The 216,397-nt window shown below is 72.7% G+C and carries 233 protein-coding genes, 3 tRNA genes, 2 pseudogenes and 2 riboswitches (1 of these 240 running past the window's edge); of the genes and pseudogenes, 124 read left to right on the top strand and 114 right to left on the bottom strand.

Annotated elements, in window-relative coordinates; genetic code table 11:
• The 4 genes from VQH23_RS01480 to VQH23_RS01465 all read right to left on the bottom strand — a co-directional run.
• Nucleotides 1-177, bottom strand: partial view of an Lrp/AsnC family transcriptional regulator gene (locus VQH23_RS01480; RefSeq protein ID WP_338663841.1) — the beginning only. Its footprint begins 288 nt before the window's first position; only the first 177 of its 465 coding nucleotides appear in the window; its start codon is at nt 175-177; its stop codon lies off the left edge, out of view.
• A gap of 118 nt (nt 178-295) precedes the next feature.
• Nucleotides 296-865 carry a DedA family protein gene (locus VQH23_RS01475; RefSeq protein ID WP_338663840.1) on the bottom strand — a complete coding sequence of 190 codons (570 nt, stop codon included), beginning with the start codon at nt 863-865 and terminating at the stop codon, nt 296-298.
• 170 nt (nt 866-1,035) lie between these two features.
• Entirely contained in the window at nt 1,036-2,166 is a 1,131-nt protein-coding gene (locus VQH23_RS01470) for a type III PLP-dependent enzyme (RefSeq protein WP_338663839.1), read from the bottom strand.
• A gap of 352 nt (nt 2,167-2,518) precedes the next feature.
• Nucleotides 2,519-3,151, bottom strand: coding sequence for a TetR/AcrR family transcriptional regulator (locus tag VQH23_RS01465; protein WP_338663838.1), 633 nt, complete (start codon nt 3,149-3,151; stop codon nt 2,519-2,521).
• A gap of 309 nt (nt 3,152-3,460) precedes the next feature.
• Between VQH23_RS01465 and VQH23_RS01460 the strand changes: the two genes are divergently transcribed.
• Nucleotides 3,461-4,753 carry a leucine-rich repeat-containing protein kinase family protein gene (locus VQH23_RS01460; RefSeq protein WP_338663837.1) on the top strand — a complete coding sequence of 431 codons (1,293 nt, stop codon included), beginning with the start codon at nt 3,461-3,463 and terminating at the stop codon, nt 4,751-4,753.
• Nucleotides 4,754-4,809: 56 nt separating this feature from the next.
• Nucleotides 4,810-5,202 carry a hypothetical protein gene (locus VQH23_RS01455; protein ID WP_338663836.1) on the top strand — a complete coding sequence of 131 codons (393 nt, stop codon included), beginning with the start codon at nt 4,810-4,812 and terminating at the stop codon, nt 5,200-5,202.
• Between the two features lie 49 nt (nt 5,203-5,251).
• On the opposite strand, the gene VQH23_RS01450 is transcribed toward VQH23_RS01455, so the two are convergent.
• From VQH23_RS01450 to VQH23_RS01440, 3 genes are all read right to left on the bottom strand, one after another.
• On the bottom strand, nt 5,252-6,058 hold the full coding sequence (locus VQH23_RS01450) for a thiazole synthase (RefSeq protein ID WP_338663835.1): 807 nt from the start codon (nt 6,056-6,058) through the stop codon (nt 5,252-5,254).
• A gap of 4 nt (nt 6,059-6,062) precedes the next feature.
• The gene (thiS, locus tag VQH23_RS01445; protein ID WP_338663834.1) at nt 6,063-6,275 is read right to left on the bottom strand and encodes a sulfur carrier protein ThiS; all 213 of its coding nucleotides are present in this window, start codon (nt 6,273-6,275) and stop codon (nt 6,063-6,065) included.
• 62 nt (nt 6,276-6,337) lie between these two features.
• The gene (locus tag VQH23_RS01440; RefSeq protein ID WP_338663833.1) at nt 6,338-6,628 is read right to left on the bottom strand and encodes a hypothetical protein; all 291 of its coding nucleotides are present in this window, start codon (nt 6,626-6,628) and stop codon (nt 6,338-6,340) included.
• A 176-nt stretch (nt 6,629-6,804) separates the two neighbouring features.
• Here VQH23_RS01440 and aroQ point away from each other — a divergent pair, with 176 nt between their 5' ends.
• The 4 genes from aroQ to aat all read left to right on the top strand — a co-directional run bounded on the left by aroQ (nt 6,805) and on the right by aat (nt 9,907).
• On the top strand, nt 6,805-7,260 hold the full coding sequence (aroQ, locus tag VQH23_RS01435; RefSeq protein WP_338663832.1) for a type II 3-dehydroquinate dehydratase: 456 nt from the start codon (nt 6,805-6,807) through the stop codon (nt 7,258-7,260).
• Nucleotides 7,257-7,730: an acetyl-CoA carboxylase biotin carboxyl carrier protein gene (gene accB / locus VQH23_RS01430; RefSeq protein ID WP_338663831.1), complete on the top strand. Its 474-nt coding sequence runs from the start codon at nt 7,257-7,259 to the stop codon at nt 7,728-7,730. The genes aroQ and accB overlap by 4 nt, the downstream gene beginning before the upstream one ends.
• A 4-nt stretch (nt 7,731-7,734) precedes the next feature.
• A complete protein-coding gene (gene accC, locus VQH23_RS01425) occupies nt 7,735-9,108 on the top strand; it encodes an acetyl-CoA carboxylase biotin carboxylase subunit (protein ID WP_338663830.1) in 1,374 nt (457 codons plus the stop codon).
• A gap of 199 nt (nt 9,109-9,307) precedes the next feature.
• Nucleotides 9,308-9,907 (top strand): leucyl/phenylalanyl-tRNA--protein transferase, encoded by a 600-nt coding sequence (gene aat / locus VQH23_RS01420; protein ID WP_408904323.1) that lies wholly within the window; start codon nt 9,308-9,310, stop codon nt 9,905-9,907.
• Here aat and VQH23_RS01415 read toward each other — a convergent pair.
• The 6 genes from VQH23_RS01415 to VQH23_RS01390 form a co-directional block, all read right to left on the bottom strand.
• Nucleotides 9,793-11,325: a trehalose-6-phosphate synthase gene (locus tag VQH23_RS01415; RefSeq protein WP_338663828.1), complete on the bottom strand. Its 1,533-nt coding sequence runs from the start codon at nt 11,323-11,325 to the stop codon at nt 9,793-9,795. The genes aat and VQH23_RS01415 overlap by 115 nt on opposite strands.
• 182 nt (nt 11,326-11,507) lie before the next feature.
• On the bottom strand, nt 11,508-12,287 hold the full coding sequence (gene otsB, locus VQH23_RS01410; RefSeq protein ID WP_338663827.1) for a trehalose-phosphatase: 780 nt from the start codon (nt 12,285-12,287) through the stop codon (nt 11,508-11,510).
• On the bottom strand, nt 12,284-12,712 hold the full coding sequence (locus tag VQH23_RS01405) for a DUF2155 domain-containing protein (protein ID WP_338663826.1): 429 nt from the start codon (nt 12,710-12,712) through the stop codon (nt 12,284-12,286). Before VQH23_RS01405 ends, otsB begins: the two co-directional genes overlap by 4 nt.
• Nucleotides 12,709-12,954: a hypothetical protein gene (locus VQH23_RS01400; RefSeq protein ID WP_338663825.1), complete on the bottom strand. Its 246-nt coding sequence runs from the start codon at nt 12,952-12,954 to the stop codon at nt 12,709-12,711. The genes VQH23_RS01405 and VQH23_RS01400 overlap by 4 nt, the downstream gene beginning before the upstream one ends.
• A complete protein-coding gene (gene mlaD / locus VQH23_RS01395; RefSeq protein ID WP_338663824.1) occupies nt 12,954-13,508 on the bottom strand; it encodes an outer membrane lipid asymmetry maintenance protein MlaD in 555 nt (184 codons plus the stop codon). The genes VQH23_RS01400 and mlaD overlap by 1 nt, the downstream gene beginning before the upstream one ends.
• A gap of 28 nt (nt 13,509-13,536) precedes the next feature.
• On the bottom strand, nt 13,537-13,893 hold the full coding sequence (locus VQH23_RS01390; protein WP_338663823.1) for an NADH-ubiquinone oxidoreductase subunit NDUFA12 family protein: 357 nt from the start codon (nt 13,891-13,893) through the stop codon (nt 13,537-13,539).
• Nucleotides 13,894-14,073: 180 nt separating this feature from the next.
• On the opposite strand from VQH23_RS01390, the gene VQH23_RS01385 reads away from it, so the two are divergent.
• Genes VQH23_RS01385 through VQH23_RS01360 form a run of 6 tightly spaced genes read left to right on the top strand, consistent with a single transcriptional unit; the run spans nt 14,074 to nt 20,526 of the window.
• Nucleotides 14,074-15,603, top strand: a complete 1,530-nt coding sequence (locus VQH23_RS01385) for a TSCPD domain-containing protein (protein ID WP_338663822.1) — start codon at nt 14,074-14,076, stop codon at nt 15,601-15,603.
• Nucleotides 15,604-15,607: 4 nt separating this feature from the next.
• Nucleotides 15,608-16,078, top strand: a complete 471-nt coding sequence (locus VQH23_RS01380) for a RidA family protein (RefSeq protein WP_338663821.1) — start codon at nt 15,608-15,610, stop codon at nt 16,076-16,078.
• The gene (locus tag VQH23_RS01375; RefSeq protein WP_338663820.1) at nt 16,075-16,449 is read left to right on the top strand and encodes a nuclear transport factor 2 family protein; all 375 of its coding nucleotides are present in this window, start codon (nt 16,075-16,077) and stop codon (nt 16,447-16,449) included. The genes VQH23_RS01380 and VQH23_RS01375 overlap by 4 nt, the downstream gene beginning before the upstream one ends.
• 41 nt (nt 16,450-16,490) lie before the next feature.
• On the top strand, nt 16,491-17,645 hold the full coding sequence (locus VQH23_RS01370) for a GNAT family N-acetyltransferase (RefSeq protein ID WP_338663819.1): 1,155 nt from the start codon (nt 16,491-16,493) through the stop codon (nt 17,643-17,645).
• On the top strand, nt 17,642-18,517 hold the full coding sequence (locus VQH23_RS01365) for a DMT family transporter (protein WP_338663818.1): 876 nt from the start codon (nt 17,642-17,644) through the stop codon (nt 18,515-18,517). The genes VQH23_RS01370 and VQH23_RS01365 overlap by 4 nt, the downstream gene beginning before the upstream one ends.
• A 53-nt stretch (nt 18,518-18,570) precedes the next feature.
• The gene (locus VQH23_RS01360; protein WP_338663817.1) at nt 18,571-20,526 is read left to right on the top strand and encodes a DNA/RNA helicase domain-containing protein; all 1,956 of its coding nucleotides are present in this window, start codon (nt 18,571-18,573) and stop codon (nt 20,524-20,526) included.
• A 26-nt stretch (nt 20,527-20,552) separates the two neighbouring features.
• Here VQH23_RS01360 and VQH23_RS01355 read toward each other — a convergent pair whose 3' ends face one another.
• Nucleotides 20,553-21,173 (bottom strand): hypothetical protein, encoded by a 621-nt coding sequence (locus tag VQH23_RS01355; protein WP_338663816.1) that lies wholly within the window; start codon nt 21,171-21,173, stop codon nt 20,553-20,555.
• Nucleotides 21,174-21,358: 185 nt separating this feature from the next.
• Between VQH23_RS01355 and VQH23_RS01350 the strand changes: the two genes are divergently transcribed.
• The 3 genes from VQH23_RS01350 (at nt 21,359) to VQH23_RS01340 (ending at nt 24,189) form a co-directional block, all read left to right on the top strand.
• Nucleotides 21,359-22,204 (top strand): endonuclease/exonuclease/phosphatase family protein, encoded by an 846-nt coding sequence (locus VQH23_RS01350; RefSeq protein ID WP_338663815.1) that lies wholly within the window; start codon nt 21,359-21,361, stop codon nt 22,202-22,204.
• A 76-nt stretch (nt 22,205-22,280) separates the two neighbouring features.
• A complete protein-coding gene (locus VQH23_RS01345) occupies nt 22,281-23,165 on the top strand; it encodes a PPK2 family polyphosphate kinase (protein WP_338663814.1) in 885 nt (294 codons plus the stop codon).
• 175 nt (nt 23,166-23,340) lie between these two features.
• On the top strand, nt 23,341-24,189 hold the full coding sequence (locus tag VQH23_RS01340; protein WP_338663812.1) for an alpha/beta hydrolase: 849 nt from the start codon (nt 23,341-23,343) through the stop codon (nt 24,187-24,189).
• A gap of 85 nt (nt 24,190-24,274) precedes the next feature.
• Here the strand turns inward: VQH23_RS01340 and VQH23_RS01335 are convergent, their stop codons facing one another.
• From VQH23_RS01335 to VQH23_RS01320, 4 genes are all read right to left on the bottom strand, one after another.
• The gene (locus tag VQH23_RS01335) at nt 24,275-24,703 is read right to left on the bottom strand and encodes a hypothetical protein (RefSeq protein ID WP_338663811.1); all 429 of its coding nucleotides are present in this window, start codon (nt 24,701-24,703) and stop codon (nt 24,275-24,277) included.
• A gap of 104 nt (nt 24,704-24,807) precedes the next feature.
• Nucleotides 24,808-27,201: an ATP-dependent Clp protease ATP-binding subunit ClpA gene (gene clpA, locus VQH23_RS01330; RefSeq protein ID WP_338663810.1), complete on the bottom strand. Its 2,394-nt coding sequence runs from the start codon at nt 27,199-27,201 to the stop codon at nt 24,808-24,810.
• A gap of 183 nt (nt 27,202-27,384) precedes the next feature.
• A complete protein-coding gene (gene clpS, locus VQH23_RS01325) occupies nt 27,385-27,816 on the bottom strand; it encodes an ATP-dependent Clp protease adapter ClpS (protein WP_338663809.1) in 432 nt (143 codons plus the stop codon).
• A gap of 284 nt (nt 27,817-28,100) precedes the next feature.
• Nucleotides 28,101-28,613 (bottom strand): phasin family protein, encoded by a 513-nt coding sequence (locus VQH23_RS01320; RefSeq protein WP_338663808.1) that lies wholly within the window; start codon nt 28,611-28,613, stop codon nt 28,101-28,103.
• A gap of 315 nt (nt 28,614-28,928) precedes the next feature.
• On the opposite strand from VQH23_RS01320, the gene VQH23_RS01315 reads away from it, so the two are divergent.
• Entirely contained in the window at nt 28,929-30,197 is a 1,269-nt protein-coding gene (locus VQH23_RS01315) for a D-alanyl-D-alanine carboxypeptidase family protein (RefSeq protein WP_338663807.1), read from the top strand.
• 57 nt (nt 30,198-30,254) lie between these two features.
• On the opposite strand, the gene VQH23_RS01310 is transcribed toward VQH23_RS01315, so the two are convergent.
• From VQH23_RS01310 to VQH23_RS01285, 6 genes are all read right to left on the bottom strand, one after another.
• Nucleotides 30,255-31,361 carry a DSD1 family PLP-dependent enzyme gene (locus VQH23_RS01310; RefSeq protein WP_338663806.1) on the bottom strand — a complete coding sequence of 369 codons (1,107 nt, stop codon included), beginning with the start codon at nt 31,359-31,361 and terminating at the stop codon, nt 30,255-30,257.
• Nucleotides 31,362-31,409: 48 nt separating this feature from the next.
• A complete protein-coding gene (locus VQH23_RS01305) occupies nt 31,410-32,018 on the bottom strand; it encodes a histidine phosphatase family protein (protein ID WP_338663805.1) in 609 nt (202 codons plus the stop codon).
• A gap of 114 nt (nt 32,019-32,132) precedes the next feature.
• A complete protein-coding gene (gene pgmG, locus VQH23_RS01300; protein ID WP_338663804.1) occupies nt 32,133-33,545 on the bottom strand; it encodes a phosphoglucomutase/phosphomannomutase PgmG in 1,413 nt (470 codons plus the stop codon).
• Nucleotides 33,546-33,825: 280 nt separating this feature from the next.
• Nucleotides 33,826-34,698, bottom strand: a complete 873-nt coding sequence (galU, locus tag VQH23_RS01295) for a UTP--glucose-1-phosphate uridylyltransferase GalU (protein WP_338663803.1) — start codon at nt 34,696-34,698, stop codon at nt 33,826-33,828.
• Between the two features lie 86 nt (nt 34,699-34,784).
• Complete coding sequence (locus VQH23_RS01290; protein ID WP_338663802.1) at nt 34,785-35,456, bottom strand: hypothetical protein; 672 nt, start codon at nt 35,454-35,456, stop codon at nt 34,785-34,787.
• Nucleotides 35,453-36,148 (bottom strand): VWA domain-containing protein, encoded by a 696-nt coding sequence (locus VQH23_RS01285; protein WP_338663801.1) that lies wholly within the window; start codon nt 36,146-36,148, stop codon nt 35,453-35,455. The genes VQH23_RS01290 and VQH23_RS01285 overlap by 4 nt, the downstream gene beginning before the upstream one ends.
• Nucleotides 36,149-36,256: 108 nt before the next feature.
• Here VQH23_RS01285 and VQH23_RS01280 point away from each other — a divergent pair, with 108 nt between their 5' ends.
• A complete protein-coding gene (locus VQH23_RS01280; protein WP_338663800.1) occupies nt 36,257-37,969 on the top strand; it encodes a hypothetical protein in 1,713 nt (570 codons plus the stop codon).
• A 48-nt stretch (nt 37,970-38,017) separates the two neighbouring features.
• On the opposite strand, the gene VQH23_RS01275 is transcribed toward VQH23_RS01280, so the two are convergent.
• Entirely contained in the window at nt 38,018-40,282 is a 2,265-nt protein-coding gene (locus tag VQH23_RS01275; protein WP_338663799.1) for an NADP-dependent malic enzyme, read from the bottom strand.
• A gap of 117 nt (nt 40,283-40,399) precedes the next feature.
• Between VQH23_RS01275 and VQH23_RS01270 the strand changes: the two genes are divergently transcribed.
• Nucleotides 40,400-40,576 (top strand): hypothetical protein, encoded by a 177-nt coding sequence (locus tag VQH23_RS01270; RefSeq protein ID WP_338663798.1) that lies wholly within the window; start codon nt 40,400-40,402, stop codon nt 40,574-40,576.
• 45 nt (nt 40,577-40,621) lie between these two features.
• Here VQH23_RS01270 and VQH23_RS01265 read toward each other — a convergent pair whose 3' ends face one another.
• Nucleotides 40,622-41,374 (bottom strand): hypothetical protein, encoded by a 753-nt coding sequence (locus VQH23_RS01265; RefSeq protein ID WP_338663797.1) that lies wholly within the window; start codon nt 41,372-41,374, stop codon nt 40,622-40,624.
• 177 nt (nt 41,375-41,551) lie between these two features.
• A tRNA-Leu gene (locus tag VQH23_RS01260) sits at nt 41,552-41,637 on the bottom strand.
• Between the two features lie 23 nt (nt 41,638-41,660).
• On the opposite strand from VQH23_RS01260, the gene lipB reads away from it, so the two are divergent.
• On the top strand, nt 41,661-42,332 hold the full coding sequence (gene lipB, locus VQH23_RS01255; RefSeq protein ID WP_338663796.1) for a lipoyl(octanoyl) transferase LipB: 672 nt from the start codon (nt 41,661-41,663) through the stop codon (nt 42,330-42,332).
• Nucleotides 42,333-42,353: 21 nt separating this feature from the next.
• Here lipB and coaA read toward each other — a convergent pair whose 3' ends face one another.
• The gene (gene coaA, locus VQH23_RS01250) at nt 42,354-43,316 is read right to left on the bottom strand and encodes a type I pantothenate kinase (protein WP_338663795.1); all 963 of its coding nucleotides are present in this window, start codon (nt 43,314-43,316) and stop codon (nt 42,354-42,356) included.
• 100 nt (nt 43,317-43,416) lie between these two features.
• Nucleotides 43,417-44,820 (bottom strand): DEAD/DEAH box helicase, encoded by a 1,404-nt coding sequence (locus VQH23_RS01245; RefSeq protein WP_338663794.1) that lies wholly within the window; start codon nt 44,818-44,820, stop codon nt 43,417-43,419.
• A gap of 264 nt (nt 44,821-45,084) precedes the next feature.
• On the opposite strand from VQH23_RS01245, the gene mtgA reads away from it, so the two are divergent.
• Nucleotides 45,085-45,792, top strand: coding sequence for a monofunctional biosynthetic peptidoglycan transglycosylase (gene mtgA, locus VQH23_RS01240; protein ID WP_338663793.1), 708 nt, complete (start codon nt 45,085-45,087; stop codon nt 45,790-45,792).
• Nucleotides 45,793-45,875: 83 nt separating this feature from the next.
• Complete coding sequence (locus VQH23_RS01235; protein ID WP_338663792.1) at nt 45,876-46,991, top strand: NADH:flavin oxidoreductase/NADH oxidase; 1,116 nt, start codon at nt 45,876-45,878, stop codon at nt 46,989-46,991.
• 4 nt (nt 46,992-46,995) lie between these two features.
• Here VQH23_RS01235 and VQH23_RS01230 read toward each other — a convergent pair whose 3' ends face one another.
• From VQH23_RS01230 to VQH23_RS01220, 3 genes are read right to left on the bottom strand one after another with little or no spacing between them, the layout of a single operon-like run.
• Nucleotides 46,996-47,841 (bottom strand): alpha/beta hydrolase, encoded by an 846-nt coding sequence (locus VQH23_RS01230; protein ID WP_338663791.1) that lies wholly within the window; start codon nt 47,839-47,841, stop codon nt 46,996-46,998.
• A 33-nt stretch (nt 47,842-47,874) separates the two neighbouring features.
• Complete coding sequence (locus tag VQH23_RS01225) at nt 47,875-48,150, bottom strand: acylphosphatase (protein WP_338663790.1); 276 nt, start codon at nt 48,148-48,150, stop codon at nt 47,875-47,877.
• Nucleotides 48,147-48,848: an ATP12 family protein gene (locus VQH23_RS01220; RefSeq protein ID WP_338663789.1), complete on the bottom strand. Its 702-nt coding sequence runs from the start codon at nt 48,846-48,848 to the stop codon at nt 48,147-48,149. Before VQH23_RS01220 ends, VQH23_RS01225 begins: the two co-directional genes overlap by 4 nt.
• Before the next feature lie 46 nt (nt 48,849-48,894).
• On the opposite strand from VQH23_RS01220, the gene VQH23_RS01215 reads away from it, so the two are divergent.
• Nucleotides 48,895-49,224 (top strand): YnfA family protein, encoded by a 330-nt coding sequence (locus VQH23_RS01215; RefSeq protein WP_338663788.1) that lies wholly within the window; start codon nt 48,895-48,897, stop codon nt 49,222-49,224.
• The gene (locus VQH23_RS01210) at nt 49,224-49,553 is read left to right on the top strand and encodes an MmcQ/YjbR family DNA-binding protein (protein ID WP_338663787.1); all 330 of its coding nucleotides are present in this window, start codon (nt 49,224-49,226) and stop codon (nt 49,551-49,553) included. Before VQH23_RS01215 ends, VQH23_RS01210 begins: the two co-directional genes overlap by 1 nt.
• Nucleotides 49,554-49,594: 41 nt before the next feature.
• Here the strand turns inward: VQH23_RS01210 and VQH23_RS01205 are convergent, their stop codons facing one another.
• On the bottom strand, nt 49,595-50,035 hold the full coding sequence (locus VQH23_RS01205) for a MarR family transcriptional regulator (protein ID WP_338663786.1): 441 nt from the start codon (nt 50,033-50,035) through the stop codon (nt 49,595-49,597).
• A 77-nt stretch (nt 50,036-50,112) separates the two neighbouring features.
• On the opposite strand from VQH23_RS01205, the gene VQH23_RS01200 reads away from it, so the two are divergent.
• The 9 genes from VQH23_RS01200 (at nt 50,113) to VQH23_RS01160 (ending at nt 58,861) form a co-directional block, all read left to right on the top strand.
• Nucleotides 50,113-50,565 (top strand): VOC family protein, encoded by a 453-nt coding sequence (locus VQH23_RS01200; protein ID WP_338663785.1) that lies wholly within the window; start codon nt 50,113-50,115, stop codon nt 50,563-50,565.
• Between the two features lie 384 nt (nt 50,566-50,949).
• Complete coding sequence (locus VQH23_RS01195; RefSeq protein WP_338663784.1) at nt 50,950-51,690, top strand: IclR family transcriptional regulator; 741 nt, start codon at nt 50,950-50,952, stop codon at nt 51,688-51,690.
• Nucleotides 51,687-53,414: a hypothetical protein gene (locus VQH23_RS01190; RefSeq protein ID WP_338663783.1), complete on the top strand. Its 1,728-nt coding sequence runs from the start codon at nt 51,687-51,689 to the stop codon at nt 53,412-53,414. The genes VQH23_RS01195 and VQH23_RS01190 overlap by 4 nt, the downstream gene beginning before the upstream one ends.
• Nucleotides 53,411-54,136, top strand: coding sequence for a hypothetical protein (locus VQH23_RS01185; RefSeq protein ID WP_338663782.1), 726 nt, complete (start codon nt 53,411-53,413; stop codon nt 54,134-54,136). Before VQH23_RS01190 ends, VQH23_RS01185 begins: the two co-directional genes overlap by 4 nt.
• On the top strand, nt 54,126-55,100 hold the full coding sequence (locus VQH23_RS01180) for a membrane dipeptidase (protein ID WP_338663781.1): 975 nt from the start codon (nt 54,126-54,128) through the stop codon (nt 55,098-55,100). The genes VQH23_RS01185 and VQH23_RS01180 overlap by 11 nt, the downstream gene beginning before the upstream one ends.
• 12 nt (nt 55,101-55,112) lie before the next feature.
• Complete coding sequence (locus tag VQH23_RS01175) at nt 55,113-56,165, top strand: ABC transporter substrate-binding protein (protein ID WP_338663780.1); 1,053 nt, start codon at nt 55,113-55,115, stop codon at nt 56,163-56,165.
• A complete protein-coding gene (locus tag VQH23_RS01170) occupies nt 56,162-57,004 on the top strand; it encodes an ABC transporter permease (RefSeq protein ID WP_338663779.1) in 843 nt (280 codons plus the stop codon). Before VQH23_RS01175 ends, VQH23_RS01170 begins: the two co-directional genes overlap by 4 nt.
• A 4-nt stretch (nt 57,005-57,008) precedes the next feature.
• The gene (locus tag VQH23_RS01165; protein ID WP_257715350.1) at nt 57,009-57,797 is read left to right on the top strand and encodes an ABC transporter permease; all 789 of its coding nucleotides are present in this window, start codon (nt 57,009-57,011) and stop codon (nt 57,795-57,797) included.
• On the top strand, nt 57,794-58,861 hold the full coding sequence (locus tag VQH23_RS01160) for an ABC transporter ATP-binding protein (protein ID WP_338663778.1): 1,068 nt from the start codon (nt 57,794-57,796) through the stop codon (nt 58,859-58,861). Before VQH23_RS01165 ends, VQH23_RS01160 begins: the two co-directional genes overlap by 4 nt.
• A gap of 4 nt (nt 58,862-58,865) precedes the next feature.
• On the opposite strand, the gene VQH23_RS01155 is transcribed toward VQH23_RS01160, so the two are convergent.
• The 7 genes from VQH23_RS01155 to VQH23_RS01125 form a co-directional block, all read right to left on the bottom strand.
• Complete coding sequence (locus tag VQH23_RS01155) at nt 58,866-59,576, bottom strand: metal-dependent hydrolase (protein ID WP_338663777.1); 711 nt, start codon at nt 59,574-59,576, stop codon at nt 58,866-58,868.
• Between the two features lie 86 nt (nt 59,577-59,662).
• Entirely contained in the window at nt 59,663-60,496 is an 834-nt protein-coding gene (fdhD, locus tag VQH23_RS01150; RefSeq protein WP_338663776.1) for a formate dehydrogenase accessory sulfurtransferase FdhD, read from the bottom strand.
• Between the two features lie 46 nt (nt 60,497-60,542).
• Entirely contained in the window at nt 60,543-61,694 is a 1,152-nt protein-coding gene (gene hutI, locus VQH23_RS01145) for an imidazolonepropionase (protein ID WP_338666034.1), read from the bottom strand.
• A 49-nt stretch (nt 61,695-61,743) separates the two neighbouring features.
• The gene (gene hutH / locus VQH23_RS01140; protein WP_338663775.1) at nt 61,744-63,222 is read right to left on the bottom strand and encodes a histidine ammonia-lyase; all 1,479 of its coding nucleotides are present in this window, start codon (nt 63,220-63,222) and stop codon (nt 61,744-61,746) included.
• Nucleotides 63,222-64,892 (bottom strand): urocanate hydratase, encoded by a 1,671-nt coding sequence (hutU, locus tag VQH23_RS01135; RefSeq protein ID WP_338663774.1) that lies wholly within the window; start codon nt 64,890-64,892, stop codon nt 63,222-63,224. The genes hutH and hutU overlap by 1 nt, the downstream gene beginning before the upstream one ends.
• 8 nt (nt 64,893-64,900) lie before the next feature.
• Complete coding sequence (locus VQH23_RS01130; protein WP_338663773.1) at nt 64,901-65,647, bottom strand: UTRA domain-containing protein; 747 nt, start codon at nt 65,645-65,647, stop codon at nt 64,901-64,903.
• Entirely contained in the window at nt 65,647-66,645 is a 999-nt protein-coding gene (locus VQH23_RS01125; protein WP_338663772.1) for a 2-oxoglutarate and iron-dependent oxygenase domain-containing protein, read from the bottom strand. Before VQH23_RS01125 ends, VQH23_RS01130 begins: the two co-directional genes overlap by 1 nt.
• Nucleotides 66,646-66,825: 180 nt before the next feature.
• Here VQH23_RS01125 and VQH23_RS01120 point away from each other — a divergent pair, with 180 nt between their 5' ends.
• Genes VQH23_RS01120 through VQH23_RS01105 form a run of 4 tightly spaced genes read left to right on the top strand, consistent with a single transcriptional unit; the run spans nt 66,826 to nt 69,920 of the window.
• Entirely contained in the window at nt 66,826-67,671 is an 846-nt protein-coding gene (locus VQH23_RS01120; protein WP_338663771.1) for a transporter substrate-binding domain-containing protein, read from the top strand.
• 3 nt (nt 67,672-67,674) lie between these two features.
• The gene (locus VQH23_RS01115; protein ID WP_338663770.1) at nt 67,675-68,310 is read left to right on the top strand and encodes an amino acid ABC transporter permease; all 636 of its coding nucleotides are present in this window, start codon (nt 67,675-67,677) and stop codon (nt 68,308-68,310) included.
• A 48-nt stretch (nt 68,311-68,358) separates the two neighbouring features.
• On the top strand, nt 68,359-69,015 hold the full coding sequence (locus VQH23_RS01110; protein ID WP_338663769.1) for an amino acid ABC transporter permease: 657 nt from the start codon (nt 68,359-68,361) through the stop codon (nt 69,013-69,015).
• Nucleotides 69,015-69,920 (top strand): amino acid ABC transporter ATP-binding protein, encoded by a 906-nt coding sequence (locus tag VQH23_RS01105; RefSeq protein ID WP_338663768.1) that lies wholly within the window; start codon nt 69,015-69,017, stop codon nt 69,918-69,920. Before VQH23_RS01110 ends, VQH23_RS01105 begins: the two co-directional genes overlap by 1 nt.
• A gap of 114 nt (nt 69,921-70,034) precedes the next feature.
• Here the strand turns inward: VQH23_RS01105 and VQH23_RS01100 are convergent, their stop codons facing one another.
• Nucleotides 70,035-70,346, bottom strand: coding sequence for a hypothetical protein (locus tag VQH23_RS01100; protein WP_338663767.1), 312 nt, complete (start codon nt 70,344-70,346; stop codon nt 70,035-70,037).
• Between the two features lie 220 nt (nt 70,347-70,566).
• Between VQH23_RS01100 and VQH23_RS01095 the strand changes: the two genes are divergently transcribed.
• From VQH23_RS01095 to VQH23_RS01085, 3 genes are all read left to right on the top strand, one after another.
• Nucleotides 70,567-71,604 carry a tripartite tricarboxylate transporter substrate binding protein gene (locus VQH23_RS01095; RefSeq protein ID WP_338663766.1) on the top strand — a complete coding sequence of 346 codons (1,038 nt, stop codon included), beginning with the start codon at nt 70,567-70,569 and terminating at the stop codon, nt 71,602-71,604.
• 64 nt (nt 71,605-71,668) lie between these two features.
• On the top strand, nt 71,669-71,917 hold the full coding sequence (locus tag VQH23_RS01090; protein ID WP_338663765.1) for a hypothetical protein: 249 nt from the start codon (nt 71,669-71,671) through the stop codon (nt 71,915-71,917).
• 140 nt (nt 71,918-72,057) lie between these two features.
• Nucleotides 72,058-72,603 carry a DUF6525 family protein gene (locus tag VQH23_RS01085; protein ID WP_338663764.1) on the top strand — a complete coding sequence of 182 codons (546 nt, stop codon included), beginning with the start codon at nt 72,058-72,060 and terminating at the stop codon, nt 72,601-72,603.
• A gap of 62 nt (nt 72,604-72,665) precedes the next feature.
• Here VQH23_RS01085 and VQH23_RS01080 read toward each other — a convergent pair whose 3' ends face one another.
• The 11 genes from VQH23_RS01080 to VQH23_RS01030 form a co-directional block, all read right to left on the bottom strand.
• On the bottom strand, nt 72,666-73,232 hold the full coding sequence (locus tag VQH23_RS01080; protein WP_338663763.1) for a peroxidase-related enzyme: 567 nt from the start codon (nt 73,230-73,232) through the stop codon (nt 72,666-72,668).
• On the bottom strand, nt 73,229-73,750 hold the full coding sequence (locus tag VQH23_RS01075; RefSeq protein ID WP_338663762.1) for a CMD domain protein: 522 nt from the start codon (nt 73,748-73,750) through the stop codon (nt 73,229-73,231). Before VQH23_RS01075 ends, VQH23_RS01080 begins: the two co-directional genes overlap by 4 nt.
• Nucleotides 73,751-73,766: 16 nt before the next feature.
• Nucleotides 73,767-75,191, bottom strand: a complete 1,425-nt coding sequence (locus VQH23_RS01070) for an NAD(P)/FAD-dependent oxidoreductase (protein ID WP_338663761.1) — start codon at nt 75,189-75,191, stop codon at nt 73,767-73,769.
• Nucleotides 75,188-75,976 (bottom strand): c-type cytochrome biogenesis protein CcmI, encoded by a 789-nt coding sequence (ccmI, locus tag VQH23_RS01065; RefSeq protein WP_338663760.1) that lies wholly within the window; start codon nt 75,974-75,976, stop codon nt 75,188-75,190. Before ccmI ends, VQH23_RS01070 begins: the two co-directional genes overlap by 4 nt.
• The gene (locus VQH23_RS01060) at nt 75,973-76,440 is read right to left on the bottom strand and encodes a cytochrome c-type biogenesis protein (protein ID WP_338663759.1); all 468 of its coding nucleotides are present in this window, start codon (nt 76,438-76,440) and stop codon (nt 75,973-75,975) included. Before VQH23_RS01060 ends, ccmI begins: the two co-directional genes overlap by 4 nt.
• Nucleotides 76,437-77,015, bottom strand: a complete 579-nt coding sequence (locus VQH23_RS01055) for a DsbE family thiol:disulfide interchange protein (protein WP_338663758.1) — start codon at nt 77,013-77,015, stop codon at nt 76,437-76,439. The genes VQH23_RS01060 and VQH23_RS01055 overlap by 4 nt, the downstream gene beginning before the upstream one ends.
• Nucleotides 77,012-78,976, bottom strand: coding sequence for a heme lyase CcmF/NrfE family subunit (locus tag VQH23_RS01050; RefSeq protein WP_338663757.1), 1,965 nt, complete (start codon nt 78,974-78,976; stop codon nt 77,012-77,014). Before VQH23_RS01050 ends, VQH23_RS01055 begins: the two co-directional genes overlap by 4 nt.
• Entirely contained in the window at nt 78,973-79,482 is a 510-nt protein-coding gene (gene ccmE, locus VQH23_RS01045; protein WP_338666033.1) for a cytochrome c maturation protein CcmE, read from the bottom strand. The genes VQH23_RS01050 and ccmE overlap by 4 nt, the downstream gene beginning before the upstream one ends.
• 116 nt (nt 79,483-79,598) lie before the next feature.
• The gene (locus VQH23_RS01040) at nt 79,599-79,757 is read right to left on the bottom strand and encodes a hypothetical protein (protein ID WP_338663756.1); all 159 of its coding nucleotides are present in this window, start codon (nt 79,755-79,757) and stop codon (nt 79,599-79,601) included.
• Nucleotides 79,754-80,560 (bottom strand): heme ABC transporter permease, encoded by an 807-nt coding sequence (locus VQH23_RS01035; protein WP_338663755.1) that lies wholly within the window; start codon nt 80,558-80,560, stop codon nt 79,754-79,756. The genes VQH23_RS01040 and VQH23_RS01035 overlap by 4 nt, the downstream gene beginning before the upstream one ends.
• An 89-nt stretch (nt 80,561-80,649) precedes the next feature.
• Nucleotides 80,650-81,450, bottom strand: a complete 801-nt coding sequence (locus VQH23_RS01030) for a DUF2189 domain-containing protein (protein WP_338663754.1) — start codon at nt 81,448-81,450, stop codon at nt 80,650-80,652.
• A gap of 274 nt (nt 81,451-81,724) precedes the next feature.
• Here VQH23_RS01030 and VQH23_RS01025 point away from each other — a divergent pair, with 274 nt between their 5' ends.
• Together VQH23_RS01025 and VQH23_RS01020 are read left to right on the top strand one after the other, a co-directional pair.
• Nucleotides 81,725-83,806, top strand: coding sequence for a 3-hydroxyacyl-CoA dehydrogenase NAD-binding domain-containing protein (locus VQH23_RS01025; RefSeq protein WP_338663753.1), 2,082 nt, complete (start codon nt 81,725-81,727; stop codon nt 83,804-83,806).
• Complete coding sequence (locus tag VQH23_RS01020) at nt 83,803-84,243, top strand: PaaI family thioesterase (protein ID WP_338663752.1); 441 nt, start codon at nt 83,803-83,805, stop codon at nt 84,241-84,243. Before VQH23_RS01025 ends, VQH23_RS01020 begins: the two co-directional genes overlap by 4 nt.
• A gap of 264 nt (nt 84,244-84,507) precedes the next feature.
• Here the strand turns inward: VQH23_RS01020 and VQH23_RS01015 are convergent, their stop codons facing one another.
• Nucleotides 84,508-84,963, bottom strand: coding sequence for a hypothetical protein (locus tag VQH23_RS01015; RefSeq protein WP_338663751.1), 456 nt, complete (start codon nt 84,961-84,963; stop codon nt 84,508-84,510).
• A gap of 328 nt (nt 84,964-85,291) precedes the next feature.
• Between VQH23_RS01015 and VQH23_RS01010 the strand changes: the two genes are divergently transcribed.
• From VQH23_RS01010 to VQH23_RS01000, 3 genes are all read left to right on the top strand, one after another.
• Entirely contained in the window at nt 85,292-87,631 is a 2,340-nt protein-coding gene (locus VQH23_RS01010; RefSeq protein ID WP_338663750.1) for a PAS domain-containing protein, read from the top strand.
• 120 nt (nt 87,632-87,751) lie between these two features.
• Entirely contained in the window at nt 87,752-88,180 is a 429-nt protein-coding gene (locus VQH23_RS01005; protein ID WP_338663749.1) for a low affinity iron permease family protein, read from the top strand.
• 114 nt (nt 88,181-88,294) lie between these two features.
• Nucleotides 88,295-89,047, top strand: a complete 753-nt coding sequence (locus tag VQH23_RS01000; protein WP_338663748.1) for a transglycosylase SLT domain-containing protein — start codon at nt 88,295-88,297, stop codon at nt 89,045-89,047.
• On the opposite strand, the gene VQH23_RS00995 is transcribed toward VQH23_RS01000, so the two are convergent.
• The 9 genes and pseudogenes from VQH23_RS00995 to VQH23_RS00955 all read right to left on the bottom strand — a co-directional run bounded on the left by VQH23_RS00995 (nt 89,044) and on the right by VQH23_RS00955 (nt 97,299).
• Nucleotides 89,044-90,435, bottom strand: a complete 1,392-nt coding sequence (locus VQH23_RS00995; protein WP_338663747.1) for a hypothetical protein — start codon at nt 90,433-90,435, stop codon at nt 89,044-89,046. The genes VQH23_RS01000 and VQH23_RS00995 overlap by 4 nt on opposite strands.
• 5 nt (nt 90,436-90,440) lie before the next feature.
• Nucleotides 90,441-90,890, bottom strand: coding sequence for a molybdenum cofactor biosynthesis protein MoaE (locus tag VQH23_RS00990; protein ID WP_338663746.1), 450 nt, complete (start codon nt 90,888-90,890; stop codon nt 90,441-90,443).
• Nucleotide 90,891: 1 nt separating this feature from the next.
• A complete protein-coding gene (gene moaD / locus VQH23_RS00985) occupies nt 90,892-91,143 on the bottom strand; it encodes a molybdopterin converting factor subunit 1 (protein WP_338666032.1) in 252 nt (83 codons plus the stop codon).
• Nucleotides 91,143-91,862 carry a hypothetical protein gene (locus VQH23_RS00980; RefSeq protein ID WP_338663745.1) on the bottom strand — a complete coding sequence of 240 codons (720 nt, stop codon included), beginning with the start codon at nt 91,860-91,862 and terminating at the stop codon, nt 91,143-91,145. The genes moaD and VQH23_RS00980 overlap by 1 nt, the downstream gene beginning before the upstream one ends.
• Nucleotides 91,863-91,971: 109 nt before the next feature.
• Nucleotides 91,972-92,589, bottom strand: coding sequence for a CDP-diacylglycerol--glycerol-3-phosphate 3-phosphatidyltransferase (gene pgsA / locus VQH23_RS00975; protein ID WP_338663744.1), 618 nt, complete (start codon nt 92,587-92,589; stop codon nt 91,972-91,974).
• 241 nt (nt 92,590-92,830) lie between these two features.
• Nucleotides 92,831-94,825: pseudogene (gene uvrC, locus VQH23_RS00970) on the bottom strand (excinuclease ABC subunit UvrC); the annotation flags it as partial.
• A gap of 322 nt (nt 94,826-95,147) precedes the next feature.
• The gene (gene folB / locus VQH23_RS00965; RefSeq protein WP_338663743.1) at nt 95,148-95,543 is read right to left on the bottom strand and encodes a dihydroneopterin aldolase; all 396 of its coding nucleotides are present in this window, start codon (nt 95,541-95,543) and stop codon (nt 95,148-95,150) included.
• 9 nt (nt 95,544-95,552) lie between these two features.
• Nucleotides 95,553-96,329 (bottom strand): SDR family oxidoreductase, encoded by a 777-nt coding sequence (locus VQH23_RS00960; protein ID WP_338663742.1) that lies wholly within the window; start codon nt 96,327-96,329, stop codon nt 95,553-95,555.
• Nucleotides 96,330-96,369: 40 nt separating this feature from the next.
• Nucleotides 96,370-97,299, bottom strand: coding sequence for a LysR family transcriptional regulator (locus VQH23_RS00955; protein ID WP_338663741.1), 930 nt, complete (start codon nt 97,297-97,299; stop codon nt 96,370-96,372).
• A gap of 114 nt (nt 97,300-97,413) precedes the next feature.
• Between VQH23_RS00955 and VQH23_RS00950 the strand changes: the two genes are divergently transcribed.
• The 21 genes from VQH23_RS00950 to pth all read left to right on the top strand — a co-directional run bounded on the left by VQH23_RS00950 (nt 97,414) and on the right by pth (nt 118,591).
• Nucleotides 97,414-98,589, top strand: a complete 1,176-nt coding sequence (locus VQH23_RS00950) for an MFS transporter (protein ID WP_338663740.1) — start codon at nt 97,414-97,416, stop codon at nt 98,587-98,589.
• Between the two features lie 60 nt (nt 98,590-98,649).
• The gene (locus VQH23_RS00945) at nt 98,650-99,375 is read left to right on the top strand and encodes an SDR family oxidoreductase (RefSeq protein WP_338663739.1); all 726 of its coding nucleotides are present in this window, start codon (nt 98,650-98,652) and stop codon (nt 99,373-99,375) included.
• On the top strand, nt 99,372-100,067 hold the full coding sequence (locus VQH23_RS00940; protein ID WP_338663738.1) for an SDR family oxidoreductase: 696 nt from the start codon (nt 99,372-99,374) through the stop codon (nt 100,065-100,067). Before VQH23_RS00945 ends, VQH23_RS00940 begins: the two co-directional genes overlap by 4 nt.
• 33 nt (nt 100,068-100,100) lie before the next feature.
• Nucleotides 100,101-100,217: riboswitch (TPP riboswitch) on the top strand.
• Between the two features lie 58 nt (nt 100,218-100,275).
• Nucleotides 100,276-102,075 (top strand): phosphomethylpyrimidine synthase ThiC, encoded by a 1,800-nt coding sequence (gene thiC / locus VQH23_RS00935; RefSeq protein ID WP_338663737.1) that lies wholly within the window; start codon nt 100,276-100,278, stop codon nt 102,073-102,075.
• Nucleotides 102,076-102,154: 79 nt separating this feature from the next.
• A complete protein-coding gene (locus VQH23_RS00930) occupies nt 102,155-103,135 on the top strand; it encodes a tripartite tricarboxylate transporter substrate binding protein (protein WP_338663735.1) in 981 nt (326 codons plus the stop codon).
• A gap of 107 nt (nt 103,136-103,242) precedes the next feature.
• On the top strand, nt 103,243-103,473 hold the full coding sequence (locus VQH23_RS00925) for a DUF2171 domain-containing protein (RefSeq protein WP_338663734.1): 231 nt from the start codon (nt 103,243-103,245) through the stop codon (nt 103,471-103,473).
• Between the two features lie 209 nt (nt 103,474-103,682).
• Entirely contained in the window at nt 103,683-104,888 is a 1,206-nt protein-coding gene (zapE, locus tag VQH23_RS00920; protein ID WP_338663733.1) for a cell division protein ZapE, read from the top strand.
• Nucleotides 104,889-104,977: 89 nt separating this feature from the next.
• Nucleotides 104,978-105,631 carry a hypothetical protein gene (locus VQH23_RS00915; RefSeq protein ID WP_338663732.1) on the top strand — a complete coding sequence of 218 codons (654 nt, stop codon included), beginning with the start codon at nt 104,978-104,980 and terminating at the stop codon, nt 105,629-105,631.
• A gap of 115 nt (nt 105,632-105,746) precedes the next feature.
• Complete coding sequence (locus VQH23_RS00910; RefSeq protein ID WP_338663731.1) at nt 105,747-105,923, top strand: hypothetical protein; 177 nt, start codon at nt 105,747-105,749, stop codon at nt 105,921-105,923.
• A gap of 170 nt (nt 105,924-106,093) precedes the next feature.
• Complete coding sequence (gene mdh, locus VQH23_RS00905; protein ID WP_338663730.1) at nt 106,094-107,047, top strand: malate dehydrogenase; 954 nt, start codon at nt 106,094-106,096, stop codon at nt 107,045-107,047.
• Between the two features lie 68 nt (nt 107,048-107,115).
• Nucleotides 107,116-108,309, top strand: a complete 1,194-nt coding sequence (sucC, locus tag VQH23_RS00900; RefSeq protein ID WP_338663729.1) for an ADP-forming succinate--CoA ligase subunit beta — start codon at nt 107,116-107,118, stop codon at nt 108,307-108,309.
• Between the two features lie 3 nt (nt 108,310-108,312).
• Nucleotides 108,313-109,203 carry a succinate--CoA ligase subunit alpha gene (sucD, locus tag VQH23_RS00895; protein ID WP_338663728.1) on the top strand — a complete coding sequence of 297 codons (891 nt, stop codon included), beginning with the start codon at nt 108,313-108,315 and terminating at the stop codon, nt 109,201-109,203.
• A 209-nt stretch (nt 109,204-109,412) separates the two neighbouring features.
• Nucleotides 109,413-109,979 (top strand): alkyl hydroperoxide reductase subunit C, encoded by a 567-nt coding sequence (gene ahpC / locus VQH23_RS00890; protein WP_338663727.1) that lies wholly within the window; start codon nt 109,413-109,415, stop codon nt 109,977-109,979.
• 103 nt (nt 109,980-110,082) lie between these two features.
• A complete protein-coding gene (gene ahpF / locus VQH23_RS00885; protein ID WP_338663726.1) occupies nt 110,083-111,672 on the top strand; it encodes an alkyl hydroperoxide reductase subunit F in 1,590 nt (529 codons plus the stop codon).
• Nucleotides 111,673-111,730: 58 nt separating this feature from the next.
• Complete coding sequence (locus VQH23_RS00880) at nt 111,731-112,657, top strand: LysR substrate-binding domain-containing protein (protein ID WP_338663725.1); 927 nt, start codon at nt 111,731-111,733, stop codon at nt 112,655-112,657.
• Nucleotides 112,658-112,762: 105 nt separating this feature from the next.
• Nucleotides 112,763-113,851 carry a branched-chain amino acid aminotransferase gene (locus VQH23_RS00875; RefSeq protein WP_338663724.1) on the top strand — a complete coding sequence of 363 codons (1,089 nt, stop codon included), beginning with the start codon at nt 112,763-112,765 and terminating at the stop codon, nt 113,849-113,851.
• 135 nt (nt 113,852-113,986) lie between these two features.
• A complete protein-coding gene (locus VQH23_RS00870; protein WP_338663723.1) occupies nt 113,987-114,613 on the top strand; it encodes a PRC-barrel domain-containing protein in 627 nt (208 codons plus the stop codon).
• 61 nt (nt 114,614-114,674) lie between these two features.
• Nucleotides 114,675-115,820, top strand: coding sequence for an MFS transporter (locus VQH23_RS00865; RefSeq protein WP_338663722.1), 1,146 nt, complete (start codon nt 114,675-114,677; stop codon nt 115,818-115,820).
• A gap of 277 nt (nt 115,821-116,097) precedes the next feature.
• Nucleotides 116,098-117,078 carry a tripartite tricarboxylate transporter substrate binding protein gene (locus VQH23_RS00860; RefSeq protein ID WP_338663721.1) on the top strand — a complete coding sequence of 327 codons (981 nt, stop codon included), beginning with the start codon at nt 116,098-116,100 and terminating at the stop codon, nt 117,076-117,078.
• A 168-nt stretch (nt 117,079-117,246) separates the two neighbouring features.
• Nucleotides 117,247-117,921 (top strand): 50S ribosomal protein L25/general stress protein Ctc, encoded by a 675-nt coding sequence (locus VQH23_RS00855; protein ID WP_338663720.1) that lies wholly within the window; start codon nt 117,247-117,249, stop codon nt 117,919-117,921.
• A gap of 100 nt (nt 117,922-118,021) precedes the next feature.
• Entirely contained in the window at nt 118,022-118,591 is a 570-nt protein-coding gene (pth, locus tag VQH23_RS00850; RefSeq protein WP_338663719.1) for an aminoacyl-tRNA hydrolase, read from the top strand.
• Nucleotides 118,592-118,597: 6 nt separating this feature from the next.
• Here the strand turns inward: pth and VQH23_RS00845 are convergent, their stop codons facing one another.
• The gene (locus tag VQH23_RS00845; RefSeq protein ID WP_338663718.1) at nt 118,598-119,656 is read right to left on the bottom strand and encodes a Na/Pi symporter; all 1,059 of its coding nucleotides are present in this window, start codon (nt 119,654-119,656) and stop codon (nt 118,598-118,600) included.
• Between the two features lie 223 nt (nt 119,657-119,879).
• Between VQH23_RS00845 and ychF the strand changes: the two genes are divergently transcribed.
• Nucleotides 119,880-120,974, top strand: a complete 1,095-nt coding sequence (ychF, locus tag VQH23_RS00840; RefSeq protein WP_338663717.1) for a redox-regulated ATPase YchF — start codon at nt 119,880-119,882, stop codon at nt 120,972-120,974.
• 6 nt (nt 120,975-120,980) lie between these two features.
• Here ychF and VQH23_RS00835 read toward each other — a convergent pair whose 3' ends face one another.
• The 5 genes from VQH23_RS00835 to VQH23_RS00815 all read right to left on the bottom strand — a co-directional run bounded on the left by VQH23_RS00835 (nt 120,981) and on the right by VQH23_RS00815 (nt 125,361).
• Nucleotides 120,981-121,493, bottom strand: coding sequence for a M15 family metallopeptidase (locus VQH23_RS00835; RefSeq protein WP_338663716.1), 513 nt, complete (start codon nt 121,491-121,493; stop codon nt 120,981-120,983).
• An 80-nt stretch (nt 121,494-121,573) separates the two neighbouring features.
• On the bottom strand, nt 121,574-122,407 hold the full coding sequence (cysE, locus tag VQH23_RS00830; RefSeq protein ID WP_338663715.1) for a serine O-acetyltransferase: 834 nt from the start codon (nt 122,405-122,407) through the stop codon (nt 121,574-121,576).
• Between the two features lie 182 nt (nt 122,408-122,589).
• Nucleotides 122,590-123,942, bottom strand: coding sequence for an ATP-binding protein (locus VQH23_RS00825; RefSeq protein WP_338666167.1), 1,353 nt, complete (start codon nt 123,940-123,942; stop codon nt 122,590-122,592).
• A 160-nt stretch (nt 123,943-124,102) separates the two neighbouring features.
• On the bottom strand, nt 124,103-124,795 hold the full coding sequence (locus VQH23_RS00820; protein WP_338663714.1) for a response regulator: 693 nt from the start codon (nt 124,793-124,795) through the stop codon (nt 124,103-124,105).
• Entirely contained in the window at nt 124,792-125,361 is a 570-nt protein-coding gene (locus VQH23_RS00815; protein WP_338663713.1) for a MarR family transcriptional regulator, read from the bottom strand. The genes VQH23_RS00820 and VQH23_RS00815 overlap by 4 nt, the downstream gene beginning before the upstream one ends.
• Nucleotides 125,362-125,491: 130 nt before the next feature.
• On the opposite strand from VQH23_RS00815, the gene VQH23_RS00810 reads away from it, so the two are divergent.
• The 10 genes from VQH23_RS00810 (at nt 125,492) to VQH23_RS00765 (ending at nt 136,827) form a co-directional block, all read left to right on the top strand.
• Entirely contained in the window at nt 125,492-126,379 is an 888-nt protein-coding gene (locus tag VQH23_RS00810) for a branched-chain amino acid aminotransferase (RefSeq protein WP_338663712.1), read from the top strand.
• Between the two features lie 346 nt (nt 126,380-126,725).
• Nucleotides 126,726-129,620 carry a 2-oxoglutarate dehydrogenase E1 component gene (locus VQH23_RS00805; RefSeq protein ID WP_338663711.1) on the top strand — a complete coding sequence of 965 codons (2,895 nt, stop codon included), beginning with the start codon at nt 126,726-126,728 and terminating at the stop codon, nt 129,618-129,620.
• Nucleotides 129,621-129,644: 24 nt separating this feature from the next.
• Nucleotides 129,645-130,910, top strand: a complete 1,266-nt coding sequence (gene odhB / locus VQH23_RS00800; protein WP_338663710.1) for a 2-oxoglutarate dehydrogenase complex dihydrolipoyllysine-residue succinyltransferase — start codon at nt 129,645-129,647, stop codon at nt 130,908-130,910.
• A 106-nt stretch (nt 130,911-131,016) separates the two neighbouring features.
• A complete protein-coding gene (locus VQH23_RS00795; RefSeq protein ID WP_338663709.1) occupies nt 131,017-131,412 on the top strand; it encodes a GFA family protein in 396 nt (131 codons plus the stop codon).
• Complete coding sequence (locus VQH23_RS00790; protein ID WP_338663708.1) at nt 131,409-132,137, top strand: M50 family metallopeptidase; 729 nt, start codon at nt 131,409-131,411, stop codon at nt 132,135-132,137. Before VQH23_RS00795 ends, VQH23_RS00790 begins: the two co-directional genes overlap by 4 nt.
• A gap of 117 nt (nt 132,138-132,254) precedes the next feature.
• On the top strand, nt 132,255-133,646 hold the full coding sequence (gene lpdA, locus VQH23_RS00785) for a dihydrolipoyl dehydrogenase (RefSeq protein ID WP_338663707.1): 1,392 nt from the start codon (nt 132,255-132,257) through the stop codon (nt 133,644-133,646).
• An 81-nt stretch (nt 133,647-133,727) separates the two neighbouring features.
• Entirely contained in the window at nt 133,728-134,030 is a 303-nt protein-coding gene (locus VQH23_RS00780; protein ID WP_338663706.1) for a PGPGW domain-containing protein, read from the top strand.
• A gap of 132 nt (nt 134,031-134,162) precedes the next feature.
• A complete protein-coding gene (locus VQH23_RS00775) occupies nt 134,163-134,879 on the top strand; it encodes a calcium-binding protein (protein WP_338663705.1) in 717 nt (238 codons plus the stop codon).
• Between the two features lie 138 nt (nt 134,880-135,017).
• Nucleotides 135,018-135,500 (top strand): helix-turn-helix domain-containing protein, encoded by a 483-nt coding sequence (locus VQH23_RS00770; RefSeq protein WP_338663704.1) that lies wholly within the window; start codon nt 135,018-135,020, stop codon nt 135,498-135,500.
• A complete protein-coding gene (locus VQH23_RS00765; protein WP_338663703.1) occupies nt 135,493-136,827 on the top strand; it encodes an MATE family efflux transporter in 1,335 nt (444 codons plus the stop codon). The genes VQH23_RS00770 and VQH23_RS00765 overlap by 8 nt, the downstream gene beginning before the upstream one ends.
• Before the next feature lie 4 nt (nt 136,828-136,831).
• Here VQH23_RS00765 and VQH23_RS00760 read toward each other — a convergent pair whose 3' ends face one another.
• Complete coding sequence (locus tag VQH23_RS00760; RefSeq protein WP_338663702.1) at nt 136,832-137,299, bottom strand: DUF4440 domain-containing protein; 468 nt, start codon at nt 137,297-137,299, stop codon at nt 136,832-136,834.
• 119 nt (nt 137,300-137,418) lie between these two features.
• On the opposite strand from VQH23_RS00760, the gene VQH23_RS00755 reads away from it, so the two are divergent.
• The 3 genes from VQH23_RS00755 to VQH23_RS00745 all read left to right on the top strand — a co-directional run bounded on the left by VQH23_RS00755 (nt 137,419) and on the right by VQH23_RS00745 (nt 141,759).
• Nucleotides 137,419-138,108, top strand: a complete 690-nt coding sequence (locus VQH23_RS00755) for a putative 2OG-Fe(II) oxygenase (RefSeq protein WP_338663701.1) — start codon at nt 137,419-137,421, stop codon at nt 138,106-138,108.
• Nucleotides 138,109-138,174: 66 nt separating this feature from the next.
• Nucleotides 138,175-139,149 (top strand): RluA family pseudouridine synthase, encoded by a 975-nt coding sequence (locus VQH23_RS00750; RefSeq protein ID WP_338663700.1) that lies wholly within the window; start codon nt 138,175-138,177, stop codon nt 139,147-139,149.
• Nucleotides 139,150-139,209: 60 nt separating this feature from the next.
• On the top strand, nt 139,210-141,759 hold the full coding sequence (locus tag VQH23_RS00745) for an AsmA family protein (RefSeq protein WP_338663699.1): 2,550 nt from the start codon (nt 139,210-139,212) through the stop codon (nt 141,757-141,759).
• 9 nt (nt 141,760-141,768) lie between these two features.
• Here VQH23_RS00745 and VQH23_RS00740 read toward each other — a convergent pair.
• Nucleotides 141,769-141,841, bottom strand: a tRNA-Ile gene (locus tag VQH23_RS00740).
• A 25-nt stretch (nt 141,842-141,866) separates the two neighbouring features.
• Nucleotides 141,867-143,150, bottom strand: coding sequence for a homoserine O-acetyltransferase (locus VQH23_RS00735; RefSeq protein WP_338663698.1), 1,284 nt, complete (start codon nt 143,148-143,150; stop codon nt 141,867-141,869).
• Between the two features lie 156 nt (nt 143,151-143,306).
• Here VQH23_RS00735 and ppa point away from each other — a divergent pair, with 156 nt between their 5' ends.
• From ppa to VQH23_RS00720, 3 genes are all read left to right on the top strand, one after another.
• Nucleotides 143,307-143,831 carry an inorganic diphosphatase gene (gene ppa / locus VQH23_RS00730; protein ID WP_338663697.1) on the top strand — a complete coding sequence of 175 codons (525 nt, stop codon included), beginning with the start codon at nt 143,307-143,309 and terminating at the stop codon, nt 143,829-143,831.
• A 49-nt stretch (nt 143,832-143,880) separates the two neighbouring features.
• Entirely contained in the window at nt 143,881-144,225 is a 345-nt protein-coding gene (locus tag VQH23_RS00725; protein ID WP_338663696.1) for a hypothetical protein, read from the top strand.
• Nucleotides 144,226-144,321: 96 nt separating this feature from the next.
• Nucleotides 144,322-144,783 carry a cupin domain-containing protein gene (locus VQH23_RS00720; protein WP_338663695.1) on the top strand — a complete coding sequence of 154 codons (462 nt, stop codon included), beginning with the start codon at nt 144,322-144,324 and terminating at the stop codon, nt 144,781-144,783.
• Between the two features lie 19 nt (nt 144,784-144,802).
• Here the strand turns inward: VQH23_RS00720 and VQH23_RS00715 are convergent, their stop codons facing one another.
• On the bottom strand, nt 144,803-144,976 hold the full coding sequence (locus VQH23_RS00715) for a hypothetical protein (protein ID WP_338663694.1): 174 nt from the start codon (nt 144,974-144,976) through the stop codon (nt 144,803-144,805).
• A gap of 97 nt (nt 144,977-145,073) precedes the next feature.
• Here VQH23_RS00715 and VQH23_RS00710 point away from each other — a divergent pair, with 97 nt between their 5' ends.
• Nucleotides 145,074-145,514 carry a GFA family protein gene (locus VQH23_RS00710; RefSeq protein ID WP_338663693.1) on the top strand — a complete coding sequence of 147 codons (441 nt, stop codon included), beginning with the start codon at nt 145,074-145,076 and terminating at the stop codon, nt 145,512-145,514.
• A 6-nt stretch (nt 145,515-145,520) separates the two neighbouring features.
• Here the strand turns inward: VQH23_RS00710 and VQH23_RS00705 are convergent, their stop codons facing one another.
• The 4 genes from VQH23_RS00705 to VQH23_RS00690 form a co-directional block, all read right to left on the bottom strand.
• Nucleotides 145,521-146,882 carry a replication-associated recombination protein A gene (locus VQH23_RS00705; protein ID WP_338663692.1) on the bottom strand — a complete coding sequence of 454 codons (1,362 nt, stop codon included), beginning with the start codon at nt 146,880-146,882 and terminating at the stop codon, nt 145,521-145,523.
• A gap of 81 nt (nt 146,883-146,963) precedes the next feature.
• Nucleotides 146,964-147,377: a hypothetical protein gene (locus VQH23_RS00700; RefSeq protein ID WP_338663691.1), complete on the bottom strand. Its 414-nt coding sequence runs from the start codon at nt 147,375-147,377 to the stop codon at nt 146,964-146,966.
• A gap of 62 nt (nt 147,378-147,439) precedes the next feature.
• The gene (gene moaA, locus VQH23_RS00695; protein WP_338663690.1) at nt 147,440-148,441 is read right to left on the bottom strand and encodes a GTP 3',8-cyclase MoaA; all 1,002 of its coding nucleotides are present in this window, start codon (nt 148,439-148,441) and stop codon (nt 147,440-147,442) included.
• 85 nt (nt 148,442-148,526) lie between these two features.
• Complete coding sequence (locus VQH23_RS00690; protein WP_338663689.1) at nt 148,527-148,703, bottom strand: DUF3553 domain-containing protein; 177 nt, start codon at nt 148,701-148,703, stop codon at nt 148,527-148,529.
• A 118-nt stretch (nt 148,704-148,821) separates the two neighbouring features.
• On the opposite strand from VQH23_RS00690, the gene VQH23_RS00685 reads away from it, so the two are divergent.
• The 6 genes from VQH23_RS00685 to VQH23_RS00660 all read left to right on the top strand — a co-directional run bounded on the left by VQH23_RS00685 (nt 148,822) and on the right by VQH23_RS00660 (nt 155,142).
• A complete protein-coding gene (locus tag VQH23_RS00685; protein WP_338663688.1) occupies nt 148,822-149,418 on the top strand; it encodes a histidine phosphotransferase family protein in 597 nt (198 codons plus the stop codon).
• A gap of 107 nt (nt 149,419-149,525) precedes the next feature.
• Nucleotides 149,526-152,303, top strand: a complete 2,778-nt coding sequence (locus tag VQH23_RS00680) for a chemotaxis protein CheW (protein ID WP_338663687.1) — start codon at nt 149,526-149,528, stop codon at nt 152,301-152,303.
• Nucleotides 152,304-152,318: 15 nt separating this feature from the next.
• On the top strand, nt 152,319-152,825 hold the full coding sequence (locus VQH23_RS00675) for a chemotaxis protein CheW (RefSeq protein WP_338663686.1): 507 nt from the start codon (nt 152,319-152,321) through the stop codon (nt 152,823-152,825).
• 12 nt (nt 152,826-152,837) lie between these two features.
• A complete protein-coding gene (locus VQH23_RS00670; protein ID WP_338663685.1) occupies nt 152,838-153,218 on the top strand; it encodes a response regulator in 381 nt (126 codons plus the stop codon).
• Complete coding sequence (cheB, locus tag VQH23_RS00665; protein WP_338663684.1) at nt 153,215-154,330, top strand: chemotaxis-specific protein-glutamate methyltransferase CheB; 1,116 nt, start codon at nt 153,215-153,217, stop codon at nt 154,328-154,330. Before VQH23_RS00670 ends, cheB begins: the two co-directional genes overlap by 4 nt.
• Nucleotides 154,327-155,142 carry a protein-glutamate O-methyltransferase CheR gene (locus VQH23_RS00660; protein WP_338663683.1) on the top strand — a complete coding sequence of 272 codons (816 nt, stop codon included), beginning with the start codon at nt 154,327-154,329 and terminating at the stop codon, nt 155,140-155,142. Before cheB ends, VQH23_RS00660 begins: the two co-directional genes overlap by 4 nt.
• 88 nt (nt 155,143-155,230) lie before the next feature.
• On the opposite strand, the gene ctrA is transcribed toward VQH23_RS00660, so the two are convergent.
• Nucleotides 155,231-155,971, bottom strand: coding sequence for a response regulator transcription factor CtrA (gene ctrA / locus VQH23_RS00655; RefSeq protein WP_338663682.1), 741 nt, complete (start codon nt 155,969-155,971; stop codon nt 155,231-155,233).
• A 129-nt stretch (nt 155,972-156,100) separates the two neighbouring features.
• Here ctrA and VQH23_RS00650 point away from each other — a divergent pair, with 129 nt between their 5' ends.
• Together VQH23_RS00650 and VQH23_RS00645 are read left to right on the top strand one after the other, a co-directional pair.
• Nucleotides 156,101-157,447, top strand: coding sequence for a FliI/YscN family ATPase (locus VQH23_RS00650; protein ID WP_338663681.1), 1,347 nt, complete (start codon nt 156,101-156,103; stop codon nt 157,445-157,447).
• Nucleotides 157,444-157,860: a hypothetical protein gene (locus tag VQH23_RS00645; protein ID WP_338663680.1), complete on the top strand. Its 417-nt coding sequence runs from the start codon at nt 157,444-157,446 to the stop codon at nt 157,858-157,860. The genes VQH23_RS00650 and VQH23_RS00645 overlap by 4 nt, the downstream gene beginning before the upstream one ends.
• Nucleotides 157,861-157,882: 22 nt before the next feature.
• Here VQH23_RS00645 and phhA read toward each other — a convergent pair whose 3' ends face one another.
• On the bottom strand, nt 157,883-158,758 hold the full coding sequence (phhA, locus tag VQH23_RS00640; RefSeq protein ID WP_338663679.1) for a phenylalanine 4-monooxygenase: 876 nt from the start codon (nt 158,756-158,758) through the stop codon (nt 157,883-157,885).
• Between the two features lie 122 nt (nt 158,759-158,880).
• Between phhA and VQH23_RS00635 the strand changes: the two genes are divergently transcribed.
• Nucleotides 158,881-159,354: an Lrp/AsnC family transcriptional regulator gene (locus VQH23_RS00635; RefSeq protein WP_338663678.1), complete on the top strand. Its 474-nt coding sequence runs from the start codon at nt 158,881-158,883 to the stop codon at nt 159,352-159,354.
• On the opposite strand, the gene VQH23_RS00630 is transcribed toward VQH23_RS00635, so the two are convergent.
• A complete protein-coding gene (locus tag VQH23_RS00630) occupies nt 159,351-159,749 on the bottom strand; it encodes a helix-turn-helix domain-containing protein (protein ID WP_338663677.1) in 399 nt (132 codons plus the stop codon). The genes VQH23_RS00635 and VQH23_RS00630 overlap by 4 nt on opposite strands.
• A 95-nt stretch (nt 159,750-159,844) precedes the next feature.
• On the opposite strand from VQH23_RS00630, the gene VQH23_RS00625 reads away from it, so the two are divergent.
• The 4 genes from VQH23_RS00625 to VQH23_RS00610 all read left to right on the top strand — a co-directional run bounded on the left by VQH23_RS00625 (nt 159,845) and on the right by VQH23_RS00610 (nt 163,678).
• Nucleotides 159,845-160,453: an NAD(P)-dependent oxidoreductase gene (locus VQH23_RS00625; RefSeq protein WP_338663676.1), complete on the top strand. Its 609-nt coding sequence runs from the start codon at nt 159,845-159,847 to the stop codon at nt 160,451-160,453.
• A gap of 98 nt (nt 160,454-160,551) precedes the next feature.
• A complete protein-coding gene (mmsB, locus tag VQH23_RS00620; RefSeq protein WP_338663675.1) occupies nt 160,552-161,442 on the top strand; it encodes a 3-hydroxyisobutyrate dehydrogenase in 891 nt (296 codons plus the stop codon).
• Between the two features lie 88 nt (nt 161,443-161,530).
• On the top strand, nt 161,531-161,719 hold the full coding sequence (locus VQH23_RS00615; RefSeq protein WP_338663674.1) for a hypothetical protein: 189 nt from the start codon (nt 161,531-161,533) through the stop codon (nt 161,717-161,719).
• A 126-nt stretch (nt 161,720-161,845) separates the two neighbouring features.
• Entirely contained in the window at nt 161,846-163,678 is a 1,833-nt protein-coding gene (locus VQH23_RS00610; RefSeq protein ID WP_338663673.1) for an SLC13 family permease, read from the top strand.
• Nucleotides 163,679-163,685: 7 nt separating this feature from the next.
• On the opposite strand, the gene VQH23_RS00605 is transcribed toward VQH23_RS00610, so the two are convergent.
• The 9 genes from VQH23_RS00605 to VQH23_RS00565 form a co-directional block, all read right to left on the bottom strand.
• Entirely contained in the window at nt 163,686-164,585 is a 900-nt protein-coding gene (locus VQH23_RS00605) for a lipid A biosynthesis lauroyl acyltransferase (RefSeq protein WP_338663672.1), read from the bottom strand.
• Between the two features lie 2 nt (nt 164,586-164,587).
• A complete protein-coding gene (locus tag VQH23_RS00600; protein ID WP_338663671.1) occupies nt 164,588-165,610 on the bottom strand; it encodes a zinc-binding dehydrogenase in 1,023 nt (340 codons plus the stop codon).
• Nucleotides 165,610-166,857 carry a beta-ketoacyl-ACP synthase gene (locus VQH23_RS00595; protein WP_338663670.1) on the bottom strand — a complete coding sequence of 416 codons (1,248 nt, stop codon included), beginning with the start codon at nt 166,855-166,857 and terminating at the stop codon, nt 165,610-165,612. Before VQH23_RS00595 ends, VQH23_RS00600 begins: the two co-directional genes overlap by 1 nt.
• On the bottom strand, nt 166,857-168,032 hold the full coding sequence (locus tag VQH23_RS00590; RefSeq protein WP_338663669.1) for a beta-ketoacyl-ACP synthase: 1,176 nt from the start codon (nt 168,030-168,032) through the stop codon (nt 166,857-166,859). The genes VQH23_RS00595 and VQH23_RS00590 overlap by 1 nt, the downstream gene beginning before the upstream one ends.
• On the bottom strand, nt 168,029-168,487 hold the full coding sequence (locus VQH23_RS00585; RefSeq protein ID WP_338663668.1) for a 3-hydroxyacyl-ACP dehydratase FabZ family protein: 459 nt from the start codon (nt 168,485-168,487) through the stop codon (nt 168,029-168,031). Before VQH23_RS00585 ends, VQH23_RS00590 begins: the two co-directional genes overlap by 4 nt.
• A gap of 7 nt (nt 168,488-168,494) precedes the next feature.
• Nucleotides 168,495-168,788 carry an acyl carrier protein gene (locus VQH23_RS00580; RefSeq protein WP_338663667.1) on the bottom strand — a complete coding sequence of 98 codons (294 nt, stop codon included), beginning with the start codon at nt 168,786-168,788 and terminating at the stop codon, nt 168,495-168,497.
• A gap of 241 nt (nt 168,789-169,029) precedes the next feature.
• On the bottom strand, nt 169,030-173,340 hold the full coding sequence (locus VQH23_RS00575; protein ID WP_338663666.1) for a choice-of-anchor I family protein: 4,311 nt from the start codon (nt 173,338-173,340) through the stop codon (nt 169,030-169,032).
• A 612-nt stretch (nt 173,341-173,952) separates the two neighbouring features.
• A tRNA-Leu gene (locus VQH23_RS00570) sits at nt 173,953-174,038 on the bottom strand.
• 58 nt (nt 174,039-174,096) lie between these two features.
• Nucleotides 174,097-174,483, bottom strand: a complete 387-nt coding sequence (locus tag VQH23_RS00565) for a cupin domain-containing protein (RefSeq protein WP_338663665.1) — start codon at nt 174,481-174,483, stop codon at nt 174,097-174,099.
• 95 nt (nt 174,484-174,578) lie between these two features.
• Between VQH23_RS00565 and VQH23_RS00560 the strand changes: the two genes are divergently transcribed.
• Nucleotides 174,579-175,070, top strand: a complete 492-nt coding sequence (locus tag VQH23_RS00560; protein ID WP_338663664.1) for a disulfide bond formation protein B — start codon at nt 174,579-174,581, stop codon at nt 175,068-175,070.
• Complete coding sequence (locus VQH23_RS00555) at nt 175,067-175,642, top strand: demethoxyubiquinone hydroxylase family protein (protein ID WP_338663663.1); 576 nt, start codon at nt 175,067-175,069, stop codon at nt 175,640-175,642. Before VQH23_RS00560 ends, VQH23_RS00555 begins: the two co-directional genes overlap by 4 nt.
• A gap of 84 nt (nt 175,643-175,726) precedes the next feature.
• On the opposite strand, the gene VQH23_RS00550 is transcribed toward VQH23_RS00555, so the two are convergent.
• The 4 genes from VQH23_RS00550 to VQH23_RS00535 form a co-directional block, all read right to left on the bottom strand.
• On the bottom strand, nt 175,727-176,449 hold the full coding sequence (locus tag VQH23_RS00550; protein ID WP_338663662.1) for a hypothetical protein: 723 nt from the start codon (nt 176,447-176,449) through the stop codon (nt 175,727-175,729).
• A gap of 50 nt (nt 176,450-176,499) precedes the next feature.
• On the bottom strand, nt 176,500-176,682 hold the full coding sequence (locus VQH23_RS00545) for a hypothetical protein (protein WP_338663661.1): 183 nt from the start codon (nt 176,680-176,682) through the stop codon (nt 176,500-176,502).
• 10 nt (nt 176,683-176,692) lie between these two features.
• Nucleotides 176,693-177,217 carry an HNH endonuclease gene (locus tag VQH23_RS00540; RefSeq protein WP_338666166.1) on the bottom strand — a complete coding sequence of 175 codons (525 nt, stop codon included), beginning with the start codon at nt 177,215-177,217 and terminating at the stop codon, nt 176,693-176,695.
• A 285-nt stretch (nt 177,218-177,502) separates the two neighbouring features.
• Nucleotides 177,503-178,168: a dienelactone hydrolase family protein gene (locus VQH23_RS00535; protein ID WP_338663660.1), complete on the bottom strand. Its 666-nt coding sequence runs from the start codon at nt 178,166-178,168 to the stop codon at nt 177,503-177,505.
• A gap of 44 nt (nt 178,169-178,212) precedes the next feature.
• Between VQH23_RS00535 and gluQRS the strand changes: the two genes are divergently transcribed.
• From gluQRS to VQH23_RS00520, 3 genes are all read left to right on the top strand, one after another.
• Complete coding sequence (gene gluQRS, locus VQH23_RS00530; RefSeq protein WP_338663659.1) at nt 178,213-179,070, top strand: tRNA glutamyl-Q(34) synthetase GluQRS; 858 nt, start codon at nt 178,213-178,215, stop codon at nt 179,068-179,070.
• 135 nt (nt 179,071-179,205) lie between these two features.
• Complete coding sequence (locus tag VQH23_RS00525) at nt 179,206-181,122, top strand: PAS domain S-box protein (RefSeq protein WP_338663658.1); 1,917 nt, start codon at nt 179,206-179,208, stop codon at nt 181,120-181,122.
• Between the two features lie 110 nt (nt 181,123-181,232).
• Nucleotides 181,233-181,625, top strand: coding sequence for a response regulator (locus VQH23_RS00520; RefSeq protein ID WP_338663657.1), 393 nt, complete (start codon nt 181,233-181,235; stop codon nt 181,623-181,625).
• Between the two features lie 96 nt (nt 181,626-181,721).
• On the opposite strand, the gene VQH23_RS00515 is transcribed toward VQH23_RS00520, so the two are convergent.
• From VQH23_RS00515 to VQH23_RS00495, 5 genes are all read right to left on the bottom strand, one after another.
• Nucleotides 181,722-182,783 (bottom strand): hypothetical protein, encoded by a 1,062-nt coding sequence (locus VQH23_RS00515; RefSeq protein WP_338663656.1) that lies wholly within the window; start codon nt 182,781-182,783, stop codon nt 181,722-181,724.
• Nucleotides 182,784-183,115: 332 nt separating this feature from the next.
• Nucleotides 183,116-183,904, bottom strand: coding sequence for an ABC transporter substrate-binding protein (locus tag VQH23_RS00510; RefSeq protein ID WP_338663655.1), 789 nt, complete (start codon nt 183,902-183,904; stop codon nt 183,116-183,118).
• An 11-nt stretch (nt 183,905-183,915) separates the two neighbouring features.
• The gene (locus tag VQH23_RS00505; RefSeq protein ID WP_338663654.1) at nt 183,916-184,914 is read right to left on the bottom strand and encodes a tripartite tricarboxylate transporter substrate binding protein; all 999 of its coding nucleotides are present in this window, start codon (nt 184,912-184,914) and stop codon (nt 183,916-183,918) included.
• Between the two features lie 102 nt (nt 184,915-185,016).
• Nucleotides 185,017-185,442, bottom strand: a complete 426-nt coding sequence (locus tag VQH23_RS00500; protein ID WP_338663653.1) for a cupin domain-containing protein — start codon at nt 185,440-185,442, stop codon at nt 185,017-185,019.
• Nucleotides 185,443-185,511: 69 nt separating this feature from the next.
• Nucleotides 185,512-185,808, bottom strand: a complete 297-nt coding sequence (locus VQH23_RS00495) for a 4a-hydroxytetrahydrobiopterin dehydratase (RefSeq protein ID WP_338663652.1) — start codon at nt 185,806-185,808, stop codon at nt 185,512-185,514.
• A gap of 45 nt (nt 185,809-185,853) precedes the next feature.
• Between VQH23_RS00495 and VQH23_RS00490 the strand changes: the two genes are divergently transcribed.
• On the top strand, nt 185,854-186,273 hold the full coding sequence (locus tag VQH23_RS00490; protein ID WP_338663651.1) for a metallopeptidase family protein: 420 nt from the start codon (nt 185,854-185,856) through the stop codon (nt 186,271-186,273).
• A 32-nt stretch (nt 186,274-186,305) separates the two neighbouring features.
• Here VQH23_RS00490 and VQH23_RS00485 read toward each other — a convergent pair whose 3' ends face one another.
• Nucleotides 186,306-186,680, bottom strand: coding sequence for a hypothetical protein (locus VQH23_RS00485; RefSeq protein ID WP_338663650.1), 375 nt, complete (start codon nt 186,678-186,680; stop codon nt 186,306-186,308).
• Between the two features lie 119 nt (nt 186,681-186,799).
• On the opposite strand from VQH23_RS00485, the gene VQH23_RS00480 reads away from it, so the two are divergent.
• Both VQH23_RS00480 and VQH23_RS00475 read left to right on the top strand, forming a co-directional pair.
• The gene (locus VQH23_RS00480; RefSeq protein ID WP_338663649.1) at nt 186,800-187,570 is read left to right on the top strand and encodes a histidine phosphatase family protein; all 771 of its coding nucleotides are present in this window, start codon (nt 186,800-186,802) and stop codon (nt 187,568-187,570) included.
• Nucleotides 187,567-188,442 carry an NAD(P)H-hydrate dehydratase gene (locus VQH23_RS00475; protein ID WP_338663648.1) on the top strand — a complete coding sequence of 292 codons (876 nt, stop codon included), beginning with the start codon at nt 187,567-187,569 and terminating at the stop codon, nt 188,440-188,442. The genes VQH23_RS00480 and VQH23_RS00475 overlap by 4 nt, the downstream gene beginning before the upstream one ends.
• 14 nt (nt 188,443-188,456) lie before the next feature.
• Here the strand turns inward: VQH23_RS00475 and VQH23_RS00470 are convergent, their stop codons facing one another.
• The 6 genes from VQH23_RS00470 to VQH23_RS00445 all read right to left on the bottom strand — a co-directional run bounded on the left by VQH23_RS00470 (nt 188,457) and on the right by VQH23_RS00445 (nt 192,506).
• Entirely contained in the window at nt 188,457-188,729 is a 273-nt protein-coding gene (locus tag VQH23_RS00470; RefSeq protein WP_338663647.1) for a DUF6894 family protein, read from the bottom strand.
• A 136-nt stretch (nt 188,730-188,865) separates the two neighbouring features.
• On the bottom strand, nt 188,866-189,936 hold the full coding sequence (locus VQH23_RS00465; RefSeq protein WP_338663646.1) for a hypothetical protein: 1,071 nt from the start codon (nt 189,934-189,936) through the stop codon (nt 188,866-188,868).
• Complete coding sequence (locus tag VQH23_RS00460) at nt 189,873-190,445, bottom strand: uracil-DNA glycosylase family protein (protein ID WP_338666165.1); 573 nt, start codon at nt 190,443-190,445, stop codon at nt 189,873-189,875. Before VQH23_RS00460 ends, VQH23_RS00465 begins: the two co-directional genes overlap by 64 nt.
• 83 nt (nt 190,446-190,528) lie before the next feature.
• A complete protein-coding gene (cobB, locus tag VQH23_RS00455) occupies nt 190,529-191,254 on the bottom strand; it encodes a Sir2 family NAD+-dependent deacetylase (RefSeq protein WP_338663645.1) in 726 nt (241 codons plus the stop codon).
• Between the two features lie 34 nt (nt 191,255-191,288).
• Nucleotides 191,289-191,825 carry an RNA 2',3'-cyclic phosphodiesterase gene (thpR, locus tag VQH23_RS00450; RefSeq protein ID WP_338663644.1) on the bottom strand — a complete coding sequence of 179 codons (537 nt, stop codon included), beginning with the start codon at nt 191,823-191,825 and terminating at the stop codon, nt 191,289-191,291.
• Between the two features lie 6 nt (nt 191,826-191,831).
• The gene (locus VQH23_RS00445; protein ID WP_338663643.1) at nt 191,832-192,506 is read right to left on the bottom strand and encodes an arylesterase; all 675 of its coding nucleotides are present in this window, start codon (nt 192,504-192,506) and stop codon (nt 191,832-191,834) included.
• A gap of 58 nt (nt 192,507-192,564) precedes the next feature.
• On the opposite strand from VQH23_RS00445, the gene VQH23_RS00440 reads away from it, so the two are divergent.
• The 4 genes from VQH23_RS00440 (at nt 192,565) to VQH23_RS00425 (ending at nt 197,498) form a co-directional block, all read left to right on the top strand.
• Nucleotides 192,565-193,254, top strand: a complete 690-nt coding sequence (locus VQH23_RS00440) for an ABC transporter ATP-binding protein (protein ID WP_338666164.1) — start codon at nt 192,565-192,567, stop codon at nt 193,252-193,254.
• Entirely contained in the window at nt 193,251-195,764 is a 2,514-nt protein-coding gene (locus VQH23_RS00435) for an FtsX-like permease family protein (protein ID WP_338663642.1), read from the top strand. The genes VQH23_RS00440 and VQH23_RS00435 overlap by 4 nt, the downstream gene beginning before the upstream one ends.
• A 27-nt stretch (nt 195,765-195,791) precedes the next feature.
• Complete coding sequence (locus VQH23_RS00430) at nt 195,792-196,574, top strand: hypothetical protein (protein ID WP_338663641.1); 783 nt, start codon at nt 195,792-195,794, stop codon at nt 196,572-196,574.
• 126 nt (nt 196,575-196,700) lie between these two features.
• Nucleotides 196,701-197,498 carry a Bax inhibitor-1/YccA family protein gene (locus VQH23_RS00425; protein WP_338663640.1) on the top strand — a complete coding sequence of 266 codons (798 nt, stop codon included), beginning with the start codon at nt 196,701-196,703 and terminating at the stop codon, nt 197,496-197,498.
• Nucleotides 197,499-197,780: 282 nt separating this feature from the next.
• Here VQH23_RS00425 and VQH23_RS00420 read toward each other — a convergent pair whose 3' ends face one another.
• On the bottom strand, nt 197,781-197,978 hold the full coding sequence (locus VQH23_RS00420) for a hypothetical protein (protein ID WP_338663639.1): 198 nt from the start codon (nt 197,976-197,978) through the stop codon (nt 197,781-197,783).
• A gap of 2 nt (nt 197,979-197,980) precedes the next feature.
• Entirely contained in the window at nt 197,981-198,118 is a 138-nt protein-coding gene (locus tag VQH23_RS00415; RefSeq protein WP_338663638.1) for a hypothetical protein, read from the bottom strand.
• A 271-nt stretch (nt 198,119-198,389) separates the two neighbouring features.
• Here VQH23_RS00415 and cysK point away from each other — a divergent pair, with 271 nt between their 5' ends.
• Entirely contained in the window at nt 198,390-199,358 is a 969-nt protein-coding gene (cysK, locus tag VQH23_RS00410) for a cysteine synthase A (protein ID WP_338663637.1), read from the top strand.
• Between the two features lie 205 nt (nt 199,359-199,563).
• Nucleotides 199,564-199,725 carry a hypothetical protein gene (locus VQH23_RS00405; RefSeq protein ID WP_338663636.1) on the top strand — a complete coding sequence of 54 codons (162 nt, stop codon included), beginning with the start codon at nt 199,564-199,566 and terminating at the stop codon, nt 199,723-199,725.
• A gap of 3 nt (nt 199,726-199,728) precedes the next feature.
• Here the strand turns inward: VQH23_RS00405 and VQH23_RS00400 are convergent, their stop codons facing one another.
• From VQH23_RS00400 to VQH23_RS00385, 4 genes are all read right to left on the bottom strand, one after another.
• Nucleotides 199,729-200,034 (bottom strand): AzlD domain-containing protein, encoded by a 306-nt coding sequence (locus VQH23_RS00400; RefSeq protein ID WP_338663635.1) that lies wholly within the window; start codon nt 200,032-200,034, stop codon nt 199,729-199,731.
• Nucleotides 200,035-200,044: 10 nt separating this feature from the next.
• Nucleotides 200,045-200,749 carry an AzlC family ABC transporter permease gene (locus tag VQH23_RS00395; RefSeq protein WP_338663634.1) on the bottom strand — a complete coding sequence of 235 codons (705 nt, stop codon included), beginning with the start codon at nt 200,747-200,749 and terminating at the stop codon, nt 200,045-200,047.
• Between the two features lie 108 nt (nt 200,750-200,857).
• Entirely contained in the window at nt 200,858-201,307 is a 450-nt protein-coding gene (locus VQH23_RS00390; protein ID WP_338663633.1) for a hypothetical protein, read from the bottom strand.
• Between the two features lie 237 nt (nt 201,308-201,544).
• Complete coding sequence (locus VQH23_RS00385) at nt 201,545-202,201, bottom strand: RecX family transcriptional regulator (protein WP_338663632.1); 657 nt, start codon at nt 202,199-202,201, stop codon at nt 201,545-201,547.
• Nucleotides 202,202-202,311: 110 nt separating this feature from the next.
• Between VQH23_RS00385 and VQH23_RS00380 the strand changes: the two genes are divergently transcribed.
• The 10 genes from VQH23_RS00380 to VQH23_RS00335 all read left to right on the top strand — a co-directional run bounded on the left by VQH23_RS00380 (nt 202,312) and on the right by VQH23_RS00335 (nt 210,733).
• Nucleotides 202,312-203,433, top strand: a complete 1,122-nt coding sequence (locus tag VQH23_RS00380; RefSeq protein ID WP_338663630.1) for a PRC-barrel domain-containing protein — start codon at nt 202,312-202,314, stop codon at nt 203,431-203,433.
• A gap of 207 nt (nt 203,434-203,640) precedes the next feature.
• Nucleotides 203,641-204,174, top strand: coding sequence for a hypothetical protein (locus tag VQH23_RS00375; RefSeq protein ID WP_338663629.1), 534 nt, complete (start codon nt 203,641-203,643; stop codon nt 204,172-204,174).
• Nucleotides 204,175-204,453: 279 nt separating this feature from the next.
• On the top strand, nt 204,454-205,659 hold the full coding sequence (locus VQH23_RS00370) for an aspartate aminotransferase family protein (RefSeq protein WP_338663628.1): 1,206 nt from the start codon (nt 204,454-204,456) through the stop codon (nt 205,657-205,659).
• Nucleotides 205,656-206,615 (top strand): ornithine carbamoyltransferase, encoded by a 960-nt coding sequence (gene argF / locus VQH23_RS00365; protein WP_338663627.1) that lies wholly within the window; start codon nt 205,656-205,658, stop codon nt 206,613-206,615. Before VQH23_RS00370 ends, argF begins: the two co-directional genes overlap by 4 nt.
• 100 nt (nt 206,616-206,715) lie before the next feature.
• Nucleotides 206,716-207,663, top strand: coding sequence for an Hsp33 family molecular chaperone HslO (locus tag VQH23_RS00360; protein ID WP_338663626.1), 948 nt, complete (start codon nt 206,716-206,718; stop codon nt 207,661-207,663).
• An 82-nt stretch (nt 207,664-207,745) separates the two neighbouring features.
• Nucleotides 207,746-208,351: a hypothetical protein gene (locus VQH23_RS00355; protein WP_338663625.1), complete on the top strand. Its 606-nt coding sequence runs from the start codon at nt 207,746-207,748 to the stop codon at nt 208,349-208,351.
• A 76-nt stretch (nt 208,352-208,427) separates the two neighbouring features.
• Nucleotides 208,428-208,757 carry a hypothetical protein gene (locus tag VQH23_RS00350; protein WP_338663624.1) on the top strand — a complete coding sequence of 110 codons (330 nt, stop codon included), beginning with the start codon at nt 208,428-208,430 and terminating at the stop codon, nt 208,755-208,757.
• A gap of 174 nt (nt 208,758-208,931) precedes the next feature.
• Nucleotides 208,932-209,498: a hypothetical protein gene (locus VQH23_RS00345; protein ID WP_338663623.1), complete on the top strand. Its 567-nt coding sequence runs from the start codon at nt 208,932-208,934 to the stop codon at nt 209,496-209,498.
• Between the two features lie 3 nt (nt 209,499-209,501).
• Nucleotides 209,502-210,443 (top strand): 4-hydroxy-tetrahydrodipicolinate synthase, encoded by a 942-nt coding sequence (dapA, locus tag VQH23_RS00340; protein ID WP_338663622.1) that lies wholly within the window; start codon nt 209,502-209,504, stop codon nt 210,441-210,443.
• A gap of 2 nt (nt 210,444-210,445) precedes the next feature.
• Nucleotides 210,446-210,733 carry a hypothetical protein gene (locus tag VQH23_RS00335; RefSeq protein WP_338663620.1) on the top strand — a complete coding sequence of 96 codons (288 nt, stop codon included), beginning with the start codon at nt 210,446-210,448 and terminating at the stop codon, nt 210,731-210,733.
• Between the two features lie 18 nt (nt 210,734-210,751).
• Here VQH23_RS00335 and folE read toward each other — a convergent pair whose 3' ends face one another.
• Nucleotides 210,752-211,387, bottom strand: coding sequence for a GTP cyclohydrolase I FolE (folE, locus tag VQH23_RS00330; protein ID WP_338663619.1), 636 nt, complete (start codon nt 211,385-211,387; stop codon nt 210,752-210,754).
• Between the two features lie 198 nt (nt 211,388-211,585).
• Here folE and VQH23_RS00325 point away from each other — a divergent pair, with 198 nt between their 5' ends.
• From VQH23_RS00325 to VQH23_RS00310, 4 genes and pseudogenes are all read left to right on the top strand, one after another.
• Entirely contained in the window at nt 211,586-211,978 is a 393-nt protein-coding gene (locus VQH23_RS00325; RefSeq protein WP_338663618.1) for a hypothetical protein, read from the top strand.
• Nucleotides 211,975-212,949 carry a hypothetical protein gene (locus VQH23_RS00320; RefSeq protein ID WP_338663617.1) on the top strand — a complete coding sequence of 325 codons (975 nt, stop codon included), beginning with the start codon at nt 211,975-211,977 and terminating at the stop codon, nt 212,947-212,949. Before VQH23_RS00325 ends, VQH23_RS00320 begins: the two co-directional genes overlap by 4 nt.
• Before the next feature lie 49 nt (nt 212,950-212,998).
• Nucleotides 212,999-213,098: pseudogene (locus VQH23_RS00315) on the top strand (IS5/IS1182 family transposase); the annotation flags it as partial.
• Nucleotides 213,099-213,279: 181 nt separating this feature from the next.
• A complete protein-coding gene (locus VQH23_RS00310; protein ID WP_338663616.1) occupies nt 213,280-213,750 on the top strand; it encodes a hypothetical protein in 471 nt (156 codons plus the stop codon).
• A gap of 91 nt (nt 213,751-213,841) precedes the next feature.
• On the opposite strand, the gene apaG is transcribed toward VQH23_RS00310, so the two are convergent.
• The 3 genes from apaG to metZ all read right to left on the bottom strand — a co-directional run bounded on the left by apaG (nt 213,842) and on the right by metZ (nt 216,210).
• Nucleotides 213,842-214,252 (bottom strand): Co2+/Mg2+ efflux protein ApaG, encoded by a 411-nt coding sequence (gene apaG / locus VQH23_RS00305; protein ID WP_338663615.1) that lies wholly within the window; start codon nt 214,250-214,252, stop codon nt 213,842-213,844.
• Complete coding sequence (locus VQH23_RS00300) at nt 214,249-214,860, bottom strand: LysE family translocator (RefSeq protein ID WP_338663614.1); 612 nt, start codon at nt 214,858-214,860, stop codon at nt 214,249-214,251. Before VQH23_RS00300 ends, apaG begins: the two co-directional genes overlap by 4 nt.
• Before the next feature lie 99 nt (nt 214,861-214,959).
• The gene (gene metZ / locus VQH23_RS00295) at nt 214,960-216,210 is read right to left on the bottom strand and encodes an O-succinylhomoserine sulfhydrylase (RefSeq protein WP_338663613.1); all 1,251 of its coding nucleotides are present in this window, start codon (nt 216,208-216,210) and stop codon (nt 214,960-214,962) included.
• A 47-nt stretch (nt 216,211-216,257) separates the two neighbouring features.
• Nucleotides 216,258-216,335, bottom strand: a riboswitch (SAM riboswitch).
• Nucleotides 216,336-216,397: the final 62 nt, after the last annotated feature.

Here is a 216,397-nt window from a genome sequence, read left to right as displayed (position 1 = left end):
AACGGCTCCCGGGTCCAGCGCCGCGTGCCAGCCGCGGATCGTGCCCCGCTCCTCCAGCCGCTTCACCCGCTCTGCGGTGGCGGAAACGGAGAGCCCGGCGACCTTGGAGAGGTCGGAAAGCCCCGCTGCGCCGTCCTGCTGCACGGCGATGAGGATGTTCCGGTCGATCTCGTCCATGGGATGCAGCCTAGAGCCTCGGCCGCCCCCTGGAAATCATCGGGGACGGAACTCGGGAAAAAGGGCGCGCCTCGGGCAACGCCTGGTGGGGCCATCCGGCCCCGAGGGCCCGGACAGGCTAGAGGGCCGGCACCGTCCGGGCCGCACGACGGCGGCGGTAGAAGCGCCGGAACAGGAACACCGCCAGGATCAGCAGCGCGCCGCCGGCGATGGCGTGGAACAGCCGCTCCGGTCCGATCAGCCCGCCCAGGAACCAGCCGGCCGCCACGAAGCTGCTCGCCCAGAGGCCCGCCGCGCAGAAGTTCAGCAGGGCGAAGCGCAGCCGCCCGATCCCCGCCAGCCCGCAGGCCGCCGCCGCCACGTTGCGGATGCCGTAGAGGAAGCGGAAGGTCAGGATGAAGATCGTGCCGTACTGAAGCAGCATGGCCGTGGCGCTGGCCATCTTCGCCTCGGCCTTCGGGTACTTCTTCATGATCCGCGGCCCGTAGCGGCGGCCGAGGGTGAACCAGGTCTGGTCCCCGAGGAAGGAGCCGATCCAGACCGAGAACATCAGGATCCACGGGTCCACCGCGCCCGTCATCGCCCCGATCGCCGCGGCCGCCAGCACGAAGGTCTCGCCCTCGAAGAACGCCCAGAGGGCCGCCAGAAGGTAGGCGGCCGCGCCCCAATCAGCCCAGAACTCTGCCACGCCAGCCCCCGGTCTTTCGCGGCATTATTACCGAGGTGTCATCAGCATGGAAGAAGAATCGACTCTGTGTCGCGCCAGGGGAGACAGCTTGTTTCGGAACGCCGCCAGTCAACGAAAAGAAAGGGCACCCGAAGGTGCCCTTTCCGCCATTTCCCGGAAGTCCGCCCGGCTCAGATGTAGTGCTCAGCCAGCGGCGCGAACCCGTTGAACGCCTGGCTGGCATAGGTGGTCACGTAGGCCCCCGTCGCCAGGATCTCGATCCGGTCGCCCGACTGCAGCTTCTCCGGCAGCCGGTAGTTGGACTTCTCGTAGAGGGTGTCCGTGCTGTCGCAGGTCGGGCCCGCGATCGTCACCGGCCCCTCGGCCGTGCCGTCATGCGGCGTGCGGAAGGCGTACTTGATCGCCTCGCCCTCCGTCTCCGCCAGCCCGCCGAAGCGGCCAATGTCCAGGTACACCCAGCGCACCGGATCGTCCTTCGCCTTGCGGGAGACGAGCACCACCTCGGCCGAGACCACCGCCGCGTCGCCCGCGATGAAGCGCCCGGGCTCCACCACGATGTCGGGAATGGCGTTGCCGAAGTGCTCGGCCATGGCGCCCATAATGGCGTCGCCGAAGGCGTCGATCTCCGGCACCTCGGCGCGGTAGCGCACGGGGTAGCCGCCGCCCAGGTTCACCATCCGCACCTTCACCCCGGCTTCCTTCAGGTCGGTGAAGAGCATGGCGACCTTGGCGATCGCCGCCTCATAGGCCGCGGTGTTGGTCTGCTGGCTGCCGACGTGGAAGGAGAGGCCGAAGGGGTCCAGCCCCATCTCGCCCGCCTTCACCATCAGCTCGCGCGCCATCTCCACCTCGCAGCCGAACTTGCGGGAGAGCGGCCACTCCGCGCCGTCGTTGCCGACGAGGATGCGGCAGTACACGCGGGAGCCCGGCGCGGAGCGCGCCAGCTTCTCCAGCTCGCCCTCGGAGTCGAAGGCGAACATCCGCACGCCCTGGGCGTAGGCGGCGCGGATCGCGCTCTCCTTCTTCACCGTGTTGCCGAAGGAGACGGCATCCGCCGCAGCGCCGGCCTTCAGCACCGCCGACACCTCCTCCCAGGAGGCCGCATCGAAGCAGGAGCCGAGCCCGGCCAGCCGCTCCAGGATCTGGGGCGCCGGGTTGGCCTTCACGGCGTAGTAGATGCGGGCGAGGGGCAGGGCGGATTGCAGGCGCCGGTAGTTCTGCTCCACCCGGTCCACGTCGAGGACAAGGCACGGCGTCGCCGGCTGAACATCGGCCAGGAATTGCGAGATCTTCGGAGTCATCGCACCACCCTCCAAACGAAGGCGGCAGGCGGCCGCGCGTCGCGGGCCGGGCCTGCTCGGGTTGACGAACGGTCGAACGAACCAGCGACCAGAGAGAGAGCCCGTCGGCAGGCCGGCGGGGGTTGCCAGAACGCTTGACGTCGTTGCGTAACCTTCAGGCCAGAGGCACGTGCGTACTGCGTCTGGGCGGCAGATAGTCCCCCTGCCCGGAGGGTGCAAGAGCGATCTTCCCCCTCGGCCGGGGATTTTTTCGTGACCGGCGGGGGTGGCCGTAAACCTCCCGGAACCTACATAGCCCGGCCGCCGATTTCCGGGCGAATTGATGAAACCGCAGGCCCCTTTCCGGCGCCGCTCAGCCCGGCGGAGGCACCCCGTAAGCCCGCAGGAACACCGCCACGGCGGCGTCCACCACGGCGTCCATCGCCGCCTCGTCCGGCACCGGCCCACCCAGCATGGCCTGCATGTAGAGGTCGCCGCGGATCAGCCCCATCAGGTGGTCGGCCGCCACCTGGGGGTCGGCATCCTCCCGCAGCTTCCCCCACCGCTGCGCATCCTCCAGCCGCCGCGCCAGCCAGCCCCGCCCGCGGGCTGGCCCGGAGGCGTAGAAGGCGCGCGCCAGGTCGGGGAAGCGCGCGCACTCCGCGATCACGGTCCGGTGGATCGCCAAGCTCTGCGGGCTCATCAGGAAGCGGATCCAGACCCGGCCCAGCTCCCGCAGCGCCGCGTCGGTGGAGGCGGCGTGGGAGGCCAGCTCCTCCGACTCCGCCGCGATGGCGCTGCAACGCCCCTCCACGATGGCCGCGAACAGCGCCTCCTTCCCGCTGAAATAAGCGTAGAGCGTCGCCTTGGAGACCCCGGCCTCCTTCGCCACCGCATCCATCGACACGTTGGCGTAGCCGCTCGCCATGAAGAGCTGCGCGCCCGCCATCAGGATGGAGGCCCGCTTCGGCGAGACATCAGGCGGCAGGGCAAGGGTGCAGGACAACGACAGATCCCCGAAGGAGGCCCGGTGAGGGCAGTGCATGCGCATTTGCTACTGAACTGTTCAGTCTTCCATGGATAAACGGCGCCCGTCGCTCATTTCCGCACTGAACCGAACGGCTGGGCGCCCATGCCGCGGGCCAGCGGCATGCATCACGGAGAGCGGCGCGCCAGCGCCGCCGCCCACTCCGTCACCCGCCTCCCCCCCCCCTGATTGTCGCCACGGGCCTGTTCCACGACATGCACCCTTGCCGCGCGCGGCACGGTGGATTCCCGCCGACCGGCCCGCGCCCGAAGGACCCCCGGCCCGACCATGTCCCATGCCACCCTGGACGCCCTTCGCCGCGGCAGCCTTGCCGGTGCCCGCGAGCTCCGCCTCACCGGCCTCGGCCTGCGGGAGTTCCCGCCGGAAATCCTCGGCCTCGCTGATACGCTGGAGATCCTCGACCTCGGCGGCAACGCCCTGCCGGACCTGCCGGCCGGCATCGCCCGCCTGCGCCGCCTGAAGGTCCTCTTCCTCTCAGGCAACCCCCTTCGGCGCCTGCCGCCCGCCCTCGGCGGCCTTCCTGCGCTGTCCCAGCTCGGCGCGCGCGGCTGCGGGATAGAGGAGGTGCCCGCCGAATCCCTGTCCCCCGCCCTGCGCTGGCTCACCCTCACCGGCAACGCCATCGCGACGATGCCCGGGGCGTTGGCGGAACGCCCGTCCCTGCAGAAGCTGATGCTTGCCGGCAACCGCCTCACCGCCCTGCCGGACCTGACCGGGGCCGCGAACCTCGAGCTCATCCGCCTCTCCGCCAACCGCCTCGAAGCCCTCCCGCCCTGGCTCGCGGCCCTGCCCGGCCTCGCCTGGATCGCCTGGGCCGGGAACCCGCTGGACCCGCCCGCACCCGCCCCCGACGCCCCCGAGATCGCTTGGTCCGCGCTGGAACCTGGAGGGATCTTGGGGCAGGGCGCTTCCGGCCTCGTCCGCCGCGCGACCTGGACGGCGGGGGAGGGACCCCGCCCCGTCGCCCTGAAGCTGTTCAAGGGCGCGATGACGAGCGACGGCCTGCCCGAGCAGGAGATGGCGGCCTGCCTCCGCGCCGGCACCCACCCGAACCTCCCCGGCGCCCTCGGCCGGCTAAAGGACCATCCGGACGGCCTGCAGGGCCTCGTCATGCCCCTCCTGCCGGAAGCCTGGCGCCCCCTGGCCGGCCCGCCCAGCCCCGAATCCTGCTCCCGCGACTGTTACGACCCCGCCCTGCGCCTCTCGCCCGAAGCTGCGCTGAATCTCGCCCGCGCCACCGCCGCCGCCGCCGCCCACCTGCACGCGCGCGGCCTGCTGCACGGCGACCTCTACGCCCACAACACCCTCTGGGACGGAGCGACGGGCGAGGCCGTCCTCAGCGACTTCGGCGCCGCCTCCCGCCTCCCGGCCGGCAAGGCCGCCGGGGCCTGGCAGCGGATTGAGGTCCGCGCCTGGGGCATCCTGCTCGGCGAACTCCTGGACCGCTGCCCGGCCCTCGCCGCCGATCCCGCCCTGCGTGCGCTCGAAACCCTCTGCACCGCCCCGGACCCCGCCTCGCGCCCGCTGATGAGGGAGGCGCTGGACGCCCTGCCCGGCTGATCCTTTCCGGCTCTCGCGCGTTTCACGGGCGCCACGCGCCTGAGAGGACCCCGCCCGTGAACACGACGAACCTCGCCCGCTTCCTCGGATGGTTTAGCATCGGCCTGGGGGCGATGGAGATCCTCGGCGGCCGCACCCTCGCCCGCCGCCTGGGCATGACCGGCCGCACCAACGTCTTCCGCGCCTACGGGATGCGGGAGGTGGCGAACGGCGTCGCCATCCTCGCCAACCCCGCCTCTGCTCCGCTTCTCTGGGCGCGGGTGGGCGGCGACGCGCTGGACGTCGCGACCCTCCTAGGTACTCCCAGCTACGGCCCGGCGGAGCGCCGCAACGTGAAGATCGCCCTCGCCGCCGTGCTCGGCGTCACCCTGCTGGACGTCCTCTGCGCCGCCCGCCTCTCCGAGGAGAGGGGACAGCCCCCGCGCGGCCTGCCGCGCTACTGGAGCTGAGTGCCCGGCAGCTGAGTGCCTGGCAGCTGAGCGTCCGGCGGGGCAGGTCCTACCGGATCAGCCCCGCCATCGGGCTGGAGGCGTCGGCCGCGTAGTTCCGCGGCATGCGTCCGGCAAGATGGGCGTGCCGCCCAGCCTCCACCCCCGCCTTCATCGCGCGCGCCATCCGTACGGGGTCCTTCGCGTGGGCAATGGCGGAGTTCAGCAGCACCGCGTCACAGCCCAGCTCCATCGCCTGCGCCGCCTCGCTCGCCGTGCCGATCCCGGCATCCACCAGCACCGGCACCCGCGCGTTCTCGATGATGGAGCGCAGCATGAATGGATTGGTCAGCCCCAGCCCGGAGCCGATCGGCGCGCCCAGCGGCATCACCGCCACGCAGCCCATCTCCTCCAGCCGTTTCGCCGCCAGCGGGTCGTCCGCGCAGTAGACCATCACCTCGAAGCCGTCCTTGATCAGGGCTTCGGCGGCCTCAAAGGTCGCGGGCATGTCGGGGTAGAGGAAGGGCGGCGGCCCCAGCACCTCCAGCTTCACCAGGTTCCACCCGCCCGCCTCGCGCGCCAGGCGCAGCGTCCGCACTGCCTCATTCGCCGTGTGGCAGCCGGCCGTGTTGGGAAGGTAGGTGTAGCGGTCCGGCGGCACGAAATCCTGCAGCATCGGCGCGCCGGGGTCGGACAGGTTCACCCGCCGCACCGCCACCGTCACCATCTCCGCGCCGGAGGCCTCGATCGCGGCCGCCGTCTCCTCCAGGCTCTTGTAGCGCCCCGTCCCGACCACGAGGCGGGAGCGGAAGCGGCGCCCGGCCACCTCCCAGGAATCGTTGTCGTCCAGCCCTGGGGCCATCACCACCGTATCCATCGCCTCAGCCTCCCCCGATGAAGTGCACGATCTCCAGCGCATCCCCCTGCTGCAGCAGCGTGGTGGGATAGGCCGAGCGCGGCACGATCTCCTCGTTCCGCTCCACGGCCACCTTGCGCGTGTCCAGCCCGGCACCGGCCAGGAAGGCGGAGAGGGGGAGGGGGGCCTGCAGGTCGCGGGCCTCCCCGTTCACGGTGATCTGGATGGAACCGGGCATTGCCCCGCGCATGTGGCACGGGGCGCCCCCCGGTTGAAGGGGCGTGTCGAAGGGTGGGGACCTCAGTCCTCGTGCTTGCGATGGCCCCGGCCGGACTGCGTCTTGCCTTCACCGGCCGCCGCGGCCGCCTCCTGCTCCCGCTTGCCCGACGTCGCGGAACTGGTGCCGCCAAGGCCCGCATCCGCGTCCGCCGCCGTGGAGGCGGCGCCCTTCATGCTGCCGTGATCGCGCTTCGGCGCCTCGGCCGGGCCGCCCTCAGGCACCCGCGCGTCGGGATCCTCGTGGTGTCCCTTCACCGTGCCCCGGTTGGTCGTGGCATCGTCCGCCCGGCCCTCGGTCTTCTTCTTCGTCACCGTCGCCTCCATCGCTGCTCCGGCCTTCAACCCCTGCCGGCGGGGGTGGGTTGCGCGTGCCCCCGGTTTGCGTGCTCCCGGTTTGCGTGCCCCCGGTTTGCGTGCTCAGGCGCCTCCATGCTAGCCCGCCCGGCCAGACCCCGGACCAGACCCCCGGGCGGACCGGAACAGGACCTGTGGAACCCCCGCTGATCGCCGTCCTCAACGGCCCCAACCTCAACCTGCTGGGTACGCGCGAGCCGGAGAAGTACGGCACCGCGACGCTCGACGACGTGGAGGCCCTCTGCGCCGAGGCGGCGGAGGAGTTGGGGCTCGCGATCGACTTCCGCCAGACGAACCTGGAAGGCGAGCTGATCTCCTGGGTGCAGGAGTGCCGCGGCAACGCCGCCGGCATCATCATCAACCCCGCCGGCTACTCCCACACCTCGGTCGCGCTGATGGACGCGCTGCTGGCGGTGGATTTGCCGGTGGTCGAGGTCCATATCACCAACATCCACCGGCGGGAGGCCTTTCGGCATCTCTCCTACGTCTCCCGCGCGGCGGTGGGCGTGATCTGCGGGCTTGGGGTCGGGGGCTACGCCCTCGCGCTCCGCGCGATCGCCGGCATCATCGGCCAGGACGACACAGCATGAGCGGGCTTTCCTTCGACCCGGACGCGATCCGCGCCCTGGCCAAGATCCTTCGCGAGACGGACCTGACCGAGATCGAGCTGGTCGAGAACGAGAGCCGCATCCGCGTGGCCCGCACTGCCCCGGCCCAGCAGGTGGTGCAGGCCGTCGCCGCCCCCGCGCCGGCGGCGGCCGCAGCCCCCGCCGCCCCGGCGCAGGCCGCCGCCCCCGCAGCGACCGACGAGGTCACCGCCGCCACCCCGGGCGCCGTCACCTCCCCCATGGTCGGCGTCGCCTATCTCTCGCCGGAGCCGGGCGCCGCGCCCTTCGTGCAGGTCGGCGGCAAGGTCGCGCAGGGCCAGACCGTGCTGCTCATCGAGGCGATGAAGACCTTCAACCAGATCAAGGCGCCGAAGGCCGGCACCGTCACCCGCCTCCTCATCGAGTCCGGCATGCCCGTCGAGTTCGGCGAGCCCCTGATGGTCATCGAGTAGCCGCGTGCCCAGCTTCAGCAAACCCGCCTTCAACAAGGTCCTGATCGCCAACCGCGGCGAGATCGCGCTCCGCATCCACCGCGCCTGCCAGGAGATGGGCATCCGCACGGTGGCCGTTCACTCCACCGCCGACGCCACCGCCATGCATGTCCGCCTGGCCGACGAGAGCGTCTGCATCGGCCCGCCGCCCGCGCGCGAATCCTATCTCAACGCCGCCGCCATCCTCTCCGCCGCCGCCATTACCGGCGCGGAGGCCATCCACCCCGGCTACGGCTTCCTCTCGGAGAACGCCCGCTTCGCCGAGATGGTGGAGGCGCACGGCCTCGCCTTCATCGGCCCGACCGCCGAGCACATCCGCATCATGGGCGACAAGATCGCCGCCAAAGACGCGATGCGCCGCCTCGGCGTGCCCCTCGTCGCCGGCTCGCCCGGCGCCCTGGCCACCATCGAGGAGGCGCGGGAGATCGCGGACGAGATCAAGTACCCCGTGCTCATCAAGGCCGCCGCCGGCGGCGGCGGGCGCGGCATGCGCGTGGCCCATACCCCCGACGAGCTCGAGGATGCCTGGCGCAACGCCCGCAACGAGGCCAAGGCCGCCTTCGGCGACGATGCCGTCTACATGGAGAAGTACCTCGACCGGCCCCGCCACATCGAGCTGCAGATCCTGGCTGATACCCACGGCAACGTCGTTCATTTCGGGGAGCGCGACTGCTCCCTGCAGCGGCGCCACCAGAAGATGGTGGAGGAGGCCGGCAGCCCCGTGCTGACCGCCGCCGCCCGCGACGCGCTCGGGGAGACAGTGACGAAGGCGCTGAAGCAGCTCGGCTACCGCGGTGCCGGCACGCTGGAGTTCCTCTACCAGGACGAGAGGTTCGCCTTCATCGAGATGAACACCCGCCTGCAGGTGGAGCATCCCGTGACGGAGATGGTCTGCGGCGTGGACCTGGTGCGGGAGCAGATCCGCGTCGCCGCCGGCGAGCCGCTGGGCTACGGCCAGGAGGATGTGCGCTTCAACGGCCACGCCATCGAGTGCCGCATCACCGCCGAGGACCCCGCCACCTTCGCCCCCAGCCCCGGCCGCGTCACCGCCTACCACGCCCCCGGCGGCCTCGGCGTGCGGATGGATAGCGCCCTCTACGCCGGCTACTCCGTGCCGCCGCACTACGACAGCCTCGTCGCGAAGCTCATCGTCCACGGCGCTACCCGCGCCGAGGCCATCGCCCGCTGCCGCCGGGCGCTCACGGAGCTGGTGGTGGACGGCATCAGCACCACCATCCCCCTGCACCAGATCATCATGGACGATCCGGAGTTCCAGGCGGGCGACTACACCATCCACTGGCTGGAGCGCTTCGTGGCGCGCCACATGCCGGGGGGGTGAACCCGGTCCCGGCGCGGGGCCCGTTGGCGCCGCGCCGGGGACGCGCCTATCCTGCCCCGATGCGGCACCCCGTCCCAGGATCCGGCTCAGGCTTGGCCCCCCCGGGATCAGGCCACTCGGGATCTGCCCGGTGAGCCGCCGCGCCCTGCCCATCACCCCCGAGCTCGTCCTGCGCGCCTACCGCGCCGGCCTCTTTCCCATGGCCGAGGGCCGCACCTCCGGCCGCCTCTACTGGCTGGACCCGAAGATGCGCGGCGTCCTGCCGCTGGACGGCTTCCACCTGCCCCGCCGCCTCCGCCGCACCGTCCTCTCCGGGCGTTTCGAGGTCACGGCGGACCGGGACTTCCCCGCCGTGCTCGCCGCCTGCGCCGCCCCGGCCCCCGGCCGGGAGGACAGCTGGATCAACACGGAGATCGAGGACCTCTTCAACGCCCTCCACCGGATGGGCCACGCCCACTCCCTGGAGACCTGGGCCGATGGTGCCCTGGTGGGCGGCCTCTACGGCATCCGGATCGGCGGCGCCTTCTTCGGGGAGAGCATGTTCGCCCGCGCCGACGACGCCTCGAAGGTCGCCCTCGTCCACCTCGTCGCCCGGCTCCGCCGCGGCGGCTTCAGCCTGCTCGACACCCAGTTCCTGAACGCCCACCTCGCCCGCTTCGGGGCGGAGGAAATCCCCCAGGCCGACTACCGCGCCCGGCTCGAGCGCGCGGTGGACAGCGCCGCCACCTGGCTGCCCGAACTCCCGCCCGAGGCGCTGTCCGAGGAGGTGGAGGCGCTGCGCGAGACGAGCCGGGGCTGAAACACGGAGAGCGCGGCGGCCCGCGCCGGGGCCGAATCCAGCGGCTCCCGCCCCTCCAGCACGTCCAGGAAGCCCTTCGCCCAGGCGCCCACCGTATTCTCCTGCAGCCGGCGCAGCATCGCCCCGTGCCGCTCCCGCCGCTCCTCCGGCCCCATGGTCAGGGCGGCGTGCATCGTCTCCGCCATGCCCGCGGCATCGATCGGGTTCACCAGCAGCGCCTCCGGCATCCCCTCCGCCGCGCCGGCGAACCGGGAGAGCACGAGGACGCCGGGATCCTCCGGGTCCTGCGCCGCCACGTACTCCTTGGCGACAAGGTTCATCCCGTCCCGCAGCGGCGTCACCAGCCCGACCTTCGCCATGCGGTAGTACCCCGCCAGCGTGTCCCGCGGCACGGCGCGGCCGACATAGCGCACCGGCGTCCAGTCCGCGTCCGACCAATCGCCGTTGATCCGCCCCGTCAGGGTCTCGATCTCCCGCTTCAGGTCCTTGTAGCTCTCCACATCCTCGCGGGAACGAGCGGCGACCTGCAGATAGGTCACCTGCCCACGGTGCTCCGGGAAGTTCTCCAGCAGCGCCGCGAAGGCGCGGAACCGCTCCGGCAGCCCCTTGGTGTAGTCCAGCCGCTCCGCGCCGATCACCATGGCCCGGCCCGCGAGGCTCGCCTCCAGCCGCTTCGCGTCCACGGACTTCACGCTGCGCGCCGCGAGATCCGAGAACTCGTCCGTGGCGATGGAGATCGGGAAGGCCCGTAACTGCACCCGCCGCCCGCGCAGCCGCACCTCAGGCCCCGGGCGCACCTTCATGCCCGTGCCCTGCGCCATGCAGTCGATCAGCCCGGTCAGGTCGCGGTTCGTCTGCACCCCGACCACGTCATAGGAGAGAAGATCGCGAATCAGCTCCTCCGCGCCGGGCATGGCGGAGAACACGGCCCAGGGCGGGAAGGGGATGTGGTGGAAGTAGCCAATCCGCTGCTTCGCGCCCCTCTCCCGCAGCAGCGCGCCCAGCGGGATCATCTGGTAGTCGTGGATCCAGATCGTGTCGTCCGGCCGCAGCAGCGGCATCAGCTTCTCGGCGTAGCGCTCGTTCACCTGCCGGTAGCAGCCGGCCTGGTCGCGGTCGTAGCTCAGCAGGCCCAGCCGGAAGTGGAACTTCGGCCACAGCGCCGAATTGGCGTAGCCCGCGTAGAAGCCCTCATAGGCCGCCTGCGACAGGTCGATCACCGCATAGTCCACGCCGGCGCGGCGCGCGTGGCGCACCATGTCCGCCGGCTCCGGCGAGGCCGTGCCGCTCCACCCGAACCACAGCCCGCCGCGGCTGCTGAAGGCATCCTTCAGGGCGACCGCGAGCCCGCCGGCGGCCGGCGGCTCGCCGCGCTTCGGCACGGCGACGCGATTCGAGACGATGACGAGGCGTCCCACTGGCCCTCCTCCTACTTTCTCCGCAGTAGCCCCCCGCAGCAGCGTTCCGGCAGCCACGGGCACCCGGCGGCGGAGCGAGAACGGGTCTGCGCTCCTTGGTGGGGCAGGCATAGCCTCCCGCCCCTTCTTTTCGCCATATTTGAACCGCCCAGCCACCCCCGCGGTTGCGCCGCGGCATGGCCTCACCCCCCGTGGGGCGTTTCCGAGAGCGATGCGGCCACGCGCCCCAGCCAGGCGCGCACCAGCGCCGGCCGGCCCGCGAAGTCGTCCGGCACGCGCAGGCCGTGGCCGCCATACTCCACGCAGGCGGCCATCCCGTCCTCATCCGTCACGTCGTCGCCGATGAAGATCGGGCGGCGCCCCCGGAAGGGCTCCACCGCCATCAGCCGGTGCACCGCGCCGCCCTTGTCCGCCCCCGCCGGCCGCAGCTCCGCCGCCGCGTGGGCGGGCACGATCCGGAACCCTTGCGGGTCGTCCTTGAGGAGGGAGCCGAGCAGCGCCAGCGCTTCCGGCTCCGCCTCGGGCCGCTGGCGGAAATGCAGCACCAGCCCGTGCGTCTTGTGCTCGGCCAGCGTGCCCGGCCGCGCCGCCGCCCATTCATCCGCCGCCCTCCGCCACTCGGGGGAGGGGACCGGCAGCGGTGTGGCCCCCGGCAGGGCCGGGTCCAGCACCGCCCCGTGCTCCGCCCCGATCGGCAGGCTCGGCACGCCCGCGTAGCCGCGCGCGATGGCGAGGCCGCGCCCCGTCACCACGGCAACCGCCCCGCCGAGGGCGGCCTGGAGCCGGGTGAGAAGGTCCGGCAGCTCCGGCGGAACCACCACAGCGTCCGGCCGCGCCGCGATCTCCAGCAGCGTGCCGTCCAGGTCGAGGAAGAGGGCCGCGTCGGGCCCCGGCATGGCCGGCCCGGCGGTGGCAGGGGTCTCCGTCGGGGATGGGGTCGCGTCCGTCGCCACCCGGCTCACCGGCAATCCAGGATGCGCAGGTCGTAGACCGGGTGCTCCAGCATGTTCGCCGCGGGCGCATTGGCCAGCATCCAGCCGCGGAAGGCCGGCGGCGCGCTGGCCTGCGCGGTGCTGTCCCGCACCTCGATGAAGGCCGCGGCGTCCGGCACCTCGTCCGGCGGGCGGGCGTTGCAGGCGCGCACGGTGATCGAGAGGGTGCCGAAGGTCACGGCCTGATTCACGTTCGCGTCCAGCACGGTGATCCGCGCCGTCACCTTGTCCAGCGCCTGTAGCTGCGCCACCCGCTTGGTCACCCAGCCCGCCTCCGCCGGCGGCCCCTGGTCGGAACCGGGGCCCGACCCTTGGTTCGCCCCCTGGTTCGCCCCCTGGCCCAGCGCCGGCCCCGCCAGCGCCAGCAGCACCGGCAGAAGCAGCGCGCGCTTCACGCCGCACCCCCGGAGGGGCGCTTCGGGCTCGGCAGCGCGGCTACCAGATCCGTCAGCATCCGCCGCATCGCCGCCTCGTCCACCCCCATCAGTACCGCGTCCTCGAAGGCGTCGCGCAGCACCTGCACGAGCTCCTCGTGGTTCTCCCCGAGCACCCGGAGCTTCTCCCGGCAGGAGAGCGGCTGCCCATCCGCCCCGGGCCAGGTCTCCGGCACCCCGAGCGGGGAGGTGACGTCCGCCATCACCGCGGCGTCCCCGAACCCTGAGCCCCCGGGCCCTGCGCTCCCGCGCCCTGAGTCCCCGCGCCTTGCCCGCCCGCAGCATTCCCGCCGCCCTGCGACCCGTTACTTCCCGTCATGGAGAAGATGAACCGGCCCAGCAGGCTCTCCAGGCTGATGGCGGACTGGGTGATCCGGATCTCCCCGCCGCTCGCCAGGTTGCGATCGCTGCCGCCCGGCACCAGCGCGACGTACCGGCCGCCGAGAAGCCCCTCGGAGGTGATCTCCGCCGAGCTGTCGTCCGGCACCTTCAGCGAGGAATCCACGTCCATCGTCAGCACGGCGAGGAAGGTCTGCGGATCGATCCGCTGCCCCGTCACGCTGCCCACCTTCACCCCGGCGATCCGCACGTCCGCGCCCTGCGACAGCCCGTCGATCCGGTCGAAGCGCGCGGTCAGCACCAGCCCGCTCCCCGCGCTGCCGCGGCCCGAATTCGTCATGGCGTAGACGAGGAAAACGACCGCGACGAGCAGCACCACCGCGCCGGCGGCGACCTCCGCGAAGCTCCGGCCCTTCACGCGAATTCTCCCTGACAGGGGCGCGCCATCAGGAGCCCGGCGTCCAGGCCTCGTAATCCCCCGCCGTCACGGGGCGATGATTGCTCTTCTGCCCCCGCGGCGTGGGGGTCCAGGCCTCGGCGGTGCCCGTCATGTTCTTCTTGTGCGGCTTCTGCCACGGCAGGGGGCGCGGGTTCTCGATCGGCGCGGGGATCGTGTGGTGCAGCCAGCCATGCCACTCCGCCGGCACGACGGAGGCCTCGACCTCGCCGGCATAGACCACCCAGCGGCGCTTGCGGCCGTAGCCGAGGTAGTCGCGGCGGCTCTCGAAATACACGTTGCCGGCGGAATCGGTGCCGATCCTGCGGCCGGAGAGGCCGGAGAGCCAGCGCTGCAAGGCGGACATGGAAAGGGCTCCTGCCGTTGCGGGCGGGTTGAACTGTGCAGTTCATATGGCACGCCCAGGGCCCGCATGAAAGTCGGGTGCGCCCACCCCGGATTCCGAACACCTGATCTTGTGTCCCCGCGGGCGACGACCCACGACATGCACCTTCACCGCCGCCACCGGGGCGCCTATTGTCCGTGCATGACGAAGGCATCCGGCACGACCCGCGACACGGTGTGGGAGGAGGTGGCGCTGCGCCGCACCCGCGCCGCCGCCGATCCCGATGCCGATCCGCGCGCGGTGGCCCTGCCCGCCGATTGGGATGATTCCGCCGCCGAGGCCATCGCCGCGCTGGCCACCGGGGATGGCCCTGTGGCCCTGCCGCGCCTGGCCGAGGCCTGGATCCGCCGCGCCGCCGCACGCGGCCGCAAGCTCGGCGTCCTGGTGGACGAGGGCGCCGCCACCCGCTTCGCCGCGGGCTTGCGCGCCCTGTTGCTGGCCCGCCGCGCCGCGCCGGGCGCCGGCACCTGGATGAACGATGCGAAGGCCGAGCCCCGCTTCGTCCTGAACCTGCCGGCCTTCCTGGACGGGGACGGCTTTGACTCGGCCGGCTACGCCGCCGCCGTGCGGCTGGGCGTGACCGCGCTGGAGATCCTCGGCGGCGCCAAGGCCACCCGGCTGCGACTCGGCTTCGCCGACCTCGCGGGCCTGCTCGCCGGGCTGCGGCTGGACTACGAATCGGCCGAGGCGCGCTCCGTGGCCGCCGCGATCGCCGCCCTGACCCGCGGCGTGGCCGAGGCCGCTTCCGGCGACCTCGCGGAGAACCTCGGCGCCCGCGAGCCCGTCGCCCTCGTCTGGCCCGCCCCGCCCGAGTCCACCGCCGTGCCCGGCCTGGCCGAGGCCGCGCGCGCCGCGCTGGACGCCGCCGCCGGCGCCCCCGGCCTGCGCCACGCCGCCATCTTCGCCCTCACCCCGCCCGATGCCGCGGAGGCCCTGCTGGGCGCCGAGACCGGCGGCCTCGCCCCCGCCGCCGCTCCCACCCGCCTCGTCCCCACGGAGGAGGGCGGCGTGACCGAGGTCCCGACCGCCGCCGCGGGGCGCGCCGGCCCGGACGCCGCCCGCCTTCTCGCCCCGCGCGGCCCGGAAGCCCGCGCGGCGATGGAGGCCGCCCTGCGCCCCTGGCTGCACGTCGCCGCGCCGGCGGTCGCCGCCCAGCCCGCCACCCCGCGTCCCGCGCCGAAGCTCCGCCCGGTCCCCGTGCCCGGCCATCACGGCCGCGGCGCCGTCTGGAAGGTCACGATCGGCGGCCACCGCGTTACCCTCCGCACAATGGAGAACGCGGCGGGGCTGGAGGAGATCTCCCTCTCCCTCGCCAAGGACGGCGCCGCCTTCCGCGCCATGGTGGACGCGCTCTGCCACTCCGTGACGGTCGGCCTCGCCGCCGGGGTGAGCCTGGACGAGTACGTGACCGCCTTCGCCTACACCCGCTTCGGCCCGGCCGGGGTGGTGGAGGGCGACCCGGCCATCCACCGCGCCTCCTCCGTGCTGGATTGGGCCTTCCGCCGCCTGGCGCTGGACCATCTTGGCGGCCGGGTCCTGCCCGACCCCACCGAGGAGGAGTGCGGCGCGGACGGCGTGGGCACCGCCGCCCAGCAGCTCCCCTTGCTGCCGGACCTTCCCTCCGCCCCGGCGCCCGCCGCGCGCCGCCGCGCCCTGAAGCTGGTGGGCTGACGCCATGGCCTCCGCGGACCGCATCCTCGCCCGGCTGGCCGAACTCGGCGTCTCCCTGCCGGAGGCCGCGAAGCCCATCGCCAACTACGTCCCGGCCGTCATCACCGGCGACCTGCTCTTCGTCTCCGGCCAGGTGCCGATGCGCGACGGCAAGATCGCCTATACCGGCAAGCTCGGCGCGACGGTGCAGGTGGAGATCGGCCAGCAGGCCGCGCAGCTCTGCTTCATCAACGTCCTCGCCCAGGCGCAGGCCGCGCTCGGCAGCCTGGACCGCATCGCGCGCGTGGTGCGGCTGGGCGGCTTCATCGCCGCGGTGCCGGAGTTCACCCAGCACGCCCAGGTGATGAACGGCGCCTCCGACATGGCCGTGGCCGTGTTCGACGAGATCGGCCGCCACGCCCGCAGCACCATCGGCGTCCCCTCCCTGCCCGGCGACGCGGCGGTGGAGGTGGAGGCCGTGTTCGAGATCGCGTGACGCCGGAGGAGGCCCTGGTCCGCCGCTGGATGGAGAGCGGCGACCACTCCATCCTGGCGGATGACGTCCTCTGGCGCGTTTCCCCCGGCTACCCCGTGCCTCGCACGGAATGGCACGGCCGGGCCGAGGTGGAGAACTCCTTCTTCCCCACTCTCCGCCGGCATTTCCCGCACTGGAAGATCGCCGTGGAGTCCTTCACGCCCCTCGCCGATGGCAGGCTGCTCGCGCGCGGCTCCTACGATGCGCGGGACGCCGCCGGCCGTGAGGGCCGGGTTCCCTTCCTCCATGTCTGGAGCGTGACGGATGGGCGCATCATCGGCGTCGAAGCCGTCGCCGACTTCGGCGCCTTCGCGCATGTGGCGCGGGGCTGAACGAACCTTGCATCGGGCCTGCTGCACCGCACATCCGCCCCATGCCCGGTGAACTCACCCTTTCCCTGAACGCCCGCATCGCCGACATCCCGGCCGCCGATTGGGACGCCTGCGACGAGACCGGGAATCCCTTCACCTCCCACGCCTTCCTCCTCTCGCTGGAGGAGTCCGGCTGCACCGGCCCGCGCACGGGCTGGCTGCCGCAGCACCTCGCGCTGCGGGACGAGACGGGCGCGCTCGTCGCCGTCGCTCCCGCCTACGTGAAGGGCCATTCCTACGGCGAGTACGTCTTCGACCACGGCTGGGCCCGCGCCTTCGAGGGGGCGGGCGGTGACTACTACCCGAAGCTCCAGGTCTCCGTCCCCTTCTCCCCCGTGCCGGGATCGCGCCTCATGGTCCGCCCTGGCACCGGCGTGCCGCATGCCGCGCTGGGGCAGGCGCTGGCGCAGGCGACGGAGGCGCTGAACCTCTCCTCCTGCCACGTCACCTTCTGCGCGCGGGATGAGTGGGACGCGCTCGGTGAGTGCGGGTGGCTGCAGCGCACGGGCATGCAGTTCCACTGGACGAACGAGGGCTATGCCAGCTTCGAGGACTTCCTCGCCGCCCTCTCCTCCCGCAAGCGCAAGGCCATCCGGCGAGAGCGGCGCGACGCGGGTTCCGCCGGCCTAACGATCCGCGCGCTCCGCGGCAGCGAGATCACGCCCGACATCTGGCGCCTCTTCCACAAGTTCTACCGCAGCACCACGGACCGGAAGTGGGGCAGCGCCTACCTCACCGCCCGTTTCTGGCCGCTGATGGGGGAGCGCATGGGCGATGCCGTCGTGCTCATGGTGGCGGAGAAGGACGGCAAGCCCGTCGCCGGCGCGCTGAACCTGATGGGCCGGGACGCGCTCTACGGCCGCAACTGGGGCAGCCTCGTGGAGGCGCCCTTCCTGCACTTCGAGCTCTGCTACTACCAGGCGCTCGACTTCGCCATCGCGAACGGCCTGAAGCGCGTGGAGGCGGGCGCGCAGGGAGAGCACAAGATCCAGCGCGGCTACCGCCCCGTGCCCACCTATTCCGCGCACCTCATCCAGCACCCCGGCCTGCGCCGCGCCGTGGCGGACTCGCTCCGCCACGAGCGCGCCGCGATCGAATCCGAGATGGCCGAGCTCGACGCCCTCTCCCCCTACCGCCGAGACGGCGAAGGGGAGTGAACGCCGCCTACGCGCAGCTTGCTGCGTCGATGATCCTCGTCGGCGCGAACGTCGCCGTCGCCAAGGCCCTGGCCGACGCCCTGCCCGTAGCGCTGATCATCGGCCTGCGCTGCATCATCGCCTGCGCCGTCCTCCTGCCCCTCGTCCTGTGGCGCGACGGCGCGATCCTGCCCGGCCGCCGCGCGATGGCGAACCTGCTCCTCCAGGCCGCCTTCGGCACCGTTCTCTACAACGTCGCCCTCCTCGCCGGCCTGCGCCTCACCACCGCGCTGGAGGGCGGCATTATCCTCGCCACCCTGCCCGCCGTGGTGGCGCTCGGCAGTGCCGCCTGGCTGCGGGAGCGCATCGCCCCGCGCGGCTGGGCGGCCGTGGCGCTCGCGGCCGGCGGGATGGCCGCCATCGTCCTCGCCCGCGGCGGGGCAGGGGAGGGCGGCAGCGCCCTCGGCAACGCCCTCGTCCTCCTCGCCGTCTGCGGGGAGGCCGCCTACGTCCTCCTCGCCAAGCGCGCCGCGGGAACCCTGCCGCTGCTGACGGCGACCCTGTGGATGCAGGTCTTCTCCGCCGCGCTGGTGCTGCCGGCCTGGCTGCCGGAGGCCGCCGCCGTCGCGCGGCTGGCCGACCCCCTGCTGCTCGCCCTCCTCCTCTTCCACGCGCTGACCGCGAGCGTGCTCGCGCTGCTCCTCTGGTACGGGGGGCTGCGCCGCGCGCCCGCGGGCATCGCCGGCGTCTTCACCGCCTTCCTGCCCGCCACCGCCGCGGCCTGCGCCGTCCTCTTCCTCGGGGAGGCGCCGACCGCGGTTCACGCGTTAGGCTTTGCTTTGCTTCTGGCGAGCATGCTCCTGGCCACCTGGCCCTCGCGGAGGCGCGCCTGAGACCCTGGCTGACGCTCTCGGCAACCGAGCTCCTCGCCCTCGCGCCGGAGGAGGTGGCCGCGCGCCTCGCCTACGCCCAGGTTGCGCGCCATGCCACGACGGAACTGACGCAGCGCGCCGCCTGGGTCTCCACAGCGCGCCTCCTGCAGTCAGCCCTGGCCGTTCCGGAGGCGGCGGGCTGGACGGTGATGCTGGAGTACGACCTGCTCCGGCTGGAGAAGCGCGCGGATTGCGTCATCCTGACCGACCGCGCCGTGCTCGTGCTGGAGATGAAGGACGGCGCCACGGCCCACTCCCCGGCCGACCTCCGTCAGGCCGAGGACTACGCGCTGGACCTGCGGGACTTCCACGCCGGCTGCCGCGCCCTTCCCGTCGTGCCCGTCCTCGTTGCCACCCACGCCCATGCCGGGCCTTTCGACCCGCCCCTGTTCTGGGGAGGCGTGCCGCCGCCGGTCCGGGCGAACGGCCGCGGCCTCGGCGAAACCCTGCTCGCGATCCACGCCGCCATCGGCGCCCCGGAAGCCCCGCTGGACCACGCCGCCTGGCTTGCCGCGCCCTACCGCCCCGTGCCGAACGTGCTGGAGGCGGCGGCCATGCTCTTCGACCGGCACCGCAGCGCCGAGATGGTCTCCGCCCGCGCCGATGCCGCCAACCTCACCCGCACCACGGAGGCCGTGCGCCGCGCCATTGCGGCCGCGCGGGAGGGCGGACGGCACCTCGCCGTCTTCGTCACCGGCATCCCCGGGGCGGGAAAGACCCTGTGCGGCCTGAACATCGTCTTCGGCGCGCTGCGCGAGGACGGCGCCGCCTTCCTCACCGGCAACGCGCCGCTGGTGGAGGTCCTACGCGAGAGCCTCGTCCGCCAGGCCACCTCCGATGGCCGGCGCCGGAACGCGGCCCGTGGCCAGGCCGTCACCGCCCTGCAGAACGTCCACCGCTTCCTCGAGCACCACGTCGAACGACCCGAGGAGCGCCCCGCCGAGCGCGTGATCGTCTTCGACGAGGCCCAGCGCGCCTGGGACCGCGCCCAGGCCACCAAGCCCTCCCAGCGCCGCGGCGCCAGCAAGCTGACGGATAGCGAGCCCGCCCACGCGCTGCAGATCATGGGCCGCCACGCCGGCTGGTCCGTGATCGTCGCCCTCATCGGCAACGGCCAGGAGATCAACACGGGGGAGGCCGGCCTCGCCGAGTGGGGCCGCGTCATCGCCGCCGCGGAGGGCTGGCGCGCCGTCGCCCCCACCCGTGCCCTGTCGGCGCCCCTCGTCGCACAACGCCTCACCGATGGCCCTCAGCCCTGGCTCACCCTGGACGACGACCTCGACCTCACCGTTCCAATGCGCTCCGTGCGCGATCCGCAGGGCGCGCCCTGGGTGGATGCGGTGCTGTCCGATGAACCCGAGGCCGCCGCCCGCATCGCGCGGGAGGCCGGCGGCGTGCCTTACTTCGTCACGCGCGACCTCGGGGCCATGCGCGCCGCCCTGCGCCACCTCGCCCGCGGCCTGCGCCGCGCCGGCCTCGTCGCCTCCTCCGGCGCCAGGCGTCTCCGCGCGGAAGGGCTGGGCGTGCAGGCCGCCGACATCCCGCACTGGTTCCTGGACCGCTGGCCGGACATCCGCGCCTCCGACGCGCTGGAAACCTACGCCACCGAGTACGACTGCCAAGGCCTGGAGCTGGACCAGGTCGGCTTGGCCTGGGGCGGCGACATGCTGCGCGGGCCGGAGGGCTGGCGGATGCGCAACCTGTCGGGCCCGCGCTGGAACAGCGTGCGCAACCCCACGGAGCGCGCCTTCATCCTCAACACCTACCGCGTGCTTCTCACCCGCGCCCGCTATGAGACCGTGATCTGGGTCCCGCCCGGCAGCCCGGCGAGCGACGGCCCCTGGCACGACCCGACCCGCGACGCCGCCGAGCTGGACGCCGTGGCCAACCACCTCATCGCCTGCGGCGCCCGCCCGCTGGAGGTGGACGCCGTCATCGCCGAGCCGCCGGACCGCCTTGCTCTCCTCTGACCTCAGCCGCGACTTCAACCGCCCCCTCAGCCGCCCCGGGCCGCCACCGCCTCCGCCAGCGCGCGCAGATGCCCTACCGGAACCGCCGTCTCCACGAAGGAGGCGTTCCCGTCGATCCGCACCCGCAGCCCGTTCCCGGCCACCGCGCGCCGCAGCACCTCCTCCGGCACCGTCAGCAGCAGCGTCTCCACGTAGAGGCAGGCGGAGATCCCTGCGCAATCCGTGTTCCGCCCGACCACCCGCAGCGGGATCTCCCCGCCGCCCCGGCTCTCCGCGCGGGAGAAGCCGCCATAGCCCCGCGCATTGCTGACGGTGACGAGAAGGCTCGTCCGCGCCTCCCCCGTCGCGTCCTGCCGCTCTGCGCCGAGGCTGGTGACGATGGTCGGCAGGCTTCCCTGCGACCCCGTCTGCAGCCGGGGCGAGACGGTCAGGATCGTCACCCCGCGATCCGCCGCGCGCTGCGACTGCACGCTCGCCGGCCGGTCCGAAGTTCCGCCGCGCCCCATGCCTCGCGCGTCCAGGCTGGCGCCGGGCGCTAGGCCGCGCACCGCGTCACGGTCCGGCGACTCCGCACAGCCCGCCGCGCCGAGCAGCAGCGCCGCGGCCGAGAGGTGCCGCAGGGCCGAAAAGGGGGAAGGAAGCGCCACGCGAATCACCGCTCCGATGCGAGGCCGGAGCATAGCGCGTTCCTGCCCCGCGCATTGACAGTCCCCGCCGCACATCGCCCGATGCCGCCACCATCCGAGGGAGGATTTGCCTTGCTCACACCGCGCCGCGCCGGCCTGGACAGCCCGCAGAACGAGGGCGGTCCCCGGCCCGTGCCGCCCCTCCGGTGATCGCCCGCGCCCTCCTCGCGCTCCTCCTCCTCGCCGCCCCCGCCGGGGCGGCGGAGCTGAAGCTCGCTACATGGAACCTGGAATGGCTCACAGCCCGCCCGGCGGGCGACCCCGCCCTGCCGCGCGACCTCGTGCGGCGCGACCCCGCCGACCTCGCCCGCCTGCGCGCCTACGCCGCCCGGCTGGAGGCCGACGTGCTGGCGATCCAGGAGGTGGACGGCCCGGAGGCCGCCGCCCTCGTCCTCGATCCCGCCCGCTGGAGCTTCTTCTTCCCCGATGAGCGGGACGTGCAGCGCGCCGGCATCGCCGTGCGGCGCGGCATCCCCGCGCGACAGAATCCCGACCTCGCCGGGCTGGACCTGAACCCGGAAGCCCGCTTCTCCCTCCGCCGCGGCACCGACGTCACGGTGGGGGAGGGGGCTTCGGCCCTGCGCGTCCTCTCTCTCCACCTCCGGTCAGGCTGCCGGGAGCCGGATGATCGCGGCCGCGAATGCGAGGATATCGCCCGCCAGGCCGGGGTGCTGGCCGGCTGGATCGCGGATCGCCACGCGGCGGGAGAGGCCTTCGCCATCGCCGGCGACTTCAACCGCCGCTTCGACCGCGACCCCGCGGTCCTCCCCGCGCTGGAGCGCGCCGCCCCGCTGGCCCGCGTCACCGCAGGCCGGTCCAACCCGTGCTGGGGCGGGCGGCCCTTCATCGACCACATCCTCCTCGGCGGCCCCGCGCGCGGCTGGGTGGCCCCGGGCAGCCTGCGGGTGATGGTCTACGCGGAGCGCGGCCCCGAGTGGCGCGGCCGCCTCTCCGACCATTGCCCCGTCAGCATCCGGCTGGATATTCCCTGACCCGACATCCCCCGGCTCCACATCTCGTAGCCCCTTCACGCGTTCGGGCATGGACCGAGCAGCGCGAGAGCCCTTCATGAGCAAATCCCCCGTCCACGCCTTCGCCGAGGCCCGTCGCGTGACGGCGGGCGAAGGGTTCACCCTCTCCCGCTATCCCACCGACGATGATGGAGGGCTGGATCTCGGCAAGAAGGAGGGGGAGGCGATGCTGGAGGCCACCGTCGCCCGCATCGCGGAGCAGCAGGAGCGGCTCTACGCCGATGCGCGCTGGTCCGTGCTCTGCATCTTCCAGGCGACCGACACGGCCGGGAAGGACGGCGCCATCAAGCACGTCTTCTCCGGCGTGAACCCGGCGGGCGTGCAGGTGGAGTCCTTCTCCGCCCCCAGCACACTGGAGCGCTCGCACGGCTTCCTCTGGCGCCACGACGTCGCGCTGCCCCGCCGCGGCCGCATCGGCGTCCACAACCGCTCCTGGTACGAGGAGGTGCTGGTTCCGCGCGTGCAGCCCTCCGTCCTCCAGGCCGCCCCACTTCCGGCCAAGCTTGTCGGCCCGGGGATCTGGGAGGAGCGGCTGGAGGACATCGCGGCGCATGAGCGCTACCTGTCGCGCCAGGGCACGCTGATCCTGAAGTTCTTCCTCCATCTCGGGGAGGAGGAGCAGCGCCAGCGCCTGCTCGCCCGCATCGACGAGCCGTCCAAGAACTGGAAGTTCCAGGCCGGCGACCTGGCCGACCGCGCCCGTTACGCCGACTACATGGCGGCCTACGAGGACACGATCCGCGCCACCGCCACCCCGCACGCCCCCTGGTTCATCATCCCCGCGGACCGGAAATGGCTCGCACGCCTCCTGATCGCGGAAGCCGTGGCCTCCGCGATGGAAGCGCTGGACCTGCAGTTCCCGCAGCTCGATTCGGCCGCGCGGACCGCCTTGCTGCGCGCGCGCGACGCGCTCGCCGACTAGCCGCGTCCTTCCCCTGCGGAGGTTGGCGCGTCGGCACGCGCGGCCTCTCGCCCGCAGCAACCCGGGCGGACCCCGTTCTGCGGAGCGTGCGGGGTCATGCAGGGCGGGCGCATCGCCGAGCTGAGGCGCCGGAGAGGCGCGCAACACGGCCCCGTCGCGCCGCGTTGCGCTCCCGATGATCTCACGCCGCCTTCTCCTGGCCGCCGCCCTGCCCGCGGCCGCCTGCTCCCCCCTCGACATCGCGAACGGCCTGACCCCGGGCGGCGGCACCGCCCTGCGGCCCGGCATTCCCTATGCGCCGGGGGAGCGCGGCCGGTACGACCTCTACACGCCCGAGGGCGCGGGCCCGGCCTCGCCGCTGATCGTCTTCTTCTACGGTGGCGGCTGGACGTCCGGAGCGCGCGGGGATTACGGCTTCGCCGCGCGCCCGCTGGCCTCCCTCGGCGCCCTTGTCGCCGTCCCGGACTACCGCCTCTTTCCGGAAACCCGCTGGCCCGGCTTCGTCGAGGATGGCGCGGCCGCCGTGCGGGCCATCCTCGCAGGCCCCGGCACCGGGCGCCCCGTGTTCCTCATGGGGCATTCCGCTGGCGCCTTCATCGCCCTGGCCCTGGCGCTCGACCCGCGCTGGCTCGGCCCGGCGCGGGAAGCCCTGGCCGGCGCCATCGGCCTGGCCGGCCCCTACGAGTTCGGGCCGGAGGACGACCCGAGGGGGATCTTCGCCGGGTCGCCCGCCCGCCGCGCCCGGGCCGCACCGGGTTCGCCGGAGCAGCTGGCGGGAACCCCTCCTCTGCTCCTCCTCCAGGGTGAGGCCGACGACACCGTCCGCCCTGCCCAGGCGACACGCCTCGCGGCACTGGCCCGGGCGCATGACGTCCCGGTCGAGACGCGCCTCTACCCCGGCCTCGGCCATATCGGGATCGTGGCTGCCCTGGCCAGCCCGGTCCGCACCCTCGGGCTGGAGGGGGCGCCGGTGCTGGAGGATGTCCGGCACTGGCTGCAAGGACCCGCGCCGCGCCGGGCCTGACCGCCCCCCACCAAGTCAGTCCTGGAAGACAAAAGCCGCTCCCGGCCCCTGCATGGCAGGGGGATGGCCGGGGCGGCAGGCCCAATCAGACGGACTCGATCCGGACGGCATCCGCCTTCGGCCAGCCCACTTCGGGCCGGATCACCAGGCGGCCCACGCCCTTGCGCATCTTGCCCCGCATCAGGGGATCCTCGCCGGGGTTCTCCTGCAGCCACTTGCGAATGGCGGCCAGCGCGTCCATCCGGCTCTCCCCATTGAGCGCGTAGATGCCGTCCCCGTAGGAGAACCGCGCGATCTCGTGGCCCGGCACGCCGTAAGCGCCGTCCAGCCGCTCCCACTCCGGATGAACGTCCATGCGCGGCGCGACCACGCGCTCCAGCAGGGTTGCGAAGTCGGGATTGATGGCCTGCAACGGGGGAGCACCCCGCCTCGTCTCCTCCGGAGTTTCCATGCCGAACTCGTCGACTGTGGAGGAACCCCGCAGGGAGCGCTCGCGCAGGTAGGGCAGAACCACCCGAACGAAAATGAGAAAGAGCAGAATAAGGGGACCGGCAATCGAAAGCAGCCGCTCTAGACGTCCGGACCCCATGCTATCCTCTCACTCTGTCCCGGGCGGCGTCAGCCAGCCGCCTCGGGCTCCCGCTCCGCCTCGCCGTCCCCGTCGCCGCCTCCACCATCCTGCCCGTGGGCACCCTCATCGGGCTTGGGCAGGGCCGGCGGGGGCGCCTCGGCCACATCGAAGGTCAGGGCCCCGTCCTTGAGCCCGACCTTCACCGCACCACCCTTCACCAGCTTACCGAAGAGCAGCTCCTCGGCCAACGGCTTCTTGATGTACTCCTGGATCACGCGGGCCAGCGGCCGTGCGCCGTAGAGCCGGTCGTAGCCCTTCTCCGCCAGCCACTCCTTGGCGGCGGAGGACAGCTCGATCGTCACGTTCCGGTCCGCGAGCTGGGCCTCCAGCTGCATCACGAACTTCTCGACGACGCTGCCCACGATCTCCGGCGAGAGGCCGGCGAAGGGAACGATGGCGTCCAGGCGGTTGCGGAACTCCGGCGTGAACATCCGGTTGATCGCCTCTGTGTCCTCGCCCACCCGGACCGTGCTGCCGAAGCCGATGGCGGGCTTCGCCATGTCGGCCGCGCCGGCATTCGTGGTCATGATGAGGATGACGTTGCGGAAATCGACCGTCTTGCCGTTGTGGTCCGTCAGCTTCCCGTGGTCCATCACCTGCAGCAGGATGTTATAGAGATCCTGGTGCGCCTTCTCGATCTCGTCGAGCAGGAGCACGGCGTGCGGGTGCTGGTCGATGCTGTCGGTCAGCAACCCGCCCTGGTCGAAGCCCACATAGCCCGGGGGCGCGCCGATCAGCCGGCTGATGCTGTGCCGCTCCATGTACTCGGACATGTCGAAGCGGACCAGCTCGATGCCGAGCGTCTTGGCGAGCTGCTTGGCCACCTCCGTCTTGCCGACGCCGGTGGGGCCGGAGAAGAGATAGTTGCCGATCGGCTTCTCCGGATCGCGCAGCCCGGCCCGGGCCAGCTTGATCGCGGCGGACAGCGCCTCGATCGCCCCGTCCTGGCCGAAGACCATCGACTTCAGGTCGCGCTCCAGGCTCTTGAGCGTCTCCTTGTCGTCGGTGGACACGCTCTTGGGTGGGATCCGCGCGATCTTCGCGACGATGTTCTCCACGTCCTGCAGCGTGACGGTCTTCTTGCGCTTGTTCTCCGGCACCAGCATGCGGGAGGCGCCGACCTCGTCGATCACGTCGATCGCCTTGTCCGGCAGCTTCCGGTCATGGATGTACTTGGCCGAAAGCTCCACCGCCGCGCGGATGGCCTCCGGCGTGTACTTCACCTTGTGGTGCTTCTCGTAATTGACCTTCAGCCCCTGCAGGATCTTCACCGCGTCCTCGACCGACGGCTCGTTCACGTCGATCTTCTGGAAGCGGCGGACCAGCGCGCGATCCTTCTCGAAGTGCTGCCGGTACTCCTTGTAGGTGGTGGAGCCGATGCAGCGCAGCGTGCCCTGGGCGAGGGCCGGCTTCAGCAGGTTGGAGGCATCCATCGCGCCGCCGCTCGTCGCACCGGCACCGATCACCGTGTGGATCTCGTCGATGAACAGGATGGCGCCGGGCTGCTGCTCCAGCTCATTCACCACGGCCTTCAGCCGCTCCTCGAAGTCGCCGCGGTAGCGCGTGCCGGCCAGCAGGCTGCCCATGTCCAGCGCGTAGATCGTGGACTTGAGCAGGACCTCCGGTACGTCCTCCTCGATGATCCGCTTCGCCAGGCCCTCGGCGATGGCCGTCTTGCCCACGCCCGGGTCGCCCACGTAGAGCGGGTTGTTCTTCGTCCGGCGGCACAGGATCTGGATCGTGCGCTCGATCTCCTCGGCGCGCCCGATCAGCGGGTCGATCTTGCCCTGCCCTGCCTTCTTGTTGAGGTTGACGCAGTAGTTCGACAGCGCGTCGCCGCCGCGCTTCTGGCCGCCCTCGCGCCGCTCCTCGTTGCCGCGGCCCTCGCTCTCCCCCTCGCCGTCCTTGCCCGCATTGCCCTGCACGGGGCGGGACTGGCTGCGGCCGGGGGCCTTGGCGATGCCGTGGGAGATGAAGTTCACCGCGTCCAGCCGCGTCATGTCCTGCAGCTGCAGGAAGTAGACGGCGTGGCTCTCGCGCTCGGAGAACAGGGCCACGAGCACGTTGGCGCCCGTCACCTCGTCCCGGCCGGAGGACTGGACATGGATAGCCGCGCGCTGGACCACGCGCTGGAAGCCGGCGGTCGGCTTCGGGTCGCCCCCGCGATCCGTCACCAGCCCGGCCAGGTCCTTGTCCAGGAACTCGGCCAGGTCGCGCTTCAGCTTGTCGACGTCCACGCCGCAGGCGCGGAGCACGGTCGTCGCGTCCGTGTCCTCGGCGAGGCTCAGCAGCAGGTGCTCGAGGGTCGCGTACTCGTGGCGGCGCTCGCTCGCCAAACCGAGGGCGCGGTGGAGCGTCTGTTCTAGGTTACGGGACAGCATAATCGACGCTCCCCTGTGTCAGCGGCCGCCGGGATCTCCCGCAGGGCGTCCCCCTGGACGCGAAGCTTGGGGCGGCCGCAACTTTCAGTCTCTCAGTCATATTGTGACCCTTTCCCCGAACGCGGAGGGGAGGGGTCGGTTACGCCATGTTTCACCGGAGGATCGTTCTTCCGCGCCCCCGACTCAGTCCTTCTCGATGGTGCACTGGAGAGGGTGCTGGTTTTGCCGCGCCAGGTCCATCACCTGCGTCACCTTCGTCTCGGCCACCTCATAGGTGAAGACGCCGCAAACCCCGACGCCGCGCCGGTGGACGTGCAGCATGATCTGCGTCGCCTGCTCCCGGCTCTTCTGGAAGAAGCGCTCCAGCACGTGCACGACGAACTCCATCGGCGTGTAGTCGTCGTTCAGCATCAGGACCTTGTACATGGTCGGCTTGCGCGTCCGGGGGCGCGCCTTGACCACCACCCCCGTCGCCGGCCCGCCATCCCCGGCCCCACCATCGCCCGGAGGGGTGTTCGGCCGGGCAGGAGTATTGCCCCGGTCCGGGCCGCCCTTGCCGGGATCCTCCGGGTTATTGCCCGGGCCGCAGCTCGGGCGCGTGTCCTGCTCTGTCATCGCCCCCTCTGTCATCGCCCCGCCATGCTCTCACGGATTGCCGGCTTGCCAAGAGGCCACCGTCTCCCCCGCACCTAAATTCCGGATGAGGATATGGATCGCGCCGCGCGAGGTGAAGCCTCCCGGCACACCCCCGATATGGGGGCGCCGCGCCCCGGGCGCCAGGGCCGCGCCGTGGCAGCCCTGCAATGCAAAAAGCCCCGGCCGCCAGGCCCTTGGGGCCGGCGGACGGGGCTTCATGGCAACCGGTCCGGCGGGATGCGCCCCGCCGGACTCGCTGGCGATCAGGCCGCGAGCGGCTTGCCCATGCGCTCCATGGCGAGGGAGACGCGCTGGGACATCGGGCCGGAGACCTGCTCGGCGAGGCGGAAGGAGGCCTCCTGCATCTTTGCGGTCTCGGACATCACCTTGTCCACGGCGCCGCGGGCGTAGGTGGTCTGGATGTCGGCGGCCTCCTTCAGGCTCTTCACGCCGGAGAGGGCGCGGGCGCCCTCCAGCGCGTGCTCCGTCAGGGCCTGCGCGAAGGAGAAGGCCTGCCGGCTGATGTCCTGCGTGCCGGTCATCCAGGTCTGCGCCACCTGGGCCAGGGTCTCGGCATTCCCGCGGGAGAAGTCCGCGAAGTCCTGCGCGGCCTTGCTGGCCTGCTCCATGGCGCTCTGCATGCCGGCCGTGCCGGTCACGGCCGTGTTGAGGCCCATGGTACGGGCGGCGGACGCGGTCGCCTCCGGCAGGGCCTGGGTGGTGGTGCTCACGGTCTCCGCCGCTAGGCGGGCAACCTTCGGGGCCTCGTTGGCCATGCTACTGTCTCCTTGGAACCTGTTGCGGCAGGCCGTGATTGTCGCCACGTCTTTGCTGCGCTGCAACACGAGCCTTTTAGACAGCGCAACGATGCGGCGTCCACAGTTTTTTGCAGCGCACAATCGAATTTCCTGCGCCCGGCCGCAACTTTTCCGCGATTAAAAAATGCTGCAATTTCCGATTTCTAAACGCAAATCCTGCAACTTGCGGTGGACAGCGGCCGGGGCGCGCCCGTATCGTCGCGGCCGGTTCGGCTGGGGGGTCGGCCGGAATGGCGCAGGCGGGGGCCGCGCCAGCACACAGGGGGAGCCTTCATGGCACAGGGTTCGGTGGCCGCGCGCGGTCTTCAGGATGGCGACGGCCGGAACACCAGCGGCCGGGCCGGAGCACGGCCGCGCCGGGCGCGCTGGCTGGCCGCCCTGATCCCCGCCCTCCTCGCCGCCGGCGCCGTCGCCACCCCGGCCTCCGCCCAGATCGGCAGCGACCGCTACGCCTCCTTCATCATGGACGGGCGCACCGGCGGGGCCCTCGGCGGTGCGAGCATCGACGAGCCGCGCTACCCCGCATCGCTGACGAAGATGATGACCCTCTACATGCTGTTCGAGGCGATGCGCGAGGGCCGCATCACCATGAACAGCCGCATCTACATCAGCGAGGAGGCGAACAGCCGCCAGCCCTCCAAGCTCGGCGTGCCCCCGGGCATGACCATCCCGGTGGAGGTCGCGATCTACGCGCTGACCATGAAGTCCGCCAACGACGTCGCCACCGCCGTCGGCGAGGCGCTGGGCGGCACGGAGACGGCCTTCGCCCAGATGATGACGATGAAGGCGCGTCAGCTCGGCATGACCAACACCACCTTCCGCAACGCCTCCGGCCTTCCGGACTGGGACCAGACCACCACGGCGCGGGACATGGCCACCCTTGGCCGCCGCCTCTTCCTCGATTTCCCGGAGCGCTGGCACTACTTCGGCAACTCCAACATCCGCGTCGGCAACTACGCCTTCCGCAGCCACAACCGCATGCTCGGCGAGTACGAGGGCGTGGACGGGGTGAAGACCGGCTACATCAACGCCTCCGGCTTCAACAACGTCGTCTCCGCCCAGCGCGGCGGCCAGCGCGTCTTCGTCGCCGTCTTCGGCGGCAACTCCTGGATCGAGCGCGACCGCCACGCGGCCATGCTGCTGGATGACGGCTTCTCCCGCCTCGGCGTGCAGCCCACCGCGCCCCGGATGCCGGAAGCCGCCGTGATGGCCCGCGCGCCCTCCGTGCTCGGCCGCGCCCAGGCCGCCACCGTCGCCGCCGCGCCCGTCGCGCGCCCCTCCGCCATCCGCCAAGTCTCGCTCCGCGTCGCCCGCCCGGTGGCGGAGCCGGCCGCCGCCCGCGGCCGCCGCGCCGCTGCCGTCGCCACCGCGCGGCCGGGCACGCGCGCCACGGCCGCCAGCACCCGCCGCGTGCTGGAGCAGGGCGATGGCGGCCGGGTCCTCCGGGTCTCCACCACCGCGCGCCGCCCTGCCGTTGCGCCGGCCCGCGCTGCCGCCCCGGCCCGCCCGGCGGCGAAGGAGACCCGCCAGGCCCGGCGCTGAATCGGGTACCGTCTCAACCCTGAAGGGGCCGGCCGCCGTGCCGGCCCCTTCCTCGTTTCAGGCCATCCCGCCGCGCGCGAGGACCGGCCACAGGCACTCCACCCGCCCGCGCCGCACGCCCACGTACCAGTCGTAGCGGTCCACCGTCGGGTCGCAGTGGCCGGGCACCAGCCGCATCCTCTCCCCGATCCGCGGCCGCTCGCCGCCCTCCACCGCCAGCGCGCCGTGCTCGTCCGAGGCGCCGACGTAGCGCACCCCCGGCCTCTCCCAGACCAAGGGCAGGCCGGAATCCACCGCCACCGCCTTGTGCCCGGCATCCAGCACCGCCACCCCGTCCCGCGGCGCCGACATCACCTGCGCCAGCACGAAAAGGCTCTGCCGGAAGGCCGGCGGGTTGCCGTTGGCGGCGTAGTCCGCGTCCATGAAGGCGTAGGACCCGGCCTGGATCTCCGTCCACAGCCCCGCCTCCAGCTCCAGCTCGTAGGTGCCGGTCCCGGCGCCGCCGATGATCGGGCAGGGCAGGCCGCGCTGGGTCAGCTGCTCCACCGTGCGCCGCACCCCCTCCGCCGCGCCCGCGATGGCGGCCCGCCGCTCCTCGATGCTCCGCTTGTGCTGCGCGTTCCCGTGATAGGCCTGCAGCCCGCCGAAGATCAGGTGGGGGGAGGCCGCGATCCGCTCCGCCAGCGCCACTGCCTCCGGCCCGGGCGAGACGCCGCAGCGCCCGGCGCCCACGTCGATCTCGACCAGCACCTCCATCCGCCGCCCGGCATCCCGCGCCACGTCCGCGATGGTGTCGATCGCCCCCGCATCATCCGCGCAGACCGCGACCTTCGCGATGCCGGAGAGCGCGGCCAGCCGCCGCAGCTTGCGCGGGTCCACCACCTGGTTGGAGACGAGGATGTCCGGCACCCCGCCCCAGGCCAGGGCCTCCGCCTCCGCCACCTTCTGCACGCACTGCCCCACCGCGCCGCGCCGGATCTGCTGCAGCGCCACCACCGGGGATTTATGGGTTTTGGCATGGGCCCGCAGCTTTGCGCCGGTCCCGGCCAGCCGCGCCGCCATGGCGTCCAGGTTCGCCTCGAAGGCGTCGAGGTCGAGCAGGAGGGCGGGGGTGTCCACCTCCTCCTCGCGCATGCCGGGTTCGGCGGGGGGCGGTTGCAGCATGGGGTCGCTCCGTGATCGCGCCGATCCTACCGGCGCCGCGCCCGGCCGTCAGGGGACCCCTGAGCGGGCCGCCAGGATCAGCGCCTCGGCCGGGACGACACCGGCCAGGTGCCAGCGGCCCTCCGCCGGCCGGAACAGGGCGAGGCTCCCCTCCGGGAACTCGGCCTGGGCTAGGGAACGGCCGAGGATGAGCCCGAGCGGCACGATGTGCCCGACCATCACGCGGTTCCCGCCATCCACCGGGCCGGCCAGCATCGCGGAGACCTCCGCCGCGTCCTGGTGCGCGCCGCGCGCCGTGTAGTCGTCGGCGATGAGGGCGGGATGGAGGCGCGCCGAGCCGAAGGCGAGCCGCGCCGTGTCCTGCGCCCGGAACACCTCGCTCGTCAGCACCTCCGCCATGGAAATTCCGAGGCTACGCAAAGCGGCGCCGAGATCCCGCGCCTGCGCCTCGCCGGCCGGGCTGAGGTTGCGCTGCCCGGCACGATCACCCAGGCGGCCCGAATCCACCTGTCCGCGATCCGTGATCGCGTGGCGCATGTAGACGTTCACGCCGCCCGCACGGAGCAGCGCGACGGCCTCCTCCGTCCCGAGAAAGCGCGGCGCCTGTGCGAGGGCCGGGCCGGCGGCGAGAAGCAGGAGAAAGGGGCGGCGTCGCATGGCGCCATCCTGGCGCAAGCCCCGCAGCGGGAGAATGGCCCGACGGACGGGGCTCGCCGGACCGGCGCGCGAGAACGCGCCGGCCCGGCAGGGTGCCTCAGAGAAGGACCGGCCTCAGTGGCCGGCATTCTCCCCGGAGAAGTCCGGCGCCGCCAGCCCGCTCGCCTCGAGCTGCCGCGCGATCCCGGCCTTCAGCCGCTCCAGCCCTTCCTCGGTCTTCGCCTCGGCGCGGGCCACGAGCACGGCTTGGGTGTTGGAGGCGCGGAGCAGCCACCAGCCGTCCTCCGTCAGCACGCGCACGCCGTCCACGTCCTGCACGCGCGCGCCCTCGGCGGCCAGTCGGTCCTTGACCTCGGCCACCACCTTGAACTTGCGGTCCTCGGCGCAGTCGAAGCGCAGCTCCGGCGTGTTGATTACCTTCGGCATGGCGTCCCGCACGGCGGAGAGCCGCTCGCTCATCCGCGCCACGATCCCGAGCAGCCGCACGGCGGAGTAGGGCGCGTCGTCGAAGCCGTACCACTTGTCCGCGAAGAAGATGTGGCCGGACATCTCGCCCGCCAGCGGCGCCCCGGTCTCCGCCATCTTGGACTTGATGAGGGAGTGGCCGGTCTTCCACATCATCGGCGTGCCGCCGGCCACCGCGATCTCGTCGAACAGCACCTGGCTGGCCTTCACGTCCGCGATGATCGTGGCGCCCGGCTTGTTCTTCAGTACGTCCCGCGCCAGCACCACCATCAGCTGGTCGCCGAAGAAGATGTTGCCCTTGTCGTCCACCACGCCGATGCGGTCCGCGTCACCGTCGAAGGCGATGCCGAGATCGGCCCCCTGGCGCGCGACCTCCGCGATGATCTGCTCCAGGTTCTTCGCCACTGTCGGGTCGGGGTGGTGCGCCGGGAAATTGCCGTCGATCTCCCCGTTGATGACGACGTGCTCGCCCGGCAGGCGGGCCGCCAGCATCTTGGTGATCTCGGCGCCCGATCCGTTGCCGGGGTCCCACACCACCTTCAGCTTCCGCTCGCCGCCGTCGTAGTCCTGCATCAGCCGCGCCACGTACTGCTCCGCGATGTCCTCCTGGCGGGAGGAGCCCTGCGCCTCCTCCACCACGTCGCCCGCGGCCGCCATCTTGCCGAGGTTCTGGATGTCCGCGCCGAAGAAGGGCTTCTTGCCGATCATGGACTTGAAGCCGTTGTAGTCCGGCGGGTTGTGGCTGCCCGTCACCATCACGGCGCCGTCGGTGCCGAAGTGGTAGGCGGCGAAGTAGAGCATCGGCGTCGGCGCGCAGCCGATGCGGATCACCTCCATGCCGGAAGCCATCAGCCCGGCTACCAGCCGCTCCTCCAGCATCGGGGAGGAGAGGCGGCCATCATACCCCACCGCCACCTTCGCGCCCCCCTTCCGGGAGACGATGGAGCCGAAGACCCGGCCGATGGCGAAGGCGTCCTCCCCGGAGAGGGTTTTCCCGACCACGCCGCGGATGTCGTACTCCCGCAGGCTCGTCGCGTCGAAGCGGTGGCTGAAGCTTGGCATGGCGTCTCGTGTCTCAGAGGAGTCCGGTGGACTGGTGAGGGAACCCGCGGCCGCGGCATGCGGCGGGGCACCAGGCGTTACGCAGGTCGGGAGTAGTGTCGTCCTTCATGGCGGCCGTGAGGCACCAGGACGGGAAAGCACAACGTTTATTCCCGATCATCAACAGCCCGATCCTCGACAGATGGGGCGTCAACAGCAAGGGCGCGCCCGCTGCCGCGGCCGCGCCCCGAGAACTCCAGGGAGGGCACGGCCAGTGGCCGCCCCGGCCCCGATCCTGGCCCTAGCCCAGGTACTTCGGCAGGAACTCGCGCACCGCGCCCGCCAGGTCCTGCCGCTTCAGCGCGAAGGCGATCTGCGCCTCCAGGTAGCCGGCCTTGTCGCCGCAGTCGAAGCGCCGGCCCTCGTAGCGCAGCCCGTGGAAGGGCTGCCGGCCGATCAGCTTCGCCATGCCGTCCGTCAGCTGCACCTCGCCGCCCGCGCCCTTCTCCATGGCGGAGAGGTAGTGCACCACCTCCGGCATCAGGACGTAACGGCCGATGATGGTAAGGTTGGAGGGCGCCTCCTCCACCTTCGGCTTCTCGACCAGCCCCTTCACGGACACCAGCCGGCCCTTGTCCTCCTGCACGTCGAGGACGCCGTACTTGTTCACGCGCTCCATCGGGACTTCCTCGATGGCCACCACGTTGCCGCCCGTCTCCTGATAGGCATCGGCCAGCTGCTTCGTGCAGGAGACCTCGCACTGCATCAGGTCGTCCGGCAGCAGGATGGCGAAGGGGTCGTCCCCGATGAAGGTGCGGGCGCACCAGATCGCGTGGCCCAGGCCCATCGGCACCTGCTGGCGCACGGTGGTGATGGAGCCCGGCTCCACAGCGCTGGCGCGCAGCTCGGCCAGGATCTGGTCCTTGGCGCGCTCCTTCAGGGTGCGCTCCAGCTCGTAGGCCACGTCGAAGTGCTCGACGATCGCGGTCTTGCCGCGGCCGGTGATGAAGCAGAACTGCTCGATCCCGGCGTCCCGCGCCTCCTCCACCGCGTACTGGATGAGGGGCTTGTCCACGACGGGCAGCATTTCCTTCGCCAGCGCCTTGGTGGCGGGCAGGAAGCGGGTGCCCAGACCGGCGACCGGAAGGACGGCCTTCTTGAGGGGCTTCGGCACGTTGTCGATTCCCGACCTGTGTTGCGGGGGAGGTTTGCCACGCCTCGGGGCACTTGGGAATGCGCCCGGAGGTTGCAGGCGTCGTCTCAGCCGAGGAGAATGTCCCGTGCCGCGTTGAGGCGGGCCGCCAGCCAGTCCGAGCCGCCGGCATCGGGGTGGGCGATCCGCATCAGCCGGGCATGGGCGGCCCGGATCTCGTCCGCCGTCGCCCCCTCCGACACGCCGAGCACCGCCAGCGCCTCCGCCCGGTCTGAGACGGGCGCCGCGCCGGTCCCATCCCCGCCCGCGCGCCAGCCGGGGTGCGCGCGGTCCGCCCAGGCCTCGATCAGCGGCACGCTCTCCGGGTCGTCCGCCGCCGCCTCGGCCAGCAGGTCCCGCAGCGCCTCCACGGAGAGGTCCGCCAGGTCCCGCCCGGCCTGCCGCCCGCGCCGAACCCGCCCGGACAGGGTGCCGGACGCGGGATCGAGCCGCATGGCCAGCATCGCCGTCTCCACCTCGTCCACCGGCGCGCCGCCGAGCGGGGAGGGGGGCCGCCGTGCCCGCCACCAGCGCCAGAGGACGGGCACGAAAAGCGTCGCGACCCAGAACACCTGCCCCACCCGGCCGGACAACAGCAGCACGGCGGCGAGGACGATCCCGAACCCGGCGGCCAGCATCGCGGCCCCCAGCTTCACCTGCGCCACGCTGGCCCGGGCGAAGGCGGCCAGCCCGCCCAGCACGAGCGCCAGCAGCGCCGCCCCGGCCGCGAGCGCGATCACTGCCCCGCCCCCGGCGCCGGAAGCTGCGCCAGCAGGGCCGCGGCTTCCGGAAGCCTCGCCAGCGCCTCCCGCCCGCCCGCCGCGAAGGCGGCGGCGCCGCGCAGCAGGGCCGCCAGCGCGTCGCCGCTGCGGTGATCGAAGGGCGCCCAGGCCCCGCCGCTGGCCCGCGCGATCCCGCGCAGAACCGGCGTGGCACCGGGATCGTCACCCTCCTGGAAGACGAAGCCCGGCACGCCCCGCGCCCCCAGCCGCGCCGCGGCGGCCAGGATGGGGCCCGCCTCCTCCTCCACCGCGTCGCCGACGAAGACCAGGGCGTGCAGCCTCTCCCGCGCCGCCTCCGATTCGGCGTGGCGCAGCAGGCGCAGGATCTGCGTGTGGCCGCCCCGGCAATCCACCCCCGTCATCGCCCCCGCCAGGGCCCGCGCATCGGCCAGGAAGGGCGTGGCGCGGAACTCCCCGTGCCCCCGGTAGTAGGCGAGGCTGACGGAGAGCCGCCCGGCCGCCGCGAACATCCCGGCCTGCAGGTGGCAGGCGCGGTCCCAGGTGGGCTGGCGGCTGGCGGTCGCGTCCACCGCGAAGAGCAGGCGGGGCGGAAGGGCCGCGGCCCGCAGCGCGGGCACCAGGGCGGCCTTCCGCAGGAAGGCGTCCACGACGGAGGAGGGGGCGGGGGCGGGAACCGGCGGCTGGGCCATTCCGGAGGAGATGGTGCGTCCCCCCGCCCGGCGGAACGGCTGGCGCGGGCTTGATTGGCAAGCCTCCCCTGCCGCCCCTAGCCTGACCGGGAACAAAGGAGACGCCGCATGTATCGCCGACTGCTCCTCGCGGGCTGCTTCGCCCTCCCCGTCGCCCTCGGCGCCCTCGCCCAGGCGGAGGCGGAGCGCCAGCTCGACGCCGCGATCGAGCGCCTCCGCACCGCGCTCGGCCCCGGTGCCACGCTGGAGTGGCGGGAGCGCCGCGTGGACCCTGTCACAGGCGCCGCCCGCCTCGCCGGCGTCTCCCTCCGCCAGGGCCCCAACCGCCTGACGATGGAGGAGGTCACCCTCGCCGGGCTGGCCAACGACCGTGTCGCGAACGCCACCGCCAGCGGCGTGCGGCTGGAGGAGGCGAAGCGCGGCGACGCCCCCGGCCCGATGGTGGCCACCCTCGGCCGCGTCAGCCTCGCCGGCCTCGTCCTGCCGCCGGGCGCCGCCGGGACCCCGGTGGACTGGTCCGCCGCCGCCATCGAATCCGGCACCGCCGAAGGGCTTCGCGTGGACGCTCCCGGCCGGGGCGAGGCCTCGCTCGGCCGCGCCTCCGTCACCGGCTACGCCCCCGGCCGCCTCGGCGAGGCCGTGCTGGAAGGGCTGAGCTTCCTGGACCGCAGCAAGGGCGAGACGCGCATGGCGCTCGGCCGCGCCCGCCTTGCCGGCGCCACCGTGCCGCGCATCGGCGCGGAGGTGGACCCCTGGGCCCTGGCCGCCGACGCCGCCCTGCTGGAAGGCGTGGAACTGCGGGTGGAGAAGGACGACGTCGCCATCCGCCTCGGCCGGGTCCAGGCGGAGGCCTGGGGCGAGGGGCGCAACACGAACCTGGTCGCCGAGGGCCTGCGCGTGGAGGGCTCCAGCGCCGATACCGGTCCCTTCGCCGCCGATCTCGGCCGGCTGCGCGCGTCCGGCGTGCCGCTGCGCGACATGGCCCGCGCCTTCGCCACCGACGTGAACCCGCCCCAGCCCGTGCAGGGCCAGGAGCAGTCCGGCGAGATGCAGGGCCTCGTCATCTCCTCCCGCGGCGCGCCGCTGGTCCGGGTGGGCGAGATGCGCGTCACCAGCGGCTGGGACCCCGCCGCCCCGGCCACGCAGGTCAGCTCGGCGACCGTCGAGGGGATCGGCTTCAACCTGCCCGACGAGTTCGGCGGCGCCTGGCTGGCCGGGCTGGGCTTCAAGGAGGTTCTGGCCCGCATCGGCATGGCCGCGAGGCTGACGCCGGAGGGGCGGATGACCGCCGACCCCTTCGCCATCCAGGCCATGGGCATGGGCAGCCTTGGCTTCACCATGGATGTCCGTGGCGTGGAGGTGCCGAAGGAGGGAGCGCCCGCCCCGGCCACGGACGACCCCTTCGCCCTCGTCGGCAACTGGTCCATCGCCGCCTTCTCCGTCCGCTACACGGAGGACGGGCTGCTCCGCGCCGTGCTGGCGCAGCAGGCCGCGCAGGAGAGGGTGCCGGAGCGCCAGCTGCGGGAGCGCTACGCCACCATGGCGCTCCGCACCCCCGTGCCGGGCAGCGGGCCGAAGGAGGCGCCGGAGATCCGCCGGATGCGGGAGGCCCTGGCAGCCTTTGCGCGGGACCTCGGCAGCATCGAGATCGCCCTGCGCCCGGCCAAGCCTGTGCCGATGATGGAGATGATGGGGGCGGCCGGCCTGCCGCCGGACCAGCTGGTCCGCGACTTCGGCCTCACCGTCACCGCCACCCCGCCGAGGCCCGCGATGGCGACGCCCCCGTCGTCCATCGTCATCCCAGCGCCGCCCAGGCCCTGATCCCCAGGAAGGGCGGCCTTTCGGGCCGCCCCTCTCAGGCCACCGCTCTCAACCCGTCTGGGCCGCCGCGATCGCGGAGAGGTTGACGATGCCGCGCGCGGTGGTGCTCGGCACCATCACGTGCACCGGCCTGTTCATCCCCAGTAGGATCGGCCCCACCTGCAGCCCGTCCGCCGCCGCCTTCAGCAGGTTGTAGGCGATGTTGGCGGCATCCAGGTTCGGGAAGACCAGCAGGTTGGCCGAGCCGGTCAGGCGGCCATCCGCCACGGCGCGGGACCGGATGGCCGGCTCCAGCGCCGCGTCCGCGTGCATCTCGCCATCCACTTCCAGGGACGGGTCGCGCTCCCGGATCAGCCGCAGGGCCTGCCGCATCTTGCGGGCGGAAGGCGCGTCCGACGCCCCGAAGGAGGAGTGGGAGAGCAGCGCGACGCGCGGCGTCACGCCGAAGGCCCGCACCGCCTCGGAGGCGAGGAGGGTCATCTCCGCGATCTGGCCCGCATCCGGGTCCACCAGCAGGTGCGTGTCCACGAAGAACAGCGTGCCCGCGGGCAGGATCACCCCCGTCATGGCATAGACCCGGCCGGCATCGGGGCGCTTGCCCACGATGTCGAAGGCCTGGTGCCAGTGCGCCATCCAGTCGCCCAGCCCGCCCACGATCGCGGCGTCCACCTGCCCCGTCTCCAGCAGCATGGTGGCGGCAACGGTGGGCCGGGTGCGCAGCGCGCGGGCGGCAGCGTCGGGCGGGATGCCGCGCCGGCCGACCTTGCCCTGGTAGGTCTCCAGCAGCGGCGCCAGCGTCTCCGCGTCCGCGCCGGGGTCGATGACCCGCACGCTGTCCTCCAGGTCCATCCGCAGGCCCATGGAGCGCACCTTCTCGGCGATCACCTCGCGCCGGCCGATCAGCACGGGGTCGGCGATGCCCTCGTCCAGCACCGTCTGCACGGCGCGCAGCGTCCGCTCGTCCTCGCCCTCGCCGTAGACGATGCGCCGGCCGGCGCCGCGCGCCGCGGCAAACACCGGGCGCATCAGGTCGCCGGAGCGGAACACGAAGCGCTCCAGCCCGTCCCGGTAGGCGTCGAAATCCGCGATCGGCCGGGTGGCCACGCCGGATTCCATCGCCGCCCGCGCCACGGCCGGCGCGATCTCCAGAATCAGCCGGGGGTCGAAGGGCTTGGGGATGATGTAGTCCGGCCCGAAGATCGGCGCCTGCCCGCCATAGGCGGCCACCACCACCTCGCTCGCCTCGGCGCGGGCCAGCCGCGCGATGGCCTCCACGCAGGCGACCTTCATCGCCTCGTTGATCGTGGTGGCCCCGGCATCCAGCGCGCCGCGGAAGATGAAGGGGAAACACAGGACGTTGTTGACCTGGTTCGGGTAGTCGCTGCGCCCCGTGGCCACGATCGCGTCCGGCCGCGCCGCCCGCACCGCCTCCGGCAGGATCTCCGGCTCCGGATTCGCCAGGGCCAGGATCAGCGGGCTCGGCGCCATGGAGGGCAGCCACTCCGCCTTCAGCACGCGGGGCGCCGACAGCCCAAGGAACACGTCCGCGCCCGGCAGGGCATCGGCCAGCGTCCGCGCCTCCGTCGCGCGGGCGTAGCGGGACTTGTAGGGGTCCATCAGGACCTCCCGCCCCTCGTAGACCACGCCCTCGATGTCGCAGACCGTGATGTTCTCGCGCTTCGCGCCCATCGCCACCAGCAGGTCGAGGCAGGCCAGGGCCGCGGCGCCCGCGCCCGAGGTGACGATCTTCGCCGCCTCGATCGGCTTCTCCTGCAGCAGCAGCCCGTTCCGCACCGCCGCTGCCACGATGATGGCCGTGCCGTGCTGGTCGTCGTGGAAGACGGGAATGGACATCCGCGCCCGGAGGGAGCGCTCGATCTCGAAGCACTCCGGCGCCTTGATGTCCTCGAGGTTGATGGCCCCGAAGGAGGGCTCGAGGACGGCCACCGCCTCCACGAACTTCTCCGGGTCGCGCTCCTCCACCTCGATGTCGATGGAATCGATGTTGGCGAACTTCTTGAAGAGGACCGCCTTGCCCTCCATCACCGGCTTGGAGGCCAGCGCGCCAATCGCCCCGAGCCCCAGCACCGCCGTGCCGTTGGTGATCACCGCCACCATGTTGCCGCGGGTGGTGTAGTCGTAGGCCTTGGCCGGATCCGCCGCGATCTCCATGCAGGCCGCCGCCACGCCCGGCGAATAGGCCAGGCCCAGGTCGCGCTGCGTCGCCATGCGCTTGGTGGGCTCGATCGCCAGCTTCCCGGGGCGCGGGAGGCGGTGATAGTCGAGCGCGGCTTTGCGGAAATCCTCGTCCATCGGGCGTTTATGGCCCCGTGCCCGGCCCGGCGCCAGACGGGAACCGCCCCGGCCGCGCGGCGTTCGCCGCATAGCTGGCCTTTAAGGCCGGCTCACCGCAGAGGAGGGGCGAAGCCCATGGTGGACGCATCGAACGGCGATAAGCCCACCCCGCGCCCGGGGGACGTGGCGCCCATCGGCACCCCGGGCACGGACGAGGTGCCCTGCCAGGAATGCCAGGGCGCCGGCGAGCTGATGGGCAAGCCCTGCATCGCCTGCAACGGCACGGGCGTGGTGGTGCGGGAGAAGATTTAGGCACCCGCGGGCCGGGCGGCGCCGCCCGATCCCCGCCGCGGAGGATCAGCCCCGGGCGCCGACGGGCGCCACCTCACACCGGACCGCCATGAGGCCGGGCTGGCCGTTGGTGGAGGCGCTGAGCGGCTTCGGGTCGGCGAGGAACGCCTGCACGCGCTGCCGGGCCTCCTCGTAGCTCGGCATGCGATCGAACATCGCGACTGTAGCGTGCCGGCCTGGCTGGAAGTAGTCGACCGTGTAGATTTCGCCCGGCTGCCCCATCTCCCGCTGGATCTGGTTCGTGACGGCGTTGTGCTCAACAGCGAAGAAGGACGTGATGCGGTTGTCCCGGCCCGCGATCAGGAACTCGTAGACCACGCCGAAGCGGCCGGCGGATTCGTAGCACTGGTGGATCGTGACCAGGTTCTGCCCGAGTGGGAAAGCATCGATGACAAAGGCGGGCGGGCTGGGCGGCGGCACTCTGCCGCGCAGCCGCTGCCAGCTCGCCTGGATGTCCGCCCGCGACCGCTCCCACCCTGCCCCGTCCCCCGCGAGGCGATAGAGGAAGGGCTCCAGGTAGCGGAAGCTGATATCGGTGGGATGGCCCTGCATCCAATCGTCGATGAGGCGGATGCCCTCGCGGAAGTCCTTGCGGCCGATCGCGGCCGAGATCCTGTCGCGCGCTGCCGTTCGCGCCGGGTCGGCGGGCATGCCGGCCGCGCGGGGAGGGGCTTCTGTCGGTTCCGGCTTGGAGGAGGTCGGGGCCGCACAGCCCGACAATGCCGTCAGCCCCACGGCCACCGCCCAGCCAAACCGCATCTGCGCCCCCCATCCTGATATCGGGCGCGTAGCACGGGGCGGCAGGGCCGTCTCCCCGGGAAGCGGTAGACAGAGGTGAAATGGGTGGCCCTAGGTTCGGGCCGGGCGCCACGCTACATGCAGCGCGGCGGCGCCGGAGCGGCAACCGCCGAACGCAGCGCAGACTGATTGAGAAGATGGTGCGGTCAAGAAGATTCGAACTTCCACGGGGTTTCCCCCACCAGCACCTCAAGCTGGCGCGTCTACCATTCCGCCATGACCGCAGGCAGGGGGCGGCGTATAACCGATGAGAGCGGCGGCATCAACCGGGGTTCCGGCCCCGGAATGGCTGATTTCCGAGGATCGCATCCCCGTGCCGGACGCCCTGGCCGCGATGGAGGCCCGCGTGGCGGGAATCCGGGCCGGAACGGCGGGGGAGGCCGTGTGGCTGGTCGAGCACCCGCCGAGCTACACCGCCGGCACCTCCGCCCGGGCCGAGGGCCTGCTGGACACCCGCTTCCCCACCTATGAGGCCGGGCGCGGCGGCCAGTGGACCTATCACGGCCCGGGACAGCGCACCGCCTACGTCATGCTCGACCTCACCCGCCCCCACGGCACCGTCCCGGCCCGCGACGTGCGCGCCTACGTTCACGGGCTGGAGGAGTGGATGATCGGCGCGCTGGACCGCTTCAACATCCGGGGCGAGCGGCGGGAGGGCCGGGTCGGCATCTGGGTCGCGGACCGCGTCACCGGCCGCGAGGCGAAGATCGGCGCCATCGGCGTCCGCGTCTCCCGCTGGGTCTCCTGGCACGGCATCGCCCTGAACGTGGAGCCGGACCTCTCCCACTTCGGCGGCATCGTGCCCTGCGGCATCAGCGAGCACGGCGTGACCAGCCTGCACGCGCTGGGCATCCCCGCCACGATGGAGGAAGCGGATTCCGCCCTGATCGGGGCCTGGGCGGAGGTCTTCGGGGACTGAGGCGGCGGGGCCGCCAGCCCGCTACATCCGCCGCAGCGCCACCTCCCGCACCGCGTGGTCCGGGCCCTTGGTCAGCACCAGGTGCGCGCGCGGCCGGGTGGGCTGGATGTTCTCCACCAGGTTCGGGTGGTTGATCTCCCGCCAGATCCCCCGCGCCACCGCCTTCGCCTCCGCCTCGGAGAGGTCGCGGTAGTGGTGGAAGTAGGAGCGCGGGTCCTGGAAAGCGGTGCGCTGGAGGACGAGGAAGCGCTGCACATACCAGTCCTCGATGTCACCCTCCGCCGCGTCCACGTAGACGGAGAAGTCGAAGAAGTCGGAGGCCAGTACGGCGGCGCCGGCCGTCTGCAACACGTTCAGCCCCTCGAAGATCAGGATGTCGGGCTGGCTCACCACCTCGGACTCGCCGGGCACGATGTCGTAGCTCAGGTGGGAGTAGACGGGGGCCGAGACCTCCGCCTCACCCGCCTTCACCGCGCGCAGGAAGGCGATCATGCGGCGCAGGTCGTAGCTCTCCGGGAAGCCCTTGCGCCGCATCAGCCCGCGCGCCTCCAGCACCTTGGTGGGCAGCAGGAAGCCGTCCGTGGTGACGAGCTGCACGCGCGGATGGTCCGGCCAGCGGGCCAGCACGGCGCGCAGCAGGCGCGCGAAGGTGCTCTTGCCCACTGCCACGCTGCCGGCGATCCCGATGACGTAGGGCGGCACCCGGGCCGGGCGGCCGAGAAAGGTGTCCTGCACGGAGGCGAGGTTGCGCGCGGCCGTGACATGCAGGTTCAGCAGGCGGGAGAGGGGCAGCTGGACATCCGCCACCTCGGCCAGCGAGACCTGGTCCGTCACGCCGCGCAGGGCCTTCACGTCGGCATCGGTCAGGGGGAGGGGGGTGTTGGACCGCAGCGCCGCCCATTCCTCGCGTCCGAAGACGCGGTAGGCGCCTGTCTCCTCCGTCCCCGCGAGAAGGCCGGACACCGCCTGATCCACTCCGGACATGGTTCCCCCGTTTGCGGCAGGGCTTAGAGCAGGGCCGGCCCCGCCTTTCCAGGGCCGGCACGAAAAAAGGGGGCGCCCCTCGCGGGACGCCCCCTCTGTCTCAGCGGCCGCTGTCGCGGAAGTCGCCGTCGCGCCAGGCGCGGTCCTTGCGCGGCGCGTCGCTCCGCACGGGCTCCGCCCGGCGCCCGCCGCCGCCGTCGCGGCGCGGCGGCTGGCCGCCGGAGCGGTTCGCCCCGCCGGCATTCCCGCCCGGGCGCCCCTGCGCGTGGCGCTGCCCGTCGCGCCCGTGGCCGTTGCCCTGGCCGCCACCGCCGTTGCCGTCGCGGCGCGGCGGGCGGCCCTGCTGCTGGCGGTTCGGCCGGCGCGGCACGGGGCCGGTCGGGATCTCGCCCTCGGCCGGCACCTGCTGGCGTGTCAGCTTCTCCACGGCGCGGAGGAGGGAGATCTCGTCCGGCGCCACCAGCGCCACCGCCTCGCCCGAGGCGCCCGCGCGGGCCGTGCGGCCGATGCGGTGGACATAGGTCTCCGGAACCTCCGGAAGGTCGTACTGGATCACGTGGGTCACGCCGTCCACGTCGATGCCGCGCGCCGCGATGTCGGTGGCCACCAGGATCGGGGCGGTGCCCTTCTTGAAGGCCTCCAGCGCCCGCTCGCGCTGGCCCTGGCTCTTGTTGCCATGAATGGCGCCGGCAGCCAGGCCATCCTGCTCCAGCTGCTTCACGATGCGGTCGGCGCCGTGCTTGGTGCGGCTGAACACCAGGGCGCGGCCTACCGTCTCGCCGCGCAGCAGGTCGGCCAGAAGGCGGCGCTTGCCGTCGGCCGAGGTGTGGATCACCCGCTGGTTCACCCGCTCGGCGGTGGTCGCCACCGGCGTCACCTCCACCCGCACGGGGTCGGGCAGCAGCTCCTTCGCCAGCTTCGCGATGTCCTCCGGCATGGTGGCGGAGAAGAACATCGTGTGCTTCGTGCGCGGCAGCATGCCGGCGATGCGGCGGATGGAGGGCCAGAAGCCCCGGTCCAGCATCTGGTCGGCCTCGTCGAGGACGAAGACCTCGATGCCCTCCAGCTTCAGGGCGCGCTGGTTCAGCAGGTCCATCAGCCGGCCCGGCGTCGCGATCAGCACGTCCACGCCCTTGGCCATGGCGCGCTTCTGCGGGTTCTCCGGCACGCCGCCGAAGATCAGCGCGGTGCTCGGGCGGATGTGGCGGCCATAGGCGCGCACGCTCTCATGGATCTGCGAGGCCAGCTCGCGCGTCGGGGAGAGGATGAGGACGCGGCAGGTGTAGGGCGCGGCCCGCTTCGGGTCGTTCGCCAGCCGGTGCAGCAGGGGCAGGGCGAAGGCGGCGGTCTTGCCCGTGCCGGTCTGGGCGATGCCCAGCACGTCGCGGCCCGTGATGGCGGCCGGGATGGCCTGGGCCTGGATCGGGGTCGGGGTGGTGTAGCCCTCCTCCTCCAGCGCGCGCAGAAGGGGCGCCGCGAGGCCGAGCTCGTTAAACTGTGTCATGGATTCCAATCGGGGCGGCCCAGAACCCGGGCTGCCAGGGCGGGTGGAGGCGCCCCGCGTGTCCGGTCGCATCCAGGGTATCGGAGATCTCGACGCCCCGGTCAGGGCCGCGCGCATCATTGCGCGGGGCGGCCGTCTCACGCGGCCGAGGCGTGGCCGCGGCTGGCGCCGGGCACGGGCAGCAAGATGGGGCAAAGCCTGCTGCGGTGCAAGATGCCAGGAGGCGCGCTTGACGCGGGGCCGGCCGGCGGCCAGCACGGGGCCATGGGCCGCCAGGAACTGCTGCACCGTCCTGCCTTCCGGGTGAGCTGGCGCCGCCGGCTCCTCCGCCTGTTGCTCGTCCTCATTCTCGGCCCCCTGGCGCTGATCGCCCTCTTCCGCTTCGTCCCCGTCCCGGTCACGCCGCTGATGGTCATCCGCTCGGTCCAGGGGGAGGGGATGCGGCACGACTGGGTGCCCCTCGACTCCATCGCCCCCGCCCTGGCCGAGGCCGTGGTGGCCGGGGAGGACAACAATTTCTGCCGCGAATCGCTGGGCTTCGACTTCGGCGCCCTCCGCGAGGAGGTGGAGGCCTGGCAGGACGGCGAGACCCCCCGCGGCGCCAGCACCATCACCATGCAGACGGCGAAGAACCTCTTCCTCTGGCCGGGGCGGGATCCCGTGCGGAAGGTGATCGAGGCCTGGCTGACGCCGCAGATCGCCCTTCTCTGGCCGAAGCAGCGGGTGATCGAGGTCTATCTCAACAGCGTGGAGTTCGGCCCCGGCATCTACGGCGCGGAGGCCGCCGCCCAGGCCTTCTTCAACAAGCCGGCGGCCCGCCTGACCCGTGGGGAGGCGGCGCGGCTGGCCGCGGTGCTGCCCAGCCCCCTGAACTGGTCCGTCACCCGGCCCAGCGAGCGGGTGCAGCGCCGGGCCGCCGTCATCGAGCGCCGCACGGGCCAGCTCGGCCCGCTGCTGGACTGCCTCCGCTAGTCCGGGCTCCGACAGGACGGGCGGGGCTGGAGGCCGCGGCGCCTCTCTGAGAGGATCGGGGCCATGATTCCGGGATCCCGCCAATGAGCCAGCTGTTCCAACCCCTCCGCCTCGGCGCGCTGGAGCTGCCCAACCGGATCGTCATCGCCCCCATGTGCCAGTACTCGGCCGAGGAGGGGCGGGCGACGGACTGGCACACCATCCATCTCGGCCACCTCGCCCTCTCCGGCGCCGGGCTGCTGATCTTGGAGGCGACCGCCGTCTCGGCGGAGGGCCGCATCTCCCCCGCCGATCTCGGCCTCTACTCCGACGATAACGAGGCGGCGCTGGCCCGGGTGCTGGAGACGGCGCGCCGCCACGCCTCCATGCCGATTGCGGTCCAGATCAGCCATGCCGGCCGCAAGGCCTCCAGCCGGGCCCCCTGGGAGGGCGGGTCCCAGATCCACCCCGGCGAGCCCGGCGGCTGGCGAACCGAGGCTCCCTCCGCCCTGGCCCATGCCGAGGGCGAGGACACCCCGGCGGCGCTGAGCGCGGAAGGCCTGGCCCGCATCCGCGAGGCCTTCGCCGAGACCGCCCGCCGCGCCGCCCGAATCGGGCTGGATGGCATCGAGATCCACGGCGCGCACGGCTACCTGCTGCACCAGTTCCTCTCGCCGCTCGCGAACGTGCGCAACGACGAGTACGGCGGCAGCCTCGAGAACCGCATGCGCTTCCCGCTGGAGGTCTTCGACGCCGTGCGCGAGGCCTTCCCGGCAGATCGCCCGGTCTGGATGCGCCTCTCCGCCACGGACTGGGTGCCGGGCGGCTGGGACGTGGAGAGCACGATCGCCATGGCCCAGGCCCTGAAGGCGCGCGGCTGCGACGCCATCCACGTCACCACCGGCGGCGTCTCCACCCGCCAGCAAATCCCCCTCGGCCCGGGCTACCAGCTTCCCTTCGCGCGGCAGGTGAAGGAGGCGGCGGGCCTGCCCGTGATCGGCGTCGGCCTCATCACGGAGCCGGAGCAGGCCGAGGCGGTGGTCGCCAACGGCGATGCCGACGCCGTCGCCCTGGCCCGCGCCATCCTCTACGACCCGCGCTGGCCCTGGCACGCGGCCGCGAAGCTCGGCGCGCGCGTCGCCGCGCCGAGGCAGTACTGGCGGTCCCAGCCGCGGGAGTTCAAGGACCTCTTCACCGGCGCCGCCTACGGGCAGCGCTGAAGGCTCAGCGCGGGGCGCGATGGCCGCGCAGCCACTCCAGCAGCACTGCTCCCGCGCGCGGATCGCCGTGGATCACCGGATGCCCGGCCCGGCCCGAGCGGTGGAGGGTGCTGCCGGGGATGGCGGCGGCGAGCGCCTCGCCCATGGCGACGGGCACGACGGGATCCTCCGCGGAGACCATCACCAGCGTCGGCGGCAGCGCCTTCGCCGCGCCGCGAAGGGCCGCAATGCCGTCCATCGGATGCCGGTTGAGCCAGGCGACCGCCGGCAGCCAGGGCAGGTGGATGCGGATCGTCTCCGTCATGGAGGTGAAGCCGCTGTCGATCACCAGCAGGTCGGCACGGCCGGAGGCGGCCAGATGGATGGCGGGGGCGGAGCCGATGCTCTCCCCCAGCACCGCCAGGCGCCGCCCCGGCCACCGGCCGCGTGCCCAGGCCGCCATCGTCTCCGCCGTGGCCCTCAGAGACGCTTCGGTGGGCGCGCCGGGATTGCCGGAATAGCCCGGATACTCCGCGGCGACGACGGGAATGCCGGCCGCGACGAGGTTCTCCGTGCTCGCCGCCGACCAGCCCGCACGGGACCCGTTCCCGTGAAGGTGGAGAAGAACCGGCGCCCCCGGATCGCCCCCCGGATCGGCTTCCGGATCGGCGAACAGGAAGGCGAGGCGGCCGGAGCCCGGCACCTCCACATGCCCCACCTGCCAGATTCCCGAGGCAGCGACCGGAACGCCGTTGTGCCGGGCAGGGAAGAGAAACCGCTCCTGCATGGCCCAGACCGTCACGATCGGGGCCAGAACCACCAGCAACAGGATGAGGAGGATCAGAGGCACGGGGCGCGGCAGGGCTCTCAACGGCTCGTCCTGGGGGTTGTCGGGGAACCGGCCCTACAGCGTCGGCCGCCGCCCGAAGCCCGGCTCCTCCGGCGGCTCGGCGAAGCTCTCCTCGATCGTCTCCACGAAGGCGCCCGGCGGCCCGCGGCGGGCGGCCAGCAGCACGGAGCCCACCGCCGCCTCCTCCCCCGCCAGCAGCGCCTCGACCGTCCCGTCCGCCCGGTTCCGCACCCAGCCGGAGAGCCGCGCGGCCGAGGCCTCCCGCACCATCCAGTCCCGGTAGCCCACGCCCTGCACCCGGCCGCGGATTCGCAGCAGCCGCGCCTTCACCGGGAGAGTTCCAGCAGCCGCGCCGCCAGCGCCACATCCGCCGCGATCCGCGCGCGCCGCGCCTCCGCCTCCGGATCCGTGCCCCAGAAGGACTCCTGGTAGGTCTCGTCCAGCGTCGCCAGCCGGTGCGCCTCCGCCGCGTCGATCCGCCCGGCCGAGAGCGCCAGCCCGAGCACTAGGCTGCCGAGCGCCGGCACCGCGATCCCCAGCGCCGAGAGCCCGAAGGGCGAGTGCGCCGCCACCGCCGCGTGCAGCGCCCGGAGCGAGGAGGGGGGCTGCGCCACGTGCGCGATGCCCTTCGCCACGTGCAGCGGCGCGTCGTGGTGCAGCGCCGCCCAGTCCAGCAGGGGCTGCCAGTTCTCCGCCTCCAGCGCGGCGAGGCGGTAATCCTCCGCTCGGTAGCAGAGCAGGTCGCTCTCCCCGTACTCGGCGATGGCGGCCGCGCTCGGCGCCGGATCGGGCGCGATCCGGTCCACAGCGGTGCCGACGAGGCGCGTCAGCGGCACCTCCTCCATCGACATCTCGCCGCCCTTCTCTCCGCCCGCCGCGTGCCACTCGGCCGCCACAGCCTCGGCCAGGGCGCGGCCCGGCAGGTGCAGCGTGGTGCCGCCGGGCAGGCGCAGCGGCTTCCCATCCAGGGCGATGCCCCAGCCGGCATCCACGGGCTGGACGGCGGCCTCTTCCCAGAAACGCTTCATCCCCCGCAATTGGGGTCCCCGGGGGGCCCGTGGCAAGCTGCCGGGCATGGGAACCGTCGCCCTCTACGCCGTCGCCGCCCTCGCCGAGATCGGTGGCTGCTTCGCCTTCTGGGGTTGGCGGCGCCTCGGCTGGGGCGCCTGGGTGCTGCTGCCCGGCACCGCCTCCCTCGCCCTCTTCGCCTGGCTCCTCACCCTGTCGGAGGCCGCGGCGGCCGGGCGCGCCTTCGCGGCCTATGGCGGCGTCTATGTCGCCGCCTCCATCGCCTGGCTGTTCGCGGTGGAGGGACGGGTGCCCGACCGCTGGGACCTGGCGGGCGGCGCTATCTGCCTGCTCGGCGCGGGGGTGGTGCTCTGGGGCGGCGGGGCGGGCCGCTGATGGCGGGCGGGGCCGACCTGCGCCGGCTAGCCCTGGCGCTGGAGGGCACGGAGGAGGCGCCGCACATGGACCGCGCGGCCTTCCGCGTGGCCCGCATCTACGCGACCCTCGCCGCGGACGGGCTGAGCGCGAACCTGAAGTTCTCGCCCGAGGACCAGGCCATGAAGTGCCTGACCCACCCGGAGGCCTTCAGCCCAGTCCCTGGTGGCTGGGGCCGGATGGGCTACACCACCGTGCTGCTGGAGGCTGTGACGACGGAGGAGCTGGCCGCAGCGCTGGAAAGCGCTTGGCGCGGCGCCCTGCCGCGCCGCCGGCCGCGCCGGCGCTAGGTCGAGCAAGGGGGGGCAGGCCAGAGGGGCGGGCCAAGGGGCTAGGCGAGCGCGCGCGCCGCCTCCCGGAACCCCGCCGGATCCCCGATCCGCCCCTCCACCGCCGCGTGCGCCGCCTTCCACAACGGCAGCGCCGCCGCCAGCGCCGCGTGCCCCGCCTCCGTCAGCCGGAGCAGCCGCCCGCGCCGATCCGCCGCATCCGCCTCCACCCGGACCAGCCCGCGCCGCTCCAGCGGCTTCAGCATCGCGGTCAGGCTCGTCCGGTCCATGCCCAGCAGCGCCGCCACCGGGGCCATGGGGGGCGGGGAGGGGCGGTTCAGCGACATCAGCAGGGAGAACTGCCCGTTCGTCAGCCCCGCCGGGCGCAGCACCTCGTCGAAGTGCCGCGCCAGGGCCCGCGCCAGGCGCTGGGCGTGCAGGCACAGGCAGGTGTCGCGGACGGCAAGGGTGATCTCGAACGGGATCGCGACGGGCTTTGACACCGGCCATATATGTTGGTATCAACCTTTTCTGTCAAGGGCGGGCGGGGGCCTGTCCGGCAGGACAGGGAACCGGGCCCATGCAGACCAACGCCTACCTCTACTTCGACGGCAACTGCGAGGAGGCCATGACCCATTACGAGAGGGTGCTGGGCGGGAGGATGATCGCCATGCTCCGCGCCACGGGCACGCCCGCCGAGGCGCAGATGCCGCCGGGCTGGGCGGAGAAGATCCTGCACGCCTGCCTGGACGTAGGCGGCACCACGCTCATGGCCTCCGACGCGCCGCCGAACCTCCCCGCGGGCACGCCGGGCGGCTTCTCCGTCAACATCAACACGGACACGCCGGAGGAGGCGGAGCGCGTCTTCGCCGCCCTCCTCGAGGGCGGCGAGGTGCGGATGCCCATGGCCCCGACCTTTTGGGCGCAGCGCTTCGGCATGCTGGTGGACCGCTTCGGCACGCCCTGGATGGTGAACTGCGTTCTGCCCGAATGCACCGAGGCGGGCGCCGAGACCGCCGTGCCGGCGGCCTGACCGGGGCCGGGCCGCCCCCCCCTCGACGCGGGGGGCCTGAACCGCGTTACCGCATCGGGAAGGCGGCGTCGCACCCCTCCTCGCGCCCGCCGATCCGCCCGCCGATCCGCACGCTGACGGGCGCTCCTCCGGGAGCGCCCGTTGCCCTGTCGCGCACAGCCGCGCTCCCCGGGCTGGCCACGCCTCCGGTCGGCTCGTCCGGGTCCGGGGCCTCCAACGCCGGCCGCAGATCGGACCCGGGCTGCCCGGCGCACCCGCCGCGCGCGGGCAAGATTTCATCCATCGGTTAAAAACCCTTTGACGCCAGCCAGAGACAGGAGAAAGATCGCTTCAGTTCGAATACGAAGTATTCTGACAGGATACAAATTGCCCGACGGAACCGACATGCCAGAGGAGATGGGCGCCGCACCCGAAGGCGGCGTCCGCCCGCTCGCCTCCGCGCTGAAAACCCTCGCCCTGCTGGACCACCTCAGCCACAGCCGCCGCCCCGTCCGGCTCTCCGTGCTGTCGCGCGAACTCGGCGCGGGGCGCGCCACGATCTACCAGCGCCTCGTCACGCTCATGGCGGCGGGCTGGGTGGAGCAGACGGCCGAGGGCGCCTTCCGCCTCACCCTCCGCGCCGCCCGCCTCTCTCAGGCCGCGACGGAGCAGGCCGGGCTCGGCGACCGCACCCTCTCCGTCCTCGAGACGCTCTGCGCCGGGACGGGCGAGGCCGCGTCCCTGGCCGTGCTGGAGGACGGCGTGCCCCGCATTGTCCAACGCGTGGAGCCGAGCGGCGTGCTGCGCGTGGAGATGCGCGTGGGCGCCGCCATGGACCTGGAGGGCACCGCCTCCGGCCGCGTGCTGCTCGCCTTCCTCGATCCGGACCGGGCGCGGCGCCTCGCCCCGGACCTCGACCCCGCGATCCTGGAGGAGGTGCGGAGGACCGGCCACTCCATCTCCTCCGGCCGCAGCATCGAGGGCATCCGCGCCGCCGCCGTGCCGGTCTTCGGGCATGACGGCGCGTGCGCCGCCGCCCTCTCCCTCGTCGCCCCGGCGCAGCGCTTCGCGCCGGATGGCTGGATCCAACCCCTGCGCGCCGCCGCCCGCCGCCTGCGCGCCATCCTGGAGGGCCGCCCCGCGTGAGTGCCGCGCTCGATACCACCGCGGCGTCCACGCCGCACGATCGCAACGCGCCGCCCGCGCCGCGCGATCCTGCCTTCCTGATGCGGCCGGAACGGCTGGCCGCCTTCCAGCCCAGCCGCGTCTCCGCCTCCCGCGCGCTGATGGCCCAGGCCATCGCGGAGCGGTGGAAGATCACCACGCGCCGCTTCGACATCGGCGCCGATTCCGCCGGCACCGCGGTCTACGAGATCGTGACGCCCGGCGGCACCTTCTCCTTCCTCGCCTATTCCAACACGCCGCAGCGCGCCGGCCGCACCGGCCGCATCATCGGCCGCACCTGGGACATGACCGGCTCCCTGGTGGAGGGCGTCGCGACGGAGAGGGTGGTGGAGACCACGCGGCGGGAACTGCCGAAGCTCTACGCCGGCCGCGCCACGCCGGGCACGCTCATCTGGTGCCGCTCCAACCGCTCCATGCGCGTCTTCGACGCCACCGTCGCGGCCCTGGCCTCCGGCCGGCAGCCCGACGCGGCGCTGGTCGCGCAGTCCTGCTACCTCATGCGGAACACGGGGCTCGACGGGAACGGCACCTTCGGCACCCGCTCCTTCCTCGCGCTGGAGGAGGGCCACGCGCTGCGCCACCCGCTGGCCGCGCAGATGCTGGCCGCCTACATGATGCGGGAATTCGCCGCCGACCTCGCGAACCGCCTCGCCGCGCTGCAATCGCCGGATGCCGTCCCGCTCTCGCCGGAGGTTCGCCGCTTTCTCGGGATCGGCAACGGCTCCGCCCTCGGCCTCATCCTCTTCATCAACAACCACCCCCGCCTGATCAACGCCTGGATCGAGGCGCGGGAGAGGGCCATCGCCGCCGCCCGCGCCCTGCCGGTCGGGGCGGGCGACGAGCGCCTGGCGCATCTGGAATCCCTGGTCCGCCGCGCCGCGCATTTCCGGCGCGAGGACCGCATGGTCTACGACGCCTTCGCCCCCAGCGCCCTGATCGCGGAGGAGCTGGAGGCGGTGGCCGGCCTCGTCGCCGCCCTGCACGCCGCGGGCAGCGCCGCCGCTCACCCGCTGGACGATCTCGCGACCGAGGTCGCCGCCCGCTTCCATCCGGAGACGGAGGAGACCCTCCTCTCCCTCATGATCGAGCTGGCGCCGGAGGAGGCGGACCGCCTCGCCCGCTCCATGATCGTCACCGAGGAGATGGCGGTCCAGCCCGCCATGCAGGCCGGCTCCCTGCGCGCCATCCTGCACCGCGAGTACGACTGGGCGCTGGCGATGGATCTGACCGCGCCGGGCGCCTACGAGCACGTCTGGTACAAGTCCGCCACCGCCGAGGAGCCGCGCCGCGGTCCGAAAGCCGAGGCCCCGCCCGGCACCTTCAACCTCGGCCTCGACGTGCCCGGCCTCGTCCAGGCGCTCGACGCCGCCCTGGCGGAGCGCGACGCCGAGGAGCCCGTCGCGCGCCTCCTCCTCGCCCGCCCAGACCTGCGCCAGATCGTCGCCCGCGTGCAGAGCCTCGCCGGCCTGCCCTACCACCAGCCGCGCGTGAACATCATGGCGGACAGCTTCGTGCCCGCGCACATGGTGCGGCTGATGAATGTCGCGCTGCACGGCGTGGACAAGACCCGCGACTACCTTGCCCGCAACCTGCGCGGCGTGCTGTTCCACGGCGCCCCCGTGGCCGCCGACCTGGCCGGGGGCGCCGACCCGGACTGGTTCTACCCGCCGGAGCCGAGAGCATGAGCGAGGTCCCCACGGAGAGCCCCGTCACCCTCCTGCCGCGCGAGGTGCGGCTGGTGGTGGAGCGCATCCTCCTCCTCACCACCGTGCCGCACGGCCTGATCCCCGCCGTGCGGGACGTGGTGCTCTACTCCGCCGCGGCCGGGCTGGGCGGGCTGCCCCTGCTGCGCCGCCGCTTCGCCGACCTTCGCGCGGCCGAGACCGTTGCGCCCCGCATCACGGAGATCTCGCCCAGCCACCTCGCCGTGGATGCCGGTGGCGGGCACGCCTGGGTAGCCCTGCCGATGATCCTGGATGCGCTGGGCGACGCCGTCGCGCGGGAGGGCGCGGCCCTGGCCGAGGTGACGAACCTGCGCGACCCGGAGGAGCTCCGCACCGCCAGCGCCTACGCGCCGCGCGAGGGCCTGTCCGTCTTCGTCGCCGATGCGGCGACTCTCCCGGCCGGGCTGGGCACGATCACCCTGACCGCCGCCCCCTCCACCGCGGGTGATGCCGTGCTGGAGCGCGCCCTGCGCGAGGGCGTGGTGGTGGAGCCCGCCCTGTGGTGGGACCTGCACCACCTCTCCAACACCGCCCTGTCAACGGACACCCCGGAATCCCGCCGCCACGCCGGCCCGGTGATCGTGGAGGCCGATGGCCGCGTCACCGGCCGCACGGACCACGACGACGACACGGACCTCTCCCTCCTCACCAGCGCCAAGCCGGAGTCCGCGAATGCTCATTGACGGTCTTCAGTGCGGCCACTTCACGCCGGAGGTCTTCGCGGCCCTGCGGCGCGGCAACATCGCCGCCGTGACCGTGACCTGCGGCTTCTGGGAGGACCCGATGGAGTCCTTCGACGCCCTGGGCCGCTGGCGCGACCTGGTCGCGGAGAACGCGGAGACCTGCGCCGTCGCCCGGACGCCCGCCGAGATCGAGGCGGTGAACGCCAGCGGCCGCACCGCCGTCATCCTGGGCTTCCAGAACACGGACCTCTTCGGTGGCCGCATCCGGCTGGTGGAGATGTTCGCGGAGCTCGGCGTGCGCGTGGTGCAGCTGACCTACAACAACCAGAACGCCGTCGGCGGCAGCTGCTACGAGCCAAACGATGGCGGCCTGGCCCGCTACGGCCGCGAGGTGGTGCGGGAGATGAACCGCGCGGGGATGCTGATTGACTGCTCCCACGTGGGGGAGCGCACGACGCTGGAGGCCATCGTCCACAGCGAGAAGCCCATCGCCGTCACCCACGCCAACGCCACCAGCCTCGTCCCGCACAGCCGGAACAAGGGGGACGCCATCCTGCACGCCCTGCGCGACACGGGCGGCGTGATGGGCTGCGCCGTCTATCGCAACATCACCGGCGACTACTACTGCGCCTCCGTCCGCAACTGGTGCGAGATGGTGGCGCGCACCGTGGACATCGCGGGGATCGACACGGTGGCCATCGGCACCGATTACGGCCACGACAACACCCCCGCCGACTACGCCTGGATGCGGATGGGCCGCTGGACCCGCGGCATCGACCACGGTGCCTCCTCCGCCGGCAAGCCCGTGAAGACGCCGAAGGCCGAGTGGCTGGTGGAAGGTGTCTCAGGCCTCGGCCAGATCCCGGACGGCCTGCGCGAAGTGGGCTTTCAGCCGCCGGAGATCGAGAAGATCATCCGCGGCAACTGGATGCGCCTCTACGGCGCCACCTTCCGCCCGAACTGAGGAGAGACGAGGATGGCATCCCAGGGTTTCACCCGCCGCGCAGCCCTCTCCGTGGGCGGCGGCATCGTGGCGGGCCTCGCCGCCCCCTATTTCCGCCGCGTGCGCGCGGCGGAGGTACTGCACGTGAACACCTGGGGCGGCATCTGGGAACGCGCCGCCATCAAGAACCTTTTCGAGCCCTTCACCAGGGACACGGGCGTGGAGATCCGCCCGGTCTCCCCGGTGTCTTTCGCAAAGCTCGCCCAGCAGGTCCGCAGCGGCGCCTATGAGTTCGACGTGACGACGCTCGGCGCCGGCGAGATCATCCGCGCCAACCAGGCGAACCTGCTGGAGAAGCTGGATAACTCCGAGCTGGTGAAGAACCCGCCCTTTCCCGGCGCGGCCTTCCAGAACGGCGCCAGCAGCCACGCCTTCGCCACCGTCATCGCCTACCAGAAGGCGAAGTACCCGAACGGCGGCCCGCAGAGCTGGGCGGATTTCTGGAACTTGCAGAAGTTCCCGGGCAGCCGCTGCATGCAGCGCTACGCCTCTCGCATCCTTCCCATCGCGCTCGCGGCGGACGGCGTGCCGACGGACAAGCTCTATCCGCTGGACCTCAACCGCGCCTTTCGCAGCCTGGACAGGATCAAGCCTGCCGTGCGCGTGTGGTGGACCCAGGGCCAGCAGTCCCAGCAGCTCCTGCGCGACGGCGAGATCGACTGCATCGCCCTCTGGCACGCCCGCACGCTGGAGCTGATCGACGCGAGCCAGCCCGTCGAGATCGTGTGGAACGGGGCGGAGATCGAGCGCGCCTACTGGGTGGTCGCCCGCGGCACGCCGAACCGCGACAACGCCATGCGCTTCATCGAATCCGCCCTGAAGCCGGAGCGCGTGGCCGGGTTCTGCAAGGACTCCCTGAACGGCCCGCTGAACCCCGCCGCCTTCAACTTCGTGTCCGAGGCCGAGGCGGCGCGCATGCCCACCGCCCCCGCCTACAAGGACAAGGTGTTCGAGCAGGATATCCTGAACTTCGGCGGCGACGTGAACGCCGCCACCCAGCGCTTCGAGCGCTGGATCGGCACTTGAGCGCCACCACCGCCGCGGCGGGCGGGGGCGGCCTGCGCCCCTGGCTGCTCCTCGCCCCGCTGCTGATCTTCCTCGCCGCCTTCTTCCTCGTGCCGCTGGCGCAGGTGGCCGTGATGAGCGTCTCCGACCCCGAATGGGGGTTGGAGCACTACGTCGCCATCGCGACGGACGGCTTCCACCTGCGCGTGCTGTTGGAGACCTTCCTCACCGCGCTGGTCGTCTCGCTCTGCTGCCTCCTCCTCGGCTTCCCGCTGGCCTACGCCATGGCGGCCGCGCCGGCCGGGCTCGCCGCCGCCATGATGGTGATGGTGACCATGAGCTTCTGGACCAGCTTCCTCGTCCGCACCTATGCCTGGATGGTGCTGCTGGGGAACCGCGGCCCGATTGCCCGCTTCGTCGAGTGGATGGGCTTCGCCTCGCCGGAGCTGCTCTTCACCCGCTTCAGCTCGACCGTCGCGATGACCCACATCCTGCTGCCCTACATGGTCCTCAGCCTTTACGGCGTGCTCAAGCGGATCGAGCCCTCCCTCCCGCGCTCCGCCGCCAGCCTCGGCGCCACGCCCGCCGGCGTCATCCGCCATGTCGTGCTGCCCCTGGCCGCGCCGGGCATCGCCAACGGCCTCACCCTCGTCTTCGTTCTCTGCCTGGGCTTCTACGTCACGCCCATTCTGCTGGGATCCCCGCGGGAGCAGATGGTGGCCGGCGTGATCGGCCAGCAGGTGGAGGAGTTCCTGGCTTTCGGCGAGGCCTCCGCCATGGCCGTGGTGCTGCTCGCCTCCACCCTCGTGGTCCTCGGCCTCTACCACCGCCGCTTCGGCCTCGACCGGCTCTGGGGCTGAACCGATGCGCCTCGCCCTCCTCCTCCTCGGCGCCCTCGTGCTCGCCTTCGTGGCGGCGCCGCTCTTTATCGTCGTGCCCATGTCCTTCAGCACGGCCGTCTCGCTGGAGTTCCCGCCGCCGGGCTGGTGGACGGGCTACTACAGCGCCTACTTCAACGATGCCCGCTGGACGACGCCCACGCTGAACAGCCTCGGCATCGCGCTGGCCGTCTCCGTCCTCACCGTCCTGCTCGTCACCCCCGCCACCTTCGCCCTGGTGCGCCACCGCTTCGCCGGCAAGGGCGTGGTGAACCTGCTGCTGATGCTGCCGCTGGCCGTGCCGCACATCGTCATGGCCATCGGCTACTACGCCTTCCTCGCCGACGTCCGCCTGCTGCAGACCTTCCCCGGCATCATCCTCGCCCACACCGCACTCTCCGTGCCCATGGCCTTCCTCGTCCTCTCGGCCAACCTGAAGGGCTTCGACCGCACGCTGGAACGGGCCGCCCTCTCCCTCGGCGCCAGCCCGGCCGCCACCTTCCGCCACGTCACGCTCCCCGTGCTCTGGCCCGGCTTCGCTGCTGCCGCCCTGTTTGCCTTCGTGCAGAGCTTCGACGAGACGGTGGTCGCCCTCTTCATCTCCGGCCGCGACACGGAAACCCTGCCGCGCCGCATGTTCGACAGCATCCGCACCCAGGCGGATCCCGTCATCGCCGTCGTCTCCACCCTGCTGTTCCTGGCCGTCGCCGCGCTGGTGATCGTGCCCGTCCTCTGGCGCGCCCTGTCGCGCCGCCGATCGGAAGCCCGCCCGTGAGCAAGCCCTATCTGGAACTGCGCAACCTCTCCAAGAGCTATGACGGCCGCAGCCGCGCGCTGGACGGCGTGAACCTGACGGCGGGGAAGGGGGAGTTCATCACCTTCCTCGGCCCCAGTGGCTCCGGCAAAACGACCACCCTCATGCTCATCGCGGGGTTCGAGGGCGCTACCGAGGGCGAGATCCTCGTGGACGGCACCTCCATCACCCGCGTGCCGCCCCACCAGCGCGGCATCGGCATCGTCTTCCAGAACTACGCGCTCTTCCCCCACCGCACGGCGTTGCAAAACATCCTGTTCCCGCTGGAGATGCGGAAGATGCCGAAGGTCCAGGCGGCGGAGAAGGCCCGCCACATGCTCGCCCTCGTCGGGCTGGAGCGCTTCGCGGACCGCCACCCGCGCGAGATGTCCGGCGGCCAGCAGCAGCGCGTGGCCCTCGCCCGCGCCCTCGTCTTCGATCCCGCCCTGCTGCTGTTGGACGAGCCCCTGGGCGCGCTGGACAAGAATCTGCGCGAGAGCCTGCAGATCGAGATCAAGCGCATCCAGCGCAGCCTCGGCGTCACCACCATCTTCGTGACGCACGACCAGTCCGAGGCAATGGCCATGTCCGACCGCATCGTGGTCTTCGAGGGCGGGCGTATCCAGCAGGCCGGCACCCCGCTGGAGATCTACGACCGCCCCGTGAACGACTTTGTCGCCCGCTTCGTCGGCGACAGCAATCTGCTGCCCATCCGGCTGACCGATCCTAACCAGGGCACGGGCGAGATCGCCGGCATCGGCCCCGTCCGCATCCCTGCCCAGCCCGGCCGTCGCGCGGGCGAGGCTGCCACCCTGCTGCTGCGCCCGGAGGTGCTGGGCCTGGCCGCCGATGGCGCCCCCAACACCTGCCGCATGGCCGTGGAGACCATCGTGCATTTCGGCGACAGCGCCCTGATCCTCGGGGACGCCGGCGGCACCCCGCTCCGCGCCCGCCTGCCCGGCCTCGCCGCGCAGGGCATCTCGGAGGGCAGCCAGGTCGCCCTCTCCTGGAATCCGGCGGCCGGGCACCTCATCCCGGCCGCCTGAGGCCTCACACCTCGAAGGCTGCCCCGATCACCGGCACGCGCACGCGCCCGGCCTCCTCGCCCATGGCGGCGAGGAAGGCGTCGGCCGACTTGTCGATGATCGGGAAGGTGCCGAAGTGGCAGGGGATCACCACCGGCACATCCGGCAGGAAGCGCCGCATCGCCAGCGCCGCGCCGCGCGCGCCCATGGTGAAGCGGTCGCCCACCGGCACGATCGCCACCTTCGGCTGGTACAGCTCCGCGATCAGCGCCATGTCGGAGAACACGTCCGTGTCGCCCATGTGATAGACCACGGGCTCGGACGGGTCCTTGGGCGTGATCACCACCCCGTTCGGCAGGCCCAGGTCGATGATCGTCCCGTTCTCCCCCGGCATGGAGGAGGAGTGGAAGGCGATGGTCAGGGAGACGCTGAACCCATCCTGGTCGGTCGTGCCGCCGGTGTTCATCATCTCCAGCTTCTCGACCCCCTTGCCCTTCAGGTAGCCGCAGATCTCGGCGTTCGCGATCACCTTGGCCCCGGTCGCCTTCGCGATCGCCGCCGTGTCGCCGATGTGGTCGCCGTGGCCGTGGGTGAGGGCGATGTGGGTGCAGCCCCTGGAGGCCTCTTCCACCGTGCCCTTGAAGGTGGAATTGCCGGTCAGGAACGGATCGACCAGCACCACGGCGCCGCCGATCTCGAACCGATAGGCCGAATGCCCGAACCAGGTGATCTTCATGCGGTCCTCCTCGCGAGAAGCGCCGCAGGTTTAGCGAGGGCAGGGAAGGGGGGCCAGCGTATCCCCGGTGAAAACCCCGCGACGCCCTACCCGGCCACCCCGTCCCGCACCCGCTCCATGCCGTGGAACACGGCCACCGTGTCCCGCCGCGCCACCGCCACGAGGTTCATGTCCAGCGCCCGTGCCCGGTCCAGCGCCAGCGCCGTGGGGGCGGAGATCGCCACCAGGGTCCGCGCCCCGATCGAGGCCGCCTTCTCCACCAGCTCGAAGGAGCAGCGGCTGGTGACAATCACGAAACCTTCAGCCGCCCGCACCCCGCCCCGCATCAGCGCGCCAGCCAGCTTGTCCAGCGCATTGTGCCGGCCGACATCCTCGCGCACCGCGCGCAGCGCCCCATCCGCCCCCGCGAAGGCGGCGGCGTGCACCGCCCGCGTCGCGTCGTTCAGCGGCTGGTTCTGCTCCAACTCGGCCAGAGCCCGCCGGATGGCCGGCATGTCGATGGCGGGCGCCGCCCCCTCCGGCCGCACGGCCTGCGGCATCTGATCCAATTCCTCAATTCCGCAGAGCCCGCACCCCGTCCGCCCGGCAATCGACCGCCGCCGCGCCAGGTGCTGCGTCAGCGCCGAGGGCGCCAGCCGGATGTCCAGCCGCAGCCCGCGCGCCTCCTGCCCCACCGCCACCTCGCGGATGCCCTCCGCCCCGGTGACGATTCCCTCCGTTAGGCTGAACCCGTAGGCGAAGTCCTCCAGGTCCGAGGGCGTCAACATCATCACCGCGAAAGGCACGGAGGAGTAGACGAGGCTGACTGGCACCTCCTCCGGCACCGCGCGCAGCCCGGGCCGTGCAGCACCATCATGGCCGACGATCAGGCTCTCAACCGATCTGCTGACGGGCGGCCGGCTGGTCGGGGGCAGGGGCATCCGGTTCTCCTCTCCGCCCGCCATATGGGGCGGCGGGCGCCCGCCGTCAGGCATCCACCCCCGCCACCACGCGCCCGGCGCAGGGGTTCCCGCCGATCCAGTAGCACAGCTCCTCCGACGCCCCGATCCGGTACAGTGCCAGGTCGCAGCGCAGCCCCGGCGCCAGCGCGCCGCGATCCGCCATGCCCAGCGCCGCCGCCGCGTGGCGCGTCACGCCCAGCAGCGCCTCCTCCACCGTCATCCGGTAGAGGGTGCAGGCCATGTTCAGCATCAGCAGCAGCGACCGCGCCGGGGAGGAACCGGGATTCATGTCCGTCGCGATCGCCATCCGCGTGCCCGCCGCCCGCATGGCCGCGATATCCGGGTGCCGCTCCTCCCGAATGAAGTAGGTTGCGCCGGGCAGCAGCACCGCCACCGTCCCCGCCGCCGCCATGGCCGCCAGCCCCTGCGCCGACGCGTGCTCCAGATGGTCCGCCGACAGCGCCCCAAACCGCGCCGCTAGCGCCGCCCCGCCCAGGTCGCTCAACTGGTCCGCGTGCAGCTTCACCGGCAGCCCCTGCGCCCGTGCAGCCGCGAACACGGTCTCCGTCTCCTCCGGCGTGAAGGCAATGCGCTCGCAGAAGGCATCCACCGCGTCCACCAGCCCTTCGGCGGCCAGGGGTGCGATCATCCCGGCCGCCAGCGCCGCGTACTTGCCCTGCCGCCCGTTGTATTCCGGCGGCACCGCGTGGGCGCCGAGGAAGGAGGTCGCGACCGAAACCTTCCGCGCCCGCCCCAGCGCCCGGGCCGCGCGCAGCATCCGCCGCTCCGCCTCGAACTCCAGCCCGTAGCCGGACTTCACCTCCACCGTGGTCACGCCCTCGGCCAGAAGCCCGTCCAGGCGGGGCAGGGCGGCCGCCACCAGCGCCTCCTCATCCGCCGCCCGCGTGGCGCGCACGGTGGAGAGGATGCCGCCCCCCTCCCGCGCGATCTCCTCGTAGGTCGCCCCCGCCAGCCGCCGCTGGAACTCCCCCGCCCGGTTGCCGCCGAAGACGAGGTGCGTGTGGCAGTCCACCAGCCCCGGCAGCACCCAGGCCCCCTCGCAGTCTGTCACCGCCGCATCGCTGTCGGGCAGCGCCTCGCGCGGCCCCACCCAAGCGATGCGCCCGTCCCTCGCGGCCACGGCGCCGTCCCGCACCGCGCCCAGCCCATCCGCCATGGTGCAGAGGTTGGCGTTCACCCAGACGCGGTCGAAATCGGCCCCCACGCTACTGCGCACGCCCGGTAAACCGCCCGGCATCAACCAGCCCCGCCACCGCCGCGATGTCCGGCGCCATGAAGCGATCCTTGTCCCAGGCAGCCGCGACGCCGCGCACCGCCGCGTGCGCATCCTCCAGCGGCTCCGATGAGCGCAGCGGCCGGTGGAACTCCACCGCTTGGCAGGCGGCCAGAAGCTCGATGGCCAGGATGTCCCGCAGGTTGTCGCACATCGGCACCAGCCGCAGAGCCGCGCCGGTGGCCATGCTCACATGGTCCTCCTGGTTGGCGGAAGTCGGCAGGCTGTCCACGCTGCGCGGGTGCGCCAGCGCCTTCTGCTCACTGGCCAGCGCCGCCGCCGTCACCTGCGCGATCATGAAGCCCGAATTCAGCCCGCCCTCCCGCACCAGGAAGGCCGGCAGCCCCGACAGCGCCGGATCAGTCAGCAGCGCGATCCGACGCTCGGAAAGCGCCCCGATCTCCGCCAGCGCCAGCGCGATGTGATCCGCGGCGAAGGCCACCGGCTCCGCGTGAAAGTTCCCGCCGGACAGCACCTCCCCCTCCGCCGTTACCAGAGGGTTGTCCGTCACCGCGTTCGCCTCCCGCTCCAGCACGGCGGCGGCGTGGTCCAGCGCGTCCAGGCACGCCCCCATCACCTGCGGCTGGCAGCGAATGGAGTAGGGGTCCTGCACGCGGGGATCATCCGCGCGGTGGCTCTCTCGGATCGCGCTGCCCGCCATCAGCCCGCGCAGCGCCGCCGCCGCCCGGATCTGCCCGGGCTGGCCGCGCAGCGCGTGGATGCGCGGGTCGAAGGGCGTGTCCGATCCGCGAACCCCCTCCGTGCTCATCGCCCCCGCCACCAGCCCCGTGGTGAAGAGGTCCCGCGCCCTGAACAATGCCACCAGCGCGATCGCGGTGGAGACCTGCGTGCCGTTCAGCAGCGCCAGCCCTTCCTTCGGACCAAGCGGCAGGGGCCTCAGCCCCAGCCCCTTCAGCACCTCCGCCCCCGGCAGCGCCACGCCGTCCACGGTGGCCGCGCCCTCGCCGATCAGTAGCATCGACATGTGCGCGAGCGGTGCCAGATCGCCCGAGGCCCCGACGGACCCGCGCGCCGGGATCACCGGCAGCACATCGGCCTCCAGCAGGCGCAGCAGCATTTCCACCGTCTCCTCCCGCACCGCGGAGGCGCCGCGGGAGAGCGAGAGCGCCTTCAGCGCCAGCACCAGCCGCACCACATGGCGCGGCAGCGGCTCCCCCACGCCGGAAGCGTGGCTGCGGATCAGGTTCAGCTGCAGGTCCACCAGTGCGTCCGGCGGGATGCGCGTGCCCGCCAGCTTCCCGAAGCCGGTGTTCACGCCGTACATCACCTCACCGGCCGAGAGCCGCGCCGCCAGCGCCGAATGGCTGGTCCGCACCGCCTCGCGCCAGCCCTCGGGCAGGGCCAGCGCCCCGCCCGCCATCACCGCGCGCAGTTCAGCAAGCCCGGCCATCAGAGGTTCACCATCGGCAGGTCCAGCCCCTTCTCGCGCGCCGAGTCCTTCGCCAAATCGTAGCCCGCATCGGCGTGGCGCATCACGCCCGTCGCCGGATCGTTCCACAGCACCCGCTTCAGGCGGCGTGCCGCATCCGGCGTGCCGTCCGCCACGATCACCATGCCCGCGTGCTGAGAATACCCCATCCCTACGCCGCCACCGTGGTGCAGCGAGACCCAGGTGGCGCCGGAGGCCGTGTTCAGCAGTGCGTTCAGCAGAGGCCAGTCGGAGACAGCGTCCGATCCGTCCCGCATCGCCTCCGTCTCCCGGTTCGGCGAGGCGACGGAGCCGCTGTCCAGGTGATCGCGCCCGATCACCACCGGCCCGATCTCGCCCCGCGCCACCATCTCGTTGAAGGCCAGGCCCAGCCGGTGCCGGTCGCCCAGCCCCACCCAGCAGATGCGCGCCGGCAGGCCCTGGAAGGCGATGCGCTTCTGCGCCATATCCAGCCAGCGGTGCAGGTGCGGATCGTCGATCAGCTCCCGCACCTTCGCGTCCGTCTTGCGGATGTCCTCGGGATCACCGGACAGCGCGGCCCAGCGGAAGGGCCCGATCCCCTTGCAGAAGAGCGGCCGGATATAGGCCGGCACGAAGCCCGGGAAGTCGAAGGCCTCCGCCAGCCCCTCGTCCTTCGCCATCTGCCGGATGTTGTTGCCGTAATCCATGACGACGGACCCCATCCTCTTCAGGTCCAGCATCGCCTGCACATGCGCCACCATGCTGCGCTTCGCCGCGGCGGCCACGGCGGCGGGATCGCTCTCCCGCTTCGCCATCCAATCCGCCAGCGTCCAGCCCGCCGGCAGGTAGCCGTTGGAGGGATCGTGCGCGCTCGTCTGGTCCGTCACGATGTCCGGCACCACGCCGCGCCGCACCAGCTCCGGGAAGACCTCCGCCGCATTGCCCAGCAGCCCGACGCTGATCGGCTTCTTCTCGATGCAAGCGCCGAAGACCATCGCCAGCGCCTTGTCGATATCCGCCGTTGCATGGTCCAGATACCGCGTCTGCAGCCGCTTCTCGATGCTGCTGGGCTGGCACTCCACCGCCAGCACGCTCGCCCCGGCGAACACCCCCGCCAGCGGCTGCGCCCCGCCCATGCCGCCCAGCCCGCCCGTCAGGATCCAGCGGCCGGAGAGATCGCCGCCGAAGTGCTGCCGCCCGGCCTCGGCGAAGGTCTCGTAGGTGCCCTGCACGATCCCCTGGGACCCGATGTAGATCCAGGACCCCGCCGTCATCTGGCCGTACATCATCAGCCCGGCCCGATCGAGTTCGTTGAACTTTTCCCAGTTCGCCCAGGCCGGCACGATGTTGGAGTTGGCGATCAGCACGCGCGGCGCGTCCGCATGCGTCTCGAACACGCCCACCGGCTTGCCGGACTGCACCAGCAGGGTCTGCGTGTCCTCCAGCCGCCGCAGCACGTCGCAGATCATCTCGTAGCTGCGCCAGTCCCGCGCCGCCCGCCCGATGCCGCCATAGACGACGAGCGAGCCGGGATTCTCCGCCACCTCGTCGTCCAGGTTGTTCATCAGCATCCGCAGCGGAGCTTCCGTCACCCAGTGCTTCGCGGAAAGCTCCATACCGCGCGGCGCCCGGATGGCGGGGGCGTTACGAAGGCGGGGATTGTCGGTCATCGAAATCCTCAAAACGAAAAATGCCCGCCCGGCCCGTCCTGCATCCGGTAGCGGCCGGAGAGCTCGAAGCGGCTGGCGGGTTGGGTCAGGCGGGAGAAGGTCGTGGCCTCGCCACGGAGGAAGGTGCGGCGGCGGATCACCAGGCAGGGATCGCGCGACCCCACCTCCAGCAGCCGCGCGATGGAGGAAGGGGGCAGCACCGCCGTCACGGCCTGCTCCATCTCCTCCACCGCGCCTACCTCCCGAAGGAAGTCGTAGGTCGTGCGCCCGGAGAAATCCTGCGCCTCGTAGCCCGGCGCGTAGTCCGGCCGGATGAACCGCTCCTCCAGCTGGATCGGCAGCCCGTCGCCCTTGTGCAGGACCATGGAGGCGGGAACCCGCCCGCCGCGCGGCAGCCCCAGCGCGTCCGCCGCCTCCTCGGTCATGGAGGCCGTGCCGAGCGCCAGGACCTCGCAGCTCCACTCCATCCCGCGCCCGCGGATCTCCTCCGCGATGCTCTCGATGCTGCTGAGCCCCGTGCGCGGCTTCCCCTCAGCGACGAAGGTCCCGACGCCCGGCACCTTCCGCAGCCGCCCCTCCCGCGCCAGCTCCATGAAGGCGCGGTTCACCGTGATGCGGGACACCCCGAGCATCGGCCCCAGCTCGTTCTCGCTGGGAATGCGCGCGTTCACGCCCCACTCGCCGGAGGCGATGCGGTCCCGCACGAAGTCCTTCACCGCCTCGTAGCGCGGCTTCGGCGCGCCGCCATCCGGCATCAGGGCGCGGCCGCGAGCGTCTTGCGGTACCCGAAGGCCTGATCGAAGCGGTTCAGGATGTGCCGCCCCGCCGTGATCGGCTCGTAGCGCGCCTCCTCGGCCGGCGTGCCCAGCTCGCGCGGGTCGATCACCACGCCGAAGTCCGGGTCGTGGAAGGTCGCGATCGACATGCGCTCCCGCCCGCTGCGGTTCACCACGCGGTGCGGGGTGGAGGCGAAGCGGTCGTTGCTCCAGCGCCCCAGCAGGTCGCCCACATTCACCACCAGCGTGCCGGGCAGGGGAGGGGCATCGATCCAGCTGCCGCCCTGCCGCTCCCGCACCTGCAGCCCGCCATTGCTGTCCTGCCACAGCAGGGTGATGCACCCGAAATCCGTGTGCGGCGCCACGCCGTAGATCTCCTCCTCCGCGCCCACGGACTGGGGCGGGTAGAAGATGGCCTGGGTGCGCTGCAGCGGCTTGCGGTAGCAGGGCGCGAAGAACCCTTCCTCCAGCCCCAGGCTCACCGCCACCGCGCGCAGCAGCCGCCCGCCGAGGCCGAACATCGCGTCGTAGTAGGCGCCCATCGCCGGGCGCAGCGCCGGCGCGAAGTCCGGCCACTGGTTCGGCCCGCGCAGGGCCTCCCCCGCCAGAACCGCGGGATCGTCCTCCGGCAGCTCCAACCCCATGGAGAAGAACTCCTTCCGGTCGGAGTGCTTCGCGCCCTCCATCAGCGCGCCGCCCATCGCGTGCCAGCCTCGGTGGCGGGCATTCGCCTTCACCCCCGCCTTCACCTCCGCCGGCAGGTGGAAGAAGTCCCGCGCGGCGCGGACCGCCTCCGCGATCACCGCCTCGGGCACGCCGTGCCCGGAGACGTAGAAGAAGCCCGGCCCCGTGCAGGCCGCGCGGATCGCCTCCGCCACCCGTCCGATGTCGCGGGGCGGCACGCCGCTTGCTGAGCCTGCCGAGGTCCCGCTCAGACCGGAAATATCGATCACGGGGAGAGAGGTCGTGTCCGCCATGCGCTTCGCCTCCTCGCCGGGAGCAACGGCCTCGCCCCGGCAGTCCGGGAATGCTCGCGTGCATGACCTGTCATGTCAAGCTTGTCTGGGCTGGCGAAACTGTCACGGCGCGGTCAACAATCCCCGCCAAGAATTTTGTCGCCGGTGGCCGGAACCCCGGCCGATCGCAGGAGAAGCCCCATGACCCTCACCCGCCGCGGCCTCGGCGCCGCCGCCATCAGCACGACCTTGGGCACCGGCCTGGCCGCCGCCTTCGTGCGCCGCGCCGCCGCCAATAACCTGGAGAAGGCGAGGCGGGCTGGGGAGCTCGTGGTCGCCACCGAGATGCACTTCGCCCCCTTCGACTTTACGGAGGGCGGCCGGCAGACCGGCCTCAACCTCGAGCTCTTCACCGAGTTCGGGAAGGAGATCGGCGTGAAGATCACCTTCCAGGACCTGCCCTGGCCCGCCGTGCTGCCGGGGCTAGAGGCGAGCCGCTACGACCTCGTCGGCGGCCCCGCCACCATCACCAGGGCGCGCTCGGAGCGGTACCGCTTCTCCGTGCCCGTCGCGGAAGCCACCGTGGCCCTGCTGAAGCGCACGAACGACAGCAGCATCACCAAGCCGCAGGACATTGCGGGCAAGCAGCTCGGCGGTGCCACCACCACCGCGCAACTCGCCCAGTTCCAGGCCTTCGTCGCGACCCTGCCCGGCACCACCCCGCCGATCCGCGAGTACCAGTCCTTCTCCGAGGCCTATGCCGACCTCGCGGCCGGGCGCATCGCGGCGGTCGCGAACTCCCTGCCCAACATCGTCTACGTCGCGAAGCAGCGCCCGAACGTCTTCTCCGTGGTGCAGCCGCCCTTCGGCACCAAGTCCTATTTCGGCTACATCGGCCGCAAGGACGCGGATTCCGCCCCCCTGATGGACGCGCTGGACGCCGCGATCGTGAAGATGCGCAACGACGGCCGCCTCTCCGCCATGCAGACCAAGTGGTTCGGTCAGGTCTTCGACACGCCCGACAAGCCCATCGAGCCGGCGCTCTAGCTCTTGGACCTTGCTTTCATCGAGGAGGCGCTGCCCCCGCTCCTGCGCGGGGCGGTGGCCACGGTGGCGGTGTCCCTCGCGGCCATCGCCCTCGGCTTCGCGGCGGGGGCGGCGATCGCGGCCGCCTCCACCGCGGGCAGCCGCGGGCTGCGCGGGGCGGCGGCCCTCTACGTCTCCCTCTTCCGCGGCGTGCCGCTGCTTGTGCAGCTGCTGCTGGCCTACTACGCGCTGCCCTTCCTCGGCATCGACATCCCGGCGCTCGTCGCCGCCATCGGCACGCTCGGCCTCTGCTGTGCGGCCTACATGGCGGAGATCCTGCGCGGCGGCCTCGCCACCGTGCCCCCTGGCGCGGTGGAGGCGGCGCGCCTGCTCGGCCTGACGCGGGCGCAGACCTTCCTGCGCATCCGCCTGCCGATCGCCGCCCGCACCATGCGCCCGGCCATCGTGGGGGAGGCCATCCTGATCATGAAGGCCTCCTCCCTCGTTTCCCTCGTGGGGATCATGGAGCTGACGCGCACCTCCCAGGCGCTCGCCGCCTCCACCTTCATGCCGCTGGAATCCTATGCCCTGTGCGGTGCCATCTACCTCGTCATCAACTTCGTGCTGATGGCGGTCGGCCGGGAGCGGAAGCGGGCATGAGCGTCGCCACGAAGGGGCGCCTATGAACGCCGCCACGAAGGGGCGCCCATGAGCGTCGTCTCCGAAACCCTCTGGGCCGTGGCGCGGGGCCTGCCGCTCACGGTCGGCATCTGGCTTGCCTCCGTCGCCACCGGCCTGCTCGCCGGCGTGCTCGTCGCTTGCGCGCGCCATTTCGGCGGCCCCGTCGTCAACGCCCTCCTTGCGGTGCCCGTGGAGGTGGTGCGCGGCGTGCCCTTCGTCGTGCAGGCCTTCCTCCTCTACTACGGCGGCCCCTTCATCGGGCTGGACCTGACGCCGGTGGTCGCCGGCTGGCTCGCCCTCTCGGTCTACGCCGCCGCCTATTTCAGCGAGGTGTTCCGCGCCGGCTTCCGCGCCATCCCCCCCGGCCACACGGAGGCGGCGCGGCTGCTGGGGCTGCGGACGAACCAGACGGTCACCCGCATCCTGCTGCCGGAGATGGCGCTCGCCGTCCTGCCGGCGCTCGCCAACCTCGCGGTGATCCTCATCAAGGAGACGGCGGTGCTCTCGATCATCACCGTGCCGGAGCTAACCTTCACTGTGCAGGGCGTGGGCAGCGCCACCTTCGCCTTCGCGCAGACCATGACGGCGCTCGCCCTCAGCTACTGGCTGCTGGTGGAGCTCACCGCCTGGGCCGCGCGGCGCCTGGAACGCGGCATCGCCCGCGCCACTCTCGGGACCACCTGATGACCACGCCCTTCCTCGTCGCCGAAAGGCTGGAACGCCGCGTCGGCGACACGCAGATCCTCGCCGGCATCGACCTCTCCGTGAACCGGGGCGAGGTGGTCGGCCTCATCGGCCCCAGCGGCTCCGGCAAGTCCTCCCTCCTCCGCGCCATCGCGGGGCTCGATCCCCTGACGGGCGGGCGCGTGCTGGTGGAGGGGCGCGCGCCGGTGCCGGGCGACGGCACGGTCGGCATGGTGTTCCAGCAGTTCAACCTCTGGCCCCACCTCACGGCGGGGGAGAACGTGGCCCTGGCGCTGCGCCTCGTCCGCAAGCTGCCGCGCGCGGAGGCGACGGAGCGCGCCCGCGCCATGCTGGACCGGGTGGGCCTGCTGAAGCTCGCGGAGCGCCGCCCCGCCCAGCTCTCCGGCGGCCAGCAGCAGCGCGTCGCCATAGCGCGCACGCTCGCGATGGAACCCCGCCTCATCCTCTTCGACGAGCCCACCGCCAGCCTGGACCCGGAGCTGACGACGGAGGTGCTGGACGTGATCCGCGGCCTGGCGGAGACGGGGATGACGATGCTCGTCGTCTCGCACGAGATGGGCTTCGTCGCCTCCGTCGCCTCCCGCGCGGTGTTCCTGGACCATGGCCGCGTGCTGGTGGACGGTCCGGCCAGGGCCGTGTTCCGGGACGCGGAGGAGCCGCGCCTGCGCCGCTTCCTCTCCACCTACCTCCAGCGCGTCGCCTGGGCGCCCGATCCCGAACCGGCGCCCCAGCCCGCCCCCCCATCTGGCACGGGGCCGGATCCCGGCCCGCTCACCACCTTCGCCCTGCTGCAGGGGGGCGCGCCGGGGGTGCCCCCCAGCGGCTTCTCCCTGCTGAACTCCGTGCCCGGCCCCGCCGGGAAGGACCCCGAGCCTGGCGCGTGAGCGCCCCGGCCGGAACCCGCGCCGCGCCCGGACCGCGCCGGCGGTGTAGTGGACGGGGCCGCATTCCCCTCGCGACCGCCCCTTGGCCGGACCGGGCCATCGGGACGGGAGTCATCAGGACCGCCGCTGCCGCAGCATGGTCCGGGACACCAGCACCACCTCCTCCGCCACGATGGCGCGCAGCTCCGCCCCGTCGCGCGGGCCGGCCGCGTCGAAGGCGTTGAGCACCAGCAGCACCTCGCTCGCCGCCCGGCGCAGGTAGAGGACGGGGTCGGGCGCGTGGCGCAGCCCCTCCTCCAGCACCGCCCGCACCGCCTCCGAGATGAGCTGGCGGGCCGCCTCGTCCTGCGGCCCGGGGCGCCGCTCAGTCACCTCGTCGGCCCCCGCGCAGGCCGTCTCCGCCCGCGTCCACAGAACTCCTGACATCCATCGATCCCTCCGGCTTCGCGCCGCGTCGCAGGGGCGCGGCGGGCCGGACCATGCGTCCGCCGCCGCACCGCAAACAGTCCGGTCGTGCCGATGGCCGGGATCGGCGCCGCCTATCCCTCGTGCCCCTTGGCGCGGCCCTTCTCGCGGCGGGGGCGGGGCCGTTTTCCCGGGCCGCGCATTCCCCTTAAGCTGGCCGCCTCCACCGGGAGACCACGCGATGATCCCCATGCGCCGCCGCGCCATCCTCTCCGCCGCATCCGGACTCGCGATGGGCCTGGCCGGGGCCGCGCGCGCCCAGAGCGCGGCGCCGGCCACCCCCGCGGACGGACAATCCGCCGGGCAGGCGAACGCTCCCTGGCCCAACCACCCCGTCCGCATCATCGTGCCCGCGCCGGGCGGCGGCGGCACGGCGGACACGCTGGCGCGGATCTTCGCGCAGGAGGCGGAGAAGCGCCTGGGACAGCGCGTGCTGATCGACAACCGCGGCGGCGCCAACGGCAACATCGGCGCGCTGGCCGGGGCGCGCGCGGCGCCGGACGGCTACACGGTCCTCTGGTCCTGGGCCGGCACGCTCGCCACCGGCCCCGCCCTCTACCCCGACCTGCCCTTCGATCCGCAGAAGGACTTCGAGCCGGTGGTCCTGATCGGCAACGTTCCCAACGTGCTGGTGGTGAACAAGGGCCTTCCCATCCGCAGCCTGCAGGAGTTCGGCGACTACGCCCGCGCCCGCCCGAACGCCATCAACTTCGGCTCCACCGGCAACGGCTCCTCCATGCACCTGGCGGGGGAGCTCTACCGGTCGCTCACCGGCGCGCAGATGGTGCACGTGCCCTACGCCTCCCCGGCGCAGGGGGTGACGGACCTGCTCTCCGGCCGCATCCAGGCCATGTTCAACCTTATCACCGGCGTCGTGTCCCAGGCGCGGGCGGGGGCGGTGACGCCGATCGCCGTGCTGGACAACCGGCGCTCCCCCCAGCTTCCGGACGTGCCGACCACGGCGGAGCTGGGCATGCCCGGGCTCGTCTTCGGCACCTGGTTCGGCCTCTTCCTGCCGAGGGGCGTGGACCCCGCCCTGGTCCGCCGGATCAACGCCCTGGCCAACGAGATCCTGGCCGATCCCGCCGCCCGGGCCCGCTTCGAGGAGCAGGGCATGACCCCGCTGGGCGGCGACCCCGCGCGGCTGGCGACCCTGCTGCGCGAGGAGATCGGCCGCCACGCCACGCTGGTGCGGCAATCCGGCGCGCGCAACGAGTAGGGCCGGGCAGCCCGGCACCCCGCTTCGCCGTTACGGTGGTCAGCCCTGCGGGAAGGAGCGCTTCATGGGAACGGTCCCTCACGCGGCCGCAGCGGCCAGCCTTCTCCTCCTCGCCGCCTGCGCGGCGGATGGAGGGGGGAGCGGGGCCGCCGCGGACCCGGTCTATGCCTGCCAGATGCGCGGGGCGGTGGCCGAGGACCGGGTGTACGGCCCCCTCGGCTCCCTCGACATCGACAGCGCGGGCGTCCGCGCCAGGGTCACGCAGGCCTGCCTGGAAAGGAGCCAGCGAGCCGGGGCGCCGGTCCGCCCGTAGCGGCTTCCGCACCAGCCCAAGCCGCACCAGCCCAACCCGCACCAGCCCAACCCGCACCAGACCGGGCGGCATGGGTGCCGGGCGCCGGGTGCTTGGCCTCTCCGTTTCCACCGGCGGCCTCGCTTCGATACAAGGCGGGCATGGACAACAGCATGGCGGCCAAGCCCTACAGCAAGCTGAAGGGCGACCCCTACCAGGCCTATGAGGAACTGCCGGCCGAGGTGCGCCGGGCCCTGCAGGAGGCCCTGGTGGACTGGTGCCCCCTGCGCGCCAGGGAATGGCACCTGCAGCTCGTTCGCCAGCAGCGGCTGCGGCCGGCCCAGGCGGCCTTCGTCCTCGTCCAGACGATCCGCGGGCAGGATCATGCCGAGGTGGCCGCCTTCGCGAGGACCTGGCCGAAGGGGGCGCAGGCCTATCCGCACCTCGCCGCCGACGCGACGCTCCAGCGCTATGCCGGGACGGAGGGCATCCCCGCGGCCGAGCCCTTCCTCATCGCCCCTCCCGCGAAGCCGGCTAAGGCGCGGTCGAAGCCGCCCGAGGCGCGGTCGAAGCCGCCTAAGACGCGGGCGAAGCCGCCCAAGGTCGGGGCGAAGCGGCCCAAGGTAGGGGCGAAGCGGCCCAAGGTAGGGGCGAAGCGGCCCAAGGCACGGGCGAAGGGTCCGGTGGGCCGCCGCATCAGGCACTGAGGGCGGGGGCGCCGGTCGAAGGCGCCCTCGTCCCGATGCGCCAGCGCCGGCCCGCGGCCAGCCTAGCCCGGCGCCTCCGTCTCGCCGAGCGACTGCATCAGCCGGTTCGCGTTGGCGAACATGGCGATGGAGTGGACGAGGTCCAGCAGCTCCAGCTCGTCCAGCCCGGCCGCCCGCAGCGGCGCCAGCTCCGCCGCCGTCACCGCGCCCGGCGTCAGCGTCAGCCTCTCGCTGAAATCGGCGATGGCGCGGCGGCGCGGGTCGGTCTCCACCCCGTGCCCCTCCTCCAGCACGCGCTGCATCGCCTCCCGCTGCTTCGAGAGATCCGCGAAGCGCCGCGCGTGGACGGAGGTGCAGTAGACGCAGCCATTCGCCATGGAGACGACGGCGGTGGAGAATTCCCGGTCCGCGCGCGGCAGCCCACGCGGCGCGTACATCACCGTGTTGAACAGCGCCCCGCGCTCGCCCAGCGATCCCGGGTCGTTCGCCAGGGTGCGGAAATAGGCGGAACCGCGCTGGGCCGGCGGGCAGGCGTCCAGCGCCGCGCGCTGCGCAGGCGTGGCGGTCGCCTCCTCGATCGGCGGGATGCGCGGCGTCCAGCCCACCTCCTCCATGGTGAAGCGCTTCATGCCGCCTTCTCCTTCGCCGCTGCGGGAGCGGCGCCCTCATCCAGCATGGCGCGAAGGCCCGCGATCACCCGCACCTGGTAGGGCACGAAGGAGACGAGCTGCGTGACGGCCACGATGTCGCGCGGCGTGAGCCCCATGGCGGAGAGCGCGTCGATCGTGCCCTGCGTCACCTCGGCCGGGCGGGTGCCCACCACGTCGGCGTAGCGCAGCAGCGCCGCGAGCCGCCCCTCCATCGGCGCGGCGGAGAGGTCCTCCGCCAGCATGATCGACTCCTGCGCCCCCGCCTTCTCCAGCAGGCCCCGGAAGTGCCTCGCCAGCGCCGCGTCGTTCTCGCGCAGCGCCACCCGCAGGGCCAGCGCCGCCCGCTCCACGTGGGAGACGTTGCCGGGGTCCTCCGGCATCAGCAGCTCCCGGTAGGCACCCTGGGCGTGCTGCAGCGCCTCCGGCCTGCGGCGCCGCAACTCGGCCAGCGGCGATCCGGGCGCGATGCCCAGGATGCTCTCGATCAGGTCGTCCATGGCGTCACCTCAACCGTCATCGTTCGGGCCACTCGTCGCCCAGGAGCTCGGGCGTCTCGTAGGCCACCAGCCGCTCGAAATGCGTCGCCCGGTCCTCCACGAAAAGGGATCGCGCGATGCCCTGCGCCAGGCGCCGGGCCCCGGCGGAGATGGCGGGAATGTCGCCCGTCAGCTTCCCGTGGCTCAGCGTGGCCGGGTAGTTGAACGCGTGGATGTTCCGCAGCGCCGGGCATTCGCCCTCCACCTTCTCCTGAAAGGAGAAGTCGGGCGCGAGGTCGGGGGAGAGGGACAGCTCCTCGCTCTCCATCCCCTCCGGCGCCGGGAAGCGGTCCCGCCACAGGCGGACATGCGGCGCGATGGGGGCCAGCTCCGGCCGCGTCTCCATCGCCCCGTGAAAGCCGGTGGCAAGGATCAGGAAGTCCACGGTGAACCCGCCCCGCGGCGTCTCCACCACCAGCGCGCCATCCGCCTCCCGCAGCCCCGTCACCGGGCAGGCCAGGTGCAGGCGCGCATGGGGGTGGCGCGAGACGCGCATGGTGCTGTCGCGCGGCGGGGGCGTCTGCGTCGCGCCGACATAGTGCAGGAAGCGCCACTTCCACGCGTCCGGCAGCCCGGCGAAGCCGTGCACCACGCCGGGGCTGCCGATGCCGGTGAACTTGTTCACCCGCGGCAGGGCCGGGCGGCGCACGAACAGGTCCAGCGAGGCCGCGCCCGCCTCCAGCGCCGTCGCCGCATTGTCCATGGCGGAGGCGCCCGCGCCCACCACGCCCACGCGCTTGCCGCGCAGGGCGGCGAAGTCGATCTCGTCGCGGGAATGCGCCCAGAACCGGCGATCCACGCGCCGGGCCATGGGCGGCACGTACTCCCCGCCCAACCCGTCGCGCCCGGTGGCGAGAACCAGGCGGCGGCACAGGATCTCGGAAGCGTCCGCCATCTCCAGCGCCACCAGCCCGTCCGCGCGCGGGCGGATCAGCGAGACCTGGGCCGCGTTCTCCACCGGCACCGCCATCACGCGGCGGTACCAGTTCAGGTAATCCACCCACTGGGCGCGCGGGATCTTGCCCAGCGCCTCCCAGGCGGTCGCGCCGAACTGGGCCTCGAACCAGGCGCGGAAGGTGAGGGCGCCGAAGCCCAGCGCCGGCCCGGCCAACCCCTTGGGCGAGCGCAGCGTCTCCATCCGGGCATAGGTCACCCAGGGGCCTTCCCTTCCCTGGTCCGCCCGGTCCAGCACGCGCTGCCGGTCGATGCCCTCCAGCCGCAGCGCGGCAGAGGCCGCCAGCCCCGCCATGCCCGCGCCGATCACCACCACGTCGGAGACCGGGCGGCCTTCCACCACCGTTTCCGGCACCCAGGGCTTCGCCGGCAGTTCCAGCCATTCCAGGTCCTGCCGCAGCCGGGCCTCGAGCGCCTCCAGGCCTACGGCGCCCCCAGCTTCCTTCATGGCAGCGACTGCATCCGCCGCTCGACCATGCCCTTCCAGGGCGCGCCATCGGGCGCGGTGGCCAGCAGCGCCTGCCACGTCGCCCGCGCCGCCGAGGGGCGCCCGGCCTGCGCCTCCGCCTGCCCGGCCAGGAAGCGCAGCCCGACATGGCCGGGCGCGCGGGGCAGGGCATCCGCGAGGAAGGCGGCGGCCTCCTCCACCATCCCGGCCTCCAGCAGCACCTGCGCGCGCTGGGAGGCGAGGTCGGGGTCGAAGCCGATCTTCAGCACCTCGCCATAGGCCGCCGCGGCCTCGGCAGGGCGCCCGCGGTTCCGCTCCGCCTCCGCCAGCAGCAGCCAGCCCTGGCGCGTCTGCTGGGCGCGCGGCGGCATGGATTGCAGGCGCAACCGCAGCTCCGCCAGCAGCGCCTCGTCCCGCGCCACCGCGTCCCGCCGCTCCGCGAGGGTGGCGGAGGGCATGGCGGGGAAGCCGTTCAGGAAATACAGCGCGAAGGCCAGCACCGGCACGGCCACCAGCCCCGCCAGCAGCGGCCCGCGCCCGCCCGCCCGCGCCGGCGCTGCCTCCGGCACGGCCAGAAGCCGCCGCTGCACCTCCAGCAGCGCCGCCGCGTGCGCCGCCTCGTCCAAGCGGCCCGAGGCGCGGTCCCGCTCCAGCTCCGCGAGCTGCGCGCGGTACAGCGCCCGGTCCGCCGCCGCCCTGTCGGTGGCGCGTGCCGGGCGAAGGATGATCCAGGCCAGCGGCAGCAGCGCCGCCGCGGCCAGCAATCCCGTCAGGAGCCAGGTCACGGCTCGCGCTCCAGCGCCGCCAGCCGCGCGCGCTCCTCCGGGGAGAGCGGCGCTGGCCCCGCGCGCTCCGCCGAGCGGCGGCGCATCAGGAGGATGCCCAGGGCGCCGCCGAGCAGCACCAGCACCGGGACTGCCCAGAGCGGGGCCGTCACCAGGCTGAAGGGCGGGCGCAGCAGCACGAAGTCGCCGTAGCGGTCGTGGATGTGGCTCACCACCGCCCGGTCCGATTCACCGGACGCCACGCGCTCCCGCACCAGCCGCCGCAGGTCGCGTGCCAGGTCCGCCTCGCTGTCCTCGATGGACTGGTTCTGGCAGACCATGCAGCGCAGCTCGCGCCCGATCTCCTGCGCCCGCGCCTCCTGCGCCGGGTCGGGCAGCATCTCCGAGGGGCGGCCCACCGCCAGCGCCAGCCCCGTGACAAGAAGCTGGGGCGCCAGCAGCATCGCGAAGAGAAGCGCCCTCACGCGTGCCGCCGCAGCAGCGGGTCCAGCTCGGCGGAGAGCGTGTCCGGCGTCATCGGCCCGGCCCAGCGCCAGCGCACGATGCCGTTGCCGTCCACGAGGTAGGTCTCCGGCACGCCGTAGAGCCCGTACTCGATTCCCGCGCGTCCCTCCGCATCCACGACCAGCCCGGAGAAGGGGTTTCCGTGCCGCTGCAGGAAGCGCCCGGCCTCCGGCGCCTTGTCCTTGTAGTTCACGCCCAGCAACCGCACGCCCCGCGCCTGCAGGGCCATGAGCTGCGGGTGCTCGATCACGCAGGGCACGCACCAGGAGGCCCAGAAGTTCACCAGCACGGGCCCGCCCGAGGCCAGCGCCTCCGGCTGGAAGCCCGGCGTGTCCACGCCTTCCAGTGCCGGCAGCGCGAGCCGCGGCGCCGGCCTGCCGAGAAGGGCGGAGGGCACGCCGCGCGGGTCGTAGGACCCGTCCTTCATCCCGCGCAGCATCGCCCAGAAGCCGAGGCCACCGGCGGCCGCCAGCCCCAGCGGCGCCAGGAGCAGCGCGCGACGGGCCAGGGGACGAGAAGGCTCCGCCCCGCTCACGCCCGCGCCTCCGCGGCGGTCCGGCGCCGGGCGGGGGCGCCCACGCGCGCGCGGCGGTCGGAGAGCGAGATGCCGCCGCCGAGCGCCATCACCGCGCCGCCCAGCCAGATCCAGGGCGCCAGCGGGTTGTGGTGCAGGCGCAGCGTCGCCCGGTCCCCTTCCTCCTCGCCCATCACGGCGTAGAGGTCGGAGGCCCAGGTGGTGTGGATGGCGGCCTCCGTCGTGCTCTGGCGGGCGAGCGGGAAGTTGCGCTTCTCCGGCTCCAGCACCGCGACCGTGCTGCCGTTCCGCGTCACCGTCACGGTGGCGTGGCGCGCCGTATAGTTCGGCCCCACCGCGTCGCGCACGCCTTCCAGCCTCCATTCGTAGCCGCCGAGGAGGATCGTCTCCCCTGGCCGCACCGCCGTCAGACGCTCCGTCGCCAGCCCCATCCCGGCCATGCCGAGCAGGCTGATCCCGAAGCCCGCATGGGCCACCGCCCCGCCCCAGGCCGCGCGCGGCAGCCCGCGGGCGCGCGCGAAGGCCGCGCGCGGGCGGGAGAAGAGGGCGATGCGCTCCGCCACGTCCACGAAGGCCGCGAGGATGAGCCAGCACGCCGCCCCGAAGCCCAGCGCCGGCAGGACCGGAAGGCCCTGCACCAGCCAGACCAGCGCGATCACGAGGGAGGCGATCACCGCCACCCACCACAGCCTTTGCAGCACCGGCCAGGCCCGCGCGCGCTTCCACGCCATCAGCGGCCCCGCCGCCATGGCCAGGACCAGGGGCAGCGCCAGCGGGAAGACGGTGGCCTGGTAGAAGGGAGGGCCGACGGAAATCTTCGCGCGCAGGATCAGGTCCGCGAACATCGGGTAGAGCGTGCCCACCAGCACCACCGCCGCAATCGTGCAGAGGAGCAGGTTGTTCAGCACCAGCGCCCCCTCCCGCGAGAGCGGCGCGAAGACCCCGGTGGGCACCAGCGCCGGCGCGCGCCACGCGAAGAGCGCGAAGGCCCCGCCCATGGTGATGAACAGCAGCGCCAGGATGAACACGCCGCGCTCCGGATCATTGGCGAAGGCGTGCACGGAGTTCAGCACGCCGGAGCGAACGAGGAAGGTGCCGAGCAGCGACATGGAGAAAGCAAGGATCGCCAGGAAGATCGACCAGGTCTTCAGCGCCTCCCGCTTCTCCACCACGATGGCGGAGTGCAGCAGCGCGCAGCCGGCGAGCCAGGGCAGGAGGGAGGCGTTCTCCACCGGGTCCCAGAACCAGTACCCGCCCCAGCCCAGCTCGTAATAGGCCCACCAGGACCCCAGCGCGATGCCGAGCGTGAGGAAGGACCAGGAGGCGAGCGCCCAGGGACGCACCCAGCGCCCCCAGGCGGCATCGACGCGCCCCTCGATCAGCGCGGCGACGGCGAAGGCGAAGGTCACGGCCGTGCCGACATAGCCGAGGTAGAGGAGGGGAGGGTGGAAGGCCAGGCCAGGGTCCTGCAGCACGGGGTTCAGCCCCTGCCCATCCACCGCCGGCGGCCACACCCGCGTGAAGGGGTTGGAGGTCGCGAGGACGAAGGCGAGGAACCCGGCCGCGATCATGCCCAGCACCGCCAGCACCCGCGCCCGCAGCGCCGCCGGCAGCCCGCGCCCGAACACCGCGACGGCCCCGCCGCAGAGGGCGAGGATCAGCACCCAGAGCACCATGGAACCCTCGTGGTTCCCCCAGGCGCCGGACAGCTTGTAGAGCATCGGCTTCGCGGAGTGGCTGTTCTGCACGACGTTGGTGACGGTGGTGTCGTTCTCCGCGAAGCACCACAGCAGCGCGGCGAAGGCGGCGCCCACCGCGATCAGCACGCCCGTCGCCAGCCCCGCGCCGGAGGCCATCAGCCGCGCCTCGCCCCGCTGCGCGCCCACCAGCGGCAGCACGGACTGCGCGAGCGCCAGCGCCAGCGCGAGCGCCAGCGCGAAATGCCCGATCTCAGGAATCATTCGCCCGTCCTGGCTCCGGCCGGTGCCGGCTGCATCGTGTTCCAGCCGGAGGGCGGCGGCGCCGCACCCTGGCTCGGGTTCCAGTGCCCGCTGCGCTCCAGCGCGTCCTTCACCTCGGGCGGCATATAGGTCTCGTCGTGCCGCGCCAGCACCTCGGCGGCGGCGAAACTCCCATCCGGGAGCATCCGGCCGAGCGTCACCACGCCCTGTCCCTCCCGGAACAGGTCCGGCAGCACGCCGCGATAAGCGACGGAGATCGTGTTCGCGCCGTCCGTCACCCGGAAGCGCGCCCGCTCGCCGTCCCGCACCACGCTGCCAGCTTCCACCAGCCCGCCCAGGCGGAAGGCGCGCCCGTCATTCGGCGCGCCCGCCACGATGTCGGAGGGGGAGCGGAAGAAGACGAGGTTGTCCTGGAAGGCCGTCAGCGCCAGCGCCGAGGCCGTCCCGAGCCCCAGCCCGCAGAGCAGCAGCACCCAGAGCCGCCGCCGCCGCCGCGCCGCGGCCAGACCCAGCCCGACGGGCCTCGCGCCAGACTTTGCGCCAGACTTTGCGCCAGACTTTGTGCCGGACTTTGCGCCGGAGTTGGCACCGGACTGCGCGTCCTGGGCCGCCGTCGCGCCGCTCATGCCGTTCCCCTTGCCGTTCCCCTCAGGGCTCGCTCCAACTCACCCAGGCGCCGCGCCGCCGCCCGATGGCGCAGCGCCGCGCCCAGCGCCAGCCCGCCGAAGGCGGCTGCCGCCAGCCCCCAGGCCGCCACCACGCTCCACAGATGCGCGCTCATGCCACCACCGCATCCCCCGGCGCGGGGCGATCCGCCGGGCGATCCGCCGCACCGTCTGCCGCCCGGGCCCGCGCCAGCTCCAGCGCCGCCACGCGCCGCTCCATCACCGCTGCCCGCACCCGCGCCAGCACCAGCGTGGTGAACAGCAGCGTGAACCCCACCGCGCAGGCCAGCAGCGGCCCGAGCATGGAGACGTGCATGGAGGGACCGCCCAGCCGCGCCACGCTGGCCGGCTGGTGCAGCGTGTTCCACCAATCCACGGAGAACTTCACGATCGGCAGGTTCACCACCCCCACCAGGGCCAGGATGGCGCCCATCCGTGCCCCGCGCTCCTCCTCCTCGAAGGCGCGCGTGATCGCGGCGTGCCCGACCCAGAGGAAAAACAGCACCAGCACGGAGGTCATCCGCGCGTCCCAGGCCCACCAGGTGCCCCACATCGGCCGCCCCCAGAGGCTGCCCGTGGCGAGGCAGAGCGCCGTGACCACCGCCCCCACCGGGGAGAGCTCCCGCGCCGCCAGGTCCGCCAGCGGGTGCTTCCACACCAGCGCCAGCACGGAGGCGACGGCCAGGCCCGCATAGCCCCCCATCGCCAGCCAGGCCATGGGAACATGGACGTACATGATCCGCACCGTCTCTCCCTGCTGCCAATCGGCGGGGGAGAGGAGCAGCGCCCAGGCGGCCGAGGGCAGCAGCACCGCCAGCGACAGCCCCCAGAGCCAGGGCATCAGGCGTTTTGTCGCCCGCAGGAAGCGGCCGGGATTGGCGAACCGGTGCAGGATCGGCGCGGGCGCGGGGGGCGGCATGGGGCGCATCGCCGCCGTTCTAGCCCCGTCCGGGCCGCGCTGGAACGCCCGGCCCGCCCGGGAACGCGGCCGCCCCCCTCATTCCTGCGTCAGGCTACCACCTTCCGATAGAGGTGCCAGGTGGCGTGGCCCAGCACCGGCATCACCACCGCCAGCCCGACGAAGAGCGGCAGGGAGCCGAGAAAGAGCAGCCCGGCCACGATCGCGCCCCAGGCGGCCATCGGCCCCGGATTGGCCGCCACCGCCCGCAGGGAGGTGCGGATCGCCGCGCCCGCCCCGATGTCGCGCTCCAGCAGCAGGGGGAAGGAGACGACGCTGACCGCCAGCGCCACCACGGCGAAGAGGAAGCCCGCGAGGTTGCCGAGCAGGATCAGCCGGGTTCCCTCCGGCGTCCGCAGCGCGGCCAGGAGATCCGTGAAGGAGCCGATCTCGGCCGGGCCGATCGTGCTGCGCCAGATCCAGAGGGCGCAGGCGATCCAGGCGACGAAGAGGGCGAGAAGGACCACCCCCACGGCGAGAATGGACCCGATCGAGGCCGAGCCGTAGGCGCGCAGCCCGTCGCGCCAGCCCACCGGCTGCCCCTGTTCCCGCCGCCGGCTCATCTCGTAGAGGCCGAGCGCCGCGACGGGACCGACGAGGGCGAAACCGGCCGCCAGGGGCCAGAGGATCGGCAGCAGGTTGTTGCCGGAGGCGGCGAAGCCGAGCGTCAGCCCCATCACCGGGTAGATGAGGCAGAGGAAGAAGAGCTGGGTCGGTACCTCCAGGAAGTCCCGCCAGCCCCGCGACAGGGCATCCGCCAGATCGGCGGTGCCGATCCGTTGGATCGCGGGTTCCGCGAAGGCGGCGGCATCCCCGCCGTGCATGACGCTCCGCGACGTGTTCTCGGCCATCGGACAATCCTCCCCGACCGCGGCGCCATCGCCGCGGCGGTCCCGTCCGGGCCTTGCCAGCCCTGGAGGGACCTGACCTTCAGCAACTGGCACCGCACCGGGCGGCTGGGCAGGGCCCTCACGCAGCCGTGCTGTTTCCGCACCGAAACGGCGGCGCGGGCCCTTCCCGGCGCCGGCGCTTGACGCCCCGGCCCCGCGGCTCTTTCCTCGACGGCAAGCGGACCGGAAGTTTCGATCGAAAACAACGGTCTGGCGGGGAGAAGGAGAGCCGTCCATGACTCAGCAGGAGCCGGTCACCAGCAGCGTCGAGGACGGGATCGCCCTCATCCGCATCGCCAACCCGCCGGTGAACGCCCTCAGCGCCGCCGTGCGCGGCGGGCTGAAGCGCGCCGTGGAGGCCGCCGCCGCCGACCCCGCCGTGCGCGCCGTGGTGGTGGCCGCGGAGGGTAGGACCTTCATCGCCGGCGCCGATATCTCCGAGTTCGGCAAGCCGCCCGTGCCGCCGAGCCTGCCGGAGACCATCGCGGCCCTTGAGACCCTGACCAAGCCCGTGGTCGCCGCCATCAACGGTGCGGCACTGGGCGGCGGGCTGGAGGTGGCGCTGGGCTGCCACGCCCGCGTGGCCGCGCCTTCCGCGAAGCTCGGCCTGCCGGAGGTGAATCTCGGCCTCCTGCCCGGCGCCGGCGGCACGCAGCGCCTGCCTCGCCTGATCGGCGCCGCCCCCGCGCTGAAGATCATGGCCGAGGGCAAGCCGATCGCCGCGAAGGAGGCGCAGGGCAACGGGCTGGTGGACGAGATCGCCGAGGACGTGCTGCCTGCTGCCAAGGCCCTGGCCTTGAAGCTGGCCGGCGGCGCGCTGCCCGCCGTTCCGAAGGACCGCGCGAACCTCGGCGCCCGCGAGGATTTCGAGGAGGCGGCCGCCGCTATCCTCAAGCGCAACCCGAACAACCCGAGCGTCGAGGCCTGCGTGGACGCCGTCCGCGCCTGCTTCGACAAGCCCTTCGAGGAGGGGCTGGCGGTGGAGCGCGCCCACTTCACCCGCCTGCGCGACGACCCCCGCAGCGCCGCCCTGCGCCACGTCTTCTTCGCCGAGCGCGCCGCGGCCCGCATCCCCGGCCTGCCCAAGGGCACCGCGCCCCGCCCCGTGGCGAAGGCGGCCGTGATCGGCGCCGGCACCATGGGCGGCGGCATCGCCATGTGCTTCGCCAATGCCGGCATCCCCGTGACCCTGATCGAGACGACCGAGGAGAACCTGCAGCGCGGCCTGGAGCGGGTGGAGGGCAACTACGCCACCTCCGTGAAGCGCGGCAGCCTGGCGGAGGACGCGAAGGCGAAGCGCATGGGCCTGATCGAGGGCAAGGTCGGCCTGGAAGCCGCGGCCGACGCCGACCTCGTGGTGGAGGCGGTGTTCGAGGAGATGGGGCTGAAGAAGGAGATCTTCGGCAAGCTGCAGGAGATCGCCAAGCCCGGCGCCATCCTCGCCACCAACACCTCCTACCTCGACGTGGACGAGATCGCCGCCAGCACCACCCGCCCCGCCGACGTGCTGGGGATGCACTTCTTCTCCCCGGCCAACGTGATGAAGCTGCTGGAGGTGGTGCGCGCGAAGGAGACGGCGCCCGATGCCCTTGCCACCGCCGTGGAGATCGGCCGCAAGCTGGCGAAGGTGCCGGTGGTCTCCGGCGTCTGCTACGGCTTCATCGGCAACCGCATGCTGGCCCGCCGCACCGCCATGGCCGAGCGCCTGCTGATCGAGGGCGCGCGGCCGGAGGAGGTGGACGCCGCCCTCAACGCGTTCGGCTTCCGCATGGGCCCCTTCGCCATGGGCGACCTCGCGGGCCTCGACATCGGCTGGCGCATCCGCCAGGCCACCGGCAAGAAGGCCCCCGTGGCCGACGCGCTGGTGGAGGCCGGGCGCCTCGGCCAGAAGACGAAGAAGGGCTACTACGACTACTCCTCGGACGGCCGCACCGGCGCGCCGGACCCGGAGGTGGTCGCAATCATCGAGCGCGTCTCGGCGGAGCAGGGCGTCACCCGCCGCGCCATCCCGCGGGAGGAGATCACCGAGCGCCTCCTCTTCCCCATGATCAACGAGGGCGCGCGCATCCTGGAGGAGGGCATCGCGGCGCGGGCCGGGGACATCGATACCGTCTGGCTCAACGGCTACGGCTGGCCCGCCTGGACCGGCGGCCCGATGTTCCACGCCGACCAGGTGGGGCTGAAGCACATCGTCGAGCGCCTTCGTGGCTTCTCCGCTGCCTGCGGCGACGAGAGCCTGATGCCGGCCGCGCTGCTGGTGCGCCTAGCAGAGGAGGGCAGCAGCTTCGCCGCCCTGGACGAGAAGGCCGCGGCGTGAACTTCGATCCCGAAGCGGCGGGCTGGTCCCGCCGCCCGCCGGTGGGCTTCTCCGCCCATACCGGCCCCTACTGGTCCCGGCCGGAGGGGAACGGCTGGGCCTACGGCCTCCTGGTGGAGCCGTACCACCTGAACGGGCACGGCATTACCCATGGCGGGCTGCTGATGACGATGCTGGACAACACGCTGGGCCTCACCGCCTGGCACGCCACCGACCAGAAACCCGCTGTCACCATGCAGATGAACACCCACTTCATCGCTGCCGCCCACCCCGGCGAGTTCCTGGAAGCGCGGGGCGAGGTGGTGCGCCTGGCCAAGTCCGTGATCTTCCTGCGCGGGCAGCTGACCGTCGGCGAGAGACTGGTGGCGGCGGCGGACGGCATCTGGAAGGTGCTGGCTGTCCGGCCGGGGCCGAGGCTGGAGGGCGATCCGGCCTGATCCTTGGCGTCCGGTCTGTGGCCAGGGAGAGGAAGAAGGAATTCTTCCTCTCCCCGGACCCCTCTCCATCATCTTTTTCTAGTAGGTGGTTTTACCCTGCTGACGGTGCGCCTCGGGTCGGTGACCCGAGGCGACTGCAAGGGCAGGAAGGGGCCCGTCACGCGGAGATCCCGTCTCAGGACGGCGCGGCGGCAGCCAGAAGGGGTTCCAAGGGCCTCAGGCCCTTGGCGGGGGTTCCAGGGGGCGGAGCCCCCTGGCGCCACCCTACCGCCGCGGCGTCCCGCTGTGCTCCGGGTCGGCCGCGATCTCGCGCTCCGCTTCCTCCACCGCCTCCTTGGAGACGATGCCGGGCGTGTGCATGTCCGGGTCGCCGCCGTCCACGGCTTCCACGTGGCTCTTGATGCTGCGCAGGGCGTTGCCGGCGTTGGTGGGGGCGTCGTCCGGGCTCTCCTCCTCGGCCGGCGGCTCGTGCTCGCGCCCGCCCTCCTCGAAGGTGAGGGAGAGGCTGGCCGTCTCGCCGCTGCCCGAAATCTCCATCCGCCCGGCGGGCTCGGTGGTCCAGCGGATGGTGCGGGAGTCCGTATCGGCGGTCATCCCGGCGTCGGGCAGCACGTCGGCTTCGTGCCGCAGGTGGGCGAACCAGTGGCGGACGTTCGCGGGGTCCGACAGCCAGGCGAGGAGACGGTCCGGGCCGACGTGGACGGTGATCTTGGCGTGCATGGGTCCCTCCGGACATCGAGGCTTGGCTTCAAGGGCCTATCGCCCGGGCCCATGGCGGGGTTTCGCCGCGGGGCGGGCGGGGGAGCGGTGGCCGGGGTGGCAGCGAGGGTGCCGGCGGGTGCGACATCCCGGCGGCCAGCCCGGGCACCGGCCCGGCTGGCGCCTGGGCGATAGCCTGGGTAACGGCTTGGGCAACGGCCTGGGCGATGGAACGCTGGGGCCTTGAACGCGTTCGGGAAGCCGGTCATCTGTCGCCGCTGCCCGGCGCACCGGGGCCACGCGAGGAACAGTCGATTTTGAACCACGCCCCCATGGGCCGGCCGCGCGGGTGAGCCGCACCGAGGACAGCGGCGAGGGCCGCCAGCTGCGGGACGCCCTGGCCGCCGCCGGGATCCTCGCCTCCTGGGACTGGGACGTGGCGGAGCGGCGGATCAACGGCGACGCTCGCCTGGCCGCCCTGCTGGGCGTGACGCCGGAGGAGGCGGCGCGCGGCGTTCCCCCGGCCGCCTTCTTCAATGCCATCCATCCGGAGGACCGCACCCGCATCCGCCTGGCGGTGGGCGCCATCCTGCGCGGGGCGGAGCTTCTGTCGCGGGAGTGCCGCGTCCTCGTGCCCGGGCTGGGGCTGCGCTGGGTCCATGCGCGGGGCCGGCGCTACCCGGATGCGGGGGGCGGCCCCGGCCACTTCCTCGGCACGCTGGTGGACGTGACCGAACAGAAGCGGGTGGAGGAGCGGCTGCGCATCGCGCAGACCGCGGGCGGGATCGGCACCTTCGAGTACATGCCGGGCTTCGCCACCGCCGCCGTGTCGGACCAGTTCTGCAAGCTGCTCGGCCTGCGCCCTGCGCCTGACCTGCCGGTGCGGACGGTGAACGGGGTGGTGCATCCCGGCGACCTGCCGATCATCGACGATAACGTGACCGACGAGGCCGCCCTGCCGGCCCTGGGCACGGTGCATGAGGCCGAGTTCCGGATCGCCCGGGCCGATACGGGGGAGGCCCGCTGGCTCAAGCGGCGCGGCGAGTACCTGCGGGACGCCGAGACGGCGGGGCTGCGCTTCAGCGGGGTGATCTACGACATCACCGACACTAAGCGGACGGAGGCGCAGCTCCGCGCCCTGAACGAGGGGCTGGAGGCGGAGGTGGCCGCCCGCACGGCGGACCGCAACCGCCTCTGGCGCCTCTCGGCCGACATCATGCTCGTCCTGCGGCCGGATGGGACAATCGTTGCGGTGAACCCCGCTTGGCACGCCACGCTGGGCTGGCGGGAGGCGGAGGTGGTCGGGCGCAGCGTGCTCGAGCTCATCCACCCCGACGATGCCGCGGGCGGGCGGGACCGGCTGGCGCGCCTCTCCGGCGATGGGCCGGTGATGCGAGTGGAGGATCGCTACCGCCACAAGGACGGGCGCTGGCGCTGGATCGACTGGTCCGCAGCCTTTGGGGAGGGGCTGATCAGCGCCGTCGGCCGCGACGTGACGGAGGAGCGGGAGCGGGAGCAGGCGCTGCGGCAGGCCGAGGAGGCGCTGCGCCAGAGCCAGAAGATGGAGGCGGTGGGCCAGCTGACCGGCGGTATCGCGCACGACTTCAACAACCTCCTCACCGGCATCGTGGGGTCGCTGGAGCTGCTGCGAACCCGCATCGCCCAGGGGCGCTTCGGGCAGGTGGAGCGCTACGTGGCCGCCGCCCAGGGCGCGGCGGACCGGGCGGCGGCGCTGACGCACCGGCTGCTCGCCTTCTCCCGCCGGCAGACGCTGGACCCGAAGCCGACCGGGGCCAACCGGCTCATCCAGGGCATGGAGGAGCTGATCCGCCGCACCATGGGTCCGGCCATCGAGGTGGAGACGGTGCTCGCCGTCGGCCTCTGGCCCACCCTCTGCGATCCGCACCAGCTGGAGAACGCCATCCTCAACCTGGCGATCAACGCGCGGGACGCGATGCCCGGGGGCGGGCGGCTGACGATCGAGACGGCGAATTCCTGGATCGACGACCGCGCCGCGCGGGAGCGGGACATGGAGCCCGGCCAGTACGTGACGGTCTGCGTGACGGACACCGGCACGGGCATGCCGCCCGAGGTGGTGGCCCGCGCCTTCGACCCCTTCTTCACCACCAAGCCCGTTGGCCAGGGCACGGGGCTGGGCCTGTCCATGATCTACGGCTTCGCCCGCCAGTCCGGCGGGCAGGTTCGCATCTACTCAGAGCCGGGCCAGGGCACGACGATGCGCCTCTACCTGCCGCGCCACTGGGGCGAGGTGGAGGAGGAGAAGACGGCCGCCCGCGGCAACCCGCCACGCGCCGAGCGCGGCGAGACCGTGCTGGTGGTGGATGACGAGCCGACCGTGCGGATGCTGGTGATGGAGGTGCTGGAGGAGCTGGGCTACGCCGCGTTGGAAGCCTCCGACGGAGGTTCCGCGCTGAAGGTCCTGCGGTCCACGGCGCGGCTGGACCTGCTGATCACCGATGTCGGCCTGCCCGGCGGCATGAACGGCCGCCAGGTGGCCGATGCGGCGCGGGAGCTGCGGCCGGGGCTGCGCGTGCTGTTCATCACGGGCTACGCGGAGAACGCGGCCATCGGCAACGGCCACCTCGCCCCCGGCATGCACGTGCTGACCAAGCCCTTCCCGATGGAGGTGCTGGCCACCCGGATCAAGTCTATTATCGAGGGCGCTTAGGGCCTCGGGTTAACGCCGGATTAAAATCACGGTCATGTGGCAGCCCGGGGACCTTGCGCGGCATTGATCCGTGCAGGGCCGGGTCTCCGGCCCGGACCAGCAAGGCCGGCAGACCGTCTCATGACCTTCTCAAAGCTGTTCAACGAGGTGGCCAGCCGCGTGGCCCAGGCCACGGGGCGCCCGGCGACGTTCATCATCTGCGTCGCCGTCGTCCTCGTCTGGGCCGTTTCCGGCCCGTTCTTCGGCTTCTCCGACACCTGGCAGCTCATCATCAACACCGGCACGACCATCGTAACCTTCCTGATGGTCTTCCTCATCCAGAACACGCAGAACCGGGACGGCGCGGCGATCCAGGCCAAGCTGGACGAGCTGATCCGCACCAGCGCCGCCGGCAACGCCTTCATCGGGATCGAGCACCTGACGGAGGAGGAGCTGGACCGGATCCGCGCCACCTGCGAGAGCCGCGCCCGCGCGGCGGAGGCGGCGGACGACGCGGAGGACGAGGCCAACCGGCGCGCCATGGCGGCGGCGGATGCCGCCACCAGCTGATCCCGGCCCGACCTGAACTGGCCCGACCTGAACCGGCCGAGCTGGACCGACCCTGGACCCGCCCTGGCCCGAATCCGGCTTGACCCGCGCGCCCGCCGGGCCGACCTCCGCCCCATGCGCCGCGCCCCCTTGATCGCCCTGCTGGGCGCCGCCCTGCTCGCCCCGACCGGCGCCGGGGCGCAACGGGCGGCCCAGCCGGCGGCCCCGGTGGATGACTGGTCGGCCTGCCGCCGCGCCATCGCGGCGGTCGAGCCCGGTGCGGGCACGCCCCCCGGCCTGCTCGGCGCCATCGCCCTGGTGGAGAGCGGCCGCGCCGCGCCCTCCGGCCGGCCGGAGCCCTGGCCCTGGAGCTGGAACGCCGAAGGCGAGGGGGGATCCGCCCCCACCAAGGCCGCCGCGATCGCCGCCGTCGCCGCGCTGCAGGCGCGCGGGGTCCGCTCCATCGACGTGGGCTGCATGCAGGTGAACCTGATGTATCACCCCGGCGCCTTCGCCAACCTGGACGCCGCCTTCGACCCGGTGACCAACGCCCGCTACGCGGCCCGCTTCCTGAACGGGCTGCGCGGCAGCACGGGGGATTGGGGGAGCGCGATCGGCCGCTACCATTCGGGGGAGGCGGGGCGCGGCGCCGCCTACAACCGCCGGGTGGCGCTGGCGCAGCTCGGCGTGGCCTGGGGCCGGGGCGGCGCCGTGCCGCTTCCGCCGGCGGCGGGCCTGGCCGGGCTCTGCGCCCCCGGGCTGCGGCCCGCCCTGCTGATCGGCGGGGCGGCGGAGGCCCGGCAGTTCATGCGGCCGGGCGTGACCCGCCCGGTGCCGCTGCCCCGGAACCGGAATCCCAGGCCGCGGATGGCCTGCCTGCGGCGCTAGACGCGCCCGGAGGGCTGCCCCCGTTCTGCCGCGGCCCGCATGGCCAGCAGCACCGCCCCGGCCACGGCCACCCAGGCCAGCCGCGCCCCGTAGCGGTCATGCGGCCCGCTCAGCGCCCCCGTGGCGAAGGCGTTGGCGAGGATCCCGACCCCGATCCCCAGCGCCAGGCCGAGCACCACCCGGTCCCGCCGCCCCCGCCAGCCCAGCCACGCCAGCGCGGCCGCGCCCAGCAGCAGCACCGGCCCCTGGACCCACAGGAAGGGCGCCACCATCCCCGGCAGCACCCCGCGCCGCTGCGCCCCGGCCTCGAAGCGCGCGACCTCGGCCGGGCCGAAGCCCCGCATCTGGACCGGCAGGCTCTCTCCGATGTGGCGGCGCTCCAGCGTGTCGCCCACGCGGTTGGAGAGGAGCTGGGCGAGGCTGTCCCGCACCGCGTCCCAGGCCACGGCAAGGGGCTCCCGCCGCAGCGTCTCCCCGATGATCTCCCGCGCCTCCCCGGACAGGGCGCGGCCGCCGAAATCGCGGTTGCGGCCGTTCTCGTCCCGGTTCACGGGGCTGGAGGGTTCCCAGAGGAAGATGTCGCTCGGCAGCAGGTCCCGCGGACAGGATTGGGAGCGGAGCTCGCAGGCGGGCGGCCCATAGGGTTCCAGCCGGCCCCTGAAAGCGCAGAGAGCCCAGCCGGCCTCCGGGCAGCGCGCCGCGATCGTGCGGATGGCCGGCCCGTTCGCCACCAGCCGCGCCATGAAGAAGGTGGCGCCGTAGGGCGAGAGGGAGAAGCGGCCATGCCCCAGCCCGTTGGAGACCACCAGCAGCGCCACCGCCGCCGCCAGCGGCACCGCCACCCGCCCCGCGGCGCGCCACCCCGCCAGCAACGCCACCACCACCAGCGCCCCGAGCACCGGCAGGTGCGACAGGTGCGCCGCGGTGCCGAGCGCGACGAGCAGCGCCACCCAGGCGGCCTCCCCCCGCGACAGCGCCGCCCGGCCGAAGGCCAGCAGCAGGGCGCCCAGCAGCATGGCGGGGGTGAACACGTCCGGCATGACGATGGCGACGGAGAAGGGCGCCGCCGTCAGCGCCGTGACGACGAGCACCATCAACCCGTGCCGCCCCGGCGAGGCCCCGCCGCCGAAGGCGCGCAGCGCCAGCCACAATAGGTGCGAGAGCATCAGCCCCTGCGCGATCACCACGGGCCAGAGCAGGCGGTGCCAGTGCAGGGGGAAGATCAGCGGCCCGTAGACGTAGGGTTTGTCCCAGATCATCCAGGGGCCCATCGTCTGATGCAGGAAGGCGCTGGAATCGCTGAACAGCAGCGGGTAGCCGTTGAGGAAGGCGGGCCAGCCCAGCACCAGCCCGCCGGCGAGGACCGAGAGAAAGGCTCTCAGCCCCATTCCCCTCAGCCCCATTCCCGGGTGCGGGCCTCGTCCTCCTCCCGCGCGGCGACCCAGCGCGCCTCGCCGCCCGTGAACTCCTCGCGCTTCCAGAAGGGGGCGCCGGTCTTCAGCCAGTCGATGAGGAAGGCGCAGGCCTCCAGCGCCGCCGTGCGGTGGCGGCTGGCGGCGAGGACCAGCACGATCCCCTCGCCCGGCAGGATGCGGCCGACGCGGTGGATCACGGTGAGGCCGGTGAGCGGCCAGCGCTCCCCGGCCTTGGCGGCAATGGCGGCGACGGCCCGCTCCGTCATGCCGGGGTAGTGCTCCAGCACCAGCGCCTGCAGCCCGTCATCGGCGCGGCAGAGGCCGAGGAAGCTGGCGATCCCGCCCACATCCACCCGCCCGGCCGAGAGGGCCGCCGTCTCGGCGGAAGGGTCGAAGGGGGCCTCCTGCACGCGGATGGTGGGGGTCATGCTAGCCACCCGTCACCGGCGGGAAGAAGGCCACCTCGTCCCCGGCCTTCACCGGTTGGTCCGGGCCGCAAAACTCCTGGTTCACGGCCATCCGCACCTGCGCCGGATCGGCGAAGGCGGAGGCGTGGCCGGGGGAGCGGGCGGCGAGCCAGCGCATCAGCCCGGCCAGGTCGCGCACCTCCTCCGGGGGGAGGAGCGCCTCCTCCCCGGTGCCGGTGCGCTGGCGCAGCCAGGCGAAGTACAGCACGCGTATCAAGGCGTCGGCACCACCTGCACCGAGCCGTCCGCCCCGAAGAGGGTGGTGGTGTTGCCCTGGCGGATGGACGTGCCCGTGCCCGTGCCGGGCTGGGTGTAGGACCCGATGTTCCCCGCGCTGTTGCCGATGGTGGCGGGCGGCCCGCCCGGCACGTTCAGCGTCGATCCCTCAACCCGCGGCGCCGGCGGCACGGCGGGGGCGCCGCCCGGCACGCCCTGGCGCGGCAGGGGCGGCGGGTCGATCGGCGGCAGCGGCTCCCCGCTGCCGCGGCGGCGGGGGGTGACGGTGCCGGGCACGGGGGCGCGGGGGTTCGGCGCGGCCTCGGGCGGCACGGCGGGGCCGGGCTCGGTCGCGGCGGGCGCCCGGCCGGCCGGCGCGGGGCCGCGCTGCTGCCGCGCCCGGTCCAGCGCCTCGGAGGGCTCACGCTCCCGCGGGGGCACCGTGGCGGCGTCCGGGTTCTGCAGGGTGGCGCGCGGCGCCTCCTCCGCCGGCCAGACGTTCCCCGGCTCCGGCAGGAGGGGCGGCACCTCCAGCTCGCTGCCCATCACCCGGCGCACGGTGAGGCTGTCCGGTGCGCCGACGGGATCTGTGCGGCCGAAGGGGGCCATCTCGATGTCACCGAGGCCGAAGCAGCCGCCGAGCAGCAGCGCGAGCGGAAGGCCGGCCATCCGACGGGCCGTCGAGCCCCCGGTGCGGCCGGGGCGAAGGCGATTCATGTTGGTACCCTTTCCGGCCGGCTCGCCGCTACGGGGGCCGCCCGCGTGTTCCGTTGAGTCGTTGGGCGCAGGATGCGCCTCCGCGGCGCAGGTTTCTACCCGACCCCTTCTATCCGATCTGGCCGCCTTCCCGTGCGCCCGTGCCGCGGGACAGGTCCTCGGCCGCCGCGTGGCGCATCCCGGCCGTCATGTAGTCCCAGCCCGTCAGCAGGGTGAGCGCCGCCGCGACCCAAAGCCCGGCCTCGCCGAGCCAGGAGACGGGCAGGACGCCGAGCCCGATGGCGGAGGCGCCGCTGTCCCCGGCCACGATGGTGCCGATGGCGCCCATCTGGAACCCGGTCTTCCACTTCGCCAGCTTCGTCACGGGCAGCCCGATCCGCAGCCCCGCCAGGTACTCCCGTAGGCCGGAGACGAGGATCTCCCGCAGCAGGACCACGATGGCCGGCAGCAGGCCGAGGGGGGAGAGGCGGTCCATCCCCGCCAGCAGCATCAGGGCGGCGCCGACCAGCAGCTTGTCCGCGATGGGGTCCAGCATTCGCCCGAAGGCGGTCAGCGACCCCCTTTCCCGCGCGATCTTGCCGTCGAAGTAGTCCGTGATCGCGGCGGCGGAGAAGATCGCGCAGGCCAGGATGTCCCCCACCGGCGTGCGGAGGAACATCAGCACCACCAGCAGCGGGATCGCCGCGATGCGGGAGAGCGTCAGCAGGTTCGGCAGGTCGGTGGGCATCCGCGTCTCCTTGCTCCGCTCCCCTAGCCCAGATCGGCGCCGGGGGAAACGCGGCGCCGGATCAACCTTCCACCTCGTGTCCCGCGGCATCCGCGGCGAGGGGCGGGGAGGGGGGCTCCTCCTCACCGGCCGGCCCCGCTTCAGGAGCCGGGTCGGGCGCCTCCGCGATGGCGTCCACGGCGGCGCCCTTGCGCCTTCCGCCGCGCGGCCGCACCGGCTCCAGCGGGCCGGTGGTGCCGGGGTGGAAGTGCTCGTAGATGCGCTTCGCGACGGAGGGGCCGATGCCCGGGGTGTTCCGCAGGTCCTCCAGCGCCGCGTTCCGCACGCCGCGGGCGGAGCCGAAATGGTTCAGCAGCGCCCGCTTGATGGCGGTGCCGACGCCGGGGATGTCGTCCAGCTCGCTCTTCACGAGGGACTTGGAGCGCCCGGCGCGGTGGGTGGTGATGGCGAATCGGTGCGCCTCGTCCCGCAGCCGCTGCAGGTAGTACAGGACGGGGTCGCGCGGCGGCAGCTGGATCGGGTCGTGGCCCGTGCGGTGGAACCATTCCCGCCCGGCGTCGCGGTCCGGGCCCTTGGCCACGGCCACCAGGGGCACGTCGTGGATGCCCATCTCCGTCAGGATCTCCCGCGCGGCGTTCAACTGGCCCAGGCCGCCGTCGATCAGCACCAGGTCGGGCCAGGTGCCGCTCTCGCGCTCCGGGTCCTCCTTCAGGGCGCGGCCGAAGCGGCGCTCGAAGACCTCGCGCATCATGGCAAAGTCGTCGCCGCCGCGCGGGCCGCCGGTGGTCTTCAGGGCGGTGCGGCCGGCCGCGTCATGCGCCAGGGCGGCCACGTCCTCTCCGGCCAGGGGCTCGGTGCCCGTCGCGTCCGCGGGCTTCCGGCCCTTGGCGGGCGGCGCCGCGTCGCCCCGGATGGAGAACTTGCGGTAGGCGTTCTTCAGGAAACCCGAAGGCCCGGCCACCACCATCACGCCGTAGGCGTTGGTGCCCTGGATGTGGGAGTTGTCGTAGATCTCGATCCGCTCGGGGGTGGAGGAGAGGTCGAAGACCTTCGCCACCCCTTCCAGCAGCTCGCCCTGGGCCGCGCCCTCCGCCAGCTTGCGCTCCAGCGCCTCCCGCGCGTTCGTCTGCGCGTGCTCCACGGCGGATCGCTTGTCGCCGCGCTTGGGGGTGTGGACCTCCACCTTGCGGTCGCTTCGCAGCGCCAGCGCCTCCGCCACCAGCGCCGCCTCCGGCAGGTCGTGGGAGACGAGGACGAGGGGCGGGGGCGGCAGGTCGTCGTAGAGCTGGCCGAGGAAGGCGGTGATCACCTCCGCCGGCTCCGCATCCGCCCGCATCCCGGACAGGAAGAAGGGCCGGTTGCCGTTGTTGCGGCCGCCGCGGAAGAAGAAGACCTGCACGCAGGCCTGGCCGGCGGCCATGTGCAGCGCCACCACGTCGGCGTCGCCCACGTTCTCCATGTTGATGCGGTCGCGGCCCTGCACATGCGTCAGGCCGCGGATGCGGTCCCGGATGGCCGCCGCGCGCTCAAATTCCAGCCGCTCCGCCGCCTCCTCCATCTCCTTCGCCAGGCGCTTCTGAATGGAGGGGGTCTCGCCGGAGAGGAACTGCGTGGCCTCCTTCACGAGCTCTCCGTACTCCTCCTTCGTGACACGCTCGACGCAGGGGGCGGAGCAGCGGCGGATCTGGTGGAGCAGGCAGGGGCGGGAGCGGTTGTCGAACACCGTGTCCCGGCAGGAGCGCAGCAGGAAGACGCGCTGCAGGGCGGTGAGGGTCTGGTTCACGGCCCAGGCGCTGGCGAAGGGGCCCCAGTAGGAAGCGCCCTTGCGCCGCTCGCCGCGGTGCTTGGAGATCTGCGGGTAAGGATGATCTTCCGTGATCACCAGCCACGGGTAGGACTTGTCGTCCCGCAGCACGATGTTGAAGCGCGGCCGCAGCCGCTTGATGAGGTTGGCTTCCAGCAGCAGCGCCTCCGCCTCCGAGGCGGTGGTGATCACCTCCAGGTGGCGGGTCTCGAAGACCATGCGCTTGAGGCGGTCCGGCAGCTTGTGGACCTGGGTGTAGGCGTAGACGCGCTTCTTCAGGCTGCGCGCCTTGCCGACGTAGAGCGCGTCCCCCTTCGCATCGAGCATCCGGTAGACGCCCGGGGAGAAGGGCAGGGTGAGGAGCGCCCGCTCGATCACCTCACGGCCCTCCATCGGGGCCAGCGGGGTGGTCTGCTCGTTGGAGAAGGCCATCAGGCTTGTTTCCGTTGGGTTTCTCGGGAGGTCCCGAGGGTTGTCCCCGACTCCTGTGGATAACCCTGTGGAGAGGAGGGCTCCGGCATCGCGAAGGCCAAGGCGGATAAGGGCTCCCCACGCGCCTGCCCAATCTTTGGGCAGCAAGCTAAGTCCTTGATTTCTCTCTGTCCTGGATAGTTTCCGGGTTTCATGCTTCGTTCACATTGACCTCTCGGAACCGTTTCGCCAGCCCCCATGACCGATCTTTCCGGGCAGGGGATGGTTTGCCGTCACTTCGCCGCGATGCCGTTGACAAAGTCAGCCGCGTGACGGTGATGCGTCAGTTCCGGCGCCGTTCCACGCTCACGCCCACCGCGCCCACATGGGGCAGGATGTCCGGCTTCTCCACCGTGACCCGGGCCGCCTCCACCCTAGGGTCCTCCAGGCAGGCGGCCGCGATCCGCTCCGCCAGGGTCTCGGCCAGGCGGGTATGGCCGGTGGTCGCCACCGCCCGCGCCTTCTCCGCCGCGGCGGCGTAGTCCACCACCCGCTCCACCCGGTCGGGACCCACCGCAGAGGGGGCGGATTCGTCCCGCACCAGCAGCTCGATCCCGATCACCACGCGCTGCGGCGCCGCCTCCTCCTTCGGGTAGACGCCGAGGCGGGCCTGCACGGTGAGGTCGCGCACGAAGACGCGCCGCAGGCCGCGCGCGGCGTCCGGGATGTAGGGAATCATTCCTGGCATCTACTCTTCTGGTCCCCCCTGGGCGCGCGCGGGCGACCACTGGAGGTGCTGGCCACTGTCGAGGGCGATCATCTGCCCCGTCATCGCCGGCAGGGAAAGGATCGCCAGCACGGCCCGCGCCACCTCCTCCGGGCTGGAGCCGTGGCGGAGGGGCGTGCTCTCGCACTGGGCGCGGAACTGGGCCTCGGTCTGGCGGGTGCTGGCCACCGTGGGGCCGGGGCCGATGCCGTTCACCCGGATGCGCGGGGCCAGGGCCAGGGCCATGGTCTGGGTCAGTGCCCAGAGCCCGGCCTTGGTGACGGTGTAGGAGACGAAGTGCGGGGTGAGGGAGAGGACGCGCTGGTCCAGCATGTTCACCACCGCCCCTTCCGCCCCGTCGGGCAGGGCGAGGGCCATGGCCTGGGTCAGCACGAAGGGGGCGCGCAGGTTCGGGCCGATATGGGCGTCCCAGCTCTCCCGCGTGGCGGTGTCCCACTCGTCCCGCTCGAAGAGGGAGGCGTTGTTCACCAGCACGCCGACGGGGCCGAGCTTGGCGGTGGCGTCGGGGATGAGGGATTCCACCTCCTCCTCCCGCCCGAGATCGGCGCGGAGGGTGGCGGCGCGGCGGCCGAGGGCGCGGATGGCGCCGGCCGTGCCCTCCGCCTCCTCCGCGCTGCCGTGATAGTGCAGCGCGATGTCGTACCCGGCCCCGGCCAGGGCGAGGGAGATGGCGCGCCCGATGCGCTTGGCGCCCCCGGTGACGAGGGCCGTTCGGGGAATGGCGTCGGGGATCGTCATGCGCCAGCGCAGATAGGGTGCCCGGCGGCGAAGGGCGAGGTCATCCCGCCAGCCACGGCGCGTCGCCGCGGATGCGGACATGGGCCGCCAGGAAGTCCAGCAGGGCCCGCACCCGCGCCGGCATCGGCCCCGCGCCCCCGGCATGGACGGCGTGGAAGGCCTCCATCTCGCCGGTGTTCGCCCCTTCCAGCACCGGCACCAGCCGGCCGGCGGCGATGTCCTCCCGCACGCAGAAGGCGGCCATCCGCACCAGCCCGGCGCCGCCGATGGCGAGCTGCCGCAGCCCCTCGCCGTCGCTGGCGCGCAGGCGCCCGGCCACCTTCACCGCCACGCGCCGGCCACTCTCCTGCAGGATCCAGTCCTGCACGGCGCGGGTGTAGCCGAAGACGAGCAGCTCGTGCCCCGCCAGCTCGGCGGCGCGCCGGGGCATCCCGCGGGCGGCGAGGTAGGCGGGGGAGCCGACAATCACCAGCCGCGTCTCCCCCAGCTTGCGGGCGCGCAGGCGGGATTCGGGCATGGGGCCAGCGCGGATCGCCACGTCCACCCGCGCCTCCACGAGGTCGATCACCCGGTCGTTCAGCACGATGTCCAGGCGGATGCCGGGGTGCGCGGCCAGGAAGGCCGGCAGCACCGGGGCGAGGAGGTGGGTGTTGACGGTGGCGCTGGTGTTCACGCGGATCAGCCCCACCGGGGTCTCCCCGGCCGCCGCCGCGCGCTCCGCCTCCTCCATCTCCGCCAGGATCCGCACTGCGCGCTCATGGAAGGCCTGGCCCTCGGGCGTGAGGGCGAAGCGGCGGGTGGAGCGCTGCACGAGGCGCGCGCCAAGCCGCGCCTCCAGCCGGGCCACGAGCTTGCTGACGGCCGAGGGCGTCAGCCCCAGCGCCCGCGCGGCGGCGGAGAAGCCGCCCTCCTCCACCGCGCGCGCAAAGACCTCCATCTCCGCGGCGCGGTTCACCTCCGATCGGGGCATGTGAGTTCACGTCACAGGTGATTTGCCGGTCGGTAGCCTATGGCACGGGCGGCAGGGCGTCCATCTGGCCACCCGAAGGGCCTGCCTGATGCCGGCCGAACGGGAATTCCCTCCATGCCTCTCGCTCTCTACGCGCTGACGGTCGGTGCCTTCGGCATCGGCGTCACCGAATTCGTCATCATGGGGCTGCTGGTGGAGGTGGGGGGCGACCTCGGCGTCTCCCTCTCCTCCGCCGGGCTGCTCATCTCCGGCTACGCGCTCGGCGTCGTGGTCGGGGCGCCGATCCTCACCACCCTGACCGCGCGCCTGCCGCGGAAGGCCACGCTGCTGGGGCTGATGGTGATCTTCACGGTCGGCAACGCCGCCTGCGCCCTGGCGCCGGACTACGCCACGCTGATGGCCGCCCGGGTCCTGACGGCCTTCGCCCACGGCACCTTCTTCGGCGTGGGATCGGTGGTGGCCACCGGGCTTGTGGCGCCGGACCGCCGCGCCTCCGCCATCGCCATCATGTTCACGGGGCTGACGGTGGCCAATATCCTCGGCGTGCCAGCGGGCACCTGGCTGGGGCAGCACCTGGGCTGGCGCGCCACCTTCTGGGCCGTGACGATCGTGGGCCTGGCCGCCATCGCCGTGATCGCCCGCTTCATCCCGAGGGAGGACGGGGCCCCGGCGCCCACCGACTGGCGCGCGGACATGCGGGCCGTGGCACGCGGGCCGGTGCTGCTGGCGCTGCTGACCACGGTGCTCGGCTTCGGCGGGGTCTTCGCGGTCTTCACCTACATCGCGCCGCTGCTGACGCAGCTGGCGGGGTTCAGCGACGCGGCGGTCTCGCCCATCCTCCTCGTCCTCGGGGCCGGGCTGGTGGTGGGGAACATCATCGGCGGGCGGGTGGCGGACCGGAACCTGCCGCTCGCCCTGCTGGGGTCCCTCGCGGCGCTGGCCGTGGTGCTGGCGGCCATGGCGCCGGCCCTGCACAGCCAACCGGCGATGATCGCCATCGCCGCCCTGCTCGGCGCGGCGGGCTTCGCCACGGTGGCGCCGCTGCAGATCTGGGTGCTGCGGAAGGCGGAAGGCGCGGGGCAGAGCCTGGCGTCCAGCCTCAACATCGCGGCCTTCAACCTCGGCAACGCGCTCGGCGCCTGGGCTGGCGGGCTGGCGATCGACCACGGGCTCGGCCTCGGCGCGCTGCCCTGGGTGGCGCTGGCCTTCCCGGTGGCCGCCATCCTCGCGGCCGGGCCTGCCCTGCTGCGGGAGCGGCAGCCGATGGCCGTTGCGGCCGGGTGCGACTGACCCGGCCTTGATGCGTTTCCCACCCCGCCGCCCTATCCCGGCGGCGTGGTGGGAGGCGGCATGACGGGCATCCGGCAGACGGGGTTGGAGGGCAGGCGCGCCCTCGTCACCGGCCATCGCGGCGGAATCGGCGCGGCGGTGGTCGCGGTGCTGGAGGCGAGCGGCGCGACCGTGGAGGGGCTGGACCGGCCGGAGCACGACCTGCTGGACATCCCCTCAATTGCCCCCGCCGTGGAGGCCGCCGCCGAGCGCATGGGCGGGCTTGACCTGCTGGTGAACAACGCCGGCGACACGATCATCGGCACGCTGCTGGACACGCCGTTGGCGGAGGCCGAGCGGATTATGCGGATCAACTGGCTGGCGCCCTTCGCCGTGATGCAGGCGGCGCTGCCGCATCTGCTGAAAGGCGGCGGGGCGGTGGTGAACATCGCTTCCGACCAGGCGCTGATCGGCAAGCCCGCCAGCGCGGCCTACGGCGCTTCCAAGGCCGCGCTGGCGCAGATGACGCGGTCGGCGGCGCTGGATTTTGCTGCGAAGGGCGTGCGCTTCAACGCCATCGCGCCCGGCAGCACGGACACGGCGATGCTGCGCGCCGTGCTGGCCGACCTGGCCGCGCGTGGAGGTGGCGGAGTTGCCAGCGACGATGTCTATACGGAGGCCGTGCCGCAGCGCCGCTTCGCCCACCCGCGGGAGATCGCGGCGGTGGTGGCCTTCCTGCTCTCCGACCATGCGAGCTTCGTGACCGGCATCGTCATGCCCGTCGATGGCGGGACCACCGCCGCATGAGCGCGGTGCTGGTCACCGGCGGCACGCGCGGCATCGGGCTGGCCTGCGCGCGGCTGCTGGCCGGGCAGGGCAGGGCGGTGATCGCCGCCGCCCGGCGCGCGCCGGAGGAGGCGCTGCCGGATGGCGTGCGGTTCATCCCCTGCGACGTGGCCGATCCCGCCTCCGTCCGCGCCCTGTTCCACACCGCCGGGCCGATCGGTGCCGCGATCCTGGCCGCGGGCGTGGCGGGGGGCGATCCGCCGCAGCCGGATGAGGACCACTGGCGCCGCATCATGGCCTCCAACCTCGACGGCGCCTGGCGCTGCGCGGAGGCGGCCGCCGCCGTGCTGCCGGAGGGGGAGGGGCGGATCGTCTTCCTCGCCTCCGTGCTCGGGCTGCGCGCCGTGCCGGACCAGGTGGCCTATTCCGCCGCCAAGCACGGCGTGGTCGGCCTGATGAAGGCGCTGGCTCTGCGGCTGGCGCCGCGCGGGATCACGGTGAACGCCCTCTGCCCGGGCTGGGTGGAGACGGACATGGCCCGCGCCCGGTGGCGGGAACTAGGGATGGATGCCGTGGCCGCCGCAGCCGGCACGCCCACGCGCCGGATTACGGCGGCGGAGGAGGTGGCGGCGATGGCGGCCTATCTGCTCTCCCCGGCCGCGCGGAACGTGACGGGGCAGGCCATCGGGATCGATGGCGGGGGCGGGCTTTAGGTTGACAGCGGCCGCCCGGCGGGCGGAGTGTCGGCGCCTCACCAGGGGTGTCCCGACAAGGGGCTGAGATACGGCTGGCGAAAGCAGCGCCGTGACCCGATGAACCTGATCCAGTTCATGCTGGCGTAGGGACGGTGCGGTCTGCGGCCCACTGTGGCCGTGTGCCACCCTCTTCCGATTCCGGCGCTGGGTCCCTTCGGAGGACGCCATGCCCGACAGCTTCACCCCCATCCCGAGCGTGACCACCGGCCCTCTGCCGGCCTCGCGCAAGGTCCACATCCCCGGAACGCTGCACCCGCACATTCGCGTGCCGCTGCGCGAGATCGCGGTCCACCCCAGCGCCGGCGAGCCGCCAGTCGCGGTCTACGATTCCTCCGGGCCGTACACCGACGCGGCGGCGGTGATCGACATCGCCCGAGGCCTGCCCCGCGCCCGCGCGGCCTGGGTGGAGGCGCGCGGCGACACGGAGGCAGTGCCGGGCCGCGACGTACGGCCCGAGGATAACGGCTTCGCCACCGGGGACCGCCTGACGCCCGCCTTTCCCGTGCGCCACGCGCCGCGTCGGGCGAGGGCTGGGGCGGCGGTGACGCAGCTCGCCTATGCCCGCGCGGGCATCGTCACGCCGGAGATGGAGTACGCCGCGATCCGGGAGAACATGGGCCGGCAGCGCGCGGCGGAGGCGCGGGACGGCGAGGATTTCGGCGCCTCCATCCCCGACCACGTCACCCCCGAATTCGTGCGGGACGAGATCGCGCGCGGCCGCGCCATTATCCCCGCGAACATCAACCACCCGGAGCTGGAGCCGATGGTCATCGGCCGCAACTTCCTGGTGAAGATCAACGCCAACATCGGCAACTCCGCCGTCACCTCCTCCATGGCGGAGGAGGTGGAGAAGATGGTCTGGTCGATCCGCTGGGGCGCGGACACGGTGATGGACCTCTCCACCGGCCGCAACATCCACAACATCCGGGACTGGATCATCCGCAACGCGCCGATCCCCATCGGCACCGTGCCGCTGTACCAGGCGCTGGAGAAGGTCGGCGGCGTGGCACCCGACCTGACCTGGGAAATTTACCGGGACACGCTGATCGAGCAGGCCGAGCAGGGGGTGGACTACTTCACCATCCATGCCGGCGTGCGGCTGGCCCATGTGCCGCTGACGGTGGGGCGCACCACCGGCATCGTCTCCCGCGGCGGCTCCATCATGGCGAGCTGGTGCCTGCACCATCACCGCGAGAGCTTCCTCTACGAGCACTTCGAGGAGATCTGCGACATTTGCCGCGCCTATGACGTCTCCTTCTCCCTCGGCGACGGGCTGCGTCCCGGCTCCATCGCGGATGCCAACGACGCCGCGCAGTTCGCGGAGCTGGAGACGCTGGGCGAGCTGACGAAGATCGCCTGGGCGAAGGACTGCCAGGTGATGATCGAGGGGCCGGGCCACGTGCCCATGCACAAGATCAAGGCCAACATGGATAAGCAGTTGAAGGTCTGCGGGGAGGCGCCCTTCTACACTCTCGGGCCGCTGACGACGGATATCGCGCCGGGCTACGACCACATCACGTCAGGCATCGGTGCCGCCATGATCGGCTGGTTCGGCTGCGCCATGCTCTGCTACGTCACGCCGAAGGAGCATCTCGGCCTGCCGGACCGGGATGACGTGAAGACGGGCGTGATCACCTACAAGATCGCCGCCCATGCCGCCGACCTGGCGAAGGGCCATCCCGGCGCGCAATTGCGGGACGACGCCCTCTCCCGCGCCCGCTTCGAGTTCCGCTGGGAGGACCAGTTCAACCTCTCGCTCGACCCCGACACGGCGCGGTCCTTCCACGACGAGACCTTGCCGAAGGAGGCGCACAAGACCGCCCATTTCTGCTCCATGTGCGGCCCGAAGTTCTGCTCCATGCGGATTTCCCACGACCTGCGGGCGGAGGCGCAGAAGGAGGGGATGGAGGCGATGGCGCGGAAGTACCGCGACGGCGGGCAGCTCTACGTGCCCGTGGGCGAGTAGGGCGCCGGGCGGCGGGGCTTGCCATCCCCGCCGCATCTGCCCCCATGCTGGCGGCAGAGGAACCCCGGGAAAATCGCCCATGCACCCAGCGCGCCGCGCCTTCCTGATGAGCCTGCTGGCGGCTGCCACCGCGGAGCCGGCCCTGGCCCAGGCGCCCGCGGGCTGGCCGGACCGCCCGCTGCGGCTGGTGCTGCCCTATACCCCCGGCGGTGGCACGGACGCCGTGGCGCGCGCCCTCGGTGCCCGGCTGAACGCGGCGCTGGGCCAGCCCGTGGTGGTGGAGAACCGCCCGGGCGCCGGCGGCAACCTGGCGACGGAGCTGGTGGCGGGCGCCCGGCCGGACGGCACCACCCTGCTGATGGGCAACCAGGGCCCGATCTCCGTGAACCCCACCCTGTTCGGGCGGAACCTGAAGATTGACCCCGGCACGGCGCTGGCCCCGGTGGCGATGGTGGCCGAGACGCCGCTGGTGCTCGTTGTCGGCCCCGGCACGCGGGCGGCCTCCCCCGCGGCGCTGATCGAGGAGTACCGCGCGGCGAACGGGGCGGTGACCTACGCCTCCCCCGGGAACGGCGCGGCGGGGCACCTGGCGATGGCGCTGCTCCTCCAGCAGGCGGGGGTGGAGGGGACCCATGTGCCCTTCCGCGGCGCCGCCCCGGGGCTGACGGACGTGGCCGCCGGGCACATCCCCGCCATGATCTCCACCCTGCCCTCGGTGGCCGGGCTGGTCGCGGGCGGCAACCTGCGTGCGCTGGCCGTCACGGGGGATCGCCGCGTTCCCTCCATGCCCGACGTGCCCGCCGTGGCGGAGACCCTGCCGGGCTACCGCGTCACGGCCTGGTACGGGATCCTCGTGCCCCAGGGCACGCCGGAGCCGATCCGGGCGCGGCTGGAGGAGGCCATCCTGGCAAGCGTCGGCACGCCGGATCTCGTCGCCAGCCTGGAGCGGGAAGGGGCGGTGCCCTACCCCATGAAGGGGGAGGAGTTCGGCCGCTTCATCGCCGCCGAGCGCGCCCGCTGGGCCCCGGTGGTCCAGAAGGCCGGAATTACGGCGGACTGAGATTACGGCGGCCTGAAATCATGGCGGCCTGAAATCACGGCGAACCGAGGGCATCCCTTCCCGTTCTGGCGCGTTCTTCCCGCCGACACGGCAAGAAGGACAGTGGCATGGTCGATACGTCGCAGATCAAGGAGCACATGGAAGTCGTCGGTTCCTGTGGGAACCACGTCGGCACGGTGGACCACGTCGAGGGTGACCGTATCAAGCTGACGAAGAACGACAGCGCGGACGGCAAGCACCACTACCTGCCGCTCTCCGCCATCGCCTCCGTGGAGGGCAACAAGGCCAAGACCTCCATGAACCACATGGACGCGATGAAGCAGTTCCAGGACGCCTGATCGTCCCCCTGAGTATGGTGCTTTGAAGTCCCGTCGGGTCCGCCCGGCGGGACTTCGCGGTTCCGGGCCTCCGGATTGCGGAGCCGCTGCAATGGGTTAGCCTCCATCCCTGCCACGCCGTCCTCACGGCTTTCCTGCCACACTGAAACCCAATCAACACGGCTCGCGACGTTGCGAGCGGCCGGGCAACCGGGCTAGACCGGCGGCCGATGGACGGCACCACGCCCACGCCGGCCCTTGCCCCCGCCACGGCCCAGACCGTGAAGGCGGATGTCTCGCAAGGCCCGCTTCCCCTCTACCGCGCCCGCGTGGCGGTGGGCGCCCTGCGCGCCGACCCCGCCCAGGAGCGCGCGGCGGAGGTGCTGCAGGACCTGTGGCGCCGGCTGCGCGGCTACGACCCGAGGCCCGAGGCGCCGAAGGAGGAGCCGGGCGGCCTCCTCTCCCGCTTCTTCCGCCGCAAGCCCGTGGACGAGCAGCCGGACGGCCCGCCGCTCGGCCTCTACCTCGTCGGCGAGGTGGGGCGCGGCAAGTCCATGCTGATGGACCTGTTCTTCGAGACGGCGGACGTGCGGCGCAAGAAGCGCGAGCACTTCCACGCCTTCATGCAGTCCGCGCACCGGCGCATCCACGCCTGGCGGCAGGCGAACGGCACGCATGAGGACCCGATCCCGCCGCTGGCGGACGCGATCGTGGCCGAGGCCGCGCTGCTCTGCTTCGACGAGTTCCAGGTGCATGACATCACCGATGCCATGATCCTCGGCCGGCTCTTCGAGGCGCTGTTCGCCCGCGGCGTGGTGGCGGTCGCCACCTCCAACACCGCGCCGGCCGACCTGTTCAAGGGCAAGCCGGGGCGCGACGCCTTCCTGCCCTTCATCGCCATGATCCAGAAGCGGCTGGAGGTGCTGCACCTCGCCTCGCTGCAGGATTACCGGCGGGACCGTATCCGGGGCCTGCCCACCTGGCATTCCCCGGTGGATGGCCGCGCCAACCGCGCGCTCGATGCCGCCTTCCTGGAACTCTCCGGCGTGGCCCATGGGGAGCCCTGCCCCATCACGGTGCTCGGGCGCCAGGTGCAGGTGCCACAGGCCCATCGCGGCGTGGCCCGCGCGGATTTCGAGGCGCTGTGCGGGGTGTTCCTCGGCGCGGCGGACTACCTCGCCATCGCCACCCATTTCCACACGCTGGTGCTGGACGGCGTGCCAAGGCTGGGGCCGGAGAATTTCGACCGGGCCCGCCGCTTCGTGACGCTCATCGACACGCTCTACGAGCATCGGTGCAAGCTCGTCGCCTCGGCCGAGGCCGAGCCGGACGCGCTCTACGAACGGGGTGAGGGGGCGGCGATCTTCCAGCGCACCGCCTCCCGCCTCATGGAAATGCAGAGCCAGGATTACCTGGCCCTGCCGCATCTGACGTGATCTAGCCCGGGATCGGGTCTTCCGGCGCTGGCCTGAGGGGGCGAGGCGCCGGGCGGGGACCGGGTTCCGGCATTCGGGGGAGAATAGAAATGCTGCGCATGTTCCGCGTTCCCGGCGCCCTTGCGGCCGCCACCATCCTGGCGCTCGCCGCCGCCCAGCCGGCCGAGGCCGCCGGCGGCCGCTCCGAGGCCCGGGGCAAGGCCGCCCGCGTCTCGGCCCCGGCCCGCGCCTCCGTCCGCCCGGCCGTGACGGCATCCCGCCGCCCCGTCGCCGTGGCGCCGCGGACTCGCACCGCCAGCGCCGCCCCGGCCCGCTCCCCGGGCCGCGCGGTGATCCGCACGGCCTCCCGCGGCTCCGCCCGCACGGTGACCGCCCGGGTGGCGACCGCCGGTCGCGGCGGCCGGTTCCAAGCCCGTGCCGCCGGCCGGCGCGAGGCGCGGCAGGCCTCCTTCCGGGCCCAGTCCTTCAACCTGGCCGGGCGCCGCCCCAGCGGGCTGCACGGCCGCCCGGGCATCCGCATGGTGAGCCTCTTCTCCGCCCCGGCCGCCGCCTCCACCCTTCCGTCCCGGGGCTGGAAGGCGGGCAAGGCCTCCCGCAGCCGCGGCGAGGGGGCTCCGCGCCGTTCCGGCGTGTGGTTCACCGGCCTGCCGGCCGCCGATGGCGAGCAGATGGACTGCCCCGCCGGCACCATGGCCGTCCTCGCCCGCGGCCACGCCGACACCTTCCGCTGCATGCCGATGTGAGTCGGGGCGCCGCCCGGGCCGGTCCGGGCGGCGCCTTCTCCGCGCGGGGGTGCCGGCCGGTTGCGGGCACCCCGCCGTATTGGGAAGCTGCCGCCTCCATCTCCGGAGGATCGACATGTCCCAGAGCTTCACCGCCCAGAGCTCGACTTCCCAGAGCTCTACTTCCCAAAGCTCCGGCCGCTCCGCCGAGGCCATGATGGCGGAGCTGGTCCACCACATGGCCGAGATGGTGAAGACCCAGGCCGAGACGAATCGGCTGCTGAAGGACCTTCTCGTCCGGCTGGAGCGCTAGGGCCGGGGGCGGGCGCCCACGCCCCGCGCCGCATCCGGGGCTCCCGCCTTGCCGGGCCGCCGATCCGGGTCTATCCAGCCCGCGTCCCGTTCGCAGGTGCCGCAACCGGCATCGCCGGAACGTCCCCAGGCCCCCTGGTTCCCCCACGTGGCCCCTTCGAAGGACCCCCCATGGCCCGCAGCAAGATCGCGCTCATCGGCGCCGGCAACATCGGCGGCACGCTCGCCCACCTGATCGGCCTGAAGGAGCTCGGCGACGTCGTGCTCTTCGACGTCTTCGGGGGCGTGGCGGCCGGCAAGGCGCTGGACATCATGCAGTCCAGCCCCGTCGATTCCTTCGACAGCGCCATGTCCGGCGGCTCCGACTATGCGGCGATCGAGGGCGCGGACGTGGTCATCGTCACCGCCGGCTTCCCGCGCATGCCCGGCATGAGCCGCGACGACCTGCTGACGAAGAACGCCGGCGTGATGGGCCAGGTGGCCGAGGGCATCAAGCGCTACGCCCCGAACGCCTTCGTCATCTGCATCACCAACCCGCTGGACGTAATGGTCTGGGCGCTGCAGCAGAAGTCCGGCCTGCCCGCGAACAAGGTGGTCGGCATGGCCGGCGTGCTGGACTCCGCGCGCTTCCGCCTGTTCCTGGCGCAGGAGTTCAACGTCTCGGTCGAGGACGTGACGGCCTTCGTGCTCGGCGGCCACGGCGACACGATGGTGCCGCTGACCCGCTACTCCACCGTCGCGGGCGTCCCCATCCCCGACCTGATCAAGATGGGCTGGACGACGCAGGAGAAGATCGACGCGATCGTCAACCGCACCGCGAATGGCGGCGGCGAGATCGTGAAGCTGCTGGAGAAGGGTTCCGCCTTCTACGCGCCCGCCGCCTCCGCCGTGGCGATGGCCGAGGCCTACCTGAAGGACAAGAAGCGCGTCCTGCCCTGCGCCGTGATGCTGAACGGCGAGTACGGGATGAAGGACTTCTACGTCGGCGTGCCCGTGGTGATCGGCGCCGGCGGCGTGGAGCGGATCGTCGAGGTCGAGTTCCAGCCCGAGGAGAAGGCGGCCTTCGAGAAGTCCTGCGACGCGGTGAAGAAGCTCGTCGAGGACTTCAAGGCCCTCGGCGTCTGATAGGTTTTTGGGGATAGCAGGGCCGGGGGGAACCCCGGCCCTTTTCGGATCAGGAAGGCGGTTCCCGCATGAACATCCATGAGTACCAGGGCAAGGAGCTGCTGAAGCGCTACGGCGTTGCAGTGCTCGACGGCTACGTGGCCAAGACCCCCGAGGAGGCCGAGGCGGCGGCGAAGAAGCTGCCCGGGCCCGTCGTGGTGGTGAAGAGCCAGATCCACGCCGGCGGTCGCGGCGCCGGGCGCTTCAAGGACGACCCGAACGGCAAGGGCGGCGTGCGCGTCGTCAAGGCCGAGGGCGCCCGCGAGGCCGCCGCCGCGATGATCGGCCACACGCTGGTGACCAAGCAGACCGGGCCCGAGGGCAAGGTCGTGAACCAGGTCTATGTCGAGGCCGGCTGCGACATCAAGCGCGAGCTCTACCTGTCCATCCTGCTGGACCGCGAGACGAGCCGCGTCACCATCATGGCCTCCGTCGAGGGCGGGATGGAGATCGAGGAGGTGGCCGAGAACCACCCCGAGAAGATCCTGAAGGTCGCGATCGACCCGGCCTCCGGCCTGTTCCCCTGGGCCGCCCGCAAGCTCGGCTTCGGCCTGGGCCTCGAGGGCAAGCAGGTCGGCACCTTCGTGAAGTTCGTCACCGCCATGTACGAGGCCTACACGGCGCTCGACATGGAGGCTATCGAGATCAACCCGCTGGTCGTGACCGGCGCCGGTGAGATCGTGGCGCTCGACGCCAAGGTGTCCTTCGACGACAACGCGCTGTTCCGCCACAAGGACCTCGAGGCGCTCCGCGACGATACGGAGATGGACCCGAAGGAGCTGGACGCGGTCAGGAACGACCTGAACTACGTCGCGCTGGACGGCGAGATCGGGTGCATGGTGAACGGCGCCGGGCTGGCGATGGCCACCATGGACATCATCAAGCTCTACGGCTCCTCCCCCGCGAACTTCCTCGATGTCGGCGGCACCGCGACGGCCGCCCGCGTGACCGAGGCGTTCCGGATCATCACCTCCGACAGCAACGTCAAGGCGATCCTCGTCAACATCTTCGGCGGCATCGCCAAGTGCGACATGATCGCGACCGGCATCGTGGAGGCGAGCAAGAACCTCTCCCTCTCCGTCCCGCTGGTGGTGCGCCTCGAGGGCACGAACGTGGAGCTGGGCAAGAAGATCCTGGCCGAATCGGGGCTCGCGATCATCCCCGCCGACAACCTGGCCGACGCCGCGCAGAAGGTCGTCGCCGCCGTGAAGAAGGCCGCCTGAACCATGGCGATCCTCGTCGACAAGCACACGAAGGTCATGACCCAGGGCTTCACCGGGTCCCAGGGTACCTTCCACGCCGAGCAGGGCATCGCCTACGGCACGAACTACGTGGGCGGCGTGACGCCGGGCAAGGGCGGCCAGACCCATATCGGCCTGCCCGTGTTCGACACCGTGGCCGACTGCGTGGAGAAGACGGGCGCCGACGCCTCCGTCATCTACGTGCCGCCGCCCTTCGCGGCCGACTCCATCCTGGAGGCGATCGCGGCCGAGCTGCCCCTCATCATCTGTATCACCGAGGGCATCCCGGTGGGCGACATGGTGAAGGTCAAGCGCGCCCTCGCCGGCTCCAAGTCCCGCCTCATCGGGCCGAACTGCCCGGGCGTGATCACGCCGGAAGCCTGCAAGATCGGCATCATGCCCGGCCACATCCACAAGCGCGGCTCCGTCGGCATCGTGTCCCGCTCGGGCACGCTGACCTATGAGGCGGTGGCGCAGACCACGGCGGCCGGCCTCGGCCAGTCCACCTGCGTCGGCATCGGCGGCGATCCGGTGAAGGGCACGGACTTCCAGGAGGTGCTGGAGATGTTCCTGGCCGACCCGGAGACGAAGCAGATCGTCATGATCGGCGAGATCGGCGGGCAGTCCGAGATCATCGCGGCCGAGTTCCTGGGCCGCGAGAACAAGCCCGGCTCCGCCAACTACAAGCCGGTGGTCGGCTTCATCGCCGGCGCCACGGCCCCCCCGGGCCGCCGCATGGGCCATGCGGGCGCCGTGATCTCCGGCGGCAAGGACACCGCCGAGGCGAAGATGGACGCCATGCGGTCCGCCGGCATCAACGTGGCCGACAGCCCGGCCTCGCTGGGCTCCACCATGGTGAAGGCTATCGCGGCTTGATCCCTGGCGGCCACGGCCGCCCGGGCAGGGATCGCTGAGCGGCAGGGCGCCGCCGGGGGACACCCCGGCGGCGCTTCCTTTTACGCCTGGCCTGATAGTCTACGGCTATCAGTCTCGGAAATCTTATCTATTTGGCAGACCTGCTGACCTGACCTATTTTGCACCTGCGAACCGGCAATGCCGGATTGTAGAGGCAAAGGAGATCGCCCGTGGCCGCCAACATCAACACCAAGATCAAGCCCTTCAAGACGACCGCCTACAAGCAGGGCAAGTTCATCGAGGTGTCCGAGAACGACGTTCTCGGCAGCTGGGCCGTGTTCTTCTTCTACCCGGCCGATTTCACCTTCGTCTGCCCGACCGAGCTGGGCGACGTGGCCGATCATTACGAGGCGCTGCGCAAGATGGACGTGGAGGTTTACTCCGTTTCCACCGACACGCACTTCGTCCACAAGGCGTGGCACGACGCCTCCGAGACGATCGCGAAGATCCAGTACACGATGCTGGGCGACGCGAATCACGCCATTTCCACGAATTTCGACGTGCTGCGCGAGGGCCAGGGCCTGGCCGACCGCGCGACCTTCATCGTGGACCCCGAGGGCGTGATCCAGGCCGTCGAGATCACCGCCGAGGGCATCGGCCGCAATGCCGAGGACCTGGTCCGCAAGGTCAAGGCCGCCCAGTACGTGGCCGCCCACCCGGGCGAGGTCTGCCCGGCCAAGTGGCAGGAGGGTGAGGCCACCCTCGCCCCGTCGCTCGACCTGGTCGGCAAGATCTGAACCGCAGGATCTGATCCGCGTACCGCCGCCCGCCCTTCCCCCGGGGCGGGCGGCACCTTCCCCACCAGCCCCTCGCCCCCTTACCGACCGGAGAGCCCGCCCCGTGCTGGACGCCAACCTGAAGACGCAGCTCAAGGCCTATCTGGAGCGGGCTGTGCGGCCCATCCACATCACGGCCTCCGTCAACGACAGCCCCAAGTCGCGCGAGATGATGGAGCTGCTCTCTGACATTCAGGCGGCCTCCTCCAGGATCTCCGTCACCGAGACCCGCGACGGCGAGCGCGCGCCCTCCTTCGCGCTCACCTCCCCGGGCCAGGACATCTCCCTCCGCTTCGCCGGCCTGCCCATGGGCCACGAGTTCACCTCGCTGGTGCTCGCCCTGCTGCAGGTCGGCGGCTATCCGCCGAAGGTGGAGCAGGCCGTGATCGACGCGGTGAAGGACCTGGACGGCGAGTTCACCTTCGAGACCTACTTCTCCCAGTCCTGCCAGAACTGCCCGGACGTGGTGCAGGCGCTGAACCTAATGGCGGTGCTGAACTCCAACATCCGCCACGTCGCGATCGACGGCGCGCTGTTCCAGGCCGAGGTCGAGGCGCGGCAGGTCATGTCCGTGCCGACCGTGTACCTCAACGGGCAGGTCTTCGGGCAGGGCCGCATGGGCGTCGAGGAGATCGTCGCCAAGCTGGACACCGGTGCCGCGGAGCGCGAGGCGAAGAAGCTGAGCGCCGAGGAGCCCTTCGAAGTGCTGATCGTCGGCGGCGGCCCCGCCGGCGCGGCCGCGGCCGTGTATGCCGCGCGCAAGGGCATCCGCACGGGCGTGGCGGCCGAGCGCTTCGGCGGCCAGGTGCTGGACACGATGGGGATCGAGAACTTCATCTCCGTGCCGCACACCGAAGGGCCGAAGCTCGCCCAGGCGCTGGAGCACCACGTTCGCGAGAACGAGGTGAAGATCATGAACCTCCAGCGCGCCGAGGAGCTGAACGTCGACGACGGGATGGCCTCCCTCCGCCTCGCGGGCGGCGCCACGCTGCACGCCAAGACCGTGATCCTGACCACCGGCGCCCGTTGGCGGCAGATGAACGTGCCGGGCGAGCAGGAGTACAAGAACAAGGGCGTGGCCTACTGCCCGCACTGTGACGGCCCGCTGTTCAAGGGCAAGCGCGTGGCGGTGATCGGCGGCGGCAATTCCGGCGTGGAGGCGGCGATCGACCTCGCCGGCATCGTGAAGCACGTCACGCTGCTGGAGTTCGACACGAAGCTGCGCGCGGACGAGGTGCTGCAGCGCAAGCTGCGCAGCCTGCCGAACGTGGAGATCCTCGTCTCCGCCCGCACCACCGAGGTGCTGGGCGACGGGACGAAGGTGACCGGCCTCTCCTACGAGAACCGCGTGACCGGCGACATGCACGAGATCGCGCTGGAGGGCATCTTCGTGCAGATCGGCCTGCTCCCGAACACGGAGTGGCTGCGCGGCACGCTGGACCTCTCCCCGCGCGGCGAGATCATCGTGGACGCGCACGGGCAGACCTCGCTGCCCGGCGTCTTCGCGGCCGGCGACTGCACGACCACGCCGTTCAAGCAGATCATCATCGCCGCCGGCGAGGGGGCGAAGGCCGCGCTCTCGGCCTTCGACCACCTGATCCGCGCCTCCGCCCCGGCGGAGGCCGCGGCGCCGCTCCAGGCCAAGGCCGCCTGATGGGGCGCCATCCTTCCCGGCTTCCGGATGGGGGCCGGGAGGGGCAGGGGGCGCGCGCATGAACCTGCGCGAACTCCAGTACCTCGTGGCCTTGGCGGACCACCGGAACTTCCGGCGCGCCGCCGAGGCCTGCTCCGTCGCCCAGCCCACCCTCTCCACCCAGATCCGCAAGCTGGAGGAGGAGCTGGGCGTCGCGCTGTTCGAGCGGGACCGACGCCGGGTGATGATGACCCCGGCCGGCGGCGACGCCGTGGCGCGGGCGCGCCGGATCCTCGCCGAGATGGAAGGGATGAAGGAGGCCGCGCGCCGCCTCAGCCGGCCGGAGGAGGGCGTGGCCCGCCTCGGCGTCTTCCCGACCATCGGGCCCTACCTGCTGCCGGAGGTGATGCCGAAGGTCCGCGCGCGCTTCCCGCGGCTCCAGCTCCTACTCACGGAGGAGAAGAGCGACGGGCTGATCGCCCGGCTGCGGGAGGGCCGGCTGGACGCCGCCATCCTCGCCCTGCCGGTGCACGAGGCCGGGCTGCACGGCGAGGAGCTGTTCGAGGAGCCCTTCCTCCTCGCCGTGCCGTCCAGCCATCCCCTCGCGGCGCGGGAGAGCCTGCGGGTGGAGGAGCTGTCGCGCCAGACCCTCATGCTGCTGGAGGACGGGCACTGCCTGCGCGACCAGGCGCTGGAGGTCTGCCACCTCGCCGGCGCGGCGGAGGGATCGGAGTTCCGCGCCACCAGCCTGGAGACCTTGCGCCAGATGGTGCTGGCCGGGCTGGGCGTGACGCTGATGCCCGCCCTGGCCGTGAAGGGCATGGCCGCCCATTCCGACCGCCTGCACCTGCTGCGCTTCGAGAATGGCCGGCCCAGCCGCCGCATCGGCCTGTTCTGGCGCAAGACCTCGGCCCTGGGGCCGCTGCTGGAGGAACTGGCGGATGTGCTGCGCGACCTCAGCCCCGCCCTGCTCGACCCGCGCAACGAGCTCGCTCCGGCTACTTAGGTCACTGACACTGACGCATGGGTGGAATGCTGCGATCAGGTATCCTGCGCCCACCGCGTTGCGCTAGAGTCCGCCAGCAAGCAACAATATTGCGGACATCGGCGCATGAGCAGCATGGACATCCCCTTCACCCGCACCCGGACGCCGCTCTCGCGCCCCGACGACACCTCGCTCTCCTTCGGGAAGGTCCTGACGGACCACATGTTCGTCATGGAGTATGACGAGGGGCAGGGCTGGCACGACCCGCGCGTGGTGCCCTACGCGCCGATGCAGATGGATCCCGCCACCTCCGTGCTGCACTACGGGCAGGCCGTGTTTGATGGGCTGAAGGCCTTCCGCCAGGCCGATGGCAGCATCCGGATCTTCCGGGCGGGGCGCCACGCCGCGCGGCTGAACAAGTCCTGCCGCGCCCTCTGCATCCCCGAGATGGATGAGGAGCTGATCCGCCGCTCCTTCGAGGCGATCGTGGCGGCGGACCATGAGTGGGTGCCGCGCGCGCCCGGCACCTCCCTCTACATCCGCCCGACCGTGGTCGCGACGGAGGTGATGCTCGGCGTGCATCCCGCGCGCCGCTACACCTACTTCGTCATCTGCTCCCCCGTGGGTTCCTACTACAAGGAGGGGGTGAAGCCCGTGCGGATCCTGGCGACGGACACGCATGTGCGCGCCGTGCAGGGCGGCCTCGGCGAGGCGAAGACGGCGGCGAACTACGCCGCCTCCCTCTCCGCCCAGCAGGAAGCGGAGCGCGCCGGCTACACCCAGGTGCTGTGGCTGGACGGCGTCGAGCGGAAGTGGATCGACGAGGTCGGCACCATGAACATCATGATGAAGATCGGCGACGAGGTGATCACCCCGCCGCTGGCCGGCACGATCCTGGACGGCGTGACCCGCAACTCCACCCTCCAGCTCATGCGCGACTGGGGGATGAAGGTGAGCGAGCGGCGCGTCTCGATCGACGAGGTGATGCAGGCCGGGCGCGACGGCACGCTGGAGGAGATGTGGGGCACCGGCACCGCCGCCGTCGTCTCCCCGGTGGGCGAGCTGGCCTACAAGGGCGAGACGATCACCATCGGCGGTGGGAAGACCGGCCCGCTGACCCAAAAGCTCTACGACGCGATCGTGGCCATCCAGTACGGCAAGTCGAACGACCCGCACGGCTGGACCACCGAGGTGAAGGTTCCGGCCGAGGCCTGAGCCCCGGCGCTTCCCGTCGCCCGGGCGTCACGGCCCCGCATCCCGCCGCGCGGCAGGATGCGGGGCCGTTCTTTTTCGCCTCGGCCCGTCATCCGACCCTTCGGGGTCCGGGGTGGGTTCAGCTAGGCTCCCGCCATGCGCGTTCCGCCCCATCGCCGCGCCCCGCGGCTCGCCCCCCTGCTGGCCCTCCTGCTGGCCCTCTCCGGGGCGCCGGGGGCAGTGGCGCAGGCGCCGGCCGGCACCCCGGGGCCGGAAGGGGGCGGCCCTGCGGCACCGGACGCCTCGGCGCCGCCCGCCGCCCCGCCAGCCAGCAGTCCCTTCGCCAGCCCCTCCACCAGTCCTGCTGCGCGCGAGGAGCTGCCGCGCGAGGCCTCCCAGCGCATCGTCGGGCGGGAGGTGACCGGGCCTTCCGGCGACGTGGTCGGGCGGATCGTGAACGTGCTTCTGGACGATGCCGGCCAGCCCCGGGCGGCCGTGCTGGACTATGGCGGCTTCCTCGGCGTCGGGCGGCGCCGCGTGGCGGTGGCCTGGCGGACCCTGCGCTTCTCGCCGGAGATCGTGCGGCTGGAGCTGACGCGGGACCAGATGCGCGCCTTCCCCGATTACAAGGAGGGGGAGCCGGTGGTGGTCGCTGCCCCGCCGGCCGAGGCGTCCCAGCCCGCCGCACCCCCGGCCATCCCCGCGCCCGCCGAGCCGCCCACGGCTGTGCCGGCCCCCGCGCAACCCCCCACTGGCCCCGGCGCTCAACCGCAGAGCAACTGACCGGGGCGACATGCAGGTGGCGGGGCGCAGCGGGCGGGGGCTCGACTGGCTGAATTTCTTCATGTCGAACGTCCAGACGGGATTCGGGCCCTTCATCGCCGTGTACCTCACGGCCCAGGCCTGGACGGAGCTGGAGATAGGCCTCGCCCTCAGCGTCGGCGCCTTTGTCACCATGGTCATGCAGGTGCCGGCCGGGGCGCTGGTGGACGCCACGCCGAACAAGCGCCTAGCCGCCGGCGCCGCGCTCCTCGCCATCGCCGCCTCCGCCCTGCTGCTGGCCGTGTGGCCGGAGACCCTGCCGGTGATGGTCTCGGAGGTGCTGCACGGCATCGCCTCCTGCGTGCTCGGCCCCTCCATCGCCGCCATCAGCCTCGCCCTGGTGGGGCGGGAAGGGCTGGGGGAGCGTCTCGGGCGCAATGCGCGCTACGCGGCGGTGGGCAGCGGCGTCGCGGCGGGCCTGCTCGGGGCGGCGGGGGCCTGGCTCTCCGGCGCGTCCGTCTTCTGGCTCACCGCCCTGCTCTGCGTCCCCAGCCTTCTCGCGCTCGCGGCCATCCGCCGCGCCGACCTGCACCCGCCAGAGCCGGAGCCGCGGGAGAGGGAAGGGGGCGCGCTGCGCGGCCTGCGCGACCTGCTGCGGGAGCGCGGCGTGCTCGTCTTCGCGGGGTGCTGCGGCCTTTTCACCCTCTCCAACGCGGCAATGCTGCCGCTGGCCGGCACGCAGGTCACGCGCAACGCGGGGGATGAGGCGAACCTCATCATCGCGGCCTGCATCATCGCGCCGCAGCTCATCATGGCGCTGATCGCGCCGGGAATCGGGCGGCTGGCGGAGAGAAGGGGCCGCCGGATCGCCCTCCTCATCGGCTTCGCGGCCCTGCCGGTGCGCGGGCTGCTGCTGATGCTGGTGGAGGGGCCGGCCTGGCTGGTGCTGGTCCAGGCGCTGGACGGACTCAGCGCCGCCGGGCTTGGCGTCATGCTGCCCCTGCTGGCCGCGGACCTCACGCGGGGGACCAACCGCTTCAACCTCTGCCTCGGCGTCTTCGGCCTGGCGATCGGGATCGGCGGCACGCTCAGCACCACCCTGGCCGGGCTGGCGGCGGAGTGGTTCGGCGCCGCGACGGCCTTCGCCATGCTGGCGGGTGTGGGGCTGCTCTCCGTCCTCACGGTCTGGCTGGCGATGCCGGAAACGGGAACCCGGGCGCCGGCCTGACCTGAGGCCGAGCCATAGCGGCCCCGCGCTTAGGGGTTCTGCACTGACGGCCCCGTACCGGCCGATCTCCCACCTGTGGGCATTCCCCTGCTGGCATCCCGCTTGCTGGCATTCCGCTTGCTGAACGCGCTTGCTGACTCAACCGTCCCGTGCTGAACGACGCCGCCACACACCAGGGCCCGGCCCGCGGCACCGGCCTGGTGGGCAGCGCGGCAGCCGGCATCGCGATGCCGGTCGCCTCGCCCGCCTGCCGGCCCTTCATCGAGGTTATTCACCCATGGCCCTCACACCCCTCCCGAAGCTGCGCTCCTTGGCGCTCGGCCTTTCCCTCCTCGTCGGCCTCGCCGCCGGTGCGGCGGCGCAGACCTTCCCCGACCGACCGGTTCGGCTGATCGTCCCCTTCGGGCCGGGCGGCGGCACGGACCTGATGGCGCGGGTCTTCGCGGAGGCGGCCGGCGGCGTGCTGGGCCGGGGCATGGTGGTGGAGAACCGGGCCGGCGGCGGTGCGACGGTAGGCATCATCGCGCTCACCCAGGCCCGGCCCGACGGCTACACCCTGGCAGTCTGCCCGCCGATCTGCGCGACAGTGGAAGCGCTCTACGACCCGCCGCCCTTCCGTGGCGCCGCCCTGGCCCCGGTGGTCTCCATCGCCGACCTGCCGCTGGTGCTGGTGGTGCCGCGGAGCCTGGGCGTGACGGACGTGCAGGGGCTGCTTCGCAAGGCGAAGGAGACGGGGGGCGGCCTCTCCTACGCCATGCCGGGGGCCGGGTCCTCCAACCACCTGGCGGCCGAGGTGTTCCGCCGGGCCAGCGGGCAGGAGATGACCGCCATCCCCTACCGCTCCGGCGCCGCGGCGCTGACGGACATCGTGGCGGGGCGCGTGGCCTTCTACTTCGACACGCTGGCGAGCGCCCTGCCGCAGGTCCGCTCCGGCGAGGTGGTCGCGCTGGCCGTCACGGGGGCGGAGCGCGCGCCGCAGCTGCCGGAGGTGCCGACCATGGGCGAGGCCGGGGTGCCCGGGCTGGAATACTCCGCCCGCCTGCGCGTGGTAGCACCCGCAAACACCCCGCCCGCGCTGATCGAGACGCTGAACGCCGCCTTTCAGCGCGCCCTGGCCGAGCCCGCCCTGCGGCAGAGGATCATCGATGTCGGCGGCGTGCCGGTGGGCGGCGGCGTCGCCGAGGCGGCGCGGGACCTGCGCGACGAGACCGAGCGCCTGGGCCGCGTGATCCGCGAGGGCGGGATCAAGGCCGACTGACGGCGCCGGGCGGGCTAGGGGCAGGGCAGGGGGGCCATTCCGGCTTGCCCTTCGCCCCCTCTGCCGTTAAACCCCGCCGCTCGCCGGCACCCCTGGAGGCCGGCGGGCTTTCGCGCGCCTGCACGGCAGCGCGAGATGACAAACCCAACGTGCGAAGGAATGACGGCAATGGTCCAGACCATCCGGATCGAGGCCGCGGCGCGCGAGCGGGCCGGTAAGGGGGCGGCGCGCGCGACCCGGCGTGGGGGCTCTGTCCCCGCAGTGATCTACGGGGCGAAGCAGGAGGCGACCCTCCTCTCCCTCGACCCCCGTGACGTGATGAAGGAGCTGCACAAGGGCGGCTGGCAGTCCCACCTGTACGAGGTGGCGGTGGCCGGTGCAGCGCCCGTGCGCTGCCTGATGCGCGACGTGCAGTTCCACCCGGTCTCCGACCAGCCGATCCACGTGGACTTCCAGCGGCTCGCCGCCGGGCAGAAGATCCGCGTGAAGGTGCCGGTGGTGCTGCTGGGCGAGGACGTGTCCCCCGGCATCAAGGCCGGCGGCGTGCCGAACCTGGTCCGCCGCGACCTGGAGGTTCTCTCGGACCCGGACGCCGTGCCGGAGCGCTTCGAGCTGGACGTCTCCGCCGCCGAGATCGGCGACACGCTGCGCTGGAGCAACGTGAAGGATCACCAGGGCACCAGCCCGACGATCCCGCGCGACTTCGTGGTGCTGACCGTTGCCCCGCCGGTGGTGGTGGAGGAGGTCATCGTGGCCGCCCCCGTCGCCGAGGCGCCGAAGGGCAAGGGCGGCAAGGGTGCCCCGGCCAAGGCCGCGGCCCCGGCGCCCGCCAAGAAGAAGTGACGCGGAGGGCCGGGCGGAAATCCGCCCGGCCCTTGCCGAACGTAGGTTTGGGGCGCGCCCGCGAGAGCGGCGCGCCCCATGCTTTTAGGGGACCTTTCCGATGCGGCTGTGGGTGGGCCTGGGCAATCCGGGCGCGGAGCACGCGAAGCAGCGGCACAATATCGGCTTCATGGCGCTGGAGCGCATCGCCTCCCGCCACCGCTTCGGTCCCTGGCGCGGCCGCTTCAAGGGCGAGACGTGCGAGGGCACGATCGCCGGCCAGCGGATCGTGCTGCTGAAGCCGCAGACCTACATGAACGACAGCGGCAACTCCGTGCAGCCCGCCGCCGCCTTCCTGAAGATCCCGCTCACCGACATCACCGCCTTCCACGACGAGCTGGACCTCGCCCCGGGCAAGGTCCGGGTAAAGAAGGGCGGGGGCGCCGCCGGGCATAACGGCCTGCGCGACATGCAGCGCGCCTTCTCCTCCCCCGATTTCTGGCGCGTACGGCTGGGCATCGGCCATCCCGGCCACAAGGACCGGGTGCACGGCCACGTCCTCGGCAACTTCGCCAAGGTGGACGCGGAGTGGCTGGACCGGCTGCTGGACGCCGTGGCCGATGCCTGCCCGCTGCTGGCGGAGGACCGGCCGGAGGAGTTCATGACGAAGATGGCGCTGCTGACCGCGTAGCGGCGGTCAGGCCGGCGCCTTCTCGGCCTTCGCCCCATCGCCCCGCTCCGGCACCAGCCGTTCCAGCAGCCGCGCGCAGAGGGGCGTGATCCATAGGAAGGCCAGCGCCCCGATCACGTTGAAGGCGACGTGGGCATTGGCGATCTGGTGCTGCGTCTCCGAGCTGGTCCAGGAGGCGAGCGCCGCCAGCGGGCCGATCAGCGCCACGCCGACCGCCACCGTGATCAGGTTGAAGCCCAGGTGGAACAGCCCGGCCCGCACCGCGGCGCGGGAGCGGCCGATCGTCGCGATCAGCGTGTCGGAGCAGGTGCCGATCTCCGCCCCCAGCATCATCGCCAGCCCCGTCGGCAGGTCGATGATCCCCTGGCCAGCCATGGTGATCACCACCCCCAGCGTGGCGGAGGAGGACTGGATCAGCAGGGTGAAGACCGCGCCGATCAGCACCCCCCGCAGCGGCGTCTCGGTGGCGCGGAGCCACTCCACGATGCCCGGGTGCTCCTTCAGCGGTTCCATCGCGTCGCCCAGGATGTTCAGCCCGAAGAGGATGAGGCCGATCCCCGCGACCACCTGCCCCCATCCCCTGACCTTCTCGTTCTTCACGAAGGCGCGGACGAGCAGCCCGCCGGCCAGCGCCACGGGCGCGTAGTCATCCACCCCCAGCGCGAAGACCTGGGAGGAGACGGTGGTGCCGATGTTGCTGCCGAGGATGACGGGCAGGGCCGCGGCGAAGTTCAGAAGCCCCGAGTCCACCAGCCCGATCAGCAGGATGATGGTGACGGAGGAGCTGTCCAGCACCGTGGTCGCGGCCACGCCCGTGGCCAGGCCGCGGATCGGGCCGTTCGTCGCGCCGTGCAGCCAGCGCTCCACCCGGCCGCCCGCCACGCAGCCGAGCCCGGACGCCATCTCCGACACGCCGAGGAGGAAGAGGGCCAGCCCGCCGATGCTGGACATGATGAGCTTCAGCCAGTCCAGCCCCTGTTCCCCGCCGCCCTGCGCCAGGGCGGGCACGCCCACGAGGCAGAGCGCGAGGGCGAGGAGGAGTGTCCGACGATCCGGGTACGGCATGGCAGGGGTCCCGTGGCGGGAGTTCGTTCGGGGGAGCAACGCCCGGGGATGTTGCGCGTCCGGGAGGATCGGCGCGTGTCACGGAAGCTTCTCAGGGCGCCGGCGGCCGCCCTTGGCGCTGACCTTGGCGCTGACCCTGGATCTGACCCTGGGGCTGGCCCCGTCCCCACGGGTGGCGTAAGGGCAGCGCCAAACCCCCAGATACGCACGGACGCTTCCCGCCATGGGCTTTAATTGCGGCATCGTGGGCCTGCCCAACGTCGGCAAGTCCACCCTCTTCAACGCGCTGACGCAGACGGCGGCCGCCCAGGCCGCCAACTATCCCTTCTGCACCATCGAGCCGAACGTGGGCCGCGTGGGCGTGCCCGACCCGCGGCTGGACGCGCTGGCGCGCATCGGCAAGTCGGCGAAGAAGGTCCCGACCTCCCTCGAGTTCGTGGACATCGCCGGGCTGGTGCGCGGTGCCTCCCGCGGGGAGGGGCTGGGCAACCAGTTCCTGGCGAACATCCGGGAGGTGGACGCCATCGTCCACGTGCTGCGCTGCTTCGAGGACGGGGACATCACCCATGTCGAGGGCAGCGTGGATCCGGTGCGGGACGCGGAGACGGTCGAGACGGAGCTGATGCTCGCCGACCTGGACAGCCTGGAGAAGCGCCTGGTCCCCGCCCAGAAGAAGGCGAAGAACGGCGACAAGGAGAGCGCGGCCTTCGTGGCGCTGGCCGAGCCGATCGTCGCCGCCCTGGCCGATGGCAGGCCCGCCCGCACCGCCGTGCCGAAGGGCGAGGAGATCGCCGCCGCCCGGCTGCAGCTGATGACGACGAAGCCCGTCCTCTACGTCTGCAACGTGGAGGAAGGATCCGCCGCCACCGGTAATGCCTTCTCCGCCCGCGTGGAGGAGATGGCGCGCGCGCAGGGCGCCAAGGCCGTGATCGTCTCCGCCGCCATCGAGGCGGAGATCAGCCAGATGGCGGACGAGGACCGGGCGGAGTTCCTGGACAGCCTCGGGCTGAAGGACAGCGGGCTGGACCGCATCATCCGCGCCGGCCACGATCTGCTGGGGCTGATCACCTACTTCACCGTGGGCCCGAAGGAGGCCCGCGCCTGGACGATCACGAAGGGCACCAAGGCCCCGCAGGCCGCCGCCGTGATCCACAACGACTTCGAGCGCGGCTTCATCGCCTGCGAGACCACCGCCTACGACGATTTCGTGGCGCTGGGCGGGGAGCAGGGGGCGAAGGAGGCCGGGAAGATGCGGGTGGAAGGGAAGGAGTACGTCGTGAAGGACGGCGACATCCTGCTGTTCCGCTTCAACGTGTGAAGGGAGCTACCGGGCGGCCTGGAAGTGCATGGCGTCCGGCCTGTTCTCCCAGTCCCCGCCCCAGACCCACCCCTCGGCCTTGAAGGCCTCGACGACCGGCCGCGCCATCATGCCGCTGTCGGGCTTCCAGGGCTTGCCCAGGCCGTTCCGCTCGGGGTCGAGGTCGATGGCGGCGCCGTAGGCGTGCATGGAGAGGCTGGATCCGCCGCGGATCAGCCGGAAGTTGTAGGCGCCGCCGTACAAATGGAGCCGCGCGGCGATGATCCGGTCCGTGCTGCCGCCGTAGCCGGAGAGAATGCTCGCGAAGACGCGCTGCAGGCTCTCCGCCACGCGCCAGTGCACGCGGATCTTGCGGATGGGCAGCTTCGGATCCCAGGCCGCGACCATCGTCCAGGGCGCTGGGATGGCGATGATGTTGTCCCGCTCCCAGCGCGCGTCGGCCTCTCCGTCCGCGTCGGCGTCAGGCGCCCCGTAGAAGGCGACGAGATCCGTCGTGCTGGAGCGTGGCCAGTCCGGCATGCTGCGATCCCCCATGTCCGGGGAGAGCATGCCGCGGGGACATCAAGAAACGCAATCGAAATGAATTGCGACGGGATCCCTCAGCCCGCCGCAGTCCCGGGCAGGCTCTGATCCATCGCCAGCGCCGGCACCGCGTCCCGGCACCAGCCCACCACGCGCGCGGGCACGCCCGCCACGGTGGCGCAGGGCGGCACGCTCGCCAGCACCACGCTGCCCGCGCCCACCTTGGCGCCGCGCCCCACCTCGATGTTCCCCAGCACCGTGGCGCCGGCCGAGAGCAGCACGCCGTCCCGCACCTTCGGGTGCCGGTCGCCCCGCTCCTTCCCCGTGCCGCCGAGGGTGACGCCCTGGAGGATGGAGACGTCGTTGCCGATCGAGGCCGTCTCCCCCACCACCACGCCCGTCGCGTGGTCGATGAACACGCCGCGGCCGACGGGCACGGCGGGGTGGATGTCCACGCCGAACACCAGGGCGCAGCGGCTCTGCAGGTAGAAGGCCAGGTCCTGGCGGCCATCCCGCCACAGCCCGTGCGCCACGCGGTGCCAGGTCAGGGCGTGGAAGCCCTTGTAGTAGAGGAAGGGGGCCAGCCAGCCCCGCGCGGCCGGGTCGCGCCGGCGGTTGGCGGAGAGGTCGGCGGCGGCGAGCTCGGCCAGGGCGGGCCCGGCCTCCCGCACCAGATCCTCCAGCCGCTCAGCGGGCATCAGCGGCTCGGCCAGCTTGCGGGCCAGCAGGGCGGCGAGCGCCGAGCGCAGCGTGTCGTGGCGCAGCACCGCGAGTTCCAGCAGGCCGCGCAGCACCGGCTCCGCCTCAGCGGCGCGGGCGGCCTCGGCCCGCAAGGCGGCCCAGAGCGCTTCCGGTCCCGACGACAGATCGAGGCCGGATTCGGCCCCCGCGTCGATCTCGAACCGGTCCATCCTGCCGCCCTCCGGTGACGAGGTCTGCATAGGGGGTCCCGCCGCGCCTGTCCCCGCACGGTTTCGCGGGGCAGCCCAGACGGAGTCGCCCAGATGGGGCCGCCCAGATGGGGCCGCCCAGATAGGGCCGCCCAGTTGGGGCAGCCCGGTGCGCGCCCGGCGGCCCCGCCGCGGGCTGCCCGCTACATCGGGAGCCGAATCGTGGCGCGCAAGCCGCCCATCGGGCTCTCCTCCAGCGCGATCTCCCCGCCATGGGCGCGGGCGATGTCGCGGGCGATGGCCAGCCCCAGCCCCGTGCCGCCGGTGGAGAAGCTGGCGAAGGGCTTGAAGGCACCCTCCCGCGTGTCGGCGGGGATGCCTGGGCCGTCATCGTCCACGTGCACCTCGGCCCAGCCGGGGGTGGGGCGCACGGCAATCGCCACATGGGCGGCGTGGCGGCGGGCATTGTCCAGCAGGTTGCCGAGGCAGCGCCGCAGCGCATCGGCCCGCAGCGGCAGGGTGAGGGAAGGGGGGGCCTCCACCGCCACCTCCCCGCCCTCGGCCGGGGCGCGCTCCGCCACCTCCCGCACCAGGGCGACGAGGTCGGTGGGCTCCGGCGCCTCCAGCACCTCCCCCCGCGCGAAGGCGAGGTAGGAGGCGATCATGCGCTCCATCTCCTCCACGTCCTGGGTCATCTCCACCCCGTCCGCCTGCGCGTCCGCGGGCAGCATGGCCAGCCCCAAGCGGAGGCGGGTGAGAGGGGTGCGGAGGTCGTGGCTGATCCCCGCCAGCATCTCCGTGCGCTGGGCGACGAAGCGGCGGATATTGGCGCGCATGCCGTTGAAGGCGGCGGCGGCCTGCCGCACCTCGCTCGCGCCCTCCGGCTTGATCGGGCCGGTGTCCCGCCCCTTGCCGAAGGCCTCCGACGCGCCCGCCAGGCGGCGGATGGCCCGCACCTGGTTCTTCATGAACAGCGCCGCCGCCGCGAAGAGGAGGAGGGAAGCGCCAACGAGCCAGATGAAGAACAGGTAGATCGTGCCCCAGAACAGGCGCTTGCGGGACGCCTCCACGTGCAGCACGCCGTCGGGCAGGCCCACGCGGATGATCACGCTGCGCGGATCCGTCTGCCAGTCCGTGTCGAAGGGCAGGCGCACGCGCTCCTTCAAGGCGCGGTCCAGGTCCTCCTCCAGCGGCAGCAGGGGCAGGCTGGCCGGGCGCTGGGCGGGCGGGCCCAGCTCTGCCGCCGGCTCGAAGGCCAGCGACAGGTCCATGCGCCACGCCGCCTCGCGGAAGATCCAGCCGCGCTCATCCTCCCCGTCCGCGCCGCGCGGGTAGCGGGTGAGGAGTTCCACCACCATGCCCACGTCCCCCGCCACCCCGGAGGCGAGGCGGCGGGAGATAACGTCGAGGTGGGTGCCGTAGAAGATCTGCAGCGCGATGCCCTGGGTGACCACCAGGGGGATCAGCACGATCAGCAGCGCGCGGGCGAGCAGGCCGCGCGGCACCAGGGGGCGCAGCAGCCCGTGCACCAGGCCGCGCAGGCGGCGGCGGCGCATCCAGCTCGGCGGGTGCGCGCGGGGCGCCGCGGCGGGGCCTTCAGGGAGCGGTGCCCCGGCCCGTCCAATCTCCGGCGTGCCGATATCCGGTGCCATGGCGGCCCTCCCGGCGATGATGCGGTTCCCCGGCGCCCAGGGCGCCGGGATGCGGTGCGGCGCGCTAGGCGCCGGGGCGCAACACATAGCCCTTGTGGCGGACCGTGTGCAGGAATCGCGGCTCCCGCGGGTCGGGCTCGATCTTCCGACGCAGGCGGGTCACGGTCACGTCCACCGCGCGCTCCCCCGCTTCCGGGCTGCCCATGGCGGCGGCAATCTCCTCACGCGACAGCACCTCGCCCCCGCGCCGGGCCAGGGCCACCAGCAGGGATGCCTCGCCGCCCGTCAGCCGCGTCACCCCCTCCGGCCCGCGCAGCTCGCCCCGCTCCGCGTCGAACCAGCGCAGGCCGAGCTGCACGGGGGGCAGGGGGGCCGATGTCGGCGGGGCGGCGCGCTTCAGGATGGTGCGGATGCGCAGGGCCAGCTCCCGCGGGTCGAAGGGCTTGGCGAGGTAGTCGTCCGCCCCGTGCTCGAAGCCGGCGATCCGGTCGTCCGGGGCGCCGGCGGCGGTGAGCATCAGGATCGGCACGTCCTGGCCCTCCCGGCGCAGGCTCTCCGTCAGTTCCAGCCCCGTCTCCCCGGGCATCATCACGTCCAGCACCACGAGGTCGTACTCCATCCCCGCCAGGGCCTGCCGCGCGGCGGCGGAATCGGCGGCGACGGAAACGCGGAAGCCCTGCTCCGCCAGGAAGCGCTGGAGGAGGGTGCGGAGGCGGGAATCGTCGTCCACCACCAGCAGGTGCGCGGCCTCGCTCACGGCGCCTTCCCCCCGAGATCCATCTTGCCCGGCGGCACGGCGCGCACGGAGGGGCGGTCCGGCGCTCCCAGCCGCTCCAGCGCCCGCCGCGCCTCCGGCCCCATCAGCCCGCGCATGACGTGGCGGAACCCTTCCACCGCCATTGGCCCGGCCTCGCGGTAGGCGCGCGTCACCGTCTCCCGCTGCCGCTCAAAAAGGCGCCGCTCCAGCGCCTCCCCGGCGGGGGTGAGGGAGAGGTGGCGCTGCCGCCGGTCCGCCCGGCCGGCCGCCTGGGCGACGTAGCCCCCCTCCACCAGCGGCGTCAGCACGCGGGAGAGGGACTGCTTGGTGATGGCGAGGATGGAGAGCAGCTCCCCCACCGTCAGCCCGGGGCGCCGCCCCAGGAAGTGCAGCACCCGGTGGTGCGCCCGGCCCATGCCCATCTCCGCCAGGATGGCGTCCGGCCCCGCGGTGAAGTCGCGGTAGCCGAAGAAGAGAAGGTCCTGCGCCAGGCGCAGCTCCTCCTCCCGCAAGAAGAGGAGGTTCCGCCCGGCGGCGCCTCCGCGCGTGTCCGGCCCGTCCGACATGGCTGCCCTGCTCCCCGATTGGGTCAGCTTTGTTGACTCAAACATGCTGACCATTTTAGCGTTTTCCACTCCGAAGTAATAAAATTGCTCCAGAGGCCCTCGTTCTCGTTATGGAAAGGATGTACCCGCGATGACCCCGCCCTTCGACGACCGCGACGGCTGGATCTGGCTCGACGGCCATTTCGTTCCCTGGCGCGAAGCGAGGCTGCATGTGCTCACCCATGGCCTTCATTATGCCAGCAGCGTGTTCGAGGGCGAGCGGGCCTATGGCGGCCGCATCTTCCGCCTTCGGGAGCACACGGAGCGGCTTCTCGCCAGCGCGCGGATTATGGGCTTCTCCATCCCCTTCGGCGCCGAGGCGATCGACGCGGCCTGTGAGGAGGCCCTGCGCCGCAACGGGCTGACCGACGCCTATATCCGCCCCGTGGCCTGGCGCGGGTCGGAGCGGCTGGCGGTGGCGGCGCGGGAGAGCCGCATCCACCTCGCCATCGCCGCATGGCCCTGGCCGAACCTCTTCGGGGATCGCGGGATGCGGGGGATCTCGCTGGCGATGGCACCCTGGCGCCGCCCCTCGCCGGACACGGCGCCGACGGGGGCGAAGGCGAGCGGCCTCTACATGACCGGCACCCTCTCCAAGCACGCGGCGGAGGAGCAGGGCTTCGACGACGCGCTGATGCTGGACTGGAGGGGCGACGTGGCCGAGGCGACGGGGGCGAACGCCTTCTTCGTGATGAACGGGGAGGTCCACACCCCCGCCCCGGTCGGCTTCCTGGACGGCATCACCCGGCGGGCGGTGATGGATCTGGCGCGCGGCCGAGGGATGAAGGTGGTGGAGCGCCGCATCCTGCCGGAGGAGATCGGGCGGGCGGAGGAGGTTTTCCTGACCGGCACCGCGGCCGAGGTGACGCCGGTGCGGCGCATCGGGGATCACCGCTTCACCCCCGGCCGGATCACGGAGGTGCTGGTGGCCGACTATGCCCGCCTCGTCCGGACGAGTGCGGCGCTGGCGCCCGCCTGAACCGCCCGCCGACAGAACCGCTCCGACAGAACCGCTCCAACGGGGCCGCTCCCTTCCGGGGGCGGCCTTGCCGCATCTCCCGGCTTTGTTGGCCTTCCCCGCCTTGCGCCGCCCTGACATGCCGGTAAGACGGGTGACAAGCGGCGCGCCGAAGCCCAATTGGTGCGCGGGAGCCCGGGTGGAGACCCCGGGAGAAACGAGATGACAGCGGAAGCAGGTCCGGAAATTGCGTGGCGCCGTTGCCGGCCGGAAGGGGTGAGAATTGCCCCGGCCGTGGCCCCCTGCCACAGACCTGCCCCGATCCCCGCCTAAGTCCCCCAGCCGAGAAGCCGAGAAGCGGAAGACCATGCCCGGAGTGGATATCCTAGCCAGCGCGATGACGGGGGCGAACGCCACCTTCCTCGCGGACCTTTACGCCCGCTGGGTGCAGGCCCCCGACAGCGTGGACCCCTCCTTCGCCGAGCTCTTTGCCGCGCTGAACGACGACGCGCGCGCGGTGCTGGAGGACGCGACCGGCGCCTCCTGGGCCCCGCGCCCGCGCGGCGGCTTCGCGCCGGAGCCGGAGGCACCGCCCCCGGCCAAGGGTGGCAAGGGCGAGAAGCCCGCCCCCGCCGCGGCGGCGCCCGCCGCCGACCCGGCCGCCAGCCGTCAGCAGGTGGTGGATTCCCTCCGCGCCCTGATGCTCATCCGCGCCTATCGCGTGCGCGGCCACCTGGAGGCGGACCTCGATCCGCTGGGCCTGCAGAAGAAGAAGCCGCACACCGAGCTGGATCCGAAGACCTACGGCTTCTCGGATTCCGACCTGGACCGCCCGATCTTCATCGACAAGGTGCTGGGCCGCGAGACGGCGACGCTGCGCGAGGTCCTCGCGATCCTGAAGGCCAGCTACTGCGGCTCGATCGGCGTCGAGTTCATGCACATCCAGGACCCCGAGCAGAAGGCCTTCATCCAGCAGCGCATCGAGGGCGCGCCCTGGAAGAATGCCTTCAAGGCCGAGGACAAGCGCACCATCCTGGAGCAGCTGACGGCCGCGGAAGGCTTCGAGGCCTACTGCGCCAAGAAGTTCGTGGGCACCAAGCGCTTCGGGCTCGAGGGCGGCGAGAGCACCATCCCCGCCGTGCAGGCGGTGATCGCCGCCGGCGCGAAGCAGGGCGTGAACGAGATCGCCATCGGCATGGCCCACCGCGGCCGCCTCTCCACGCTGGTGAACGTGGTGAAGAAGCCGTTCACGCAGGTCTTCGCCGAGTTCAAGGGCGCGGGCCATGCGGAGGATGTGCAGGGCTCGGGCGACGTGAAGTACCACCTCGGCACCTCCACCGACATCGAGATCGAGGGCCGGCAGGTCCACCTCTCCCTCCAGCCCAACCCCTCCCACCTGGAGGCGGTGGACCCGGTGGTCGCGGGCAAGGTGCGCGCGCGCCAGGACATGGCGGGCGACACCAAGGCCCGTACCTCCGTGATGGGCATCCTGCTGCACGGCGACGCGGCCTTCGCCGGCCAGGGCGTGGTCTACGAGACGATGGCGATGAGCCAGCTCATCGGCTACCGCACCGGCGGCACGATCCACGTGGTGACGAACAACCAGATCGGCTTCACCACCACCCCGGCCCACGCCTATTCCGGCCTTTACTGCACGGACATCGCCAAGTCCGTGCAGGCGCCGATCCTGCACGTGAACGGGGACGACCCGGAGGCGGTGGTCTTCGCCGCCCGCCTGGTCACCGAGTTCCGGATGAAGTTCTGCTCCGACGTGGTGCTGGACATCGTCTGCTACCGCCGCCACGGCCACAACGAGAGCGACGAGCCGGCTTTCACCCAGCCCCTGATGTACGCCCGCATCAAGGAGACGCCGACCACCCGCACGAAGTACGCGGGGAAGCTGGCCGCGGAGGGCTCCATCCCCGAGGCCGAGGCCAAGGCCATCCAGGACGCCTTCTTCGCGAAGATGGACGAGGCCTTCCAGGCCAGCCAGACCTTCAAGCCGAACAAGGCGGACTGGCTGGAGGGACACTGGACCGGGCTGAAGGCCCCCGGCAACGACGAGCCGGAGACGGACACCGACACGGCGGTAGAGACCGGCGTGCTGCGCGAGGTGGGCGCCGCCCTCTCCCGCGTGCCGGAGGGCTTCGGGGCCAACCCGAAGATCCTGCGCCAGCTGGAGGCCAAGAAGCAGGCCATCGAGACGGGCGAGGGCATCGACTGGGCGACCGGCGAGGCGCTGGCCTTCGGCACCCTGCTGCTGGACGGCCACCGCGTCCGCCTCTCGGGCGAGGACGTGCAGCGCGGCACCTTCTCCCAACGCCACGCCTACCTCATCGATCAGGCGACGCAGGCCGAGTACGTGCCGCTGAACAACATCCGCGAGGGGCAGCAGCGGCTGGAGGCCTTCAACTCCCTGCTCTCCGAGTTCGGGGTGCTGGGCTTCGACTACGGCTACTCCCTGGCCGACCCGAACACGCTGGTTCTGTGGGAGGGGCAGTTCGGCGACTTCGCGAACGGCGCGCAGGTCATCATCGACCAGTTCATCGCCTCCGCCGAGACGAAGTGGCTGCGCATGTCCGGCCTCGTGATGCTGCTGCCGCACGGCTATGAGGGGCAGGGTCCCGAGCACTCCTCCGCCCGGCTGGAGCGCTACCTCCAGCTCTGCGCGGAGCGGAACATGCGGGTGGGCAACATCACCACCCCCGCCAACTACTACCACGCGCTACGGCGGCAGATGCGGGCGAACTACCGCAAGCCGCTGATCCTGATGACGCCGAAGTCGCTGCTGCGGCACAAGCTGGCCGTCTCCCCGCTGGCCGAGTTCGGCCCGGGCAGCCGCTTCCAGACCGTGATCGGCGAGACCGACACGATCGAGGCGCCGGAGGGGGTGAAGCGCGTCGTCCTCTGCACCGGCAAGGTCTACTACGACCTGCTGCAGGAGCGCCGGGACAAGGGCGTGAAGGACGTGGCGATCATCCGGGTGGAGCAGCTCTATCCCTTCCCCAGCATCTCCCTGCCCAAGGCCCTGGCGCCCTACAAGAACGCCGAGGTCGTGTGGTGCCAGGAGGAGCCGGAGAACATGGGCGCCTGGACGTACATCGACCGGCGGATCGAGGGCGTGCTGAAGCAGGTGGGCGGAAAGGCCACGCGGCCGGTCTATGTCGGCCGCCCGGCCGCGGCCAGCCCCGCGACGGGGCTTGCCAAGGTCCACGCGCAGCAGCAGGAAGCGCTCGTTCGCCAGGCGCTCGGGTTGAGCTGAGCGGGCTGGGCTGAGGAAAACACGATGACCGAGATCCTGGTGCCCACCCTGGGCGAGAGCGTCACCACGGCCACCGTGGCCCGCTGGCTGAAGAAGGTGGGCGAATCGGTCGCCGCCGACGAGCCGCTGGTCGAGCTGGAGACGGACAAGGTGACGGTGGAGGTCAACGCCCCCTCCGCCGGCACCGTCGAGAGCATCTCCGCCGATGAGGGCGCCGAGGTCGAGGTCGGCGGCCTGCTCGGCACGCTCGGCGCCGGCGCCGGTGCTCCCGCCGCCAAGCCCGCGGCCCCCGCTGCCGCTGCCACCCCCGCCGCTGCCCCGGCGAGCGGCCCGAAGGTCGAGGAGCCGAAGCCGGTCACCGGCCCCGTCTCCCGCCCCGGCGGCGCGGAGCCGACGACCGCCACCTCCGCCCATGCCCCGCTGCCCGCCGCCGCCAAGATGATGGCGGAGAAGGGCGTCTCCGCCGACCAGATCGGTGCCGGCTCCGCCAAGGACGGGCGCATCGCCAAGGGCGACGTGCTGGACTTCCTAGCCCGTCCCGCCGCACCGAGCGCTGCCCCCGCCGCCAAGGCCGCCCCGCGCGCCGCCGAGGCCGGCGAGGAGCGGGTGAAGATGACCCGCCTGCGCCTGACCATCGCGCGCCGCCTGAAGGAGGCGCAGAACACCGCCGCCATGCTCACCACCTTCAACGAGGTGGACATGAGCAACGCGATGGCGCTCCGCGCCGAGTACAAGGACGCCTTCGAGAAGAAGCACGGCGTGAAGCTCGGCTTTATGTCCTTCTTCGTGAAGGCCTGCGTCGCCGCCCTGCAGGAGTTCCCGGCCGTCAACGCCGAGATCTCCGGGGACGAGATCGTCTACAAGCAGTTCGTGAACATGGGCATCGCGGTGGGCGGCCCGTCCGGCCTCGTCGTTCCCGTGCTGCGCAACGTGCAGGACATGTCCTTCGCGGATGTCGAGAAGACGATCGGCGATTTCGGCAAGCGCGTCCGCGCCGGCCAGCTGAAGCTTGAGGAGATGGCGGGCGGCAGCTTCACCATCACCAATGGCGGCATCTACGGCAGCCTGATGTCCACCCCGATCCTGAACCCACCCCAGTCCGGCATCCTCGGGATGCACGCGATCAAGGAGCGGGCGATGGTGGTGGGCGGCAAGATCGAGATCCGCCCGATGATGTACATCGCGCTGAGCTACGACCACCGGATCGTGGACGGGAAGGAGGCGGTGTCCTTCCTGGTGCGCGTGAAGGAGAGCGTGGAGGACGCGCGGCGCCTGCTGCTCGGCCTCTGATCCCTTCCACGGGTCGGAACATGGCGGGCCGGAGGGGGAGACCCTTCCGGCCCGTCTCTGTTTCCGGCCTGTGCTAGGGTCGGCGCTGTCCGAGAGGGGAGGGGGGATGATGAAGGGCGGCTGCCACTGTGGGGCGATCCGCTACGAGGTGACGGGCGAGGTGCTGCACCACGCCCTCTGCCATTGCGGCGACTGCCGCCGCCACGCCGGCGCCCCGATGGTGGGCTGGGCCATGCTGCCGGCCGAGGCCCTGAAGGTGACGGGCGAGCCGGTGGTCTACGCCTCCTCCGAGCACGGCCGACGCCAGTTCTGCGGCCATTGCGGCACGAGCCTCTTCTACGTGAACGAGGCGATGCTGCCGGGGATGATCGATATCCAGAGCGGCACGCTGGACGACCCCGAGGCCCTGCCGCCCGGTGTCCAGATCCAGGTGGCCGAGCGGCTCTCCTGGATGGCGCGGCTGGACGAGTTGCCAACCTTCGAACGGTACCCGCCGGGATGACCGGGCCGGGCACCGTCACGCTCCGCATCCCCGGGCTGCCGCCCCTGCGCGCCGATCCCGGGGTGCTGCTCGTCCCGCTGGTGGCGACCTTCCCGCTCTGGTGGGGGCTGCGCGGCAACAGTCCCTGGGTGGCGGCGATCGTGGTGCCCGGGCTCATCCTATCGGTGCTGGCGCATGAACTGGGCCATGCGATCACGGCCCAGCGGATGGGCTACCCGGTCCAGCAAATCCGGTTGAGCACGGAGGGCGGCGCGGCGGTGCTGGAGGGCACCACGATCCACCCGCCGCCCGCCATCACCTGGGCCGGGCCGCTGGTGAACCTCGCCCTGGGCCTGGCACTTCTGCTCGCCGCCGCGGCGCTCGGGGCGGCGGCGCCGGCGCCCGATCCCGGCCCGTACCTGACGCCCCCGCCGGCGCCGACGGGGTTGGCGCGGCGTGCCCTGCTCTGGCTGGGCTGGGGCAACATCCTCCTCGGCGCCGTGAACCTCCTCCCGGCCTTCCCGCTGGATGGCGGCCACCTGCTGGCGGACGCGATCCGGCGCCGCTCGGGTCCGCGCCGGGCGCTCCGTCTGGTCGGGCTCCTCGGCATGGTGCTCTCCGCCCTGAGCTGGGTCGCCCTGGCCGCGAGCGTCGCGGCCGGCGTGCCGCTCTGGCTGCCGCCGGACTGGGGGCCGAACTGGGACGCCTGGCGGAGCGCCGGGCAGGGGCCTCGCGCCCTCGGCTAGGCGCGGCGATGCGGCCCCGGCAACCCTGCGGCGGCGAATTGGCCGCCCCTGCACCCTTCAAGACCGGCACGGGGCCTGCTACCTGCCACGCGAAGATCATTGCGGGACCTCCAGGACATGGCCGACTCCTTCGACCTTATCGTGATCGGCGCCGGCCCCGGCGGCTATGTCTGCGCCATCCGCGCCGCGCAGCTGGGCCTGAAGGTGGCCTGCGTGGAGAAGCGGGAGACCCTCGGCGGCACCTGCCTGAACATCGGCTGCATCCCCTCCAAGGCGCTGCTCCAGTCCTCCGAGAACTTCGACGAGATCGCCCACAAGTTCGCCGACCACGGCATCACGGTGGAGGGCATCAAGCTCGACCTCGCCCGGATGCAGGCGCGCAAGGGCGAGGTGGTCTCGGCCAATGTGAAGGGCGTCGAGTTCCTCTTCCGCAAGAACAAGGTCACTTGGCTGAAGGGCGCGGGGAAGATTGTCTCGGCCGGGAAGGTCGAGGTGGCCGGCACGACCTACGAGACGAAGAACATCGTCATCGCCACGGGCAGCGAGAGCGTGCCGCTCCGCGGCGTCGAGGTGGACGAGAAGCAGGTCGTCACCTCCACCGGCGCGCTGGAACTGCCGGCAGTGCCGAAGCACCTGGTGGTGATCGGCGCCGGCGTGATCGGGCTGGAGCTCGGCAGCGTGTGGCGCCGCCTGGGCGCCGAGGTGACGGTGATCGAGTTCCTGGACCGCATCCTGCCGGGCATGGACAACGAGGTCGCCAAGCAGTTTGAGCGCGTGCTGACGAAGCAGGGCTTCAAGTTCCAGCTCGGGCATAAGGTGACGGGCGCGACCAAGAGCGAGAAGGGCATCACCCTGACCGTGGAGCCCGCCAAGGGCGGCGATGCCCAGAGCCTTGAGGCCGACGTGGTGCTCGTGGCCATCGGCCGCCGCCCCTACGTGGAGGGCCTGGGCCTCGATGCGGCCGGCGTGGCGCTGGACGAGCGCGGCCGGGTGAAGACCGACCACCACTTCGCCACCAACGTTCCCGGCATCTACGCGATCGGCGACGTGATCGCCGGCCCGATGCTGGCCCACAAGGCCGAGGACGAGGGCGTGGCGATCGCCGAGATCCTGGCTGGCCAGCACGGCCACGTGAACTACGCGGCCATCCCCGGCGTCGTCTACACCTGGCCGGAGGTCGCCTCCGTGGGCGCCACGGAGGAGGAGCTGAAGGCCGCCGGCACCGCCTACAAGGTCGGCAAGTTCCCCTTCACCGCCAATGGCCGCGCCCGCGCCATGGGCGACACGGACGGCTTCGCCAAGATCCTGGCCGACAAGGCGACGGACCGCGTGCTCGGTGCCCACATCCTGGGTCCCGACGCCGGCTCCCTGATCGCGGAGATGGTGACGGCGGTGGAGTTCGGCGCTAGCGCCGAGGACGTGGCCCGCATCTGCCACGCCCACCCGACGCTGAGCGAGGCGGTGAAGGAAGCCGCCCTGGCCGTGGACGGCCGCGCCCTGCACATCTGATGGGAGCCGCGCGCCCCGGTGTGATCCCGACTTGATCAGCCCCAACTTGATAGGCTGGGCGCGCGGGCCATCTGGCGGTGGATGGATGACAGAACCTCCACCTTTATCACGCTGAAGCCCAGGCCCGGCCGCAAGGCGCTGGGCCTGTTCTTTATCGTCCTCGGCGTGCTGGGCCTCGTCCTGCCCTTCCTGCAGGGGTTCCTCTTCCTCGCCCTCGGCATCTTCGTGCTGCGGGACCAGTACATCTGGGCCGCCAATCGCTGGGCCTGGGTGGCCGGGCGCTGGCCGGGGGCGGTCTCCCGGATCGAGTCGCTGGAAACCTCCCTGAACGAGCGGGTGGCGGGCTGGGGCATGCGCGTCCGGCGGGCGATCGGGCGGGGCTGAAATCGCGCCTTTCCGGCCTTTTTGTCCCAATCGATGGGACCGATCGCGGGAATAGAGAGGTCAGGCGTTCCCTGATCGCCCAGCGCCCGGCATGGTGATCCTGCCAATCGCGGAACGATCAGGAGGATCACCATGAGCGAGCCGACCAGGACCCCCATCGACCCCAAGGCGCTCGACCAGGTGGTCGGCGGCGCCTACATCCGCGGCACCGAGGGCGCGGATAATACCCAGGGCACCGCTGCCGCCGACAGCATCATGGTCGGTGGCGGCAATGACTACGTCCAGGCCGGTGCCGGGGACGATATCGTCTACGCGGGCGCGGGCAACGATGCCGTGCTCGCCGGCGACGGCCACGACTACGTCACCGCCGACGCCGGGGACGACTACGTGGAGGGCGGTGCCGGGAACGACGTGCTCGTCGGCGGCGACGGCCGGGACGCGCTGGTCGGCGGCACGGGCCACGACAACATCAACGGCGGCGCCGGCGCCGACTGGATTGATGGCGGTGACGGCAACGACACGCTGATGGGCAGTTCCGTCGCCGACGGCGTTGCGGACTCCGCCTCCGGCGGTGCCGGGGACGACCTCTATGCTTGGCGGCCGGGCAGCGGCAACGACTACTTTGAGGGCGGCCAGGGGCGGGATACCGTGGCTCTCTTCGACGTCAGCATGGACGGGCTCCGCAGCGGGCTGCAGGTCTATGACGGTGGCCTGCAGATGCATGTGGGCAGCGACAACTCGGTCAGCTTCACCAACGCCGCCGGCCAGCCCGCCACCTTCAGCGGCCAGCTTTCCATCGGCGGCGAGACCCTGCGCTTCGACAACGTGGAGGCCATCCGGCTCTACTGATCCCCGGAGGATAATCCCCGGCGGGGCGCTGCCACGGCGCCCCTTGGGCGGCCCGTCTCCGGACGGGCTGCCCACCGGGTTCAGCTTGCATGTTGCAACCGAATCGGCTTGCATATTGCAAGGTGAGCGGATGCCTCCATGCCACGAACCGACTTCGCGCGAATACGCTGTCCCGTCGCCCGCGCCATGGAGGTGCTGGGTGAGCGCTGGTCCATCCTGGTGATGCGGGAGGCCTTCTACGGCACCACCCGCTTCGACGACTTCGCCCGCCATCTCGGGATCGCCACGAACATCCTCAGCGCGCGTCTGGCCAAGCTGGTGGAGCATGATCTGCTGGAGCGCGTGCCCGAAGGCGCCCGCCACGCCTACCGCCTGACGGAGAAGGGAGGGGCGTTCTTCCCCGTCTTCCTCGCCCTGAAGGGCTGGAGCGACCGCTGGATGGCCGGGCCGGAGGGCCAGGCCATGTGCCTGCTCGACGCCGGGACGGGGGAGGAGGTCGTCTGCCCGCCGCCACTCGACTCCGCCGGGCGGCCGCTGACGCCGGAGGGAATCCGCCTCGTCCCCGGCCCGGCCGCGAGCGAGGCGATGCGCCGCCGCTTCCCGGGGACCGCCCATGGCTGACACGATCCTCGCGGCGCCGGTCCGCCCCTCGGCCGCCCGGCAGATCCTGGCGCTGGCCGCGCCCACCGCGCTCAGCGCCGTGCTCCAGGCCGCGGCCCAGATCGCGGAGACCTGGCTGGCGGCGCGCCAGGGGACGGAGGCGCTGGCCGGCTGGTCCGTGGTGCTGCCCTTCTCGCTGCTGATGCAGATGATGTCCTCCGGCGCGATGGGGGGCGGCGTCTCCTCCGCCATCGCCCGCGCCCTCGGCGCCGGGCGGCGGGAGGAGGCCTCGGCCCTCGTGCTCCACGCCGTCCTCATCGCCGTGCTGGCCGGGGCCGGCTTTGCCGTGCTGCTGGCGGGCTTCCCGCGCCCCGTGCTCGGCGCGATCGGCGGGGCGGCGGCGACGGAGGCGGCGGCGCCCTACGCCGTCCTGCTCTTCGGCCTCGGCGCCGTGCCGGTCTGGCTCGCCAATACCCTCGCCTCCGTCCTGCGCGGCGGCGGGCGCCACGCCCTGGCCGCGCGGGTGCTGGTGATCACCTGGGCCGCCTACCCGCCGCTCGCCTGGCTCCTCGCGGAGCCGGTGGGGATGGGCCTGCCGGGGATCGGCCTGGGGCTGGCGATCGCCTTCACCGGCTCCACCCTCGCCATGGGCTGGGTGGTGCTGCGCGGCGGCGCCGGGTTCCGGCCAGTGCTGCGGGTGCGGCCCTCCGGCGCGATGTTCTGGCGCATCCTCTCCGTGGGGCTGCTGGCCTCGGTGCTGGCGGGGGTGGCGAATCTCACCACCATCCTCGTCACCGCCCGGCTGGCCTCCCACGGCCCAGTGGCGGTGGCGGCCTACGGCATCTCCGCGCGGCTGGAGTTCCTGATGATCCCCATCGCCTTTGGCGTGGGGTCGGCGCTCACGGCGCTGGTGGGCCGGGCGGTCGGGGCCGGGGACTGGCCGGGGGCGCGCCGCCTCGCCTGGACGGGCGGGGGGATGGCGCTGGTCCTCACCGGCCTCATCGGCCTGCTGGTGGCCGCCGCGCCCCGCGCCTTCGCCGGCTTCTTCACGGACGACCCGGCGGTGGTGGAGATGGCGGCCCGCGCCCTGTCCTACACCGGCCTCGCCTTCGGCGGCTTCGGGCTGGGCATGGCGCTCTACTTCGCTTCCCAGGGGGCCGGGCGGATGCGCTGGCCGCTCGCGGCGGCGCTTTCGCGGATCGGGGTGGCCGTGGGCGGCGGCTGGCTGCTGGGCGACGTGCTGGGGATGGGGCTGGACGGTCAGTTCCTGGCCGTCGCCCTCGGCATCACCGCCTACGGGCTCGTCACCGCCGCCGGGGTGCGGCCGGGGGTCTGGTCCCGGCCCTGACCCTTCAGCTCCTGGGCGCCTTCTTTCCGTGGCTGACATCCGGGGTGCCGCGGAACAGGGACATGTGCGTGTGCGTCGCCACCCAGGGATCGCCCACCCTCTCCCGCGCCAGGGAGACGGTGGTGCGGCCGGGCCGCTCGAAGGGCGTGCCGTCCTCCCGGGTGCCGGTGGAATCCCACACCGCCATGCCTGTGGCGTGCAGCCGGTCCGGGGAGACGATCGCCTGCACGTTCTCCAGCCGGTAGGTGAAGCCGTCGATGGTCGGCCACACCTTGCGCCACTGGTTCGCTTCCGTGTTGTCGCGGCCGACTAGGAAATCGCTGAAGGTGCCGAAGGCGATGAAGTCCTCGGCGAAGAGGGCGCGGGCCGGCACGAAATCCACGGCCCGCACGTGCTCGGACAGGGTGCGGAACCAGTCCCGCACCCCTGCCAGGTCGTCCGGGTGCGCGGGGGCGGTGGCTTTCACGGTCATCGCTGGGTCTTCATCCGTTTCGCGCGCGATTGAAGCCCCGCGGCCGCGGCGCGCAACCCCTTAACCCTATCAAAAGCCTTCGGGAGTCATCCTGCCGCACCCGCCGCAGGATGCAGCACATGGACCACGGACCGCAGGCCGACCTCTCCTCGCTCGAGCCGCTCACCTTCAGCGCCGCGGGCTTCCGCCAGCGCAATGTCTTCCCGACGCCCCTGCTGGTGGCCCCGGTGAACGACGCGGCGGCGCTGAACGAGAGGTTGCGCCCCGCCATCCTCGCCCGCGCCGCGCGGGAGCGCGGCGCGGGCGAGGATGGCTGGCGATCCGCGGACGACTTCGCCTCCTGGTCCGGCCCCGCCGGTGCCGCGCTGCTGGAGGCCGCGACGCGGCTGGCGAACGGGTTCACCGCCCTCCGCACGCCGGACGGCGCGGCTCTGGAAGGCGTGCTGAACTGGCGTAGCAACGCCTGGGCCAGCGTGAGCGGGGCGGACCACGCGGGCCAGCCCGCTTATCACCCCGGCGCCTTCTGGTCCGGCGTGTACTGGGTGGATGCCGGGGACGAGGCGCCGGCCGGGAAGGGGGCGGGACCCGGCGGCGAGTTCGAGATGCACGATCCGCGCGGCATCCTGCCCGGCTTCTCCGCCCCGCAGCTCCGCATGGCCATTCCCGGCTGCCTCAGCGCGGGGCTGACGGATTACGAGGCGCCGCGGACGGGCACGATGCTGGTCTTCCCCTCCTGGCTGGTCCACGGCGCGCGGCGCTACTCGGGGATCCGGCCCCGGATCTCGGTCGGGTTCACCCTCTCGGCGTAGGGCCGGGCCGAAAGACGCCGTTCCTTACTCGACGCGGGGAGCCGCCGTCGCTACCTGCACGGCATCATGCCAGCCATCCTCGCCACCGTCGCCGCGGACGAGGCGGATCTCCGCCTCGACCGCTGGTTCCGCCGCCACCACCCCCAGCTCACCCAGGGCGCGCTGCAGAAGATGCTGCGCACCGGCCAGATCAAGGTGGACGGCAAGCGGGCGGAGACGGGCACCCGCCTTCTCGCCGGCCAGCAGATCCGCGTGCCCCCGATGCCGGAGGCCCCGCCGCCCCCGCCGGACCGACCCGCCGTTTCGGAGCGGGACGCGGCGATGCTGGAGCGGATGGTGATCTACCGCGACGATTCCGTGATCGCGCTGGACAAGCCGCACGGCCTGCCCGTGCAGGGCGGGCCGAACATCGCGCGCCATCTGGACGGGATGCTGGACGCGCTGCGCTTCGGCGCGGAGGACCGGCCGCGCCTGGTCCACCGGCTGGACCGGGACACCTCCGGCGTCCTCCTCCTCGCCCGCAGCGCCGGCGCGGCGTCGAAGCTCGCCTCGGCCTTCCGGGGGCGGGACGCGAAGAAGACCTACTGGGCCCTCGTGGTCGGCCGCCCGCACCCGCTGGCCGGGCGCATCAACATGGCGCTGGCGAAGGGAGGCGGCCCGCGCGGGGAGCGCGTCGCCCCCGCCGAGGAGGGGGATGACGGCGCGCACGCCATCACGGACTTCCAGGTGGTGGACAATGCCCGCAAGCACGTCTCCTGGCTGGAGATGTATCCGCTGACCGGCCGCACCCACCAGCTCCGCGTCCACGCTGCCGCCGCGCTGAAGACCCCCATCCTCGGCGACGGCAAGTACGGCGGCGCGGCCGCGCACCTGGAGGGGATGTCGGACCTCCTCCACCTCCACGCCCGCTCCATCGAGCTGCCGCACCCGGAGGGCGGGACCCTTTCCGTCTCCGCCCCGCTGCCGCCGCATATGAACGAGAGCTTCGAGTTCCTCGGCTTCGACCGGCCGCGCACCCCGCCCGCGCGCCGTGCGCGCTGAGCCACCCAAGGCGCCGGGCGCGCTGACCACTTCGCCAGAGCCAGACCTGGAAGGCCCCGCATGAGCGAATCCGCGCGCCCCCGGCGCCGCCTGCGCCGGGGGCTCATCGGCCTCGGGATCGTTGTGGTGGGCCTCCCGCTCGCCGGCTACGCCGCCCTCTGGGCCGTGGTCCGGTCCGACGCCGTTCGCCCCCGGCTGGAGGCGGCGGTGGAGGCCGCGACCGGCCGCCGGCTGACGCTGGCCGGCCCCGTCACCCTGCGCCCGGCGCTGGTGCCGACGATCGCGCTGGAGGGCCCGGTCCTCGCTAATGCCCCCGGCGGCTCCCGCCCGGAGATGTTGCGCGCCCGCCGGATCGAGGCCGAGGTCGCCCTCATTCCGCTCCTCTCGCGGGAGGTGAAGATTCGCCGGATCGCCCTGGTGGAGCCCGACCTGCTGCTGGAGGTGGATGCCGAGGGCCGCGGCAACTGGCAGTTCGCCCGCCCCCGCCCGGACGCGCCCGCCCCCGCGAACCCGATTCCCGCCGAGCCGTCCCGGCCTTTCGGCATTGCTGTGGACGCGGTGGCGATCGAGCGCGGCCGCGTCACCTGGCGGTCCCCTGGGCGCGAGGAGGTGGTGGAGCTTCCCCGCCTTGTCCTCCGCGCCTCCGACCAGGCGATCCTCGCGGAGGGCCAGGCGGTCGCGCGCGGGCTGACCGCCACGATCAGCGGCGGGACCGGCCCGCTCGCCGCCCTCTTGGCCGACCGGCCGGGGGAATGGCCCTTCCGCCTCGGCCTCTCCGTGCCCGGGATGAACGCGGAGGCGAACGGCGCTCTGAACCTGCCCTTCCAGGCCGCCGGCTGGCGCGCCCGGCTGGCCGCCACGGCGGACAGCGCCGCCCGGTTCGCGCCCCTTCTGCCGGGGACGGCCCTGCCGGAGGCGCGCAACCTCTCCCTCGTCGCGGAGGCGGACGGCGCGCGGGGTCTCTCCCGCCTTCACGCCTCGGTGGCGGAGGCGCAGGTGGCGGCCGGTGGCCGCGCCCTCGCCCTCGGCCCCGTCCAGCTCGATGCGGGCGCCCCGGACGTGCCGATCACCCTCGCCGGCACGCTGCGCCTGGGCGAGCTGCCGGTGACGGTGAGCGCCACCGGCCCCAGCCTCGCCGCCGCGCGCGGGGAGGGCGCCCTGCCGCTCGCCGTGCGGCTCGAGGCCGAGGGGCTGGCCGCCTCCGCGGAGGGAGCACTGGCGCCGGGGCGGCAGGTTGCGGGCACGGTATGGTCCGTTTCCCTCCGCGCTGAGGACCTGCGCGCCCTCGGCGCCCGCGCCGGCACCCCGAACCTTCCCCCGCTGCACGAGATGGGCGCCAGCCTCCGCCTGCACCTCTCCCCCGAGGGGGCGGACGCGCCGGACCTTGTTCTCACGGCGCGGGAGGCGGCCGGGCGAGGCTCGCTCGCTTGGCGCCGGGCCGACCCGCTGCCGCGCCTGGTGCTGCGCGCTTCCCTGGAGCGCCTCGATGTCGACGCGCTCAACGCGGCGCCGCCCCCCGCGCCCACCCCTGCTGCCCCGGCGCCGGCCGCCCCGGCCCCTGGCGCGCCCGCTCCCGCCCCCTCCGCCGCGGCGCCCGGCCGGCCGGACACGCGGGTCATTCCCGACCGGCCGGTGGACCTGGCCGCCATCCGGGACGCGCCCCTCGCGCTTGACGCCGAGGGCGGCGTCGCGGCCCTGCGCCTGCGGGGGGCGGACTGGCGGGACGTCTCCCTGCGCGCCGTGCTGGACGGCAAGGCGCTGAAGGTGGAGCGCTTCGCGGCCGCCACCCCCGGCGGCCCCGTGAACGGCGCGCTCACGGCCGAAGCCGGCGGTGCCGCGCCGCGGCTCGCCCTCGACCTCCGCAGCGGGGAGGGCGGGGTGGACCTCTCCGCTCTGCTCGGCGCCTTCGGCGTCGCCTCTCCCGTGGCCGGGCGGGGCGCGCTGGACCTCTCCCTGCGCGGGGAGGGGGCGGGGACGCGAGCGATCGCGGGAAGCCTCGCCGGCCATCTCGGCCTGGCGATGACGGGTGGGCGGATCGAGCCGCGGCTGCTCTCCGGCGCCACCCAGGCCCTGCGCGGCGTCCTGCCGGAGGGCGCGGTGGGCGGCGCGGCGGAAATCCGCTGCCTCGCGCTGCGCTTCGACCTAGAGAGGGGCGTGGCCCAGTCCCGCGCCCTGCTGGTGCAGACGGGCGTGGCCAACGTGGCCGGCGCCGGCGCCGCCAATCTGGGCGACGAGACCCTGGCCTTCCGCCTGCGCCCGGTGGTGCGGGTGGGCGACGTCTCCCTCACCACCCCGCTCGGCATCACCGGCCGCTTCGGGAACCCGCGCTTCTCCGTGGACCCGAACGCCGCGACGGCGGCGGCGATGGGCGTGCTGGGCGGCCTGGCGCAGCGCTCCGGCGACGAGGGGACGGCCGCCGTCGGCGCGCTGGTGGAGGGGCTGCTGGGCGGCCGCAACGCCGCGCCGCCAGCGCCGGACTGCGCCGGGCAGCTCGCGGTGGCGCGGGGCGCGGCCCCGGCCGTGGGGGCTCCGCCCGCCGCGCCGGCCCCGTTGCAACGGGAACGCGCGCCGCAGGTGCAGGACCTGCTGCGGGGGCTGCTGGGGCGGTGAGGAACCGGATGGGCCGGGCAGGAATCGAACCCGCAACCAAGCCGTTATGAGCGGCCAGCTCTAACCGTTGAGCTACCGGCCCATCCAGGGCGCTCCTTAATGCAGCGTCAGGTCCCGAGGAAGGTGCGGATCGCGCCCTCGGCCTGCGCCATTCCCGCCACGCCCTCCAGGTGGCCCAGCCCGCCCTGCAGCTCCACCAGGGTCACGGGGCGGCCGGCCTTGCGGACCGCCTCCGCCAGGTCGCGCCCGTAGGTCACGGGGAAGATGCGGTCGCCCACGGCCGGCATCACCAGCCAGCTCGCCCGGCTGCGCGCCAGGGCGGCGGCGGTGTCCGGGACCTCGTTCAGGAAGAGCTGGTTGGCGCGGGTGAGGTAGAGGAAGGCGTTGGCGTCCGCCGTCCGCGCGCGGGCGATGGCGGCGTCGTCCAGGAACTTCTCCACCGCGAAGCTGTCTAACATCCGGCGGGCCGGGTCCTGGCCCTCCACCGGCCTGCGGCCGAACTGGGTGAGCGAACCGCGGTCCCGCGCCTGGAGGGTCACGATCTTCAGCGCCTCCGCCAGGCCGCGCGTCGGCAGTTCCCGGCCCTGGCCGTAATAGTCGCCGCCCCGCCAGTTGGGGTCCGTGCGGATGGGGACCTCCCAGAGCTCCATCCAGCCCATGAGGAACGCGTCGAATTCCCCCGTGCAGACGGTGGGCATCACGCGCTCCACCATCTCCGGGTAGGCGAGGGCCCATTCGATGGCCTGGAGCGATCCCATGGAGGGGCCGGCGACGAGGGCGAGCCGCTTCACGCCGAGGCTGTCCAGCAGCAGCTTCTGCACCTCGATGAAGTCCCGCATGGAGACCACCGGGAAGTTCATCCCGAAGGGCCGCCCGGTGCGGGGGTCGATGGTGGCCGGGCCGGTGCTGGTGGTGCCGGGGTTCGTGGGGGTGACGTCGTTGAGGTTCAGGTTCACGAGCGTGTCGGAGGAGACGACGAAGAACCGGTTGGTGTCGATCGCCTTGCCCGGGCCGACGATGTCGTCCCAGTAGCCCGCGGGGCCGCCTGCGGCATAGCGCCCGAAGGCGTGGCTGTTGGCGGAGAAGAAGTGCGTGATGAGCACGGCGTTGTCGCCCGCCGCGTTCAGCGTGCCGGCGGTCTGGTAGCCGATGCGGGCGTTCGGCACGGTGCCGCCGCTGCGGGTGCGGTACTCCCCGGCCTCGAAGACCTGCTTGCGGACGATCAGCGGCTCCGCCGCGGTGGGCGGCGGGGCAGGCGCGGCTGCAGGTGCCGCCCCTGGTGCGACTCCCTGGCCCGCCCCTTGGGCCGCGGCGTGCCGGGCGCCGGGCATGGCGGCGGCAGCGAGCGAGGCGGCCGCCATCAGGGCGCGGCGAAGGACAGGTGCGGTCAAGGCTTTCCCTCCCATCGGGTGATTCCCGGCATGCTGGGGGCACCGGCGCGCCCCGTCCAGCGCGTGAATTGCGGGAGAAAGCGGGCACTGCTAAGGCGCGGGGACATTTCGTCGCATTCCGCGCCGATGCGCTAACCGAAGACCCAGGATCGCCGCATGAACCCCAGCCGCATCCCGACCGGCAAGGCTCCGCCGCACGACATCAACGTGGTGATCGAGATTCCCGAGGGCTCCTCGGTGAAGTACGAGCTGGACAAGGACACGGGGGCGGTGGTGGTGGACCGCTTCCTCTTCACCCCGATGGCCTACCCGGCCGCCTACGGCTTCATCCCCGGCACCATCGCCGACGACGGCGACCCGACCGACGCGCTGGTGCTGATCCCCGCCGCCGTGGTGCCGGGCTGCGTGATCCGCTGCCGCCCGATCGGCGTGCTGCTGATGGAGGATGAGGCGGGGCAGGACGAGAAGATCGTCTGCGTGCCGCACGACAAGCTCCACCCCTACTTCTCCGACATCAAGTCCTGCGACGACCTGCCCAACATCACCCGGCAGCAGATCGAGCACTTCTTCTCCCGCTACAAGGACCTGGAGCCGGGCAAGTGGGTGAAGATCACGGGCTGGGGCAGCGCCGAGAAGGCCGCCGAGCTGATCCAGGACGGCGTGAAGGCCGCCGCGAAGTAGCGTGAGTCAGGGGGCGCCCCCGGGATCGCCCCCGGGACCGCCTTCTGGAGTGCCCCCTGGAGCGCCGATCGGGCTGCCTCCGGGAATCGGGCCGGGCCGCCCCCACCGGCTGGGGCGGGTCGGCCTCGTCATCCTCGGCGTGGTGACGCTGCTCTCCTGGGCGCCCCTCCTCTCCGTGCTCTTCACCTCCGTTGTGGCCAATGCGCTGGGCTGCCGCGTGCATGAGGGCTTCCCGACCCCTTGCCCCAGCCGGTTCGGCGACCTGGGGGAACTTCTCTACACCACCGGCGTGATGGGCTGGCTCATGCTGCTGACCGGCCCCTTCATGCTGGCCACGGGCGTGATCTGGCCCGTGCTGCTCCTCGGCTGGCTCTGGCGCCGCATCCGCCGCTGAGCCGCCGCGTTGGGCCCCCCCCCCCCGTTGCACCTCCTGTTGCGCCCCCGGAGAGGTGGGCGGATGATCCCCGCGGAACGATCCGGGGGAACATCCATGCGCCTGCCCATGATCCTCGGCGGCCTCGCGCTCGCCTTCGCCGCCGGCCTCCATGCCGACCGCGTGCTGCCCCATGCGGAGGCGCAGCCGGCGGCCACCGCCATGTCGCCGCGCATCGTCAACCTGCTGGCGCTGACCGAGGACGAGATCGGGCCGCTGATCAACAACACCGACCTCCGCTCGCGCCTCCTCGTCTCCGCGCCGGAGGGCACGGTGGCTGTGCAGAGCGGCAACGTGCTGAAGCACTTCCACGCGAACGCGGACGAGATCCAGTACATCCTGGACGGCACCGGCAGCTTCTGGCTCGGCGACCGGGAGGTGCAGGTGCGGCCCGGCGACTTCATCGTGATCCCGCGCGGCACGCACCACGCGGGATCGCGCGCCAGCACGGGGCGGTTCCGCGCCATCGCGATCAAGCTGCCGCCGCAGCAGGCCGGCGACACGCACCCCGTGCCGTAGAACCCCGCGCCGTAGGGGATCAGGCCTTCCCGCCCTCCTGCTCCGGCTCGCCCGACCACTCGTCGGTGATGAGGGACTGGTCCTCGCTGATCCGGTCCAGCTCCTCTTTCGAGGGCGGGCGGGGGATGGGGGCGGGGTTGGCCTCGTCCGGGCCGTAATCGGCCTTGGGGCCTTCCGGCGGCCTATCGCTCATGCTGCTCTCCTCCATCCCGGTTTCCTTTGGAACGGGCCGGACCACGAGGTGGTTGTCCCCCAGATGCTTGTTCCCGAGTGGCGATGAGGAGATGACGATGAGCGAGACGCTCCGGCGGATGAACGGCGCCTGCCACTGCGGCGCGGTGCGCTTCGAGGTGACCCTCGCGAAGGGTCTCGACACCGCCCGGCGCTGCAACTGCTCGATCTGCCGGATGCGGGGCGCGGTGGTGGTCTCGGCGGCTCCGGATGGGGTGCGGGTCCTCTCGGGGGAGGAGGCGCTGGGCACCTACAGCTTCAACACCGGCACGGCAAAGCACCATTTCTGCACGCGCTGCGGCATCTACACGCACCACCAGCGCCGCTCCACCCCCGGCCAGTTCGGTGTGAACCTGGCCTGCCTGGAGGGGATGAGCCCCTTCGACCTGGAGGAGGTGCCGGTGCTGGACGGCGTGCGCCACCCTTCCGACAATGGCGGCGTCACGCGGATGGCCGGGGTGCTGCGCTTCATCGCAGAGGGGGAGGGCGCGTCGTCGTAAGTCCGGTCACGGCTTCTCCGCCCGGATCTCCTCCCGCAGCGCCTCCAGCCGCTCCAGGTGGCGCGCCACCCGAGCCTCCGCGCCGCGCTCCGTCGGGCGATAGAGGCGGGTGCGCTCCATCCCCTCCGGGAAGTAGTTGGCGCCGGAGAAGCCCTCCTCCGTGTCGTGGTCGTAGGCGTAGTCCCGGCCGTAGCCGAGGGACTTCATCAGCTTCGTCGGCGCGTTGAGGATGTTGGCGGGCGGCATGAGGCTGCCCGTCTCCGTCGCCAGCATCTGCGCGGCCTTCCAGGCCGTGTAGACGGCGTTGGACTTCGGCGCGGCGGCGAGGTGGAGGACGAGCTGCGCCAGCGCCAGCTCCCCCTCCGGGCTGCCCAGGCGCTCGTAGGATTCCCAGGCCGCCAGGGCGAGGGTGAGGGAGGCGGGATCGGCGGCGCCGACATCCTCGGAGGCGAAGCGGGCGAGGCGGCGGGCGACGTAGCGCGGGTCCTCGCCGCCCTTGATCATGCGGGCGAACCAGTAGAGCGCGGCGTCCGGGTCCGAGCCGCGGAGCGACTTATGAAGGGCGGAGATGAGGTTGTAGTGCTCCTCCCGGTCCTTGTCGTAGAGGGCGGCGCGCTTCGCCAGCAGCGAGGAGAGGCCGGCCACGTCCAGGGGGGGGGTTCCCGCGGGCAGGGATTGCAGCTGCTCCGCCAGGTTCAGCAGGTAGCGGCCGTCGCCATCCGCCATGGCGCGGAGCGTGGCGCGGGCCGGTTCGTCCAGGGGCAGGGGGTGGCCGGCCTCGGCCTCCGCGCGGGCGAGCAGGAGGTCCAGCGCGGCGTCGTCCAGCCGCTTGAGCACCATAACCTGGCAGCGGGAGAGAAGGGCGCCGTTGAGGGCGAAGGAGGGGTTCTCCGTCGTGGCGCCGACGAGGACCACGGTGCCGTCCTCGACCACGGGCAGGAAGCCGTCCTGCTGGGCGCGGTTGAAGCGGTGGATCTCGTCCACGAAGAGGAGGGTGCCCGCCCCGTTCTGTCGGCGCAGCCGCGATTCGTCGAAGGCGCGCTTGAGGTCCGCCACGCCGGAGAAGACGGCCGAGAGGGCGGTGAAGCGTAGCCCCGCCTCCTCGGCCAGCAGCCGGGCGATGGTGGTTTTTCCCACCCCTGGCGGGCCCCAAAGGATCAGGGAGGCGAGCGCGCCCCGGTCCAGCATCCGGCGCAGCGCGCCTGCCGGGCCGAGCAGGTGGTCCTGGCCCACCACCTCGGACAGGGTGCGGGGGCGCAGGCGATCCGCGAGGGGGCGGGGGCCTGCGGGCGCACCCTGCGCGGGCTGGGGCGGGGGCTCTGGGGCGCCGAAAAGGTCCTGGTCGGCGGCGGGGCGGCGGGGCGGCATGGGCAGAGGATAGGCCAGGGCGGGCGGCGCTTCGACAGGGCGCTGGCTCGTCAGCCCGGGCCGCGGCCTAGGGGCGGTCGGCTAGCGCCGCGGCCCGCCCAGCCGGGGCTCGGTGCGCCGGGAGGGGCCGCGATTGTCCTCGGGCCAGGTCGGGGGCGGGGGGATGGGGGGCGTCATGCGCGGCGCCCGGTCCTCTCGGAGGGCAGGCTCGGCGCGGGGCGGCAGGACCGGCTCCTCGTAGATCTCCTCGGTCCCGGCCGCGCGGCGGCGGAGGGCGGCGGGCTCGGGCAGGCGGAGCGCGAGGCTGCGGATCTCCTGCTGCACGTCGTCCAGCTGCGCCTCGATGGCGTCCAGGCGGGACTTCAGGCCAAAGACGCTGAACGGCATCATCACGAAGGCGATGACGAAGAGCAGGCCGAGCAGGAGGATGACGAGGCCGCTCCACTCGGGCAGCCCCGGGATCGCCAGCCTGGAGACGAGTTCGTAATTCAGCACGGGCCTACCTCGAGATCATGCGGGGGATCATGCGGGCCACGCGGATCGCCCCGGCGCAGGCCTCAGCCGCCCGTCACGCTCATATGGCGGCCGACGGAGGGACGTTGCGCTCGCCCAATGACGAAATCATGGCCCTTCGGCTTCCGCGCAATGGCCGAGAGGATGGCGTCCCGCAAGCCCGCATCGTCCACGGACGGATCGCGGAGCGGCGCGCGGAGGTCCGCCGCGTCCTCCTGGCCGAGGCACATGTAGAGGGTGCCGGTGCAGGTCAGGCGCACGCGGTTGCAGGATTCGCAGAAGTTGTGGGTCATCGGCGTGATGAAGCCGATTCGCCGCCCCGTTTCCTGCACCGTCTCGTAGCGGGCGGGGCCGCCGGTGACGTGGCTGCTGGGCAGCAGGGTCCAGCGCTGCGCGATCCGGCGCCGCACCTCGGAGAGGGGAAGGTACTGGTCCGTCCGGTCCCCGCTGATGTCGCCGAGCGGCATGGTTTCGATGAGCGTGAGGTCGAAGCCGTGCTCGCCGCACCAGGCGATCATCCGGTCGTACTCGTGCTCGTTCACGCCCTTCAGCGCCACGGCGTTGATCTTCACGGCCAGGCCCGCGGCCTTGGCGGCGAAGACGCCGTCCAGCGTCTGATCCAGCTTCCCCCAGCGGGTGACGTTGGCGAAGAGCGTCGGGTCCAGCGTGTCCAGCGAGACGTTGATGCGGCGGACACCGGCCCTGTAGAGGTCATCCGCCATCTTCGGCAGCTGGGTGCCGTTGGTGGTGACGGTCAGCTCCTTCAGCCCGCCGCCCTGCTCCCTGGGGCCGATCCGGCCGCCGAGGTTCTGGAAGAGCTGCAGCACGCCCTTGCGCACCAGCGGCTCCCCGCCCGTCAGGCGGATCTTGTCCACGCCGAGGTCGATGAAGGCGCCGCAGAGCCGGTCCAGCTCCTCAAGCGTGAGGAGGTCCTTCTTCGGGAGAAAGGTCATGTCCTCCGCCATGCAGTAGACGCAGCGAAGGTCGCAGCGGTCCGTCACCGAGACGCGGAGATAGGAGATCCGCCGGTCGAACGGATCGAGCATGGGCCTGGGTGCTCCTGGAACTACTGGCGGGATGTGGGCGGTGGAACCGGTATGCTGCAAGGGCCGGGCGGGCGATTTCGCCGGGTCAGGCCTCGTCCACTATATCCAGGGTTGTATTGGCCGCGTTGATCAGCAACTTTCCCGCGTGCTCGAAATTGACCGTGACGCGATCGCCCTGGACTGACTGCACCTGGCCCGTCCCCCAATCCGGGCGCCCGGGGTGGCGGACGATCTGCCCTGGCTCGAAGATCGAATCCGGCATTCCCGATCATTCTTTCATCATACCGACCTGGCGCGGCGGTGCTTTCCCTGCCACGCGACTTTACTAGGCATCAATGAGGCGCGTGGCAAAAGCGGCTACCCCCGGCAGGAGCGTCTGAATGGATCCCCTTTTGCTGGCGCAGGACGTGTGCGCCCGCATCTGCCACGACCTCGGCGGCCCGCTCGGGGCCCTCTCCGGCGCGCTGGACCTCGCGGAGCAGGCGCCGGACGAGGCGCTCTCCGTGGCGCGCGAGGGTGCGGAGGCGATGCGGCGCCGCCTGCGCCTGTGGCGGGCCGCGGCCGGGGCGGGCACGGGCCCGCTGGGGCGCGATGGGCTGGCGGAGCTGCTGGACGGCGCCCTGCCGAACGGCCGGGCCGCGGCGGACCTCTCCGGCCTTCCCGAAGCGGCCCTGCCCGCGCCGCTCTCCCAGGCCGTGCTGGCCGCCGCGATGCTGGGCAGCGAGGCCCTGCCGCGCGGCGGCACCGTGCATCTGGCGGGGCAGGAAGGCGGGGTGGCGGTGTGGCCGGAGGGGCGCAACGCCGCCTGGCCGCCGGGGCTGATCGCGGTGCTGGCGGGCGATGCTCTCTCCAGCCCGCGCGACGTGCTGGCGCCGCTGCTGCGGCAGCTTGCCTCGGCGGCAGGGATGGAGCTTCACCTCGCCATGGATGGCGGCGCGGCGATCGCCCCGCTGACCCTGCTGCCCGCGCGGGGCTGACCCGGCGCCCCGCGCTTTCGACTGCCAGTGCTTTCCCCGGCGGGCTTTACCGAATCTTCGCCCGCCGGTCCGATCCTGATCCCCGCTGAGAGCCTTGCGGGGATCCGATGGACGACTTGATCGCCGACTTCCTGACCGAGACGAGCGAGGGGTTGGCAGGACTGGACGCCGCCCTTCTCCGCCTTGAACGGCACCCCGAGGATTCGCGGACGATCGGCGAGATCTTCCGCCTGATCCACACCATCAAGGGCACCTGCGGCTTCCTCGGCCTCTCCCGCCTGGAGAAGGTGGCGCATGCCGGCGAGAATGTGCTGGGCCGCTACCGCGACGGCTCGCTGACCGTCACCTCGGGCGGGGTCTCGCTGATCCTGCGCGTGGTGGACCGGGTGCGCGAGATCATGGCGGGGCTGGAGGCAAGCGGCGCCGAGCCCGCGGGCGACGACTCCGCCATCGTCGCGGAGCTGGACGCGGTGTTCACCGGCGCTGCGGCTCCGGAGGACGCGGCCCCGGAGGACGCGGCCCCGGGGAAGGCGGCCTTAGGGAGTGCGGCACCGGCCGCCGCGATGCCGGCGCCCGGGGGCAAGCGGCCGGCGCGCCGGAGCAGGAAGGCCGCGGCCGTGCCCAGGGCCGTCGGAACCGTGCCGCTGCCCCTCGCCGCCGAGAGCACGCCTGCAGAGGTCGTGGCGGCCGTGCCGGAAGTGGCCCCTGAGACGCCGGCCCCGAAGCGCCGGCGCGCCGCGCCTCGGCGTGCCGCCGCGTCGGCACCGGACCTGCCCGTGGCGAGCCCGGCCGTCGTGGCGCCGGTTCTCCCTTCCGCGCCCGCCCCCTCCGCGCCCGAGGGCGGGGCGGCGACCGAGGCCGTGGCGGTGGCGCAGACGCTGCGCGTGAACGTGGACGTGCTGGAGAGCCTGATGACGCTCGTCAGCGAGCTGGTGCTGACGCGGAACCAGCTCCTCCAGCTCTCCCGTGCGCGGAACGACGGGGCGCTGAGCGGGCCGCTGCAGCGCCTGTCCCACATCACCTCCGAGCTGCAGGAGGGGGTGATGAAGACGCGGATGCAGCCGATCGGCAACGCGTGGAAGGGACTGCCGCGGCTGGTGCGCGACCTCTCGCGCGAGCTCGGCAAGCGGATCGAGCTGGAGATGCGCGGCGCCGAGACGGAGCTGGACCGGCAGGTGCTGGAGATGATCCGCGACCCGCTGACGCACATGGTCCGCAACTCCGGCGACCACGGGCTGGAGGGTCCGGCGGAGCGGCGCGAGGCGGGCAAGCCCGAGGCCGGGCGCATCCTGCTGGATGCCTATCACGAGGGCGGGCACATCATCATCGAGGTGGGCGACGACGGCCGCGGCCTGGCGGTGGAGAGGATCCGCGCCAAGGCGCTGTCCCAGGGGTTGGCGACGGAGCAGGAGCTGGCGGCGATGGGGGAGCGCGACATCCAGCGCTTCATCTTTCGCGCGGGCTTCTCCACCGCCGCCGCCGTCACCTCCGTCTCCGGCCGCGGCGTCGGGATGGACGTGGTGAAGACGAATATCGAGAAGATCGGCGGCACGATCGACCTGCGATCGCGCGCGGGGAAGGGCACCACCTTCCTCATCAAGATCCCGCTGACGCTCGCCATCGTCTCCGCCCTCATTGTCGAAGCGGGGGGCGAGCGCTTCGCCATCCCGCAGATCGGCGTGGTGGAGCTGGTGCGCGCCGGCGACGGCGTGACGCACATCAAGGACGCGCCGGTGCTGCGCCTGCGGGACCGGCTGCTGCCGCTCGTCTCCCTCTCCCGCCTGCTGCGGCTGGAGGAGAAGGCAGGGGCCGAGGATGGCGGCTTCGTCGTGGTGACCCAGGTCGGGCAGAACCTGTTCGGCATCATCGTGGACCGCGTCTTCGACACGGAGGAGATCGTGGTGAAACCGGTGGCGCCGATCCTGCGCCACGTGACGATGTTCAGCGGGAACACGATCCTCGGCGACGGGTCCGTGATCATGATCCTGGACCAGAACGGGATCGCCCGCGCGACGGGCGTGGGCGCGGAGGGCGTGCAGGAGGACCGGCGCGGGGCGGCGGTGGTGGGCGCCGCCTCTTCCGAGCGGCTGTCGCTCCTGCTGTTCCGGGCCGGGGCGGGCGGGCCGCGCGCCGTGCCGCTGGGGCTGGTGGCGCGGCTGGAGGATTTGCCGGCCGAGCGGATCGAGATGTCGCACGGCCAGCCGGTGGTGCAGTACCGCGGCGCGCTGATGCCGCTGATCCCGATGGGTGAGGGGTGGATGCCCCCGGCTGCGGGCGGGCGGCAGGCGGTGCTGGTGTTCAACGACGGCGGCCGCGCCGTGGGCCTGGCCGTGGACGAGATCCTCGACGTGGTCGAGGAGGGGCTGCGGATCGAGAGCGGGCAGGAGCGGCCGGGCTATCTCGGCACCGCCGTAATCGCCGGGCGCGCGACGGAGGTGATCGACTGCGCCTGGTGGCTGCGCCAGGCGGGCGAGGACTGGTTCGGGCCGCAGCGCGCGGCCGATGCCCGTCGCCCGCGGCTGCTGGTGGTGGAGGACAGCGCCTTCTTCCGCAACATGCTGGTGCCGGCGCTCGGCGCCGCGGGCTTCGAGGTGGTGACGGCCGGCACCGGCGCGCAGGCGCTGAGGCTGCGCGAGGCCGGGGAGCGCTTCGACGCCGTTGTCTCCGACATCGAGATGCCGGAGATGGACGGGCTGGGGCTGGCGCGCGCCGCGCGCGACGGCGGGGCCTGGCAGGAGACGCCGCTCGTCGCGCTCACCTCCCACACGGACGAGGCGGCGGTGCGCCGCAGCCGAGAGGCCGGCTTCGACCACCACGTGGCGAAGTTCGACCGCGACGCGCTGCTGGACGCGCTGCGCAGCTGCCTGGCCGGCGCGCAGATCTGAGACGGGAGACCTCATATGGAAGCCGCCATCGCAACGCCCGCGGTACCCCCGCGCCGCACCGCCGCGCACGCCCCGACGGACACGGCCGTCCTCACCCTCACCGTCGCGGGACAGCTCTGCGGCGTGCCGGTGCTGGGGGTGCGCGACATCCTCGGGCCGCAGACGATCACGCCCATCCCGTTGGCACCGCCCGAGGTGGCGGGCGGGCTGAACCTGCGCGGCCGCATCGTGACGGCCGTGGACCTGCGCCGCCGCCTGGGCCTGCCGCCTCGTGAGCCCGGCGCGCCCTTCCCGATGAGCGTGGTGGTCGAAGGGGGCGGGGAGCTCTACGCGCTGCAAGCGGATTCGGTGGGGGAGGTGCTCGCGCTGCCGGATGCCGGCCTGGCGCCGAACCCGCCCACGCTGGACCCGCTGTGGCGCGAGGTCTGCGCGGGCGTGCACCAGCACGCCGTGGGCGGCGCGGAGGCGGGCACGCGGCTGCTCATCATGCTGGACGTCGAGCGCGTCCTGGACATTGGCTGAGAGGGGCGCGCCATGCCGGAATGCCTTGTGGTGGACGACAGCCGGACGGTGCGCCGCGCCGCCCGGCGGATGCTGGAGGCGCGCGGCTTCTCCGTGCGCGAGGCGGAAGATGGCCAACAGGCGCTGGACGCCTGCCGCGCGGCGATGCCGACGTTGGTGCTGCTGGACTGGAACATGCCCGTCATGGACGGCATCACCTTCCTGCACCGCGCGCGGGCGGAGTTCGGGCCGGACGAGCCGAGGATCATGCTCTGCACGACCGAGAGCGATTTCTCCCGCATCGTCGCGGCGCTGGAGGGCGGCGCGCAGGAGTACATCATGAAGCCCTTCGACGACGCGATCCTCGCGGGCAAGCTCGAGGTGCTGGGGCTGCTGCCCGACGAGGCCGCGTGAGGGGGGTGGATCCCGGCGCGCCGCCGGGAGGTGTGCCGGGCGCCCGGCCGGTGCGCGTGATGATCTGCGACGACAGCGCGACCGTGCGCGGGATCCTGGCCAGGCTGCTGGGGGCGGATCCCGCGATCGAGGTGGTGGCGCGCGTGGGCGACGGGCGGCAGGCGCTGGACGCGCTGGCGGCGGCCCGGCCGGACGTGGTGCTGCTGGACCTCGAGATGCCTGTGATGGACGGCATGACGGCGCTGCCGCTGCTGCTGCGGGCGGAACCGCGGCCGAGCGTGATCGTGGCGAGCGCCTTGACCCAGCGCGGGGCGGCGGCGGCAATGGCGGCGCTGCGGGCAGGGGCTTCCGACTATATCCCCAAGCCCGGCGCGGAAGGCGGCGGTGCGATGGACCCGGTGTTCCGCGCGGAGCTGCTGGAGAAGGTGAAGGGCTGGGCGCGGATGCGCCGCGCACCCGCCTGGCATCCGGCGCCCCAGCCCCGTGCACTGGCGCCCTTGCAGCCGGTGCGGCCGGCGTCGGCGCCGGCGCTGGTGGCGGTGGGATCGTCCACGGGGGGGCCGCAGGCGCTGGCCGCGTTCCTGCGGGCGCTGACCCCGGTGCCGGCAGTGCCCGTGGTGATCGTGCAGCACATGCCGGCCGGCTTCACGGCCATGCTGGCAGACCACCTGGACCGGGTGGGGGCGGTGCGCGTGACGGAGGCGCGGGACGGTGAGGCGCTGCGGGCCGGCCGCGCCTATCTGGCGCCTGGGAACCGGCACCTGCTGGTGGAGCGGGGCGCGTCGGGCCTGGTGGCGCGGCTGCGCGACGATCCGCCGGAGCATTTCTGCCGGCCGGCCGTGGATCCGATGCTCCGCAGCGCGCAGCGGGCCTGCGACGGGCGGGTTCTGGCGGTGATCCTGACGGGCATGGGGCAGGACGGGCTGGCGGGGTGCCGGGCCCTGGCGTCCGGCGGCGCGGTGGTGCTGGCGCAGGACGAGGCCTCCTCCGTGGTGTGGGGAATGCCGGGGGCGGTGGCGCGGGCCGGGATCGCGCGGGAACTGGGGCCGCCGGAGCGGCTGGCGGCCCGGGCGGCGGCCATGGCAGCGGATGCAGGGAGGATGGCGTCGTGAGCGCAGCGTTCGAGACGGTCGCGGCGCTGGTGCGCGCCCGCGCAGGAATCGTGCTGGGGGCGGACAAGGCCTACATGCTGGACACCCGGCTGGGTGGGCTGATGCGGGCCGAGCGGATTGCGGGACTCGACGCGCTGGCGGCGAAGCTGCGGGCACCGGGCAGCGAGCGCCTGGCGGCGGCCGTGACGGAGGCGCTGACCACGAATGAGTCCTTCTTCTTCCGGGACGGCAAGCCCTTCGAGCACCTGAAGAGGGTGCTGCCCCGAATCGTGGCCGCGAGGGGCGCGGGGCAGCGGCTGCGCGTGCTCTCCGCCGCCTGCTCCACGGGGCAGGAGGCCTACTCGGTGGCGATGGTGGCCGATTCCCTGGGGCTGCTGCCGCGGCTGGAGGTGCTCGGCACCGATCTCAGCGCCGAGGTGGTCCGGCGCGCGCGGGAGGGCACGTACTCCCAGTTCGAGGTGCAGCGCGGGCTGCCCGTGCAGATGCTGGTGAAGCACTTCCGGCAGGAAGGCGGCCTCTGGCAGATCTCACCGGGGCTGCGCGCGGCAGCCCGGTTCGAGACCGGCAACCTGCTGGCCGACCTCCGTCCGCTGGGCCGCTTCGACGTGATCTTCTGCCGCAACGTGCTGATCTACTTCGACGCGCCCACCAAGGGCCGCGTGCTCTCCGTCCTGGCGGACCGTCTGGCGCCGGACGGCGTGCTCTATCTCGGTGGGGCGGAGACGGTGCTGGGGCTGTCGGACCGCTTCGCGATGGTGGAGGGCGAGCGCGGCGTGTATGCGCTGGCGCCTCGCCTGGCCCTGGCAGGCTAGCCGGGCGGCTTGTCCGGAGGCTGGCCGCCACGGGTCCGGGCGGCCTTCCTCTTCGGGGAAGGGCCGTCCGGGCCCTGGCGGGCGGGCGTCAGGCCGCGGCGTGGGTGGCGGGGGTCTCCGCCGCGCGCAGGGCCGCGGCGCTGCGGATCGGGGCGGCGGAGGGGTCGCGCAGCACGTAGCCCCGGCCCCAGACGGTGCCGATCAGCTCGTTGCACCCGGCCCCGGCCAGCTTCTTGCGGAGCTTGCAGATGAACACGTCGATGATCTTCACCTCGGGCTCGTCCATGCCGCCATAGAGGTGGTTCAGGAAAGCCTCCTTGGTCATCACCATGCCCTTGCGCAGGGTGAGCAGCTCCAGGATCGCGTACTCCTTCCCGGTGAGGTGGACGGGGCGGCCCTCGACGCGGGCCTCCCGCGCGCCAAGATCCAGGGTGAGGTTGCCGACCGCGACGCTCGGCTGGCTGAAGCCCTTGGTGCGGCGGACGATCGCCTGGATGCGGGCGATCAGTTCCTGGCTGTCGAAGGGCTTCACGATAAAGTCGTCGGCGCCGAGGCCGAAGCCCTTCACCTTCGCGCCCGGGCGAGACAGCCCGGAGAGGATGAGGACCGGGGTCGCGCGGCGTGCGGCGCGGAGGCGGCGGACCACCTCGTAGCCTTCCATGTCCGGCAGCATTAGATCCAGGACGATGATGTCGTAGTCGTAGAGGCGGGCGAGCTCCAACGCCTCCTCCCCGGTGTCGGCAGCGTCCACGATCATGCCCTGGGTCTTCAGCATCAGGGTGACGCCGCGGGCCGTGGTGAGGTCGTCCTCGACAAGCAGGACACGCATCCTGTGTTCTCCTCTCGTTCTGAGAGCATTAGGACAACTTATGCGCGAGTAGTGAAGGGGTATTTTCACTATTTGCGCGTATTAATTTGCGAGACGATGGAGCAAAAAATGGCACGCCGTTCTCGGGCGATGAAGGGCCAGGTGCAGCTGGGTCAAAGATTCCTGAGTGATAACAGGGATCTGATCTCTCATGGACGGGTCCGGGCGGTACAGGGGCTTTCCCTCGAAGTAGGGGGTCTCTTTCCACTTCCTCCCATCGGAGGTTGCATCAAGGTTGTTGGTCCGTCTCAGAAAGATCTACACGCGGAGGTTGTGGCTGTCCGGGAAGGGCTGGCCATTGCAGTGGCCCGGAGAGGGCTGGACGGAGTCTCCGTCGGCGCGCGCGTGGAGGATGAAGGCCAAGTGGTGCTGCACCCCTGCGCGGCCTGGCTAGGACGGGTGGTGGACCCGATGGGGCGCCCGGTGGACGGGCGCGGCCCCTTGCCGCTGGGCGCCGTGGCGCGCCCGTTGCGTGCGGCGCCGCCGGAGGCCGGAACGCGCGCCCGGCTCGGGCCGCGAATCGACCTCGGCGTGCGCGCGCTGGACGCCTTCGCGACCTGCCGCCGGGGGCAGAGGCTGGGGCTGTTCGCGGCCTCGGGCGTCGGCAAGTCCAGCCTCATGTCCATGCTGGCGCGCCACGCGGATTGCGATGTCGCGGTGATCGGGCTGGTCGGGGAGCGCGGGCGGGAGCTGCGTGAGTTCATCGAGGACGATCTCGGGCCGCAGGGGCTGGCCCGGAGCGTGGTCGTCTGCGCCACCTCCGATTCGGCGCCCCTGATGCGGCGGGACGCGGCGCTGGCGGCCATGGCCGTTGCGGAGCATTTCCGGGACCAGGGCAAGCGCGTGCTGCTGATGATGGACAGCGTGACGCGGTTTGCGCTCGCGCTGCGGGAGATCGGCCTCTCGGCCGGGGAGCCGCCGGCGACCCGGGGCTTTCCGCCAAGCGTCTTCGCGGAGCTGCCGCGGTTGCTGGAGCGGGCTGGGCCTGGAGCTGAGAAGGCGGGTTCGGAGGGCTGCGCGGGCTCGATCACCGGTCTCTTCACCGTGCTGGTGGAGGGGGACGACCACGACGAGCCGGTGGCGGACGCGGTGCGCGGCATCCTGGACGGGCACGTGGTGCTGGACCGGCGGATCGGGGAGGGCGGGCGCTACCCGGCGGTGGACGTGCTCCGCAGCCTGTCCCGGACCGTGCCGGGCTGCCTGGAGCCGCCGGAGCGGGCGATCCTGGCGCGGGCGCGGCGCATCCTCTCGCTGCACCGGGACATGGCGGACATGGTGCGCCTGGGCGCCTACCGAGCCGGCAGCGACCCGGCGGTGGACGAGGCGGTGCGTCTGGCGCCGCTGATCGAGGACGTCCTCCGCCAGGGCAAGGACGAGGCGGGGAGCGTGGCCGGGGCCTTCGCCGCCCTCGCCCTCGCCATGGGACCCTCCGCGTGAGGCGGTATCCCTCCCGCGATTCCCTGGCCGTCCTGACGCGGCTGCGCGGGGCGGAGGTGATGGAGGCGCGCCGACGCGTCGCGGAAGCGGCCTCGGTGCTGGCCCTGGCGGAGGCGGGCGCGGCAGAGGCCGGCGCGGCCCTGCGGCTTGAGGCGGGGCTTGGCGGGCCGGATCACGCGGCCTGGCTGCCGCGCGGGCTGGCGGCGCGGGACGCGGCGGGGAAGGCGGTGCTGCGCGCGGCCGCGCGGGCGGAGGAAGCGGCGGGCGGGCTGGGCGCGGCCCGCGCGGCGGAGCGGGCGGTGGAAGAACTGGCGGCCTTGCGGTCCGCGGAGGCGCGGCGAGGGGCGCTGCGGGCGGAAGGGCGCCTGCTGGACGCGGCGGGCGCCGCCCGCGTCCGCCGCGCGGCGAGGTAGGTACGGCCGGCCGGGGCGCGCCTCAGCCGCGCCAGGGCTCGTCCTCGGCGCTCGTGCCGCCCGGCGGGACGGGTTCGGCCGCGAGGGCCGCGTCCAGCAGGGCGGGCGCGCGGGCGACGGCGTCGAAGAGCTCGGCGTAGCTCTCGATGACGAAGTAGACAGGCTGCACGTCGTCGATCCGGTAGGTGCTGCGGAGCACGCGGGCCATGTCGAAGCGCAGGCGGCGGGGCGCGGCGGAGAGGGCGTGGAGCGTCTCCGTGCGGGAGGAGAGGATGCCGGCGCCGTATGCGCGCAGCCCCTCGGGCTCCGCGACGAGGCCGAACTCCACCATGAACCAGTAGAAGCGCGCGAGCGGGGCGAGGGCGCCGCGGCGCTCGGCCTGGAGGCCGAGATGGCCGTAGGCCTCCAGGAACCCCGCGTAATCCGGCTGGGTCAGCAGGGGGACGTGGCCGAGGAAGTCGTGGAAGATGTCGGGCTCCACGATGTAGTCCAGCTCCTCCGGCCGGCGGATCCACTCTGTCACGGGGAAGCGGCGGGACGCCAGCAGGGCAAAGAACTGCGCGTCCGGCAGCAGGCCGGGGCAGGGGACGAGGGACCAGCCCGTGGCGTCCCGCAGGATGGCGGAGGCGTCGCGCAGCGAGGGCACGGCGCTGTCGCAGCGCAGCCGGTCCAGGCCCTGCAGCCAGGCGGTGGCGGCGCGGCCCGGGTAGATCGCGCGCTGGCGGGAGACGAGGGTGCGCCAGGCCGCGTGGTCGGCCTCGGAGCGCCGGATGCCCTCCTCCGGCAGCGTGCCGTCGGCGGCGGCGCGGTGGTAGTCCCCGCGCAGGCCGCTGGGCAGGGTGGCGGTGCCGATGATGCCGGCCGCGCTCTCGGCGGCGGGCTGGATGGTGCCTTCCATGATCGCGTCTCCCATTCCTCTCGTTGCAGAGGAGGCTAGCCGGGGCCGGGGAGCGAGAATCGGGCGAAGTTAACGCGGCTCGCGGCTAAGTTGAGGGAGATCCACCTCGGGAGGGCCGATCCTTGGCGAAAGACACTCCGGTGCTGGACGGGACGGACCGGCGCATCCTGCGGGCGCTGCAGCGGGACGGGCGACTGCCGGTGGTGGCGCTGGCGGAGCGCGTCGGGCTCTCCCCCACGCCCTGCCAGCGGCGGGTGCGGCGGCTGGAGGAGGAAGGGGTGATCGCCCGCTACGCCGCCGTGCTGGATCCCGGGCGGGTGGGGTTGCCGCTGCAGGCCTTCGTCATGGTCGCCCTCTCCAGCCACGCGGAGGAGGTGGTGGAGGGGTTCCAGAAGGCGCTCTCCGCCCGGCCGGAGGTTCTGGCCGCCTACGCGATGAGCGGCGAGATGGACTACCTGCTGCACGTGCTGGCGGCGGATTTCGAGGCCTATGCGGAGTTCTCCATGCGGGCGCTGCTGCGGATGCCCGGCGTGAAGGAGACCCGCTCCTCCTTCGTGCTGACCGCGCTGAAGCCGCCGGGAGAGGTGCCGGTCTAGGCGGCGATCCCCGCCGCCCGCGCGTCGTAGGCACGCTGGGCGGACTGCACGGCGCCGATGTGGGTCTCCGCCCAGAGGCGCAGCGCGTCCACCGTCTCGGCCAGGGTCTCGCCGAGCGGGGTGAGGGCGTACTCCACCGTCACCGGGACGGTGGGGAAGGCGGTGCGGGTCAGCAGCCCGTCCCGCTCCAGCCGCCGCAGCGTTTCGGCCAGCACCTTCTGCGAGAGGCCCGGCACGGCGCGGCGGATCGCGTTGAAGCGCGTGGGCCGCCCCGCGAGCAGGCCGAGGATGAGCACGGCCCATTTGTCGGCGATGCGGTCCAGCACCAGGCGGGTGGGGCAGGCGGGGTTGTAGGCGTCGGGCTGCATGGCGGGTTCCGCGGGGGGAGTGGTCACCCCGGGGTGACCTGAGCACCGGAAAGTGCCTTCTTCACACCAGGGATCACGAAGAATAGCTGGTTCCCATCTGAAACCAGAGTGGAAATCTTCCCATGAACATTGCCCTGATCGGAGCCTCCGGGAATGCCGCGTCCCGCATCCTCGCGGAGCTGGCCCGGCGCGGCCACCGGGTGACGGCGGTTGCCCGCAAGGCGCCCGGGATCCTTCCGGACGGCGCCACCTTCCGGGCCGGGGACGCGAACGATCCCGAGGCCCTCGCGCCGATCCTCCGCGGCCATGACGCGGTGATCAGCAGCGTGCACTTCATCGCCAGCGACGTGGAGAAGCTGATCGCCGCGGTGAGGGCCTCCGGCGTGCCCCGCTACCTCGTCGTCGGCGGGGCCGGCAGTCTGGAAGTGGCGCCGGGGGCGCGGCTGGTGGACACGCCGGACTTCCCCGCGGCCTATAAGGCCGAGGCGACCGCCGGCGCCGCCTTCCTGGACCGGCTGCGGCGCGAGGAGACGCTGGACTGGACCTTCCTCTCGCCCTCCGCCCTCTTCGTGCCGGGGGAGCGCACCGGGACCTTCCGCCTGGGCGGGGACAGTCTGCTGGTGGACGCGAAGGGCGAGAGCCGCATCTCCTTCGAGGACTTCGCCATCGCCCTGGTGGACGAGATCGAGGCGCCGAAGCACGTCCGGCAGCGCTTCACCGTCGGCTACTGAGGGGCGGCTACTGAGGGGCGGCTACTGAGGGGGCCTACTGAGGTGGACCCGGTCCGGGCCGCGCCCTAGCCTTCCCGGAACAAGGGACGGAGGGAGCGATGGCCCGGATCGGCTTCGTGGGGCTCGGCAACATGGGCGCGCCGATGGCGCGAAACCTGGCGCGCGCCGGGCATGAGGTGGCGGTCTTCGACCTTTCCGTCGAGGCGATGGGGCGGGTGGAGGAGGCGCGGCGCGCGACCTCCGCCGCCGATGCGGCGCAGGGGGCGGGCTTCGTCATCACCATGCTGCCCGCCGGGAAGCACGTGCGGGAGGCCTGGCTCGGCGAGGGCGGCATGGCCGCCGCGGCGGAGCCGGACGCGGTGCTGCTGGACTGCTCCACCATCGATGTCGGCACGGCGCGCGGCGTGGCCGAGGCCTGCGGGCGGGCCTTCCTGGACGCGCCCGTCTCCGGCGGCGTGATGGGGGCGGAGGCGGGGACGCTGACCTTCATGGTGGGCGGGCCGGCGGAGGCCTTCCGCCGGGCGGAGCCGGTGCTCGGCGCCATGGGGCGCAGCGTGGTCCACTGCGGCGGGGCGGGGGCGGGGCAGGCGGCGAAGGCCTGCAACAACATGCTGCTCGCGATCTCCATGATCGGGACCTGCGAGGCCTTCGTGCTGGCGGAGAGGCTCGGCCTCTCGCACGAGGCGCTGTTCGAGGTGGCGTCCAAGTCCTCCGGCCAGTGCTGGTCTCTCACCACCTACTGCCCCGTGCCGGGGCCGGTGCCGGGCAGCCCGGCGAACCGGGACTACCGGCCGGGCTTCGCCGCCGCGCTGATGGTGAAGGATGTGGGGCTTTCGCAGCAGGCGGCCTCGGAGGCGGGGCTGGAGACGCCGATGGGCGCGCGGGCGCTGGACCTGTACCGGCGCTTCGTGGAGGCGGGCGGCGGGGAGACGGACTTCTCCGGCATTATCCGCATGCTGCGGGGGGAGGGGGCCGCGCCCACCTCCTAGCGCCCGCTTCCTAACGGAATCGCAACCTCCAGCCGTCAGCTTCCGCGGGCGGCCGGCATCGGCGGGCCGCCCGTAACGGGAGCCCGAGATGACGCCACTTGTCACCTACTGCATCAGCATCCTTGCCGGCGCCGCGGGGATCGCGCTGATCTTCTTCCTCGGCGGCGTCGGCAGGGCGGTCGGGGTCGTGCTGCTGCTCGGCGCGGCGCTCAGCGCGCTCGTCGTGCGCTCGCGGCCCATCGAGGAGCGGCTCAGCCCGCACGCCCTCCGGGACTAGGAGCCCCCGCTCTTCTCCGCCCCCTCCCGCAACCCCGGACACTCCGCCCGGTTCTCGCCCTGCTGCGGCCGATCGGGGCTGCCGGTTGGGGATGCCCGTTTCAGCGGGCATGGCGGCAGGGGGTTCATGACACTCGATCAGGGTCTGGCGTTCGGGCTGATGGGCGTGACCATTGCCCTCTTTCTCTGGGGGCGCTTCGCCTACGACGCGGTGGCGCTGGGGGCGCTGCTGGCAGGGGTGCTGATCGGGGTGGTGCCCACGGACAAGGTGTTCGAGGGCTTCGCGGACGACGTGGTGGTGATCGTAGCGGCCGCGCTGGTGATCAGCCACGCGGTCGCGAAGTCCGGGGCCGTGGAAGTCATCATGCGGCCGCTGGTGCCGCACCTGCAGGGCGCCGCGCTGCAGGTGCCGGTGCTCGCGGGCTGCACCATGCTGCTGGCGATGGTCACGAAGAACGTCGGCGCGCTTGCGATCATGATGCCGGTGGCGCTGCAGCTGGCGCGGCGCACGGGCACGCCGGCGGCGGCGATGCTGATGCCCATGTCCTTCGCCGCCATGGTGGGCGGGGTGGTGACGCTGGTGGGCACGGCGCCGAACATCATCATGTCCCGCGTGCGGGGCGAGCTGACGGGCGAGGCCTTCCGGATGTTCGACTACGCGCCGGTGGGGTTGGGCGTCTGCCTCGTGACGCTGGGCTTTCTCGCGGTCGGATGGCGGCTGCTGCCGGGCGGGCGGAAGGGCGCGGCTTCCATGGAGGCGGCGTTCCAGATCGGGGAGTACACGATCGAGGCCCGCGTGCCGCGCGAGGGCGATGCCGTGGGCATGACGGTGGCCGGGCTGGAGGCGCTGGCGGAGGGGCAGGTGCAGGTCTCCGCCATCCTGCCGGCGAAGGGCACGGGGCCGGCGACGGGCGAGCTGGGATCGGGCGTGGCGCCGATCACGGCGGCGCCCTCCGCCGACCGGCAGCTGGAGGCGGGCGAGGGCCTGCTGCTGCGGGGCGAGCCGGAGGAGCTGGAACGGCTAGTGGCCCGCGCCGGGCTGGCGCTGGACGAGGACCGGGCCGTGCCGGACGACCCGGAAACGGACGCCGACGACCAGCGTGTGGTTGAGGGCGTGGTGACCGGCGAGAGCCCGCTGGTGGGTCGCACCCCTGCGGCGCTGACGCTGCGGAGCCGCCACGGCGTCTCCCTGCTGGCGGTCAGCCGGCGGGGGCGGGGGCAGATCCGGGAGAGCCTGTCCCAGCTGCGGCTGCGGGCGGGCGACGTGGTGCTGCTGCGCGGCCTGGCCGCGACCATGCCGGACAACCTGGGCGAGCTTCGGGTGCTGCCGCTGGCGGAGCGCGGGATGGCGCTGGGGCGGGGGCGGCGGTCCTGGATCCCGCTGGGTGTGCTGGCCGGGGCGATGGTGCTGGTGGCCTTCGGCGCGCTGCCGGTGGGCGTGGCCTTCTTCGGGGCCGTGGTGGCGCTGCTGGCCCTCCGCGTGATGACGACCCGTGAGGCCTACGAGGCGGTGGACTGGCCGGTGGTGGTGCTTCTGGCCGCGCTGATCCCGGTGAGCGGGGCGATCCAGCACACGGGCGGGACGGACCTGCTGGCGGGCTGGCTGACGGCGGTGTTGCAGGGGCTGCCGGGGATGGTGGCGCTGGGCGTGACCATGGTGCTGGCCATGGCGGTGACGCCTTTCCTGAACAACGCGGCGACGGTGCTGGTGATGGGGCCGATCGCGGCGACGCTGGCAAAGCAGCTGGGGCTGAGTCCCGATCCCTTCCTGATGGCGGTGGCGCTGGGCGCGGCGAGCGACTTCCTGACCCCCATCGGGCATCAGTGCAACACGCTGGTCATGGGGCCGGGGGGGTATCGGTTCGGAGACTACGCGCGGCTGGGGCTGCCGCTCTCGGTGCTGGTGGTGCTGGCGGGTGTGCCGCTGATCGCCTTCTTCTGGCCGCTGGCGCCGGGGTGAGGCGGGATCACCGCCAGCGGCGGTGCATCCAGAGCCATTGACCCGGGTGTTCCCGCACCCAGCCGGCGATGACGTCGTTCACGGCCTGGGTGGCGGCGTTCACGTCGATCAGGCCCTCGGCGTCGCGGGGCATGGGGATGGGGTCGGTGAGTTCCAGGCGGAAGCGGCCGCCCTCCAACCGGATGGCGCGGGCGCCGCGCACGGGGCAGTCGAAGCGGCGGGCGAGGTTGGCGAGGAGCGGGTTGGCGTGGGCGGGGCGGCCGAGGAAATCCACCACCGGGCCGCGGCCGAAGCGTTGGTCCACCACCATGCCGACCACGGCGCCGCGCTGGAGCGCCTTGGCGAGCTTCGTGGGAGCGGTGAGGCCGGCGGGGATCAACTCGCCCATCATGTCCTTGCGAAGCTTGAGGATGGCGTCCGCCACGGGCTTGCTGTTGGGGGTGCGGTAGAGGACGGCGGCGTCCAGCCCGTGCTTGGCGGCTGCGACCGCTGGCAGTTCCCAATTCGCGAGGTGGGCGGCGAAGACGAGGCAGGGGCCGCCGGTCTCGTGCAGTTCGGCGAAGCGGGCGAAGGTGGCGTCGTCGATCTGGATGCGGGCCTTCGGGTCGCGCGCCTCGGTCAGGTCCCAGATCGTGTTGATGTGGACGTACTCGGCGGCGACGCGGCCGAGATTGTCCCAGGCCTCGTCCGCGATCCGGCGGTGCCAGGCCGCGTCCTTCTCCGGGAAGGCGGCGGCGATGTTCTCCATGGCGATCCGGTGGGCCTTGGTCAGCGGACCCAGCTTGCGCGCGAGCGCCGATCCCACGCGCGGACCGAGATCGGGGCCGAGGGCGCGCGGGACGGCGAAGCCCAGCCCCGTGAGGGCGGACAGCGCGGCGTCCGCGGCACCACCACCCTTCTTCGCCATGCCTAGATGGTCACCACGATCTTGCCGAAGACGCGGCGGCTCTCCAGCCGGTCCAGGCCTTCCGCGAAGTTCTCCAGCGGGATCACGCGGTCCAGCACGGGGGACATGCCGCCGGCCATCTTGCCCAGCCCGTCCGCCACGTTGCGCATGGAGGCGCCGAAGCTGCCGAAGATCTTCAGCTGGCGCTGGAAGATCATCATCAGGTTCGTCTCGGCCGAGACGCCGGAGGTGGAGCCGCAAGTGACGAGGCGGCCGCCCATCTTGAGCGAGAGGAGGGAGGCGGCCCAGGTGCTGGCGCCGACATGCTCGAACACCACGTCCACGCCGCGCTTGTTCGTGACCCGGCGGGCGACGGAGGAGAAGTTCTTCTCGCTGTAGTTCACGACGTGGTCGGCGCCGAGTTCGAGGGCCTTCCGGCACTTCTCGTCGTCGCCGGCGGTGGCGACGATCGTGCAGCCGAGCGCCTTCGCTTCCTTGATCGCCACGGTGCCGATGCCGGAACCGGCGGCGTGGATCAGGATCGTCTCGCCGGGCTGCAGGCGCGCGTTGTCGAAAAGCATGTGCTCGACGGTGGAGAAGGTGATGGCGGCGCAGGCGGCGTCGTTCGTCTCCACCGCGTCCGGCACGCGGACGAGCAGGCGGGCCTGCTGGTTCACGTACTCCGCCGCGAAGCCGTCCAGGTGGAAGCCCTTCACCCCCGCGACGTTCTCGCAGAGGTTGTCGCGCCCCTCCAGGCAGGCGTGGCAATGGCCGCAGGTCTGGGCGCCGTAGGGGGCCACGCGGTCGCCGACCTTCCAGCCCGAAACGCCCTCGCCGAGCGCGTCAATCTCGCCCACCGCCTCCGCGCCGACGCAGATCGGCAGCTTGCGCTGGGTGAAGGCCATGCCGCGCCAGCCCCAGACATCGATGTGGTTCAGCGCGATGCCGCGCATCCGCAGCCGGACCTCGCCGGGGGCGGGGGGCGGCGGCTCGGGGATATCCTCCAGCCGCAGGTCGCGGTCGCCGTGCAGGCGAAGGGCACGCATCAGCGCGGCTCCCCCGAGAGGACGAGGCAGACGTTCTGGCCGCCGAAGCCGAAGGAATTGGAGAGCACGTGCTTCACCGTCGCGTCCCGCGCCACGTTCGGCACCACGTCCAGCGTGATGCTCGGGTCGGGCTCGTCGTGGTTGATGGTCGGGGGCAGGCGGCCGTCGCGGATGGTGAGCAGGGAGAACACTGCCTCCAGCGCGCCGGCGGCGGAGAGGGTGTGGCCGATCATGCTCTTGTTGGACGAGATCGGCGGCGCGCTCTCGCCGAAGACGGCGCGCATGCCGAAATTCTCCATCTTGTCGTTCTCCGGCGTGCCGGTGCCGTGGGCGTTCACGTAGGAGATGTCGCCGGGCTCCAGGCCGGCATCGGCCAGGGCGTTCCGCATCGCGCCGACGATGGCGCGTCCATCGGGGTTGGAGCGGGTGCGGTGGAAGTTGTCCGCCCGCTCTCCCGCGCCGGCGACGACGCCGAGGATCGTGGCGCCGCGCGCGCGGGCGGCCTCGTAGCTCTCCAGCACCAGGGCGGCCGCGCCCTCGCTCATCACGAAGCCCGCGCGGTTCTTCTCGAAGGGGCGGGAGGCCTTGGTGGGGTCGTCGTTCCGCTGCGAGAGCGCGGAGAGGAGGGAGAAGCGGATCAGCGCCTCCGGCTGCACCGTGCCGTCCGCGCCGAGGGCGATGCAGGAATCCGCCTCGCCGCGCTGGATCGCCTCCACCCCCAGCTGGATGGCGGTGGCGCCGGTGGCGCAGGCCGTGGTGGTGGTGATCGGCGCGCCGCGGGTGCCGAAGCGTGCGGCCAGGCGCTCACCCACGCCGCCGTAGAGGCAGGTCTCGTAGATGTCGGCGCGGCCGGCAGCGGCCTGCGTCATCCCGGGATAGGTCGGGTCGCCGGCGCGGGCCAGGGAGAAGCGGTGGGGCCACTCCACCTCCACCGGCGGCATGCCCAGGAAGAGGGGGCCGGGGAAGGCGCCCTTCGCGCCGATAGAGGACTCAGCGACGGCTTCCTCGATCGCCATCGCGGCCATGCGCTCCACGCGCACGGGGCTGGTGAAGCCCTCGTCGCCGGGCAGGTCAACCGTGCCGGCAATGGTGGTCTTCAGGTGCTCGGTCGGGAAGCGGGTGATGCGGCGGATGCCGGACTGGCCGGCGAGCAGCCGGGACCAGTTGTCCTTCACGCCGAAGCCGAGGGCGGTGACGGCGCCGAGGCCGGTGACGACGACGACGGGGCGGCCGAGATGGTCGCGCATCAGGTGGCCTCCGCCTTGGCTGCAGGGGGGCGGGAGAGGGTGGCCAGGGCCTCGCCGCGCCACTGGCCGAAGCCCGTGACGAGGAGGCGGTTGGGGGAGGCGGCCTCGCCGGTGTCGGCGGGGTCCATGGGGGCGTAGAAGCCGCCGCGGGAGAGAGCGAGGGCGGCGAGGGCGACGTGGGCCGGGAAGGCGCCTTCCACCCCGTGGCCGATCAGGCTGGCGGGGCGGCGGACCGGCAGGTTCAACTCACGAAGGAAAGCCTCCTCGTCGGCCGAGGCAGCGGGCGAGCCGGAGTTGCCGGAAATCACGGCGTCCACGCCCTCCGGCGCCACGCGGGGCAGCAGGGCACGGGCGGCGGCAGCGGAATCGCCGGGCGCGGCGCGGCGGGTGGTGTCGCTGGCAACCGCGTCCAGCCGGGCCAGCACGCGGGCGCCGCGGGCGGCGGCGTGCTCCGCCGTCTCCAGCACGAGGAAGCCGGCGGCGCTGCCCAGCACCATGCCCTGGCGCTCCGCGAGCGGCTTGAAGGCGCCCTGGTACAAGCCGTCGCCGCCCCGGTAGAGCAGCAGCAGGTCCCAGCGCTGCGCCGTCATGGCGCCGCCGACGAGGGCAATGCCACCGCGCCCCTCCGCCAGCCGGGCATGGGCGATCCGCACGGCGTCGGCCGCCGCGCTCTCCTCGCCCATGAAGGTGCGGGAGGAGCCGGTGACGCCGTGGACGATGGAGATGTTGCCCGCCAGCAGGTTGGAGAGCTGGGCGAGGAAGAGGGTGGGGCGCAGGCCGGTGGCCAGGAGCTCGTTCAGCCGGTCGCCGTCGTTGCGGTCCGCCAGCTCCGTGTTCACCTGCTCGTCCAGCGCGATGTCGCGCTCGCCGCCGCCGGCAGCGACGATCAGGTGCATGTCCTCCACCAGGCCGCGCGCGTTCGCGTCGTCGATGGCGAGGCCCGCGGCGTAGGTGCCCAGGCGCTGCCAGGGCTCCATCTGGCGCTGGTCGCCCTTCTTGGGGATCTGGGCATCCAGGTTCAGGGCGGGCAGGGGGTGGACCGGCCAGGGGGCGTAGGTCGCCTCGTCCACAACCGGGGTGGTGCCGGCGGAGAGGGCGTTCCAGTGGGCGTCAGGCCCTTCGCCGAGCGCCGTTACCAGCCCGATGCCGGTGACCACCACCTCGTGCCGGGTCATGCGGCGTGCCCGGGCAGGCCGATCCGGGCGGCGTTGGCGCGCATGGCGGCCTCCAGGTCCGGGTGGGGGAAGGGCATGGAGCGCAGAAGGATCTCGGCGTCCGCGATGCGCTTGCCGGCGCTCGTCACGCGCGCCTCGGTCACGGTGTAGCCGGAACCGTCATGGGTGACCTTCGCCGTGACATCCAGCGGGGCGTCCGGGCCGACGAAGTTGCGGAACTTCGCCTCCTTCACCGACATCAGGAAGGGCATCTGGGCGAAGCCGTTGCGGCCGAGGATGAGCCAGCCGCTGGCCTGGGCCATCGTCTCCACCAGCAGCACGCCGGGCACGAGGGGATGGCCGGGGAAGTGCCCCTCGAAGACGGGGCTGGCTTCCGGCACGCGGCTCTCCACCACGATGGCGTCGCCTTCCAGCGACACCACGCGGTCGATCATCTGGAAATACTCGAGGCGCATGGGCGCCTCAGGCGCTCTTGGCGGCGACCAGCTCGTCGATGCGGGCCGCGAGGTTCTTCATGACGAAGTAGTGCTCGGCGGGCTTCTCCCCGGCGTTCACTTCCTGCGTCCACTTCTCCACCGGCACCTTGATGCCGAAGGCCTTGTCGATGGCGAAGACGATGTCGAGGAAGTCCAGGCTGTCGATGCCCAGGTCCTCCGTCACGTGGCTCTCCGGCGTGATGCTCTCGCGCGAGACCTCGCTGTTCTCGGCGATGATGTCGGCCACACGGTCAAAGGTGGCGGTGGTCTCGGCAGCCATCTGGCGGCTCCTGGTCAGGCGCGCCGGGCGCGGCCTCGGGGCCGGGCAGGGGCGGGGTCTGGATGATCGGCGCGGGTCATGGACCGGAATGGGGTGAAAAGTCCAGGGGCCGCGGGGAGCGGGGCGAGGCGCATGCGCCCTTACCCGTTGAAAGGGCACGAAAAGAAACGCCCGCCCCGGGGGCCGGGGCGGGCGCTCCGTCGCGGCCGGGGCGGACCCCGGCCGACGGTCTCGGGGCGGCTCAGACCACCCAGATGTCCTGCGCCGTGACGACGGCGCCGGCCTGGACCGTGCCGAAGCGGATGGCGCCCGCACCGCCCGCGCCGTCCGCGTCGTAGTAGAGGGCGCTGGTGGCGGCGTCGAAGAGGACGTGCTGCTCCGCCGTGGTGGCGACCCGGCCCGTCCCGAAGGAGGCGGCGTCGAGCTGGCCCGTGGTGGTCAGGGCCGCGAAGGCCGTGCCGTCCAGCTCGATCCGGTCCTCGCCCGGGGCGAAGTCCATCAGGCGGGTCAGGGTGCCGGCGCCCGCCGGGGCGTCGAAGCGGAAGGTGTCCGCCCCCTCGCCGCCGGTGAGGCGGTTGGAGCCCGTGCCGCCCATCAGCAGGTCGTTCCCGCCATTGGCGATCAGCGTGTCGTCCCCGGCGAGGCCGGAGAGGATGTTGTCCCCGTCCGTGCCGAGGATGCGGTTGCCCAGCTCGTTGCCGGTGCCGCGGACGGCGGTACCGGTCAGGATGAGCTTCTCCACGTTGGCGGACAGCGTGTAGTCGACCCAGGCGGTGACGCGGTCGTAACCCCCGTCCACCGCCTCGAAGACCTGGTCGCCGGCGCTGAACACCTCGTAGCCGTCGTCGCCCGCGCCGCCGGCCATGTAGTCGTTGCCGGCGCCGCCGATGAGGCGGTTGTTCCCGGCGCCGCCGACGATGTAGTCGTCGCCGTCGTTGCCGATGAGGGTGTTGTCGCCCTCGCCGCCCTGGATGTTGTCACGGCCCGCCCCGCCGAGCACGCGGTCCTGGCCCGTGCCGTCCACGGCGGTGCCGAGCACGGTGTCCGCGCGGACCGCGAGGTTCTGGATCCGCTCGTCGCCCGCCGGCGTGGTGTCGGCCTGGTCGAAGGCGGTCTCGGCGGTGCCGTGGTTCGCCTTCAGGTACTCGGCCAGGGCGTCCTGCTCGCTGCCCTTCGCCGCAAAGCCCGCCGCGCCGTCCGTCAGGGCGGCGTTGTTCAGCAGATCCACGCGGCTGTCGGCGTAGAGGCCGATCGGGTAGGCGTCGCCGCCCGGGATGTCCGCCAGGAAGCTCAGCGTCACCACCTTGATCGCGCGGGTGGCATCGCCCACCAGCTGGCCGTTCCGCATGATCGTGTCCACCACGCCGCCATCCTCGTTGAGGATGACGAGGTTTTGGACGCGCTGGCCTTCCTGCGCCACGCTGCCATCCGCGTTCAGGCGCTGGGCCTGGCGCGTGGCGTCGAAGCTGAAGGAGACGCCGCCGAACTGGCCGAACTGGCCGGGGGTGGCGTTCGGGGCGGTGGCGGCCACCGCGTGCTCGAAGACCCGCTCCAGCTCCGCCGCCGTCAGGGTGACGATGGAGAGGGCGTTGTTGAAGCGCAGCGAGTTCTCGATGTCGAGCTGGCTGACGCCGCCCACCGGCTTGCCGGCGTCCGGGTTGCCCTGCGGGGGCAGCTCGGGGGCGTCGGCGCCAAGGCCGTAGGAGCCGATCTCGGCCCGGATGCCGCCGCCGTTCTTGATGGAGACGACGACGCCCGCATCCACCTGCTTGGCGACGAAGAGGTTGGCGTCGGCCGTGAGGTTGCCGAGGTTCGTCTCCTCGGTGCGGACCTCGCCGCGGCGGCCTTCCAGGTACACGTCCGTGAATCCGAGGACGTTGCCGTCCTTGGCCGAGATGACGTCGGCGATGGCGTCCGTGACGGCCTTCACCTCGCCACCGCGCGTGCCCTCGGCGTAGGCGTCCTCGTCGCCCCACAGCTCCTCGACCGTCTGCTCATTCACCGCGACAGGGCCCGAGTTCGCGTCCGTGATGCTGTCGGGGATGATGTCGCCGTTCGCGTCGAAGGTGACGGTCAGGCGGCCGACATAGGAGTACTCGTTGCCCGTGTTCACGATGGCGGTGGACTTGCCGTCCGCGCCCGTGACGATCACGGGGTAGGTCTCGCTCGCCGTGTCGCCCGGCTGCAGCGTGTCGCCCTCGTTCGCGAAGACGGCGTGGCTGCCGCCCGCGATGATCACGTCCACGCCGCTGAGCTTGGAGGCGAGGTCCAGCTCCAGCTGGTACTGCTGGAGATGGCTGAGCAGGACGATCTTGTTCAGGCCGGAGGCGGCCATCTGGTCGATCAGCGGCTGCAGGATCGTCGCCAGCTCGTCCGTGTTGTCCACGCCGCCGTCACCGGCCGGGTCCAGCACCCGCACGCCGCCGACGGAGGAGATGGAGGCCAGCACCTGGGTGGTGACGCCGAGGACGCCGATCTGCTGGCCGTTCTCGGTGATGACCGTCCAGGGGGAGACCTGCTGGTCCGCCGCCTCGGCGTTCAGGGCATCCGGGGTGGCGAGGTCGGCCGCCGTCGTCCCGTAGGAGGCGGCGTCGCGGAGCGCCCCGGTGAAGAGGTTGCGCATCGCGGCGTCGTTGGAGAAGTCGAGGTTCGCCGAGAGGTAGGGGAAGAGCGCGCCGATCGAGGTCACGGCGTTGGAGGTGGTGCCGCTGCCCTTGGCGAAGTCGATCGCGTTGGCCACCGCGGTGGAGCCGAAGTCCCACTCGTGGTTGCCGAAGACGCTGGCCTGGACGCCGAGGGCGTTCATGATGGCGATGTCCACGGCGGCCGGGTTCAGCGCCAGGCCGGAGAGGCTGGCGGCGGGAACGCCGAGCAGCCAGGCGTAGAGGTCGACCAGCTCGTCCTTGACGGACGGGTCGGTCTCGGCCGCGTTGAAGGGGCTGGGGATGTAGTTGTCGCCGGAGGAGAGGGTGATGCTGTTCACCGCCCCGTCCTCGAGCTTGTCGACGATAGCGGCGAACTGGGCGGCGCGGGTGGTGGCCGCCAGCCCCGCCTCGAAGTCGGAGGCGTGCAGGATCTGCAGGGTGAAGTTGCCGTTCCCTGCTTCGGCCGTCAGCTCATGGGCGGTGGTCTGCCCGTTGCCCTCGGCGGGGGAGATCAGCATGGGGGCGCCGGTGGGCGAGTCCTCGGCGGGCATGAAGTGGATCACCTCAGGCGCGTCCTGCGTCTGGATGATGCCGGCGTACTCGGCGGAGGTGGGGGAGGTGATGGCGAAGGACATCACCGCGTCGGAGCGCTCCAGCGCCACGAAGGCGTAGAGCTGGCCGTCGATGGTGCCGAGGGTGATGCTCTCGGGCTCGGGGCCCTTGTCGTCGGAGCGGCCGTCATCCAGCAGCGCCGGCGCGTTCGCGAGCAGCATCCTCTCGATCATGTCGCCGGAGTCGAAGGTCTGGGTCAGGCCGGTCTCGGTCACCTCCCAGATGGAGAAGCTGCGGGCGCCGAGGGTGTGGATGACGTCGATGTCGCCGTCCCCGTCCGTGTCGCCGTCAACCAGGGAGATGTTGAGGCGGCCCAGCTCGGCGTTGTTCTTCAGCGCGGCCACGCCCTCGGCGCCGCCGAAGCTCGCGAGGTCGAGGTTGGCGTTCGCCAGGCGGCCCACGTCGTTGTAGTCGCCCCACTCGGAGGCGTCGCCCTCGTTCGCGGTGACGAGGTAGGTGCGGCCGCCCATCTCGAAGGTGGAGATGCCGTCCGGCATGTACATGCCGCGCACGGGGGCGGTGCCGATGTTCACGCCGCCGTCGCGGTCGGAGGTGTCGAGGCCGTTGCCCTCGACGGAGTGGTCCTTCGTGCCGAGCGCGTAGACGCCCTGGTACTCCAGCGTGTCGAGGTCGAGGACCGCGATCGCGTTGTTCTCCTGCAGCGTGATGAAGGCCTGGCTGCCGTCGGCGGAGACCGCGATGTACTCGGGCTCGATGTCGGTCGCGGCGGTGACGCCGTCCACGCCCTTGATGCGGACGCCGGCCGCGCGCAGCGCCTCGGTGTCGAAGCCGCCGAAGCCGAGGAAGGTGTTGTTGCCCGTCGCCACGTCGATCACGGAGACGCCGCCCACGGGGTCGCCGGAGGCGTCCACGCCGTAGTTGTCGTTCGGCTCGCCCTCGATCGCGACGAGGAGGCGGGTGCCGTCGGGGGTGAAGGTGACCATGTCCGGCACCGCACCGACCTCGACCTGGCGGATCAGGGTCGCGCCCGTGCCGCCGGCCGCGATGTTGTACATGGCGACCGTGCCGTTGCCGCCGGCCGTCGCGCTGTCATAGGCCACGGCCATCACGCTGCCGTACACGGCCACGCTGTTGCCGGTGCCGAGCGCGCCCAGGGCGGAGGAGGGCAGGGCGAAGCGCAGCGCGCCGGTGGCGGCGTCCAGGGCCTCCACGCCGTCGGCGCCGAGGACGAGGACGAGCTTGTTGGTGGCGTCGTAGGCGACGACTTCAGCCCCGCCGGCGGCGGAGCCGGAGCTGTCCTTCGTCCAGAGGAGCTGGGACGCGATGGTGGCCATGTGATCTCTCCCCCCGCGGTGGATGCGGTTCGCGCGAGGGGTTACTTCGCGTTAGGGGCTTGTTCATGCCTGGTTCGATGACAGTCCAGAGCCGGATTTGTGACAGCCGGGGGAACGGACCTGAATCGACCTGGGAAAGCCCTGTCCGGTGGCGAACCGGGTCGCGGGTTCCGGCAGGCTAAGCGCGCGTGTGATCCATCTGTTCCGGCCTTGGCCGGATCAGCCGAGCGCGACCGCCGCCCCGCCCAGCAGCGCCCCCCAACACACCAGCGCTAGGCCGAGGACGAAAATGAACGGAACAGAGTTATCGGAAGGCCTCTGCTCGTCGTGACCGTATTCGGAGTGAAAAGCGGCGGTCACGGATCTGCACCTGCTTGAAAGAAACATGACGCCTGAGCGTACAGAGCAGGTACCCGCGCTTCAAGTTACAACCAGCTTCGCGCGATATGGTCTAATTTATAGAATTTCGTCTAAATATTGAGATGGCCGGTGAAGTTTTGCTTCTGGAACGTGGGGGACACTCTGGCGGGTACGGCCGTTCATCAGCCCATCCTGGCGGGATGCAATACCGGTGATGCCGGCCCCCATCGTCGGTGCGAACTGCTTGCCTGGTGGTGCGGGTGGCCGGTTTCGAACCGGCACTCTGTTGCCAGAAGCGGATTTTGAGTCCGCCGCGTCTACCGTTCCGCCACACCCGCGCGCCGCACCAGATGCCACGGCCCGGGCCGCCCCGTCCAGCGGGGGGCGGGCCCGACCTCAGGAGAGCCGGGGCGGTGCCTCGGCCTCCGCGGTGCGGAAGGCGGCGGGGGAGGTGACCTCCAGCATCTCCAGGTCGTCCGAGTGCTCCACCTCCCGGTGGCGAACCCCGGGCGGCTGCAGCACGCTGTCGCCCCGCTCCAGCAGCACCTCGCCGATGTCCTCGTACTCGAAGCGCACCCAGCCCTGCAGCACGAGGACGAGCTGGAAGCCCAGCTCGTGCGTGTGCCACTGCGGCTTCGGGCCTTCGCCGGGCACGGCGCGGATGATGTGGGCGGCGTGGGTGCCCCCCGTGGCCTCCCGCGCGCCGAGGTCGCGGTAGGCGAAGAAGCCGCGCAGGCCCGCATCGTAGGCGGCGTCGCGCGCCTTGCTCACGGTGGTCCGCATGTTCCCTCCTCCTTCCGCCTCCCGGTCCCGCAGGTCGCCGCCATGCGCGGGCGGGGCTTGCCGGGGGCGTTTCGCCGGACCAGCCTGCGCCCGGCATGACCACCCGGCAACACGCGGCGCTCGTCGCCCTCCTCTCCGCCGCCGCCCCGGTCGCGGCCCTGGCCTCGGAGCGTTTCCTGGGCATGGCGCCCTGCGCCCTGTGCCTGTGGCAGCGCTGGCCTTACCTGGCCGCGGCGGTGATCGCCGTGCTCGCGGCCGGCCTTCGCTCCCGCGCGCTGCTGGCACTGGCGGGGGTGGCCGTGCTCGCCTCGGGCGCCATCGCCGGGCTGCATGTGGGGGTGGAACAGGGGTGGTGGCCTAGCCCGCTCGCCTCCTGCGCCGCGCCGGATGCGGGGGCGGCGGCGAGTGTGGACGACCTTCTGCGCGGCCTCGCCCCAAGGCCGGACAAGCCTTGCGACGCCGCGGCCTACCCCATCCCCGGCCTTCCCGTCTCGCTCGCGGCGATGAACCTCGCCTACGCGCTTGCGCTGGGCGCCCTGGCCCTCACCTGGGCGGGCAGAGGATCACGCCAGGAAGGCCGAGCATGAGACCGAGCATGGGCGGGAGCCGCCGCACCACCCTGCAGGATCGCCTGCCCGGGGACCCCACGCCGCGCGACTACGTGGCGCGCACCATCCGCGTGGACCATGCCGGGGAGTACGGGGCGAAGCGGATCTACGAGGGGCAGCTCGCGGTCCTCGGCCGCACCAAGTACGGGCCGCTGCTGGAGCACATGCGGGAGCAGGAGGCGGCCCACCTCGAGGCCTTCACCCGCCTCATCGCGGAGCGCCGGGTGCGGCCGACGGCGCTGCTGCCCCTGTGGCACGTGGCCGGCTTCGCGCTCGGGGCCGCCACCGCCCTCATCGGCCACCGCGGCGCCATGGCCTGCACCGTGGCGGTGGAGGAGGCGATCGACGAGCACTACGCCGCCCAGCACGCGGCCCTGGGCGAGGACGAGGGGCCGCTGCGCGACCGGATCGAGCGCTTCCGACAGGAGGAGCTGGAGCACCGCGACATCGGCCTGGAGAACGAGGCGGAGCTGGCGCCGGCCTACCGGCTGCTGGCGGCGGCCATCAAGGCCGGGTGCAGGGCGGCGATCAAGGTGAGCGAGCGGGTCTAGGAACGGCGCGCCGCGGCGAGGGAGCGGCCTTTCCAGGCCCAGCGGCGCCCCTGGTTCGCTCCCTGTTCAACCCTCGGGCCGCGCTCAGGCCCGCCACATCGGCCCGGACGGCGCCGGCCTCGGCCGGGGCCGTCGGGCCGCGGGCGGGCGGGGCGCGGGCGGCGGGGGCGCGGCGCCCGAAGGTGTGGTGACGGGGGCGGGCGCCTCCGGTGCGGCCATGGCAGGCATCGGCTCCGGCGGCAGGCCGGCGATGGCGCCGATGAGGCGGAGTGTCACCGCCAGGAGAGGGTCCCGCGGCCCGCGGCGGGGATCGGCGGCCTCCGGCGCCATCATCATCACGATGAACACCCGGCGCTGCAGCATCGTGGCGCAGCCGATCTGGCGGCGGGGCGCCGTGCCGCGCAGCTGGATGTCGAGGCAGCGGGCGGCCGGCCCGGCCTCCGCCACCCGGGCGCCGAAGTGGCGCAGCGTGGCGTTCTCCCGGCGGGAGGCGGCGTCCACGGCGGCGGCGCGGGCGAAGACCTCCACGGCATCGCCCACCTCCGGCTCGTCCTCCCCGTCGCGGGCGCCGGGGCGGCGGGTCGGGTCCAGGGCGTGGATGGAGGCGGAGGCCTGCGTCGGGCTGGCGTAACGCGCGATGGTGGTGCGGCCCGCGCCGCGCTCCGGCCGCTGCTTGCGGAACCCGGCGATCTCCTCGGGCAGGCGGGTGAAGGCCTCCTCCGCGCCAGCATCGGGCGCGGCACGGCCCCCGCAGGCGGCCAGGAGGGGGAGGAGCGCGACAAGGAGCGGGGCGGCCCGGCGAAGCATGGCGCTTTCTAGCCCGCCGGGGCCCCAGGGGGTAGGTTCGGGCCCTCGGGTCAGAGATGCGGCAGGCGGGGACGGGGCGGGCGGTCCACCCGCATCCAGTCGGGCCAGCCGACATAGCGCTCCACCAGGACGAGCCCGATGGCGAGGGCCAGGGCGACGAGCATCACGATCAGCCCGGTGCGGGAGGGCGGCCTGCGCAGGATCCGCCACATGAAGAACAGCATCCGGTCCAAGGCGGCGCCCTCAGCTCTCCAGCTCGGAATCCCAGTAGAGGTAGTCGCGCCAGCTCTCGTGCAGGTGGTTGGGCGGGAAGGCGCGGCCATTCTCCTGCAGCTCCCAGCTCGTGGGCTGGCGGGGCACCTGGCGGGGCAGCATCCCGATCTCGCGCGGCAGCTTGGAGCCCTTGCGCAGGTTGCAGGGCCCGCAGGCCGCGACGACGTTCTCCCACGTCGTGCGGCCGCCGCGGCTGCGGGGGATGACGTGGTCGAAGGTGAGGTCCGGGGCCGCGTGGTCGCGCCCGCAGTACTGGCAGGAGAAGCGGTCCCGCAGGAACACGTTGAAGCGGGTGAAGGCCGGGCGCCGGGCGGCGGGGATGTACTCCTTCAGCGCGATCACGCTCGGCAGGCGCATCGTCAGGCTGGTAGAGTGGACCTCCGTCTCGTACTCGTTCAGCACGCTCACCCGGTCCAGGAACACCGCCTTCACCGCGTCCTGCCAGGACCAGATGGAGAGCGGGAAGTAGGAGAGGGGCCGGAAGTCGGCGTTCAGGACGAGGGCGGGGAAATTCCGGGCGCCCGGCCCGCCGAACGCCGGAAGGTCGTCGAAGCCGCTGCCTAGAACTGGGCCGCCATGTGAACCGTCTGGCACGCGCTGCTCCCTGCCGGAGGCGCGGCGACTACAAGCGCTGGGGCTCGGCCGGGCGGTCGGGCCCCAGATCAAGTGGCGCCGCCCGTAACGCGGCCGAACATGACAGCGGGGCGCGGGGGGCGCAACTCACGGGGAACGGCGGGAACGGGGCCGGCGGCGCGGATTCACACAGGATTCACGCGGCCCTCAGCCCCCGGCGAGCCCTGCCGCGGCGCGCTGGAGGAGGAGGGCACCGGCCGAGAGTCCCGCATCGTCAATGCCGTGGGCGAGTCGCGGGGAGTAGGTGGACTCCACGGGCACCCCTGCGTCGCGCAGCACCCGCTCCGCCGCGCGGCTGCCGGCCACCGGCACCACCTCGTCCGCCTCGCCATGGACCAGCAGCACGGGCGGGCGGCCGCGCAGCTCCGCGCCGAGCGACTCGGGGGCGAGGAGAAGGCCGGAATAGGCAAGGATCGCGGCGGGCGGCGTGGCCCGGCGCAGGCCCAGGAACAGCGCGGTCATCGCGCCCTGCGAGAAGCCCATCAGCATTATATGGGTCTCCGGCAGGCCGGCGGCGGCGCATTCCCCGGCGATCAGGGCGTCCAGCATCGGCGCCACGGCTCGGACTCCTGCCTCCATCCGGGCGGGGGTGCGGTCCTCCAGGTCGAACCACTGCCGGCCGTAGGGGGCGCCGGCATAGGGGAAGGGGGCATGGGGCGCGACGAAGAGGGCGTCCGGCACGGCGAGGCCCCATTGCGGCGCCAGGTCGATCAGGTCGTTCCCGTCGGCGCCGACGCCGTGCAGCAGGAACACGATCTGCCTCACCCTGCCCTTGTTCGCCGGCCCCCAGCGCGGCCCGTCCAGCTCGGCCATCCTGCTTCCTTTCGATCCCCACCCCGGCTAACCCGGGCGCCGCGATGGCAGCAAGACCCACCACGCGCTTCGCGCCGAGCCCGACGGGATACCTCCACCTCGGCCACGCGCACTCCGCCCTCCTCGCCCGGCGCGCGGCGCGGGAGGCGGGCGGGCGCTTCCTGCTGCGGATCGAGGACATCGACCGCACGCGCTGCCGGCCGGAGTTCACGGCGGCGATCCTCGAGGACCTCACCTGGCTGGGGCTGGAACCGGACGGCCCGGTGCGCGTGCAGTCCGCCCATTTCCGGGAGTACGGCGCGGCGCTGGACTCCCTGGCCTCCCGCGGCCTGCTCTATCCCTGCTTCTGCACGCGGGCGGAGATCGCGCGGGAGGTCGCGGCGATCGGGGCCGCGCCGCACGGGCCGGCTCATGGACCGGACGGACCACTCTACCCCGGCACCTGCCGGCGGCTCGCCCCGGAGGAGCGGGCGGCGCGGATCGCGGAGGGCCAGCCCTACGCGCTGCGCCTGGACATGGCGGCGGCGCTGGCCGCGGCGGGCGGGCCGCTCACCTACGAGGAGGTGGGCGAGGGGCGGCTGCGCTGCGATCCCGCGCGCTTCGGGGACGCCGTGCTGGCTAGGAAGGACACCCCCGCCTCCTACCACCTCTGCGTCACGCATGACGACGCGCTGCAGGGGGTGACGCTGGTGACGCGGGGGGAGGACCTGCGCCCCGCCACCGACCTGCACCGCCTCCTCCAGGCGCTGATGGGCTGGCCGGAGCCCGCCTACAGCCACCACCCTCTGCTGCTGGGGCCGGATGGCCGCCGCCTGGCCAAGCGGGACGGGGCGCGGAGCCTGCGGGAGATGCGCGCGGCGGGGCTGGACGCGGCCGCGGTGCGGGCCTTGGCGGGCGGGTAGGGGCGGCCCGGCGGGCTCTCGCGGTCGCCCCAGGCAGCGGAACGGCCCCGGGGGCGTTCAGCCCGGGAAGGGCGGGGGCCGGGGTGCGATTCCGGCGAAGGACGCCCTGACCAAGGGCAGCGATGCAGGGCCTCGATGGCTGACAGCGACACGATGATGAGGCGGCAGCGGCTGCTGGCCGATTTCGGCGAGTTCGCCCTGCGCTCCTCGAACCTGGACGAGATCCTGCACGAGGCCTGCCGCCTGGTGGCTGATGCGCTGGGCACGGGCCGCGCCAAGATCCTGGAAATCCAGGAGGGCGGCCGCTCCCTCCTCGTCCGGGCCGGCACCGGCTGGGCTCCCGGCATCGTGGGCGAACTGCGCCTTCCCATGGGGGAGCGGTCCTCCGAGAGCTACTCGATCAGCGTCGGGCGGCCGGTGATCATGCGGAACAGCCGGGCGGAGAACCGGTTCGAGATCCCGGAGTTCATGCGGGAGGCCGGGGTGGTCGCCTCGGTCAACGCGCCCATCCTGCTGCCCGGCGGCCGGCCCTTCGGCCTGCTCCAGGCGGACGATACGCAGCCGCGCGAGTTCGGGCAGGCGGATGCGGAGTTCCTCCGTACCTACACCATCATCCTCGGCCCGGTAATCGACCGGCTGTTGAAGCTCGGCGACCTGCGCGCGGCGGAGGAGCGCTTCCGCCTGACGGTGGAGACCGCGCTGGACTACGCGATCTTCGTGACGGACCGCGAGAACCGGGTGACGGACTGGCTGCCCGGCGCCGCCGCCGTCTTCGGCTGGACCGCCGAGGAGGCGGTGGGGCAGCCCGGCGCCTTCCTCTTCACGCCCGAGGACCGGGCCGCCCGGCAGCCGGAGTGGGAGGCCGCCACGGCCAGGGAGCGGGGCGTGGCGCCGGATGTCCGCTGGCACCTCCGCAAGGACGGCAGCCGCGTGTTCATCGAGGGGTCGCTCCGCGCCCTGTTCGACGAGGGCGGCGATCTGCGCGGCTTCCTCAAGATCGGCCGGGACGCCACCGAGCGCCGCGCGGCGGAGGAGCGGCTGCGCGAGAGCGAGGAGCGGTTCCGGCAGTTCGGGGAGGCCTCCTCCGACCTTATCTGGATCCGGGACGGCGAGACTCTGGCCTTCGAGTATCTCAGCCCCGCCTTCGAGCCGATCTACGGCCGGAGCCGCGAGGAGCAGCTGGCCGGGAACACGCTGGAGAGCTGGACCGCGCTAATCCACCCCGAGGACAGGGAGATGGTGGTGCAGCGGCTGCTCTCCGTGCGGGATGGGGCGCGGGCGAGCTTCGAGTTCCGCATCTCCCGCCCTTCGGCCGGCGAGTTGCGCTGGATCCGCAACACTGATTTTCCCCTGCACGACGAGGCCGGCCGCGTGCGCCGCCTGGCCGGCATCGCCAAGGACGTGACGGAGGAGAAGGCGAGCGCCGCCCGGCTGGAGGTGCTGGTGGCGGAGCTGCAGCACCGCGGCCGCAACCTGCTGGGCGTGGTCTCCGCCGTCGCGGGCAAGACGCTCGGCGATCCGGGGGGGCAGGCGGGCGCGGTGGAGCATTTCCGCAGCCGCCTCCAGGCCCTCAGCCGCGCGCAAGGGCTGCTCAGCCAGTCCGGCAGCGACACGGTGGAGGTGGGCGCGCTCGTCCGCGCGGAGCTGGAGGCCTACGCGGAGGCCCATGCCGGGAGCCATGCTGAGACCCGTGTGGAGAGGGGGCCGAAGGTCACCATCGCCGGCCCGAAGGTGCGGCTCACCTCGCGCCAGGTGCAGAACTTCGCCCTGGCGCTGCACGAGCTGACGACGAACGCGGTGAAGTACGGGGCGCTGAAGGGGGAGGCGGGGACGCTCTCGGTGCGCTGGTCGGTGGGCCGGACCGGGAGGGGGCGCCGCTGCCTCGTGCTGGAATGGGTGGAGACGGGCTACGAGGTGCCGCCGGAGACCGGGCGGCGCGGCTACGGCCGCGAGCTGATCGAGAAGGCCCTCTCCTACGCCCTGCGCGCGCGGACCGAGTACACCCTGGACGCGGCGGGCGTGCGCTGCCGGATCGAGTTGCCGCTGGCGTGAGGGCGGCCGACCGCCGTCCGGACGGCTTTACACCATGGGCGAGCGGACCGCCGCAGGTTAAGGCAGGCGCGGCGAGCCCGCCGCATACTCCTCTCCGGATGACCTCCTCCATGCCCGATGGCCCAGGCCCCCTCGCGGGCTGCCGCGTTCTTCTCGTCGAGGACGAGTACCTGATCGCGGACGAGATGGAGTCCTGGCTGCGCCAGGCGGGCGCCGTGGTCCTCGGGCCGGTGCCGGACGTGGACGCGGCGCTGGACATCATCGAGCGGGAGGCCGGCGCCCTGGACGCGGCGGTGCTGGACGCCAATCTCGGGGACGGGGAGACGGCCTATCCCGTCGCGGACCGTCTGGACGAGCTCGGCGTGCCCTACATGTTCGCGACGGGGGACGTGCGGCTGGTGGACGAGCCGAGCTACCAGAGCCGGACCCGGCTGGAGAAGCCGATCACCCAGCGCGGCCTGCTCAGGGCCCTGCAGAGCCTCGTGCCGCCGCGCGGGGGCTGAGGGGCACCTCAGGCCGGATCGGCCGCCCGCGCGGCGCCGGGACGCGAGGCCGCCGGCCCGGGCCGGGATGCCGTCCAGCCGGGCGGTGGCGCCGGGCTAGCTGGCCTTCTGCGTGTTGTGGCGCCGGACCAGCTCCTCGACCTCGCCCACCCACGTGCCCTGCACCCCGTTCTTCCTGGCGGTCCGCAGGATGTCGGTCATGAAGGTCAGCTGCACCGGGCTGAGCGCGCGCATCCCACGGATCTGCTCGTCGCGCACGTCGGCCGGGAAGGCTCCCGGCCGCGACACGCCCAGGGCCCGGAAGTTCATGATCGTGCGGATGCACTTCTCGCATTTGCAGCAGTTCGCGCCCGTGGTGGGGCCTTCCCAGCAGACGCGGATGTTGTCCGTCGCCCGCTGCCAGTCCGCGATGTGGGCGATCTTCTCCGAGCGGGTGCACCTGCAGCCATCCGTCAGGATCCGGAAACTGCCGCTCGACATCAGAGGGTTGGAGATCGGGTTGGAGCCCAGGGGCAACACCAGGTCGCTGTACGGCTCGTCGCTGCCGATCAGCCCGCAGTCATGGTTGCCCGCGAACTGGTGCAGGATGGACCCGAGGCCGGCCCCGAAGTTCTGCGACCACCTCGGCAGCAGCTTGCGCCCGTTGGTGCGCATCGTGGCGATGCCGATGCCGGTGCCGTCCAGCATGCGCCTGCTCGCATCGGTCGCCCTCTTGAACGCCTCCGATTGCTCGACGGCGATATCCCACCCGTGCACGAGGACGGCGGTCCTCAGGTTCTGGTGGAACTTGCCCGGGCGCTTGAAGAGGTGCCTGTAGACCGTGAAGGACGCGTCGACGCCGCCGGAGAAGGCGCAGACCGCGGCGTCCTTCCTCTCCTCCGGGAGATCATCGACCTCCTTCTGGGCCACGATGTCGACGACGCGGTACCGCTCCGGCGTCCAGGAGGCGAAGACCTGCTGGAACTCTTCGATGTTCTCCAGGAACCGGCGCGACACCGGCCCGTCGACGACGATCGTCCGGCCTGACTTCATGGCCGAGAACAGAACGGCCAAGACCGCGTAGTTCAGGGTGGGGAGCGGCGCCGTCGGCGCATCCGTGTGCAATTCGAAGAAAATATTTCGCTTCTCTTGAATCCGGTTTCCGTTAAGGTATTCCAAGTCCAGGGTTCGAGTTACATGGAAATCACTGGACGATTTCTCAGAAGTATTGATCCGAAGGGATGTTCTCATCTTATCCATCGGCAGTTTTTATTGTATAGGCTGCCTATCACTTCGATCTCGCAAGAGTCAACGCTGTCCAAAATGACAATTTCGGTATCAATTTTGAGACTGACGGAGGGCTAGTACCCCGTGCTGGTCCCTGGCCTGGGCATGCCGATGACGTGCCCCGGGCTGCCGTGCCAGCCCGTACAGCGCCTACCCCGCTTGAGGCTGCTTCCTCCCCGCCAGCGCCCTCGTACAAGGACGCGGGCGCAACCGCCGCTCCGCGATCAGGATGCGGGCGGGGCCACTGCCGCGTCCTTCTGCCCGCTCTCCGCCAGCGCCCGCGCGACGAAGCCGCTCGCCTTCATCTCCTCCACGAAGGCGCGCAGGTAGGGCAGAGCCGCCTCGCGCCCCTGCGGGATCCCGACCGCCTGCTCGATCACCATGAAGCGGCCGGGAATCACCCGCATGCCCGGATTCGCGGCGGCATAGGCCACCAGGGGCTGGGTGACGCCCGCCGCGGCGTCGAGCCCCTGCCGCAGGAAGAGGTCGATCGCCTCCGGCGAGCTCGGCGCCCGCACCAGCTCCGCCTGTTTCAGCGCGCGGGTGAGGTGGAGGTCGTAGGCGCTGCCCCGGCCTACCGCCACGCGGATGCCCGGGCGGTCCACATCCTCGATCGCGCGCAGGGGCGAGGCCTCCGGCACCATGTAAGTGCCCTCGATCACCACGTAGGGCGCGGTGAAGGCGATGCCCTGCGCGCGCACGGGATCGATGGCGAGGAAGCACAGGTCCCATTCCCCGCGCTTCCCGGCATCCGTCACCTTCCCGGCGGCGTCGTAGGTGGCGAAGCGGAGGGTCGCGCCCAGCCGCCGGGCCAGCTCCCGCGCCAGGGCGGCGGAGACGCCGCGCGGCTCCCCGGTGGCGGGGTCGGGTTGGGCGAGGACGGGGTTGCCGAAGTTGATCGCCGCACGCAGCACCCCGCCCGGGGCGAGGATCGCGGCGGGCTCCTGGGCCCGCGCCGCAGCGGCCGTCACGGCCAGCCCGGCGACAAGCGCCGCGCGCCGGGGAAAGGGCATCTCCGCACCCGTCACCCGGCCTGCTGCGGCTGGATGCCGGCCTTCCGCGCGGCGTCGCCCCACTTCTCCATCTCCGCCTGCACGAAGCGGCGCGTCTCCTCGGGGGTGGAGCGGACAACCTCCGCGCCAAGGGTCGCGTGGCGCGCCACCACGTCGGGGCGCGTCACCGCCGCGCCGCAATCGGCAGAGAGCTTGTTGAGCACGGCCTCCGGGATGCCGGCGGGGCCGATCACCATGCCCCAGGTCGAGGCCTCGAAGCCCGGCATGAAGGCCTCGCCGAGCGTCGGCACGTCCGGCAGCTGCGGCGCGCGGGCGGCGCCGGTGGTGGCCAGCGCCTTGAAGCTGCCGGACTGGATGTGGGCGAGCGCGGCCGGCACCGTGTCGAACATCACGTCCACGCGCCCGGCCATGAGGTCCGGATGGGCCTGGGTGGAGCCGCGATAGGGCACGTAGGTCATCTCGATCTCCCCGCGCTGGGCGAAGAGGAGCGGGGCGAGGCGGACCACGCCGGAGGTGCCGGCAAAGGTGACGCTGCCCGGGCCGCCCGCCTTGGCGCGCGCCACCAGCTCCGCGGGCGTATTCGCCTGGAAGCCCTTGCCGGCGACGAGGACGAGCGGCGTCCTCGTGGTAAGGGTGACGAAGGAAAAGTCCCGCATCGTGTCGTAGGGCAGGCGGTAGAAGGCGGCGTTCACGGGATGCCCGACCGAGACGAGGGCCAGGGTGTGGCCGTCCGGCGCGGACTTGGCGACGACCTCGGTGCCGATGATGCCGTCGGCCCCCGCCCGGTTCTCCACCGGCACGGGCTGGCCCCAGGCGGCGGCGAGCGGCTCGGCGATCAGGCGGGCGGTGATGTCGGAGACGCCGCCGGGGGTATAGGGTACCACCATGCGGACCGCCCGGTTGGGGAAGCCCCCGGCGGGCGCATTCCCCTGCCCGCTCCCTTGGGCCAGCAGCGGCCGGGCGGCGAGGAGGGCGGGGGCGGCCAGGGCGGCACGGCGGGTGATGGGCATGGCAATCCTCCGGCATGGCCGCTCTGGCGGCCTTGGCCGCGAGGCTGCGCGAGGCGGGCGCCGCTTGCAACGCCCGTTTGCGTCAGGCCCCGGCCGGATACCTCAGCCCGGTGGCGCGGGGATCAGCCCGTGGCGCCGCATGATCTCCCCCGCCCTCGCCGGGTCTGGCGGGCCCTGGCGGAGCAGGGCCGCGAGTTCCCGGAAGTATTCAGGGCCGAGCACCCCGGGGGTAAGCACGCAGAGGCACTTCGCCACCGCGCCGCTGCGGTTGTGGAAACCGTGGACCACGCCGCGCGGGATGAAGAGCGTCTCTCCCGGCGCCAGCTCCAGGGTCTCGCCCCCCACCGTGAAGGTGGCGGTGCCGGCGAGGCCGTAGACCGTCTCCTCCCACCCCTCATGGTAGTGCGGCACGGGCATTCGCCCCTCCGGCTGGAGCGTCATCTCGAACAGGTCGAGGGTGCCGCCCGTGTCGTGCTTGTCGCGCAGGAAGCGGAGGGTGAGGGAGCCGAAGTCGATGGTCTCGGGCATGGAAGCTCCTGGGTTCCGCCCGGCTTACCAGGCCTTTCCCTGATGATCCCTGAAGCGGAACGGGCCTGACTAGGGGAGAAGCGCGTCGATGGAAGCGGCCAGACGGATGTCGCGCTCGCTGAGCCCGCCCGCGTCATGAGTGGTCAGCTCGACCTGCACCCGGTTCCACACGTTCGACCATTCAGGGTGGTGGTCCTGCGCCTCCGCCAGCAGCGCCACCCGCGCCATGAAACCGAAGGCCTCGGAGAAGTCTCGGAAGCGGAACTCCCGCCGGATCGCGTCCCGCCCCTCCGCAGGGGACCAGAGCGGCAGCAGCGCCGGCAGCTCGGCGCGGCGGGCGGGGGAGAGGGGCTGGACTGTCGCCACGGCGCTTTTCCTTGACCTAGTGGCCCGTTATGGCGCCCTTGCCGCATGCCGAACACCGATATGCACCACGGCACCCGCTGGGGCAGCCCGCCGACCGCCGAGGACCTGGCCGAGCTGGCCGAGACCGCCTTCGCCGCCATCCCCGCACCGCTGCGGGAGGCGGTGCGCGGCGCCGCCATCCTGGTGGAGGAGATCCCGGACGACGAGACCCTGGCGGAGATGGGGCTGGAGCACCCCTGGGAGCTGACGGGCCTCTACCGGGGCGTGCCGCTGACGGAGAAGTCCGGCCTGGACGCGCCGGCCCTTCCGGACACCATCCTCCTGTACCGCGAGCCCATCCTGGTGGAGTGGGTGGAGAGTGGGGAGGATCTGTTCCGGCTGGTGCGGAACGTGCTCATCCACGAGATCGCCCACCATTTCGGCTATTCCGAGGAGGGGATCGCCCGGCTTGAGGGGGAGGGGTAGGAGGGGCAGCCCCCAAGGTGGGAGCCACGCGCTCAGACGACGCGGGTCACGGGAGCCCTGAACACCTCGAATCGGCGGGTGCCAAGGTCCAGTTCGGCGGTGCTCTCGCCGCTCCAGCTGTAGCCCTCCAAGAGGCTGAGCCGCCCGTCCTCCAGGAACAGGACGAAGCCTAGGCCGTCCTTGAAGCCGGTCAGGCGGAGATGCGTCTCGTAGCCCAGCACCCGGGGGGCCTCGATGGAGGGCACCGAGCTCGGGACGAGGATCGTGGTGAAGAACCCGACTCCGGAGTTTCTCCGCGCCGTGACCGAGGCCCCGGCCATCTGACGGACGAGCGCGGCCGTGAGGTGCGGTGTCTCCGAGAAGATCGACAGCAACACCGCCCGCTCTAGATCGGTGAGCGCGCCCATCGCGGGAGGATGGGCCGAGGAACCCCCTCTTGAAAGCCTCCCCCGAGGGGGGCGGCGGACCTCATCGGTCCAACCCGCCCCGGGGCGGCGGCGTTGGGGCTGGGAAGGAGCCCTGCCCCATGCCCCAGGCCCAGCGCTGGCCCGACACCCTCTGGATCATCCGCCACGGCGAGAGCGCGGGGAATGTCGCGCGGGACGAGGCGCATCGCAGCAACGCCGCGCGGATCGCCCTGGAGGGGCGGGACGTGGACGTGCCGCTGAGCGCGCTGGGGCAGGAGCAGTCCCTCTCCCTCGGCCGCTGGTTCGCCACCATGCCGGAGGAGGCCCGGCCGGAGGTGGTGCTCTGTTCCCCCTATCGCCGCGCCCGACAGACCGCGGCCCTGATCCATGAGGCGGGCGGGCTGCCCGTGGGGCCGGACGACTTCGTGATCGACGAGCGCCTGCGCGAGAAGGAGTTCGGCGTGCTGGACGGGCTGACCACCCACGGCATCCGCCAGGAGATGCCGGATCAGGCGGAGTTCCGCCGCATCCTCGGCAAGTTCTACCACCGGCCGCCGGGCGGCGAATCCTGGTGCGACGTGATCCTGCGGCTGCGCTCGGCGCTGGACACGGTCAGCCTGCACCATGCCGGGCGCCGCGTGGCGATCGTCGGGCACCAGGTGGTGGTGCTCTGCCTACGCTACCTGCTGGAGAACATGACGGAGGAAAGGATCCTCGCGATCGACCGGGAGGGCGACGTGCCGAACTGCGGCATCACCGAGTACCGATTCGACCCCTCCTCCGGCCCCAACGGCGCGCTGAAGCTGCGGCGCTACAACTTCGTCGCCCCGCTGGAGCGCGAGGGCACGCCGGTGACGGCGGAGCCGGACGCGAAGGCGGTGGCGCCTTGATCGACGCGGCCTGGCTGCGCGCCCACCCCCTGCCGATCCCGGCGGAGGACGAGGACAAGACCGCGCGCGGCACCGTGCAGGTGGTGGGCGGCTGCGCCGAGGTGCCCGGCGCCGTGCTGCTGGCCGGCGAGGGCGCGCTGCGCGCCGGTGCGGGCAAGCTGCGCCTGGCCAGCGTGCGCTCCGTCGCGCCGCATCTCGCGATCGCGGTGCCGGAGGCGCTGGTGATCGCCCTGGACGAGACGGAGGAGGGGCTGATCGCCCCTGGCGCGGAGCGTGCCCTGCTCTCCCGCCTGTCCCGCTGCGCGGCCCTTCTCGTCGGGCCGGGCATGCCGGAGGACGGGGCGGCGGACCTGCTGGAAGCGCTGCTGCGGCACATGGAGCCGGGCCCGGGCGTCGTGATCGATGCTGGCGCGCTGGGCGACCTCGCCGCGCGGCCGGACATCCTGCGCCGCCATCACGGCCGCTGCGTGATCACCCCCCATGCCGGGGAGATGGCGCGGCTGCTGGGGATGGAGCGCGACGCCGTCTCCGCGGACCCGCTGGCCGCCGGGCGCCGCGCGGCGGAGATGCTCGGCGTCGTCGTGGCGATGAAGGGGGCGCGGACCTGGGTGGTGGCACCGGACGGGGAGGCGCTGCTCTGCACCCACGGCCATGTCGGGCTGGCCACCTCCGGGTCCGGCGACACGCTGGGGGGCATCCTGACCGGGCTGCTGGCGCGGGGCGCGGACCCGGTGCGGGCGACGGCCTGGGCGGTGTGGCTGCACGCCGAGGCCGGGCACCGGCTGGCGCGGCGCATGGGCACCCTCGGCTTCCTGGCGCGGGAGCTGCTGGCGGAGATCCCGGCGATCATGGCGGACCTCTCGGCCGGCTGATCCGTTCCCCCCGCCTACTCTTTCCGCTCCTCGCCCACCCGCCGCTCGACCCGCATGACCGGCGCCTCGGTGGCAATGAAGTCGAGGGTGAAGAGGACGAGGCCGGCCTCGTCCACGACCTCCATGTGCCACTCCTCTCCGTTCCAGAAAGCGCCCGTATCGTCCTTCAGCAGTTGGCCGGTCAGGTGCACGGCGTGCTGCTTCGCGGCGACGAGGCTCGGCAACACGGTGCCGATCCTGTCGGGCAGGGCTTGGCCGTCGCGGACGTGGAAGAAGTAGCGGGTCATGGCCGGATCGCAGAAGTTTGGCGAGGGCACTGCAGCCGTCAGTCGCCGTCAGCCAGGATCACGGCCAGCGATGCCGATGCTCTACGCCGGCCGTGCGCCGGCCGACAACGGAATGAGATGGACCTATCGTTCACGGTTACGCGGGGTTGGCGGCCCGAGGGGGCTCGTGCCGCCCTGGCCATCCCGTGCTCCGCAGCACCTCGCCCCCGCGCGGGCGGCGGAAGTTGGTCCAGGTCCGGCAGTCCACCATCTCCCAGTCCGGGGCGGGGCGTTCGGAGAAGGCGACCGGCAGGCACCGCCCGGTGCCGGCGAACCATTCCGCCCGCTCCTTCACGCGGGGACTCCGCGCCGGATCCTCCCACCTCTCCCATCTGACCATGCCGAGGCCGCGCGCGTACCAGAAGCGCTCGAGGTGGTTGCCCTCGGGGATCGTCGGGCCGCCGAAATGCTCGGAGACGATCACCTCGATCCGCACCTCGCGCCGGCGCGGGTCGTCGTGGAAGCGGACGGGCAGGGGGATCGTCTCCCGCCGCCAGCGGGTGAGCGAACTGTCGAAGCCGGCGGGGCAGGCATCGGCGGCAGGGGCGATGCGGAGGCGCACGACGGCCTCGCCCCAGGATCCCGTCGGCACCTGCGCGCCGAAGATGAGCCAGCCGGCGGCGGCCGGGGCGCCGGGGCGGCAATCCGGCGAGAGGAACCACTGCAGCTGCCCGGGGTGGCCGCCATCCTGGGTGACGGCCAGCTCCGCCCGGCCACCGGCCAGCACGGCCACCTGCCCGCCGTCGGAGGCGGGGTCGAAGCGGCCGAAGGCGGCCTCCCCGCCGCCGAAGTCGAAGGTCTGGATCGCCGCCTCCCGGCCCTCGAGGGTCCCGAGCAGGGCGTCGGAGGCCATGTAACCCTCCGGTTGCCGGGAGATATGGGCCAGGCCGGGCCAGTCCGTCTTGCGCCAGGGCAGGTTCTCGTCGGCGCGCAGGGGGCGGCGGCGCTCGCAGCCCGGCTCGAAGGGCAGGCGGCCGGCGATGGGCTGTCCCCCGGGGTCGAGGCAGGCGGACTGCACGAGGAAGTCGAAGGCCATCGCCCGGTCCAGCGGGGCGGCCCCGGCGACGGGGTTGAGGGCGGCGGGGGCGAGCAGGAGGGCGGCGGTCAGTCCGAGAGCGCCCGCGCCACCTCGCGGCGCAGGGCGGGAATGACCTGGGTGTCGAACCATGGATGTTTTTTCGCCCAGACGAGGGTGCGCCACGAGGGGTGGGGCAGGGGGAAGTGCGATGGGAGAGCCTCCGCGTAGCGCGCCACGCGCTCGGCCAGCGGCATGCCCGGGCCCAACACGTGGCGCACGGCGTGGTTGCCGACGAGGAGGCGCAGGCGGAGCCCCGTGAAGCGCGGCAGCACCCGCGGGTGCCACAGGGGCGCGCATTCCGGCCGGGGCGGCGCATCCCCGCCGCGCGGCAGGCGGCCGGGGTAGCACATGCCCATGGGCAGGATGGCCAGCACCTCCGGGTCGTAGAACAGGTCCCGCCCCATCCCCAGCCAGTCCCGCAGCCGCTCGCCGGAGGCGTCCTCGAAGGGGATGCCGGAAAGGTGCGCCTTCGTCCCCGGCGCCTGGCTGGTGACGAGGATTCGGGCCCGCGCGTGGAGCTGGTGGATGGGCCGCGGCCCGAGCGGCAGGTGCGGGGCGCAGACCGTGCAGGCGCGGGCGGCGGAAGCGGCCTCCGCCATGGTGGCGTCGGGCGGGATGCCCGGGTCGCGGGCGCCGGCCGGGCGGGGAAGGGGGAGGGCGCCCGATCCCGCTTTCGCCGTGGTCAGGTCCACTTCGCCAGGAGTTCCGCCACGAAGGCGGGGACGAGCGCCGTGGCGGGGCCGTGGCGCGCCTCGTTGAAAAGGTGGCTGCCCTCGCTCGGCTCCAGGTTCAGCTCCAGCGTGTCGGCGCGGTCCCGCACCTCCCGCACGAAGCCCGCCGCCGGGTAGACGGCGCCGGAGGTGCCGATGGAGACGAAGAGGTCGCAGCGCTCCAGCGCCTCCCCGATTCGCTCCATCTCCAGCGGCATCTCGCCGAACCAGACGACGTGCGGGCGCATCCCGCCAGGCTGGCCGCAGGCGGGGCAGGGGGTTTCGGCCGAGAGGTCGCCGGGCGCGGGCGAGACGGCGCCGCAGCGCAGGCAGCGGCCCTTCATCAGCTCGCCATGCATGGGGATCAGGCGGCGCGATCCCGCGCGGCCGTGCAGGTCGTCCACGTTCTGGGTGACGAGGAGGAACTCTCCGGGCCAGCGCGCATCCAGCTCCGCCAGGGCGGCGTGGGCGGCGTTGGGCTGCACGCCGGCCTCGCGGAGCTGGGCGCGGCGGGCGTTGTAGAAGCCCTGCACCAGGGCGGGGTCGCGGGCGAAGGCCTCGGGCGTCGCCACGTCCTCGATCCGGTGGCGGGCCCAGATGCCGTCCGGGTCGCGGAAGGTGTGCAGGCCGGATTCCCGGGAAATGCCCGCGCCGGTCAGGACCACGATGGAGGGGGGCGTGGCGGCGCGGGAATGCACGCCTCCGGGCTGCGCCCTCCTGCGATCGCCGCGGTCAGGCAAGCTCGTACTCCACCTCCGGGATATAGACCGGGCTCTCCTTTCCCAGGCGTGAGGAGAAGAGGGTGAAATGCTCCATCGGCACCGGCGGGGCACGGAACAGGTTGTGGGACTGCACCCACTCCACGAGCTTGTGGGAGGGCGCCTTTCCCGTCTTCGCCAGGGTGACGTGGGGCGCGAAGCGCCGGCGCTCCGGGTCCAGCCCCATGCGCTGCAGCGCCGTCTCGATCTTCGACTGCAGGTGGGTCAGCCCCTCGGTCTTCTCCACGCCGATCCAGAGGGTCTCGATCCTTCCCGCCTTCTCGAAGGTGCCGACGCCGCGCAGCGAGAGCTCGAAGGGCTTGCAGCGGATCGCGGAGAGGGCCTCGTCCACCTCGTCGGCGCGCCAGCCCTCCACCTCGCCGATGAAGCGCAGCGTCAGGTGGTAGTTCTCGGGCGGCACCCAGCGGGCGCCCTGGATCCCGCCCGTGAGCATGGAGAGCTGCGTGCGCAGCTCCTCCGGCAGGGCGAGTGCGACGAAGAGCCGGACCATGGGGGCTTAAGCGGGCCTCGCCTTGCTGAGCAGTTCCTCGACGGCGGGGGTCATGCGGCGCACCATCTCCTCGACGCCCTGCGGGTTGGGGTGGATTCGGTCGGGCTGGTTCAGCGCGGCCTCCCCGGCTACGCCATCCAGCAGGAAGGGGTAGAAAACGGCGTCCGGGAAGTCGCGGTGCAGGGTCTGGAACACCGCCGCGAACTCCCGGCCGTAATCGGCGCCGAGGTTGGGCGGGGCCAGCATGCCCGCGAGCAGGGTGGGAACGTTGCGGGCCTTCAGCGCCTCCAGGATGGCGCGCAGGTTGGCCTCGCTGTTGCGCGGCTCGATCCCGCGCAGCCCGTCATTGCCGCCCAGCGCCACGATCACCGCGTCCGGCCGGTCGGCGAGGGACCATTCCACGCGGGAGCGGCCGCCGGCGGTGGTGTCGCCGGAGACGCCGGCATCGATCACCGTCACGTCCCGGCCGCGGGCCTTCAGTGCGGCCTCCAGCTTCGCGGGCAGGCCGTCCGGCTTCACCAGCCCGTAGGCGGCGGTGATGCTATCGCCGAGCATCAGCAGCTTCAGCGGGCGCGCCTGGGCCTCCGCCGAGCCGACCAGGGCGGGGAAACCCGCCAGACACAGAACGGAAACTCCAGCGCCCCTACTCAGGAAGCCCCGGCGCCCCAATCTCGCCCTCATGCCGGATTCCCTGACCCAGATCCCGGCCGCCGCGGATGCGACGGCCGATTCCCCCGAGATGGGCGCGCCCCTGATCGACGCGCGCTCACTCGCCTTCAGGGTGGTGGGGGCCGGGGGTGAGGTCAACATCCTCCGGGGCGTGGACCTCTCGGTCGGGGCGGGAGAGGCGGTGGGCATCGTCGGGCCCTCGGGCTCGGGCAAGACCTCGCTCCTCATGCTGCTGGCAGGGCTGGAGCGGCCGACGGGCGGCACCCTCCGGGTGGCGGGGCAGGAACTGGCGGCGATGGACGAGGACGCGCTGGCCCGCTTCCGGCGGGACCGTCTGGGCATCGTCTTCCAGGCCTTCCACCTCATCCCCACCATGTCCGCCCTGGAGAACGTGGCGATCCCCCTGGAGTTCGCCGGGCGGGAGGACGCCTTTGAGCGGGCGGCGGAGGCGCTGAAATCCGTGGGGCTCGGCCACCGCCTCTCCCACTATCCCGGCCAGCTCTCGGGCGGGGAGCAGCAGCGGGTGGCGCTGGCCCGCGCCTTCGTGGCGGAGCCGGCGCTGATGCTGGCGGACGAGCCCACGGGCAACCTGGACCGGGCGACGGGGGAGAAGGTGATGGACCTCCTCTTCGGGCTGCGGGAGCGGTTCCGGACGACGCTCGTCCTCATCACCCACGACCCGGCCCTGGCCGCGCGCTGCGAGCGGCAGGTGCGGGTGGAGGACGGCAAGATCGTCTCCGATAGCGGCCTCCTGCGATGAGCGACCTTTCCATGGGCTGGCGCCTCGCGCGGCGGGAGCTGCGCGGGGGCGTGCGCGGCCTGCGGATCGTGCTGGCCTGCCTGGCGCTGGGCGTGGCCGCCATCGCGGCGGTGGGAACCCTGCGGGCGGCGATCGACGCTGGCCTCTCGGCCGATGGCGCGCGGCTGCTGGGCGGTGACCTGGCCGCGGCCAATTCCCGGCCCTTCCCGCCGGAGGCGCGGGCCTGGCTGGAGGCGCGCGGGGCGCGGGTGGCCGATCAGGTCTCCATGCGCGCCATGGCCGTGGCGCCGGGGGGCGAGCGGACGCTGGTAGAACTGAAGGCGACCGACCAGGCCTACCCGCTCCTCGGCGAGCTGCAGCTGGATCCGCCCGGGCCGCTGGGCGCCGGCGCCGGGGGCCGCCCGCCGGTCGCGATGGACCCGCTGGTGGCGGAGCGCCTGAACCTCCGCCCGGGCGACGAGGTGCGAATCGGGGAGGAGCGCTTCGCCTATCGCGGCGCCGTGGTGTCCGAGCCGGACAAGGTGGCGGGGCCGGCGGTGCTGGGACCGCGCGCGATCATCCCGCTCTCCGCGCTGGAGGCGACGCGGCTGATCCAGCCCGGAAGCCTCGTCACCTATGAGATCCGCGCCGCCCTGCCGCCCGGGGCGAATGCCCGGGCGGTGTCCGACGCGCTGCGGGCCGCGCCCTTCGCCGATGGCGGCTGGCGGGTGCGCGATGCCTCCCAGGGGCAGCCCGGGGTGAACCGCTTCCTGGACCAGGCCGCCTCCTTCTTCACCCTGGCGGGGCTGACGGCGCTGCTGGTGGGCGGGATCGGGGTGGCGACCGGCGTGCGCTCCTGGCTGGAGCAGCGGGGGCGGACCATCGCGACGCTGCGCTGCCTCGGCGCGCCGGCGGGGGCGATCTTCGCCACCTACCTCATCCAGGTGATGGCGCTGGCGGGGCTGGGCATCGCGATCGGGCTCGCGGCGGGTTACGGGCTGACGCTGGCCGGCGCCTCGCTCCTGGCCGATGCGCTGCCGGTGCCGCCGAGACTCGGCTTCTACCCCCTGCCGCTGCTGCTGGCGGCGGCCTACGGCGTGCTGACGGCGCTGGCCTTCGCGCTGTGGCCGCTGGGGCGGGCGCGGGACATCCCCGGCGCCGCCCTGTTCCGGGACAGCGTGCAGCCCGGCGCCGCCCGGCCGCGCCCGGGGCTGATCCTGGCGAACGCGGCGGCGGTGGCCGTGCTGGTGGCGCTGGTGGTCTTCACGGCGGAGCGGCCGCTCTTCGCCCTCTCCTTCTGCGGGGCGGCGCTGGGCACGCTGGCGCTGTTCCGGGTGGCCGCTGCCGGGCTGCAGGCGGTGGCGCGGCGCATCCCGGCCTATCGGCGGCCCTCCCTGCGGCTCGGGCTGGCGAACCTGCACCGGCCGGGGGCGCCGACCTCCCTCATGCTCGTCTCCCTCGGCATAGGGCTGACGACGCTGGCGGCGATCGCGCTGATCCAGGGCAACCTGCGCGCCCAGATCACGGAGAGCCTGCCGGAGGCCGCGCCCTCCTTCTACTTCATCGACATCCAGTCCGATCAGGCGGCCCGCTTCGACGAGGTGGCGCGCGGCGTGCCGGGCGTGACGGAGGTGCGGCGCGTGCCATCGCTGCGCGCCCGGATCGTCTCCGTGAACGGCGTGCCGGCGGAGGGGGTGCAGGCCACCGAGGAAACGCGCTGGGCGCTGCGCGGCGACCGCGGCCTGACCTATTCCGCCGCGCCTCCGGATGGCACTCGGATCGTGCAGGGGCAGTGGTGGGCGCCGGACTACCGGGGTGAGCCGCTGGTCTCGCTGGACGACAACCTGGCGCGCGGCTGGGGCGCGGGGCCGGGCTCGACCATCGTGGTGAACGTGCTGGGGCGGGACATCCCGCTGCGCGTCACCTCCACCCGCGACATCCAGTGGCGGGGGCTGGGGCTGAACTTCACCATGATCGCCTCCCCCGGGCTGCTGGAGGCGGCGCCGCACACGCATATCGCGACCGTGCGGGGCGAGGAGGCGCGGGACGCCCAGCTGCTGCGGGTAGTGACGGACGCCTTCCCCAACGTGACGGGCATCCGCGTGCGGGACGCGCTGGACGCGCTGGCGGCGCTGCTGACGCGGCTGGGATCGGCGCTCACCTCCACCGCCGGGCTCACCCTCCTCTCCGGCCTGCTGGTGCTGGCGGGCGCGGTGGCGGCGGGGCAGCGTCGGCGGATCCGGGACGCGGTGGTGCTGAAGACGCTCGGCGCCACGCGGTCCCAGATCCGGCGGGCCTGGCTGGTGGAGTTCGGCCTGCTGGGGCTGGTGGCGGGGCTGGTGGCCGCCGCCGCGGGCACGGCGGCGAGCTGGGGGGTGACGCGCTTCGTGATGCGGACGGACTGGGTCTTCCTGCCCGGCACGCTGGCGGCGACGATCCTGTTCTGCGTCGTGCTGACGCTCGGCATGGGCTACGCCGGCACCGCGCTGGCCCTGCGGGCGAAGGCGGCGCCGCTGCTGCGGAACGAGTAGCGGCGAAGGACCTCGGGGAGCGGACGCATGACGGTACCGGAGGAGGGGGCAGGTGTGGACGGCGCCGCGCTGCGCCGGGCCGAGCTGCTGGCGGACCGGGCGCGCGACGCGGAGGGCGCCGAGCGGAGGGCGCTGGCGGAGCAGGCCCTGGCGGTCAGCCCTTTCTGCGCCGACGCCCACATCATCTTCGCCGGGGAGGCGCCGCGCGGTTCGGAGGCGGCGCTCGAGGGCTGGCGGCGGGCCGTGGAGGCCGGGCGCGCGGCGATCGGCCCGATGTTCGAGGCCTTCCGCGGCGAGTTCTGGGCGATCGACGAGACGCGGCCCTACATGCGCGCCCGGCACGGCCTCGCCCTGGCCCTGTGGGAGCGCGGGGAGCGGGAGGCGGCGATCGGGCAACTGCGGGAGATGCTCGCGCTCGGGCCGGAGGACGACGATCTCGGCGTGCGCCATCTCCTGGCCGCCTGGCTCGTGGAAGCCGGGCGCGACTCGGAGGCGGCCGCGGTGCTGGACGAGTACCCGGACGATCCCATGGCGGCGCGCGCCTGGACCGCAGCCCTGCTGGCCTTCCGCCGGGATGGCGACAGTGCGGGGAGCCGTCGGTTGCTGGCCGGGGCAATGGCCGCGAATCCCGATGCCGCGGAGTTCCTCTCGGGCCGGCGGGCGCTGCCGGATCCGCTGCCCGTGCTCGATGATCTTGGCGGCGAGGCGGAAGCGGCGGAGTACGCCGCGTTGGCGCGCGGAGCCTGGGCGGCTTCCCCGGGCGCCTTGGACTGGCTTCGGAAAGGGACGGGCGCGGCCGGCGGGGGCTGAGCCGGGCCGTCCCGAACCTTACGGAATCCTGTCGGGCGGATTGCCCGCTTGATTTGGATTACAGGAAGTCCATATATCAGCGTGCGGGGATGGCGGGTGCCATTCCCCGAAGGAGTTCTGACAGACATGGCCTTCGGTCCCGACAACCGTTTCCAGAGCGGCCAGTCCGCCTGGACGCAGCCGATGGGCCGCGCCGCCACCGACGCCGCGACGCTGGACGCCGGTCTGCGCGCCTACATGCTGCGCGTGTACAACTGGATGGCGTCCGGCCTCGCGCTGACGGCCATCACCGCCTACGTGATCGCCAATACCCAGTTGGCCGAGCTGTTCTTCACCGTCGTGCGGACCCCGCGCGGCCTGGCGACCCAGCCGACGATCCTGGGCTTCGTGGCGATCTTCGCCCCGCTCGCCTTCGTGCTGGTCCTCAGCTTCGGCATCAACCGCCTCTCCAAGGGCGCGACGCAGGCGCTGTTCTGGGCCTTCTGCCTGGCGATGGGCGCCAGCATGGCGAACATCTTCGCCGTGTACGTGGGCACCTCGATCGCCAGCACCTTCCTCGTCACCGCCGGCATGTTCGCGGCCGTCAGCCTCTACGGCTACACCACGAACGCCGACCTGACGCGGATGGGCGGCTTCCTGATGATGGGCCTCATCGGCATCGTCATCGCCGGCCTGGTGAATGCCTTCATCGGCAGCACCGCCCTGCAGTTCGCGATCTCCGTGCTCGGTGTGGTGATCTTCACCGGCCTCACCGCCTACGACACGCAGCGGATCAAGAATGACTACATCGAGTACGCCTACGCGGAGGGTTCCGACGAGGCGGCCAAGCGCTCCGTCTTCGACGCGCTGGGCCTGTACCTGAACTTCGTGAACCTCTTCCAGCTGCTGCTGCAGTTCATGGGCGTGCGCCAGTCCAACGACTGAGCGAGCGGCCGGAACGGACGACAGGACCCCGGGGAGCGATCCCCGGGGTTTTTTTCTTGCCCGTTCCTTTGGCCGGCTGCCGGCCGGGTCCACGCCCATCCGCGCAAATACAGAACCCCGGGGATCGCTCCCCGAGGTTCCCTCCCGCTCCAGGCGGCGGTTCAGCCCGCGACCAGATGGGCCAGGAGCAGGGCGCTGCCGAGGAGGAGCGCGGCCCGCAGCGGCAGATCGGCCCAGCGCGGCCTCAAGCCCAACCTCAAGCCCAGCCTCCCTGGCGCGGCTTCATGCCGCGACTCGCCGGCCCTGCCCGCGCAGCAGGACCAGCCGCGCCACCCGCGCGGCCTCCGCCGCGCTCGGGAAGGCCGCGCCTTCCAGCTCCTCCAGCACGGGGTCGGTGGCGAGGAAGAGCCAGTCCGCCTCGCGCGCCACGGCGACACCCACGAAGCGGCCCTCCACGCTGATGGGTCTGGAGGCCAGCACCGTCACAGCCCTCCCAGGGCGCGCAGCAGGGCGCGCTCGATGTCGGACTGGCGCGGCGGCGCCGGGGTGCGGGGGAAGAGGCGCGCGAGCAGGACGCGGAAGGCGCTGACGGTGCGGGAAGGGGTCGCGATTCGGATCATGGTCCGTCTCCGGGGCCCGGCAGCGGCCGGGAAGAGGGGGAGGGGGAGTGGGAGGCTCGGCGATCAGCGCCGACAGCTCTCTCCGTTCCGGATCGCGGGCACCGTCGGGGCCTCCTCGGGCTGCTGTTGCCGATGGCCCATGATTCAACGCGTGGCGGGCGCGTGTCGATGAAATGGAACGATCGAATTTCGGGAGATCCGGAGGATGATCCTACCGCCCGGCGTGGTTACGCGATGGACGTCATCCCGCCCCCGCGATAAGCCGCGCGGGATGTCCACAGGAACACCCTCGCCGGCCTCCCGCGGCCGCCTCTACGGCAGCGTGCTGGAGGCGGTGGGCGCGACCCCGCTGGTGCGCCTGCCGCGCATCGAGGCGGCCGAGGGGCTCACGGCCCGGCTGGCGCTGAAGCTGGAGTTCTTCAACCCCCTGGCCTCCGTGAAGGACCGGATCGGGCTGGCCATGGTGGAGGAGGCGGAGCGGGCGGGGCTGATCCGGCCGGGCGAATCCACCCTCGTCGAGCCGACCTCCGGCAATACCGGCATCGCGCTGGCCTTCGTGGCCGCGGCCAAGGGTTACCGGTTGATCGTGGTGATGCCGGACGGCGCCAGCGAGGAGCGGCGGAAGATGATGGCGCTGCTGGGGGCGGAGCTTGTGCTGACCCCGGCCAAGCGCGGCATGGCCGGCGCGATCGGGCGGGCGGAGGAGATCGTGGCCGCCACCCCCGGCGCCTGGATGCCCCGCCAGTTCGACAACCCCGCCAACCCCGACATCCACGCCCGCACCACGGCTGAGGAGATCTGGGCGGATACGGGCGGGGAGGTGGACGCGGTGGTGGGCGGCGTCGGCACCGGCGGCACGCTGACGGGCATCGCCCGCGCGCTGAAGCCGCGCCGGCCTGGCCTGCGGGTGATCGCGGTGGAGCCGGCGGAATCCGCCGTCCTCTCGGGCGACGAGGCCGGGCCGCACGACATCCAGGGGATCGGCGCCGGCTTCCGCCCGAAGGTGCTGGAGCTGGAGCGCATGGACGCGGTGATGCGCGTCTCCGAGCGCGAGGCGATCGCGGCCGCCCGCCGCTGCGCGCGGGAGGAGGGGCTGCCGGTCGGCATCTCCTCCGGCGCCGTGCTGCACGCGGCGCTGGCCGTGGCGCGGGAGCCGGGGATGGAGGGGCGGTTGGTGGTCGGCATCGCGGCCAGCTTCGCGGAGCGCTACCTCTCGACGGCCCTTTTCGCGGGGCTCTGAGCCTAGAACTAGGGCGCGCGAAAAAACTTGAAGAACACAACCTGAAGTTGTTTATCGTGTTCCGTACCTGTCCGGGACGCGATCACGGGCGGCGGGCGCGACGGCCGCCGCCGGACCTTCCCGGGCCGTGGGGTCCCTGGCGGCGCCGGCTCGAACCCCGGGCCGGAACCGGGGGAGCCGGGACAGCTTCGGGGAGGGCGTGGAGATGTGGTGGGTCGGCTTCAGCCTGCTGCTCGGCGGATTGCCGGTGATCTTCGCGAATGTGGCGCCGCCCTCCCCACTCTTCGGCGACGAGCCGCTGCGGGCGATGCTGCGGATCCTGATCGGGATGGCCGTCTCCTCCACCGGCGTCGCGCTGCTGGACTGAGGCCTAGACCCCCACCCAGCGCAGCAGCGCCACGGCGGCGACGCCGACGACGATAGACAGGCCGAAGTTGCCCCAGCGCAGGTGGGCCGCGGCGCAGGGAATGCTCGCCAGCGCCGCGGCCAGGTCCTGGCGGGAGAGGGAGAGCGCGACATAGGCCGCGAAGAGCGGCGCGGGCAGGTTCCGCAGCAGCGCGTCCACCAGGGGCGGCGTGCGGACGGCGCGCAGCACCGCGTAGCCCCCGGCGCGGCAGAGATAGGTGACCAGCCCCATCGCGAGGATGGCGAGGGTAACGTCCCAACGCATGGTCATGAGTGCATGGTCATGGGCGCGCTTCCCGTCCCTCACACCAGGCGCCGAGGGCGGCCCCGGCGAAGGCGCCGGCCAGCAGGGGCAGGGGCGCGGGCAGCCGCAGGGCCTGGGCGGCAAGGGCGGTCGCGGCCGCCAGCAGCCAGGGCGGCACGTCCTGCCGCGCGCTCCGCCACAGGGCCGCGAGGATGGCGACGAAGCTCGCCGGGGCCGCGAAGAAGATCGGGTTCTCGTCCGAGAGGGCCACGGCCGCGCCGAGCAGATGCCCGGCGGCGGTGGCCGCCACCCAGCCGAACCAGGTGAAGACGCCGAGGCCGAAGAGGAAGCCGGCATCCCGCCCGCCCGCGCGCTGCTCCGCCACCGAGAGGGCGAAGGAGTGGTCCACCGTGACGAAAAGCGAGCCCCAGAGGCGCCAGCCCTTGATGTGGTCCAGCCAGAAGGAGAGGGCGGCGCCGATCGGCACCATGCGGATGTTCACCACCAGCGCCGCGAGGGCGACGGCGAGGATGTCCGGCGGGTCCGTCCAGAGCTCCAGCGCGAGGAGCTGGGAGGCGCCGGCGAAGACCAGCGCGCTCATCAGCAGCGTCTCGGCGAGGCTCAGCCCGTGGCGGAGCGCGATGACGCCGACCACGACCCCGAACGGAACGATTCCCAGGAGCAGGGGGATGCCCCGCAGCACCCCGCGCCGCATCCCGTCGCGGGTGAAGATGACCGGCATGGGGGTGGGTATAGGCGGGAAGGGGGGCGGACGCCATGTGCCGCCCCCGCCCGCCCCGCGCCCTCGTGCGCGCCCCGTCCAAGGACTGCGCCGGCGGCGGCCGGCGGGCTAGCCCGCCGCGCGGCGGGCCCGGTCGCGCTCCAGCCACCACCACGCGAGGGCGGCGGAGGCGCCGTAGCAGAGGCCCATGTCCGGCGATCCCAGGCGCAGCGGATCGAAGTCCCTGGACATCATCAGGACCTCGGCCGCGGCGAAGAGCAGCTTGCCCGCGGCAGCGCCCCAGAGAACGGCCACCACGCCCACCCAGGGGCGGTGGGCGTTCGGGCGGAGGGCCGGCAGCAGCGGAAGCCCGAACACCAGCAGGCCGACGAGCACGAAGGGCAGCGCCAGGCTGCCGAGGCCCAGGACCACCGGCGGCAGCAGCAGCAGGTCCTGCGCCTCGGCCGGAGTGCCCGGCCTCAGCAGGGACCACAGGGTGTGCAGGAGGGTGCCGCCATAGGCGCCGATCAGGGCCGCCAGGTAGAGGGATGCCGCCCTTCCGAGCTTCGTGGCTGCCATCCGGCAAGGCTGGCCGCGGCCTCGCCCTCCGTCAAACGCGGACCGGAGGCCGCCGCGCGAGCGGTCGCCGGGGGCGTCCCCGGCCGGCGCCCCCGGCCGGCGCCTCTGGGCGAGCGAGCTCTCGACCTTGCAGGGCGCCTGGCGCCGCCGAGAGCGGGGCCAACGGCGAGCCGGGCAGCGCAGCAGGGGCGGGGAAGGCCCGCCGTGGCGCCCCGTCCAGACCTCTGGGCCGGACGGTCAGCCCCGCCGCGCCTCGATGATCCGGGCCTCCGCCTCCTCCCGCCCCAGGGCCAGCGCGGCCGACGCCACCTCCCGCGGGAAGCCGGCGCGGGCGAGGGCGGCGAGCGCCTTCATCCCCGCGGCGCGGGCCGCCTCCGCCCCTTCCGGCGGGGCGGGGTCGAAGGGGCCCTGGCGGCGGCGGCGCAGATGGGCGAGCGCGGCGGCCACCTCATCCGTCGCGGCCTCCTCCAGCGTGCCGGAGGCCAGCTCCCCGCCCACGCCCTTCGCGGCCAGGTGCGCGGCGATGGCCCGGCGGGACCGGCCGGCGCGGGAGAGGCGGCGGGCGCGGGCGGCGGCGAAGGCGGCGTCGTCCACGGCGCCCGCCGAGACCATGCGCTTCGCGACCGCAGCGGCCGCCACGCGGCCCCGGGCGACCACGGGGGCGATGAGGTCCGGCGCCATGCCCTCGCGCTCCGCCCGCTGCGCCCAGCGGGCCACGCGGCGCTGCAGGACGCGGGTCAGCCCGGCCTCCGTGGCGGCGAAGCGCGCGAGGTGGTTCAGCGCCGCCTCGTGCAGCCGCGCCTCGTCGGGGGCGGGGCCGGCGGCGGGAAGGCGCCTCTCCCGCCGGGGTCGCCCGCGCGAGGAGGGCCCGGTGGAGGACGTGCTCTCGGCCATGCGGGAGATGTGGCACCGGCGCCAGGGAACGGCGAGGGGGCCGCCCGCAACCGCCCCTCGCCGGCGGGCGTTCCTCCGGCGAGTCGAGCACCAACAGAAGGAGGCGCCGCATGACGACCCGTTCCTACAAGACAGGCCTGCTGGGGATGACGGCCGCCGCCGCGCTGCTGGCGCTGCCCGCCCTGGCCCAGACCCAGGCCCAGCCCGCACCGCGCGACGGCACGGCAGGCAACCCGCCCTCCACCGCCACGCAGCGCGCGGCGGATTCGGTGACGGGCAACCGCACCCCGCCGGACGGCACCCCCGGCAACCCGCCCGGTACGGCGCTGGGCCGCGCCGTGGACCGCGCCGGCGAGAGCGCCGCCTCCGCCAACCAGCGCGCCGGCGACCCGGCGAACACGCAGAACCGCCCGGACGGCACGCCCGGCAACCCGCCCGGCACGGCGCTGGGCCGCGCCGTGGACCGCGCCGGTGAGAGCGCCGCTTCCGCCAACCAGCGCGCCGGCGACCCGGCGAACACGCAGAACCGCCCGGACGGCACGCCCGGCAACCCGCCCGGCACGGCGCTGGGCCGCGCCGCGGACCGCGCCCTGGGCACCAACATGTCCGGCGCCTACCCGCAGAACAGCGACGGCACGCCAAACAACCCGCCCGGCACCGCCGCGGGCCGTGCGGTCGATGGCGCCACCGCCCAGGGCAACAGCACCTCCGCCACGCCGCGGGCGCAGAACGGCCAGCCCGGCGCGGTGAACACCATGCCGGACGGCAGCCAGGCCCGCGCCGGGACCACCAGCGCGCCGCTGCAGAACCAGGCCGCCGGTAACGCCCCGAACAATCCCTCCGGCCCCTCGGGCGCGCCGGCGGGGACGGCCGGCCGCCCCGCGGCCGGCGCCGCCGCCGGCGTTGCGGCCGGCACGGCGGCCAATCCGGCCGCGACGGCGCCGATGGCCCAGACGGACCGGGTGAGCCGGATCATCGGCTCCAACGTTTACAACGAGCGCAACGAGGCGATCGGTTCCGTGGACGACGTGATCCTGGCCACCGGCAACTCCTCGCCGCTGGCGGTGATCTCGGTGGGCGGCTTTCTCGGGATCGGCGCGAAGCTCGTGGCGGTACCGATGACGGACCTCCGCTGGTCCGCGGCGGACAACCGCTGGACCATCGCGGGTGCGACGAAGGAGAGCCTGACCTCGCTCCCCGCCTACTCCTACGACTCCGCCCGCCGCGGCTGACCGGCGACGCTTCGCGAAGGGGCCCGGGCGCGTCGCGCCCGGGCCCCACTTTGTTTGCGGGTGCACCATGCCGGTCGGTTCCCGGACCCGGCCGGGATTTCGTTCGGATGGGTGGCCGGGCGAAGGAACCCGCGCGGGAATCCGGCGTTGCCCCGACAGGTCCCACACCATGCGGGGCCAGAACAAATCCGATGGAGCGAGCACAAGATGCTGTCCACAACCCTCCGCGCCGCCGCCCTGGCCCTCTCGGTCGGCGCCCTGGCCGCCTGCAGCAGCGACCCGCTGAACACCGCGAACCGCCCGGACGGCGCGCCCGGCAACCCGCCGGGCACCGAGGCCTCCCGCGCCAACGCCCGCGCCGGCGACCCGCTGAACACCGCCGGCCGTCCGGATGGCACGCCCGGCAACCCCTCCGGCACCGCCGTGTCCCGCGCGAATGACCGCGTCGGCGACCCGCTGAACGTGAACGGCACGCCGGACTGCACCCCCGGCAACCCGCCCGGGACCGCCGTGTCCCGCAGCCTCGGCACGACCGACACGAGTGACTGCCGCCCGGCGGCCCGCAGCAGCGGCCGCCGCAGCCAGGCCCGCTCCACCCGCCGCGCCACGCCGGCGAGCGCGGGCACGACGGGGTCCAGCACGGCGGGCTCCACCACCGGCAGCATGACCCCGGCCTCGCCGAACCCCAACCCGGCCAGCCCGGGCTCCGCGCCCAACACGCTGAGCACCCAGGGCCGCTGAACCGGGGCCGCTGAATCGGGGCCGCTGAACTGGCGGTTTGCTGATCCGGGAAGCGCTTGAACCGAGCTTCCCGGCTCAGCAGCGGAGGGGCGTTGCCGAAGGGCGGCGCCCCTGCCGTTTTCTCCACCTGCCGTTTCGGGGTGTCTTCCCTGCCCTGGCCGCAGGGCTGCGGGCGCCGGATCCTTTGACCCGGCGCGCCCTTTCCTCCATTTTCACCGTCTTCCCGCCCGGCGCCGCGACACCCGCCACGCCCGCGGGACCACCGGAGGGCCACGCCGCGTGATCCCCGCCCTGATGCCGAACTACAACCGCGCCGACCTCGTCTTTGAGCGGGGCGAGGGCGCCTGGCTGTGGGACGAGCAGGGGCGACGATTCCTGGATTTTGGCGCCGGCATCGCCACCACCAGCATCGGCCACGGCCACCCGCACCTCGTGCAGGCCATCGCGGAGCAGGCGGGGCGGGTGATGCACACCTCCAACCTCTACCGCGTGCCCCAGGCCGAGCGGCTGGCGCAGCGGCTGGTGGAGGCGACGCCCTTCGCGGACAGCGTGTACTTCTCCAATTCGGGCGCCGAGGCGAACGAGGCGATGGTGAAGGCGGTGCGCAAGTACCACGCCTCCGAGGGCCATCCCGAGCGGTACCGCACGATCTGCTTCGAGGGCGCCTTCCACGGCCGCACGCTCGCCATGATCTCCGCCACGGGGAACGCGAAGTACCTGGAGGGCTTCGGCCCGCCGGTGGAGGGCTTCGACCACGTGCCCTTCGGCAACATGAACGCGGTGCGCAACGCGATCACGAAGGAGACCGGGGCGATCCTGATCGAGCCGGTGCAGGGCGAGGGCGGCGTTCGCCCGGCCGAGCTGCGCTTCCTGCGCGACCTGCGCGAGGTCTGCGACGAGTTCGGGCTGCTCCTGGCGCTGGACGAGGTGCAGACCGGCATGGGCCGTTCCGGCAAGCTCTGGGCCCACCAGTGGGCGGGGATCGAGCCGGACGTCATGTCCTCCGCCAAGGGTATCGGCGGCGGCTTCCCGCTCGGCGCCACGTTGGCGCGGGAGAAGGTGGCGCAGTACCTGAAGCCCGGCACCCACGGCAGCACCTATGGCGGCAATCCGCTGGCCTGCGCGGCGGGGAACGCGGTGCTGGACGTGATCCTGGCGCCCGGCTTCCTGGACGGCGTGGACCGCGTGGCGCGCCACCTCTGGCGCGGCATGCAGGACCTCGCGGCGCGCCATCCGTCGGTGGTGATGGGCGTGCAGGGCGCGGGGCTGTTGCTGGGCCTGCGCCTGCACGAATCCATCTCCAACACCGAGATGCAGGGCGCCGCGGTGGCGGAGGGCCTGCTGACGGTGGCGGCGGGGATGAACGTGTTGCGCGTGGCGCCGCCGCTGATCATTACCGAGGCAGAGGCGGACGAGGCACTGCGGCTCCTCGACCGTGCCTGCCTGCGCATGACGCCGGGGAACGCCAAGGCGGCGGCGAAGTGAGCGCGGCGCTGAAGGCGTTCTCCGAGAAGGGGGAGGGGGGCCGGCCGGCCCCCCGCCACTTCCTGGAGCTGATGGATTTCGACACGGCGACGCTGCGCCGGATGCTCGACCTCGGCAACCGCGCCAAGCGCGGCGAGGCGGCGGAGAAGCCGCTGGCGGGCAAGACCGTGGCCCTCATCTTCGAGAAGCCGAGCACGCGCACCCGCGTCTCCTTCGAGGTGGGCATCCGCCAGCTCGGCGGCTTCGTCACCACGCTGACGAGCAAGGACACCCAGCTCGGCCGCGGCGAGACGCCGGCGGACACGGCCCGCGTGCTGTCCCGCTACGTGGACGCGATCGTGCTGCGCACCGACAACGTGGAGAAGATGCGGGAGCTGGCGGAGTACGCCACCGTGCCCGTGATCAACGGCCTGACGGACATCTCCCATCCCTGCCAGCTGATGGCGGACGTGATGACCTTTGAGGAGCATCGCGGCCCGATCGCCGGGCAGGTCGTGGCCTGGACGGGGGACGGCAACAACGTGGCCCAGTCCTTCATCCAGGCGGCGGCGCGGTTCAACTTCACCCTGCGCCTGGCCACGCCCGCGCAGCTGGCCCCGCCGGCCGATCTGCTGGCCTGGGCGCGTGCCCAGGGCGCGACGGTGGAGCTGTTCAGCGACCCGGCCGAGGCGGTGCGCGGCGCCCGCTGCGTGGTGACGGACACCTGGATCTCCATGAGCGACGAGAAGCGGGAGATGCGGAACCGGCACAACATGCTGGCGCCCTACCAGCTGAACGCCGCCCTGCTGCGCCACGCGGCGCCGGACGCTGTGGTGATGCACTGCCTGCCCGCGCATCGCGGCGAGGAGATCACCGACGAGGTGATGGACGGCCCGCAGAGCGTGGTGTTCGACGAGGCGGAGAACCGGCTGCACGCGCAGAAGGGCGTGCTGCTCTGGGCCTTGGGCGAAAACTGATCCCGCCCGCCCCGGCGCCTCCCGGAGTGCGGGCGGGCCATGCGCCCGCCGCGCCCTCCGCACCCTGTGATGCCGGGCGGGCGGACCCTATCTAGGGCGGGTGCAGAACGTTACCCGCCCCTCCGACACCCCCGATTTCCTGAACCATGACCGCCCGCCCGTGCCGGACATGGTGGTGCCGCGCGCCATCCTGCCCTTCCACCTGGAGGGGCGGCCGGTGCGCGGGCGCCTCGTGCGGCTGGGGACCCTGGCCGATTCCCTCATCGCCCGCCACGAGCTGCCGGAGGATGCCTCCCGCCTGCTCGGCGAGGCCCTGGCCCTGACCGCTGGCCTCGCCGCGGCGCTGAAGTTCCGCGGCTCCTTCTCGCTCCAGGCGAAGGGGGACGGGCCGGTGCCGATGCTGGTGACGGACTGCACGGATGCCGGGGAGATCCGCGGCTACGCGCGGGCCGAGGGCGCGCCGAAGGGCGAGGCCGCGGCGCTGCTGGGGAAGGGCTATCTCGCCTTCACCTGCGACCAGGGCCCGGAGATGGACCGCTACCAGGGCATCGTCGGGATCGAGGGCGAGACGCTGGCGGAGATGACGGATTCCTATTTCCGCACCTCCGAGCAGCTCCAGGCCTTCGTGCGCCTGGCCTGCCGCCGCACGGCCGATGGGTGGCGCGCCACCGCCCTGATCCTGGAGCGCGTGGCGGCGGAAGGCGGCATCGACGGGCTGGACACCGCGGAGGCGGACGAGGCCTGGCACACCGCCACTACCCTGGCCGCCACGGTGAAGGAGGCGGAGATGCTGGACGACGCGCTGGCGCCGGAGCAGCTCCTGCACCGCCTGTTCCACCTGGAGGGGCTGCTGGTGGACCGCCCGCGCGCCCTTTCCTATGGCTGCCGCTGCTCCCGCGCGCGGCTGGCGGGGGTGCTGCAGGGCTTTCCGGAGAGCGACTTGGACGAGATGGCGGAGCACGGGCAGATCACCATGACCTGCGAGTTCTGCAACATCGCCTTCCGCTTCGACCGGGCCGAGGTGAAGGGCGCCGCCGGAAGGGCCTGATCTCGCTCCTTCCGGGGCCTCTTCTGGAACCCGCCCCGATCGGCTAACGCGGTTCCTGGCTCCAGGGGGTGTGGACGGGACGATGATCGGGCGATCCATGATCGGGCGGCGCCTCGCGCTCGGCGCGCCACTCCTCCTGCTGGCCTGCGGCGGGCGGGAGCCGCCGCCGTTGCCCGCGCGTCCGCCCGGCTACGCCTGGCTCACGCCGCTGCGGCTGAACGTCGTGGACCTGGAGGTGGTGGAAGCGCCGCTGGAGGCGCGCGTCGATCCGCCCGCGCCGATCCAGCCCGCCGCCGAGGTGGCGCGGATGGGGCGGGACCGAATCATCCCATCCGGCACCACCGCCCGCGCGCGCTTCGTGGTGGAGGCGGCGAGCCTCGTCCGCTCCGGCGACTCCGTCTCCGTGCTGCTGCGCGCGGGGGTGGAGGTGCTGGACAACAACCGGCGCGTGGCCTTCGCCCAGGCGGAGGCGCGGCGGAGCCTCAGCGGCTTCGGCAGCGGCGCGGCGGCGCGAGCCCGCGCCGCCGAGACCGTGATGGTGGGCGCGATGGACGACCTGAACGTGGAGTTCGAGCTGCAGGTCCGCCGCAACCTCCGCGACTGGCTGCTGGAGACCACGCCCACCGCCCCGGTCGCGCCGGTGGACGCGCCCGGGGGGATCGAGCGCCAGGATCTGCCGCGGGGTTAGGCTTTTCCCGGAGCGCAACCCCGCGCCGGTCTGCGGCGCTTCTCCTTCCAACCTGCATCTGGAAGGAGCCACGCCGATGAAGAGCCTTCGCCTCGCGATCCTGCCCGCCCTCGCCCTCGCCGGCGGCCTCGCCGCCTGCGCACCCTATCCGGCGGAGGGCTACTACACCGTGCCGCCGCCGAGCGCCGTGGCCGTGCCGCCGACCTACCGCAACGACCAGGCGGCCTATGTCGCCCAGGTGCCCGTGGCGCCGGGCGTGCCCTACGCGGCCGCCGTCGATCCCTATTGCCGCGAGGCCTTCGCCAATGCCGCCGGCACGCAGCAGCAGGCCTCGATGACCGGCACCTACGCCGACGCCGCCCGCGCCCAGCGCTCCGCGGATTTCTACCGGCGCGACTGCCGCTGAGCATCGAACCCCGGGCCGGGAAGGCCCGGGGGCGGGCACCGGGGCCGCCGATCCGCAGGGATCGGCGGCCTTTTTGCTGTCCCTGACGCGTTTACGCGGCCTTTATCGTCGGCCGCCCTCTCTCGCATCGCGGTTTTACGGGCCGGTCCTCAGCTTGGCGGCGTGGAGGATCCCATGGCCCCTATCGCCATCCTGTCGCCCGAGCCGCCGGGCATCGCGTCTCCTGCCCTTGCCGCGTCAGCCGCTTCTGCCAAGGACGTGGCGAAGGGACCGGCGCGGAGCCCGGGCGGGCTGCCCTGGCCGCCGAGCCTGCGCGCGCTGGACGCCGCGCCGCGCCGTGCGGGCGCAGCCCTGCTGGACGCCGCGGGGGCGGGGCGGGAGGACCGCGTGCTCTGCATCGGCGAGGCCGGGGCCGAGACCCTGTGCGACGCGCTGCACCGGGGTTGCCGCGGCGCCGCCGCCTTCCGCCAGCCCCCGGCCCATCCCGACCCGGTGGAGGTCGTCGTCGCGCCCGCCATCCGCTCCGAGGAGGCGGGACGGGCGGTGGCGGATTGCGCCCGGCGCGCCCTGCCTTCCGGCGGCCGGCTGGCGCTGCGGCTGATCGGCGACGGCACGGCGGCGCTCGCCCGCTCCGTCGCCGCCCGGCTCCGCGCCTACGGCTTCGAACGGGTGCGGCTGCGCGGGGAGGGGGAAGGGGGGCTGATGCTCTACCGCCTCGCCTCCGCCCGGAAGGGAGCCTGAACCATGCGCCCTCCTCCGGGCCTGCGGGGGAGCATCCCCGCCCTCGTCACCCCTTTCCTCTCCGGGGATGCCGGCACGATCGACCGCGCCGCCCTCTCGCGCCTCGCGGCCCGCGCCACCGCGCGCGGGGCGGGCGCGCTGGTGGCCTGCGGCAGCACGGGGGAGGCGCCCGCGCTCTCCGCTGTGGAGCACGCCCAGGTCGTCGCCTGCGTGGCCGAGGCCGCGCACGGCCTTCCGGTGGTGGCGGGTGTCGGCGCGCCCTGCACGGAGGCGGCGGTGGCGCTGGCCGTCGCGGCGGAGCATGTCGGCGCCGCCGCGCTGCTCGTCTCCGCCCCGCCCTATGTGAGGCCGGGGCAGGAGGGGCTGCGCGCCCATGTCCGCGCCGTGGCCGCGGCGACGGGGCTGCCGGTCGTGCTCTACGACGTGCCCTCCCGCGCCGGCGTCGGCTTCGCGGACGAGACGATCGCCCGCCTTCACGCGGACGGGCTGATCGCGGCGGTGAAGGACGCCACCGGCGACCTCTCCCGCCCGCCGCGGCTGGCGCGGCTCTGCGGGCCGGGGCTGGTGCAGCTCTCCGGCGACGACGCGACGGCGCTGGCGCACCTGGCCATGGGCGGGCAGGGCTGCGTCTCCGTCACGGCCAATGTCGCGCCCGCCCTCTGCGCCGCGCTGCAAGCGGCCTTCGCGGCGCGGGACCTCGCCTTCGCGGCGGAGATCCGCGACCTGCTGGCGCCGCTGGACGCCGCTCTCTTCGCGGAGACGAACCCGGTGCCGGTGAAGGCGGCGCTGGGGCTGCTCGGCCTCTGCGCGCCGCACCCGCGCCTGCCGCTGATGCGGGCGGAGCCGGGAACGGCCGCGCGCCTCTCCCGCGCGCTCGCCGGCGTGATGGAGAGGGAGGAGGCGGTGGCGGCGGAGCGGATGCCGCGCGTCCGGCAGGTGGCCTGACGATGCGGCGGAACTCCACCGCGCGGCTGGACCCCTCCTCGGTCCGCACCCTCGCGCGGTTCACCCTCTTCCTCGGCTTCGCCGGGCTGTGGTGCGCGGTGGTCCACCTGATCACCGCGCGCCCGGTGACGCCCGTGCCGATGCTGGTGACGGCGGCGGGCGTGGCCGCCGGCTTCGCGGCCGCGAACCGGGAGAGGCCGGGGGCCGGCAGCCTGAACCGCTGGGACGAGACGGCCGGCTTCCTCGGCCTGGCCGGCCTGGCGAACGCCCTCGTCCGGGCGGTGGGGTAGGCTACCCCTCGAAGGTGCCTACCCTTCGAAGGTTCCGGCGCGGCCGTTGATGATGGAGAGGAACTCCCGCCGCGTCGCGTGATCGTCGCGGAAGGCGCCGAGCATGGTACTGGTGACCATCGTGACGCCGTGCTTGTGCACGCCGCGCGTGGTCATGCACTGGTGCGCCGCCTCCACCACCACGGCGACGCCGATCGGGTCCAGCACGTCGTTGATGGCGTTGGCGATCTGCGCCGTCAGCTTCTCCTGGATCTGCAGGCGCTTGGAGAAGGCGTCCACCACGCGGGCGAGCTTGGAGATGCCCACCACGCGGCCCCGCGGCAGGTAGCCCACATGGGCGCGGCCGATGATCGGGACCATGTGGTGCTCGCAGTGGCTCTCCAGCCGGATGTCGCGCAGCACCACCATCTCGTCGTAGCCCGCCACCTCCTCGAAGGAGCGCTGGAGGAGCTGCACGGGATCGGTGGCGTAGCCGCCGAACAGCTCCAGGTAGGACTTCGCGACGCGCTTGGGGGTGTCCAGCAGCCCCTCGCGGGCGGGGTCGTCCCCGGCCCAGAGGATAAGGGTGCGGACGGCGGCCTCCGCCTCCTCCTGGCTCGGGCGGGCGTGGCCGGCGGCCTCGGCGGGGGTGGCGATGGTCGCGGGGTCGGTCACGGCGTCGTCCTCTCGGAACCCCCGGATCGTCGCGGGGGGATGAAATGATGGTCCCGCTGCCGCCGGGTTGGAAGCGGGCTGCCGGGCGGGCCGGGGCTGCGCCGGCCGCATTTCCGCGGCGGTAACCGCCACGGAACCTTCAACGGGACCCCGCGCCCGCTCGTGCGTTCCCCTGGCGTCCGCAGCGGAGGCCCGGCGATGCGAAACCCCGAAGCCGCCACCGACCTGATCCACCGCATCGGCGGTGCCCTCGTCCGCGACCCGGATGTGGTGGAGCTGCCCTGGGAAGCGCTGGCCCTGGTGGTGACGGTGGAGCCGGGCGTGGTCTCCACCAGCGGCTACGCCTACGACGAGAGGCGGCGGCCCATCGCCTTCACGCCGAGCCGCGGGAGCGGGCTGGTGGAGCTGTTCCGGGAGCTGCAGGAGGCCACCTCGGACCCCGGCGGGCGCCGCTGGGCCGCCTGCCTCGTGCAGGTCCGGCGCGCGACGGGAAAGATGACGATGCAGTACGAGTACGACGACGTGGACCGCTGGAAGGTGACGCCGGACAACCTGGACACAATGAGGGCCGGGCTGTGCCCCGCGGAGTGAGCCCCCGCCCGGGATATCTGCACCGGGGCGTCCCGCATTGGGGCCTCTCGCGCCGGGCGCTGGTCGCGGCGGCGCTGCCGCTCCTGCTGCCTTCCGGCGCCCCGGCGCAGCCGGCTGCACCGGGCGGCGGGACGGGCGCGCCGAAGCCGCCGCCCGCCGGGGCGCCGCAAGGCAGCGCCGCCCCGGCACGGCAGCAGGGTGCCGCGCCGGCATCGGCCGCCGGGCCGGAGGCGATCGCGGACTACGTGGAGATGGCCGGCGACATCCGGCTGGAACCCGCCGAGCGCGCCGCCGTGGTAGAGGCGGAGCGCCGCCTCGCCGGGGGCGGGACGCGGCCGAGCTGGGGCGAGGCGGCCTCCGTGCTGGCGCGCCACCGCGGCCTGAACGCCATCGGGAGGGCCGAGATCCGCCACGCCGCCCGCGCCGCCTTGCACTTCGCGGCGCATGAGGACCGCACGGCCGTGGACATCCTCTCCCGCCGCGACCCCGTGCTGGTGGAGGACGCGCCGCGCAAGGAGGTGGTCACCATGGCCGACCTGCGCGCCATGGCCGCGACCAACGAGTTCGTCGGGCGCCTCTCCGGCCAGACGCCGCCGCCGATGCGGGAGGAGCCGGGGGACCGGGAGAAGCTGCGCGCCGTCTACGAGGCGCAGCCCGGGATGCGCGTGGCCACCACCCAGGCCGGGCAGCGCCACGCGACGGTGGAGGAGGTCTGGCGCCGCATGGACGAGCGGGCGAGGGCGGAGGTGACCGCGGTGCTGCGCGACAAGGTGCGCGACAGCCCCGCCGTGGCCGATGCCGCGCGCGAGCTGGAGAACATCATGGTGGCGGCCGTGCAGCGGGCGCGGAACGACGCCGCGCTGGCGGATTTCCGCCGCCACATGGCGCGGATGGGCCAGGCGACGGTGGAGATGGCCCGGCTGGACGCACTGCGGCACAACATGGACGAGATGCACCGGCTGTTCCGCTGAGGGCTGCGTACCCCGCCCGCAAGGTCCGGGCGGGTGGGCGATGGTTTTATCAGCGCCGGACCGGGACGAGCGTGAGGCGCTTGCCCGTTCCAGTGACGGCTTCGGCACCAAGGTCTGCGTGATCGCCGACAGCGCAGGCCGCGCCGCCACCCGGTGCGATAAGCCGCCCCGTCCTTCCTCGGCGTCCTACACCTCGCCGCTACCCTCGACTGGCTCCGCGGGTCGCAATAGCATCCCTTCGAAAGCAGCTTTGGGGTTGCCGCTCCGGAGAGCAGTCCGTCAGCAGGCATCAAGGCGCCAAAGATCCCGCACCTCCAGGCTCACCCAGAGATGCACACGAACTTCAGCACCTCAGATCTGATCGGGCTTTTTCGAGCAGGTCTGGTCGCGCTCGTGCCAGTCGCTGAGCGGGCCCGCATCGCTTGGCGGTCACCAGCGGCATATGATCCTTGGGAAAGCATTGAGCGGGCTCTGTTCGCATCTATCGTGAGCAGCGTAGTAGAAAACGCCATTCCCAACCTACCCGCCCCTCTTCCCAAGTACGGTTTGACGTACCCTAGCTATGACCACCTTAGCTTTCTGACCGATCGGGCCGCGAGGCAGCGGGGCGAAACTTTGGTATTTCTAATGCTGACCACGGCTAACGACCCATTCGACACGATGTGCTTCGTGGAGGTGGATGGAACGTTCATCCCAACGGGACGCAAGGTCGAGGTTCCGCTCTCGCAAGCACTGCCAGAGGTGGCCACCAGGACGATAGACGGTCTGCGCTACCTCGATGTGATCGAGTACCACGAGTGACAGGTTCTGATGACGGGTCGTTCTGTGGAGGCTTATTGCGAACTACGGCACGACGGCTTGGTCATTCAATCTGCTCAGGCACTAACAAACCCTAGTTCAGCGTCACCCCACCGTAGGGGCTGTCGAGGCTGAAAGCGGGGATCTCGGCGTCGAAGGCCTCGCCGGTGGCGGAGACCACCATGTGGTACTGGCCACGCATGAAGCCGGAGGGCGTCGCGAGCGGGGTGCCGGAGGTGTACTCGAAGGCCTCGCCGGGCTCGAGCACGGGCTGCTCCCCCACCACGCCGTCGCCGTGCACGTGCTGGGTGCGGCCCATCGCGTCCGTGATGTGCCAGGTGCGCTTGAGGAGTTGCACCGTCTCCCGCCCCTCATTCGTGATGCGGACGCGGTAGGCCCAGATGTGGCGCCCCTCCTCCGGCTCCGACTTGTCGGCGAGGTAGAAGGTGCGGACCGTCACGCGCAGGCCGCGGGTGAGGGCGGTGAAGGCGCCGGGGTCGCTCATGCCCGACGCCCCAGCAGCGCGGTGGCCAGCCCGGCGCCGACGAGCGCCGTGCCGCCGGTGCGGTTCAGCGCGCGCCGCACCGCGGGCCGCCGCACGGCGCCTGAGAGGCGGCCGGTGAGCAGCGCGTAACCCAGGGCGTTCGCGGCGCCGAGGGCGACGAAGCTGGCGACCAGCAGGCCGGCCTGCGGCAGGAAGGGGCGTGCCGGGTCGATGAATTGCGGCACGAAGGCGACGAAGAAGGCGATGCCCTTGGGGTTGGTGGCGGTGACGAGGAAGGCCTGCAGCCCCGCGCGGCGCGGGGGCAGGGGGGATGGCACGCCCTCCGCCGGGGCGCGCCAGAGCTTCACGCCCAGCCAGACGAGATAGGCGGCGCCCGCCCAGCGCAGCGCCTCGAAGGCGAGGGCGGAGGCGGCGAGGAGGGCGCCGAGCCCGGCGAGGGAGAGGCTCATCGCGAGCGCGTCGCCCGCCGCGACGCCGGCCACGAGCGGCAGGGTGGAGCTTCGCCCGCCGCCGAGGGATTGGCCGAGCACGAGCAGGATGGTGGGGCCGGGGATGACGAGCATCGCCGTGGCGGCGGCAAGGAAGGCGAGCCAGGTCTCGACTGTCATCGGCGTCCTCTTGCCTGCGCTTGGCGGCAGCCTGCCACCGGGCGCGCCGCCGCGTCCATCGCGACGGCGCGTGCGGCGGGACGGGTCAGCGCCCCGGCATCAACGGTCCGGCGAGGCCGCGCGGGCGACGCCGCCCGCCTTGCCGCCACCGGTCGCCCGCAGCCCGTCGAGCGCCTGGGTCAGGTCGTCGATCAGGTCCTGCGGGTCCTCCAGGCCGACGGAGAAGCGCACCGTGCCGTCGGTGATGCCCAGCCGCGCCCGCTCCTCCGCGCCCACCTTCATGTGGGTGGTGGTGGCGGGGTGGGTGACCATGCTGCGCGCGTCGCCGAGGTTGTTGGAGATGTCGATGAGCTTCAGCGCGTCCAGCACGCGGAAGCAGGCGTCCTTGCCGCCATCAATGTCGAAGGTGACGAGGGTGCCGCCGGCGGACATCTGCTTCCGCGCCAGGGCCTGCTGCGGGTGGGTGTCCATGAATGGGTAGAGACTGCGGGAGACCTCCGGGCGGCCTGCCAGGAAGTGCGCCAGCTTCTCCGCGTTCGCGCACATGGCGGGGATGCGCAGGTGCAGCGTCTCCAGCCCCTTCAGGATCACCCATGCGTTGAAGGGCGAGATGGAAGGGCCGGTGTTGCGGATGAAGGGCTGCAGCACCTCATCCACCCACTTGCGGCTGCCCAGCACGGCGCCGCCGAGGACGCGGCCCTGGCCGTCGAAGTGCTTGGTGGCGGAATACACCACCACGTCCGCGCCCAGCTCCAGCGGCTTCTGCAGCAGCGGCGTGGCGAAGACGTTGTCCACCACCACGATCGCCCCGGCGGCGTGTGCCATCTCGGCCACCGCCGGCAGGTCCACCAGCTCCAGCATGGGATTGGAGGGGGTCTCCAGCAGCACCAGCGCGGCGGGCTCGCGGAAGGCGTCCCGCCACTGGTCGAGGTCCGTGCCGTCCACGAAGACCGTCTCGATGCCGTAGCGCGGCAGCAGGGTGGAGACGATCCAGTGGCAGGAGCCGAAGAGGGCGCGGGAGGCGACCACCCGGTCCCCGGCCTTCAGGTGGGACAGCATCGCGGAGTGGACGGCGGCCATGCCGGAGGCGGTGACGCGGCAGGCCTCCGCCCCCTCCAGCGCCGCCAGCTTGTTCTGCAGCGCCTCGATCGTCGGGTTGCCGAAGCGGGAGTACTGGTAGTGCTGGATGTTGCCGAGGAAGGTGTCCTCCGCTTGGCCCGCGCTCTCGTACATGAAGCCCGAGGTCAGGTGCAGCGCGTCCGACATCTCGTCGAAGGAGGAGCGGTTCTGGCCGCCGCGCACGAGGAGGGTGGCGGGGCGGAGCGGGAAGTCGGGAAGGGTCCTGGGCATCGCGGGCGTTCCATCAAGTCACGGAGGGCCCGGTCGGGCGGAGAGGAGGCCCCCCCGCCACGGCCGTTTAGCGCGTTTCTTTAAGCTCGCCGCAAGCTGGCCGACAAATCGCGAGCACCGGCCGCCCGGCGGGGCCAGCGGCTGATGCGGCCGAGGCTAGTCCCGCCGGCTGCGCGCAACAAGTCCT

The organism is Pararoseomonas sp. SCSIO 73927, from assembly GCF_037040815.1.
In the GTDB taxonomy this organism is placed as follows: Bacteria; Pseudomonadota; Alphaproteobacteria; order Acetobacterales; family Acetobacteraceae; genus Roseomonas.
Note: the sequence above shows the minus strand (reverse complement) of the source record. Positions and strands in the feature narration are given on the sequence as shown.

What these genes read in the sequence shown, in the direction of transcription:
- VQH23_RS00650 (WP_338663681.1), top strand. Translation starts at nt 156,101, where the DNA reads ATGAAGGGCCAGGTGCAGCTGGGTCAAAGATTCCTGAGTGATAACAGG.
- VQH23_RS00915 (WP_338663732.1), top strand. Translation starts at nt 104,978, where the DNA reads ATGCTGCGCATGTTCCGCGTTCCCGGCGCCCTTGCGGCCGCCACCATC.
- VQH23_RS00490 (WP_338663651.1), top strand. Translation starts at nt 185,854, where the DNA reads ATGCCGAACACCGATATGCACCACGGCACCCGCTGGGGCAGCCCGCCG.
- VQH23_RS00615 (WP_338663674.1), top strand. Translation starts at nt 161,531, where the DNA reads ATGACGCCACTTGTCACCTACTGCATCAGCATCCTTGCCGGCGCCGCG.
- VQH23_RS00595 (WP_338663670.1), bottom strand. Translation starts at nt 166,857, where the DNA reads ATGCGCGACCATCTCGGCCGCCCCGTCGTCGTCGTCACCGGCCTCGGC.
- VQH23_RS00415 (WP_338663638.1), bottom strand. Translation starts at nt 198,118, where the DNA reads ATGATCCGAATCGCGACCCCTTCCCGCACCGTCAGCGCCTTCCGCGTC.
- VQH23_RS00940 (WP_338663738.1), top strand. Translation starts at nt 99,372, where the DNA reads ATGAGCGCGGTGCTGGTCACCGGCGGCACGCGCGGCATCGGGCTGGCC.
- VQH23_RS00605 (WP_338663672.1), bottom strand. Translation starts at nt 164,585, where the DNA reads ATGGCGAAGAAGGGTGGTGGTGCCGCGGACGCCGCGCTGTCCGCCCTC.
- VQH23_RS00345 (WP_338663623.1), top strand. Translation starts at nt 208,932, where the DNA reads ATGGCCCCTATCGCCATCCTGTCGCCCGAGCCGCCGGGCATCGCGTCT.
- VQH23_RS01400 (WP_338663825.1), bottom strand. Translation starts at nt 12,954, where the DNA reads ATGGCGGACGTCACCTCCCCGCTCGGGGTGCCGGAGACCTGGCCCGGG.
- thiS (WP_338663834.1), bottom strand. Translation starts at nt 6,275, where the DNA reads ATGCCCGGTTCCATCCAGATCACCGTGAACGGGGAGGCCCGCGACCTG.
- lpdA (WP_338663707.1), top strand. Translation starts at nt 132,255, where the DNA reads ATGGCCGACTCCTTCGACCTTATCGTGATCGGCGCCGGCCCCGGCGGC.
- VQH23_RS00880 (WP_338663725.1), top strand. Translation starts at nt 111,731, where the DNA reads ATGAACCTGCGCGAACTCCAGTACCTCGTGGCCTTGGCGGACCACCGG.
- VQH23_RS01195 (WP_338663784.1), top strand. Translation starts at nt 50,950, where the DNA reads ATGCCAGAGGAGATGGGCGCCGCACCCGAAGGCGGCGTCCGCCCGCTC.
- thpR (WP_338663644.1), bottom strand. Translation starts at nt 191,825, where the DNA reads ATGGTCCGGCTCTTCGTCGCACTCGCCCTGCCGGAGGAGCTGCGCACG.
- fdhD (WP_338663776.1), bottom strand. Translation starts at nt 60,496, where the DNA reads ATGCCCCTGCCCCCGACCAGCCGGCCGCCCGTCAGCAGATCGGTTGAG.
- sucC (WP_338663729.1), top strand. Translation starts at nt 107,116, where the DNA reads ATGAACATCCATGAGTACCAGGGCAAGGAGCTGCTGAAGCGCTACGGC.
- VQH23_RS01235 (WP_338663792.1), top strand. Translation starts at nt 45,876, where the DNA reads ATGAGCCAGCTGTTCCAACCCCTCCGCCTCGGCGCGCTGGAGCTGCCC.
- VQH23_RS01315 (WP_338663807.1), top strand. Translation starts at nt 28,929, where the DNA reads ATGGCACAGGGTTCGGTGGCCGCGCGCGGTCTTCAGGATGGCGACGGC.
- VQH23_RS00390 (WP_338663633.1), bottom strand. Translation starts at nt 201,307, where the DNA reads ATGGCAGCCACGAAGCTCGGAAGGGCGGCATCCCTCTACCTGGCGGCC.
- VQH23_RS00300 (WP_338663614.1), bottom strand. Translation starts at nt 214,860, where the DNA reads ATGACAGTCGAGACCTGGCTCGCCTTCCTTGCCGCCGCCACGGCGATG.
- metZ (WP_338663613.1), bottom strand. Translation starts at nt 216,210, where the DNA reads ATGCCCAGGACCCTTCCCGACTTCCCGCTCCGCCCCGCCACCCTCCTC.
- VQH23_RS01200 (WP_338663785.1), top strand. Translation starts at nt 50,113, where the DNA reads ATGCAGACCAACGCCTACCTCTACTTCGACGGCAACTGCGAGGAGGCC.
- VQH23_RS00480 (WP_338663649.1), top strand. Translation starts at nt 186,800, where the DNA reads ATGCCCCAGGCCCAGCGCTGGCCCGACACCCTCTGGATCATCCGCCAC.
- VQH23_RS00715 (WP_338663694.1), bottom strand. Translation starts at nt 144,976, where the DNA reads ATGAGCGATAGGCCGCCGGAAGGCCCCAAGGCCGATTACGGCCCGGAC.
- VQH23_RS00525 (WP_338663658.1), top strand. Translation starts at nt 179,206, where the DNA reads ATGGCTGACAGCGACACGATGATGAGGCGGCAGCGGCTGCTGGCCGAT.
- VQH23_RS01380 (WP_338663821.1), top strand. Translation starts at nt 15,608, where the DNA reads ATGGCCTCCGCGGACCGCATCCTCGCCCGGCTGGCCGAACTCGGCGTC.
- VQH23_RS01370 (WP_338663819.1), top strand. Translation starts at nt 16,491, where the DNA reads ATGCCCGGTGAACTCACCCTTTCCCTGAACGCCCGCATCGCCGACATC.
- VQH23_RS01345 (WP_338663814.1), top strand. Translation starts at nt 22,281, where the DNA reads ATGAGCAAATCCCCCGTCCACGCCTTCGCCGAGGCCCGTCGCGTGACG.
- VQH23_RS00955 (WP_338663741.1), bottom strand. Translation starts at nt 97,299, where the DNA reads ATGCCCCGATCGGAGGTGAACCGCGCCGCGGAGATGGAGGTCTTTGCG.
- hutU (WP_338663774.1), bottom strand. Translation starts at nt 64,892, where the DNA reads ATGACCGACAATCCCCGCCTTCGTAACGCCCCCGCCATCCGGGCGCCG.
- VQH23_RS00825 (WP_338666167.1), bottom strand. Translation starts at nt 123,942, where the DNA reads ATGCGCCGCCGCCGCCTGCGCGGCCTGGTGCACGGGCTGCTGCGCCCC.
- VQH23_RS01095 (WP_338663766.1), top strand. Translation starts at nt 70,567, where the DNA reads ATGATCCCCATGCGCCGCCGCGCCATCCTCTCCGCCGCATCCGGACTC.
- sucD (WP_338663728.1), top strand. Translation starts at nt 108,313, where the DNA reads ATGGCGATCCTCGTCGACAAGCACACGAAGGTCATGACCCAGGGCTTC.
- VQH23_RS00325 (WP_338663618.1), top strand. Translation starts at nt 211,586, where the DNA reads ATGCGAAACCCCGAAGCCGCCACCGACCTGATCCACCGCATCGGCGGT.
- VQH23_RS00380 (WP_338663630.1), top strand. Translation starts at nt 202,312, where the DNA reads ATGACGACCCGTTCCTACAAGACAGGCCTGCTGGGGATGACGGCCGCC.
- dapA (WP_338663622.1), top strand. Translation starts at nt 209,502, where the DNA reads ATGCGCCCTCCTCCGGGCCTGCGGGGGAGCATCCCCGCCCTCGTCACC.
- VQH23_RS00335 (WP_338663620.1), top strand. Translation starts at nt 210,446, where the DNA reads ATGCGGCGGAACTCCACCGCGCGGCTGGACCCCTCCTCGGTCCGCACC.
- VQH23_RS00865 (WP_338663722.1), top strand. Translation starts at nt 114,675, where the DNA reads ATGTCGAACGTCCAGACGGGATTCGGGCCCTTCATCGCCGTGTACCTC.
- odhB (WP_338663710.1), top strand. Translation starts at nt 129,645, where the DNA reads ATGACCGAGATCCTGGTGCCCACCCTGGGCGAGAGCGTCACCACGGCC.
- VQH23_RS00765 (WP_338663703.1), top strand. Translation starts at nt 135,493, where the DNA reads ATGGCTGACACGATCCTCGCGGCGCCGGTCCGCCCCTCGGCCGCCCGG.
- VQH23_RS00560 (WP_338663664.1), top strand. Translation starts at nt 174,579, where the DNA reads ATGACCACCCGGCAACACGCGGCGCTCGTCGCCCTCCTCTCCGCCGCC.
- VQH23_RS00555 (WP_338663663.1), top strand. Translation starts at nt 175,067, where the DNA reads ATGAGACCGAGCATGGGCGGGAGCCGCCGCACCACCCTGCAGGATCGC.
- VQH23_RS01125 (WP_338663772.1), bottom strand. Translation starts at nt 66,645, where the DNA reads ATGGCGGACACGACCTCTCTCCCCGTGATCGATATTTCCGGTCTGAGC.
- VQH23_RS00780 (WP_338663706.1), top strand. Translation starts at nt 133,728, where the DNA reads ATGGATGACAGAACCTCCACCTTTATCACGCTGAAGCCCAGGCCCGGC.
- VQH23_RS00465 (WP_338663646.1), bottom strand. Translation starts at nt 189,936, where the DNA reads ATGGTTCGACACCCAGGTCATTCCCGCCCTGCGCCGCGAGGTGGCGCG.
- VQH23_RS00710 (WP_338663693.1), top strand. Translation starts at nt 145,074, where the DNA reads ATGAGCGAGACGCTCCGGCGGATGAACGGCGCCTGCCACTGCGGCGCG.
- VQH23_RS01305 (WP_338663805.1), bottom strand. Translation starts at nt 32,018, where the DNA reads ATGCGACGCCGCCCCTTTCTCCTGCTTCTCGCCGCCGGCCCGGCCCTC.
- VQH23_RS00945 (WP_338663739.1), top strand. Translation starts at nt 98,650, where the DNA reads ATGACGGGCATCCGGCAGACGGGGTTGGAGGGCAGGCGCGCCCTCGTC.
- gluQRS (WP_338663659.1), top strand. Translation starts at nt 178,213, where the DNA reads ATGGCAGCAAGACCCACCACGCGCTTCGCGCCGAGCCCGACGGGATAC.
- VQH23_RS00950 (WP_338663740.1), top strand. Translation starts at nt 97,414, where the DNA reads ATGCCTCTCGCTCTCTACGCGCTGACGGTCGGTGCCTTCGGCATCGGC.
- VQH23_RS01080 (WP_338663763.1), bottom strand. Translation starts at nt 73,232, where the DNA reads ATGAAGCGCTTCACCATGGAGGAGGTGGGCTGGACGCCGCGCATCCCG.
- mmsB (WP_338663675.1), top strand. Translation starts at nt 160,552, where the DNA reads ATGGCCCGGATCGGCTTCGTGGGGCTCGGCAACATGGGCGCGCCGATG.
- VQH23_RS00535 (WP_338663660.1), bottom strand. Translation starts at nt 178,168, where the DNA reads ATGGCCGAGCTGGACGGGCCGCGCTGGGGGCCGGCGAACAAGGGCAGG.
- VQH23_RS01110 (WP_338663769.1), top strand. Translation starts at nt 68,359, where the DNA reads ATGAGCGTCGTCTCCGAAACCCTCTGGGCCGTGGCGCGGGGCCTGCCG.
- VQH23_RS01390 (WP_338663823.1), bottom strand. Translation starts at nt 13,893, where the DNA reads ATGTCCGCCTTGCAGCGCTGGCTCTCCGGCCTCTCCGGCCGCAGGATC.
- VQH23_RS00925 (WP_338663734.1), top strand. Translation starts at nt 103,243, where the DNA reads ATGGTCGATACGTCGCAGATCAAGGAGCACATGGAAGTCGTCGGTTCC.
- VQH23_RS01105 (WP_338663768.1), top strand. Translation starts at nt 69,015, where the DNA reads ATGACCACGCCCTTCCTCGTCGCCGAAAGGCTGGAACGCCGCGTCGGC.
- pgsA (WP_338663744.1), bottom strand. Translation starts at nt 92,589, where the DNA reads ATGCCCACCGACCTGCCGAACCTGCTGACGCTCTCCCGCATCGCGGCG.
- VQH23_RS00400 (WP_338663635.1), bottom strand. Translation starts at nt 200,034, where the DNA reads ATGACCATGCGTTGGGACGTTACCCTCGCCATCCTCGCGATGGGGCTG.
- ctrA (WP_338663682.1), bottom strand. Translation starts at nt 155,971, where the DNA reads ATGCGTGTCCTGCTTGTCGAGGACGACCTCACCACGGCCCGCGGCGTC.
- VQH23_RS00995 (WP_338663747.1), bottom strand. Translation starts at nt 90,435, where the DNA reads ATGGGGCTGAGAGCCTTTCTCTCGGTCCTCGCCGGCGGGCTGGTGCTG.
- VQH23_RS00510 (WP_338663655.1), bottom strand. Translation starts at nt 183,904, where the DNA reads ATGCCCTTTCCCCGGCGCGCGGCGCTTGTCGCCGGGCTGGCCGTGACG.
- VQH23_RS00395 (WP_338663634.1), bottom strand. Translation starts at nt 200,749, where the DNA reads ATGCCGGTCATCTTCACCCGCGACGGGATGCGGCGCGGGGTGCTGCGG.
- VQH23_RS00505 (WP_338663654.1), bottom strand. Translation starts at nt 184,914, where the DNA reads ATGCCCATCACCCGCCGTGCCGCCCTGGCCGCCCCCGCCCTCCTCGCC.
- VQH23_RS00580 (WP_338663667.1), bottom strand. Translation starts at nt 168,788, where the DNA reads ATGGCTGCCGAGACCACCGCCACCTTTGACCGTGTGGCCGACATCATC.
- pth (WP_338663719.1), top strand. Translation starts at nt 118,022, where the DNA reads ATGCGGCTGTGGGTGGGCCTGGGCAATCCGGGCGCGGAGCACGCGAAG.
- VQH23_RS00445 (WP_338663643.1), bottom strand. Translation starts at nt 192,506, where the DNA reads ATGAGGGCGAGATTGGGGCGCCGGGGCTTCCTGAGTAGGGGCGCTGGA.
- VQH23_RS01075 (WP_338663762.1), bottom strand. Translation starts at nt 73,750, where the DNA reads ATGGACGACCTGATCGAGAGCATCCTGGGCATCGCGCCCGGATCGCCG.
- ppa (WP_338663697.1), top strand. Translation starts at nt 143,307, where the DNA reads ATGAACCCCAGCCGCATCCCGACCGGCAAGGCTCCGCCGCACGACATC.
- VQH23_RS01245 (WP_338663794.1), bottom strand. Translation starts at nt 44,820, where the DNA reads ATGACACAGTTTAACGAGCTCGGCCTCGCGGCGCCCCTTCTGCGCGCG.
- VQH23_RS01385 (WP_338663822.1), top strand. Translation starts at nt 14,074, where the DNA reads ATGACGAAGGCATCCGGCACGACCCGCGACACGGTGTGGGAGGAGGTG.
- VQH23_RS00680 (WP_338663687.1), top strand. Translation starts at nt 149,526, where the DNA reads ATGGACGACTTGATCGCCGACTTCCTGACCGAGACGAGCGAGGGGTTG.
- VQH23_RS00790 (WP_338663708.1), top strand. Translation starts at nt 131,409, where the DNA reads ATGACCGGGCCGGGCACCGTCACGCTCCGCATCCCCGGGCTGCCGCCC.
- VQH23_RS00980 (WP_338663745.1), bottom strand. Translation starts at nt 91,862, where the DNA reads ATGAATCGCCTTCGCCCCGGCCGCACCGGGGGCTCGACGGCCCGTCGG.
- VQH23_RS01450 (WP_338663835.1), bottom strand. Translation starts at nt 6,058, where the DNA reads ATGGATACGGTGGTGATGGCCCCAGGGCTGGACGACAACGATTCCTGG.
- apaG (WP_338663615.1), bottom strand. Translation starts at nt 214,252, where the DNA reads ATGAGCGACCCCGGCGCCTTCACCGCCCTCACCCGCGGCCTGCGCGTG.
- VQH23_RS00625 (WP_338663676.1), top strand. Translation starts at nt 159,845, where the DNA reads ATGAACATTGCCCTGATCGGAGCCTCCGGGAATGCCGCGTCCCGCATC.
- VQH23_RS00355 (WP_338663625.1), top strand. Translation starts at nt 207,746, where the DNA reads ATGATCGGGCGATCCATGATCGGGCGGCGCCTCGCGCTCGGCGCGCCA.
- VQH23_RS01340 (WP_338663812.1), top strand. Translation starts at nt 23,341, where the DNA reads ATGATCTCACGCCGCCTTCTCCTGGCCGCCGCCCTGCCCGCGGCCGCC.
- VQH23_RS00600 (WP_338663671.1), bottom strand. Translation starts at nt 165,610, where the DNA reads ATGCGTGCCCTTCGCCTGCACGGCGACCGCGACCTGCGGCTGGAGGAT.
- VQH23_RS00760 (WP_338663702.1), bottom strand. Translation starts at nt 137,299, where the DNA reads ATGACCGTGAAAGCCACCGCCCCCGCGCACCCGGACGACCTGGCAGGG.
- VQH23_RS01165 (WP_257715350.1), top strand. Translation starts at nt 57,009, where the DNA reads ATGCGCCTCGCCCTCCTCCTCCTCGGCGCCCTCGTGCTCGCCTTCGTG.
- zapE (WP_338663733.1), top strand. Translation starts at nt 103,683, where the DNA reads ATGGACGGCACCACGCCCACGCCGGCCCTTGCCCCCGCCACGGCCCAG.
- cysK (WP_338663637.1), top strand. Translation starts at nt 198,390, where the DNA reads ATGTCCACAGGAACACCCTCGCCGGCCTCCCGCGGCCGCCTCTACGGC.
- phhA (WP_338663679.1), bottom strand. Translation starts at nt 158,758, where the DNA reads ATGGAAGGCACCATCCAGCCCGCCGCCGAGAGCGCGGCCGGCATCATC.
- VQH23_RS01050 (WP_338663757.1), bottom strand. Translation starts at nt 78,976, where the DNA reads ATGATTCCTGAGATCGGGCATTTCGCGCTGGCGCTCGCGCTGGCGCTG.
- mdh (WP_338663730.1), top strand. Translation starts at nt 106,094, where the DNA reads ATGGCCCGCAGCAAGATCGCGCTCATCGGCGCCGGCAACATCGGCGGC.
- VQH23_RS00500 (WP_338663653.1), bottom strand. Translation starts at nt 185,442, where the DNA reads ATGCCCGAGACCATCGACTTCGGCTCCCTCACCCTCCGCTTCCTGCGC.
- VQH23_RS00470 (WP_338663647.1), bottom strand. Translation starts at nt 188,729, where the DNA reads ATGACCCGCTACTTCTTCCACGTCCGCGACGGCCAAGCCCTGCCCGAC.
- VQH23_RS01120 (WP_338663771.1), top strand. Translation starts at nt 66,826, where the DNA reads ATGACCCTCACCCGCCGCGGCCTCGGCGCCGCCGCCATCAGCACGACC.
- ychF (WP_338663717.1), top strand. Translation starts at nt 119,880, where the DNA reads ATGGGCTTTAATTGCGGCATCGTGGGCCTGCCCAACGTCGGCAAGTCC.
- VQH23_RS01280 (WP_338663800.1), top strand. Translation starts at nt 36,257, where the DNA reads ATGTATCGCCGACTGCTCCTCGCGGGCTGCTTCGCCCTCCCCGTCGCC.
- hutI (WP_338666034.1), bottom strand. Translation starts at nt 61,694, where the DNA reads ATGGCGGATGGGCTGGGCGCGGTGCGGGACGGCGCCGTGGCCGCGAGG.
- VQH23_RS00705 (WP_338663692.1), bottom strand. Translation starts at nt 146,882, where the DNA reads ATGCCGCCCCGCCGCCCCGCCGCCGACCAGGACCTTTTCGGCGCCCCA.
- VQH23_RS00860 (WP_338663721.1), top strand. Translation starts at nt 116,098, where the DNA reads ATGGCCCTCACACCCCTCCCGAAGCTGCGCTCCTTGGCGCTCGGCCTT.
- VQH23_RS00835 (WP_338663716.1), bottom strand. Translation starts at nt 121,493, where the DNA reads ATGCCGGACTGGCCACGCTCCAGCACGACGGATCTCGTCGCCTTCTAC.
- VQH23_RS00435 (WP_338663642.1), top strand. Translation starts at nt 193,251, where the DNA reads ATGAGCGACCTTTCCATGGGCTGGCGCCTCGCGCGGCGGGAGCTGCGC.
- VQH23_RS00460 (WP_338666165.1), bottom strand. Translation starts at nt 190,445, where the DNA reads ATGGCGGAGGCCGCTTCCGCCGCCCGCGCCTGCACGGTCTGCGCCCCG.
- VQH23_RS00815 (WP_338663713.1), bottom strand. Translation starts at nt 125,361, where the DNA reads ATGTCGGACGGGCCGGACACGCGCGGAGGCGCCGCCGGGCGGAACCTC.
- VQH23_RS00690 (WP_338663689.1), bottom strand. Translation starts at nt 148,703, where the DNA reads ATGCCGGATTCGATCTTCGAGCCAGGGCAGATCGTCCGCCACCCCGGG.
- VQH23_RS00375 (WP_338663629.1), top strand. Translation starts at nt 203,641, where the DNA reads ATGCTGTCCACAACCCTCCGCGCCGCCGCCCTGGCCCTCTCGGTCGGC.
- VQH23_RS00755 (WP_338663701.1), top strand. Translation starts at nt 137,419, where the DNA reads ATGGACCACGGACCGCAGGCCGACCTCTCCTCGCTCGAGCCGCTCACC.
- aat (WP_408904323.1), top strand. Translation starts at nt 9,308, where the DNA reads ATGGCCGAGGGCCGCACCTCCGGCCGCCTCTACTGGCTGGACCCGAAG.
- VQH23_RS01040 (WP_338663756.1), bottom strand. Translation starts at nt 79,757, where the DNA reads ATGAGCGCGCATCTGTGGAGCGTGGTGGCGGCCTGGGGGCTGGCGGCA.
- VQH23_RS00350 (WP_338663624.1), top strand. Translation starts at nt 208,428, where the DNA reads ATGAAGAGCCTTCGCCTCGCGATCCTGCCCGCCCTCGCCCTCGCCGGC.
- VQH23_RS00720 (WP_338663695.1), top strand. Translation starts at nt 144,322, where the DNA reads ATGCGCCTGCCCATGATCCTCGGCGGCCTCGCGCTCGCCTTCGCCGCC.
- VQH23_RS01130 (WP_338663773.1), bottom strand. Translation starts at nt 65,647, where the DNA reads ATGCCGGATGGCGGCGCGCCGAAGCCGCGCTACGAGGCGGTGAAGGAC.
- VQH23_RS00425 (WP_338663640.1), top strand. Translation starts at nt 196,701, where the DNA reads ATGGCCTTCGGTCCCGACAACCGTTTCCAGAGCGGCCAGTCCGCCTGG.
- VQH23_RS01085 (WP_338663764.1), top strand. Translation starts at nt 72,058, where the DNA reads ATGGACAACAGCATGGCGGCCAAGCCCTACAGCAAGCTGAAGGGCGAC.
- VQH23_RS00310 (WP_338663616.1), top strand. Translation starts at nt 213,280, where the DNA reads ATGCACACGAACTTCAGCACCTCAGATCTGATCGGGCTTTTTCGAGCA.
- VQH23_RS00585 (WP_338663668.1), bottom strand. Translation starts at nt 168,487, where the DNA reads ATGCGCCTCGAGTATTTCCAGATGATCGACCGCGTGGTGTCGCTGGAA.
- VQH23_RS00775 (WP_338663705.1), top strand. Translation starts at nt 134,163, where the DNA reads ATGAGCGAGCCGACCAGGACCCCCATCGACCCCAAGGCGCTCGACCAG.
- VQH23_RS00685 (WP_338663688.1), top strand. Translation starts at nt 148,822, where the DNA reads ATGGATCCCCTTTTGCTGGCGCAGGACGTGTGCGCCCGCATCTGCCAC.
- VQH23_RS01000 (WP_338663748.1), top strand. Translation starts at nt 88,295, where the DNA reads ATGCGCCGCGCCCCCTTGATCGCCCTGCTGGGCGCCGCCCTGCTCGCC.
- VQH23_RS00990 (WP_338663746.1), bottom strand. Translation starts at nt 90,890, where the DNA reads ATGACCCCCACCATCCGCGTGCAGGAGGCCCCCTTCGACCCTTCCGCC.
- VQH23_RS01155 (WP_338663777.1), bottom strand. Translation starts at nt 59,576, where the DNA reads ATGAAGATCACCTGGTTCGGGCATTCGGCCTATCGGTTCGAGATCGGC.
- moaA (WP_338663690.1), bottom strand. Translation starts at nt 148,441, where the DNA reads ATGCTCGATCCGTTCGACCGGCGGATCTCCTATCTCCGCGTCTCGGTG.
- VQH23_RS00845 (WP_338663718.1), bottom strand. Translation starts at nt 119,656, where the DNA reads ATGCCGTACCCGGATCGTCGGACACTCCTCCTCGCCCTCGCGCTCTGC.
- VQH23_RS00385 (WP_338663632.1), bottom strand. Translation starts at nt 202,201, where the DNA reads ATGGCCGAGAGCACGTCCTCCACCGGGCCCTCCTCGCGCGGGCGACCC.
- VQH23_RS01180 (WP_338663781.1), top strand. Translation starts at nt 54,126, where the DNA reads ATGCTCATTGACGGTCTTCAGTGCGGCCACTTCACGCCGGAGGTCTTC.
- VQH23_RS01005 (WP_338663749.1), top strand. Translation starts at nt 87,752, where the DNA reads ATGACCTTCTCAAAGCTGTTCAACGAGGTGGCCAGCCGCGTGGCCCAG.
- VQH23_RS00855 (WP_338663720.1), top strand. Translation starts at nt 117,247, where the DNA reads ATGGTCCAGACCATCCGGATCGAGGCCGCGGCGCGCGAGCGGGCCGGT.
- VQH23_RS01030 (WP_338663754.1), bottom strand. Translation starts at nt 81,450, where the DNA reads ATGGCCGAGAACACGTCGCGGAGCGTCATGCACGGCGGGGATGCCGCC.
- VQH23_RS00565 (WP_338663665.1), bottom strand. Translation starts at nt 174,483, where the DNA reads ATGCGGACCACCGTGAGCAAGGCGCGCGACGCCGCCTACGATGCGGGC.
- coaA (WP_338663795.1), bottom strand. Translation starts at nt 43,316, where the DNA reads ATGTCCGGAGTGGATCAGGCGGTGTCCGGCCTTCTCGCGGGGACGGAG.
- VQH23_RS00750 (WP_338663700.1), top strand. Translation starts at nt 138,175, where the DNA reads ATGCCAGCCATCCTCGCCACCGTCGCCGCGGACGAGGCGGATCTCCGC.
- VQH23_RS00875 (WP_338663724.1), top strand. Translation starts at nt 112,763, where the DNA reads ATGAGCAGCATGGACATCCCCTTCACCCGCACCCGGACGCCGCTCTCG.
- VQH23_RS01270 (WP_338663798.1), top strand. Translation starts at nt 40,400, where the DNA reads ATGGTGGACGCATCGAACGGCGATAAGCCCACCCCGCGCCCGGGGGAC.
- VQH23_RS00520 (WP_338663657.1), top strand. Translation starts at nt 181,233, where the DNA reads ATGCCCGATGGCCCAGGCCCCCTCGCGGGCTGCCGCGTTCTTCTCGTC.
- VQH23_RS01070 (WP_338663761.1), bottom strand. Translation starts at nt 75,191, where the DNA reads ATGAAGGAAGCTGGGGGCGCCGTAGGCCTGGAGGCGCTCGAGGCCCGG.
- VQH23_RS01185 (WP_338663782.1), top strand. Translation starts at nt 53,411, where the DNA reads ATGAGCGAGGTCCCCACGGAGAGCCCCGTCACCCTCCTGCCGCGCGAG.
- VQH23_RS00590 (WP_338663669.1), bottom strand. Translation starts at nt 168,032, where the DNA reads ATGACCCGGCACGAGGTGGTGGTCACCGGCATCGGGCTGGTAACGGCG.
- VQH23_RS00440 (WP_338666164.1), top strand. Translation starts at nt 192,565, where the DNA reads ATGGGCGCGCCCCTGATCGACGCGCGCTCACTCGCCTTCAGGGTGGTG.
- VQH23_RS01210 (WP_338663787.1), top strand. Translation starts at nt 49,224, where the DNA reads ATGGCGGGCGGGGCCGACCTGCGCCGGCTAGCCCTGGCGCTGGAGGGC.
- VQH23_RS01100 (WP_338663767.1), bottom strand. Translation starts at nt 70,346, where the DNA reads ATGTCAGGAGTTCTGTGGACGCGGGCGGAGACGGCCTGCGCGGGGGCC.
- VQH23_RS01275 (WP_338663799.1), bottom strand. Translation starts at nt 40,282, where the DNA reads ATGGACGAGGATTTCCGCAAAGCCGCGCTCGACTATCACCGCCTCCCG.
- VQH23_RS00550 (WP_338663662.1), bottom strand. Translation starts at nt 176,449, where the DNA reads ATGCTTCGCCGGGCCGCCCCGCTCCTTGTCGCGCTCCTCCCCCTCCTG.
- cysE (WP_338663715.1), bottom strand. Translation starts at nt 122,407, where the DNA reads ATGGACCGGTTCGAGATCGACGCGGGGGCCGAATCCGGCCTCGATCTG.
- VQH23_RS01015 (WP_338663751.1), bottom strand. Translation starts at nt 84,963, where the DNA reads ATGCACGCCAAGATCACCGTCCACGTCGGCCCGGACCGTCTCCTCGCC.
- VQH23_RS01470 (WP_338663839.1), bottom strand. Translation starts at nt 2,166, where the DNA reads ATGACTCCGAAGATCTCGCAATTCCTGGCCGATGTTCAGCCGGCGACG.
- VQH23_RS01285 (WP_338663801.1), bottom strand. Translation starts at nt 36,148, where the DNA reads ATGGCCCAGCCGCCGGTTCCCGCCCCCGCCCCCTCCTCCGTCGTGGAC.
- clpS (WP_338663809.1), bottom strand. Translation starts at nt 27,816, where the DNA reads ATGACAGAGCAGGACACGCGCCCGAGCTGCGGCCCGGGCAATAACCCG.
- folB (WP_338663743.1), bottom strand. Translation starts at nt 95,543, where the DNA reads ATGATTCCCTACATCCCGGACGCCGCGCGCGGCCTGCGGCGCGTCTTC.
- mtgA (WP_338663793.1), top strand. Translation starts at nt 45,085, where the DNA reads ATGGGCCGCCAGGAACTGCTGCACCGTCCTGCCTTCCGGGTGAGCTGG.
- VQH23_RS01175 (WP_338663780.1), top strand. Translation starts at nt 55,113, where the DNA reads ATGGCATCCCAGGGTTTCACCCGCCGCGCAGCCCTCTCCGTGGGCGGC.
- VQH23_RS00910 (WP_338663731.1), top strand. Translation starts at nt 105,747, where the DNA reads ATGTCCCAGAGCTTCACCGCCCAGAGCTCGACTTCCCAGAGCTCTACT.
- VQH23_RS01090 (WP_338663765.1), top strand. Translation starts at nt 71,669, where the DNA reads ATGGGAACGGTCCCTCACGCGGCCGCAGCGGCCAGCCTTCTCCTCCTC.
- VQH23_RS01460 (WP_338663837.1), top strand. Translation starts at nt 3,461, where the DNA reads ATGTCCCATGCCACCCTGGACGCCCTTCGCCGCGGCAGCCTTGCCGGT.
- VQH23_RS00960 (WP_338663742.1), bottom strand. Translation starts at nt 96,329, where the DNA reads ATGACGATCCCCGACGCCATTCCCCGAACGGCCCTCGTCACCGGGGGC.
- VQH23_RS01220 (WP_338663789.1), bottom strand. Translation starts at nt 48,848, where the DNA reads ATGAAGCGTTTCTGGGAAGAGGCCGCCGTCCAGCCCGTGGATGCCGGC.
- VQH23_RS00405 (WP_338663636.1), top strand. Translation starts at nt 199,564, where the DNA reads ATGTGGTGGGTCGGCTTCAGCCTGCTGCTCGGCGGATTGCCGGTGATC.
- VQH23_RS01215 (WP_338663788.1), top strand. Translation starts at nt 48,895, where the DNA reads ATGGGAACCGTCGCCCTCTACGCCGTCGCCGCCCTCGCCGAGATCGGT.
- VQH23_RS01310 (WP_338663806.1), bottom strand. Translation starts at nt 31,361, where the DNA reads ATGCTGCAACCGCCCCCCGCCGAACCCGGCATGCGCGAGGAGGAGGTG.
- VQH23_RS00770 (WP_338663704.1), top strand. Translation starts at nt 135,018, where the DNA reads ATGCCACGAACCGACTTCGCGCGAATACGCTGTCCCGTCGCCCGCGCC.
- VQH23_RS00805 (WP_338663711.1), top strand. Translation starts at nt 126,726, where the DNA reads ATGCCCGGAGTGGATATCCTAGCCAGCGCGATGACGGGGGCGAACGCC.
- accB (WP_338663831.1), top strand. Translation starts at nt 7,257, where the DNA reads ATGAGCGGGCTTTCCTTCGACCCGGACGCGATCCGCGCCCTGGCCAAG.
- VQH23_RS00430 (WP_338663641.1), top strand. Translation starts at nt 195,792, where the DNA reads ATGACGGTACCGGAGGAGGGGGCAGGTGTGGACGGCGCCGCGCTGCGC.
- VQH23_RS00675 (WP_338663686.1), top strand. Translation starts at nt 152,319, where the DNA reads ATGGAAGCCGCCATCGCAACGCCCGCGGTACCCCCGCGCCGCACCGCC.
- clpA (WP_338663810.1), bottom strand. Translation starts at nt 27,201, where the DNA reads ATGCTGTCCCGTAACCTAGAACAGACGCTCCACCGCGCCCTCGGTTTG.
- VQH23_RS00670 (WP_338663685.1), top strand. Translation starts at nt 152,838, where the DNA reads ATGCCGGAATGCCTTGTGGTGGACGACAGCCGGACGGTGCGCCGCGCC.
- hutH (WP_338663775.1), bottom strand. Translation starts at nt 63,222, where the DNA reads ATGGCCGGGCTTGCTGAACTGCGCGCGGTGATGGCGGGCGGGGCGCTG.
- pgmG (WP_338663804.1), bottom strand. Translation starts at nt 33,545, where the DNA reads ATGCCAAGCTTCAGCCACCGCTTCGACGCGACGAGCCTGCGGGAGTAC.
- VQH23_RS00795 (WP_338663709.1), top strand. Translation starts at nt 131,017, where the DNA reads ATGATGAAGGGCGGCTGCCACTGTGGGGCGATCCGCTACGAGGTGACG.
- VQH23_RS01320 (WP_338663808.1), bottom strand. Translation starts at nt 28,613, where the DNA reads ATGGCCAACGAGGCCCCGAAGGTTGCCCGCCTAGCGGCGGAGACCGTG.
- VQH23_RS00575 (WP_338663666.1), bottom strand. Translation starts at nt 173,340, where the DNA reads ATGGCCACCATCGCGTCCCAGCTCCTCTGGACGAAGGACAGCTCCGGC.
- lipB (WP_338663796.1), top strand. Translation starts at nt 41,661, where the DNA reads ATGAGAGCGGCGGCATCAACCGGGGTTCCGGCCCCGGAATGGCTGATT.
- VQH23_RS00930 (WP_338663735.1), top strand. Translation starts at nt 102,155, where the DNA reads ATGCACCCAGCGCGCCGCGCCTTCCTGATGAGCCTGCTGGCGGCTGCC.
- VQH23_RS01025 (WP_338663753.1), top strand. Translation starts at nt 81,725, where the DNA reads ATGACTCAGCAGGAGCCGGTCACCAGCAGCGTCGAGGACGGGATCGCC.
- VQH23_RS01265 (WP_338663797.1), bottom strand. Translation starts at nt 41,374, where the DNA reads ATGCGGTTTGGCTGGGCGGTGGCCGTGGGGCTGACGGCATTGTCGGGC.
- VQH23_RS01035 (WP_338663755.1), bottom strand. Translation starts at nt 80,560, where the DNA reads ATGCCGCCCCCCGCGCCCGCGCCGATCCTGCACCGGTTCGCCAATCCC.
- VQH23_RS00870 (WP_338663723.1), top strand. Translation starts at nt 113,987, where the DNA reads ATGCGCGTTCCGCCCCATCGCCGCGCCCCGCGGCTCGCCCCCCTGCTG.
- VQH23_RS00610 (WP_338663673.1), top strand. Translation starts at nt 161,846, where the DNA reads ATGACACTCGATCAGGGTCTGGCGTTCGGGCTGATGGGCGTGACCATT.
- VQH23_RS00810 (WP_338663712.1), top strand. Translation starts at nt 125,492, where the DNA reads ATGACCCCGCCCTTCGACGACCGCGACGGCTGGATCTGGCTCGACGGC.
- thiC (WP_338663737.1), top strand. Translation starts at nt 100,276, where the DNA reads ATGCCCGACAGCTTCACCCCCATCCCGAGCGTGACCACCGGCCCTCTG.
- VQH23_RS00745 (WP_338663699.1), top strand. Translation starts at nt 139,210, where the DNA reads ATGAGCGAATCCGCGCGCCCCCGGCGCCGCCTGCGCCGGGGGCTCATC.
- VQH23_RS00485 (WP_338663650.1), bottom strand. Translation starts at nt 186,680, where the DNA reads ATGGGCGCGCTCACCGATCTAGAGCGGGCGGTGTTGCTGTCGATCTTC.